We start from the raw sequence: 227070 nt of genomic DNA on the forward strand, positions 1-227070 counted from the left end.
CGCGACGTACACCCGCTGTCCGTTGATGGCCCCGAAGGATGAGTAAATCTCGTTTGATTCGCCCTGGATTTTTTCCCCGTCTTTACCCGTGACCGTCTTCAATGCGGCGAGCAGCTCTTCGTATTCGTGCTTGTTTACCGTAACAAGTACAACGTCCGCATACTCGTGGCGACCTTTACTCCTACTCATAGATACTCCTTTCACGATTCAATTAATCTAACGACCCCAAAGCGCCGGATAATTTTGACACGCTGGACTTTATCCAGACAGACGGACTCGAATGGATATCTTGGAAGCTTACTCCGAAAAGCTATTGGCACAACCGGTGCAGATAACCAACTAACGCGCCCACGGCCAACAAAAATCGCTTTTAGCTCGAACCACTTCGTATCAGCCATCTCGCACTTTAATTCTGCGTGTAATCGGAGCACAAAATCGATGACATAAGGCAATCGAGTGAAAGCTGGCAATCGGTTAATATTTTTGGTTTTTGTTGGTTGGTGCGTTGCCTCTAAAATTGGCGATGCAGTGGAAACGCGTCGCCCACGGCGTCGAGCCATAAGATTATTGATATTTCTGAAAGCTTTCGTCAGCCGGTCGCAACCGGCCGCAACCGGACGGTCATCCCGACAAAACTGAAGCGAAACGGTTGCTTCCTGTTGAGCAACGTTATCCAGCATTACTTGCGTATCGGACACAAGCTGCGAATGTCGTCTCTGCGCGAGCAAACAATTCGCAAAATAATCCTGCCGCCTCTCCTCAGCCACCCGTCCCACGCCACAAGCCGTAATCCCCGACACCATCGCCCTCCGCCAGAGGGCACAGATCGCTCCCCTGCTTCATTGCTGCCGCCAAAAAATTCGAGCTTCCGGCACCCCATCCCGATTTTCCCCGAGCGGCAGCACCTTCACCACCGCATCATCGGCGATCACACTTGTATAAAACGTCCCATTATCGGAAATAACGGCAACATTAACCTCAAACTTTAGCCCATTATCCGCAGTTCTTACAGAAAAACCCTCTCACCTTCACCGTCCCGACAGACTTAACGAGCCATGCATCCACCTCGTCAGCATATTTCTTGTCCATATCCACTCGATCTTCCATCCTGGCCGCGTCCACCTTCTCCGCAAAATTCTCCCGATAAACCAGATGAGAATCCGTCGGCGCCCCGGCAACGTTCGCCCCCAGCGCTGCAATGACGACGAGCAACACCACCGCCCCCACTCCAGCCTTCAATCTTTATTTGAGAAAACGTTATTGAATCCCGCACCGACATGCAAAAACGGCCACCGTAACCTCACGGCAGCCGCCCTCATAAACATCCCAACTCCAAACCACCAATCAACCCTTACTCATCCACCTTGAAAGCCGACACCAATCGAGTCAATTCCGCCGCCTGCTGCTTCAAGCTCGCCGCAGCCGCCGCGCTTTCTTCCACCAGCGCCGCATTCTGCTGCGTCATCTGATCGAGCGACTGCACCGCGTCCCCGATCTGATCAATCCCGGCGCTCTGCTCCAGGCTCGCCTCGGCGATCTCGCTCATCATCGCGCTCACGCCCTGCACCTGCGACACCACATCGCGCATCACCTTCCCCGCCTCACTCACCAGCCGCGACCCGGTATTCACCGTCCCCGCGCTATGCTCGATCAGCGTCTTAATCTCCTTCGCCGCCTGCGCGCTGCGTTGCGCCAGATTCCGCACTTCCGAAGCCACCACCGCAAACCCACGCCCCTGCTCCCCAGCCCGCGCCGCTTCCACCGCCGCATTCAGCGCAAGAATATTCGTCTGGAACGAAATACTGTCGATCATCACGATGATCTCGGAGATCCGCTGCGACGCGTCGCTGATCTCCTGCATCGTGGTCACGACTTCACCCACCACCTGCCCACCACGCGCCGCCGTATCGGCGGCACCGTTGATCATCTTCGCGGCCGTGGTCGCCGTTTCGGTGTTGTTCCGCACCACGGCCGTGATCTCTTCCATCGACGAAGCCGTGCGCTCCAGGTTGCTCGACTGCCCTTCGGTGCGTTCACTGAGGTCCGCATTCCCGGTCGCAATCTGCGCCGACCCGGTCGCAATCGACGACGAAGCCGCGCGAATGCTGTGCACCAGCGTCGACAGCGACGACACGAACCGGTTGAACGCATCCGACAACTGCCCGATCTCGTCCTGGCTCTCGACCGTCATCCGGCGCGTCAGGTCGCCCTGACCGCTGGCGATCTCCGACAGCAGTGTCGCCGCGCGACGAATCGGCGCGGCAATCGCACGCCCCACCAGCCAGATCACGAGCAGCGCGACACCCAGCCCCACCACCGCCGCAACCAGCGCCGCGCTGCGAATCGCACGCGTCACCGGCCCGAGCAACTCAGCCTGCGGCACCTCGACGACCACATACGCATTCAACTCCGGAATGAACGACGTCGCGATGAAACGCGCGCCGCCATCACCGTTGTAGCTCAGATACGCATACGGCTGACCAGCCAGCAGCGTCGCCGACGCATCCCCCGGCAACCCCTGCTGATCCTTCATGAAGTGCTTCCCATCGATCAGCGCCGTATCGCGATGCATCATGATCGCGCCATCGGGACGCACGAGATACGCGAACCCGGTCTCGCCGATCCGGTAAGCAGCGATACCCTTCGCGAGCGCATCGACGGACAGGCTCATACAGGCCGCACCAATCGGCACACCATCAAGCTCGACACGGCTGTTGATGAACATCATGTAACCGCCGACCGTCACCTCGCGGTCCATGTTCACGTCGAACGCCTTCCCGGACGACAGGAAGCCGGTCAGCCACTGATCCTTGTCGGTCACCTTCCGCTGCAGGCCGGATTCGTTGTAGTAGTTGCCGCTCTTCACCGACACCCACTGCACCGACGCGGCCTTCTGCTCGTCCTTCACGTTCTTCGCGAGCTGGATCCAGTTGCGCGTGCCGGCGTCCGGTTCGCCGTCGGCTTCCCATTGCAGCAGGAACGCATCGCGCGCGAGAATCCGCGACGCGGCGATCGGCCCGGCCATCTGGCGCTGCACGTCGGCGCGGATGCCGTTCACGGCCGTCGGCAGCTCTTCGCGCACGACGCGATCGCGCACCGCGTTGCCGATCAGGCGGATGCTGAGCCCGCTCGAGATCGCGACGAACACGAGCAGGCAACTCGTCATGCTGAGAATCAGCTTGTTCTGTATGGAAAGCTTGCGCCAGAAATGCATGGGGAACCCTCGATAACCGCTCGGTCTGAGCCAGTTTGGGTTATCGGCATGCAAGCGCAGAACCGCATCGCTGATTTCACATGCTCATCATGCGAGATTCGTTATGTTGTTGTCAGGCGGGCATATGCGGCCGCCTATAGATGCGCGAACAACGAAAATTCAGCGCGAATCAGTATGCAACGAAGATCGTGACACGCCGGTTGCGCGCCCGCGCGGCGGCATCGTCGCCCGCGACGAGCGGCTGCGTATCGGCCCGCCCGATCGCCGCGAGCCGGTGCGGGGCGACGCCGCGCTCGGTCAGGTAGCGCACGACACTCCCCGCGCGCGCCGACGACAGCTCCCAGTTCGATTCGTATTTCGCGTTCGCGATCGGCACGCTATCGGTGTGGCCTTCGACGAGAATCTCGCCGGTCGCGTGATCGCTGAGTGCCTGCGCGATCTGGTTCAGCACCGTCGACGAATCGGGCAGCAGGCGCGCATCACCTACGTTGAACAGGATCTTCGCGTCGATGCCGATCTCGACGCCATGCGGCGCTTTCACGAGCGAGATTCGGCCGTTCGACTTCAACGAATCGAGCAACGCGAGCCACGGCGGCGAGTGCTCAGGCGTCACGGCAGCGGTAGCCGCAGCGGATGCACTCGCCGCGCTTTCCGCATGCCGCGCGAGCGTCTGGTAACGCGCATCGAGCGCGTTGTATTTCGCGAGCTGGAGCACGTACAACGCGAGAAACAGCACCATCAGCGTCGTGATGAGATCCGCGTACGAAATCAGCCAGCGGCCGGATTGCGCGCCTTCGAGTTCGTCGTCGTCGCGATCGGCGGCGGATGCGCCGTCAGTTCGAGCAGTCATGCGATTGGCATTCCGGGTTCGTCGTACTGCACACGCGCATCACGCGAGCGATTCGACCGCGCGACCGCGCACGTCGCCGGTCAGGCGCGTCTCGATCGTATGCGGCGATTCCTTGCGCGATATCGCGAGCAAGCCGTCGAGATACAGCTTGCGAAACCGCAGCTCGCTGTCGATCTGCGCGCGCAGCTTGCCGTAAAGCGGCAGGAACACGAGGTTCGCGAACGCCAGTCCGTACAGCGTCGCGATGAACGCGACCGCGATGCCCGGCCCGAGCTGTGCCGGTTCGAGAATATGGCTCGTCACCTGCACGAGCCCGAGCACCGACCCGAGAATGCCGAACGTCGGCGCATACCCGCCAGCCTGCTGCCACACGCGTGCGGCAGCAAGGCGGCTGCGTTCGTAGGCATCGAGTTCGCGCTGCAACGCGTCCTCGAGCACGGCGGTCGACACGCCGTTCGCCAGCAGTTCGAGGCCGCGGCGCGCGAACGGATGGATGCCGCTCACGTCCATCGATTCGAACGCGAGCAGCCCGTCGAGCTTCGCGCGGTCGCCCCATTCGAGCAGGTCGGACAGGTTCTTGCGATCGACTTCGCATGCCCGCACGAACGCGAGCCGCAACTGCTTCACCGCGTCGAAGAAGCGCGCCCACGTGTTCTGGATCATCACCGCGCCGAGCGTGCCGCCGAGCACGATGACAAGCGCCTCGAACTGGAACAGCATCGAGAAATGCCCGCCTTCCAGCGCGAAACCGAACACGATCGCCGCGCCGCCCAACACCACGCCGGCCAGGGTCAACAGATCCATGCGCGCCTCCTCGTCAAGCATCCGATGCCGACGCGACAGGCACGGTGCCCGCCGCCGGCGCCTTCGCCGCGCGAACGGCATCCAGCACGCGTTGCTCGATATCCTCGACCTCGACCGGATCGAGCTTGAGCTCACGGCGCATCACCCACGACACCTCGTTGCGCCGCGCCTCGGTCATCACGGAGAACAGCTTGTCGGCCACCGCGCGATCGTCGAGATTCGCGATCAGCTTCGCGAGATCGTACGTATCGAACGCGCTGATGACGTCGAACAGCGTGCGCTGGTCGATCGACACAAGATCCTCCAGCGCACGCACCTCTCCACGTCGCGCGTTGCGTCGCGAGAAGTACGTCACGCCCTTCTGTTCGACGTAACTGAGCACCTTCGATTTGCGGAACGCGAACAACTCGTCGGCAATCTCGCCGTTCGACAGTTTGTTGAGCAGCATCGTCTTCTCGACGCCGATCAGCGCTTCGAGGTCGGCCAGCTCGATGAGTTCGAGTTCGCTGTTGATCGACAGGTCGAGATCGTGATCGGCCACCTGCTGCGCGCGATCGATCACGCGCGCGGCGTCGAACGTGACGACCTGGCGTGCATCCGACGACGCCGCATAGTCGACCGCCCCGCCCGCGTGGTCCGCCTGCGCCGCTTCGATCGTGACGAGATTGAGCTTCTCCATGCGTCGCAGCATCGCGAGCACGTGCGGCCGCGAGTGGCCGGCAATCGCGCGGCATTTGCGGATCACGTCGGCGAGCGGCACCGACGTTTCGGCCGCATGGGCCTGCATCGGCCGGCGCGCCCAAGTATCGCCACCATCGCGCGCTTCGGCGCCCGCCATCAACGACAGCACATGCGCATACGACAGCACGCCCGGCATGAAGTCGGCATGGGTGTAGGTGGCGAGCTGGTCGTCCTTGCGCTTCACGCGGCGGATCATCGTTCGCACGATGTGACGCAGCAGCGCCGACACGCGCTCGATTTCGTCGTCGAGCATGCCGGCCGGCACGACCGTCAGTTGACAGAATGAAAGGGCCTTCGCGGTATGCGCACGCGGCTCGGCTGCGAGCAGCGCCGATTCACCGAAGAACTCGCCGCGGCCGAGTGTCGCGACGACGACGCGCTTGTCGTCGCATCGCGTGGACAGCTCGACCTTGCCGTCGGTGATCAAGAAGATGACGGGCTCACCCGCAAAGCCCTCGGAGTAAATGATCTCCCCGGGCGCCGCTGTACGCGTCCACGATTGCTGACGATTCACGTCGATTCCCCTGCTGCGCTGATTTTTTCGGACTGCGCGTCGCACGTCGAAAGCATGTGATCGCGAGTCATCCCCGTGACTCGTTTACGTCAGCGTGCTCAACATCCTTTAGGGGATTCGTCCTCGTTTCGAACCGAAATCAAGGTAAAACGTTTGCGAGTCGCGCAGCCACAGCGGAAAGTTCATTTCGATGCTAGCGCGTGTAGTGCAATTGAAAGCGCGGGGCGAACCCGTGCGTCAGAACTCCATGTCGAGTTCGTCGATGTCTTCGTGCTCCGCCTTCGCCGCATCGATCCACTCCGCGACGAACGGATGCGCGAGCACCTGCATGCAGTACTCGGCGATATCGGGCTCGAGCTTCACGTCGTAGGTCAGGAAGCGCGTGACGACCGGCGCATACATCGCATCGGCGATGCCGATCTCCGCACCGAACAGCCAGGGGCCGCCATACGCGGCCAGGCACTCGCGCCAGATCGTCACGATCCGCTCGATGTCGTGCTGCGCACGCGACCAGATGCGGAAGCCGGGGAAATGCGCGCGCAGGTTCATCGGCAACGCGGAGCGCAACGCGCTGAAACCGGAATGCATCTCGCCGCAGATCGACCGGCAATGCGCGCGGGCTCTCCGGTCTTCAGGCAGCAGCCGCGCCTGCGGCCGGATTTCGTTCAGGTATTCGGCGATCGCGAGCGTGTCCCATACCGTGTTGCCGTCGTGGGTGAGGCACGGCACGAGAATCGACGGCGACAGCAACAGCAACTCCGCGCGCGACGCGGCATCGATCGGCACGCTGACCGTCTCGAACACGAGGCCGCTCAGCTTCGCGAGCAGCCAGCCGCGCATCGACCACGACGAGTAATTGCGGCTGCTGATGGTCAGCGTCGTCTGTCCTCCGGTGACTTCCATGTCGCTCCCCTGTTCAAGACCGTTCGTGCCCCTGCACCGAAAACGGACGCCACGCGGCATCACCCGCACCATGCCGGTGCCGCGCATTCGCCGAACTGGCGCAGCGCCGCACGCTGTCTCGTCACGTGCCGCACGACAGGCCGGCCGGGCAACGCATCACGTGCGGCTGCCGTGTGTCGCGTGCTGCCTGCGTCGCCGCGTTCCCGAACCGCGTGCAACGCGCGTGCCAGCCGCAGGCTGGCACATCGCTTGCCTCGTTCCATGCAACGCGGCACAACGAGCGACAGCCATGAATCTGCTTGCCTATCCGTTCTATCAATGGTCTGCGGAATGCACGCGCCCGGCACGCGCATGGGCCGCCGCCGCACGCGTGACGATGTCGCTGTGGCCGCCCGCCACCGCGACGCCGACCGGCCGCATGCTCGACGCGCTGTGCGAACTGCTCGAATGCTGCGCGTTCTCGCATCGGCGTCCGCCGTTCGGCATCGCGTCGATCGTCGTCGACGGCGAAGCGGTGCCGATCGTCGAGGAAGCCGCCGCGGCCACACCGTTCGGCACGCTGCTGCATTTCCGCAAGGCGCGGCCGGTGGCGCGCCAGCCGCGCGTGCTGATCGTCGCGCCGATGTCCGGGCATTTCGCGACGCTGCTGCGCGGCACGGTGCAGACGATGCTCGCCGACCACGACGTGTACATCACCGATTGGCACAACCCGCGCGACATCCCGCTGACGGCCGGACGGTTCGGCTTCGACGAATACGTCGCGCACGTGATCGACTTCATCCACCAGATCGGCCCGGATGCACACGTGCTCGCGATCTGCCAGCCGACCGTCGCCGCGCTCGCGGCAGTCGCGTTGATGGCTGCCGGCGGCGATCCGGCGCAGCCCGCGAGCCTGACGCTGATGGCGGGCCCGATCGATTGCCGCGTGAATCCGACGAAGGTCAACGCGCTCGCGACGAGCCAGCCGATCGAATGGTTCGCGCGCAACCTGATCAGCGTCGTGCCGGCGGGCTTCGTCGGGGCCCAGCGCTGCGTGTATCCGGGCTTCGTGCAGGTGGGCGCGTTCATGTCGATGAATCCCGATCGCCATGCGGCGTCGTTCGCCGACCTGTATTACGAACGCGCGAAGGGCGACCCGGCGAAGGCCGACACGCTGCGGCACTTCTACGACGAATACTTCGCGACCGCCGATCTCACCGCGGAGTTCTATCTGGAAACGGTCGAGAAGGTGTTCCAGCAATACGCGCTCGCGCGCGGCGAGTTGACGGTCGGCGACCGGCTCGTCGAGCCGGCAGCGATTCATCGCACCGCGCTGCTGACGATCGAAGGCGAGAAGGACGATATCTGCGCGGTCGGCCAGACGGTGGCCGCGCAGGAGCTGTGCTCGGGGTTGCCGCCGTACCTGAAGACGCATCACGTGCAGACGGGCGCAGGTCACTACGGCGTGTTCAACGGCAGCCGCTGGGAAACGCAGATCTATCCGATCGTGCGCGCGACGATCCACGACAACGAGCCATACGATCGCACTGCCGATGCAGACGGTAACCCGGACGGCACGCACTACGTGACGTTGCGCGCGCTGCTCGACGCCCGCGCGGCCGCGCACGATGCGGCGACCGACACGCAATCGCAGCTCGCCCACTGAAGCCGGACGGCGCTGAAAATGAAACGCCCCGCCGGCGGTGGCGGGGCGTGAGGTGCGGCAGCGTGCCGACGACGCGCGAGGGAGCGGCTCGCGCGTCAGCCTGTATTACGAACAGGCCTTGCCGTGCGACGCGTGGTAGCCCTTCGCCTTCGCGTCGGCTTCCGACATATAGCTGCCGTGCTTCGTCTTGCCGTAGTACTTGTCGGTCGAGCAGTGATAGACCTTCGTGCTGTCATTGGCCCATACCTTGCCCGCGCCGCCGCCCGGCGCTGCCGCCGCGGTGGTCGCTGCCGCGCTCTTCGCCGGCGCGGTGCCCGATGCCGGGGCTGCGGAGGCTGCCGTGGCCGGCGCTGCGGCCGGTGCGCTGGCGGCTGCCGCCGACGATGCGCCGTACCAGGTCTTCACCCCCTTGTGGCCGGCGCATGCGCCCTTCTTCGATGCGCCCGAGTAGAACGAGCCGTCCTTGCATAGCCCGGTCGTGCCGGCCGGCGCGCTGGCCGGAACCTGCGCGAATGCACCGATCGACAACCCCATGCCGGCGACCAGCGCGGCGATCAACATCGTCTTTTTCATAGTCCTCTCCTGATTTGCCTGATAAAGCATGCGTTCCGGGTATCCCCGGGAAAGTCGCGGTTACCGCACCCAGCGGCACACGCGATGGTGGTGATGATCGAAATGACACACACGGTGCGAATGCGCTTCGGCCAGTGCCGGAGCAAGAACGGCACATGCCACTGCGGTGGCCGTCAGGATCTTCGCGATGCGCTTCATGAAACTCTCCCGGGTAACTCAACCGGTGATCCGGCTGGTACTTCCTTAACGTCGGTCGTCGACTCGCCGTGCACCGCATCCACGCGCAATTGACGATCTTTGACATCGCGGCGCCGTCAACGTATCGAAGCTGACGAATGTCTTTCTTTTCTTTCCGGATCTTCAGCTTCGCGACCCTTCGGAATTCGAAAGAATGTGAAGCAGGAAACGCGGAGCGCACGGAAACCTCCGTGGAACGCGCAAGAAAAAACCGCCACGAAGGCGGTTTGTCACAAACAGGCGTACGGACGATGCACGCGAAAGCACGGCGGCAGCTACGCCCCCGCCTCACCCCACGGCGTCGGCGGCGGCACCGCGCATGGCCCTTCGACATCGATCGACTTGAAATCGGCGGGCCCGACGATCTCCAGGTACTCCATGTCCGGCGAATAGTCGAACAGGTAGTGGACGATCCCCGGCGCCTGATGCACGCAATCGCCGGCGCTGACCAGCGTCTCCCGTTCGCCGTACATGAAGCGCGCCCAGCCCTTCAGCATGATCACGATATGGAACTCGGCCTCGTGACGGTGCCAGCCGGTGCCCGCCTCCGGTGCATGATTCGCCCTGACGAGTTGCGCGACGACCTTGCCGTTCGTCGCGGCCGCGATACCGAGATCGCGATACAGGAAGAAGTCGCGCAGGCCTTCGCCGCGATACGCGGTGTCCTGCGGCTTGACATGGGAAAAGGCGGTGGTGATCGGTGTGCTCATCGCGGTGCTCCTTCATCGAAAGGATCCCGCGTGACAAGCATTTAGCGTTCCAGTATGCGACGTCGCGGATGAGGCGCGACGCCGCCTGGCCGCTTACTTCAACCGCCCCGACAGAAACTGTCCGAGCCGTTCGCTCTTCGGATTCACGAGAATCTCCTGCGGATTCCCTTCCTCCTCGATCTTCCCCTGATGCAGGAAGATCACGTGATTCGACACGTTGCGTGCGAAACCCATCTCGTGCGTGACGACGACCATCGTGCGGCCTTCCTCGGCCAGCTTCTGCATCACCTTCAGCACTTCGCCCACCAGCTCCGGGTCGAGCGCCGACGTCGGCTCGTCGAACAGCATCACTTCCGGCTCCATCGCGAGCGCGCGCGCAATCGCGACGCGCTGCTGCTGGCCGCCCGACAGGTGCGACGGATACATGCCCTCGACGCGCGGCGCGAGGCCGACCTTCTCCAGGTACTTGCGCGCCCGCGCGATCGCTTCGTCCTTGCCGACGCCGAGCACGGCCATCGGCGCTTCGATGATGTTCTCGAGCACCGTCATGTGGGCCCACAGGTTGAAGTGCTGGAACACCATCGACAGCTTCGTGCGCATCCGCTGCAGCTGCTTCTGGTCGGCCACGCGCAGCGAGCCGTTGCGGTCGCGCGTGGTCTGGATCGGCTCGCTGCCGATCGTGATCTGCCCGGAGCACGGCTGCTCGAGGAAGTTGATGCAGCGCAGGAACGTGCTCTTGCCGGAGCCGCTCGAGCCGATGATGCTGATCACGTCGCCGGCCTTCGCCTTCATCGACACGCCCTTCAACACCTCGTTGTCGCCGAATTTCTTGTGCAGGTTGTCAACGGTAAGCTTGTACATGCTGGGTCCTTCCTTGCGAATCTTGCGAATGCGTTAATGGCCGCGCGGCGAGAGGTACGCGAGCCAGCGCGTCTCGAGCTTGCGGAACGCCCAGATGAGCGTGAACACGACGGCGGCGTACAGCACGGCCGCGATGCCGTAGGCCTGGAACGACATGTAGGTTGCCGAATTGACGTCGCGCGTGATCTTCAGGATGTCGGGCACGGTCGCGGTGAACGCGAGCGTCGTCGCGTGCAGCATCAGGATCACTTCGTTGCTGTAGCTCGGCAGCGAGCGGCGCAGCGCGGAAGGCAGGATGATCCGCGTATAGAGCTTGAAGCGCGACATCCCGTAGGCCATGCCGGCCTCGATCTCGCCGGCCGACGTCGCCTTGATCGCGCCCGCGAAGATCTCGGTGGCATACGCGCATTCGTTCAGCACGAACGCGAGCAGCGTGCAGTTCATCGCGTTGCGGAAGAACGTGTCGAGCAGCACGTGGTTGTGCACGACCTGCAGGCTGTAGATGCCCGTGTAGCACATCAGCAGCTGCACGTAGAGCGGCGTGCCGCGGAACACGTACGTATAGAGCCACACCGGGCCGGAGATCCAGCGGTTCGACGACGCGCGCGCGATCGCGAGCGGCACGGCGAGCGCGAAGCCGAACGCGATCGACACCACCAGCAGCCACAGCGTGATCGCGAGGCCGCTGAAGCGATAGCCGTCGGTGTAGAGATAGCTTTGCCAGTACTGGCTGACGAGTTCGATCACAGTGCGAGCCTCCGGACGCCGACGGAATAACGCTTCTCGAGGTGATGCAGCACGACGTTGGAGACCGTCGTGATCGCGAGGTAGATCGCGCCTGCAGCCAGCGTGAAGAAGAAGAAATCGAGCGTGCTCTTGCCGGCGTCCTGCGACGCCTTCACGACGTCGGCGAGGCCGATGATCGACACGAGCGCGGTGGCCTTCACGAGCACCTGCCAGTTGTTCCCGATGCCGGGCAGCGCGAAGCGCATCATCTGCGGGAACAGGATGCGGCGGAACACGCGCCAGCCGCTCATCCCGTACGCGAAGCCCGCTTCGAGCTGGCCGCGCGGCACCGCGAGGAACGCGCCGCGGAACGTCTCGGTGAAGTACGCGCCGTAGATGAAGCCGAGCGTGATGACGCCGGCCACGAACGGGTCGATGTCGATCTGGTCCCAGCCGAGCATGTCGGTGACGTTGTTCAGCAGGATCTGGATCCCGTAGAACAGCAGCAGCATCAGCACGAGGTCCGGCACCGCGCGGATCAGCGTCGTGTAGAAGGTGCCGATCGACTTGAGCATGCGGTTCGTCGACAGTTTCGCGCTCGCGCCGATGAGGCCCAGCACGAGCGACGCCGCGAGCGACAGCACCGCGAGCTTCACGGTTTCCACCGTGCCGGCCCACAACAGCGGGCCAAATCCTTGGAAGATCATAGGAGGGATCCAGAACGATGTGGCTGGATTGTCAATAGCCATTACCCGCGCATCAAACGATATCTGCGCACTACCTGATGCAGCCTGCTCATCAAGTCGGACGCATCGCGCGAAGCGGGTTGCACCCGCGACAGACGCGGCGCGCATCGCAACCGGTGCGCGCCGCGGGGAGCATCAACCGCCGTAGACGTCGAACGCGAAGTACTTCTTCTCGAGCTTCTTGTACGTGCCGTCCTTGATGATGTCGGCGATCGCGTGGTCGATCTTCGCCTTCAGGTCGGCGTCGTCCTTGCGCAGCCCGATGCCGGCGCCGTTGCCGAGCGTCTTCGGATCGTCGATGTCCTTGCCGGCGAATGCGAAGTTCGCGCCGCGCGGCGTCTTCAGGAAGCCGATGTCGGCCTGCACCGCGTCCTGCAGCGCCGCGTCGAGGCGGCCCGACATCAGGTCCTGGTACACGCCGTCCTGGTTCTGGTAAGGCACGACCTGCACGCCCTTCGGCGCCCAGTAGGCCTTCGCGTAGGTTTCCTGGATCGTGCCCTGCTCGACACCGACCGACTTGCCCTTCAGCGATTCGGCCGTCGGCTGCAAGTTCGTGCCCTTCTTCGTGACGAGGCGCGTCGGCGTGTTGAACAGCTTGTCGGAGAACGCGATCTGCTCGGCACGCGCCGGCGTCATCGACATCGACGACAGCACGCCGTCGAACTTCTTCGCCTTCAGCGCGGGAATCATCCCGTCGAAGTCGTTCTCGATCCACACGCATTTCGCCTTCAGGCGGGCGCAGATCTCGTTGCCGAGATCGACGTCGAAGCCGACGACCTTGCCGCTTGCGTCTTTCGATTCGAACGGCGGATAGCTGGCGTCGACGCCGAACCGGATCGTCGACCAATCCTTGGCGTGGGCACCGACCGCGATGCAGGCAAGGGCAATACTGAGCGCGAGTTTCTTCATGGCGTTCCTGTCAGAGGCGAACTGGGCCGGGTTCCGTCGGGCAGCGCCGCCGTGAACCCTTCCAACCCGGAGGCCGCCCGTTCCGGCGACACGCCAAGTTGTACATACAACTTTGCCTTTTCAGAAGGTGCGCCAGCAATCCGTGTTTATCTCTAATTGTCGGACCAATAGGATCGTGGGTCGCAAATTTCCTTATATTTCAATTAATTGCGAATTACATCGAGCTAAACAACAGCTTTCTCCGGGCGTTGGCGAACGACGGGGAGCGGGATTTCAGTTGTCTAGACCTGCTGGCGCCGCGCCGCGCGGCCCGTCCGCCAAGCCGACCGTTTCCAGACCGACCAGCCGGTAGCCGAACTGCAGCTCCGTCAGCAGGTGCCGCGGGCGCGCCGGCACCGGCTCGAGTTTCTGCCGCAGGTTCGTCATGTACACGCGCACGTAGTGCGCGCGGTCCGCGTCGTGGATGCCCCAGACCTCCGCCAGCAATTGCCGCGCGGCGACCACGCCGCCGCGCGCACGAATCAATGCGGCGAGCAGCCGGAATTCGAGGCGCGTCAGGTGAACGGGCACGCCGCCGCGCGCCACTTCGTGCTTGCCGAGATCGACGGTCACGTCGCCGAACCGCACGATCGACGACGATTGCCCGTCGGCCGATACGAACGCCGCGCGCCGCAACTGCGCACGCGCCCGTGCGAGCAATTCGGGCACGCCGAACGGCTTCGGCAGGTAATCGTCCGCGCCCGCATCGAGCGCCGCGACCTTCTCCACTTCCTGCTGCCGCGCCGACAGCACGATCACCGGCACCGTCGACCACTTGCGCAGCTCGCGGATGAAGGTCTTGCCGTCGTCGTCCGGCAGCCCGAGGTCGACGATCACGAGATCGGGCTTGCTGCTCGACGCATACATCCGCGCCTCGCGGGCCGTCGACGCCTCGCAGGTGTCGAGCCCTTCCTGTTCCAGCGCCATCCGCACGAAACGGCGGATGTCCGCTTCGTCCTCGACGATAAGTACGCGCGATCTGATCATGTCCGGCTCTCGTGTTCGATATCGGGCGGCGCGCCCAGGGGCAGGCGAACCTCGAACCGCGCGCCGTGCGGATCGAGCGGCACCGCGCGGATCGAGCCGCCGTGCGCGTTGACGATGCTGCGGCACAGCGCGAGCCCGAGCCCGACGCCGCTGATCGACGATTCCTTGCGTTCGCGCTCGAACGGCTCGAACAGCGGCTCGGTGTTGCGCGCGATGAAGCCGGGGCCGTCGTCCTCGACGAAGACGTACAGCGTTTCGCCGAACACGCGTGCGCGCACCGCCACGGCCGCGTCCGTGCCCGCATACTTCGCCGCGTTGTCGAGCAGGTTCATCAGCACGCGCTCGATCAGCAGCGCGTCGACGTCGATCAGCGGCAGGTCGGCCGGCAAGTCGGTGCTCACGTCGCGGCCGGCCAGCACGCCGGCCGAATGCGCGAGCGCGCTGCCGACGATCTCGTCGAGCATGTGCCATTCGCGATTCAGCCGCACGCCCTCGCTCTGCATGCGCGCGAGGTCGAGCAGGTTCACGACGAGCCCGTGCAGCGCCTCGGCCTGGTTGCGGATGCCGTGCGCGAGCGCGGCCGGCTGCCCGTCGGCCAGCCGCTCGGGCCGCTCGAGTGTCTCGGCGAGCCCGCGGATCGCGGTCAGCGGCGTCTTCAGGTCGTGCGACACAGCGGCGAGCAGCGCGTTGCGCAGCCGCTCGCCTTCGATGCGGACCAGCGTGTGCTGCGCGACACCGACGTAGTGCACGCGTTCGAGCGCCATCGCGATCGACGAGCACAGCGCGTCGATCAGGCGGCGATCGTCGGGGTCGGTGGGCACCGGCTGCGCGTCGCCGAACAGCACGAGCACGCCGCGCACGCGCATCGGCGCCTTCAGCGGCAGGTACTGCGCGGCCGCGCGCTCGAACGGCGCCAGCCCGCACCCTGCGCCACGTGCATTCTCGTAGACCCAGCGGGCGATCGGTGCTTCGACGAACCGGGCGTGCTGCGCCGGCATCAGGTGATCATCCGCATCGGGCAGCACGAGCGCGACGCGCACGCCGAGCAGCGGCGCGATCGTGCCGGTGCAGATCGATGCGATCTGCTCGGTCTCGATCGCCGCCGACAGATCATGCGCGACCCGGGCCAGCGCCGCGGAGCGCTTCTCGTTCGCGCGTGCGGCCCGCGCCTCCGCACGCAGGCGCGCCGCGAGCTGGCCGATCGCGAGCGCGACGGCCAGCATCAGCGCGAACGTGAACACGTACTGCGTATCGGACACCGCGAACGACAATCTCGGCTCGACGAAGAAGAAGTCGAAGCAGCCGACGCACACGAACGCGGCCCACGCGCCGGCGAGCCGGCCGAGCCGCAGCGCGATCAGCACGACGGTCATCAGGAACAGCATCACGACGTTCGACAGGTCGAACACGCGCAGCAGCGCGCTGGCGGCGAGTGTCGCCAGCGCGCACACGAGCGTGGCGAGCAGCAGCGGCACCGCGTACCGCGACACCCATACGTGCGTGCGCGGGTGCGCTTCGCGCACGGCCAGCATCGGCTGCGTGTCGGGCCCGGCGCCCGCGATGCGGTCGGCCAGCATCGCGCACGCGCGCAGCACGCCGCGCCAGCGGTCGCGGCGCACGCCGTCCCCGCTGCGGCGGGCGGCGGTGTCCCGCGGCCCCGTTGCCCGTCGATTCGCTTCGCTCACGTTCACATTCACATCCATGATCGCTTCCGGCAATTGAAACGCCGAACGGCCCCGCGCACGCCGCGAAGGCGTGAGCGGGGCCGAGACGGCGCGTTCGGTCAGATAAACGGCGTCAACAGCATGTCGATCAGCTTGATGCCGATGAACGGCGCGATGATCCCGCCCACGCCATAGATCAGCAGGTTGCGCCCCAGCAACTTCTCGGCCGGCTCCGCCCGATACTTCACGCCTTTCAGCGCGAGCGGGATCAACGCCACGATGATCAGCGCATTGAAGATCACCGCCGACAGGATCGCCGACGTCGGGCTGTGCAGCGCCATCACGTTCAGCGCGCCGAGCGCCGGATAGGTCGCGACGAACGCGGCCGGGATGATCGCGAAATACTTCGCGAGATCGTTGGCCACGCTGAACGTGGTCAGCGCGCCGCGCGTCATGATCATCTGCTTGCCGACCTCGACCACCTGCATCAGCTTCGTCGGGTTGCTGTCGAGGTCGACCATGTTGGCCGCCTCCTTCGCCGCCTGCGTGCCGCTGTGCATCGCGACGGCCACGTCGGCCTGCGCGAGCGCGGGCGCGTCGTTGGTGCCGTCGCCCGTCATCGCGACGAGATGGCCCTTCGCCTGGTGCTCGCGGATCAGCCGCAGCTTGTCTTCCGGCGTCGCTTCGGCGAGGTAGTCGTCGACGCCGGCTTCCGCCGCGATCGCGGCCGCGGTGAGCCGGTTGTCGCCGGTGATCATCACGGTCTTCACGCCGACCTTGCGCAACTCGGCGAAGCGCGCGGCGATCCCGTGCTTGACGATGTCCTTCAGCTCGATCGCACCGAGCACGCGGGCACCGTCGGCCACGACGAGCGGCGTACCGCCGCGTCGCGCGATGTCGTTGACGGCCGTCTCGACCGCTTGAGGAAACACACCACCGAGCGCATCGACGTGTGCGCGGATCGCCGACGCCGCGCCCTTGCGCACCTGACGCTCGCCGATGTCGAGGCCGCTCATTCGCGTGCGTGCGCTGAACGGCACGGTGATGCTGCCTGCGTTCGCGACCACGTCCAGCGAGAAGCGCTGCTTCGCGAGTGCGACGATCGAGCGCCCTTCCGGCGTTTCGTCGGCGAGCGACGACAGTTGCGCGGCCTCGGCCAGCGCACGCTCGTCCACGCCCGGCGCCGGCCGGAACTGCACGGCCTCGCGGTTGCCGAGCGTGATCGTGCCGGTCTTGTCGAGCAGCAGCACGTCGACGTCACCGGCCGCCTCGATCGCGCGGCCCGACGTCGCGAGCACGTTCGCGCGCATCATGCGGCTCATCCCGGCGATGCCGATCGCCGACAGCAGCGCACCGATCGTCGTCGGGATCAGGCACACGAGCAGCGCGATCAGCACGGTCAGACTCACCGCCGTGCCCGACGCGTTCAGCAGCACGCTGAACTGCGAGAACGGCAGCAGCGTCACGCACACGAGCAGGAAGATGATCGTCAGCGCGACGAGCAGGATCGTCAGCGCGACTTCGTTCGGCGTCTTGCCGCGCTTCGCGCCTTCGACCATCGCGATCATCCGGTCGAGAAATGCCTCGCCCGGTTGCGCGGTAATCTTCACGATGATCCAGTCGGACAGCACGCGCGTGCCGCCCGTCACCGACGAAAAATCGCCGCCCGACTCGCGGATCACCGGCGCGGATTCGCCGGTGATCGCCGATTCGTCGACCGACGCGACGCCGTCGATCACTTCGCCGTCGGCCGGAATCGTGTCGCCGGCCTCGACGAGCACGATGCTGCCGGCCGCGAGCTCGTCGCTCGGCACGCGATGGCTGGTGCTGCCGAATTGCTTCGGCTCGTCGAGCACCTTCGCGTACACGCGCTTGCGCGCCGCACGCAGCGCATCGGCCTGCGCCTTGCCGCGCCCTTCGGCCAGCGCCTCGGCCGCGTTCGCGAACAGCACGGTGAACCACAGCCAGCACGCGACCGCGAAGATGAAGCCGGCCGGCGCGTCGCCCGTGCCGGCCAGCGCCTGCAACCACAGCACGGTCGTGACGATGCTGCCGAGATACACGACGAACATCACGGGATTCTTCAACTGCACGCGCGGCGCGAGCTTGCGGAACGCCTCACGCAGCACGGCCGTCCAGCGCATCGGCGGCACGCCGCCGGCCGGCATCGCCACTGGATTGATCGGGGTTTCGATATGGGACATGAGTGACTCCGTGGTTCCTGCTATTGCTTCGCGCCGGCCGCTTGGCCGAATGCGCGGTCCAGCGCGAGGTTCAGGTCGAGCACGCGCACGCGCGGTTCGCCGAGCACGCCGAGCTGGCGCGGCAGGGCGATCCGGTCGACGAGCGCCGCGACCTGCGCGGCATCGACGCCGCGCGCCTGCGCGACCCGCGCCGCCTGCAGCCGCGCGTTAGCGACCGAGATCTCGGGATCGAGCCCGGACGCCGACGCGGTCACCGCATCCGCCGGCACCGGCGTGCCGGCGGCGAGCGCGTTCTCCTGCCGGTACGCGCGCACACGCTGTGCGATATCGGCAAGCAGCTTCTTGCTCGTCGCGCCCTGGTTGCTCGCGCCGCTGCCGGCTGCGTTGTACGGCTGGTCGACCGTCTTCGACGGATCGGCCGGATCGGTGCCGACCGTCGCGCTCGGCCGCCCGTGGAAGTACCCCGCACGCGTGAACTGTTGCCCGATCACCGCCGAGCCGACCGTCGTGCCCTGCTGCTGCACGAGACTGCCGCGCGCCTGCGACGGGAACAGCACGTTCGCGACGCCGGTGGTGAGCAGCGGATACGCGATGCCCGTGACGAGCATGAACAGCACCGACGACGCGATCACGGGCCGCACGAGGCCGCGCGTCGCCGCGCCGAACGAAGAACCGGGTGCCGGCGCGGCGGCGGCCGCTGCCTGGCGATTGCCTTGCATCATGATGTTTTCCTCAGAACAGTTGGCCGCCCGACATCATCAGGTGCTCGACGATCGGGCCGAGCGCGAGCGCCGGCAGGAACGTGAGGCCACCGACGACCAGGATCACGAAGACCAGCAGGCCGGCGAACAGGCCCGTCGACGTCGACAGCGTGCCCGCGCTTTCCGGCACGTTCTTCTTCGCGGCGAGGCTGCCCGCGACCGCGAGCATCGGCAGCAGCGTCAGGTAGCGGCCGATCAGCATCGCGAAGCCGATCGTCGTGTTGAAGAACGGCGTGTTCGCGTTCAGGCCCGCGAACGCGGAGCCGTTGTTGGCCGTGCCCGACGTGTACGCATACAGCACTTCGCTGAAGCCGTGCGGGCCGAGGTTCGCGAGGCTGTCCATCGTCGAATGCAGCATCGCGGCCACCGCGGTGAAGCCGAGGATGCTGAACGGGTGCGCGAGCACCGCGAGCATCACGAGCTTCATCTCGCGCGCCTCGATCTTCTTGCCGAGGAATTCCGGCGTGCGCCCGATCATCATCCCGACCAGGAACACCGTGAGGATGGCGAACGTGAACAGGTTGATCAGCCCGACGCCGTCGCCGCCGAACACGTTGTTCAGCATCATCTGCGCGATCGGCACGAGGCCGCCGAGCGGCGTCAGCGAGTCATGCATCGCATCGACCGACCCGGTGGTCGCGGCCGTCGTGACGGTGGCGAACAGGCTCGTCTGCGCGATGCCGAAGCGCATCTCCTTGCCTTCCATGTTGCCGCCCGGCTGCGTGGCGCTCGGCTGCGGGTCGACGCCGAGCCCGGTCACGAGCGGATTGCCGTGCTGCTCGGCCGAATAGATCACGGCGAGGAAGCCGACGAACATCACGACGAACGCGGCGAGGATCACCCAGCCCTGGCGGCGCCGGCCGATCATCGTGCCGAGCGCATAGGTCAGCGCGGACGGAATCAGCAGCATCGACAGCATGTGCAGCGTGTTGGTGAGCGGCGTCGGGTTCTCGAACGGATGCGCGGCGTTCATGCTGAAGAAGCCGCCGCCGTTCGTGCCGATATGCTTGATCGATTCGAGGCTCGCCACGGGCCCCATCACGATCTGCTGGCGCGCGCCTTCGAGCGTGGTCGCCCATGCGTCGGACGCGAGCGTCTGCGGCATGCCCTGCCACACGTACACGAGCGCCATCACGAAGCTGAGCGGCAGCAGCACGCGATAGGTCACGCGCGTGAAATCGACCCAGTAGTTGCCGAGGTCGGCCGCGCTCTTGCGGCTCAGCCCGCGGATGAAGCCGCCCGCGGCCGCGACGCCGGTCGCCGCGCTGACCACCATCAGGAACGTGATGACGGCCATCTGCGAGAAGTTCGACAGGCTGCTTTCGCCCGCATACGCCTGCCAGTTCGTGTTCGTGATGAACGACGCGGCGGTGTTGAACGCGAGGTCGGGGCTTTGCGACGCGCGCTGCAGCGCGTCGAACGGCAGCGTGTCCTGGATGCGCAGCAGCAGATAGCCGAGCAGCATCATCCCGGCATTACTGAGCAGCAGCACCATGCCGTAGCGCTGCCACGACATCGCTTCGTCGGGATTCACGCCGAGCAGCGCATAGGTCCGGCGTTCGACCCATGCGTGACGCGGGCTCGTAAAAGCGTGCGCGAGCCATTTCCCGACGACGGGCACCAGCGCCAGCATGATCGCGAGAACGATCGCGAATTGAATGAGATTGTTGAACATGTCGACGCTCGCTCAGATCCGGTCAAGGCCGGTGATGAAACCGGCCGTCAAGGCAAAGAACGCAAGCGTGAACAAGATGAAAAGCAGATCGCTCATGACATTCACCGATATTTTCGAATTCCTGTTGAATCGCGCCGATCAATACCGCTCGGGTTGGATCAATGCGTGAAACAGATAGATAAAGAGCGCGAGCGACAACGCGCCGGTGATCCACAACATGGCTTTCCCCTTTTTCCTATGCGCGGCAACGCCGCGCGATCGTCGGCGCATCGGGCCTTGCCGTTGCGGCGCAGGCCCGTGTGACGCCCCCATGCTCAGCTGGCGAATGGGATGCGACAGTGTAGAAATCCGCGTATCAAAGCGGTGTTCAATTTCTTTACGCGGAGTAAAAAAGCTGTAAAGACGAAAGCCGGCGGCGACGGCGTTTTTATGCGTTCTTTTCAGGGCCAATACGAGTCTATACACCGTGTCTTCACCGCGATTCCTAGAATGGGCGACATGTCCAAGACGAGATCTCCGCAGTACGGAGCACGATGCGACCCGGGGATGCCAGCATGAAACCGACCAGAACCGAAACCGCCGCCTCACGCGACCTGCCGCCCGTTCGTTCACGGCGCCGGTGCTCTGCCGACGAGCTCGTGCTGCTGTCGATCCGCGTCGAATCGGACAACCTCGCCGTCGTGCGGCGCCTGCTGCACCAGGCGGTCGGCACCGCGCTCAATTTCTACACGGCCGCGATCGACAACCGCACCGGGCGCGCGTGCATCGAGCTCGAAGTCGCGCGGTCGCAAGCGTCGCCCGCGATCCTGTCGATCCTGCGCCTGCTGCCGGCCGCCGAATTCGGCACGATCCGCCTGCTGCAGCACTAGCCGGCGTCCATTGCGGCCGCGCGTGACACCTGTCACGCGCGCGCTCCCCTTTCATCGATTCGAACGCGCGTTTCCGGTACGAACGCGTGCGGTTCGTCTTCGTCACGAGCCGCGCACGCTCGCCGCAGGCATGCGCGCCGGATCCGTCGTTCCCGTCGCTACGGGCCTTTCCAGGAAGCACTCACAATGAAAAAAGCAGTCGCCGGTACCCTCTCCCTCGCGTTCCTCAGCGCGGCCGCGCATGCGCAAAGCAGCGTCACGCTCTACGGGATGCTCGATGCGGGTGTCGTCTATACGAACAACCAGTCGGGTAAAAGCGCGTGGCAGCAAGGCAGCGGCCTGCTGTCGAATACGGTCTTCGGCCTGAGCGGCAACGAGGATCTCGGCGGCGGCCTGCATGCGCTGTTCCGCCTCGAAAACGGCTTCAACCTGAACAACGGCACGCAGTCCTACAAGAACACGATGTTCGGCCGCCGCGCGTACGTCGGCCTGCAGAGCGACCCGTACGGCGCGCTGACGCTCGGCCGTCAGTACGATGCCGTGGTCGATTATCTCGGCCCGCTCGCGATGGCGAACAACGGCGACGGCAACAACCTCGCGTCGCATCCGTTCGACAACGACAACCTCGACGATTCGTTCTACATCGACAACGCGGTGAAATACACGAGCCCGACGCTCGCCGGCTGGCAGTTCGGCGGCCTGTACGGGTTCAGCAACGCGGCCGGCGGCTTCGCGAACAACCGTGCGTACAGCGCAGGCGTGTCGTATGCGAACGGGCCGGTCAGCCTCGGCGCCGCGTACCTGCAGCTCAACCGCGGCGGGCTGACGGCCGGCGGTGCGCTGTCGACCAACGACGGCCCGAACTTCCCGGCCGTGCGCCAGCGCGTGATGGGCGCGGGCGGCAGCTACGCGTTCGACCGGCTGACGGTCGGCGCGCTGTGGACGCATTCGATGTTCGACGAAACGGCCGCGTCGTCGCTGCCCGGCGCGCTGAATGCGCTGCGCTTCGACAACTTCGAGGTCAACGCGCGCTATGCGCTGACGCCGGCCGTCTCGTTCGCGGGCGCCTATACGTTCACCAACGGCCGCTACGCCGATGCCACCGGCAGCCATCGGCCGAAATGGCATCAGGTGACGCTGATGGCCGATTACGCGCTGAGCAAGCGCACCGACGTGTATGCGGAAACCGTCTACCAGCACCAGTTCGGCGTGCCGGCGGGCGCGACGCTCGGGTTCGCGAACGTCACGGGGCTCGCGCCTTCGTCGAACAACACGCAGGTGGTCGGGACGGTCGGCATCCGGCATCGGTTCTGACCGCTCGCCAGCTGCCGACGGCCGGCCGCTCTGTGCAATCCCGCATGGACGCGCGCCGGCCGAACAGGGATCATGCGGGGAATCCGGGCCCGCGCGCCTGCGAAACCGGTACACTCGGCGCGGGGCGCGCGCCGGATCGGCATTCGGCGGCGGGCCGCTGCCGACTCTGGAATCGTGATCCCATGACCACACCGATCTATCAGGAAATCAAGGACTTCATCCTCGCGCGCATTCATGCCGGCGAATGGGCGGAAGGCGACCAGGTGCCGTCGGAGAACGAGCTTGCGCGCGAATTCAACGTCGCGCGGATGACCGTCAACCGCGCGCTGCGCGAGCTGACCGCCGAGCAGGTGCTCACGCGCACGCGCGGCTCCGGCACGTACGTCGCGTCGCCGAAGTACGAATCGACGCTCGTCGCGATCCGCAGCATCTCGGACGAAGTCGCCGCGCGTGGCCACGGCTATCGTGCGCAGGTGCTGCAGGTGGGTGCGGCCGTCGCCGATGCGAAGCTCGCCGACGAGTTGCAGATCGACACGGGCAGCCCGATCTTCCATTCGCGCGTGCTGCACTTCGAGAACGACACGCCGGTGCAGCTCGAGGAGCGCTGGGTCAATCCGGCCTGCGCGCCCGAGTATGCGCTGCAGGACTTCACGACGACGACGCCGAACCAGTACCTGACGCGCGTCGCGCCGCTGCAGCGCGTCGAATACCGGATCGAGGCCGCGATGCCCGACGCCGAAACGCGCCGTCACCTGACGATGGACGACCGCGAGCCGTGCCTGCTGCTGCATCGGCGCACGTGGTCGCAGGGGATGGTCGCGTCGGTCGCCAATCTGTGGCACCCGGGCAGCCGTTACCGGTTCACCGGGCATTTCTGAGCTGAGGTGGAGGCGCGGGCTTACCGCGCGCCCGGCTGCCCCCATCGCTCGATCGCACTGACGGCCCGTTTCAAGCCTTCCTCTTGTGCGATGCGCGCGCCGAGTTCTATCGCGCGCGCTTGCGTTTCGCCCCGTTCAGCGAATGCGATGGCCTGCGCCAGTGCGGCAGCGTCCATGCGCCGCCCCGCGACCGGCGCATCCGCCACGCCGAGTCGCTGCAGCCGGTTCGCCCAGAAGAACTGATCGCCCGCGAACGGCACGACGACCGACGGAATGCCGGCCCGCGCAGCCGAATGCGTGGTGCCCGATCCGCCGTGATGGATTGCCATCGATACCTGCGGGAACAGCCAGTCATGCGGCGTATCGCCGATCACGTGAACGTTCTTCGGCAGCATCGACGCTTCGATACCGCTCCAGCCCGGATAGAACAACGCGCGCCGACCGGCGAGTGCGTGCATCAATGCATCGACCATCGCGGCGCGATCGAAGCCGGCCATGCTGCCGAATCCGACGTACACGGGCGGATCGCCCGCTTCGAGAAAGGTCGAGAGATCAGGCGACGGCGCCCATGCCCGCGCATCGATCCGCCACTGGCCGCATGCCTGCACATTCGACGGCCAGTCGCCCGGGCCGGACAGCAGCGCCGGCGACACGCCGTACAGCATCGGATGATCGGTCCACACCTGCTTGCGCGGCGGCAACCCGCACACGCTCGCGCGTGCCGCATTCGTCGCCTTCCTGAACGCCTGCCACAGCAGCGCGTTCACGAACCGGTGGCTTGCGCGGTTCAGCCAGCGCGGCACCTTCCCCGGCGGCAGGAACGGCGACGCGAATTCGGTGGTGGGTGTGATCGGGATCATGCCGGTGCCGATCGCCGGCACGCCGCGATACTCGGCGACCGACAAGCCGACGAACGATGCGAGCCCCGACACGAGGATTGCGTCGCAGCCTTCCGATGCATCCGCGATTTCGCGCATCCACGCGCCCGTGTTCGCATTGGCGATCGCCGCGAGCGCCTTCGACGTGTCATTGAAGCCGCCGCGCCCGCGCACCGCGTCGGCCAATGCGCCATCCGGCGCAATCGCCCCGCGGATATCACCGGACAACGACGCCGACGGCACACCAAGCGCCACTGCCGACCCGAGCGTCGCCGCATCGGCCAGCAGCCGGACATCGTGGCCGGCCTCGATCAACGCACGGCCGAGCGCCGCGAGCGGGCGCGTGTCGCCTTCGGTGCCGTAGGTGGCGATGACGAGCTTCATGCGTGACTCCTCGTGCACGGCGGCAATGAGTGGATTCAGAAAAATGCACGTCGTATACTAATGCAACTCGTGCACTTTCAGTCAATCCCCCGCCATGCCGACTCCGACCGACGATCCGGGCCGCCGCGCCCGCAAGCGCATCCAGATGCTCGCGCATCTCGCCGCCACCGGTGCACGCCTGTTCGACGCGCACGGCTATGAAGCGGTCACGATGGAACAGATCGCCGCGCAAGCCGATGTCGCGAAACGCACGCTGTACAACCACTTTGCAACGAAGGAAGCCGTGCTCGCGCACTGGCTGGAGGGTGAACTCGCACGCGATCTCGCGCATCTGCAACGCGACGTCGCGCGGCGCAAGACCTTCGCGTCACGCATCGACTGCGTGCTCGATGCGTCGGCTGCGTGGTGCGAGCAGCATCCCGCGTATCTGCTCGCGTATTTGCGCCATCGCTTCCTGAGCATCGGAACGGTTGAAGCGGCAAGCGGTGGAGAGAACGGCAGCGATATCGCGCTCGTGTGGCAGCAACTGATCGCGGCCGGGCAACAATCCGGCGAACTGAACGGCACGCTGCGGGCCGACCAGCTCGCGACGTGGTTCCATCACCTGTATCTCGCGGCGATGCTGCGCTGGCTGAGCCTGCCGGGGCTGTCGCTGAAACGGGAGTTCCAGGCGGTCGCGAAGCTGTTCGTCGAAGGTGCTCAAGCGAAAGGCTGAGCGGCGCCGGTAAGCGTTGGCCGGTGCCAGTCGGGCGCTCGCCGGGCGCAAGCGCCCGGGCGCGACCGCGAGGAGCGAGCGCCACTGAGGCGGTCGGTGCCACATCCGTCGCATTCGGCGCATTCGGCGCATCCGGCACGATAGACGCGTCGCGCGACGCCGATGCATTTTTACGACGGCCGCACGCTTCGCATGCCAAATTTCCCGTGCAGCAGTATGCTGATGTCGTACGGCCGCGCGCGACGCTTCGGGTAATCCCTTCGTTTGCACGTTGTCGCGCCGCCGTCGCGACCGCAATCATGCGTTGCAAGGAGGGATTCGTGATGGCAACCACGCATCAGCATTTCCACCTCGAACTACGGCACGCCACCGCGCCGACCTATTTCATCAGCTACCTGTTTCCCGCGTTGCTGTTCGTGTACGAACTGCTGCGCGTCGGCCAATGGATCCGCGATCACGGGATGCAATTCGCCGCGTTCAAGCAGATGGGTTACGAGTATTTGCTGATGCTGATGTTCGTCGGACTGCAGATCGTCGTCGAGGCGATCTTCCTGCTCGGCGCTGCAATGCGTCGCGACAATCGCGACTTCGAGCACCGGCTACCGAATGTGGTCCTCGGGATCGGCCTATCGATCGCCGTGCTCGCGATCGACCTCGCGATCCAGCTCGCGTTCTGACGGCCGGCGGGCACCTGCCCGCCGGTGGCAGCAGCGCTCAGGCGAGCGCGTCGCGCAGGAACGTCGTCACGGCGGCCAGCACGTCGCCGGTTCGCTCGCGGTGCGGCATGTGCCCGCACTGGCCGAGCAACAGATACGACGACGGCCCCGCGACGCGCGCGGCGATCCGCTTCGGATGCACGTCGGATCCATATTCGTCGTCTTCGCCGTGAATCGCGAGCGTCGCGCATTGCACGCGCGGCAAGTCGTCGTCGAGATTCCAGTCGCGAAAAGCCGGCGACAGCCACGTGTCGACCCACGCGCGCAGCACCCATTCGGCCTTGTCGCCGTGATAGCGCGCGAGCCGGTCGAGCTGGCCCGGTTCGTCGAACTGCTGCCCCGCGTCGCGGATGCCGGCCAGCGTGCGATCCTCGACGAACGCCTGCGCGGCGATCGTCACGAGCGCGCGGCAACGATCCGGATGCGCGGCTGCACACCCGACCGCCATCCCGCCGCCGACGCTGTGCCCGAGCGCAACGAACGCGTCGACGCCCAGTCGTTCGAGCAGCGCCGCGAACGCGTGATCGGCCTCGTCGCGCACGAACGTCGTGCCGAGTGTCCCCGGATGGCGATCGGAACGGCCGAAGCCGAGGCGGTCGTATGCGATCACGTCGCGCTGCGTGGCGCTCGCGAGCTGCGCGGGAAAGTCGCGCCACAGGTCGACGCAGCCGAGCGAATCGTGCAGCAGCACGATCGGTGCGGCCGGCTCAGGCGCGGCCGGCCCAGGTGCGCCTACATTCAACGCCCCCGCTGCCTGTTGCGCCAGACCACCGCGCCAGCGTTTCGCAAAGAGGCGCCCCTGCGGCGTCTCGACGGTGATCTCCTCGATCGGGATATCGGTCATGTGTGTGTCGTCTGCGTGAAAGCGGCCGCCCCTCGGCGGCCGGATCGGATCCTGCGATGGTGGCCGGCACGCGCACACAGCGTCAAGCAAACCCCCACCGCCCGCGCGTTCATTCGGGCTGCGGCGGCAGATACTCCATCTGCGCCTCGTCGTACAGCCGGTAGATCAGCGCCTGCATCGCGCGCAGATCCTCCGATTCGTCGAGCATCCGCATGCTCATGATGATCGGCGACACGAGGTTCGGATCGTCGAGCGGCTTGTAGCTGATGTCGTCGCGCTTCAGCCCGTACACGCTGTGCGGCACGACCGACACGCCCTCGCCCATCGCGACGAGACCGAGCGCGATCTGCAGTTCGCGCGTCTCGTAGATCTTGCGCGGCTGCAACGCGCGATCGTGAAACGCCGCGAGCACCTGGTCCGCATAGCTCGGGCGCGGCGCCTTCGGAAAGATGATCAGCGTGTCGTTCACGAGATCGTGCAGCGACAGCACCGGCTTCGCGCTGTCGAGCGGATGGCCGACCGGCAGCGCGACGATCATCCGCTCCTCGCGCAGCACGACGCGCCGCACGCTCGGATCCTCGTGGCGGATGCGCCCGAACCCGACGTCGATGCGCCCTTCCTTCAGCGCCTTGATCTGGTCCATCGTCGACATCTCGTGCAGGCTCAGCTCGACCGCCGGATACTCGCTGCGAAAGCGCCGGATGATCTTCGGCAGCATCCCGTACAGCGTCGAACCGACGAAACCGACCGACATGCTGCGCTCGATCTTGCCGACCCGCTTCGTCATCGATTCGAGTTCGGTCGTCTGCGCGAGCAGCTGCACCGCGTGCGAATAGAAGAAGCGGCCCGCATCGGTCAGCTTCAGCGGCCGCGCGTTGCGCTCGAACAGCGGCACGCCGAGCGCTTCCTCGAGCTGCTGGATCTGCCGGCTCAGCGGCGGCTGCGCGATATGCAGCCGTTCGGCCGCCCGCGTGAAATTCCGCTCTTCGGCGACCGCGACGAAGTAGCGGAGGTGTCTCAACTCCATGTTCGAATCCTCCCGGGCAGGCGACGGATGTTGATTCGGCACCGCGCACGGCGCGGGCGCCGGCCGTCCACACCGGCCCGGTCGGTCCCCTGCTTCCCGATCCCGTCACGATACCTCAGCCGGTACCGATCCCGGCGCGAACCGCATGGCGCGCGCAGCGGCGGCCGGCGCCGCGCAATGCAAAACGGGAAGCCGCAACGCTTCCCGTTCGTTCACCGATACCGCGCCGCGGCACCGTGTGGGCCGAGCATCACACCTCGGTCGCGTAGAGCGCGTCGCGCTGCGCGTCGCTCAGCGAGTCGAGCGGCACGTCCGGCAGTTTGTAGCAGATCATCGTGCCGTACAGTTCCGCGAGGCAATTGCTGCCGGCGTCGAGCGCGTAGCCGTCCTCGCCGTCCGGCGCCGGCGGGTACACTTCGCGCCACGCGTTGATCGCGGCTTCGAGTCGCACGATGGAAACGGGTCCGGCCTTCCGCTCGGCGGGTGATGCGCTCATGGATTCCTCTGGGTTGCGCGCTCCGCGGGCCGGATCGGCCCGGATGGAACGATGAAAACGCCGGGCGTTTCGCCGGCCGCCGCCTGTCGCGCGCGCCGGATGCCGATCCGCGCGGCGCGCCTCGCGCCGGCCGGGCCGTGGCCCGGTAGGGTCGGGCAATATAACCGGCTTTGACCCCGTGCAGGCAAAAGCCGGGCAAAAAAAACGGGAAGCGCGAGGCTTCCCGTTTCGTCGTACGTCACGCGGCCACGCGCCGCGCCCGCGTCAGCCCGCGGTTTCGCGGTTCGCCACCGGCTGCCGCTGCGCGCCGCGGCTCGCGGCGATCCACGGCGCGATTTCCATGTCTTCGTAGCGCACGAAGCGGCTCTTCTTCAGGAACCGGAAGCCGAGCCACACGACCAGGAACAGCGGAATGCCGACGTAGGTCGCGGCGACGCCCGCCCAGTCGATCCGGTTCGCGAGGAACGCCTGGTAGTCCTGGCCGAGCGCGATCACGAGGCACAGCACGAACGCGAACAGCGGGCCGAACGGGAACCACTTCGACTGGTACGGCAGCTGGTCGAGCGCATAGCCCTGCTTCACGTAGCCCTTGCGGAACCGGTAGTGGCTGACCGCGATGCCGAGCCACGCGATGAAGCCGGTCATCCCCGACGTGTTCAGCAGCCACAGGTACACGGTCTTGTCGCCATACAGCGACGTGAAGAAGCACAACGCGCCGACGGCCGTCGTCGCGTACAGCGCATTGCGCGGCACGCCGCCCGCCGACAGCTTCGCGAAGATCTTCGGCGCGCGGCCTTCGGTCGCGAGGTTGTAGAGCATCCGCGTCGATGCATACATGCCCGAGTTGCCGGCCGACAGCACGGCCGTCAGGATCACCGCGTTCATCACGCCGGCCGCGAACGCAAGGCCCGCGTGGCGGAACACGAGCGTGAACGGGCTCACGCCGATGTCGGTCACGTCCGTCTTCAGCAGGTTCGGGTCGGTATAGGGAATCAGCACGCCGATCACGAAGATCGCGAACACGTAGAACAGCAGGATCCGCCAGAACACCTGGCGCACCGCGCGCGGGATCGTCGTGCGGGGGTTTTCCGATTCGCCCGCCGCGACGCCGATCAGCTCGGTGCCCTGGAACGAGAAGCCCGCGATCATCGCGACGCCCATCAGCGCCGGCAGGCCGCCCGCGAACGGTGCGTCGCCGATCGTCAGGTTGCCCCAGCCGTTGCTCGGCGCGCCCTTCAGAATGCCGAAGATCATCAGCAGGCCGACGCCGATGAACGCGACCACGGTGACGACCTTGATCAGCGCGAACCAGTATTCAGCTTCGCCGAAGCCGCGCACGGTCAGCGCGTTGAGCAGGAACATCACGCCGAGGAACGCCGCGCTCCACCACACGCCCGGCACGTTGGGAAACCAGTAATGCATCACGAGCTGCGCGGCGACCAGCTCCACCGCGATCGTCACGGCCCAGTTGTACCAGTAGTTCCAGCCGAGCGCGAAACCGAAGCCTTCGTCCACGTACTTCGCGCCGTAGGTCGCGAACGAGCCCGACACCGGCATGAACGCGGCCATTTCGCCGAGGCTCGTCATCAGGAAATAGACCATCAGGCCGATCGCCATGTACGCGACCATCGCGCCGCCGGGGCCGGCCTGCGAGATCGACGCGCCGGACGCGACGAACAGGCCCGTGCCGATCGAGCCGCCGATGGCGATCATCGTCAGGTGGCGCGCCTTCAGCGCGCGATGAAGCTTGGGTGGGTTCGCTGACGAACCGGATGGGTCGGATTTCGGAATTGCGGACATAAACGAGACGAACGTTGAGCGGGCCGGCATCCGTAGCCGGCGCATGCGAAATCGGAGCGCGGTGCGCGTCCTGCGATGCATTCGATGCGGCCCCGATACGCGTTGCGCGGCGGGCGCCTGCGGCGAAGCGCGGATTCTACCTGATTCGTCACGGGGACAGCTCAGGTGCCGCCGCCCGCCGCCGCCGCGGAGACTGCACAGAATCAAGGGGTTGGCCGCGTCGAACCGGGCCGCCGTCGCAGGTCGGCTCAAAAAACCCGCGCAATGGATGGTTATCCGGTTCTCCGACCCCATCGATGACCCATCGCAATCCGCCCGATATCGCGCCAGTACGCATAATCGCCGGGTAATCACGGGATTATTCAGACAATACGACCGATATCGACGATTGATTCAAATCAAATACCCTTCCGTAAAGCGGTAATGCTGCGTAACAATTTGGAATCGCCGGATCCGCATGCATGTTTTGCATGCACACGCGAATCTCCGGAATTCGCGAGATAATGCGCCCCGATTCAAAATAAACAGCGTACGGAATCGCCAACGACGCGAAAATCCGCCGCCCGCCCCCATCGAGGATGAAGTCACTCACGCTGCCCGCCGCGCTGCGCCGCCATACCGCGTCGATCGTGGCACGCATTCTGTCGCCCCGCGGCGTACTCGTGGCGGGGATCGTGCTGCTGATGTTCAGCTGGGGGCTTTCCACGTCGCTTTTAATCGAGGCGCGGCGCGATGCATACGACCATGCGGTCGAAAATGCACGCAACCTGATGCTGCTGATCGAGCGCGATATTGCGCGCAATATCGAGCTCTACGATTTGTCGCTGCAGAACGTCGTCGACGGCGTTACCGATCCTGAACTGGCGGCCCTGCCCCCGCACCAGCGCCACCGCCTGCTGTTCGACCGCGCGGCGACCGGCGAGTATCTCGGGTCGATCTTCGTGATGGACGCGCTCGGCAATATCGTGATCGATTCGAGCGCATCGCCCGCCCGGCAAGGCAATTTCGGCGACCGCGACTATTTCGCCGTGCATCGCGACCAGCTCGCCCAGGGCCTCTACATCAGCCGGCCGTATGCGTCCCGGCTGCGCGGCGGCGCCTTGACGATCGCCCTCAGCCGCCGGATCAACCGGCCCGACGGCGCGTTCGCCGGCATCGTCGTCGGCACGCTCAGCATCGACTACTTCCGCGCGCTGCTCGACGGCCTGGCGGTCGGCAAGCACGGCAGCGCGGCGATCGTCGAGGACAACGGCACGCTCGTATCGCGCCTGCCGTACGACCCGCACGTGGTCGGCCTCGACCTGCACAGCTCGCCGCTGTTCATCGAATCGCAGCGCGCCCGCGACGGCGCGCTGGCCGGGGTCGGTACGATCGACGGCATCCGGCGCATCTATGTTTACAAGCATCTCGCCGCCCTGCCGCTGATCGTCGACGTCGCGCCCGCCGAGGTCGACATCTACGCGTCGTGGCACCACCGCGCGATCTGGACCGTCGTGCTGATGTGCCTGTTCACCGGGTTCATCGCGTGGGGGTCGCTGGCGCTGTCGCGCGAACTGAAGCGCCGCCAGGTCGCCGAATCGAAGCTGTACCGGCTCGCGCACACCGATGCGCTGACGGGCCTCGACAACCGCGGCACGTTCGACACGGTGCTCGCGAAGGAGGCGCAGCGTGCGTCGCGCAGCGGCCGCCCGCTGTCGGTGCTGTTCGTCGACGTCGATCACTTCAAGGCATTCAACGACTATTACGGCCATCCGGCCGGCGACGACGTGCTGCGGCGCGTCGCGCAAACCGCCTCGCGCTGCCTGCGCCGCGACAGCGATCACGTCGCGCGCTACGGCGGCGAGGAATTCGTCGTCACGCTGCCCGACACCGATGCGCCAGGCGCGTTGACCGTCGCCGAGGGCATCCGGCGGGCGATCGCGGCGCTCGACATCGAGCACGCGAAAAGCCCGTACGGGCGCGTCACGGCGAGCATCGGCGCGGCGACCGCCACCGACGGCCGCGTGAACGCCGCGACGCTGCTGCAGCGGGCCGACGAGGCGCTGTACCGCGCGAAGTCCGGCGGCCGCAATCGCGTGCTGGAGGCGCAGCCGAGCGCCGCCGGCGCATGACGTCGCCGTGACGTGGCGTGAAGTCGCACCGCGGCCGGCCGGGCCGGATGACCGCACCGTGGACAGTCCTCCCGTGTTCGGTTAGCGTGACACCTGCTGCGCACGCGGCGCGGCGCCGGCCCGCGCAGGCCGCCGTGCGCGTTCCAGCCACTCCCGTTCCGCCATGACCACCCCGTTCCCTGCCCGGCTGCCGCCGTTCCTGCGCCACGCGCTCCGCCCGCTGCTCGAGCCGTACCGCCGCTACCGGCACGCGAAGCTGATCCATGCGGCGCGCGTCTCGCTCGCGATTCTCGTGTCGATCGCGCTGTCCACCGGCCTGAACGTGCCGCACGGCGAGTGGTCGACGATCACCGTGCTGATCGTCGTCGGCGGGCTGCAGCACCACGGCAACATCCGCAAGAAGGCGGCCGAGCGCGCGCTCGGCACGTCGATCGGCGCGCTGGCGGGGCTCGGGCTGATCCTCCTCTACTCGTTCCTGCACGCACCGTTCGCGATCTACCTGCTGATGGCCATTGGGTGCGGTATCTGCGCGTATCACGCGATCGGCAAGGCCGGCTACATCGCGCTGTTGTCGGCGATCACGATGGTGATCGTCGCCGGGCACGGCGACAACGAGATCGTCGACGGCCTGTGGCGCGCGGTGAACGTGCTGGTCGGCATCGCGATCGCGCTGGCGTTCTCGTTCGCGCTGCCGCTCTATGCCACCTACTCGTGGCGCTACAAGCTCGCCGATGCGCTGCGCGCGTGCGCGGCCGTGCATGCGCGGCTCGCGGGCGACCGCCAGGTCAGCGACGACGCGCACCTGAAGGAAATGGCCGCGCTGAGCGCGCTGCTCGTCCAGCTGCGCTCGCTGATGCCGTCGGTGTCGAAGGAATGCGAGACGTCGATGATGCAGCTCGAGGCGATCCAGCGCAGCCTGCGCCTGTGCATCGGCTATCTGGAGATCCTGTCGAGTGCGGTGCCGGCCCGCGACGACATCGCGGCCCGCGAGTACATGCGCGTCGACATGAAGGCCGTGAACCGGCGCATCCGCGACACGCTGGTCGGCGCGAGCCGCGCGCTCAAGTTCGGCACGCCGAGCCGGCTCGCCCCGCGCCGCCGGCCGACGGACGTGCCGCACGACGCGCCGCCGCCGCAGTTGTCCGGCTACGTGTCGATCACGGCCAAGCTGGCCGGGGAAGTCGATCAACTGCGCGAGAAGCTGCTCGACACCGCGCAGTCGTGGAATATCTGACGTCGGCGGGGATCCGGGCTTCGCGCGCGCGCCCGTCTTTCATATACCTTTCATCTTGACATATCGGCATCCTGACGGCGGGCCGCCCCACCCGTCAGCCGATCCGGCCCCGGAAACACGGCCCGCGCCGGGCGCGTCGATGCCTGTTTCTGCCGCGATTTCGCACCGGCGAGCGCGGTATTCTCCACCCGGCTCACCGCCCGCCAGGCCCGCCGCGACAGGCTCGACGACGGTTCCGCGCGAAAATCAGCCCTTGCCCCAACCTCCCGGACAGCCGATACTCGCATATTCCGCGAAATACGATCCCACCGGCTTCAATCCACGGTAATTCCTATGAGCACGATTCTCGAAAGCCTCCCGACCGGCCAGAAGGTCGGTATCGCCTTCTCCGGCGGCCTGGACACCAGCGCTGCATTGCACTGGATGAAACTCAAGGGCGCCGTCCCGTACGCATACACGGCGAACCTCGGCCAGCCCGACGAAGACGATTACGACGCGATCCCGAAACGCGCGATCGAATACGGCGCAGCCGGCGCCCGCCTGATCGACTGCCGCGCGCAGCTCGTCGCCGAAGGCATCGCGGCGCTGCAAAGCGGCGCGTTCCACATCACGACGGCCGGCGTCACGTACTTCAACACCACGCCGATCGGCCGCGCCGTGACGGGCACGATGCTCGTCGCCGCGATGAAGGAAGACGGCGTCAACATCTGGGGCGACGGCAGCACGTACAAGGGCAACGACATCGAGCGCTTCTACCGCTACGGCCTGCTGGTGAACCCGGATCTGAAGATCTACAAGCCGTGGCTCGACCAGACGTTCATCGACGAGCTCGGCGGCCGTGCCGAAATGTCCGAATTCATGAACCAGGCCGGTTTCGCGTACAAGATGTCGGCCGAGAAGGCCTACTCGACCGATTCGAACCTGCTCGGCGCGACGCACGAAGCGAAGGATCTCGAAAGCCTCGAAAGCGGCATCAAGATCGTGAACCCGATCATGGGCGTCGCGTTCTGGCGCGACGACGTGAAGATCGCCGCGGAAGAAGTGACGGTGCGCTTCGAAGCCGGCCAGCCGGTCGCGCTGAACGGCGTCGAGTTCACCGACCCGGTCGAGCTGCTGCTGGAAGCGAACCGCATCGGCGGCCGCCACGGCCTCGGCATGAGCGACCAGATCGAGAACCGCATCATCGAGGCGAAGAGCCGCGGCATCTACGAAGCCCCGGGCCTCGCGCTGCTGTACATCGCGTACGAGCGTCTCGTCACCGGCATCCACAACGAAGACACGATCGAGCAGTACCGCGAGAACGGCCGCCGCCTCGGCCGCCTGCTGTACCAGGGCCGCTGGTTCGATCCGCAGGCGATCATGCTGCGCGAAACCGCACAACGCTGGGTTGCACGCGCGATCACCGGCGAAGTGAAGATCGAACTGCGCCGCGGCAACGACTACTCGATCCTGAGCACGAAGTCGCCGAACCTCACGTACCAGCCGGAACGCCTGTCGATGGAGAAGGTCGCATCGACGTTCTCGCCGCGCGACCGGATCGGCCAGCTGACGATGCGCAACCTCGACATCACCGATACGCGCGACAAGCTGCGCGTGTACTCGCAAGTCGGGCTGCTGACGCCGGGTGAAGCGTCGGCGCTGCCGCAGATCAAGGGCGACGAGAAGTAAGTCGCTTCGCTCGACGCCGTGCCGCATCGCTGGATGCGGTACGGTTGGGCAGGCTGGGGGGCGCATCCTCTTCGCGCACTCTGCCTGCCACTCCTTCCGCCACTCCCCCGCCTGTCTGCTTTCCCTTCCGCAATCGCATCACCTCGCGTGACGTACCAACGGCACGGCATCGCCACACCCGTCATGGCAAGCTGCGAGTCTTCCAATTCCTGCGCTGACTCATGACCGCCCTTACCGTCATCCACCTGAACGGCCCGATCAACAGCGGCAAGACGACGATCGGCCTTGCGCTCGCACGCTTGCTGCCCGACGCACGCTTCATCGACGGCGACGATCACAATGCGCCCGAAGACGCACCGTTCGACGTGCAGTGGGCGATCGCGCTCGAACGTCTCGTCACGCAGATCACGCACGCACGTGAGCGTCATCTGGTCATCGCCTATCCGATCGGCGAAACGGAATTCGAGCGGCTGCGCGCCGCCTGCGACGCGCGCGATGCGCGACTCTTCATCGTGACGCTCGCACCGCCCGAAGCGGTCGCATCGTCGAATCGTGGCTCGCGTGCGCTGACGGACTGGGAGCGCAACCGGATCGCCGAGAGGTATCGCGAAGGCTATGCGTCGCGGGCGTTCAGCCAGATGGTGCTCGATACGTCCGATGCGACGCCCGATGCTTGTGCGGCGCGTATCGCGCAACACGTCGCGGCGACGGAGTCGTAACCGGAACATCTGCCCGCACCCTTCACGCCGGCACGCGGATACCTCGCAGCAGCCGGCGAAAGACAGCTTCTCCGGCCAAAATAGGAAAACGTTTACTCTTCCGAAACTTCTTGCTAGCATCGTCCTCGATCGGCTTGAGCGCATTCACGGAAAGCCGATTGCAAGCCTTGAAAATCCCGTAATTCCCGGCATCATCGTTCCAGCCTTCGAGCCTCATCTGCTTTCTGTATTTTGGAGTGAATCCTGCGGGCAACCGATCTCGTTTCAACGATAAGGCACCCGAATAGGAAAACGTTATCCACAACGTGGCGCCCAGCCACGGACCATCAGAGAGAGACACCATGAAGAACAGGATCATCCCGTGCGTCGTCGCCGTTCTGTCCGTTGCGTGCCTGTCCGCGTGCGGCGGCGACGATCCGGCCAGCCCGGCCGCCGCCGCCCGCCAGCAGGCCACCGTGATGGCGCTCAGCCCGTCGAACCCGCCCGGCTCGAACTTCAACCTCGCGCCGTTCACGCTGCAGTTGCCGACCGGCTCGTCCGGCAAGGTCGACACCGTGAGCGGCTCGTCGCTCGCGGGCGGCCACGTGAACCCGACGTATTTCTACACGGACGGCAGCGACGGATCGATGGTGATGATGGACCCGACGCAGGGCTGGACGACGTCCGGCTCGCTGCATCCGCGCACCGAGTTGCGCGAGAACGCGATCTGGCCAACCTCCGGCACCAACCGGCTGAACGCGACGGTGGCCGTCACGCAGGTGCCCGACCACACGACGATCGGCCAGATCTTCCAGGGCACCGGCCCGAGCAAGCCACTGTGCGAGCTGCAGTTCACGTCCGGCGGCGTCGTGCAGTTGCTGCTCGAAAGCACCAACCAGGGCGGCAAGTCGACGACCACGCCGATCACCACGGTCGGCGTCGGCCAGAAGTTCAGCTACGCGCTGAGCCTGAGCGGCACGACGATCACCGTCACCGCGAACGGCACGACCAAGACCTTCACGATGGATTCGAGCTTCGATGGCGAGAGCTTCTACTTCAAGGCGGGCGACTACGACCAGACGGCCGTGTCCGGCACGCCGCTGACGACGCCCGGCACGATCGTGAAGTTCTATGCGCTGACGCTCACGCACAGCTGATCGCGCGGCACGACGCGTGAAGCCGGACGGGCGCACGTCATGCGCGACCGTCCGGCGTTTCGATGCACACGTCGCGCTTACGAGTGATGCCGCACGCCCGGCACGGCGGCTTGCCTCGCGCCCTTGCGGCTCAACATCAGCGTGACGACCGCCGACACCGCGAGCGTGCCCGCCACCACGTAGAGCCCCGCCGCATACCCGCCCGTCACGTGCTTCAACCAGCCGATCGCGAACGGCCCGACGAACCCGCCGAGATTGCCGATCGAGTTGATCATCGCGATGCCCGCCGCCGCGCCGGCGCCGGACAGGAACGCGCTCGGCATCGCCCACAACGGCGCCTTCGCGGCGCTGATCCCGATGTTGACGACGACCAGCGCGAGCACGGTCAGCAGCGCTGTGCTCGCCTGCCCCGCGAACACGAAGCCGATGCAGGCAAGCACGCACGGCATCACGACGTGCCACGTGCGCTCGCCGGTGCGATCCGAATGCCGCGCCCACGCGATCATCGCGACGACGGCGGCGATGCTCGGGATCCCGGTGAGCAGGCCCGTCTGCAGCGCGGAGAAGCCGAACTGCTTGACCATCAGCGGCGCCCAAAGGCCTAGCGTATACAGCCCCGCCGACGTGCCGAAGTAGATCAGCGCGAGCGCCAGCACGCGTGGGTCGCGCAGCGCCTGCCACGCGCCGGCCGTATGCCCGGCATGCGTGTGGCGCGCATCGGCTTCGGCTTTCAGCTTCGCGACCAGCCAGTCGCGCTCGTCCGCGCGCAGCCACGCCGCCTTCGACGGCGCATCGGTCAGGCACCTGAGCACGACGAAGCCGAGCACGACCGCCGGCAGCGCTTCGACGATGTACAGCATCTGCCAGTCGGCGAGCCCGAACATCGGCGGCATCTGCATGATCGCGCCCGACAACGGCGAACCGATCGCGGTCGAGATCGGCGCGGCCGCCATGAACCACGCGGCGGCCACCGCGCGCTGCTTCGCGGGAAACCACCGGCTCAGGTACAGGATGATGCCGGGGAAGAACCCGGCTTCGGCCACGCCGAGCAGGAAGCGCAGCACGTAGAAGCTCGTCGGCCCGGCCGCGAATGCGGACACGGCCGACACGATCCCCCACGTGATCATCACGCGCGCGATCCAGATACGCGCGCCGACGCGATGAAGAATCAGGTTGGACGGCACCTCGAACAGGAAGTAGCCGATGAAGAACAGGCCGCCGCCGAATCCGAACGCGGTCGGCGACAGGCCGATCGCCTTGTTCATCGTCATCGCGGCGAAGCCGACGTTGACGCGATCGAGAAAGCTGACGAAGTAAAGCAGCATCACGAACGGAATGATGCGCCACATCAGTTTCCGCGCGACGCGGGTTTCCAGATCCGCTTGCATGTGTCTCCTCCTTCGAGGTCGAGCCGGCTAGTCGTCGAGTCGTGCTCGGTGGTTGAATGCTCGCCAGCGCCGCGACGAAGCGCGTGGGCCGGCGCGCCCGGCTCGCGTCGGGCGCGCGAGTCTCGGGGCAGGAAAATCCGGGGACGATGAACGGGCGACGCCCGGTAACCGGTTGCGCTCGCGCGCCGCCGCGGGTCGCTGGCCGCCATGTCGCGGCCCGCCTGCCCATCGCCGCGCCTGTCGTCAGGCGGCGACCGCCGCGTTCGCGACGCGCTCGCACACGGCCGCCGTCACCTGCGCGGTCGTCGCGCTGCCGCCGAGATCGCGCGTATGCAGCGACGGGTCGGCCGTCACCGCCTCGATCGCCTGCATCACCCGCGCGGCGGCGGCCGTTTCGCCGAGGTGCTCGAGCAGCATCACGACCGACCAGAACGTGCCGACCGGATTCGCGAGCCCCTTGCCCATGATGTCGAACGCGGAGCCGTGGATCGGTTCGAACATCGACGGATAGCGGCGCTCGGGATCGATGTTGCCGGTCGGCGCGATGCCGAGGCTGCCGGCGAGCGCGGCCGCGAGATCGCTGAGGATGTCCGCGTGCAGGTTGGTCGCGACGATCGTGTCGAGCGACGCCGGCCGGTTGACCATGCGCGCGGTCGCCGCATCGACGAGTTCCTTGTCCCACGTCACGTCGGGGAATTCCTGCGCAATCTGCTTCGCGATCTCGTCCCACATCACCATCGCGTGGCGCTGCGCGTTGCTCTTCGTGATCACGGTCAGCAGCTTGCGCGGGCGTGACTGCGCGAGCCGGAACGCGAAGCGCATGATGCGTTCGACGCCGGCACGCGTGAGGATCGACACGTCGGTCGCGGCCTCGATCGGATGGCCCTGGTGCACGCGGCCGCCGACGCCCGCATATTCGCCTTCCGAGTTCTCGCGGACGATCACCCAGTTCAGGTCGTCGGGCCCGCAGCGCTTCAGCGGCGCGTCGATGCCGGGCAGGATGCGCGTCGGGCGCACGTTCGCGTACTGGTCGAAGCCCTGGCAGATCTTCAGGCGCAGCCCCCACAGCGTCACATGATCGGGCACGTCGGGGTCGCCCGCCGAGCCGAACAGGATCGCGTCCTTGCCGCGCAGCGCATCGAGGCCGTCGGCCGGCATCATCGCGCCGTGCCGGCGGTAGTAGTCGGCGCCCCAGTCGAAATCCTCGAACTCGAACGCAAAGCGGTCGCTGCCGCGGGCCAGCGCTTCCAGCACTTGCTTGCCGGCAGGCACCACTTCCTTGCCGATCCCGTCGCCGGGAATCGTTGCGATACGGTAGGTCTTCATGCGCACATCCTCGATTGATCGTCAGCGTGAGGGCACTTTACCGAACCAGAAGTACAGGAACCGGTGCTAGACTCAAAGCATCTTTAACTTCAATTCACGAATCCCGTCATGGCGGATACCGTCCAGCCGGCCGATCTCGGCTTCTTCTCGACGCTGGCCGCGTCGGGCAGCCTGAGCGCGGCCGCGCGCGAACTCGGGCTCACCGCGGCGGCCGTCAGCAAGCGGCTCACGCAGATGGAGCGGCGCGCGGGCGTGACGCTCGTGAACCGCACGACGCGGCGGATGATGCTGACGCCGGAAGGCGACGTGTATCTCGACTACGCGCGCCGGATCCTCGACCAGATGGACGAGCTCGGCGAACTGCTCGGCAGCGCGAAGCAGCGCCCGAAGGGGCTGCTGCGCGTGAACGCGACGCTCGGCTTCGGGCGTAACCAGGTCGGCCCCGCGATCTCGCGCTTCGTCGCGCGTTATCCGGAGGTGTCGGTGCAGCTGCAGTTGTCGGTGATGCCGCCGCCGCTCACCGACGACGCGTTCGACGTATGCATCCGCTTCGGCGAGCCGCCCGATACGCGGGTCGTCGCGCGACGGCTCGCGCCGAACCGCCGGCTGCTGTGCGCGGCGCCCGCGTATCTCGCGCGGCACGGCACACCGGCGACGCCGCACGACCTGACGCGGCACAACTGCATCGGCATCCGGCAGGGAGACGAGGGTTACGGAATCTGGCGCCTGACGAGCGGGCGCGGCGCATCACGCCACACGGAAGCCGTGCGGATCAACGGCAACCTGACGACGAACGACGGCGAGATCGCCGTGAAATGGGCGCTCGACGGACACGGGATCCTGATGCGCGCGGAATGGGATCTGCGCGACTACCTCGCCGACGGTCGCCTGGTGGTCGTGCTGCCCGACTACGAGACGCCGAGCGCCGACATCTATGCGGTGTATGCGCAGCGCCACCAGATGTCCACGCGGATTCGCGCGTTCGTCGATTTTCTGGCGGACGAACTGGGGCGGTGATCGGGACGCACGAAACGACGTCCGTCGACTCAGCAGAGACCAACGTGCGGCTCGCTCAAAAGAGCCAGTATTTCAGCTATTTCGTCAAAAAATCGCCAGAATATTGGCACTTTCATACGAGCCGGCATCCCCCGGATTCGCGCGCGGCCGGCGCCGTCCGCTCCGCCACGGCAACCCGGCGGGATCATCGATCTGCTTCCGCCATATCGTCGGTCAAGAAAGCGCACCCACTACGATGGCGAACGGTTGCCCGCGCCCGACTCGACACTTGCTGATCAAGCTGCGGCCATCTGGGCGTCCACCTGATCAACCCTGTCCGCGGCGCCCACCATCGGCCGCCACACTCGTGCGGTGAGCATGCCCGCCTGCTCGCCCACCGCCGCGCCGAACCGCTCCGCAATCCAGTCGACGAACGCGCGCACGCCGGGCGACACATGCGGCCGCTTCACGTAGACGGCCGACACCGCGATTGCGTCGGGCCGCCAGCGCGGCAACACTTCCCGCAACCGCCCCGCGTCGATCAGCGGCTGCGCGGCGACGCGCGGCAGTTGGATCAGCCCGAGGCCGTGCACGCCGCACGCCAGATACGCCGGCTCGTCGTCCACGCTGACGATTCCGTCCATCCGCACCTTGCGCACCGCCCTATCGACGAGGAAATCGAGTTCAGCCGTGCGCTGCCCCGGCACGGACGACATGCCAACCGCGCGATGCGAGCCCAGATCGTCGAGCGTGCGCGGCACGCCGTGGCGGTCGAGATACGCAGGGCTCGCGCACGTCACGCGCTCGAGCATGCCGAGCCGGCGCGCGACGAGCGACGAATCGGGCAGGTCGCCGAGCCGGACACTGCAGTCGATCGCATCGCCGACGCGATCGGCCGCGCGCCCGGAGACACCCAACGTCAGCACCAGATCGGGATGCCGTGCATGAAACGCGCCGAGCGCCGGCAGCACGATCGCGTCCGCGACCGCCGCCGGCAGCTCGACGCGCAGCGGCCCGCTCGGACGCAGCGCGGCGCCGCGGATGCTGGCTTCGAGTTCGTCGACGTCGGCCGTGATGCGCGCGCAGCGCCGGTAATACGCGTCGCCTTCGGGCGTCGCCCGCAGTGCGCGCGTCGTACGCACCAGCAAAGGCATGCCGAGCGCCGTTTCGAGCTCCTGCACGGTCCGCGTCGCGGTGGCGCGCGAAATGCCGAGCGCCTGCGCCGCACGCGTAAAGCTGTTCATTTCGACGATGCGCGTGAAGATGCGCATCGCGCGGATCGGATTGTCCACCGGACACCCCTGCATGTGTGCCGCATGCCGCGGCGCGCTTGCGCCGCGCATGCGTATCGAGGAACGCCGCGCCGCCGGCGCGGCAGCATGGCTTCAGCCGTTCGCCGCCACGGCGCCGCGCGCCGGCTGGTCGAGCAGCCGCTGCGCCAGCGCGAGCGCGTCGTCGCGGGTGGCTGCCGCGTTCAGCGGATAGCCCCATACCTTCTCGAACGCACCCGAGAATGCGTTGAGCGCCACACGCCGCGCTGCGTCGGGCTCGATCGCGATCATCGCGGGGATCCATTCGCGCGACTGCGCGCGGTTGGCCTTGCTCCACTTCGCGAGCTGCTTGCGCAGTTCGTGATCGTCCGGGCCGCGATCGTCGCCGGACGGCGCATCGTCGGTCAGAAGAACGAACGGTTCGCGACGCGCCAGCAACGCGTCGAGTTCGGCAATCAGACGGGCGGGATCGGTGTGCGTCGAACCGGTGTAACGCAACCAGACAAACGGGAATTCAGTCGTGACGATTTGCATGTCGGCCTCCAGATGAGAACGATTCTCATTTTATGGATCGAGGCCTGTGGCGTCATTTATCGTGCCGGCCAACCGCTTGCTCAATCCGGCCAATCGCGCACGCGCGGTGGTGCGGCCTTCGTCGTTCAGCGTTGCCGGTCGGTCAGGAATTGCGTCGGCGACTTGCCGGTCGCCTTGCGGAACATCGTCACGAAGCTGCTCGCGCTCTCGTAGCCGAGATCGATCGCGATCTGGTGTACGCGGCGGCCGGTCGTCAGCATCCGCAGCGACAGCGCGACGTGCAGCCGCCGGCGCCAGTCGCCGACGCTCATCCCGAGCTCCTTCGCCGCGAGCCGCGTCAGGCTGCGCTCGCTGATGCCCACGCGTCGCGCGAGTTCGGCCAGCGGCGACTTGTCGGCCGGGTCGTCGAGCAGATGGTCGATCAGCTTGCGCAGCCGCCGGTCGGCCGGCATCGGCAGGTACAGATCCTCGACCGGCGCCGCGACGAGTTCGTCGAGCAGCGTCGCGATCAATCGCCCCTGCGGCCCGTCGACGTCGTACAGGTTCGGGAAGCTCGCCGCCTTCAGCAGCAGCTCGCGCAGCAGCGGCGACACCGACAGCGTGCAGCAGCGCACCGGCAGGTCGAGCGCGGCGTCGGGTTCGACCAGCACCGCGTAGAACGTCGCGCCGGCCGAGCCGCGCGCCGAATGCGGGACGTCGCCGGGAATCCACACCATGCATTGCGGCGGCGCGCTCCACACGCCGCCGTCGACCTCGCAGTAGATGACGCCGCTCAGCGTATAGAGCAGTTGTGCCTGCGGATGGCTGTGCCGCTCCAGCCGCCATTCGGGCTCGACGACCGAGCCGCCGAACACGACGAGCGGACGCGGCACGTGGAAGAATTCGTCATCCGCTGCGGGATCGGTGGTCGGTGGAAGCTCGCGCATGAAACGATGGACGATGGAGGAAGCCGGACGCGCTGCCCGCGCGTCCTTTCGTGCTTATACCAGAAAGGGGCCGGTGCGGCCGTGCGGTTGCCCGGGCCGCGTCTGCAGTCGGGCGCCGAAACGAATACAATGCCCCGATCCCCCGCCGCTGCGCCCACCTGCCGGAGCCGCCATGTTCGACCTGACCACGCTGACCACCTTCACGGCCGTCGTCCTGGGCCTGTTCCTGATTCCCGGCCCCGCCGTGCTGCTCGTGCTGAGCCGCACCGTGCAGGGCGGCCGCAAGACCGGCATCCTGACCGGCCTCGGCGTTGCCAGCGGCGACTTCGTGCATACGCTGTTCGCGGCCGTCGGCCTGTCGGCGCTGCTGATGACGTCGGCGCTCGCGTTCAACGTCGTGAAGGTGGTCGGCGCCGCGTACCTGATCTATCTCGGCGTGCGCGCGCTGATCGAGAAGCCGTCCGATCCGTCGCTGCCGAGCGTGTCGCCGGTCACGCCGCTCAAGGCGTACCTGCAGGCGATTCCCGCCGAATTGCTGAATCCGAAGACCGCGCTGTTCTTCCTCGCATTCATGCCGCAGTTCGTGCATCCGGAACGCGGCTCGACGTTCGTGCAGTTCGCGGTGCTCGGGCTGATCTTCGTCGTGCTCAGCTCGCTCTACACGACGCTGATCGCGTGCTCGATCCGCCCGCTCGGCCGCATCGTGAAGCGGCTCACGTGGCTCACCCGCTGGCAGGGGAAGATCATCGGCTCGATCTTCATCGCGCTCGGGCTGCGCGTGGCGGTGCAGCAGCGCTGACACGCGCGGCCGCATGACGCCAGCCGCCGTGCCCGCCGGCGAAACCCTCTACACCGACCCGCGCCTCGTCGCGCTCTACGACCTGTTCAACGCGGGCGACCAGGACTTCGCGTTCTACGCGTCCGTGATCGGTGCCGCGCGGCAACGCATCCTCGATCTCGGCTGCGGCACCGGCACGTTCGCGCGCCGGCTCGCGGCAGCCGGGCACGACGTCGTCGCGATCGATCCCGCGCCGGCGATGATCGAATACGCCCGACGCCAGCCCGGTGCCGACACCGTGCGCTGGCTTGCATGCGGGCTCGACAGCCTGCCGCCCGATGTACCGCCGTTCGAGGCGATCGTGATGACCGGGCATGCGTTCCAATGCCTGCTGACCGACACCGAAATCGACGCGACGCTGCGCGCCGTGCGGCGCGCGCTCGCGGACGGTGGCCGCTTCCTGTTCGACACGCGCAATCCGCGCATCCAGCCGTGGCGTGCATGGACGCCGGAGCATTCGGCACGCAGCGTCGAGTCGCGCGAAGCGGGCATCGTCGATCTTCATCACGCGGTGCGCTCGGTGGACGGTGCGATCGTGACGTTCGACACCCACTACCGCTTCCGCCGCGACGACACGGTGCTGACGAACACGAGCCGGCTGCGTTTCGCCGCGCAACCCGACCTGCAGGCACGCGTGATCGCAGCCGGATTCTCGTCGGCCGACTGGTACGGCGACTGGCGGCACGCGCCGTTCGACGCTGCGACCAGCGCGGAGATCATCGCGATCTGCCGCGCGTGAGTGCGTGCGCGCGCTGCTACCGCGTCAACCCGCCACGGGCAGCGTGTCCACCGCATACGCATGCCGCAGCGTGCGCCCCAGCACCGGATCTTCCAGCTCGATCTCGAACCGCTCGGCCGGCCGGATACCGCCGATCGCCGCGAGCGTGCCGCACAGCATCGCGGTGCCGTCGACGAAGCGGCCGTCATGGCGTGCGAACTGCGCGAGCAGGTCGTCCGGCGCGCGCATCGCGGTCACCTTGCCCTCCTGATACAGCACGCGCTCGCCGTCGATCGTCGCGTACGCGCGCAGCACGAGCTGATCCCAGTGCCCGGCCACGTCGTCGAACTTCCACAGCGTGTTCGCGCACGGCTTCCCGCACATCTGCTTCGACACGGTGATCCCGTAGGTCTCGACCTCGCGGTCGGTATGGTCGGACGCGATACCCACGAAGGTCTTGCCGCCGTCGCGCACCAGTACGAATTCCGCTTCGCCGCTGCTCTGCCCGCCCGATACCTGGATCACTGGCGACGGGTCGAGACGATCGGCCGCGACGCGATAGAACACGGGCGTCGTCGCCGGGCGCTTGACGCCGAGTTCCTCCAGCTCGCGAATGTGCTGCTCCATGGCGAGCGTGTCGCGGCCGGTCCAGCCCGCGATCACGAGCGTGTCGATCGCGATCGCGCGCTCGGTGCGGCCGTCGCGACCGTCGATCGCGAACGTGATGGTTTTCATCGAATGCTCCTCGTGGCGGGCAGCGCACGCGCTGCGGGCTGCCGCCCGCCTTGTGTCGTGGATCGGCCGCGCTTACGCCGGGTCGTAGTAGTGGATCTCCAGCAGCACGCAGCCGCCGTTCGACTTGAACGGGCCGTGCCATGCGCCGGGCGGACGCACCGCGTACGTGTAGCCCTTGAACGGCGTACCGCCGTTGCCGTGCTCGTCGTTGCCGACGGTCAGGTCGCCCTCGACGAGAAACACCTCTTCCCAGTAGTCGTGCACGAACGGCTTCTTCGTATGCAGCCCGGCCGGCAGGCGCAACAGGCGCGTGCGGCTGCCGCGCTTGCGCTCGGTGTCGAGCGCGCCGGACAGGATCAGTTCCTGCGCGCCGGACGCCGGGTCATACCCTTCCGGCAGCCGCCAGTCGCGTTGCATGTCCAGCGTATGGAATTCGTCGTGAAGCTTGTTGATGGCCATCTGTCTCTCCTGTGGCGATAGCGGATGAATCGGATGCACGGCGACGCATCACGCGGCGCGCGGCGTCGACAGTTCCTGGTTCAGCGAATAGCTGCCGAGCATCGAATCGACGAGATGCGACGCGCGCTGCCAGTCGTACGTGCGATACGCGTGCCCCTTCGTGACGAACGACGCGCCGGCATAGAACAGCTCGTACTGGTTGTGGCGCGACGCGAATTCGGAGCCGACCGCATCCCACGCGAGCTTGAAGAACTTCACGCGTTCCTCGGACGAACACACGGGCGACTTCTGCGTCTTCTCGATGATGCGCAGCAGGTCGGGATTCTCGAAGTCGCGCACGCTGGACGGCAGCATGATCATTCCGCCGCCGGCGAGCTCGCGCAGCGTGTTGAGCACCTTCGAATAGAGCTGCTGCGTGACGACCTGCGAACCGTACAGCATGTTGCGGTCGGGCACGTAGAAGCCGTTGACGACGGTGCCCTTCGCTTCCATTCCGTAGACCCACGCCTCGACCATCGACGCTTCGGCCGCGAGCTGGCCCAGCGTTTCGCGCACCTGCGGGAACGTATTCGTGCCGTTGACCTCGGAGATCTTCAACCCGAGCCCGACGAGGAAGCGCAGCTTCGTCATCAGCCGCACCTGGCATTGGTAGTTCTGGTACACGTGCGCGGGCGTCGCGTGGAACTGCTTCGCGCACATCGCCGTGTTGCCGGCGACGAAGATCCGTTCCCACGGCACCTTCACGTCGTCGAAATACAGCACCGCGTCGTTCTCGTCGAAGCGGCTCGACAGCGGGTTGTCGAATACCGACGTCGCGTTCTCCTCGTATGACTTGCGCGACAGGATCTTCATGCCCTTCGCGTTCATCGGCACCGCGAACGACAGCGCGTACATCTCGTCGCCTTCGCGCAGCGGCTGGATGCAGCTGCAGAACACCTCGTTCGCCATGATCCCGCTCGTCGCGAGCATCTTCGCGCCGCGCACCGTGATGCCTTCGGCATCCTGATCGACGATGCCGACCGCGAGGTACTTGTCCTCCTGCTCGTGTGCGGACTTCGACTGGTTCGCCTGCGGATTCACGATCACGTAGGTCAGGAACAGGTCGTTGTCGCGCGCATGGCGGTAGTAGTCGCGCAGCGCGCCCGCGCGCGCCGGATCGTATTGCTCGAACACGTCGGCGCCCATGAACATGCCGGAAAGACAGGATGCGACGTGATCCGGCGAACGCCCCATGAAGCCGTAATGCAGCTCCGACCATGCTTCCAGCGCGGCACGGCGCTCGACGAGTTCGTCATAGGACGTCGGCAGTTGCCAGATCCGGCTGACGCGGTTGCCCGAATCGGGCGAGACGAACGTCATCTTCTCGACGTTCTCGTCGCGCGCCTGGTAGTCATACAGGCTCGCGTAGCTGCGGATCGAATTGCGGAATGCCGCGTGCGCGGTCACGTCGCCGACCGGCTGGCCGTTCAGGTAGACCTGCCGCCCGTCGCGCAGCGACGCGATGTGCTGAGTCCCGTTCTTGATCATGGTGTCCTCCAGGGTGGAATGAAACGTGGGTTGCATTCAGGCAGACGGCGCGTGCATGCCGTCGAGCGTGCGGTAGCGGCCGCCGAAGAAGATCAGCGGGCGCCCTTCCGAACGCGCGCAGTGCCGCGTCACGCGGCCGACGAAGATCACGTGATCGCCGCCGTCGTACTGCGCATAGGGTTCGCATTCGAATGTCGCGAGCGCGTCGGGCAGCAGCACCGCGCCATCGTCATCGGCTGCGTCCGCACGCCAGCCCCACTTGTCGCCGTTCGCTTTCGCGAAGCAGTTCGACAGGTGCTGCTGCGTCTCGTCGAGCACGTTGACCGCAAAGCCGTCCGCGCCGGCCAGGTCGCCAAGGCTCAGGCTGCGGCGGTCGACCGAGAACAGGATCAGCGGCGGATCCAGCGACACCGAATTGAACGACGCGACCGTGATGCCGATCGGCATCCCCTCCTTGCGCGGGGCGGTAATCACCGCGACGCCCGTCGCGAACATCGACAGCGCCGTGCGAAAGCGCCGCTGCTCGTCGGCGCCCGCGCCGGTTCCGGCATGGTTCTCGCTCATCTCGTCCTCCTTGGGTTGCATCGCCGGATTCCGCAGTGGAATCCGGCCCAACAAAGCATCGCTATTTAGCTTTGTTATTTAGCTTTTATTAAATGTAAACACGAAGACGGGTTCAAGCTGTCGTAAACCCTGACCTTGAAAGCTTTGTTTGAAAGACAACCCTACTGACGGGATGGATGTTGCGCGGCGTCCGGAAATGTCCACGTACACTGCGGCTACCCGATTCCCCGGTGCTTTCCGGCACCGCGGGAGACACCGCTTTCCGGAGCCGCATCGATGCAATCCCGTCCGATCTACATGGACTACAGCGCGACGACGCCCGTCGATCCGCGCGTGGTCGCCAAAATGGTGCCGTTCCTGCACGAGCAGTTCGGCAACCCGGCGTCACGCAGCCACGGCTATGGCTGGGAGGCCGAGCAGGCCGTCGAGGAAGCGCGCGCGCACGTCGCCGCATTGCTCGGCGCCGACCCGCGCGAAATCGTGTGGACGTCCGGCGCGACCGAGGGCAACAACCTCGCGATCAAGGGTGCCGCGCACTTCTACCAGGGCAAGGGCAAGCACCTCGTCACGGTGAAGACCGAGCACAAGGCCGTACTCGATACGTGTCGCGAACTCGAACGCCAGGGCTTCGACGTCACGTACCTCGACGTGCGGGAAGACGGCCTGCTCGATCTCGATGCCGTGCAGCAGGCGCTGCGCGCCGACACGATCCTGGTGTCGGTGATGCTCGCGAACAATGAAACGGGCGTGATCCAGCCGGTGGCCGAGATCGGTGCGCTGTGCCGTGCGCGCGGCATCGTGTTCCATTGCGACGCGGTGCAGGCGGCCGGCAAGATTCCGGTCGACGTGAATACGCTGAACGTCGACCTGCTGACGGTGACCGCACACAAGGTCTACGGCCCGAAGGGAATCGGCGCGCTGTACGTGCGCCGCAAGCCGCGCGTGCGGATCGAAGCGCAGATGCACGGTGGTGGCCACGAACGCGGGATGCGCTCCGGCACGCTGCCGACGCACCAGATCGTCGGGATGGGCGAGGCGTTCCGGCTCGCGAAGGAAGAGATGGCGGAGGAAAGCCGCCGTGTCGGCGCCTTGCGCGACCGGCTGCTGGCCGGCCTGTCGACGCTCGACGAGGTTTACGTGAACGGCGATCTCACCCGCCGGATTCCGCACAACCTGAACGTCAGCTTCAATTTCGTCGAAGGCGAATCGCTGATCATGGGAATCAAGGGTGTCGCGGTGTCGTCAGGCTCCGCGTGCACGTCGGCATCGCTGGAGCCGTCGTACGTGCTGCGCGCGCTGGGCCGCAGCGACGAGCTCGCGCACAGCTCGATCCGCTTCACGCTCGGCCGCTTCACGACCGAAGCCGAAGTCGACAGCGTGATTGCGCAGGTGCGCGACACGGTCGGCAAGCTGCGTGAGCTGAGCCCCCTGTGGGACATGCATCTCGAAGGGGTCGACCTGAATACGATCGAGTGGGCCGCGCACTGAGCACGGCCGATGCGTCAGGCCGACCGGCGATCGCGGACGGGCCCGGCCTGCGGCCGGTACGCGTCAGCCTTTTTCCTGGCGCGCGATCAGGTGGGCGAGATCGAGCGTCGCGCGGTCGCCATTGGTGACGAGGCGGTCGATCACCGAGCAGAGCGCCTTGAATTCGGTCTTCGTCACGCCCTCGAACAGCACGTTGTTGATGCGCTGCTGCGTATCGGCGAACGCCTTCAGCAGCTTCGCGCCGGCCGGCGTGACCGTGAGCCGCATCTTGCGCTTGTCGTCGGGGTCCGAGCGTTTGTCGATGAGGCCGAGCTTCTTCAGCTTGCCGGTCTCGATCGTGACGAATGCGCCGCTCAGGTGCAGGTGATCGGCGAGACGGTTGACGGTCACGACATCGTCGTGCGACAGATGCGAGACCGAGACGAGCAGCGAATACTGGATGCCGGTGAGGCCGATCAACGAGCCGAAGCCGTCGCGCACCGACAGCAGGCGGGCCGCGAACGGCAGCAGCCCGTTGATCAGATGGCGAAATTCCGTGTCCGTGCCGTCGATCAGGCAGGCCGGGTTGGTAATGGTCAGAACGGACTCCTCTTGCTGCTTGGCCATGACTTCGACGCTCCGTACGGTCATGCGAATTTAGCTTTGAAACGAAATTATACGGCAAAGGCACCTACGCCCTGGGCTCGGCCGGCCGGCCGGCGCATATGCCCCGATTTCCCGACACAGGAGGCTCATCCATGCCCTTCCCGCTTCATCCCGCAACGATTCGCGCACTGCTCGAGTGCTATCTGCGCGCGAAGGATCTGAACCGCCCCGCGCTGATCGCCGACTGCTTCGCGGCCGATGCCGAGCTGAGCTTTTCGCTCGCGAACGACGATATCGATTTTCCGCCGCGCGTAACGGGCGCGGCTGCGATTGCGCGCACGCTGGTCGAGGAATTCGGCGAGCGGTTCGAACGGTGCCGGACCTATTACGTCTGCGCGGCACCCGAAGTCGACCCGCACGGCGTCGGCGGGATGTCGTGGCTCGTCGTGATGCGCCAGAGGGACAACGGTGCCTTGCGGATCGGGCACGGCACGTACCGCTGGCAGTTCGCGGGCAACGGCGAAAGCGAACATGCCGCGCGGATTGCCGCGCTGCATATTCATATCGAGCGGATGGATACGATCGACGATCCGCAGTCGGTGAAACTCGATGCGCTGCACGCGGCGTTCGGGTATCCGTGGCTGCCGGCACACGCATTCGCGCGCGGGCTCGCGGATGTGGCGGCTGCGCAGCCGGAGTGGGCATTCCTGGCGCCGTTTCACGAGGCAGCGGCGGTGTAACCCTTCCCGATCGCTGGCCGCGTGCCGTGCGCTCCGGCTGCACGCGGCGCCCGCGCCGCCGGACGCGTCATGCCCCGTCGAGCGCCTGCCGCACCCCGTCCCAATCCAGCCCGAATCGCGCGAGATACTTGCGCAGCCGGTCCGCATCGTTCGGCTGCTTCTTGCTCTGCCGCGACACCGCGAACAGCGTGCGTCCCGCCTCCGACAAGCTTGCCGACATGCGGCACACGTCCAGCACGCGTTCGAGCTGCGCACGGTCGAACAGGTCGAGTTCCGCCGCACGCGCACCGAACACCGCGTCGACACATGCATCGGACACACCCGCGCCGCCCGGCGACGACCACGTGCGCGTCAGCCGTTCGACTTCCTGCTCGGCGAGCGCTTCGGTAATCCGCCCCGCATCGGCCAGCGTCGCCATCCGCGTGACCGACGCGGACAGCTCGCGGAAGTTGCCGGCCCACGCCGCGCGTGGCGACGCGGCGAACGCGAGATAGCGCCGCTTCGCCTCGACGTTGAACCGCACCTGCTCGCCCTGCTCGCGGCCGAAACGGTCGAGTTCGAATTCGAGGTTCGGCTCGATGTCCTCGCGCCGCTCGGCCAGCCCCGGCAATTCGTATGTCCACAGGTTGATCCGCGCGTAGAGGTCCTCGCGGAACGTGCCGGCCGCCACCATCTGCCGCAGGTCGCGGTGCGTGCCCGCGATCAGCTCGAAATCGCTGGTCGCCTCGATGTCCGCACCGACCGGCAGGAAACGCTTCTCCTCGATCGCCTTCAGCAGCATCGCCTGTTCGTCGAGCCCGAGTTCGCCGATCTCGTCGAGAAACAGCAGGCCGCCGTCCGCCGCGCGCAGCAGCCCGGCCCGCGCCGACTGCGCGCCCGTGAACGCGCCCTTCACGTGACCGAACAGCGTCGACATCGCCGCGTCGCCGCGCAGCGTCGCGCAGTTGATCTCGATGAACGGCCCCGCGAGCCGATGGCGGCCGCGCTTCAGCTCGTACACGCGCTTCGCGAGAAACGACTTGCCGGCACCCGTCGGCCCGACCAGCAGCATCGGCGCGCGCGAACGCACGGCCACGCGCTCCAGTTGCTCGATCAGCGCGTTGAAGCGCGCGTTGCGCGTCGCGATGCCGGCCTTCAGGAACGACACGGTTTCGTCGCGTTCGCGCGTGAAGCGCTGCGCGATGCGGTTGTAACGCGACAGGTCGAGATCGATCACCGACATCGTGCCGGGCCCGCTCGGTCCTTCGTCGGTCTTCTGCGGCGGCGCCGTCTGCGCGAGACGCGCAGGCAGGTAGCGCGCCTCCGCCAGCAGGAACCAGCAGATCTGCGCGACGTGCGTGCCGGTCGTGATGTGGATCAGGTAGTCCTCGCGGTCGAGATCGAACGGGTACGCGCGCGCGAAATCGTGCAGCGTGGCGTAGACCTCCTCGAAATCCCACGGATCGCGAATCTCCATCGGGATCAGCCGCACGTCGGTGTGCGGCGACACGCGTTCGAGATCCTGCTTCACGCGGTCCGCGAGACGCGCGTAGTTTGGCGCGTGCAGCAGTTCGAGCCGGTCGATCGGCGTGTCGCGCTGCTCGCACAGCGAAATCGTCGGCCGCCAGTTGTGCCAGCGGCGCTGCGAGCCGCCGCCCTGGTCGAGCACGGTACCGAGAAAACCGATCGCAACAGTCTTTCGCATGTTTATCTCATGGGATAAGAAGCGATCCGATTGTATCGAATATTCCGGATCGAGCCACCATCGGATATTCAAGCTCCACCTGCCGATAAAAATAATTTCCCCTTTTACTTCAATAGCTTGAGATTTTTCTCGAGCATCGAGCCACCCGCTGGCACGCTCCTCGCTAAATAGAAAGCGCCGGATGTCCCGCTGGCCCACGAGTCAGGGTTCACCAAGCCCTGCTGGTGCGCCGCCGCCGAACCTGGTTCGTCGCGGCAGCGCATGTCGCCATGGGCAGACGAAGGCAAACGGGCGCGCAAGGCGCTTCGCCCGGGTTCGAATCCCGGGGCGCCCTCCGTTCGGAAGCTCATAGGTAGAGCAGCCGGCGCAAGCCGGTGTGTAGCGGGTTCGAATCCCGCTCGAACACTGTCCGCAAGGACAGTCTCTTGATGGAAGCAGTACCCGCCGGTGCGGGCCGCAAGGCCCGCCGCGCGTCGGACCGGTTGCGGATCCGCGCGATCGGCCGGACGGCCGCACGGCCCGCGCGAACGCGCACGACGACGCGATGCAGGATGCGTCGCCTTGCACGTCGACGCCGGGCCAGCGCGCCGCCCGCCCGGTTGCGTCGCCCCGCGATCCGCACGATGCGTGTCACCCGGCGGTCAATGAAGAAAAGGACAAGAATATGTGGATGCGACATGTTGTGAAAAAGAACGAACGCGCGCTGCTGATGAACGAGGGCGATTTCGTGAAGGTGCTGGAACCGGGCGTATTCAAGGCCTTCGATCCGTTCAAGCGTTTGTCGGTGCAGACCGCGCGTCTCGACGCGCCGCTCGCCGATGCGGCACTGGCCGATTACCTGCGTCACGACGCGCCGGACGTGCTCGCGCAGCACTTCGTCGCGATGGATCTCGCCGACGATGAAGCGGGCCTGCGCTATGAAGACGACGTGCTCGTCGAGATCCTGGCGCCGGGTACGCGCCGGCTGTACTGGCGCGGCCTGACCGCGCACCGCCTCGAGCGCGTCGATCTCGCGCAGGACAGCCTGCTGCCGGCCGCGCTCGTGAAGCGCATCGCGCAACCGGCGCTGCGTGCGCGCGGCGTGGCGGGCCTGACGGGCGTGCTGCTGGCGCAGGTGCCGGCGTACCACGTCGGCGTGCTGAAGATCGACGGCAAGATCGAGCGGTTGCTGGACGCGGGCGTCGCGGCGTTCTGGCGCTTCAACCGCGACGTCGCGGTCGAACTCGTCGACCTGCGTTTGCAGGCGATCGAAGTCGGCGGACAGGAAATCCTGACGCGCGACAAGGTCGCGCTGCGGCTGAACCTGTCGGCGACGTGGTGCTATGCGGACGTGCTGCATGCGTTCGGCCAGTTGCAGAAGCCGGTCGAGCACCTGTATCGCGAGCTGCAGTTCGCGCTGCGATCGGCCGTCGGCACGCGCTCGCTCGACGAGTTGCTGGAGGACAAGCAGTCGATCGACGAGGTCGTGATCGCGCAGGTGCGTGCCCGTCTCGGCGATTCGGGCGTGGACGTGCGCAGCGTCGGCGTGAAGGATATCGTACTGCCGGGCGACATGAAGACGATCCTCGCGCAGGTGGTCGAGGCGGAGAAATCCGCGCAGGCGAACGTGATTCGCCGCCGCGAGGAAACGGCGGCCACGCGTTCGCTGTTGAACACCGCGAAGGTGATGGAAGAAAACCCGACCGCGCTGCGGCTCAAGGAGCTGGAAACGCTCGAGCGCGTCGCGGAACGGATCGACCGCATCTCGGTGTTCGGCGGTCTCGACCAGGTGCTGAACGGACTCGTCAGCATCAAGGGCGCGTAATGAACGATCAGGCACGGCGCACGCGCGCCGTGTCTCATGAACGAAGTAGCAAGGTGATGAACATGAGTGAAATGGATTACCAGGTCATGGAACTGGCGAACGGCAAGCCGGTGAAGATGTGGACGCAAGGCGTGGCCGTGGAAGACGAAGCGCGCGCGCAACTGCGCAACACCGCGCAGATGCCGTTCATCTTCAGCCACGTCGCGGTGATGCCGGACGTCCACCTCGGCAAGGGCTCGACGATCGGCAGTGTGATTCCGACCAAGGGCGCGATCATTCCGGCCGCGGTCGGCGTCGACATCGGCTGCGGGATGATGGCCGCGCGCACGACGCTGACGGCGTCCGACCTGCCGGATTCGCTTGGCGGGCTGCGCAGCGCGATCGAACGCGCGGTGCCGCACGGCCGCGCGCCGGGCCGCCGCGATCCGGGCGCGTGGGGCGACCGCACGCCGGCCGCCGTGACCGAATCGTGGAAGTCGCTGCAACCGGGCTTCCAGCGGATCGTCGACAAGTATCCGAAGCTGGAAAAGACGAACCACTACGCGCATCTCGGCACGCTCGGCACCGGCAATCACTTCATCGAAGTGTGCGTCGACGAAGCGGATCACGTGTGGTTCATGCTGCACAGCGGCTCGCGCGGCGTCGGCAATGCGATCGGCAGCCTGTTCATCGAACTCGCGCAGGCCGACATGCGGCAGCACATCGCGAACCTGCCGGATCGCAACCTCGCGTATTTCACCGAGGGCAGCCGCCACTTCGACGATTACGTCGAAGCGGTCGGCTGGGCGCAGGACTACGCGCGCCGCAACCGGCAGGCGATGATGGACGCAGTGATCGGTGCAGCACGCGGCGTGATCGCCAAGCCGTTCGCGGTCGACGAACACGCGGTGAACTGCCACCACAACTACGTGCAGCGCGAACGCCACTTCGGCGAGGACGTGCTCGTGACGCGCAAGGGTGCGGTGTCCGCGCAGAAGGGGCAGCTCGGGATCATTCCGGGTTCGATGGGTGCGAAGAGCTTCATCGTGCGCGGGCTCGGCAACCCGGACAGCTTCTGTTCGTGCAGCCACGGCGCGGGCCGGACGATGAGCCGTACCGAAGCGAAGCGCCGCTTCACCGTCGACGACCAGGTGAAGGCAACCCAGGGCGTCGAATGCCGGAAGGACTCGGGCGTCGTCGACGAAATCCCGATGGCCTACAAGGACATCGACGCGGTGATGGCGGCCCAGCGCAGCCTCGTCGAAGTGGTGCATACGCTGCGCCAGGTGGTGTGCGTGAAGGGATAGCGCGGTGCGCGGCTGCGCACGATGAAAAACGAACGGCGCGGTGCCTGCGGGCGTCGCGCCGTTTTTGCATGTGCACGCGTCCGCCCCCTACCGGCCGGCAACGGCCGCGCCCGCACACTACGCGTCGCCGTCACGGTTGCAGCCCATTGCGGCGGTATACTCGATGCCGTTCGGTAAAGCGCGCCGCTGCATGCGCCGCAGCCTTCGACCTGCCCCGTTTGCTGACGATGCGCTTGCAGTCCGACGTCTTCCGCCCGCCCATCCACAGTCGATACGAACCGTCATGTCGCACCGCCTTTCGCTCGCCATCGCCGCCCTCCTCGCCGTTTCCCCGATCATCGCCCAGGCTCGCCCGCTCGCGCGGCCGCCGGTCGAGCGCGATTTCAAGAACTGGTCGGTCGTCTGCGACAACGGCAACCGCTGCATTGCCGAAAGCCATGCCGACGATATCGACGACGCACGCACCCGCCTCATCGTGCGCGTGACGCGCGATGCGGGCCCGGACGCACAAGCGTCGCTCGACCTCTACGCGTCGGCGCCGCTGGACCTGCGCAGCGCACGCATGGATGGCCGCCCGTTCGACGCCATGGCCGCCCAATGGCATGCATTCGGCGGCAAGCCGGACGATGACGAAGCGCACCCGTTCCGGGTCCGGACCACCGATCCGGCCACGGTTGCCGCCTGGCTCACCGCGTCGCGCAATGCGCAACTGCTGAGCTTCGGCGATCCGGCGTCGGCGCAAACCGCCCGCACGCCGTTGACGGGATTGAATGCCGCGCTGCTGTTGATCGACGACACACAGGGCCGGGTCGGCACCGTCACCGCGCTGCTGCGACCAGGCCCCCGGCCCGCGTCGTCGGTGCCGGCCGCGCCGGCACTGCCGCCCGCCGTCGCGCCGGCACCCGCCGTCGCGGACCTGTCGGCCGCCGAGCAACGCCCGCTCGTCGACGCGGTGCTCGCGAAGTTCGGCGGCGACGTGAAGCAATGTGCGGCCGACGTCGAAGACGAAATGCCGGCGAGCGATCGCCGTAAAGCATCGCGCGCCGTGGCGATCTCCGCCGATGAGGCGCTGGTCGCGATACCGTGCCAGACCAGCAGCATGTATAACCACACCGACCTGTGGTATCGCGTGCGACGGACGGCGCCGTTCACGCCGACGGCGATGAATTTCGGCGAGAACGCGAACGCGGGACTCGATTCGGCCTCCTTCGCGAACGAACTGACCGAGGCCGGCTACGATCCCGCCAGCGCGACGCTGTCGAGCAAGGTGAGGCTGCGCAGTGCCGGCGACTGCGGATCGACCGCATCGTGGATCTTCGACGGCCGGCGCTTCATGCTCGGCGATATCGCCACGCACGGCACGTGCAACGGCCTGTTCGACGATCAGTGGCCACGCCTGTATCGGCGGGCCGATGCGGCAGGAAACCACTGACGCATCCCTCGCACCGAAACACGCCGGCAGAGATAACGCATAACAAACCGAGGGGCCGAACCATGCATAACCCGTTCATCGCCGCGTCGCGCCAAGCGAGCGCGCCGCGTCGCACGCGCGGCTGGCGCAGCATGCTTGCGTTTGCGCTGATCACTGTCCCCGCCTTCGTGTCGGCGCCGGTGCGTGCGGCAAGCGCCGACGATTCGGTGGAAATCCGGTTCTGGTCGCGTGACTGGACCGGCACGATCGGCAACCGGCGTGTCGAAGTCACGTTATCGCGCGTGGCCGACACGGTATCGGGCTCGTACTGCTACGCGCCCTGCACGTCCGACAAACGTTATCGGCTCGCATTGAAGGGAACGCTCGACGCGCACGGTGTCACGCTGTCGGAACACGACAGCGGCGCGAAAACCAACGCCGATCGCGTGACGGGCACGTGGCGCGCGGCATCCCTCGACGGCGCCGTGACCGGCACGTGGGCATCGCCGGACGGCAAGCGCACGCTGCCCGTCTCGCTCGCACCGAAACAGGACGGTAGGCCGTTCCCTTACGAGATCCGCCTCGTCGCGGACAAGCTGCCCGACGACAGCGGTTCGTGCAACGACCCGCCGCACGTCTCCGCGATCCGCCTGTTTGATCGCGGCCGCCTCGTGCAGACACTGCGGACCGATTCGCAAGGCACCTGCGGCCTGTTCACGCCCGATTTCGCCGACGTGAACTTCGACGGCTGGCCCGACCTGATGCTTGCGCAAGGGATGGGGGCGAGCCCGAACATTCCCTACCAGACGTGGATGTACGATCCGAAGTCGCGACACTTCGTCGATGCGCCGCAGGGGCTGCAGGAGATCACGTCGCCGGATTTCGATCCCAAGCACCGGATCATCTGGACGAGCTGGCGCGCGAGCTGCTGCGAGCATGGCGTGACGACCTACCGCTGGCAAGGCAACGACGTGAAGGAAGTCGACACGGCCAGCAGCTATATGCTGCCCGTGCTCGACGGGAACACGCGCCGCTATTGCTACGTCGTGCCCGACTACGGCGACGGTTACATCGAGTTTCCGCAGCGCATCGAGCAGACCGACACCGGGCTGCGTTCGACGCTGGGGAACCCGAAGGAATGCGAATCGAATGACTCACCGTGGATGTCGCGCGTATACATCGATATCTGGAAGCCGGGTGCACCCGGCCATGCGCCGACACTCTTGCGCACCGAAAAAGTTGCGTGGAAGCGCACGCCAACCCGCGTCGGCATGAAGTTCTGCCCCGACGTGCCGTTCTACGACAACGGCCGCATCCGCCGCATCGTGCTGCGCGACGATCCCGACCAGTGCGAAGAGAAGAATCCCGACAAGAACTAGCGCGCGGTGCGACCGCACGCGCGTACCGCCATCGCGTCACGCGCCGACGATCGAGATCGAGAACCCGTCCCAGCCCTTCTGCCCGACCGTCTGCACGGCGGTCGTCGTGAGATTCGGCGCGGCCACGAGACGCGCGAACCCGTCGCGCACGCCGACCACGTCCGGCTCGCGATTGTCCGGATCGGCCACGCGCCCGCCGCGCACGACGTTGTCGACGACGATCACCGTGCCGGGCCGCGACAGCTTCAGCGCCGCGTCGAGATAGACGGGGTTGTTGTCCTTGTCGGCATCGATGAAGATGAAATCGAACGGCGCTTCACCCGCGTCGACGAGCCGCGCGAGGCTGTCCTTCGCGCTGCCGACCACCACCGTCACGGCATCCGCGAACCCGGCACGCGCGATGTTCTGCGTCGCGACCTTCGCATGCGCGGGATTGAGTTCAAGCGTCACGAGCGTGCCGCCCGGCGGCAACGCGCGCGCGAGCCAGATCGTGCTGTAGCCGCCGAGCGTGCCGACCTCGAGAATCCGCCGTGCGCCGCGAATCGTCGCGAGCAATTGCAGCAGCTTGCCCTGGTTCGGCGCGACGTTGATCGCGGGCAGACCCGCTGCGTCGCTCGCCGCGAGCGCGGCGTCGAGCACGTCGTCGGACGGCACGAGCGTCGCGGAGAAATACGCATCCACCTGGTTCCAATGATCCTGATTCATCGAGCGCCCCCTTGTTTGCGGAACAGGCATTTTATGCGCCGCACTGCCATAAGCAACACACCATTCGTTCTAAGGGCCGTGGCGCACGTGCTCCTATAATCGCTCGACCACCACAACAACAGACGGAGCACCCATGACCGATCAGGCCGCATCGAACTGGCGCCTCGAAACCATCGCCGTACACGGCGGTTATCGTCCCGACCCGACCACGCGCGCGGTCGCCGTGCCGATCTACCAGACCGTTGCGTACGCATTCGACGACACGCAGCACGGCGCCGACCTGTTCGACCTGAAGGTGCAGGGCAACATCTACACGCGGATCATGAACCCGACGACCGACGTGCTCGAGCAGCGGATCGCCGCGCTCGAGGGCGGCATCGGCGCACTGGCGCTGGCCTCGGGGCAATCGGCCGTCACGTACGCGATCCAGACGATCGCCGAAGCCGGCGACAACATCGTGTCCGCGAGTTCGCTGTACGGCGGCACCTACAACCTGTTCGCGCATACGCTGCCCCAATACGGGATCACGACGCGCTTCGCCGATCCGCGCGACCCCGCGTCGTTCGAGCCGCTGATCGACGCGCGCACGAAGGCGATCTTCGCGGAATCGGTCGGCAACCCGCTCGGCAACGTCACCGACATCGCCGCGCTCGCGGAAGTCGCGCATTGCCATGGCATCCCGCTGATCGTCGACAACACGGTGCCGTCACCGTATCTGCTGCGCCCGTTCGAGCACGGCGCGGATATCGTCGTGCATTCGCTGACGAAGTATCTCGGCGGGCACGGCACGAGCCTCGGCGGCGCGATCGTCGATTCGGGCAAGTTCCCGTGGGCCGAGCATGCGGATCGCTTCAAGCGGCTGAACGAACCCGACGTCAGCTATCACGGCGTCGTCTACACGGAAGCGTTCGGGCCGGCCGCCTATATCGGCCGCGCACGCGTGGTGCCGCTGCGCAACATGGGCGCGGCCATTTCGCCGTTCAATGCGTTCCAGATCCTGCAGGGCATCGAAACACTGGCGCTGCGCGTCGAGCGCATCAGCGACAACGCACTGAAGATCGCGCAGCATCTCGCACGCCACGAAAACGTCGAATGGGTGAACTATGCGGGCCTGCCCGATCACCCGGACCATCCGCTCGTCGCGCGCTACCTGTCGGGCCGCGCGCCGGGCATCCTGACGTTCGGCGTGAAGGGCGGCCGCGATGGCGGCGCGAAGTTCCAGGATGCGCTGAAGCTGTTCACGCGGCTCGTCAACATCGGCGACACGAAATCGCTCGCCACGCACCCGGCGTCGACGACGCACCGGCAACTGTCGCCGGCCGAACTCGCGAAGGCCGGCGTGAAGGAGGAAACCGTGCGGCTGTCGATCGGCATCGAACATATCGACGACCTGCTCGCCGACCTCGACCAGGCGCTCGCGCAGCTTTGACGGAAACGGGCGCGCCGGCTTGCCGGTGCGCCCTGCCTCGAATGTATTGACCTTGAAGCGGCTTCAAGGTGTTCAATCCCCGGTTGGTGCCGGGGTGACGCCCGGCGTGTACGAGCCACCCGTATCGCGCAGCGGGCCGCCAGACGCTGAGCCCGCTGCGGTACGCCAACCGTCCGAGAGGCCTCATGACACCGACCGCGAAGCTCGCGCTGCTCACGTTACCGCCCTTGCTGGCGGCCTGCTTCGGCGCCCTCGCGGCCGCCTGGCGCGCACCCGGCCCGAAAACGTCGAGCGTCATCCAGCATTTCACCGGCGGCATCGTGTTCGCGGCCGCCGCGCTCGAACTGCTGCCGCAGGACCGCGCGCATGCGCTGTTTCCGGTCGTCGTCGGCTTCGTGCTCGGCATCGCGCTGATGCTCGCGATCCGTGCGCTGTCCGGTGCGATCGAGACGCGCTTCGAGGAAGCGCGGCTGCCCGTGAGCCTGATCATCGTCACCGCGATCGACCTCGTCATCGACGGCCTCGTGCTCGGCATCGCGTTCTCGGCCAGCGACGAAAGCGGCATCATCCTGACCGTCGCATTGACGCTCGAGGTGCTGTTCCTCGCGCTGTCGGTCAGCGCCGCGCTCGCGGCCGCCGGCATCGGCCGCCTGCTGTCGATCGTCGTACCGGTCGGGCTCGCGGCGCTGCTGAGCATCGCGGCCGTAGCCGGTAACGCGGCATTCGCCGGACTCCCATCCCATATCTACGCAGCGCTGCTCGGGCTGGGCACCGTCGCGCTGCTGTACCTCGTCACCGAAGAACTGCTGGTCGAAGCGCACGAAGTACCCGAAACGCCGTTCGCGACCGCCGCGTTCTTCATCGGCTTCATCGTGTTCTTTCTGATCGAAGGATCGGTGAAGGCAGGATAAGTCGGACGCGGCGGCGCGCCGGCTACCACGTCGTCGCGCCCGTCGGATACGGTTCGACGATGCGCGTACCGTTGACGGGCGTCACGCCTTCGTTGCGCAGCGCGGCCCACAGGTCGATCGCATGTTCGCGCGACTTGCGGCTGCCGTCGTCGGTCAGCACGTTCAGCGCGATCACTTCGTCGCGTGTCGTCAGTTGCAGTTGCTCCTTCAGCTTGCGTGACTGATGCGACGCGGTGCGGACGTCGCCGAGTACGATCCGCTGCTCGGCGACAGTCGATTCGCCGCCTGCATCCGCCGGCACGAACGTCAGCCGGCCGTTGTCGACCTCGCATTGCCCGCGCGTGAACGTCGCGCTCCACTCGCCGGCCGGCACGGCCGCGAACTCGCAGCGCATCCGCTCGTTCGCGCGCCGGCCCACGTCATGCACCGACGCGTGCGACAACGCACGTTCCGGCCAGCCGGCCGCCATTGCGGCCGTCGACATCAGGCACGCCGCGAGCACGATTCCTTTCGCGAAATGGCGCATGGCACTCTCCTCTTCGTGTGGGGTGCGGCCGACGGGCACCGCGCCGGCCGGCCGCGAATGAACGATCAGCGAACCGCAAAACGGTTGTCGTGCGCATCGACGAGCGGCGCCCTCTCCCCGCGATGCACGGTCGCGCGATGGATCTCCTGGTTGCGCGCGACGGCGGCCGGGCTCGCCGGGTAGTCGTGATTCGGGCTCGGAATCACGCCGTCGTGGCGCGCACGCACCAGTTCCTGACGGACCTCCTGCCGGGTCTTCTGCTGCGCGGCCGCTGCCTGAGACAAGGCCGCCATCGACAGTGCGGCAGCGGCGACGACGATCATCGGTCGCGGAATGTTCATGTTGTTCGCTCCTTGCTTGGAAATCCGAGACGGGAGCGCTCACTTTGAGCCGGCCGCGGTGCGGAATCGTGATCGCAGCATGACGGTTTCGTCACCACCGCGACATTCCTGTATCGCACTGCGAATGAAAATGCGTGACGCGTTTGCGCACGCATGACGCGCCGATGACATTTTTCTCATTTGTCCCTCACCTTCACGATCCGAACGCTTTCCAGAATCGGCAGCGCCATCGCGACATTCGGCGCCTGCCTGCACCATGCGCGGCACGGAATCGACCGATGCACGAAACGATCATCTTGAATTCCAGGGGAACACCATGAAAACTCCAGTTCGGCTCGCCATGATGTCGGGTGCGCTGCTCGCGACCGCTCACGCGGCACATGCAGCGGAAGTCACGTTATACGGCCTGTTCGATACGTCGCTGACGTATGTATGGAACGCCAACGCGGACGGCAAGAATCTCGTCGGCCTCGGCAACGGCAATCTGCTCGGCAACCGCTTCGGCGTGAAAGGTACGGAAGATCTGGGCGGCGGGCTGAAGGCGATCTTCGCGCTGGAAAACGGCTTCAATCCGAACACCGGCGCGCTCGGGCAAGGCAACCGGATGTTCGGCCGGCAGGCATTCGTCGGCCTCGACAGCGCGCGCTGGGGCACGCTGACGCTCGGCCGCCAGTACGACGCGCTCGCGGATGTCGCGTGGCCGGTCACCGGCGACTTCTACTTCGGCAGCGTCTACGCGACACCCGGCGACGTCGACAACTACGACACGTCGTCGCGCACCGACAACGCGGTGAAATACACGTCGCCCGTGATCAACGGACTCCAGTTCGTCGGCATGGTCGCGCTCGGCGGCGTGGCCGGCAAGAGCGGCGCCGGGCAAACCTGGTCGGCCGGCCTGTCGTACAGCAACGGCCCGGTCGACGCGGCGGGCGGCTATTACTACGCGGCCAATCGCTCGTCACTCGCCAACGGCATCCGCACCGGCTGGAATGGCACATCCGACGGCACGTTCGACGGGTCGCTGGTCAACGGCGGCTATATCTCCGCGAAATCGATCGGCATCGCGCGCGGCGCATTGCGCTACAACTTCGCGCCGTTCGCGGTCGGCATCGACTACAGCAACGCGCTGTACAAGGCCGATGCGATGTCCGCGTTTCGCAGCACGCAGAAGTACGACACCGCGCGCGGCTTCTTCAACTATCAGGCGACACCCAGCCTGCTCGTCGGCGTCGGCTACAGCTACACGCGTGCCCGTGGCGACACGAGCGCGACCTACCATCAGGTGTCCGCCGGTGCCGACTACGTGCTGTCGAAGCGCACCGACCTCTACGCTGTGGGCGCATGGCAACGCGCGAACGGCGAACAGCGCACGCTCGATGGCGGCACGCAAACGGCGCAGGCGTCGATCGGGTCGTACGGTTATGGCGGAACGCGCACGCAGGGCATCGTCAATCTCGGGTTGCGCCACCGGTTCTGATCGCGGCTACCATACGCGCGCCGCGTGACGAAAATTTCATGTTCCGATCAGGTTCGCGAAGCGTCGCATCGCTACGATCGGAAGCGTGACGGGCAGCGCCCGTTCCAGACCACGCAAGCGAGTCGCTGCCGCACGGCACGTCACGCGTTAGGCCCGGACACGTCGAGTGCCGGGCCCTTTTTTTGATCGCGCGCCGACGATCAGGGCGTTGAATTGCGCTGCGGAAACAGGCAGTTATGCGTCTTCACGTACAAGTTCGGATTGCCGCAGCGATGCCCGGCGTAATCGATCTGCTCGCCAGGCATGAGGTCGGCCGGCACCGGCCTTTTTGTCGCGGTAGCAGGCGCGGTCTGCGCAGTGGGCGTAGTGCCGGAGCGTATCGATGTGCAGCCCGCGAACAACGGGACGATCAGGACTGCGATCAAGGTGAGGCGAATGGCGGGACGAGGCACTTTTCAAGTCCGGTGTGAAAGTCAGAACAAGGCCGCCCGCGTTCCATACAGCTATCGCGAACGGCATGAATGCCGCCGGCCACGTCGACCATCGGCAGACTTCATGTTCCGCTTCCCGCTCATCGCACCCATGACGCGAACATGACGAATGCGTCATGCCGGTCGCGTCCGAACGGCGCCTCGCCACCTCACGCAATCTGACGCATTTTTCATCTCGCGATCACGATCACGCACGGCTGTTTTCGCATACTGGGTCCATGGTTCGCCACCCGGCGGCCCTGATCAAGGAGAGCACTCGATGAAAACCGCAAAACTCGCTGCACTGTTCGTCACCGCCACGCTGTCGCTCGGCATGGCCACGCAGGCCGCCTTCGCGCAGACGCAAACGCAGGGCAAGACCCGCACGCAGGTCGTCAATGAACTGAAGCAGGCACAGCACGATGGCGTCGTGCCGGTGAGCAAGACGCAGTACCCGCCGACCGGCGAACTCGTCGCGCGCAACAAGGAGCTGCACGGGATTTCGGTGCATGGCGGCGAGAAGAAGCCGCAGCCCGACAACCACGACAACCTGACCGCGCAGAAATGACGCCCGGTCAACCGAGCGCGGGCAGCACGCCGCGCGCGGCCGCCTCATGGCGAACGCGCGGGCATGCCCGCCGGCGGTGTCAGGTAGGGAGGGCCGCCGGCCGTTACAGCTCGGCCGGCCGGCGCGGAAAGCGCAGCCAGAACGTCGTGCGCCGGCCCGGGTCGCTGTCGACGCCGCATTCGCCGCCGTGGTTGTCCATGATCGAGCGGACGATCGCGAGCCCCAGCCCCGTCCCTTGCGCCGAATTGTGCCGGGACGGATCGACGCGATAGAAGCGCTCGAAGATCCTTCCAACATGCTGGGCCTCGATGCCGGGCCCCGTATCCGACACGGCGATCGTCGTCGCCCCGCCCTGCTCCACGCAATCGATCGTCACGATGCTGCCGCGCGGCGCGTAGGCCAGCGCATTCGACAGCAGGTTGCTCAGCGCGCGCTGGTACAGCGTCAGATCCGCATCGACCCACGCATGGCCGTCGACCTTCACCGTCACGCCGGCATCCTCCGCCAGCGGCTCGTAGTAGCCCGCGACGCGCCCCGCTTCTTCCGACGCATCCAGGCGCCGCACACTGATCGACGTGCCGGCCTGTTCCGAACGCGCCAGGAACAGCATGTCCTCGATCATCCGCGACAACCGCTGGTATTCGTCGATGCTCGACTCGATCACGTTCCGGTATTCGTCCGCGCTGCGCGGCTGCGACAGCACGACCTGCGCGGCCGCCTGCAGGTTCGTGAGCGGCGTGCGCATGTCGTGCGCGAGATTCGACGAGAACTGGCTCAGCCGCGTGAACGATTCGTTCAACCGTTCGAGCATGCCGTTGAACGCGTGCTCGAGCTCCTTCAGCTCGCCGGCCGTATCGAGCGCCGGCAGCGGATGGGCGAGCCGGCTCGTCGACATCTGTTCGGCGCGCGCCGCGAACCGCCGCAGCGGGCTCAGCCCGAGCGCCGCGATGCCGTATGCGATCGCCGCCGCGAGCACCACGCCGAACACCTCGATCACGACGATCGTATAAGCGTGCGTGCGCAGCAGCAGCACGTCGGCGCTGCGGTCGTACTGCACCACGACGCGCACCACGGGCGCGCCTGCACCGGCAAGCGGCACATTCGTCACCAGATACTGCTGCCGTGCGCCCGGCGGCGCGACGCCGACCGGCACGCGCCCTGCATTCAGCGACATCAGCGGCGCAACGAGGCGGAAGCCGGGCGTGCCGACCAGGCGCGCACCCGTGGCGTCGAAGATCGCGAGATCCATGTTCGGATGACCATGCAACTGGTCGATCCAGATGTCGGTGTTGCGCGCGACGTCGGCGGTCGAGCGTGCTTCGGCCAGATGCGCGCCCAACGCGGCGGAGATGCCGGCCATCTGCTCGGCCGCCGCGGTTTCGACGCGATTGCTCAGCGCCTCGTACAGCGCGACGCCGCTCGACGCGAGGATCACCGACGTCGACAGGATGATCAGCGCGGTCAGGCGTCCGCGCAGCGTGCGCGGCAACAGGCGCGCGATCACGTCGCGCTGCCGCCGCGCGCCTCGAGCACGTAGCCCATGCCGCGCACGGTGTGGATCAGCTTCGGGTCGTATGCATCGTCGATCTTCGAGCGCAGGCGCCGGATCGCCGAATCGACGACGTTCGTGTCGCTGTTGAAATTCATGTCCCACACCTGCGACGCGATCGTCGCGCGCGGCAGGATCTCGCCCTCGCGGCGCATCAGCAGCCACAGCAGCGCGAACTCCTTCGCGGTCAGCAGGATCGTGTCGCCCTGCCGGGTGGCCTTGCGGCGGGTGAGATCGAGTTCGAGGTCGGCCACCCGTAGCGTGTTCGAATCGCGCGGCTGGCCGCGCCGCAGGATCGACTTGATGCGGGCGGTCAGCTCGACGAAGTCGAACGGCTTCGCGAGATAGTCGTCGGCGCCGAGCTCGAGGCCCTTCACGCGATCGCCGACATCGTCGCGCGCGGTCAGGAACAGCACGGGCGTCGACTTGCTGCGCCGCAGGTTCTGCAGCAGCGTCCAGCCGTCCTGCCCGGGCAGCATCACGTCGAGCACGAGCAGGTCGTATTCCTCGGTCTCGGCCTGATGCTGGCCCGTGATGCCGTCCTCGACCCAGTCGACGACATAGCCGGCCTCGGTCAACCCCTTGCGCAGGTACGCGCCCGTCTTCGGTTCATCCTCGACAATCAGAATTCGCATCACGCATTACCCTTGAAGAAACCCAGCCGGCGCAGCACGCCCGAGCCGAAGCCGCCGCGCAACGCCGCGCGCCACGACACCGCATGGCTGACACGGTACAGCACCGGCAGCACCAGCAGCGTCAGCGCCGTGGACGACAGGATACCGCCGATCACGACCGTCGCGAGCGGGCGCTGCACCTCGGCGCCGGTGCCGGTCGCGAACGCCATCGGCAGAAAGCCCAGCGACGCGACGAGCGCGGTCATCAGCACCGGCCGCAGCCGCGTGAGCGCGCCTTCGCGCACGGCGGCCTCGAGCGGCATCCCTTCGTCGCGCAGGTTGCGGATGAACGAGATCATCACGAGCCCGTTGAGCACGGCGACGCCGGACAGCGCGATGAAGCCGACCGCCGCCGTGATCGACAGCGGAATCCCGCGCAGCCATAGCGACACGACGCCGCCGCTCAGCGCGAACGGAATGCCGGTGAACACGAGCAGCCCGTCCTTCACGTTGTTGAACATCACGAACAGCAGCACGAACACCATGAACAGCGCAAGCGGCACGACCAGCTTCAGGCGCTCGCTCGCGCTCTGCAGCTGCTCGAACTGACCGCCCCACGACACCCAGTAGCCGGCCGGCACGCGCACGTCCTGCTGCAGTTGCTCGCGTGCGTCGGCGACGAACGACCCGACGTCGCGCCCGCGCACGTTCGCGCTGACGACCACGCGCCGCTTGCCGTCCTCGCGGCTGATCTGGTTCGGGCCCGGCGCGACGTCGATCGTCGCCAGTTCCGCGAGCGGCACGTACGGCGCCGCCGCGAGCGGTGCGCTGGCGCCGGCCGCCGGTGCGGGCAACGCGATCGGCAGCCGCTTGATCGCCTCGATGTCCGAGCGCAGCTCGTCGGGCAGCCGCACGACGATGTCGAAGCGCCGGTCGCCCTGGAACAGCGTGCCGGCCTTCTGCCCGCCGACGGCCGCGGCCACCGAGTCCTGCAGGTCCGCCACGCTCACGCCGTAGCGCGCGAGCTTGTCGCGATCGAGGTTGACGGTCAGCACCGGCAGGCCGGTGGTCTGCTCGACCTTCACCTCGGACGCGCCCGGCACCTTCTGCAGCGTGGCCGCGATCTGCTCGCCGGTCTGGTTCAGCACGGCCATGTCGTCGCCGAAGATCTTCACGGCGACGTCGCTGCGCACGCCCGAGATCAGTTCGTTGAAACGCAGCTGGATCGGCTGCGAGAACTCGTACGCGTTGCCCGGCAGTTCGGCGAGCGCTTCCTCGATCTCGCGCACGAGCTGGTCGCGCGGCTTCTTCGGGTCGGGCCACTGGTCGGCCGGCTTCAGCATGATGTAGCCGTCCGACAGGTTCGGCGGCATCGGGTCGGCCGCGATCTCGGCCGTGCCGGTGCGCGCGAACACGCGCTCGATCTCGGGGAAGCGCGTCTTCAGCGTCTTCTCGATCGCCTTCTGCATCTCGACCGACTGCGACAGGCTCGTGCCGGGAATCCGCAAGGCGGCCACGGCCAGGTCGCCTTCGTTGAGGCTCGGGATGAACTCGCTGCCGAGCCGCGTGGCCAGCCCGAGCGTGGCGAGCACGATCACGCCCGCGCCGATCATCACGCGCGCCGGGCGCGTCATGAATGCGGCGAGCGCCGGCTCGTACGCGCGCCGCGCCCAGCCCATCAGCCGGTTCTCCTTCTCCTCGACACGCTCGCCGATGAACAGCGCGACGGCCGCCGGAATGAACGTGACGGTCAGCACCATCGCGGCCGCGAGCGCCATCACGACGGTAATGGCCATCGGGTGGAACATCTTGCCTTCGACACCTGTGAGCGCAAAGATCGGCAGGTACACGACCATGATGATCAGTTGCCCGAAGATCAGCGCGCGACGCGCTTCCTGCGATGCGCCGAACACTTCCGCGAAGCGCTCGTCGCGTGTCAGGGGCCGGCCGGCAGCGCCCTGCGCATGCGCGAGCCGTCTCACGCAGTTCTCGACGATCACCACCGCGCCGTCGACGATGATCCCGAAGTCGAGCGCGCCGAGGCTCATCAGGTTCGCGCTCACCTTCGCGTTCACCATGCCGGTGAAGGTCATCAGCATCGACAGCGGGATCACGAGCGCGGTGATCAGCGCCGCGCGCATGTTACCGAGGAACAGGAACAGCACGGCGATCACGAGAATCGCGCCTTCCAGCAGGTTCTTCTTCACCGTCGCGACGGCCTTCTCGACGAGCACGGTGCGGTCGTACACGGGGATCGCCTTCACGCCGGACGGCAGCGTGCGGTTCACGTCCTCCATCTTCGCGGCGACAGCCTTCGCGACCGTGCGGCTGTTCTCGCCCATCAGCATGAAGACCGTGCCGAGCACGACCTCCTCGCCATCCGACGTCGCCGCGCCGGTGCGCAGCTCGCGGCCGATGTCGACCAGCCCGACGTCCTTCATCCGCACCGGCACGCCGCCGACGTTGGTCAGCACGATGCTGGCGATGTCGTCGACGGTGCGCGCCTGGCCCGGCACACGCACCAGATACTGCTCGCCGCGCTTCTCGATGTAGCCGGCGCCGACGTTGTCGTTGTTGCGCTCCAGCGCGCGCACGATGTCGGCGAGCGTCAGCCCGTACGACATCAGCTTTGCCGGGTTCGGCGCGACACGGTATTCCTTCACGTAGCCGCCGATCGAGTTGACCTCGGTCACGCCGCGCACGTTGCGAAGCTGCGGCCGGACGACCCAGTCCTGCAGCTCGCGCAGGTCGGCCGCCGTATAGCGCGTGCCGTCGGGCTTGCGCGCGTTGGCGTCGGCTTCGACGGTCCACAGGTAGATCTCGCCTAGGCCCGTCGATGTCGGCCCCATTGCGGGCGTGATACCGGCCGGCAGCTTGTCTTTCGCTTCCTGAATGCGCTCGTTGACGAGCTGTCGCGCGAAATAGATGTCGGTGCCGTCCTTGAAGATCACCGTGACCTGCGACAGCCCGTAGCGCGAGATCGAGCGCGTCTGCTCGAGGCCCGGCAGGCCGGCCATCACGGTCTCGACCGGATAGGTGATGCGCTGCTCGGCCTCCAGCGGCGAATAGCCGGGCGCGGCCGTGTTGATCTGGACCTGCACGTTGGTGATGTCGGGCACCGCGTCGATCGGCAGCTTCTGGTAGCTGAACACGCCCAGCGCGGCCACGGCCGCGATCGCCAGCATCACGAGCCAGCGGTGCGCAATCGCAAAGCGGATCAGGCGCTCAAACATGACGGGATTCCTTGAAACGGGGTACGGTCACCTTCGATGGACGAGCCGCCCGGCCGGTCACCCGGCGGGCCGGAAAGCGGGCCGCATAGCGGGCCGCGAGGCGTGCAACGGCACACACGTAGCGCTCATTCATGTTCCGCGCTCCCCTTGCCGAGTTCCGCCTTCAGCACGAAGCTGTTCGACGCCGCGTATTCCTGGCCCGGCTTGAGCCCCTTCAGCACTTCGGTCGCGCGTTCGTCGCGGCGGCCCGTTTCGACGGCCTGGGCAACGAAACCCTTCGACGAGCGCACGAAGACGGACGGTGCGCCGTCGACGTCCTGCAGCGCGTCGCTCGCGACCGCGAGCGGCACATTCTGCTTGCCCGCGTCGACCGACACGTTCACGAACATCCCGGGCCGCCACACGCCGTCCGGGTTCGGCAGCACGACGCGCGCCGGCGCGGTGCGCGTCTGTTCGCCGAGCAGCGACCCGACGTACGCGATCGGGCCGCTCGAGCGCGATTCGAACGCGGTCGCGATGACCGTCGCATCGCGACCGACCCGCACGTCGTTCAAGCGCTGCGCCGGCACGGCCATCTCGGCCCATACCGTCGAGAGATCAGAGATCACGAACATGCTGGCATCGGCGGCGATCGCTTCGCCGGGCGTCGCGTGCTTCTCGACGATCGTGCCCGCGAACGGCGCGCGCAGTTCGTAGCGGTTCAGCGCGCCCGCGCCGACCGGCGCGTTCAGCGCGGCGAGCTTCTGTCGCGCGTTCTGCACGGCGATCTCGGCTTCACGCAACTGCACCTGCGCCTGCTGGTAGTCCTGCTCGGCCGAGATGCGCTCCTTCCACAGCGTGCGCTCGCGCTCGTAGGTCGCGCGGGCGCCCGACAACCGGCGCTCGGCCGTCAGCAGCTCGCTGCGCCGGTCTGCAAGGTCGGTACTCGCGATCACGGCCAGCACCTGCCCCTTCGCAACGTTCTGCCCGAGCGACACCGACACCTGCTCGACGATGCCGGCCACGCGCGGCACCACGTGCGCGGTGCGATCCTCGTTGAACTTGATCTCGCCCGGCAACTGGAACGGCGTCGCGATCTTCGCGGGGCCGGCCTTCGCCAGCGCGATCTTCGAGGTCGCGAGCTGTGCGTCGGTCAACGCAATCGCGCCGTCGGCGCGCGCGAACGGGAACGACGCCGATTCATTGCCCGCCTTCACGTCGATCGTCGCGTCGAACACGTGCGGCTTGCCGATCGACTGGGCGGATACGAACTTCTGGCCGGCCGCGTCGAAACGCAACGGCTCGTGCGTGCGGTCGTAGCGAACCAGCGTGCCGGACACGGTGACGCCCTTGTCAGCCGGCTTGCCGTCGACGAACGGATAGACGATCAGGCGCGCGTCGCCGGGCTTTTCCGTCATCACGATTTCGACGGACAGCTTGCCGCGCTTGAGCACGATGCCGCCGCGCTCGCCGGTGGCTTCGGTGGATGAAGCGGCAACGGCCGCCGCCGATGCGGCCGCGCCGTTGCCGCCGCCGTTGCGTGTGACGCCGAGTGCGCCGATGACGATCCCGGCACTGCCGAGCACGACCGCCGCGATGATCAGGATTCTGCTGCGTGACATGATGATCCTTCAGGTAAAAGAGGCGTCCGTTGCGCTATCGCGCGACCGGTGCAAGAGGCGCGAGCGGCGTTCCGACGAGCCGGCCGATGTCGGCGCGAGCCGTATGGGCATCGGCGAGCGCACGCACGTATTGCGACTGGCCCTGGAACAGCGTGCGCTGCGCGTCGAGCACGTCGAGGAAGCTGAACTTCCCGAGCTCGTAGCCGCGCGACATCGCATCGAGAGCCAGGCGCGCGGCCGGCAGGATGTCGGCCTTCAGCCGCTGCGCTTCCTGCGCGGCGGCTTCGAAATTCGCGTATGCCTGCGTGAGGTCCAGCCGCAGCCGCGTGCGTTCGCGATCGAGATCGGCATTCGCGCGCGCGGCCTTGTGCGTCGCCTCGAGCAGCGCGCCCTTGTTCGTGTTGAACAGCGGAATCGGGATCGACACACCGACCACCGCCTGGTTGTCCGGCACGCCGCCCGTGGTCACGCGTTTCACGCCGGCACTGATCGTCACGTCCGGAATGCGCCGCGCGCGTTCGAGCGACACGGCCGCGTTCGAGCGCAGCATCTCGGCGCGTGCGATCCGTGCCAGCGGAGCGTCATCGAGCTGCGCGGTCAGCGCGGACAGTTGCTCGACCGGCGGCACGGCTTCCAGATCGCCCTGCACGGCAAGCCCGCCATCGCGTGCTTCACCCATCACCGCGTTCAACTTCTCGCGCGCGACGTCGACACGGCCGCGCGCCGTCACGACTTCGATCTGCACGCCGGCCGCCGCCACGTGCGCCTTGGTCGCCTCGACCGGCGAGACCTTGCCGGCCTGCGCCCGGCGGCTCGCGAGATCCGCGGAGCGCGCGGCGATCGCGGCCGATTCCTCGGTCACCTGAAGCTGGCGCTGCGCGGCGAGCAGCCCGTAGAACGCGGCGATCACGTCGGCGCGCACGACGGCGCCCTGCTCGTCGAGCGATGCATTGGCCGCTTCCCTGCCGTACGACGCGACATCGAGCCGCGCGCTGCGCTTGCCGCCGAGTTCGATCGTCTGGTTGATCAACGCGGTCGACGTGCGTTCGGCGCGGCGAAACCCTTCCTGCAGGAACGACACTTCGGGATTGGGACGCGCGCCGGCCTGCATCAGTGCACCGGCCGACGCATCGACGTCCGCGCGCGCGCCGCGCAGCGCCGGATTGTTCCGGGCCGCGACCGATAGCGCATCGGCAAGCGTCAATGAGTTGGAAGGGAGAGCATCGGGGGGCGGTGCGCTGATCGGCGCGACGCTGCCGGAGGCAGACGGGGCCGGCCCCGGCGACAGCGGCGGCTGCGCATGAGCCGTCGCGGCCATCGCGAAGACGATGGCCACGGCGAGGTTGAGCTTGAGCATGTTCGGTTCTGCGGTAACGGTTCGCGACCGATGCTACGGTCCGGCCGCAGTGCGAACATGAGGCGAAGATGATATTTCCGTCATGTTTGGGGGCGTGGTACTCGCCGAGCCGGCGGACATATCGTCCCTGATAGTCAACTGCCGCTACGCCTGCGCGCCCACGAACGATCCAACAACGTCGTCAAAGTTAATCGGACTCGTCGCATCCCGTCCGACCATTCACTTCGGCCACGTCAAACAAATTGTCAGCATTCCAAAATTTAGAACTAGTTCTATAGACATCTTCACTTAAAAATATGACTGTTCAGGGTTCCGGCAGCATGACCGCAACCATGCCGCTCCATGACTTCATGGTCGTGCGCCCCCCCTTGAAACCCTACACAACGAGACTTCACATCAATGAACGACTTCTTCCGCCGAGACGAGTACGAATTCGATGCTGACGACGATAAAGAATGGTTTATTGTTCACTCCGGGGCCGTCACCAATACAAATCCGGGTTCGATGGTTCATGTTTACATCAATACGACCCCCATCTGCCCTAACATGACCAACAGAGAATTTCGAATTATGGTCGCGCGACTTATTAAATGGTCCATAATTCTAGTGGACCAAAGGATCGCCGATCTGAAGCAATATGACGAAAGAACCAGAGAAAGAATGATCTATTGGTTCAATCGATGCAATGAGAATACAAGACAATATCTCATCAATGGCTTCTCACGACAGCTCTCCGTTCTTAAAACACTAACGCCACACAACTTCGTTCGATCTGATCCGAACCTCGATAGAATGTTAGGTTGCGTCCCGAACATGGGTGACATTGACAACGAGGCCGCTCATGTTTGCGGGCCTAACACGGAGCGCAGGCTTATAAGTATCGCCGCGAAATTTTGCACCGGCTTGCGCGATCAGAATATGTACGGAGATTCTCGCCTATCTACGCTCATTCACGAAGTAACACATTTCGTTGACACCTTCGGCAGCTGCGACACTCGTTACGGGCTCGACCCCACATCAGCCGCATGGGCAAGAGCCAATCCCGAACTGGCATTGAGAAATGCGGATACACTCACCGGATTCGTGATCTACGGCGAAGATTTATTTTCAGAGTAAGGAGCCGGAATCAGCATGAGAATTTTTGTCTCGACACTAATCGCACCCATCGCAACGTTGTTCTTTTTTTCCATGAATGCTGCAGCAGAATGCCAGGGATCACAAAATCTGCCGTCACAACAATTTTTCGTGACCTTCTCAGCCAATAGTCACGAAGTCTCGAAATCCGAACGGATGCGAATTGAACGATGGGTCTCGACAATGAACGCAAAATATCCGATTCAAAACTGGATCGACATCATTGGCAGTGCATCAAGAAATGAAATTGGCGCCGATCAACTTGCAACGAAACGTGCTTCCGCGACGGCGAAGGTGGTCATAGACGGTGGCCTGATAAACGCGCCACTTCAGATAAAGACGCAAATTTATCCAGCCAATAGCACAACCGAGCCAACATCGGACGCCCGCGAGGTCACCGTTCAAGTGAGCCCCGGCTGCCCCGACAACTGTTGTACGGGCCATTGACATGAACGCCGCCGCGCTTGCGTTGAACCCCACACATCCAGCGCTTTCGTGCGACGGCCCATCGAATCTATCAGGGCGCGATTTCGACGTTTGAATCGACAATGATTCGAGCGAAATTGAAGCTATCCGGGTGTTCTCAGGAATCAAACGGCCCCTTGCTTCACCCGCCGCCGCTCGACGAGCCAATCAAGCAATTGCCGCCCGTCGCGCTCGCCGAACCAGCGCGCATGGCCGATCAGGTAGCCGTCGTATGCGATATCGACGATGGCCGGCGCATCGATGATGCAGCCGAAATAAGCGACTTCCGACAGCGCGAACTCCGTATGCACGATCGGCAGCAGCGCGACCAGCGCCGCGTAGGCTTCGTCGCCCAGCGGTTCGAGCGATTCGTACCCGTCGAGCAGCGCGTCGATCTGCGCATACTCGACGCGACGCGCATCGGCCGGCGCCATCCAGTCGACCGTATTGCGCTCGATCGCGAGCGCGAGATCCATCACCGCACAGGTGCGATCCGACAGCCCGAAATCCAGCACGGTCCGCACCTGCGCACCGGGCCCCGCTTCGGTCCACAACAGGTTCGACGCATGCCAGTCGCCGTGCGTCCACAGCGGCGGCAGCGCAGGCAACAGCGGCACGAGACGTGCGTGATACGGGCCGATCGCGTCGGCCACGTCGCCGCGCCAGTCACGCGCACCGAGCGCGCGCACGAGCAGCGGCTGCGCGTCGACCCAGCGTTCGAGTGCGCCCGCCAGATCGGCGGACGACAGCACACGAAAGCTCGACAGCAGCGTACGCATGGGCCGCGCCGGCGCATCGTAGCCGGCCGACGCGCGATGCAGCTCGGCCAGCGCGCGGCCGGCCGCGTACGCGTGCGAAGCATGGGTAAAGGGCTGCCACGACATTACGCCGCGATACGGGTCGACGCCGGGCGCCCGTACGTGCACCTCGTAGGTCCAGTCGCCGGACGCAAATGCGGTCGCGCCGTCGCGATCGGCAAGAATGTCGACCACCGGCATCCCGCGCTCGCGCAGATGCGCGATGAAACGATGCTCTTCCTCGAGCCCTTCCACATCGCGCAGGCTCACGTGATGACGCTTGACGAACAGCCCGCGCCCGTCCGTCATCTGCACCAGGACGGCCGCCGCGAACTGCCGCGGGCTGTGCCACGTGAGCCGCGCCGGCTCGCCGGCGCCGTCGATCCGGGCAAGCACCGCCGCCACCTCGTCGTGCGTCATCAGCGGCCAGTCGCGTTCGGCCTGCTCGCCGTCAACGCCGAATTGCGGCGGCGCGACGTCACGCGACAGGGATCCGTCCGGCTCGAGGGGGAATGACATGAACGACGTTGCTCCGTGGTTGATTCAGATCGGCACGTGGATCAGCGCGCGCCGCCGCCGGTTGCCAGCGCACCGCCGGCCGCCGCGCGCAGCGCCGCGGCCGTGCGGCTCCAGTCGCGCCAGCCAACGACGGCCAGCCCGATGAACAGCGCATAGAGTCCGGCCGTCAGATACAGTTCCTTGAACACGAACATCCCGACATATACGACGTTCACGACGATCCACAGCCCCCACGACGCGATGTAGCGGCGCGCGGTCCAGTATTGCGCGACGAGGCTGAACGCGGTCAGCGAGGCATCGACGAACGGCAGCGCCGCATCGGTCCAGCGCGCCATCATGCCGCCGAGCAACGCGCTGCCGACGACGGCCGCGATCAGGTCGGGCAGCATCTGCATCGGCCGCACGCCCGTGACAGGTGCAACGTCGCCTGCCGGTGCCGCACTGCCATTGGCTTCGCTCGCACGCTGCGCGAGCCAGCGTTGCCAGCCGTACACCTGCAGCACTGCGAAAGCGCCCTGCAGCAGCATGTCCGAATACAGCTTCGCGTCGAAGAAGATCCAGCCGTACAGCGCGACCGACACGAGCCCGACCGGCCAGCACAGCATGCGCCGCTTCGCGGTCAGCCAGATCGCGAGCGCGCTGACGATCACGCCGGCGATTTCGAGTGGGGACATCGTCTGTGCTCTCCAGGTTGGCTGCCGGGGCCGCGCATCACGCGGCCGGTTCCGGACGATCAGAAATCATAGGTCAACGACACGCGCGCGGTGCGCGGCGCACCCGGGAACAGGTACGCATCGCCTTGCTGCTCGCCCGCGTCGCGCCAGTAGAACTTGTTGAACAGATTGTCCACCGACACGCGCAGCACCGTGCGATGGCCGCCGATCTTCGTCGTATAGCGTGCGCCGAGATTGAACACGAACCACGACGGCACGCGCGCGGTGCCCTCCTCGTTCGCGTTGCGGGCCGCGCTGTACTCGACACCGCCCAGCACGTTCAGCCCCGCGACGCCCGGCACCGCGTAGTCCGCATACACGGTCGCGCGCAGCGCCGGCACGTTGATGATCTGGTGCCCTTCATACACCGGCGACCCGGAATCGTACGCACGTGCACGAATCGCCGCGACGCTGGCCGTCAGCCCCAGGCGCTCGGTCACGCGCCCGGCCGCGCCGAGCTCGATCCCCTGGTGCCGCTGCGTGCCGCGCTGCACGAACGTGTAGCTCGTGCCCGATGCGTCCGGGTCGGCGAACTGGAACGGCTTGCTGATCGAGAACACGGCGGCCGTGAGGCTCAGCCGGTCGAGCCAGTCGTATTTTGCACCGACCTCGAACTGGTGCGATTCGACCGGCGGCAGGAACGCATACGCATTGGTCGCGCGCACCGGTGCCTGGTCGCCGAGCGACAGCGCCTTGCTGTACGACGCGTACAGCGACAGCACGTTCACCGGCTTGTAGACGAGCGCCACTTGCGGCAGGAACACCGAGCGGTCGGTATGCGTCGCGTCGCCGTCGAGGCTGCTCCAGCTGCGCTGGCGCAGCAGCACTTCCTTGCCGCCCGCGAGCACCTGCCAGTGTTCGCCGATGCTGATGCGGTCGAGCCCGAACACGCCGTACTGCCACGCATCGAGGCGCGGATACGACGGGCCGGGCGAATTCGGCGACGGCGAGAACGTCGTGTCGGGCCCGTAGATGTTTTCGCTGCCTCTGATGTCGTACACGGCGTCGGCCATGCTCACGACGCGGCGCTGCACGCTCACGCCGAGCGTCAGCTCGTGCCGCAGCGGGCCGGTCGCGAACTTGCCGGTCGTGACCGCACGCAGGTCGTCGTTGCGACGATATTCGCCGGGGCTGCGGAAATCGTAGACGTCATAGTCGCCGTTCGCGCCGAAGAAGAACGGCGAATTTGTGCCGGCCACGCAGCTACCCTGTGTCGAGCAACCATAGGCGAACGCGCTGTTGTCGTCGATCATCGTACGGCTGCGGCCGGCGGCGATGTAGGCCTTCCAGTCGTCGTTGAACTGGTAATCGAAGCGCGCGTTCAGGTTCAGCGCGTCGGTCGTCAGCGGTTTCGCCCACGGCTGCGTGCCGAGCGCCTTCGACGTCGTCTTGACCGACGGCACGACGGTGCCGCCAAGCAGCTGATAGCCGGGCGCGGAACGCTGGATCCACTGCTGGAATTCGGCGTTGAGCTGCAGGCTCGCACGCGGGCCGATGTCCCAGTCGGCGGCGATCGAGCCGAACGTGCGCCGTCCGTTCGTGCCGTCGATGTACGAGTGCATGTTCTCCTTCGCGGCATTGATCCGGAAGCCGAACTGATTGTCGGGGCCGAAGCGGCGGCCGAGATCGACGGCCGCCGACGTCGAGCCGCGGCTGTCGACGCCGCCCGTCACGCTCGCGACGTTCGCCGAGCGCTTCGTCACGAAGTTGATCACGCCGCCCGGTGCGACGACGCCGCTGTCGATGCCGGCGAGCCCCTTCAGGATCTCGACGCGCTCCTTGTTCTCGAGCGGCACGTTCTGCTCGCCGGACACCGTCAGCCCGTCGATCCGGATTGCGCTCGCGAGATCGACCGGGAAGCCGCGGATCGCAAAGCCTTCGAAATAACCGACCGGCGCATAGTCGTTGACGACCGATGCGTCGTTGCGCACGACGTCGCTCAACCGCTTCGCCTGCTGGTCGTCGAGCTGCGCGCGCGTGACGACGCTCACCGACGCCGGCGTGTCGCGCAGCGGGGTGTCGTCGAGCCCCGCGACCGATGCGTTGCGTACGCGCAGCGCATTGCCGCGCTCGCCGCTCACCGTGATCGTCGGCAGCGTCGCGCTGCCGGTTGCATCGGCATCCGGCGCCGGCGTGTCGCCCTGCGCTGCGGCGGCCTGTGCCGCGAAAAGCGTGATGCCGAGACCGACGCCAAGCCCGACCTTCGCGCGCCGCCGCCGTGCGCGCGACGCTGTTGTTCTATTCACCGTCATTGTTCTGGATGGAAAACTCGCCACTCGACCCTGTCGAAACCGTTTACGAAGCTGCGAAGCGTGCCCGTGCGCGACATTCATCAGACGAACCGGGCGATGCGGCACGCAAGCGGGCCGCTCGGTCGGGAAGACGCAGGATGGGACGTCGGATTCAGGTGATGCGCCGGGAACCGACGCGACCGTCGACGGGTTCGTCGGGGGCGTGTCGGGCCGCCGGCGGCATCGCGCGGTCTTGTCATGCGGGGGGACGCTTCGAACGCCTCGGTGCGGGCGCGACGCACTTGCGCGCACCGTTCGCTGGAACGGCGGCGTGCCCGTCGCGCGCGACATCGCGGCGCGGCGCGCATTTTACCCCGGGGCGGGGCTGACCGACCTGGAATCGGGCGAAACGGGAAACGGGGAAGGCGGGAATGAGGACAGCGCGATTCGCGCGGCACGACGACGGTGCCGATGGGCGCGTGACTTGCGTCGTGCGCGCCCGCCTCAATGACCGGCGCCGTTGCGCACCGGTCATACGGCCGGAAACCGGAGCGGGAACGTTCGCCCGCTCGCGATTCGTCGGCCGTCTGCTCAGAACCCCTGCATCGTCACGGTCGGATCGACGACCAGGTGCACGACGCCGTAGATGACCGCGCCGACGAGCACTGCGAGGATGATCGCCACGAACGGCAGCATCGTGAAGTTGGCGTTCGCGAGATCGGTCGCGTGCGCCTTGCTGTTGCGTACGCCGAAGAAACTCCACAGGACCAGTTTGATCATGCCGAGCAGTTTCATGATTGCGCTCCTTTCCTCTATCGGTTGACGCTATCGTCGATCCAACCGGCATCCGAAAAAAGAAGCAGTTGCGCGCGCTTTTCGCGCAGCAGGCCGTCTGCGGCGGCATGTCGCATGAGTGCGTCAGCGGTCGAGCACGAGCGGTTCCGACCCTTGCGCGGGCCGCGCGACGCACAGCAGCGCGCAACCGGGTTCGACCGTGGCGTCGGGCGCCTGCTCGTAGTCGACCGCGCCGGACAGCACGCGCGTCGCGCACGTGCCGCACGACCCGGAACGGCATTCGGACGGCACGTCCACGCGCTGCCCTTCCGCGAATTCGAGCAAGGTGCCGTCGGCGGGCGTCCACGCGGCTTCGCGGCCGGTGCGCCGGAAGACGACCGGCACGCTCGCCGCTGCCGGCGTCGCAGTCGTGCGGGTCGCGCTGCGTGCCACGCTCGACGGCCCGAATGCCTCGAAACGGATGCGTTCGTCCGGCACGTTCAGTGCGCGCAATCCGTCGTACAAGTCGCGCATGAATGCCGACGGCCCGCAGAGATAGAAATCGTAATCGTCGAACGAAAGGATCCGCTTCAGCTGCGCGATATCGATGCGGCCGGCATGCGCTGCCGAGCCTTCGTGAGGATGACTGTCGAACCAGTGGAGCGACAAGCGCGCGTCGGTGGCGGCGACGCGTGCCAGTTCCTCGGCGAACGGTCGATCGGCTGCTTCACGCGCACCGTGTAAGAACACCACGCGGCGCGGCGAGTGAGCGTCGGCCAGCGCACGGCGCAGCATCGCGATCATCGGCGTGATGCCGATACCGGCCGACACGAGCACGGCCGGGCGCGGGCTCGCGAGATCGAACGAGAAGCGGCCGCGCGGCATCTGCGCGTCGAGCGTCATGCCCGCGTGCGCGTGATCGTGCAGCCACGCCGAGACGCGCCCTTCGCGCTTCACGGTGATTCGATAGTGCGCGCCGCCCGGTGCATCGGAGAGCGTGTAGCTGCGGATCGCCGGCGCATCGCTGCCGGGCAGCGGGATGCGCAGCGTCAGGTGCTGCCCCGCTTCGTAGGCGGGCAACGGGCCGCCGTCCACCGGTTCGAAATGGAATGAGCGGATCGCGCGCGCTTCGTCGACGATCTTTGCGATTCGCAGTGGGCGCCATGCGGGTGCCGACGCCGATGCGGTCGGCAATGCGGATGCGGATGCGGATGCGGATGCGGATGCGGATGCGGATGCGGACGATACCACCACGCCTGCCCCTGCCCCTGCCCCTGCCCCTGCGTTTGCGTTTGCGTTTGCGTTTGCGTTTGCGTTTGCGTTTGCGTTTGCGTTTGCGCCCACACCCGCCGTCATCGCCGCGAACTGCGGCGCACGCTCGACCGCCGACCACCGAAACGGCAGCACCGCGCGCATGCGCCGCACTTCCCGCACATGGAACCGCACGACCCGCTGCGCGCCCTCGAACGACGCGACGAGCGGCCCGTCCCACACGATCTCGGCGCGCGCGGCCACATACAGCAGGTCGCCGTGGTCGAAATCGACGAACAGCAGCCCCGCGCGCGGATCGTGCTGCAGGTTCCCGAGCGTATTGAAGAAGCGGTTGCCGCTGAAATCCGGCGTCGTCAGCGTGCGCGCATCGTCGACGCGCACGAAACCCGGCATCCCGCCGCGATGCGACACGTCCGCGCCGCGCGCGGCGCCCGCGTCCGCCGACGTGTTCGCGCTCGCGACGAAGAACGTATCGGCCTGCGCGAGCAGCGCGCGATCGACATCGTTCAACGCGTCCGACACGTCGGGCCGCGCTGAGGCATCGGCTTCCCGTGCGACGAACGTCGGCTTGCGCCCCTGGATGTACTTCGCACAGTTGCCGAAGCTCTGCTCGACCGCGATCGTCAGCGCATCGCCGTCGACCGCGCGCACGACGCCGTTGACGCGATTGCGCCGTCGCGTATCGAATTCGATTCCGAGCCCGCCGAGCGGCGCGCCCGGTTGCCACGCGCCGGCCAGCGGATCGCCCGGCAGCGCGCGCGCCGCGATGCGCAGCGTGCGCGCATCGGGCGACGTCACGAACCCCGGCGCGCCGGCCCGCAGCGTCGCCCACGGCTGGCCGTGCGCGTCGACGCCGCCGAGCACGAAGAACGGCAGTTGCGCGAAAAACGTCCGGTGCTGGTCCGGCATGAAGCGCCGGATCCCGCGCCGGCCGGCCGAACCCGCGGCCTCCGTCACGCCCGCGCGCTGCTGCACGGCGAGCTCGCCCGCGTGAAACGGCGCGGTGTCGAGTTCCCAGCCTGGTACGACGGTGGTCGGGGTGTTCATTGCGTTCTCCCTGAGCAGGCCCGGCTTCGATGAGCGTTACGCGGCGAGCAGGCCCACGCGCGTCGTCGGCATCGCGACGAAGCCCGGCAGCGCCTCGATGCGCGCCAGCCACGCACGCACGTGCGGATACGGTTCAAGCGACACGCCGCCCTCCGGCGCGTGCGCGATGTACGAATACGCGGCGATATCGGCGATCGTCGGCTGCGCGCCGGCGGCAAACGGCTTGCCGGCCAGCTCGCCGTCGATCACGTCGAGCACTTTGGCGGCCGTGCGCTTGGCGGCCTCCTGGTCGAGCTGCGCGCCGAACACGGTCACGAGCCGCGCGGCGGCCGGCCCCGATGCGATCGGCCCCGCCGCATACGACAGCCAGCGCTGCACGACCGCCGCGCCAGCCGGATCGTCGGGCAGCCAGTGCGCGTCGCCGTAGCGCTTCGCGAGGTAGACGAGGATCGCGTTCGAGTCGGCGATCACCGTGCCGCCGTCGTCGATCACGGGCACCTGTCCGAGCGGATTGAGCGCGAGAAACGCCGGTTCGCGCTGCGCGCCGGCGGCCAGATCGACGTCGACGGTCTCGGACGGCAGGCTGAGCAGCGACAGGAACAACCGGACGCGATGAGCGTGCCCGGACAGCAGGAACGAATACACACGGATCGGGGAAGCAGGCTTGTTGGCGGCAGACATGGAAACGCTCCGGACTCTCGCGCCGCCGGGGATCGGCGACGCACAACCGCAGCGTAGCGCTCGCCGTTCGTCACCAGAAGACGGATAATCGCTGAAACATCATCCTCTTCCATAGGACAATAGACGATGGCCGATCTGCGCGACGTGAACCTGAACCGGCTGGCGATCTTCGTCGCGGTGGTCGACGCCGGCTCGCTGACAGCCGCGGCCGAGCGGCTCGGCCTGGCGAAGACGGTCGTCAGCACGCACATGCAGCGCCTCGAATCCGAGGTGGGCGCGAACCTGCTGGTGCGCACCACCCGGCGGCTGAGCGTGACCGACGCGGGGCGGGCGTTCTACGATGCGTGCCGCGACATCGTGCGCGCCGCCGAAAGCGCGCTCGACGCGGTGTCGTCCGACGCGGGGCCGCTGCGCGGCACGCTGCGCGTGAGCGTGCCGATCGACTACGGCGCGCTGGTCGTCGCGCCTGCCGTGGTCGCATTGCGCGACCGGCATCCGGGGCTCGACGTCGAACTCGTCGCGAACGACCGCGTGGTCGATCTCGTCGCGGACAACCTCGACGTCGCGATCCGCATCGGCCGCCTCGCCGATTCGAACTATCGGGCGGTGCAGCTCGGCACGTACGAGAAATGGCTGGTCGCGAGCCCCGCGTTCGTCGCGCGCCATGGGCGGCCGCAAGAGCCGGATGCGCTCGCCGCGCTGCCGTTCGTGATGCTGTCGTCGCTGCCGCACGCGCATACGGTCAAACTGGAAGACGCGAACGGCAACACCGCTTCCGTGCGCTGCGTCGCGCCGGTCGTGTCGAACACCGCCACCGCGTGCCGCGCGATCGTGCTCGCGGGCGGCGGCTTCGGGCTGCTGACGGATTTCTCGACCGCCGACGACGTCGCGGCGGGCCGGCTCGTGCGGCTGCTGCCTGCGTGGCGCTCGGCGCCGGCCGGGATTCACGCGGTGTATCCGTCGACGCGGCTGCCTTCGCCGAAAGTTCGGGCGTTTGTCGACGCGATGAAGGCGAGGATCGGGGAGACAGCGGGGGTCATCGCCGCGAAGCGACCCCGCACGCGTTAGCGTGTTAGTCGAACCGGAAGACGTTACGTTCGGGACTCATTCGTCGCAGCACTCGATATCCGCAAACACGGACTCGACAGGACGAAAATGGCCCTGTGCGATTTCGCGCTCACCTAGAGACAACAGCGTCAGCAACACCAGCGTTGCTTGAGACGCTCCCGACGATTCGATATCCACGACATACCTCTCGTTGTTTGCAACCGGCCAAGATCTGGTTGGCCGCCCATATCAACGCGTGATTGATGGCGAACCGTCAAATCACGCATTACCGTTACCCCACCTCCCGCAACGTCCCCAGCAGCACCTTCCTGCAACTCGCGACCATCTGCGCCTCCGGATCGCGATAGTCGGTCAGCAGCCACGCCGCGCCGACGTTCGTCATCGCGCCGACGAGCGCGAGCCCGATCAGCCGCTGCTCGGTGCGCTCCGCCGGTGTTGCCGCTTCGCGCGGCGCGCCGATCGCCATGATCAGCTTGCCGAAGTCGATCAGCATGCGCTGGTAGGTCATGTCGGTGTCCGCGCTCACACCCATCACCTCGAGCAGCAGCACGCGCGCCGCGCACGGGTCGCGCAGGAACGCGAAGAACGCGGCGAGCCCCGCATCGACGCTCTCGCGCAGATCGCCACCGCGCTCGGCCACCGCCCGCCCGACCGCTTCGTGCAGCTGCTGCGCGTGATGCAGGTAGGTGCAGCGCAGCAAATCGTCGGTGCTGTCGAACGCCGCATAAAAATAGCGATCGTTCAGCTTCGCTTCCTGGCAGATCGACCGCACGGTCGCCTTGCGGAACCCGACCGTGCCGAACACGCGCGTCGCCGCGCGGATCAGTGCTTCGCGCCGCTCCGCGGCCCGCACCTCGGGCGCCACGCCGCCATACGACCGGCCCCTTTTTTCCGTTTTTTCCGTTTCGAGTGCTTTCTCCATTCCGCTATTTGACATCAGGACACCCGAAAACTAAAGTGGTGACGAATAACACCACAATAGATGCGCCGCCGGTACAGCGCAAGCGGAACGGGAGGAACGACGGATGAAGGGGTTTTCCGGCAAGGTCGCTGCGATCACGGGCGCCGGTTCGGGCATGGGCCGCAGCCTCGCGGTCGAGCTCGCGCGGCGCGGCTGCGAGGTCGCACTCGCCGACGTCAACGACGTCGGGCTCGCCGGCACGGCGGCCGCCTGCGCGCAGCACGGCGTGCGCGTGAGCACGCGGCGGCTCGACGTCGCCGACCGCGATGCGGTGTTCGCGTGGGCCGATTTCGTGCGGGCCGAGCACGGCAAGGTCAACCTGGTCTTCAACAACGCGGGCGTGTCGCTGGCCGCCAGCGCCGAGACCGCGCGCATCGCCGATCTCGAATGGATCGTCGGCATCAATTTCTGGGGCGTCGTGCACGGCACGCAGGCGTTCCTGCCGCATCTGCGCGCGTCGGGCGACGGGCACATCGTCAACACGTCGAGCCTGTTCGGCCTCGTCGCGATGCCCACCCAAAGCGCGTACAACGCGACCAAGTTCGCGGTGCGCGGCTTCACCGAAGCGCTGCGGATGGAGCTCGAGCTCGACGGCGCGCCGGTGAGCGCGACCTGCGTGCATCCGGGCGGCGTCGCGACGAACATCGTCGACGCAGGCCGCGTCGATACCAGCATCCATGCGCTCACGGGCCAGAACGAAGCGACCCATCGACGCCAGGCCAACCGCCTGATCAACGCGACCACGGCCGACGACGCCGCGCGGCAGATCCTCGCGGGGGTCGAGCGCAATGCGCGCCGCGTGCTCGTCGGCGCCGACGCGCGCCGGCTCGACCGGATCGCGCGCCTGCTCGGCGCCGGTTACCAGTGGCTGATGCTGCGCCATGTGCGCCGCGCCCGCGCCCGCAACCTTGAACGCGCGCACGCCCCGGCCGCGCGCCCGACCACGCCGACCAAGGACCCAGCATGACCTCGACGACGACCGACCAGCGCGACGCGCCGCCCGCCCCCGACGCCCGCCAGGAAAGCAACGACCTCGACGTGCTGATCGTCGGCGCCGGCCTGTCCGGCATCGGCGCCGCGTATCACCTGAAACAGCGCTGCCCGTATGCCAGCGTGGCGATCGTCGAGGCACGCGACGCGATCGGCGGCACCTGGGACCTGTTCCGCTATCCGGGCGTCCGTTCGGATTCCGACATGTTCACGCTCGGCTACAGCTTTCGGCCCTGGCACAGCGACAAGGCGATCTCGGACGGCCAGACGATCCTCGACTACATCCGCGACACCGCGCGCGCATACGGCATCGACAAGACGATCCGCTACGGCCAGAAGGTGGTCGCAGCCGACTGGGACTCGAACCGTGCACGCTGGACGGTGCGCATCGAGCGCACGCAGGACGGTGCGACCGTCACGCTCGTCTACACCTGCCGCTTCCTGTTCATGTGCAGCGGCTATTACGACTACGACGCCGGCTACCTGCCCGACTGGGCCGGGATGGACACGTTCGAAGGCAAGCTCGTGCATCCGCAGCACTGGCCGAAGGACCTGTCGTACGCGAACCGGCGCGTGGTCGTGATCGGCAGCGGCGCGACGGCCGTCACGCTCGTGCCGTCGATGGCGGCCGATGCGCGGCACGTGACGATGCTGCAGCGCTCGCCGACCTACATCGTGTCGCTGCCCGCGCGCGACAAGATCGCGAACGCGCTGCGCCGCGTGCTGCCGTCGCGGCTCGCGCACCGGCTCGTGCGCGTGAAGAACGTGCTGCTGACGATGTACCTGTACAACGTGTCGCGCCGCAAGCCAGACCGGACCAAGCAGTTCATCATCCGCGCGGCCAGCAAGCAGGTCGGCCCCGGCTTCGACGTCGCGAAGCACCTGACGCCGCGCTACATGCCGTGGGACCAGCGCGTGTGCCTCGTGCCGAACGGCGACCTGTTCAAGGCGATCCGCGCGGGCCGCGCGTCGATCGTCACCGACGAGATCGAGCGCTTCACGCCGACAGGCCTCAAGCTGAAGAGCGGCCAGCAGCTCGACGCGGACGTGATCGTCACCGCGACCGGGCTGAAGGTGAAGATGCTCGGCGGCGCGCGCGTCACCGTCGACGGCCGCGCGGTCAACCTGCCGGATACCGTGTCGTACAAGGGCATGATGTACAGCGACGTGCCGAACCTCGCGTCGTCGTTCGGCTACACGAATGCATCGTGGACGCTGAAGGCCGAGCTGATCGCGCGCTACGTGTGCCGGCTGCTCAACCACATGCGCGCGAACGGCTACGACACGTGCGTGCCGCGGCTCGGCACCGGCGACCTCGGCAACGTGCCGGCCGTCAACCTGAGCTCGGGCTACATCCAGCGCGCGGCCGGCATCCTGCCGAAGCAGGGGCACAGCAAGCCATGGAAATTCCACCAGAACTACGTGCTCGATCTCGCATCGCTGAAGTTCAGCGGACTCGCCGATTCGGCGATGCAGTTCGAACGCCGCGCAAAAGCCGGCCCGGCCGTCACGGCGCCGGTTGCCGAACCCGCACTCGAAACCCGCTGAGGCCGACATGACCCCTACGCTCCATCTGATCCAGAACGTGCTGCTCGGCGTCGTCGCGGTGCTCGCCGCGCTCGCGCTGTTTACCGGTTACGTGGCCCGCCGCGTGACGCGCGCGTTTCCGCCCGAAGGCCGCTTCGTCGACATCGGCGGCGACCGCATCCACTACGTCGAATACGGCAACGGCCCGCCGATCGTGTTCGTCCACGGGCTCGCGGGGCAACTGCGCAATTTCGCGTACCTGCCGCTCGCGCGGCTCGCGCAGCAGCATCGCGTGATCCTGATCGACCGGCCGGGCGCCGGCCGCTCGCTCCGCGGCGCGGGTTCGCAGGCGAACGTGTTCGCGCAGGCCCGCACGGTCGCCGCGTTCATCGACGCGCTGAAGCTCGACAAGCCGGTGCTGGTCGGCCACTCGCTCGGCGGCGCGATCGCGCTCGCGGTCGGGCTCAATCATGCGGACCGCGTGAGCCGGCTCGCACTGATCGCGCCGCTGTCGCACGAGCAGAGCGAGCCGCCGGCGCCGTTCAAGCCGCTGATGCTGCCGTCGCCGCTGGTGCGCCGCTTCGTGTCGTGGACCTTCGCGATTCCGCTGACGATCCTGACCGGCCGCAAGGCCGTGCGCCAGGTGTTCGCGCCGGAAGACGTGCCGCGCGACTTCCCGGTCAAGGGCGGCGGGTTGCTCGGGATGCGCCCGCACGTGTTTTACGCAACGGCGACCGACCTGCTGTCGGCGCCGGTCGACCTGCCCGCGATGGAACGCCGCTACCCGGACCTCGCGCTGCCGGTCGACGTGCTGTACGGCCGCGCCGATCCGATCCTGAACTGGCGCGAGCACGGCGAAGCGCTCGCGAAGAAATCGGCGCGCGTGCGGTTGAAGGTCGTCGACGGCGGGCACATGCTGCCGGTCACGATTCCGGACGCCACCGCCGACTGGCTGCTCGAAGTCGCCGCCGCGCCGGCCGAGGTGGCCGCGCCGTCGGCACGCATCGCGTAAGCCGGGACCGCGTAACAGCGCCTGATTCCGTGCCGTGCCGCCGGCGCCGGCGCGGCATCAGGTTTCGTCGTCGGGCACCGGCAGCCCGAGATCCGATATCACCTCCCGCGCGCTGCGGAACGCCTCGACCGCAGCCGGCGCGCCCGCGTACAGCGCGCTGTGCAGCAACACCTCGCGAATCTCGACGAGGCTCGCGCCGTTGTTGAGCGCGCCGCGAATGTGACCCTTCAGTTCCGTGCTGCGGCCAAGCGCCGCCAGCATCGCGCAGGTGCACAGGCTGCGCGTCTTCAGGTCGATGCCGCCCCGCTGCCACGTGCTGCCCCACGCGTGCTCGTTCAGCCAGTTCTGCAACGGCCGCGAAAAACCGTCGAGGTCGCGCATCGCACGCTCGACGAACGCCTCGCCCATCACGTCGATGCGTCGCGCCTTGCCGTATTCCCTGTCCTGTTCGCTCATGTCCGTGTCCTGTGTGGAGTCGTGGTCGTTGCGGCAGCGCCGCCAGCCGGGGATGTCGCGCCATGTTCATCGGGCCCGCGCGTTTCGTCAAAGATGCGGCCCTCGGTTCGAGGCCGCCCGCGTCACGCGATGTCGAACGCTACGTAACATCGCGCCACGCGTTACGGCGGCGTGCGGGAACATCGCAACCGCCGCGCCGGCGCACCCTGCGTGCCCGTCGCGCGAAACCGCCGGAACGCCGTTTAAATCGCACGTATATTCCCGAATCCTGCAATAAAGCGCGACACCATTTCGGGAATACTGCCGTGGCGCGGAATTTGCAGAGGAGGCTTGGACACACTTCCAATGTCGAGGCCAACATGCACAAACTCTTCAAGAAGACGACGGTAACGATGGCCGTCTCGTCGCTGCTCGCACTCTATGGTTGCGGCTCGGTCGATGGGCCGACCACGCCGCCGACGATCAAGCCGAGCACGTCAGGGACGGGCGGCAGCTCGGGGACGTCGGGGACGTCGGGTGGTGGGACGTCGGGTACTTCGGGTGGCGGGACTTCGGGTAGTTCAGGTACGTCGGGCACGTCGGGTACTTCGGGTACTTCGGGTACTTCGGGTACTTCGGGTACTTCGGGCACTTCCGGTACGTCGGGTACTTCCGGCACATCGGGCACCTCCGGCACGTCGGGCACCTCCGGCACGTCGGGCACTTCCGGTACGTCGGGTACTTCCGGCACGTCGGGCACCTCCGGCACGTCGGGCACTTCCGGCACGTCGGGCACTTCCGGTACGTCGGGCACTTCCGGCACGTCGGGCACTTCCGGCACGTCGGGCACTTCCGGCACGTCGGGCACTTCCGGTACGTCGGGTACTTCCGGCACGTCGGGCACTTCCGGTACGTCGGGCACTTCCGGCACGTCGGGCACTTCCGGTACGTCGGGCACTTCCGGCACGTCGGGCACTTCCGGTACTTCGGGCACTTCCGGCACGTCGGGCACTTCCGGTACGTCGGGCACTTCCGGTACTTCGGGCACTTCCGGTACTTCGGGCACCTCCGGCACGTCGGGCACTTCCGGTACGTCGGGCACTTCCGGTACGTCGGGCACTTCCGGTACGTCGGGTACTTCCGGTACTTCGGGCACCTCCGGCACGTCGGGCACTTCCGGTACGTCGGGTACCTCCGGTACTTCGGGCACTTCCGGTACGTCCGGCACCTCCGGTACGTCCGGCACCTCCGGTACGTCCGGCACCTCCGGTACTTCGGGCACCTCCGGCACGTCGGGCACCTCCGGCACGTCGGGCACTTCCGGCACCTCGGGCACTTCCGGAACGTCGGGCACTTCCGGCACCTCAGGCACCTCCGGCACCGGCGTCACCCCCCTCGGCAATGTCCTCCAGAAATCCGGCAACCTCGTGACGGCACTCGGCACGACGGTCGCAACCGGCGGTGCGCAGATCGGCGGCGTGCAGATCCCCGGCACGAACCCGACGACGGCCACCAGCGTCGGCAACGCGGTCACGAGCCTGGGCAACGGCGTGCAGGCGCTCGGAAACGGCGTCGCGGCCGGCCTCGGCTCGATCGGCGTGTCGGCCAACCCGCTCGGACCGACGTTGACGTCGACCACCGGCCTGCTGACCGGCACCGGCGGCGCGGTCAACAACCTCGGCAACGCGGTGAAGAGCCTCGGTTCCGGCCCGCTGTCGCCGCTGTCGCCGGTTACGACACTCGTCGGCGATCTCGTCAACACCGTCGGCGGCGCCGTCAACTCGACCGCGTCGGGCCTCAACACGGCGCTGAACAGCTCGCCGGTCCAGCAGCTCGAGACGCAGGTCGGCAAGGTGATCAATCCGATCACGAACACGCTGACCGGCGGAGTCACGACGCCGGGCGCCACGCAGACGCTCGGCGGCGTCACGCTGCTCGGCACGCCGCTCAACGGCCTGCTGAGCGCACTCGGCAACGGCCTCGCCAGCGCCGGCACGAAGGTCGGCGGCGCAACCGACAACCCGGTCGGCGGCGCGCTCGGCGGCGTCGTGGCGCAGCTCGGCAACACGGTGACGTCCACCGGCGGCCTCGTCCACGACAGCAACGCGGGCAGCTCCAGCAGCGGCACGGGCGGCAGCAACCCGCTCGCCCCGATCACGGGCCTGCTCGGCACGCTGACGGGCGGCCTGGGGGGCGGCAGCTCGAGCGGTTCGGGCGGCACCAGCGGCACGAGCAGCGGCGGCCCGCTCGGACCGGTCACGGGCCTGCTCGGCTCGCTGACGGGTGCGCTCGGCGGCCTCGGTTCGGGCGGCACGAGCGGTACCGGCGGAACGAGCGGCACGGGCGGCACCAGCGGCACCGGTGGTGCGGGTATCGGCGGCCTGCTCGCGCCGGTCACCAACCTCGTCAACTCGCTGACGCCGCTCGGCGCCAGCCTCACCGGCACGGTCACGACGCCGGGCGGCAACGTGACAGGCACGCTCGGCGGCCTGCTGTCGAGCGGCCCGGTCGGCACGGTGACGGGTGCGCTGACGACGCCCGGAGGCGCCGCCGGCGCCACCGGCACGGCCAGCCCCGGCGGTGCGGCCGGCTCGGTCACGACGCCGGCGGGTGGCGGCTCCGTGGTGGGCGGCCTGACCGGCGGCTCGAGCGGGGGTGCCGCGGGCGGCGCCGGCAACCTGCTGTCGCCGGTGACGAACCTCCTGGGCGGTCTGCTGGGCGGCGGCAACAAGAAGTAACGCTTTACCTATCAGAACCACAGGCCAATGGCCGGGCGCGCATCCATACAAAGCCCGGCCGACGGCCGGCGTCACCCGCCAAGCGGGGGCGCCGGCCCTCATCCGTACGAGGATCCGATCATGAATTCCACGCTTGACGGCATCGCCGCGGTCCAGGACCGCCCACCCCGTTCCGCCACGCCGCTGCGCGCCGGCCTGCTCGGCATCGCCGCCGGGCTCTTCGCGCTGTGGATCACGCGCGACCAGCCGGCCCTCGACGCGGCCACGCGCGCGGTCATCGCCAGCCTCGCGATCATCGGCACGATCGCGCTGCACGAAATCTTCATCTCGCGCGTCTACCTGCGCCCGAGCGCGGGCCTGTCGCGGCAGGCCGTCCGGCCGCTCGGCATCGCGCGCGTCGCGACGCGGCTCGGCGCGCTGACGTCGATCTATGCCGGCATCGGCGTGATCTACTGGCTGCTGCCCGAATACCACGGCAAGTTCTACCTGCCGTTCTGGACGCTGCTGCGCTCGCTCGCGCCGTACGTCATCGTCGCCGCGCCGTTCTACTTCGCGTGGATGGATCGCCACCAGCGCGAGACCGACGACGCGTACCTGCTGTGGGGCCGCTTCCTGTTCCGCCGCGAGCAGCCCGCAAGCTGGAAGCCGGTGCGCGAGATGCTGGCCGGCTGGGGCGTGAAGGCGTTCTTCCTGCCGCTGATGACCGTCTACCTGTCGAAGGACGCCGATCACCTGACCGCGTCGCTCGCGAACGCGATGCATGCGCCGATGACGATCGCAACCTTCGTGTTCATGTACGACCTGTCGTTCACGATGGACCTGATGTTCGGCACGGTCGGCTATCTGTGCACGTTCCGCATCCTCGACAGCCACGTGCGCACCGTCGAGCCGACGACGCTCGGCTGGGTGGCCGCGCTGATGTGCTACCAGCCGTTCTGGTCGCTGTTCTCGAACAACTACATCCGCTACGAAGGCTCGATGTTCTGGGACAACTGGCTGATGTCGGCCCCGACGCTGCGCGTGATCTGGGGCGCGGTGATCATCCTGCTGCTGTTGACCTACGCGCTGTGCACGATCTCGTTCGGGCTGCGGTTCTCGAACCTGACGAACCGCGGGATCATCACGTCGGGCCCGTACCGCTTCACGAAGCATCCGGCGTACATCACGAAGAACCTGTCGTACTGGATGGTGTCGGTGCCGTTCGTCGAGCCGCTCGGCTGGCAGGTCGGACTCATGCACTGCGCGGGGCTCGTCGCGGTCAACCTGATCTACTACACGCGGGCGAAGACGGAAGAGCGCCACCTGATGCGCGACCCCGACTATCGCGCGTATGCCGAATGGATCGAGCATCACGGGTTGTTCGCACGGATCAGGCAGGCATTCGGGCAGCGCGCGCCGGCTTGATACGGTGGCAATGGCGGGGCCAGTTGCCCCGCCGCTTCACCGAAGCGCCGCGCGGGCCCGAAACCACAGCGCGTTGCGGCGGGCATGCTCAGTCGAACGGAACGCCGCTGTCGCGCCCGTCATGCGCGCGACCGGTCGCACGCGTCAGCCCCGTGATCGCGACGAAGCTCGCGAGGCCCATGCCGAAGCAGCAGGCCGCGAGCGGCCACGCGGTAGCGCCGTCGAAGAGCAGCGTCGCGAGCGTGCCCACGCCAGTGACGATCACGCCCTGCACCGCGTAGTAAAGCGCAACCGCCTTGCCGGCGGCATCGCCGAAATCGCGCAGCGCCCCGTTCGCGGACACCGACGACATCAGCACGATGCCGACCGCAACCAGCCACATCGGCATCACGAACGTCGCGAACGACGGCTTCGTCAGGACCGTGCAGACGGCCAGCACGATCGCGCCCGTCATCATCGTGAGCGCCCCTCGCGCAACGCAGCCGGCCTCGCCCCATCTCGACACGAACGTCCCTGCGAAGCGCGACACGACGACCATCACGATCGCGACAGTCGCAAAGGCCACGCTGAACGCCACGCGGGAATAGCCCACCCCGCCGACCAGCACGCGCGGCGCGGTAGAGAAGAAGACGAAGAACGCCCCCATCGCGGCGGCAAACGCGAGTGTGTGAACCTGAAAGGGCCGGCTGCCGAGAATCGATGCGACGGACGGCCCCTGCCGGTTCGCTGTTCGCGGCCGTGTTTCGTGCCAGCGTGGCCACGCACGGCCGCACGCCAGCAGACCCAGCAGGCCGAGCGTCGCGAAGATCGCGCGCCATCCGCAGGCGGCTGCGATGGCCGCGCCGAGCAGCGGGCCCAACGCGGGCACGAACGCCAGCATCGCGCCGAAGTGGCTGTAGATCGTGCGACCTTCCGGGCGATCGGCGTAGACATCGCGCACGGTCGCAAACGTGGCGACGAGCGCGGCCGACGCGCCCACTGCCTGCAGCACGCGCAGTGCGACGAACAGACCGCCGCCGGTGGCCATCGCAAGTGCCAGCGAAGCCGCCGCAAAACACAGCGCACCACCGAGCACCACCGGCCGTCTGCCGACGCGATCCGACAACGGGCCGAAGAGCATCTGGCCCAAGCCGAGGACGACCATGTAGACACTCAGCGTCAATTGGACGATAGCCGGTGACGTGCCCAGCGCGGACGGCATCTCCGGGATCACCGGCAGGTACACGTCCATCGCCAGCGACGCGAGAAGATCGAAAGGCGCCATCAGCAAGAGCGCCGATGGCAACGAATAGGCCCAGGCGGGCGTGGATTGTTCAGGCATGACGAGGCATCCGCTCAGAAAAGGGAATCTGGCGGCGATCTGCCTAGTCAGCGAGGGACAACGGGAGATCGCCGCAACGACCGGTGGACGAAGGTCGTTGCGGCTTAGCGATCCGTGGACGGGCCGGCTCCCATGGAGGAATCCTTGCGGTGTGCGTTGACCGCGCAGTGTAGTCGGTTCGACAGACGGGCACCAGCCGCGTGCGCACGGCCAGCGGAGGCTGTCGGGCCGGCCCGCGTCGCCTTCCGCTCGGGCGGCGGCACGCCATCATGCGGCCAATTGTCGCGAAACGACGCGATTCTCCGCCTTTCGTCACTTTTCAGCTTCTGTCCGATTGCCCACCCGAATCACGTCGCGTATGGTGCTGCCCGTCCGCGTGCGATACGGCGCCCGACCTGCGCGCTTGTCGCCCGGACCTTCGACCGTCGTCCCGCACGACGGCCGCGCGGGCCGTGCCCGCCGCTCACCGTCTCCGCGATGCCGCCCTCCGGCGCCGCGCATTCTTGAGGAGAGAGACGTGATCCACAAAGTCCTGATCCTGTTCGCACTCTGCATCGCGGGCCTCGCCGCGATCGCCGCCGGTTTCCAGCACATCCCCAGCTGATTCGCGGCCCCGGCTCGCTTCGCCGAGCCCGGGGGCCGCAGCCATTTCTTCCCCCCTTTGCGATGAACCACTTTCTCGGACCGCCCGGGACGGGCCACCTTTGCCATGCGTATCGACGTACAGCATTCCCAGCACGACATCGACGATGAACTCGACACGCTCTACGCGCGTCTCCACCAGCCCGGCCATCGCCTGCACGGCCTGCCGGCCGTCGCGCTCGGCCACTCCGGCCTGATCGTCCGCCACCGCGAGGCGGACGGCGAGTACTTCCTGTATGTCGAGGATCCGGCCGCGCGCCAGCTTGCCGGCTATACGGTGTTCAACCGCCTGCCCGAAATCCCGCGCCGCGCCGACCGCTACCTGCGCGCGCCGCATACGCGGCTGCGCGGGTCCGCGCAACGCAGGGGGCTCGCGACGACGTTGTATCGCTGGGGGCTCGACGCGGGCCTGTGCCTGATCAGCGGCGCGCGCCAATCGATCGGCGCCGCGCAGTTGTGGACGGCGCTCGCGCAGGAATACCGGCACGGCTTCGTCGATATCGACGGGCGTGCGCTGCGTTATCTCGGTGAAACCGTCGCCGACGACGTGCACGGCGCGCTGCATACGCGGCGGCTGATGCTCGGTCATGGATGGGAGATCGGGGAATTCGCGCGCGTGGCGGGGATGGCCGGTGCCGCCCGAACACCGGTGCGATAATCCGTGCGACCGGCGCGACGCTCGCCGCTACGCGACGCGCCAACCGACACGCATCTCGATGACAACCGATTCCCGAACCGACTCCGACCGCCACATCGACATCGTCGCGCTGTGCGGCAGCCTGCGCGCGCAGTCGTACAACGCCGCGCTGCTCGACGCGGCCACGCGCGTCGCGCCGCACGGCATGCGCATCGTGCGCTTCGATCGTCTCGGCGAATTCCCGCTGTTCAATCCCGATACCGAATATCCGTCGCCCGCCGCGGTGCGCGACCTGATCGACCGTGTGAATGCCGCCGACGGCCTGTTGATCGCCAGCCCGGAATACGCGCACGGCGTCACGGGCGTGATGAAGAACGCGCTGGACTGGATCGTGGGATGCGAGGCCGTCGTGTACAAGCCGGTCGCGGTGCTGAATGCGTCGCCACGCGCGACGCATGCGGACGCGGCGCTGCGGGAGACGCTGTCGGTGATGTCGGCGAACATCGTCGAGCGCGCGTCGATCACGCTGCCGATCCTCGGGAGCCAGCTCGACGCGGCGGGGATCGCCGCGCATCCGCCGTTCGCGTCGGCGCTCGCCGATGCGTTGCACGCACTGCGCGCGGCCATCCAGGCGGCAGAACCGGGCCGGTAGCAACCCGCGTTCGTTCGTGAGCGCGCGCGGCGTTACCGCGCCTTCGCGCGCGTCACCTTCTTCGCCGGCTTGGTCGCCTTCGCGCGCGGCGCTTCCTTCTCGGGCTGCGCGCCGCCGCCGGCGAGATCCTCGAGCCACGCGAGCGCGTCGACATACGACAGGAACTGCTGCAGATAGGCCGGCGACAACTCGCGCATCGTCGCGAGCGACCGGTGCACGAGACTGTTCGAATTGAGCGGCCCCGCGTTGCGCGGTACCTGGTCGAGCGACTGGCGGTACTGCTGTTCCGTGCGGACCTTCGACCACATCGTGCGGAAGTAGTCGACCAGCTCGGGATCGAGCCCGCGCCGGTCGGCCTGCGCATCGCGCGCGAGCCGCTCGACGAGTTCCGCCAGCGCGCCGCGCACGGGCGTACCTGCCGCGCCGCTCGCGGTTGCTGTTGCGGTTGCGGTTTCATCGGCGCGCGCAACGATCTCCGCGAAGCCTTCGAGCAACGTCGCCAGCCGCGCATCGAGCAACGCGCGCGCGTCGCCTTCGAGCGCGGCCGCGCGCCGTTCGAGCGCGTCGATCCGGTGAAAGCGCACCGGATCGAGCCGGTCGGCGCCCTGCTCGCGCCATGCGTCGAGCGTCGCGCGAACGTGCGTCGCGTCGCCGGTCACTTCGCCTTCCCTCCGTTCGATGCCGACTTGCGCGGCACCGGCGCGATCTCCACGCGGCGGTTCTTCGCGCGGCCCTCATCGTCCGCATTCGAGCTGACCGGCTGCTCGGAGCCGAACGCGGCCGCGAACACCGACGACGCCGGCACGCCGGCGTCGATCAGCGCACGCGTGACCGTCAACGCGCGCTTGGCCGACAGTTCCCAGTTGTCCGCGAACAGGCGGTTGCCCGCATGCACCTGCTGGTCGTCGGCGAAGCCGCTGATCATCAGGATCTCGTCGCGCGTCTTCAGGTAGGCGCCGAGCGGCGCGGCCAGCGTCTTCAGCAGGTCACGGCCCGCGGGCTGCAACTGGTCGGAATTCAATGCGAACAGCACGTTGCCGCTGATGCCGATGCGGCCGTTCACGAGCGTCACGCGACCGGCCGCGAGCGGCCCGGCAAGCGCCTGCTCGAGCGACTTGCGCTGCTGCGCTTCCTGCTGGCGCGCACGCACGGCCTCCTCGAGCTTCGACGTGAGCTGAAGCTGCATGCCGATCACGCCGACGAGGATCAGCACGAACGCGCCGAGCAGCACCGACATCAGGTCGGCGAACGCGGGCCACACCGGCGCGGCGGACGCGCCGCCGTCGATTTCGTCATGCATGCGTTACGCTCCGACGCTCGCCCGCCGACCGGCGAGCTGCTGCAGGTCTTCGACGATCTGCTTCTGCGACATCATGCTCAGGTCGATCACCTCGCGCGCCTGCGCGACGTAGTACTCGAGCTGCTCGTCGCTGCGCGCGAGCGACTTCTCGAGCGCGGCCTCGATGCGTTGCAGATGGGTCAGCAGCTTGTCGTTCGACTCGCCGAATACCTGCACGGCCATCCCGAATGCGTCGCCGAGGCTCGCGACCTCGACGGCGCCCGCCGTGACTTGCGCGGCCACCGAGTCGAGCTTGCGCGTCTCGGCATCGACGGTGTCGTTGAAGCGCGCGCCGACGCGGTCGAGCAGGTCGGCCGACGTGCTGACGAGCGCGTCGATCGCGGTGCGCTGTTCGGTCGACGCGTGGTTGACCGCGCCGAGCAGCGTTTCGAGTGTCGCGAGCAGGCGGCTGCGTTCCTCGAGCATCGCGGTGTCGTGCACCAGGCTGTCGGACAAGCGCTGACGCAGCTCGGCGACGACGTCGGCCGCGGCCTTCGGCGCCTCCGAGGCAGCCTGCACAAGACGCGCGATCTCGTTGATCGTGTCGCTCGCGTGCACTTGCGCCTGCGCGGTGATGTCGTTCGCGGTGCGGGCCAGCGTGTCGCAGATGTCCTGCTGGCGCGTCGCGGCCTGTGCGCTCGTCTGCGCCCATTCGTCGCGCAGCGCGGCGGCCATCGCGGCGAGCGAGTCGTTCCATGCCGCCAGGCGCTGTTCGTCGCGCGCGGCCAGTTGCGTCTGCAGGCCGGCGTGCGAATCGCGGATCGTCGACAGCAACTCATTCGAGCGTTGTTCGAACGTCGAAGCCTGTGCCGTGAGATCGCGCGTCGTTTGTGCGAGTGCGTCGCAGATTTCCTGCTGACGGCCCGCGCTGTGCACGCCTGCGCGCTGCCATTCGTCACCGAGCTTCGCGACCATCGCAGCCAGCGAGTCGTTCCACGCAGCGAGGCGTTCTTCGTCGCGCGCGGCCAGTTGCGTCTGCAGGCCCGTGTGTGAATCGCGGATCGTCGACAGCAACGCGTTCGAGCGTTGTTCGAACGTCGAAGCCTGTGCGGTCAGGTCGCGCGTCGTTTGCGCCAGTGCGTCGCAGATTTCCTGCTGACGGCCCGCGCTGTGTACACCTGCCCGCTGCCATTCGTCGCCGAGCTTCGTCGCCATCGCGGCCAGCGAGTCGTTCCATGCAGCGAGGCGTTCTTCGTCGCGCGCCGCGAGCTGCGTCTGCAGGCCCGTATGCGAATCGCGGATCGTCGACAGCAACGCGTTCGAGCGTTGTTCGAACGTCGAAGCCTGCGCCGCGAGATCGCGCGTCGTTTGCGCCAGTGCGTCGCAGATTTCCTGCTGACGGCCCGCACTGTGCACGCCTGCGCGCTGCCATTCGTCGCCGAGCTTCGTTGCCATCGCGGCCAGCGAATCGTTCCATGCGGACAGGCGTTCTTCATCGCGCGCGGCCAGTTGCGTCTGCAGGCCCGTGTGCGAATCGCGGATCGTCGACAGCAACTCGCTCGAACGTTGCTCGAACGTCGAAGCCTGTGCGGCGAGATCGCGCGTCGTTTGCGCCAGTGCGTCGCAGATTTCCTGCTGGCGGCCTGCGCTGTGCGCGCCGGCACGCTGCCATTCGTCGCCGAGCTTCGCGGCCATCGCGGCCAGCGAGTCGTTCCACGCGGCGAGACGTTCCTCGTCGCGTGCAGCCAGTTGCGTCTGCAGCCCCGCGTGCGACTCGCGCATCGCGGCAAGCGTCGCGCCCGAATGGCGTTCGAACGTCGCGGCGGCCTCGCCCAGCGCGCGCGCATGCTGGCCGGCCAGCGTCTCGCCGACCTGCTCCTGGCGCGACAGCGCATCGCGCCATGCTTCCGACAGGCGGCTTTCCGTCGATTCGAGGCGCGTCGCCACGCCGTCGAGCAGCGCCGTCGAACGCTGCGAGAACGTGTCGGTGAACTGGCCGAGCGTCGTCTGCAGCTGCTGCGCGACGGCATCGCCCGCGCGGCGCTGTTCGTCGAGCGCGCGGTTCCAGACGGCCGTCACGTTGCCGGTGGTCTTCTCGAAGCCGTCCGTCAGCCCGTCGAGCTGACGCTGCACGGCGCCCGTCACGGTGTCGCGCAGCGCGGCCATCTCCTGCGCGAGCCCGGTCATCGTCGCGGCGACGACCGGCTGCAGCGCGGCACCGGCCACGCGCGCGCTTTCGGCGGCGCTTTCCTTCAGCGCGTCGCCGACATTCGACGCGAGGCCCGCATACGCGCGCTCGGTGCGGTCGAAAAACGCCTGCTGGCTTTCGATCTGGCGATCGTGCAGCGCGACGCTGCGCGCCTCGAGCGTCGTCATCATCGTCTGCAGCCGGTCGACCAGCGCCGGCATCACGTCGGCCTGGCGCTGCAGCAGCCGGAACGATTCGTCGCGCTGGTGCGCGGACGAATGCACGCGCAGCGTCGTCGCGATCTTCGCGTCGAGCTGCTGGGCCGCGTCGATCCGCTCGCGGCGCACCAGTGCGGACAGCAGCCCGAGCATCGCGGAGGTCGCGACGCCGGCGATCGACGTGCCGAATGCGAACCCGAGGCCCTTCACCGGCGCGATCAGCGACGCGCGGATCGCGTCGAGATCGGTCGCGCTTTCGAGCGCGGCGCCCGTGCCCTTCAGCGTGACGACCATCCCGAGCAGCGTGCCAAGCATGCCGAGCAGCACGAGCAGGCCGACGAGGTAAGGCGTGAGCGACGGGCCCGGCAGCGCGACGCGCGCGCCTTCGACCCGCGCGCGCACGGCGCCGCGCAGGCCCGGGTGCAGCGTGTCGAGCCACGTGTCGAGTTTCGCGGGCGGCTCGGTCAGGCCGGCGACCGCGCGCGACAGCGTGGCGGTGGCCTGCCGGTAGCGCAGCAGTTCCCATGCGCCGGCGACGTAGCACGCGGCGATCAGCAGCGTGACGGCCGACGCCAGCGGGTTCGACGCGACATAGCCGACGCCGATCCAGCCCACAGCGAGCAGACCGGCGACGAAGACAACGAGATCAAGGCGAATTCTGGACATAGCGTGTTGATTAGCTGGTGCGAAGGGCCGCGAGCAGCCCGTCTACCGTTTGAAACCGGACTTCGAGTTCGGCAAGCAGGATGCTTTGCATCTCGTCGCGAAACGTATCGAGCCATGCGCCGGGCACGATCGCCGCGACAGCCGTGGCGTCGGCCACCACCGCGCCGTCATCGGCTGGATTTGCCGTGGCTGCTGCGGCCGCGGCCGCGGATTCGGCATCGGCCAGCGCCTGCCGCTCCGCGTCGCGCAGCCGCCCGAAACGGGTGCCGAGCAGCGCGGGGATGGCCGACAGCAGGCTGCGCTCGCGCGCGCCGAGCACGCGCTCCATGATCGCGTCGAGCGTCGCGAGCCGCGCCATGCCGGACGAGCGCGCGGCGACCGCGACCCGCAGGCGGCCGCGCAACTGGCCGATCGCCGTTTCCATGTCCTGCTGCAGGGATAGATAACGCTGGCGGAAGTCCGCGAAATCGGCCGTGTCGGCGGCCGGCGGCGGCGGATCGCCGGGCCGGCGCCGCGCACGCGGCCGGTTGGTGGCCGTGATCGCCTGCGCGAGCTCGAGGCGCACGCGCGCGCAGTCGCGCTCCGCGTCGTAGCCGCGCACGCCGGCCGCGACGCCGGGCGGGCTCGCGTTCAGTGCGGACGACAGCGTGATCGCGTCGGTCCAGCCGAGCCACTGGCTCAGCCGGTCGGACAGCGTCTGCCGGGATTCCGCGACGTCGGCATCGGCCACGCGCGCGAGCAGCCGGACGAGCGCCGGGCCGCTCAGCGCCGGGCGCGGAGGTGCTTGCACCATGCTGCAAACCGTCAAAAAAGGCAGCAGTTTACACGTCGCCGGGCGGTCGGCCGCCAGAATCGGGGAAGCGGCGCCGATGGGCGCGGCGGGCGACACACGCGAACGCCCGCCGCGCAAGGCTCGGCGGGCGACTGGGGCTTCGGCGGCGACGGTTCCGACACGCCCTTGCCCTTGCCCTTGCCCTCGCCCTTGCCCTCGCCCTCGCCCTCGCCCGTCGCCCGTCGCCCGCCGCCCGCCGCCCGCCGCCCGCCGCCCGCCGCCCGCCGCCCGCAAATATCGTCCGACGATACCTGCCGCGTTGCACTACCATCAAAGCACCCGCCGAGCCACGCGATCCGGCCGCGGGCGGCGCCGCCGAGACCGGGCGCCACCGCCCCACGACGACAACAGACGGGCCCGGCCCGACCGCACACGATGCTTGCCAATCTCGTCTCGCGCCTGCGCGACCGTTTCGGCAAACCGCCGACCCCGCAGGCTTTCGCGGAACGCCTGATCGCCACGCTGCGCGCATCGGGCGACACACGCACCTGGCGCCACGAGGACGAGAAGGGCTGCCTCGTCCAGTCGGATGTGCCGTCGAACATCATCAACCTGCACAACCTGTTCCGCGACTACGCGGCCGCGAAGCCGTCCGAGCGGGACACCGTGCTGAAGCGCCAGGCGAACGCGATGATGCAGCACGAGATCCCGACGGATTTCGCCGCCGCGCGCGCGAAGCTGCGCCCCGTGATCCGCAGCGCGACCGAGCGCTGCGTGACGGCGCTGCAAACGGCCGGGCAGTTCGGCATCACGGAGCTGGCGTTCCGGCCGCTGTGCGAGAACATCGAGATCGGCATTGCGTACGACGGCGAGCTCGACATCGCGCGCCTGCCGACCGCGACGCTCGACCGATGGGGCGTCTCGTTCGACGAAGCCTGCGACATCGCGATCGACAACCTGCGGGCCGCATCGTCGACGCCATGGGCCGCGCTGCCGAACGGGGTATTCCTGTCGCAATTCGACGACGCGTACGACGCGGCGCGGCTGCTGCTGACCGACCTGCTCCACCGGCAGCCGATCGCCGGCGCGCCGGTCGTGATGGCGCCGACCCGCGCGGTGCTGCTGCTCACCGGCGACCGCAACCCGGCCGGGCTCGCCGCCATGGTCGACCTCGCCGAACAGGCGCAGGCGCAGCCGCGCCCGCTGCCGCCGCTGATGCTGCGCTGGGACGGCGCCGCCTGGCGGCGCTTCGTGCCGGCAGGGCTCGAAGCGAAGCTGCATGCGCTGCGCATCGGCGAGCTCGCGGGCGACTACCAGGATCAGCGGATGCTGCTCAACGACGTGCATGAGCGCGACGGCACCGACCTCTTCGTGGCGACCTACTCGGTGTACAAACGCCAGGACGGCAGCCTGTTCAGCGTCAGCGTATGGAGCGACGGCGTGCCTTCCCTGCTGCCCGAGACGGATATCGTCGCGCTCCATCGCGGCTCGACGGGGCAGTCCGCGTACGTGCCGATGGCCGAGCTGCTGCGCACGTGCGGCGACCTGATGACGGCCACCGGGCATCGCCCGGTGCGGTATGAAGTGAAGGCATTTCCGGACGACACGCGGTTCGCGGCGCTGCTGGCGCGGTTCAGCGAAGCGTGATGCCGATGCCGATGCGCGTTCGCGCGGCGCGCGCCGGCGGCCCGCCACGGGAATGGCCGGCCGCCGTGCGATGCGGATCGGGAATGGAAGCGGTCAGATGCAGTCAGATGCCCGCTTTCGGCGCATTCAGGATCAGTCGCAGCCCGAGCAGCGTGATCGCGCCGGCGGCGATGCGGTCGACCCACTTCTTCGCGCGCAGGTAGAGCTCGCGCGGCCGGCGTGTGGAAAAGCACAGCGCGACGATCGTGTACCAGCCGAATTCGACGCCAAACACGAGCGGCGGCAGCGCCAGATAGCACCACAGCGGCGGATGCTGCGGGAGCAGCGCCGCGAAGATGCTGCCGTACCAGATCGCCGTCTTCGGGTTGCTGAGCTGGGTCGTGAGGCCCGTCCAGAACGACTTGCGCGCGCTGCCGCCGGCCATCGCCTGCGGATCGTCCATCGCGATCGGCCGGTCGGCGCCGCGCCAGATCTTCGACGCCATGTAGATCAGGTACGCGCCGCCCGCCACCTTCAGGCCCACGTACAGCCATTCGACGGCCTGCAGCAGCGTATAGAGCCCGGCCAGTGCGACGCCGCCGAACACGATGCCGCCGATGCCCATGCCGAGCGCGGTCGCGAGCCCGTCGCGGCGCGACAGCCCGATCGAATTGCGGGCAACCAGCACGAAGCTCGGGCCCGGAATCATCGCGCCGAGAAACAGCGCGGCCAGGATGGCGAGTACGGCAGCCGATGCAGTCATCGAAGTCTCCTTGGTGAGCGACGCCGGATCGCCAGCGCCTGCGTGTCGTTTCCGAAGGTCGAGCCGCCGATTCTGGCACGCTTCGCGCATGGCCGAAAGCGGCTTTGCGCTGCTATGCTGGCCCTCTTTCCCGTGATTCGCGCCGCCCCCCATGATCGAAATTCGCGCCGCCCGCTATCCCGCTGACGCCCGTGCCGTCGAGGCGATCTTCCGCGAGTACATCGCGAGCCCGACCGTCAGCCTCGAATTCCAGGACTACGAGCCCGAGATCGCCGCACTGCCCGGCAAGTACGCGGCGCCGCGCGGGCAGTTGCTGCTCGCGTGGCAAGGCGAGCGCGCGGTGGGCTGTGCGGCGTTTCGGGAGATCGACGCGACGACGTGCGAGATGAAGCGCGTCTATGTGCGTCCCGACGCGCGCGGGCTGAACGTCGGCCGCAGGCTCGTCGAGCGGCTGCTGCACGACGCGAAGGCGGCCGGCTATGCGCGCATGTGCCTCGACGTGCTGCCCGAATTCGTCGCTGCCAGAAAACTGTATGCGTCGCTCGGCTTCACGCCCGCGCCGCCCGTCGCGTTCAACCCGGTGCCGGGCACCGAGTTTCTCGGGCGGGATTTGTAGCGCCGGTACAGTGCGCAACTGACCACGCTCTTCCCGGCGCCCGACGGCCCGCTTTCAACCAACCGGAGAACCCCGTGACCGAGCCGCGGATGACGCGCGAACAGTTCGAGCGCGACGATTTCAACGATCGCTGCCTGTTCACCGGCGTACCAATCGAAGGCAAAAAGAAAGGCGAGCATGTGATCCCACGCTGGCTAATTGCGGACTACGGCCTGCAGAACCAACGAATCGAGATGGGTGACGCGGTACATCAGGCCACCATGAAGGATTTCCGGTCGCCGGCCGATCCTGTCGCCAACGGAAAATTCGGCGATCTGGAAAACAAGATCAAATGCGGCCTCGCTAGCATTGACGAATTGCATCTGTGGCAAAAAAAAATTTCCACCGGCATGGCGCTGAATCACTGGCGCATGGCCCGCAACGTCCGCCACCCCGGTGCGCCGCTTCCGTTCGACGCACGTTATCTCGCGTTCGCCCTCCAAGACTTCCGGAAGGAGTTCGGCGAGTATTTGGAGGGGCGCTACGTGCGCACGGGATCGACGCTGTGCCTGCCGACCCGCATTCCGTCCGGTTGGCTCGTCCATGCATTCGGTACTACCGTGAGAGAGCACGATGCGAGCCACGACGCGCTCCTGCCCTTTGGATTGGTGGCGCTCAGCCACTGCGGAAAGCTGATCGTCTCGGTTCTATTCGACGCCAGAAGAAGATTCGAAGCCCTCCGTCTGAAACAAGAATGGTCTGCGCTGCGACTCGACGTCAGCGAATCCCCGCTGCCCATCCAGGCCGCTTTGGCTGTCGGCTTAACAGAGTGCATTACCGCAGCGAGTGAAACTGCGTTCGGCGAGCCTCCGGCATTTGATCCACTATTCGAGCATATCGCCTATCAGCTCGGCATCGAAGTCGATCCTGCAACTGCGCAGTATCGCGCGCGTGCAGCCCGCTGACACCGCGTAACACACGCGCGTGCCGAGCCATCCAGCGCCCTCTTGATATCCTGCGCCCAATCATGCCAATCCGCTTCGTGCTCCTCCCGCTGCTCGCCGCGCTTTCGTTCAATGTCCGCGCCGGCGACCTGCCGAAATCGGTCGCCGCGCAGCTACCCCCCGGCTTCCAGCCGCTGGTCGCGCATGCCGGACCCGATCTCGACAACGGGCGGCACAGCTTCCTCGTCGTCGTGCATCGGGCGGTCGATACGCGCGAGCAGCCGTCGCCGCGTCCGCTGCTGATCTTCGAGGAACAGCCGGATCACGCGTTCCGGCTCGTCGCGCGCAACGACCAGGTCGTGCTGCGCGCGAACGAAGGCGGTCAGTGCGACCCGTTCGATCCCGAAGATGCCGCCGACAACGGCTTCGCGATCAAGGGCCACTATTTCACCGTGCAGAACTTCGTCGCGTGCGGGCAGCACTGGAGTGACTACGTGACGTTCCGCTACGACCCACGCACGCACGGGTGGCTGTTCTCGAACCAGATCGTCACGGAATCGTTCCCGCTCGACGACCAGCCCGACCACGTCACCGTCACGCGCGCCGACGCGCATCGGCCGGTGTCGTTCGGTCAATGGAAACGCAAGGACTGACGCGGCCGGTGCCACGCGCCGCGACCGGTTGCCTCGCACGCCGGCAGGCGCGGGCACGGCCGGATACCGTCACGTCCCGCCGCTCCCGCGCTCGCGAGCGCACGCCAACAGGACTACCATGAACGCTTGCCGTCGCGCGACCGTGCGCCGGCCTCGCACGCGGCTCGCCCGCACGCGTTCCCTCGCTGCACCCGCACTGGAGAACGACATGACGCAACACTTCGACGCGATCGTCATCGGCACCGGTCAAGCCGGGCCGCCACTCGCCGCGCGGCTGTCCGCCGCCGGGATGAAAGTCGCAATCATCGAGCGCGGCCGCTTCGGCGGCACCTGCGTGAACACCGGCTGCATCCCGACCAAGACGCTGATCGCGAGCGCGTACGCCGCGCACCTCGCGCGGCGCGCCGGCGAATACGGCGTGTCGGTCGGCGGCCCCGTCACCGTCGACATGCAAGCCGTGAAGGCGCGCAAGGACCAGATCTCCGGCCGCTCGAACCACGGCGTCGAGCAATGGGTGCGCGGCCTCGCGAACACCACCGTGTTTCAGGGTCACGCCCGCTTCGAGCAAGCCAACACGGTGCGCGTGGGCGACGACCTGCTCGACGCGGAACGCCTCTTCATCAACGTCGGCGGGCGCGCGCAGGTGCCGGCCATGCCGGGCCTCGACACGGTGCCGTACCTGACCAACTCGACGATGATGGACGTCGACTTCCTGCCCGAGCATCTCGTGATCGTCGGCGGCAGCTACATCGGGCTCGAGTTCGGCCAGATGTATCGCCGCTTCGGGTCGAAGGTCACGATCGTCGAGCAGGGTTCGCGCCTGATCCGGCGCGAGGACGAAGACGTGTCGCAGGCCGTGCGCGAGATTCTCGAAAACGAAGGGATCGACGTGCAGCTCGACGCGACCTGCCTGAGCGCGCGGCGCAACGGCAACGGCATCGCGGTCGGCCTCGACTGCGCGGGCGGCGGCCGCGAGGTCGCGGGCTCGCACCTGCTGCTCGCGGTCGGACGCGTGCCGAACACCGACGATCTCGGGCTCGACCGCGCGGGCGTCTCGACCGACGCGCGCGGCTACATCGAGGTCGACGAACAGCTGCGCACGAACGTGCCCGGCATCTGGGCGCTCGGCGACTGCAACGGGCGCGGCGCGTTCACGCACACCGCGTACAACGACTACGAGATCGTCGCGGCCAACCTGCTCGACAACGATCCGCGCAAGGTGTCCGATCGCATCGCGGCGTACGCGCTGTACGTCGATCCGCCGCTCGGCCGCGTCGGCATGACGCTCGCGCAAGCGAAACAGACCGGCCGCCGGCTGCTCGTCGGCACGCGCCCGATGACGCGCGTCGGCCGCGCGGTGGAAAAAGGCGAGAGCCTGGGTTTCATGAAGGTGATCGTGGACGCGGACAGCCACGCGATCCTCGGTGCATCGATCCTCGGCGTGACGGGCGACGAAGTCGTGCACGGGATGCTCGACGTAATGGCCGCCGGCGCGCCGTACACGACGATCAGCCGTGCGATGCATATCCACCCGACCGTGTCGGAGCTCGTGCCGACGCTGCTGCAGGATCTGCATCCGGTCGAATGACGGGTGGCGGCCGGCTGCGCCTCGGCGTCGCACGGGGGGCGAGCGGTATGCGAAGATGGCCGCTCGCCACGACATCCGGGAGCGCCATGGACCGCCTGCAAGCGATGCAGATCTACGTACAGATCGTCGAACGCGGCAACTTCACGCAGGCCGCCGACGCGCTGCAACTGCATCGGCCGGCCGTGACGAAAGCCGTGCAGCAGCTCGAGCAGGAACTCGGCGTCCGGCTGCTGAACCGCAGCACGCGCCGCGTCAGCGTGACCGCCGAAGGCGAGGCATTCCATGCGCGCTGCGTGCAGTTGCTCGGCAGCATCGACGACGCGTTCGCGTCGTTCCCGAAGCAGCGCGCGATCCCGAAAGGCCGGTTGCGCATCGACATCGCGCTCGCGCTGGCGAAGACGGTCGTGATTCCGGCGTTGCCCGATTTCCAGCAACGCTATCCGCAGATCGAGCTCGTGCTCGGCGCGAGCGACCAGCCGGCCGACCTGATCGGAGAAGGCATCGACTGCGTCGTGCGGGTCGGCAAGCTGAAGGATTCGAGCATGGTCGCGCGCACGGTCGGCGCGGTGCCGATGGTCACGTGCGCGTCGCCCGGCTACATCGCCCGCCACGGCTTGCCGCGCACGCTCGACGACCTTCGCGCGCATCGCGCCGTCAACTTCTTTACCGGCAGCAATCGCAAGGTGCTCGAATGGACGTTCCGCCCGCACGGCGAAACCGTCGCGGTGAAGCTCGCGAGCAGCCTGCTGACCGACAACTCGGAAGCGCTGCTGTCCTGCGGGCTGGCCGGCCTCGGCATCGTGCATGCATTGCGGCCCGCGCTGCAGCCAAGCATCGACTCGGGCCAGCTGATCGAGCTGCTGCCCGGCGTGCCGGCCGAGCCGAAGCCGGTGTCGGTGCTGTACCCGAACCGCGCGCATCTGCCCGACAAGGTGCGCGCGTTCATCGACTGGCTGACCGAGCTGTTTGCGCGGCGTTATCCGGCGTAGAACAGGTGTGCGCCGATTGTTATTCGTCGAATAACAATCAATGATCCCGCCGCGCGTTTCTCCGGCGCGGATACCCGCCTACAGTGCTCCTTCATCGACACCCGTTCATTGAAGGAGCCCTCCATGTCCCGCATCGTTCGTTTCCACCGCGTCGGCGGCCCCGACGTCCTGCAGATCGACACCGTCGACGTACCGGCACCCGGCCCCGACGACATCCAGCTGCGCGTGAAGGCGATCGGCCTCAATCGCGCGGAAGTCATGTACCGCAGCGGCGAATACACGTTCATGCCGCGCTTTCCCGCGGCGCTCGGCTACGAGGCGTCGGGGATCGTCGCGGCGGTCGGCCGCAACGTGACGGCGTTCGCCGAAGGCGATGCGGTGAGCGTCGTGCCGGCGTTCTCGTTCGCCGACTACGGGATGTACGGCGAGGTCGTCAACGTGCCCGCGCATGCGGTGGTCAGGCATCCGGCGGGCCTGTCGTTCGAGGAAGCGGCCGCGACGTGGATGATGTTCGTCACGGCGTGGGGCGCGCTGATCGAACTCGGCGGCCTGCAGCGCGGCGACGCGGTGCTGATCGGCGCCGCGTCGAGCAGCGTCGGGCAGGCGGCGATCCAGATCGCGAACCATGTCGGCGCGGTGCCGATCGCGCTGACGCGCGGCGAATCGAAGCGCCAGGCGCTGCTCGACGCGGGCGCGAAGCACGTGATCGTCGGCAGCCCTGCGGACCTGCCGCAGCAGGTGGCGGAGATCACCGGCGGCACCGGCGCGCGCCTCGTGTTCGATCCGGTCGGCGGCCCGGACGCGGCGAACCTGCTGCGCGCGCTGGCCACGAACGGCACGTTCTTCCAGTACGGCGCGCTCGACACGCGCGACATCCCGGTGCCGGTGATGGACCTGCTCGCCCGCCACCTGACACTGCGCGGCTACGAGCTGTTCGAGATCACCGGCGACGCGCAGCGGCTCGAGCGCGCGAAGCGCTTCATCGTCGACGGGCTCGCGGCCGGCGCGCTGAAGCCGCTGATCGATCGCACGTTCGCGTTCGACGACATCGTGGAAGCGCATCGCTACATGGAGGCCGGTGCGCAGGTCGGGAAGATCGTCGTCACGGTCTGAACGATGCGAGGCGGGCGGGCCGCTTGTCTGAAAAGGCGGCAGGCCCGCCCCCCGTTCAGCTTTCGAAATACCGCGGCCGGTCGATATCGGCCAGCAACCCCGGCTGCGTCGGCGCCCAGTCGAGCGATGCGCGCGTGCGCTCGCTCGTGGCCGGCGCATCCATCCCCGCGAACATCGCGAACCAGCCGAAGTGTTCGCCGGCTTCCGCCGCCGTTTTCGCGACGACCGGCACGTTCAGCCGCCGGCCGATCACTTCCGCGATGTCCCTGAACCGCACGCCGGTATCGTCGACCGCGTGATAGCGCGCGCCGGGTGCGCCGCGTTCGATCGCGAGCCGATAGACGCGCGCCGCGTCGAGCCGGTGCACGGCGGGCCAGCGGTTGTCGCCTTCGCCGATGTAGGCCGACGCGCCCTTCTCCCGCGCGAACGCGATCAGGCGCGGCACGAAAGCGTGATCGCCGTCGCCGTGCACGGACGGCGGCAGGCGCACGACCGATGCATGCACGCCGCGCGCCTCCAGCGCGACCGCGGCCGCTTCGGACGCCCGCGGATAGGTCGACGACACCGGCACGTGCGGATCGTCCTCCGTCGCCGCGCGCCCGGGCGCGACGAGCGCGAGGCCCGACGTGACGACCAGCGGCCGCGCCGAGCCCGCGAGCGCCGCGCCGATCGTCTCGATCGCGCGGCGATCGACCTCGCAGTTCTGCGCGAAGCGCGAGAAGTCGTGATTGAATCCCGTATGGATCACCGCGTCGGCGGCTTCGGCACCGCGCGTGAGGCTGTCGAGATCCTCCAGCGACCCGCGATGGACATCTGCGCCGGCCGCCGCGACCGACGACGCGGTCGCATCGGACCGCGCGAGGCCGAGCACCGAGTGCCCGGCAGCAATGAGTTCGGCCACGACGGCCGCGCCGACGAAGCCCGACGCTCCAGTAACAAAGACACGCATGTTCAATACCTCCGGATGGCAGGGAGGCTTACTATCTGTCGATCGCCGTGCACGGTGAAGCCGTGACGGTTTACCGGTAAACGAACTAACAGGCTATGGCTGACGCCCCCGACAACCTGCTCGGCGCCTACCTTCGGGCCCGCCGCGAGAAACTCGACCCGGCCGCGCTCGGCCTGCCGGCCACGCGCCGCCGCACGCCGGGCCTGCGGCGCGAGGAAGTCGCCCAGCGTGCGCACGTGAGCACCGCGTGGTACACGTGGCTCGAGCAGGGGCGCGGCGGCGCGCCGTCGGCCGACGTGCTCGACCGGCTCGCCCGCGCGCTGCTGCTGAACGACGCCGAGCGCGAGCACCTGTTCCTGATCGGCGTCGGCCACTTGCCGGAAGTGCGCTATCACGCGGCCGACCATGTGTCGCCGCGCGTACAGCACGTGCTCGATTCGCTCGATGCGAGCCCCGCGATCGTGCGCTCGGCGACGTGGGACGTCGTCGCGTGGAACGACGCGGCAGCCGCGACGCTGACCGACTACACGACGCTGTCGCCGCAACGGCGCAACATCCTGCGGCTCATCTTCGTCGATCCGCACGTGCGCGGCGTGCAGGCGAACTGGGAACGCGTCGCGCGGTTCGCGGTGGGCGCGTTTCGCGCCGACGTCGCGCGCGGCGGTGCGACGCAGGCCGTTCAGGCTTTCGTCGACGAGATGCGCGCGGCGAGCGCGGAGTTCGACGCGCTGTGGCGCGACCACGATGTCCGCTCGCACGAGGAAGGCACCAAGGAGATTCACCATCCTGCGGTCGGGCGCATCGCGCTCGAATATTCGGCGTTCGCGGTAAACGGCCGGCCCGACCAGACGCTCGTGATCTTTACGCCGGAAACGGCGGCCGATCGCGCGCTCGTCCGGTCGCTGGTGGCCGCGCGCGCACAAGCGCTGGCCGAGCAGATGCCCGTGGCATGACGGCGCGCGTTTCATCTGATGAACGCGCCGTCGAACCGTCTCGCCGGCCACCGCCATCCGCCCCCGTCGCCCCGCGACGCCCCATCGCATTCCGCACTGATTCCCAGTCGAATATTTAATTTTCACCTGGCTTAGCGCGCGCTTACCCTTTCGGCATCGCATCACAGGGCCACCGGCCCCTCCCTGGAGCATTCCGATGTCCGACCCCGGCACCGCGCAAGCCATCCCCCGCCCGCATCCGGCTTCCGTGTCCTATCGCGCGCTCGCACTACTGGTGCTGGCCGGCCTCAACCTGCGTCCGTTTCTGACCGCATTCGGCCCCGTGCTCGACGTCGTGCGCGCCGACACGGGCCTCGGCTTTCGCGCGGCCGCGCTGCTGACCACGCTGCCGTTCGTGCTGATGGGTGTCGTCGCCGGGGTCGGCGTCGGGCTCGCGCGGCGCGTGGGCGAGCAGCGCGCGCTGAGCGTCGCGCTGGCGCTGATCGCGGCAGGCTGCACGGCACGCCTGTGGAGCGACGGCAGCGCGGGCCTGATCGGCACCGCGATCGTCGCGGGCGCCGGCGTCGCCGTGATCCAGGCGCTCGTGCCCGGCCTCGCGAAACGCTGGTTCGTCGACCGGCTGCCGCTCGCGATGGGCCTCTACTCGGCCGCGCTGGTCGGCGGCGGCGCGTTCGGCGCGGTCGCGAGCCCGTGGCTCGCCGCGCAGGGCGGCTGGCATCTCGCGCTCGCCGTGTGGGCCGTGCCCGCGCTCGCCACGCTCGCGCTGTGGCGGGCGAAGGCGCCGCGCGACGCCGTGCGCGCGACGGCCGTATCGGCTCCGCTCACCGCGTTCATCCGCATTCCGCGCGCGTGGCAGCTCGCGCTGTTCTTCGGGCTCAGCAACAGCGGCTACGCCAGCCTCGTCGCGTGGCTGCCCGCGTTCTACCGCGGCATCGGCATGACTCCGCAAGCGAGCGGCAACCTGCTCGCGTGGATGGCGCTGTTCCAGGCGGCCGGCGCCCTCGCGATGCCGATGCTCGCAAAACGCTCGTCCGACCGCCGCGCCGTGCTGTGGCTCACGCTCGCGCTGCAGGCGGCCGGCTTCATCGGGTTCGCGACACTGCCCGCGCTCGCGCCGTGGCTCTGGGTCGCGAGCGTCGGCCTCGGTCTCGGCGGCTTCTTCTCGATGAGCCTGATCGTCACGCTCGACCACCTGCCCGATGCGCGGCTCGCCGGCGCGCTCGCCGCGTTCGTGCAGGGCATCGGCTTCCTGACCGTCGCGGCCAGCCCCTGGCTGATCGGCTGGCTGCGCGACGCGGGCGGCGGCTTCGCGATCGCGTGGTGGATGCATCTCGGTGTGATCGCCGCGATGGCCGCGCTGAACGCCGCGTTCGCGCCCGCCGGCTACCGGCACAGCATGCTGCGCATCACCGGCGCCGCCCGCTAACGCCCCTTCGAATCCGGACGTTTCGCCGGCCACTGCCGGCGCAACGTCCCGCCGCCCGCGCATGGCCGGGCGCGGGCAGTCACGCCCGACGGCCGCTGGTTCGTTTCACGACAAACAACATCAATCGGTATTGGAGACAGACATGAAAAAGCTCGTCCTGGCCGCTGCGCTCGCGCTGACGGCCGGCGCCGCCGCCGCGAAAGACCCGGCGGTGCTGCGCCTCGGCGTCGACCCCAGCTATGCGCCGTTCGAATCGCTCGCGCCCGACGGCAAGCTCGTCGGCTTCGACATCGATCTCGGCAACGCGATCTGCGAACGGATGAAGGTGCGCTGCGTGTGGGTCGAGAACGCGTTCGACGGGATGATCCCCGCGCTGAAGGCGCGCAAGTTCGACGGCGTGCTGTCGTCGATGAGCGTGACCGAGAAGCGCCTCGCGCAGATCGCATTCACGGACAAGATCGACAACGTGCCGCCCCGGCTCGTCGCGCGGCGCGGCTCGAACCTGCAGCCGACGCCCGAATCGCTGCAGGGCAAGAGCGTCGGCGTCGAGCAGGGTTCGACGCAGGAAACCTATGCGCGCACGTACTGGGAGCCGAAGGGCGTGATCGTCCGCACGTACCAGACACAGGATCTCGTCTACCAGGACCTGCTGTCGGGGCGGCTCGATGCGTCGCTGCAATCGTCGGTGCAGGCCGACCTCGGTTTCCTGAAAACCGCGAAGGGCGCGAACTTCGAATTCGCGGGGCCGCCGCTGCATGACCCGAAGACGCTCGGCGTGGGTTCGGCGATCGGCGTGCGCAAGGATGACGACGCGCTGCGCACGCAGATCAACCAGGCGCTTGCGAGCCTGATCCAGGACGGGACGTACCAGCGGATCGCGAAAAAGTATTTTTCGTTCGACATCTACAACTGACGGGAACGAACGGACAATGCAAAGCGGTGTCACGCATGCGTGCGCGACACCGCTTCTTCGTTGACCGAATGAGTTCGACTACGCCGCTCGCTGCAACAGGTCGGTGGCGAACGACTTCGCATGCGCGACGGCTTCCTGCGCGTCGCCGAACACACCGAGTTCATCCCAGTGTTCTTCAGCCGCGTACGTTCCCTTCACGGCGAGCGCCCGCTGAACGCTCAACTGCGCGGCGTATTTGCCATCCTGCAACGGCCGGGCCGTTGCAACCACCTTGTGCGGCGGGCTGGCGCGCTCCGGCTGAACCAGTTCGACGGCGCCGCCGGCCACGTCGACGTACATCAACTCGTTCCGGGTGTTGCAGTCCGGGCAGTGGAAGCACCACCCCGCGTCCTCTTGATGGGGCCTGACCTGCCCGCGAGCCAGCACGGCGCGGCATGCAACGTTTTCGCAGATGAACGGCATGGCAGTCTCCGAAGTTGTTTGTCGGAAATCCTAGCATGTCCGTCGGCGGTCAACCACCAGCATCGGCAGGATTGCCTTGCGGTTGATCAGGTTCGCGCGCACGCGCCCCCGGCACGGCTCGCACGCAGGTCGACCGGGCGCCCGCAAGCTGCTCGTCAGCCGGGATAAACTGTCTGCCCGATCCACGAAGCCAGCCATCCTCCATGTTGATCCGCGTTGCCACGCCGTCCGATGCCATCCCGCTTGCCGAACTGAAGCGCGACACGTTTCGCGAAACCTTTCTGCAAGACGGATTCAATATCGACTACCCGCCGCACGATCTGGCTGCGTACGAGACCCAGGCCTATTCGGTGGAAACGATCACGGGCCAGCTCAACGATCCCCGGTGCCGCACGTGGGTCGCCGAAAGCGACGACGGCCGGCTGGTGGGGTATGCGCACGCAGGGCCGTGCAAGCTCCCGCACCCGGAGGTTGACGACAGTGCGGGGGAAATCCATCAGATCTACCTTCGGCGCGGCACGCAAGGGACCGGCGCCGGGCGCGCGTTGTTCGACTCCGCGCTCGACTATCTGGCCACGGAACGCCCCGGCCCGGTGTGGCTCGGCGTGTGGTCCGGCAACGCGAAGGCCATCGCCTTCTACGAGAAGGCCGGTTTCAGGAAGGTCGGCACGTACGATTTCAAGGTCGGGGAAGCGACTGACCTGGAGTTCATCTACCGTCGCTGACCTTCGCAGCGGCATGCCGACCGAGCCGCGCCAGAGAAAGAAAAGGAGCGTCGCGCATGATCGCGCGACGCCCCTGCTTCACTTCGGCCGCCCCGTTCGGGCAGCGACGGCGATTGATGCATGACTGACCGTCAATCGGCCGGCATCACTTGTAATTGAACGCGTCCGGGTGGTTCTCGAGGCTGCCCGTCAGTGCCGCATACAGAATCGTCCGTCCGTCGATCGATTCGCTACCGCCGCCGATATTGAGCCACGTCAGCTTCTCGGCGCCCCCCTTCGGGCTTGCGACGGACAGCACACCGTACATCACCTTCTTCTGCGGGTCGTACAGCACCGCGACGCGCTCCGTCCCGCAGTTGTGCGGCTTGCAGGCCGTCATCACGTAAACGTCGTGCCCACCGAACACGACGGTGGTTGCCGGAGATTCGGTGCCGTTCGTCACCCATGCCGGCACCGCGTGGCCTTTCTTCATTGCGGCGAATGCATCGCTCGCCGCGCGATCGCCGGGGATCGCGCTCATCGTCCAGGTTTTCGTCGGCGCGGGGCCCGCGGCCCATGCGGCCTGGGCGAGGATCAGTGCGGCAGCGGCAAGCGGCATCCTGACGTTCATTTATCCATACTCCTATCAATGTGGCGATTGCTTAGTCGCCACAACGCCGACAAGAGTTCGTCCCGTCATGTCAATTTTTGTCAGTCAATAGCGGCTGCGTCCCCACAGCGTCCTCGGCTCGTCGAGCAGGTGACGCAACCCGCTGCGCTCGATCGTGAGTGCCGCGACTTCATTCACCCGTTCGAGAATCGCGCCTTCGTCCACCGACAACACCTTCCGATCCTCCATCAGCACCCTGCCGCCGACCATCGTCATGCACACGTCGGCCGCGTTCGCGAAGCACGTCACGCGATACACCGGCATGTTCATCGGCATCATGTGCGGCCGGAACAGGTCGACGAGGATGATGTCGGCGAGCTTGCCCGCTTCGAGCGAACCGACTTCGTGATCGACCGACAGCGCCTTCGCCGCGTCGATCGTCACCATCTCCAGCACCTTGCCGTGCGGCAGCACGTCCGGGTCGCGGAAATGCCGGCGGTGGTAATGCATGCACTGCCACATGTGGCGGAACATGTCGTAGCCGCGATCGGGCGCCGCGCCGTCCGACGCGATCGCCACCGTCACGCCCGCATCGATCAGCTCGGGCACCGGGCAGCGCCCGATGATCGACATGATCGCGCTCGGGTTGTGGACGATCGCCGTGCCCGTCTCGACGCATGCCGCGATGTCGTCGTCGGTCAGGTCGATGCTGTGCGACATGAACGACGTCGGGCCGAGCAAGCCGAGCTCGCGATGCGCGAACGCGAGCGTACCCGCGCGGTGGCCGTCCTGTGTGAACGTCAACCCGCACTCGCGCGCCAGCGCGCCGTAACGCGCGGCCTGGTCGCGGAAGTCGCGCTCGTACTGCGCGAGTTCGGGGTCGTGCTCGGGCCCGTACACGGGCAGCGTGAGCGCGATGCGGATCCGGCCGCCGGCATCGCCGTGGCATTCGTCGATGATGCTTCTGCACACTGCGTACATCGTGTCGAAATCGATGTCGCGCGTGTCGCTGCCGTCCGGCGTGTGGCGCGTATAAGCACGCGGCGCGGGCGGCCGCGACGGGCCGACCGCGACGATCGAGCGCGTACCGGTGCGCACGACCGCATCGCAATGGCGCCGCGCATAGACCGGATCGTCGACGCGCATGATCGAGTTGCCGCCGCCGAGCAGCGACACGCCCGTCGTCACCCCGGCCTTCAGCCGCTCGAGCGCGGCCAGGTGCGATTCGGTCTCCCAGAACGCCTCGTCGGACGCACGCGTGTAGATCGTCTCGGCCGCGGCCGACCATGCGTCGCCGTCCGCGCCGCCGATCGTGCGCAGCATCGCGTGGCCCGCATGCGCATGCGCATCGATCAGGCCCGGCAGCACGGCCTTGCGGCGCGCGTCGATCGTACGTGTGGCGCGGTAGCGCGCCTGCAGCTCGTCGGTGCCGCCCACGGCGACGATACGATCGCCCTTCACGGCAACCGCGCCGTGCTCGATCACGCGCCGCTGCGGGTCCATCGTGATCACGCAGCCATTCGCGATCAGCGTGTCGATCGCTTCGCGGTTGTCCGCCTGGTTGTCCTCGGTCGTCATCGCACAATGTCCTGTTGTCGTTCGATTGATTTCATTGCCGTCCAGCCGTCCAGTCGTCACGCGGAACCGACCGGCGCAGCAACCCGCGCCTTCAGCCTGCGCTGCCCCGCGCTGGTCACGATGAACACCACCGCATTCACCGCAAGCGCGACGAGCCCGGGGTTGATCGACGTCAGCGTGTTCGACGCGCGCGGGAACAGCGACGCGAGCGTCACGCCATAGGTGTTCGTCATCGCGATCACGATCGCGCCGGCGACGATCCCCGCGAACGCACCTTCGCGCGTGCCGAACGGCCGCTTCAGAAAGCTCGATGCGAGCATCGGCACGAGCTGCGTGAGCAGGCTCGACGAGAAGATCGCGAGCGTGACGAACGTCGCGCCGCCGCGCAGCACGAAGTAGACGACCACCAGCGTGAAGATCGGCAGCGCGATCCGCGCGACGCGCGTCACCTCGCGGTCGGTCGCGTTCGGCGCGAAACCTTCGCGGTAGATGTTGCGCGCGATCGTCGTCGACGCGTTCAGCATGATCAGCGAACCCGGCACCAGCGCGGTCAACAGGCCCGTGCCGCCAACGATGCCGACGAACCACGCGGGGAACGTCTGCTTCACGAGCCGCAGCAGCGCGAGATCGGCCTGCGCGCCTTCGAGCCCGTGCACGGTCATCACGGCCGCGAAGCCGACGAGGAACAGGAACGCGATCAGCACCTGGTACAGCGGCATCAGGATCACGTTGCGGCGCAGCGCGCGCTCGTCCTTCGCGACGTAGATCGCGGTGAAGCCGTGCGGATACAGGTAGTAGCCGAGCGACGTGAGCAGGATCGTCGAGTTGTACCAGCTCAGGTTGAAACCGTGCTCGGGCATGCGCAGCAGTTCGGGATGCGCGGCGTCGAGCTTCGCGAACATCGCGCCGAGGCCGCCGTAGTAATGCATCGGCAGGTACAGGCCGAGGAAGATCGCGATCGCGAGAATCAGCACGTCCTTGAAGATCGCGATGCTCGCCGAGCCGTGGATGCCCGACACCACCATGTACACGGCCATCAGCGTCGCGGCGATCCAGATCGCGGCCGCTTGCGGAATCAGCCCGTACGACATCTCCGACACGATCACGCCGAGCCCGCGCAACTGGATCATCAGCAGCGACACCATCGCGAACACCGCGACGACCGACACCAGCACGCCGATCGCGCGGCTGTCGTACTTCGCCGCGAAGTAGTCGGCGAACGACACGAGCCCGCGCGCCTTCGCGTAACGCCAAATCGCCGGCAGCATCCAGTAGCCGATCACGAACGCGAGGCAGCCGTACGACAGGATGTAGAACGCGGGCACGCCCTTGCTGTAGGTCCAGCCGCTCGCGCCGAGGAACGAGAACGTCGAGAACGCCTCGCCGGCCATCAGCAGGAACGTGAGCAGCGAGCCGAAGCCGCGCCCGCCGACGGCCCACTGCTCGAGCGTGAGCTTGCGGCCGCGGCGCGCCATCACACCGATCGCGAGCGCGAACACGGCGAACGCCGCGATGATGAGGATCGATGCGTTCATCGCGCGTCTCCCGGGCGGCCGGCGCGGGCCGCGGCGCGTTCGTCGAGATGGAACAGGATCGCGAGGATCGCGGCGGTGGCCGCCATCCAGACCAGGTTCCAGACGAGCAGGAACGGCAGCCCGAACAGCAGCGGCCGCACCTCGGCGAGCGAGCCGCCCGCATACATTCCGACGAACGGCAACGCCGCCAGCAACAGTTTGAGTTTCATGAGTGCCTCCTCCGGAAGACGCGCGTATGCGTCAGAACATCAGAACTTCTGGCGGATGCCGACCACCACCGCCACCTGCGACGTCGTCGACGACGCGCTGTCGGTGCCGTCGATCCACGCCTGGCCGACACCCGACGACGCCTTCTGGTAGAAGCCGTTCACGTACACGTCGGTGCGCTTGGACAGCAGGTACTGCACGCCGGCCGATACCTGGTGGTAGTGACCGCTGTCGCTGGCGCGCGCGACCTGCGTATAGGTGTAGCCGGCGGCGGCCATCAGCGCCGGCGTGATCAGGTAGCGCAGGCTGCCTTCGTAGTTGTTGAAGCGCAGCGCACCGCCCGTCGCCTGCCCGAAGTTCGAGCCCGTGTACAGCAGGCCGAGCGTGGCCGGCCCGATCGCGTAGCTGCCGCCCGCGCCCCAGATCTGCTGGCGGATCGCGTTCCCGAGGCTCGCGCCGAACACCGATGCCGACGCCGGATAGTAGTTGTCCGAAGCAACGGCGCCGCTCGCGCTGACCGCCGGATGGTTCACGCGCGCATACGCGGCGCCCGCGTTGAGCGGCCCGTTCACGTACGTGACGCCCGCGCTCCAGCTGTTGTCGTTCGCGAAGCCGGTCGAGTTCGAGAAGCCGTACACGAGATTCGCCTGCAGGCCCGCGATCGTCGGCGACACGTACTTCACCGCGTTGTTGGTGCGGAACGTGTTGTTGATGTCGTCGTTGTCGAACGGGTGCGTCGAGTACTGCGCGAGGAAGCTGCTCATCTGCAGCGAGCCGAGGATGTCCTGCGTCGAGTTGTACTGGCGGCCGAGCGTCACCGCGCCCCAGTTCGCGCCGCTCAGGCCGACCCACGCCGAACGCCCGAACATCCGGCCGCCCTGCCCGAGCGCGCCGTTCGCGACGTTGAAGCCGTTCTCGAGACGGAAGTTCGCCTTCAGGCCGCCGCCGAGATCCTCGGTTCCGATCAAGCCCCAGCGCGGGCCCGATTCGTTGCCGCCGGTGAATTGCCACAATGCATGGCCCTTCGCGTTGTTCGTGTAGGTCACGCCCGCGTCGACGATCCCGTACAGCGTCACCGTCGACTGCGCGTGCGCGGCGCCGGCAAACAGCATGGCCACGGCTGTGCCCACGCCCGCGGCGCCCGTCTTCCCACCTTTGATTCGTACCATCTCCGTCTTCTCCGCTCCAAACCTGTTCATCGATGTGTTGTGTTTTTTTTTTTGATCCTGCCCATACGCCCGATCAGGTTGTATAGACAGTGGCTGGATGGTATCCAGCCGCAATCGCATCAAGAAATGAAATGTTCAACTGGGCGGCAGTTGAAAATCGAATGGCGGGGCGATGAGCGGGGACGATGCGCCGCTGCAAGAGAAACGAAAGCGCGCAAGCCCGCTGGACGGGGCGCGCTTTGCTCAGACGTGAATGGCGCGCGTAAGCAAGCTGACGAAACGGCGACGCGTGATGCGCCTATGCGGTTTTCCCGGATAACCCGTGCATCGGCCGCCGCAGCGCGGCGTCGAACGGGTTGGTGCGTGGCCCGATCGCATCGGCCTGGCGCCGCAGCAGCTCGACGACCATCGGCATCCGGTCGTCGCCGAGGCGCGACGCGAGCGTGCCGACACTCAGCGCGGCGACCGGATACCCGGTGCGATCGAGGATCGGCACGGCGACGCCGGCCATCCCGTCGAGCACGCCGCTGTTGCGGCCCGCGTAGCCGAGCTGCCGCACGCGTTCGATCTCGGTGCGCAGGTACACCTCGTCGAGCACGCCATAGCCGCGAATGCGCGGCACGTTGAAGCGGATCACTTCCTCGCGTTCCGCTTCGGGCAGGAACGCGAGGATCGCGAGACTGCCCTGCCCGACGCCGAGCGCGATGCGCCCGCCGATGTCGCCGGTGAACGAGCGGATCGGGAACGGCCCTTCGCACAGGTCGAGACACACCGCGTCGAAGCCGCTCTTCACGAGCAGGAAGATCGTCTCGCCGAGACTCGCGCACAGCCGCAACAACGCGGGGCGGCACAGCGTGCGCATGCTGCTCGGGTTGCCGGCCTGCGCGGCGAGCGCGAAGAAGTCGACGCTCAGCCGGTACAGCTTCGATTGCTCGTCCTGCTCGACCATCCCTTCCGCGATCAGCGATTGCAGGATCCGGTGCGCGGTGCCCTGCGTGAGGCCGACAGCCTTCGCGAGATGCGTGACGCGCACGCCGTCCTGCTGCATGCCTGCCAGCGCGCGTAGGATCGCGAACGCACGCTGCAGCATGCCGGTGCCCGGCGCGCCGGCCGGATCGGCGGCGTCCTCGTCCGGGTGCGCCGCGCGGGCGGCCGGCGACGTTCCGGGCGAATGGGGTTCCTGCATGCCGGCTCTCCTCGATGATTTCAATGAACGGAATACGGTAGCCGCCATTGTCGTCCGGCTGAAATTCCGCGGGCATCCGGGTGTGCACGGGATTGACGCGTGCATTTCGCGGCCTGGTCGCCCATCATCCAGCGGAACGATTTGCATGTCGCGCCACGATCCATTCCGTTCACCGGAATTTTTCCGAAATTCATCCCGTTCAGCAGAATTCGAAATTGACGCTCCGAAATATGGCTGGCTAGAGTCCGCGTCATTGGCATACCGGCCACGCGGTGTGCGAACCCGGAGCTTCCCATGTCGTTTCTCACGCTTACGGATCTGACGAAAACCTTCGGCGACCTCACCGCCGTCGCCGACGTCAACCTGTCGGTCGAACAAGGCGAATTCGTGTCGCTGCTCGGGCCGTCGGGCTGCGGCAAGACCACCACGCTGCAGATGATCGCCGGCTTCGTCGACGTCACGCACGGGCGCATCGCGCTCGACGGGCAGGACATCACGCACCTGAAGCCGAACCGGCGCGGGCTCGGCATCGTGTTCCAGAGCTATGCGCTGTTTCCGCACATGAGCGTCGCGGAAAACGTCGGCTTCGGCCTCGACATGCGCGGCGTCGACAAGGCCGAGCGCACGGAGCGCATCCGCGCCGCGCTCGCGCTCGTGCGCCTCGATACCCTCGCGCACCGCTTTCCGCGCGAGCTGTCGGGCGGCCAGCGGCAGCGTGTCGCGATCGCGCGTGCGGTCGTGATCGAGCCGCCGGTGCTGCTGCTCGACGAACCGATGTCGAACCTCGACGCGAAGCTGCGCGAGGACATGCAGTTCGAGCTGCGCGCCATCCAGCGCAAGATCGGCACGACGACGATCATGGTCACGCACGATCAGTCGGAAGCGTTGTCGATCAGCGACCGCGTGGTCGTGATGGAAGCAGGCCGCATCACGCAGACCGACACGCCGTACCGTGCATACGAGCGCCCGGAAAACCGCTTCGTGTCGCAGTTCATCGGCAAGGCGAACCTGCTGCCCGGCACGATCGTCGCGCACGACGGCGACGCGATCCGCATCGACCTCGGGCACGACCTCACCGAGACGGGACACACCGCGCTTCTGCCGCCGCGCGAGCGCGACATGGGCGTCGGCGATGCCGTGTCGGTCTGCATCCGCCCGGAAAAGCTGCGGCTGTGCGCGCCCGATGCCGGCCGCTTCGCCGCGACCGTCACGAGCCGCTTCTTTCTCGGCAGCCAGTGGCTGTACCGCGTCGACAGCGCGCTCGGCGAAGTGCTCGTGTGCTGCCAGAACGAAGGCGCGGAACCGCTCGCGGAAGGCGCACCGGTCGGCATCGACTGGCATAGCGACGCGGTGCGCGTGATGCGCCGGGAGGCCTGAATGGGACAGCCCACCCGCCCGCTGACCACCGACGACGTGCCGGCCGGCCTCGCGCAGCCCGACACGCCGACACGCACCGTCGCCGTCCGGCGCACACCACGCGCGACCTGGCGCGCGCATGCGCCGCTGTGGCTGATGTGCGCACCCGCCTTCGCGCTGTTCGCCGCGCTCGTGCTCGTGCCGCTCGCGATGACGTTCGTGCTGACGTTCTACCGCTTCGACCCGGCGACGGGCGCGATCGCCGCGTTCCAGTTCGGTAACTACGCGGAAGTGCTCGGCTCGTCGTACTTCCACACGATCTTCCTGCGCACGTTCGGGATCGCCGCACTCACGACCGCGATCTGCGTCGCGATCGGCACGCCGGAAGCGTACGTGCTGTCGAAAATGCGCGACCCGTGGCGCTCGCTGTTCCTGCTCGCGATCCTCGCGCCGCTGCTCGTGTCGGTCGTCGTGCGCGCGTTCGGCTGGAGCATGCTGCTGAACACGAGCGGGCTCGTGAACCAGGCGCTCGGTCTCGCGGGCCTCGGGCCGTACAAGCTCGAATACACGACCTTCGCGATCGTGATCGCACTGGTGCACGTGATGCTGCCGTTCATGGTGATTCCGGTGTGGACCGCGCTGCAACGGCTCGATCCGCAGACCGAGCACGCGGCGCTGTCGCTCGGGGCGTCGCCGTTCACGACGCTGCGCCGCATCGTGCTGCCGCAGCTGATGCCGGGCGTGCTGTCGGGCAGCCTGATGGTGTTCGGGCTGTCGGCAAGCGCGTTCGCGATTCCCGGCCTGCTCGGCGGACGCCGGCTGAAGGTCGCGGCCACGGCCGTCTACGACGAATTCCTCGGCTCGCTGAACTGGCCGCTCGGCGCGACGATCGCGGTGCTGCTGCTCGCCGCGAACCTCGTCGTGATGCTCACCTACTACCGCGTGCTCGAACGCCGCTACGCGCGCAGCCTCGGAGGCGCATCCCGATGAGAAAGAACGGCCCCTTCGCCCTCGCGTTCCACACGCTCGTGATCGTGTTCGTGCTCGCGCCGCTCGCGATCGTCGTGCTGGTCGCGTTCACGCCGGACGAAACGCTGACGCTGCCGACCCACGGGCTGTCGCTGCGCTGGTTCCGCGCGATCCTCGACTACCCGGACTTCGTCACCGCGTTCCTCAACAGCCTGAAGCTCGCCTTCGCATCGGCGACGCTGTCGCTCGCGATCGCGCTGCCGGCGGGCCTCGCGATCGGCCGCGCGACGTTTCCGGGCCGCGCGTTCCTGAACGGGCTGCTGCTGTCGCCGCTGGTGATCCCCGGCCTCGTGCTCGGCATCGCGTTGCTGCGCTTCTTCGCGCTGATCGGCGCGACCGGCTCGTTCGCGTGGCTCGTGCTCGCGCACATGATCGTCATCACGCCGTTCGTGATGCGGCTCGTGCTCGCGTCCGTCGCCGGCCTCGACCGCAGCATCGAGCAGGCCGCGTGCTCGCTCGGCGCGGACCCGTGGACGACCTTCCGCCGCATCACGCTGCCGATGATCGTGCCCGGCATCACCGGCGGGTGGCTGCTCGCGTTCATCAACAGCTTCGACGAGCTGACGATGTCGATCTTCGTCACGTCGCCGCAGACGGTCACGCTGCCGGTGCGCATGTACATGTACGCGACCGAGTCGATCGACCCGATGATGGCGTCGGTGTCGGCGCTCGTCATCTTCATCACTGCCGGCGCGATGCTGCTGCTCGATCGCGTGTACGGCCTGAACCGCATCCTGATCGGCCAACACTGACGATGACTTCCGTTTCCCGTTCCTCCGACATCGCCGACAACGGCCCGCAATTCGTGCGCGTCGCCGAACGCGAGCGCGCCGTCATCGCGTTCACGCTCGACGGCCGCCCCGCGCACGCGCTTGCCGGTGACACCGTGCTCACCGCGATCCTCGTCGCTCAGCGCCGCGTGCGCGTGAGCGAATTCAGCGGCCTGCCGCGCGCGGGCTTCTGCCTGATCGGTGCGTGCCAGGACTGCTGGGTGCGCACCGAGGCAGGCGCACGCGTGCGCGCGTGCTCGACGCCGATCGCCGACGGCATGCGGATTGTCACTGGCGCGCAGCCCGTGGCAACCGGAGACATGCGATGAACGATGCACTGCAACCGGTGATCGTCGGCGCGGGCCCGGCCGGGGTGCGCGCGGCCGAGGCGCTGGTCGACGCGGGGCTGCGCCCCGTCGTGCTCGACGAGAACGCGCGCTGGGGCGGGCAGATCTACCGGCAACCGCCGGCGGATGGTGCTTTCGCGCGCGGCAAGCGCACGCTGTATGGGTTCGAGGCCGCCAAGGCCGACGCCGTGCACCGGACCATGGCCGCGCTGCTGCCGCGCGTCGACTACCGGCCGGACACGCTCGCGTGGGCATGTGGCGCGGGCCACGTCGATACGCTGCAGGGCGGCCACGAAGTGGCCGTGCCGTATTCGCACCTGATCGTCGCAAGCGGCGCGACCGACCGGATGCTGCCGGTGCCGGGCTGGACCCTCGCGGGCGTCTATACGCTCGGCGGCGCGCAGGTCGCGCTGAAGGCGCAAGGCTGCGCGATCGGCCGGCGCATCGTGTTCGCGGGCACGGGGCCGCTGCTGTATCTCGTCGCGTACCAGTATGCGAAGGCCGGCGCGCACGTCGCGGCCGTGCTCGACACGAGCCCGCTGCGACGCCAGGCTGCCGCCGCGCCTGCGCTGCTGCGCATGCCTTCCACCTTCGCGAAGGGGCTGTATTACATCGGCTGGCTGCGCACGCACGGCGTCGCGGTCGAAACGGGCGTCACGCTCGAGCGCGTGCTCGGCGAACGGCATGTGACGGGGCTCGCGTGGCGCGCGGCCGGCGCCGATACACCGCCGCGCGTGCTCGACTGCGATGCGCTCGGCCTCGGCTTCGGCCTGCGTTCGGAAACGCAGCTCGCCGATCTTGCCGGCTGCCGGTTCGGTTTCGACCCGGTCAATCGTGCATGGCTGCCCGAGCGCGACGCGGCCGGCCGCACGTCGGTGCGCGGGATTTACGTCGCGGGCGACGGCGCAGGCATCGCGGGTGCCGACGCGGCCGAAGCGGCGGGCCGGCGCGCGGCGCTCGCGTTGCTCGACGACGCGGGCATGGCGCCGCCCTCGCCGTCCGGCAAGCCCGATGCGGCGACGCTCGAACGCACGCTCGCGCGCATCGGCGCCTTCCGCACGGGCCTCGAAGCGGCGTTCGCGCCGCCCGTCGAGCAGGCCGCACGCTGCGCCGACGATACGATCGTGTGCCGCTGCGAGGAGATCGACGCGGGCGCGCTGCGCCGCTGCATCCGTGACGGCGCAGCGACCGAGCTGAACCGGCTGAAAGCGCTGACGCGGGTCGGGATGGGCCGCTGCCAGGGCCGCATGTGCGGCGACGCGGCCGCGCTCGTGCTGGCCGCGGAAACCGGCCGCCCGCTGGCCGACATCGGCCGGTTGCGCGCGCAACCGCCCGTGAAGCCGTTCCCCATCTCGGCCGCGCTAGGCGGCGACGACGTCGCGGCAATTCCCGACGAGGCGCGCGATGAGTGAGATCCGGCATTACGACGTCGCGATCGTCGGCGGCGGCCTCGTCGGCGCGTCGGCCGCGCTGGCGCTGACACGGCGGGGCCTGCGCGTCGGGCTGTTCGAGCGGCGCGACTGCGGCGCGCAGGCGAGCGGCGTGAACTACGGCGGCGTGCGCTGCCAGGGCCGCCCGGCCGAGCAACTGCCGCTCGCGCTGCGCGCGCGGCGCATCTGGGATCGCCTGCCCGAACTGATCGGCATCGACGGCGAATTCGTCGTATCGGGCCATTTGCGGCTCGCGCGCAGCGACGCCGATCTCGACGCGCTCGACGCGTACGCGACGCTCGCCGGCGAGCACGGCCTGCCGCTGCAGGTGATGCGCGGCGACGCGTTCCGCCGCCGCTATCCGTGGCTCGGCCGCGCGGCGCTCGGCGGTTCGCTGTGCGCGACCGACGGCCACGCGAACCCGCGCCTCGTGTCGCCCGCGTTCGCGCGCGCGGCCCGCGCGGCGGGCGCCGACGTGTTCGAGCACACGCCGGTCGGCGACGTTTACCACGACGGCGCGCGCTTTCACTTTCAAGCAGGCGACCGCATGTGCAGCGCGACGTGGCTGATCAATTCGGCCGGCGCGTGGGCGAACACGATCGCCGAGCGCTTCGGCGAAGCCGTGCCGATGGAGCCGATCTACCCGAACATGTGGGTGACCGAACCGCTCCCGCCGTTCATCACGCACAACCTCGGCGTCTATGGCGGCGGCGTGTATGCGCGGCAGGTCGCGCGCGGCAATTGCGTGATCGGCGGCGGGCGCGGCCGCGGCGACGGCGAGTTCGGCCAGCCGTCGGTCGATACGACGCGCGCGGCGATGCGCGACGCCTGTGCGCTGCTGCCCGCGCTGCGCGACGCGCTGCTGATCCGCACGTGGAGCGGCGTCGAAGGCTGCACGCCCGACCACAACCCGATCATCGGCGCGAGCCGCACGACGCCGAATCTGCTGCATGCGTTCGGTTTTTCCGGCGGCGGCTTCCTGCTCGCGCCGGGTGTCGGCGACGTGCTCGCCGATCTCGTCACGACCGGCGAAACTGCCACGCCGCTCGACGCGTTCTCGATCGGCCGTTTCGCCCCGCAAGCCACGCCGACCACCCCTTTCCCCCAAGAGGAGACCCACAAGTGAAACTGCTCGGAACGATTGCGGCCGCCGCCGCTCTCTGCGTCGCCGGCGTGAGCGCGCCCGCGTTCGCGCAAACGAAGACGATCTACGTCGGCATGAACGGCGGCCCGATGGAGAAGGCCTATACGAGCCAGGTGCTGCCCGAGTTCGAGAAGGCGAACAACGTGAAGGTCGTCGTCGTGCCCGGCACGTCGTCGGACGTGCTCGCGAAGCTGCTCGCGAACCGCAACAAGCCGCAGATCCACGTCGCGTTCCTCGACGACGGCGTGATGGCGCGCGCGGTCAGCCTCGGCGTGTGCCAGAAGCTCGACGACTCGCCGGTGCTGAAGGAGCTGTATCCGTTCGCGCGAATGAAGGACGACGTCGGCGCAGGCGTGCAGCTCGGGATGACCGGCATCGCGTACAACAAGAAGCTGTTCGCGGAAAAGGGCTGGGCGCCGCCGACGTCGTGGATGGATTTCGCGGATCCGAAATACAAGGGCAAGGTCGTGTTCCAGTCGGCGTCGAGCAGCACGTTCGGGCTGCACGGCTTCCTCGCGATCAACCGGCTGCTCGGCGGCAGCGAGCAGAACGTCGAGCCAGGCTTCAGCAAGTGGGCGAGCACGGTCGGGCCGAACGTCGTCGAGTACATCCCGAACTCGGCGAAGATCTCCGAGATGGTGCAGACCGGCGAGGCCGGCCTGTTCCCGCTCACGCCGACCGGCGTCGGCGACCTGCAGGACAAGGGCATCCCGGTTGCGTACGCGAACCCGAAGGAAGGCCCCGTGCTGCTGCTCGTCGACCTGTGCGTGGTCGCGAACAACCCCGATCCGCAGCTGGCGCAGAAGCTCGCGCAGTTCCTGCTGTCCGCGCCCGCGCAGACGAAGGCCGCCGAGGCCGGCAAGCAGATCCCTACCAACCGCGTCGCGAAGATGCCCGCCGCGATGCAGCAGAGCCTCGGCAACGTCGACGACCTGGTGCGCAAGGTAACGGTCGTCGACTGGACCGCAATCAACGCGCGCCGCGCGCAGTGGGATACGCGCTGGAACCGGCAGATCGAGCGGTAGGCCTGCGACGCGCGTCACAACGGCTGGCTGTCGATCCGCAGCAGGTTCACGACCGACACGACGCCGTCGACGCCCCGCGCCGCCTCGGCCGCGAGCGCCACCTGGCCCGTGTCGGACACCGACCCGGCAAGCGTCACGACACCGTCGCGCACGCGTACCAGCACGCGCGTCGCATTCAGCCCCTGCGTGCGGGCCAGCGCCGCGCTCACGCGCCGCATCAGCTTGCGGTCGGCCGCCTTGCGCTGCCTGACGACCGATGCCGCCGCCGGCGCGGCAGCGACAACCGGCGCGGATGAAGGCGCAACTGTCGCGTCCGATTGCGCCAGCGCCGGCGTCAGTGCGGTACAGCACGTTGCGATCGCCAGCACGATGCGAGAAACGGACTTCATCAGGATTTTCATAAGGATTCCTCTTTTCTTAGAATGAGAAAAACGCCGCGTTCAGAAGCGCGTCATCATCCCGAGCGTCGCGCCGGTCGTCGCACTCGCGCCCGGTCGCAAACCCAAAGCGGCGCGCGTCACGGGGTCGCGCATATAGGCGCCCGTCATGCCGTTGCGATCGAGTTCGACGTACAGTTCGGTGCGCTTCGACAGGAAGTACTCGGCAACCGCGTAGACCGTCAGCTTGTTGCCGTCGGCACCCGGGACGTTGCCGATGCGGCGCGCGATGTCGAAGAAGCCCGCTGCGGAAAACTGCAACCGCGGCGTCGCCTGCACGAGCAGCGCGAGCGACGGAATATCGTCGTGTCGCGTCGGCGCGCCGGCGCGTTGTGCGGTCACGGCCAGCGACGCGTAGCTGGCATACAGGCGCGCGGGCCCGAACTGCAATGTGCCGCCCGTCTGGATCGTCTGCGCGGATTGCGTGCCGTCGGCGCTGTACGTCTTCGAATAGGACGCGCCACCCATCACGTTCGCGAACGAATACATTGCCGCCGCCGAGAAATTCGTCCCGGCGCGCGTGTTGCCCGCGACCCCACCCGGCGAATAGCTCGCGCCGAACCTCAGGCCGCCCGCCTGGCCGAGATACTTGATCGTGTTGTTGAAGCGCGAATCGAGCGTGAAGAAGTTGCCCGCGAACTGCACGCCCGGCTCGACCGCCAGCGATTGCCCGCGCCCGCCGAGCGGATCGAGTGCGATGCCGAGATCCTCGGCCGCATTGAACTGGCGGCCGAACGTGAATCGCCCGAACGCGCCCGACACGCCGACATACGCGGCCTGCGAGAACAGCGTGCCCGGCGTCTTCAACGCGCCGGTGCCGGTGTTGTACGCGCCGTCGAGGACGAACAGCGCGGTCGTGCCGCCGCCCAGGTCCTCCTTGCCGCGAATCCCGAACTCGTTGCCGGCGATGATGTTGGTGCCGTTGAAGCCCACCTGGCTGCCGCCCTGTTGCCCGTTGACCCATCGCACGCCGCCGCCGACCTGGCCGAACAGCGTCACGCTCGACTGCGCGTGCGCGCTTCCCCACAGCGTGCCGATCAGCGCCGCCGCGATCATCTTCTTCATGTCTCCTCCTGCCGCGTCGTCGCGCGGCGTTTCGTGGTACTGCTCCCGTCGAAAGGCGCCGCGGCCCGGCTGGCGGGCCGTACGCCGAATGCGATGCAATGCGATGTGCGCGGCACGCGCTAGCGGCCGCACGCGCCGACCGTCGGCGCGGCACGCTCCGTGTCGCCCGCGAGGCGCCGCAGCGAACGCTGCGGATCGAGGCACCAGGCGCCGAGCACGCCGCACGCGATCAACACGACGCCGCACACGACGCCCGCCTGTTCGAAACCGCGCGCGACCGACGCGCCGCTCGCCTCGATCAGCATCCCGGTAACGACCGGCGCGCCGAGGCCCGCGAGCGACGCGAAGCCGTTGCTGAGCGCGAGCACGCCGCCGCGCTGCGCGTCGGGCGTCACCTCGGCGAGCATTGCGGGGCCGATCGAGTACATCGTCAGCGTCAGGCCGCTGCCGAGCGTCAGCAGCACGAGCTTCGCCGCGCGCGGCAGCTCCGGCACCGGCAGCATGGCGAGCATCGCGCCGGCGATGGCGAGCGTGACGGCGATGAACGTGCCGCGCCCATGGCGCGATGGCATGCCGCGCGCGAGCAAGGTTTGCGACAGCCAGGCCAGCGCGAGACTGAGCGGCGACGTGACCGCGACGAACAGCGCGAACATGCGCCCCGCCTCGTGCGGCCCGAAGCCGAGCCCGAGCTGCAGGTAGGTCGGCATCCACGTGAGCGTCATCGCGAGAATCCAGTTCGCCGCGAAGTGGCCGAGGAAGTTGCCGAGCACCGTGCGGTCGGTGAGCAGCCGCCCGTACGGCACGCGCTCGCCGCCGCCCGCGCGCGGGCCGCGCGACAGCGTGCCCTCCTCGCCGAGCACCGCCCACGCGACGCACCACACGGCCCCGAGCACCGCCAGCACCGCGAAATTCGCGCGCCAGCCCCAGTGCGACGTGACGACCGGAATCGCGAGCCCCGCGATCAGCAGGCCGAGCGCGCTGCCCTGGTGCAACAGCGCGACCGGGAGATTGCGCCGTGTATCGGGAAACCATTTGTAGATCGCATGCGTCGCGACCGGCGATGCGGGCCCTTCGCCGATGCCGAGCAGCACGCGGCACGCGATGACGACCCAGATCGAGCTCGCGGCGAGCATCGGCAGTTGCAGCAGCGCCCATGCGGCCGCCATCGCGAACAGCAGCCATTTCGCGGGCCAGCGGTTCGCAGCGATACCGCCCGCGACCGCCGCGACCGCGAACAGCCAGTTGAGGCTGCCGCCGATCACACCGAACTGCGTCGGGCTCAGATGCAGGTCGCGCATCATCGGCACCGACACGAGGCCGAGCACGACCTTGTCGAGAAAATTCACCAGCATCATCAGCGCGAGCATCGTCGCGATGGACCACGCCCGTCCGGGGCGGTACTGCGCACCATTCGTCATGGCTGTCTCCTGTGTATTTGTCGTCGGCGGCCGGTGGCGTCGCGCTATCCGCCGCCGTGCTCGCCGGGCGCCGGCACCCGGTCGTCACGGTCCGGCAGGCCGAGCGAGAACTTCACCGGGAAGCGCACCGCGAGCGACCGGTCGGCCGCCACCTCGCGGGCGACGCCACGCTCGCGCACGTGCGGATCGTCGAACACCGCGGCCGCGTCGGGCACGCGCGACACCGGCAGCCCGAGCGTGCCGAGCGCGCGCATCCAGTCGTCCTGCGTGCGCGTCGCGAAGGTCGCGCGCAGCAGCGCACTCAGCGCGTGCCGATGCTGCTGCCGGCCCGCGCGCTGCGCGAAGCGCGGTTCGCGCAGCGCCGGATACGCGTCGCCGAGCGCATCGGCGAACACGGCCCAGAACTTGTCCTCGAGCGTCGCGAGCACGAGGTGCCGGCCATCGGCGGTCTCGAACAGGTCGTTGTCGGGCATCACCCAGCGCGCCGTGTCGGGCGTATCGCGGCCGGTGCGCAGCGCCCACGCGGCCGGCGCGGTCCACGCGAAAATCGCGTCGTGGATCGACACGTCGAGATGCTGGCCGCGCCCGCTCGTGCGGGCGCTCATCACGGCCACCGCCAGCGCGAGCGCGGCGTGCAACGCGGCCGCGTGATCGGCCAGCCGCACGCGCGGCCGCGCGACGGTGTCGTGCAACTGCGCGGGCACCGACCAGTAACCGGCGTCGGCCAGGAAGTTCAGGTCGTGGCCAGGACGGTTCGCATACGGGCCGTGCTGCCCATAGCCGGTGATCGAGCACAGCACGACGCGCGGGTTCGCGTGCGCCAGCACGTCGTAGCCGAGCCCGAGCCGCGCCATCACGCCGGGCCGGTTGCCTTCGACCACCGCATCGGCGTCGCGCACGAGATCGAGAAAGCGTGCGCGGCCGTCGGACGTCTTCAGGTCGAGCACGATCGAGCGCTTGCCGCGGTTGAACTGCGCGAACGTGTCGGCGCCGAACTGCCGCAACGCGTCGCCGCCCGGCGGCTCGACCTTGATCACGTCCGCGCCGAGCTGGCGCAGCAACGCGCACGCATGCGGCCCGGGCAGCAGCTGGCCGGCATCGACGATCCGCACGCCGCGCAGGCACGACCAGGCCGGCGCGTCGCCGTCACCATCGGCGGCCGGCCACGCGCCACGTGCGTCGTCGCGGGCCGTCATGCAGCGCCTCCCGCGCCGGCCGGCTCGAGAATCGCCTTCGCGATCGTGTTGCGCTGGATCTCGCTGGTGCCGGTCAGGATCCGGAACATCCGCAGCTTGCGGAACGTCTGCTCGACCGGATGGCCGCGCGTGACGCCGACGTTGCCGTGGATCTGCACGGCCTTGTCCGCGACCTCGAAACAGCGCTCCGACACGTAGAGCTTGCAGGCGGCGGCCGTCATCCGCAGGTCGGCGCCCGCATCGGCGAGCGCGGCCGTATGCGCGATCATGCTTTCGCATGCCCACAGCGCGGCGGCCATGTCGGCGAGCATGTGCTGGATCGCCTGGAACCGCGCGATCGGGCCGCCGAACTGCCGGCGCGTGCGTGCGTAATCGAGCGACGCCCGGTACGCGGACATCGCGAGGCCGAGCATCGTCGGGCAATGCAGCAGCCGGTTCACGTTGATGCGCGACATGCCGAGCCGGAAGCCGTTGCCGAGCCCGCCGAACACGTTCTCGCGCGGCACGCGCACGTCGACGAAGCGGAGGTCCGCATCGATGTGCTGGCCGGACATCGGCACGTATTCGTGCTCGACGCTCACGCCGGGCAGGTCGAGATCGACCAGCACGGCCGTGATCTGCGGCGGCGTCGCGGACGCATCGGTCACGCACATCACGATCGCGAAATCGGCGAACGGCGCGCCGCTGATGTAGTGCTTCGTGCCGTTGATCACGAGCGCATCGCCGTCCTCGACCGCCGCGGTGCGGATGCTCATCGCGTCCGAGCCCGAGTGCGGTTCGGTCAGCGCGAAGCACGTCGATTTCTCGCCGCGCATCACCGGCTTGAAATAGCGATCGAGCTGCGCGGGCGTCGCGTACTTCAGCATGTTGCCGACGCGCGGCGGCCCGCCGAGTTCGCCGAGCACGTGCGGCGCGAGCGCCGCGCCGCTCGCGGCGAGGTCGGCCTTCAGCGCGCACACCTCGGCGATCGACAGCCCCTGCCCACCGATCTCGACGGGCAGGCTCGCCGTATAGAAGCCGAGCGCGGCGGAGCGTTGCCAGACGCGGCGCAGCACGTCGCGCGGCCACACGTCTTCCGAGTCGAGCCGCAGCTCGCGCTCGATCGGGCGCAGTTCGTCGTCGACGAAGCGCAGCACGGCCGCACGCAGCGCGACGAATTCAGGGCGTTGCAGATGATCGAACATGGTGGATTCCTTCAGTTGACGCGGCGCGTGACACCGCGCCAGTACGGCTCGCGCACGAGCTTGCGGGCGATCTTGCCGTTCGCGTTCTTCGGCAGCTCGGCGACGAAATCGATGGAGCGCGGCAGCTTGTAGTCGGCGAGCTGCGCGCGGCAGTGCGCGACCAGATCGTCCGCCTGCGCGTCACGGCCGGCACGCAGCACGACCACCGCCTTCACGGCCTCGCCCCACTTGTCGTCGGGCACGCCGACCACGCAGGCCTCGAGCACGCCCTCGTGCCGATAGAGCGCCGCTTCGACTTCGGTTGGATACACGTTGAAGCCGCCCGAGATGATCATGTCGTGCTTGCGGTCGACCAGATAGATGAAGCCGTCGCGGTCGGTGCGCGCGAGGTCGCCCGTGTGCAGCCATCCGTCGACCAGCACCTCGCGCGTCAGCTCCGGCGCATTCCAGTAGCCCTGGAACACGTCCGCGCCGCGAATCACGATCTCGCCGATCGCGTCGCCTTCGACTTCGCGCCCGTCGGCATCGACCACCCGCACCTCGGTTTCACCGAGCGGCCGGCCGCACGATCCAAGCCGCTCGCGATCGTGCAGCAGCGCGTGCGCGTGGTCGGCGATGCCGAGCCGCGTGACGCCCGACGTCGATTCGCTCGCGCCATAGCCTTGCGACAGCACGGGGCCGATGCGCGCCCACGCTTCCTCGATGCGCGCCGGCGCCATCGGCGCCGCGCCGTAGCCGAGCACCTTCAGGCTGCGCAGGTCGGCCTGCGCGAGCTCCGGCGCGTTCAGCAGCATGTTGACCATCGCCGGCACCATGAACGTGTGCGTGATGCGCTGGCGCGCGACCTCGGCGAGGAAATGCGCGGGCTCGAACGCGTCGAACAGCACGAGCGTCGCGCCGCAGAACAGGTAGGGCTGCATCAGCATCCCGGACGCATGCGTGATCGGGCCGATCAGCGCGAGCCGGTCGCCGGGCTGCGCGGGGCGATCCATCCCCAGCACGATCTTGCGCAGCGACGCGAGGCGGTTGCCGTAGCTCTGCATCGCGGCCTTGATGCGCCCCGTCGAGCCGGACGAGAAATGCAGCACGGCGAGGTCGTCCGGCGCCGGCAGATGGTCGGGCGGCGTATCGCTGCCCTTCGCGACCAGCGTGTCGTAGTCGAGATAGCCGGTCGTCGCACCGCCGATCGACACGAACCGCTCGACCGACGCAAAGCCCGGCGAATCGGGCGTGTAATCCGTGTAGCCGCGCCCGCCGATGAACGCGGCGGGTGCGCAGTTGCCGACGACGTCGGCCGCCTCGGCCGCCGTGAAGCGCGGATTCAGCGCGGCTTTCACGAGGCCGGCCTTGTAGAGCGCGCATTCGATCTCGACGAGCTCGATGCAGTTGCGCGCCTGCACGGCGATGCGGGTGCCGGGTGCGAAGCCGAGGCCGCGCAGCGCATTCGCGAGCCGTGTCGAGCGCTCGTCGAGCTGGCGGTACGTGACGGCGCGGTCGCGGTGGATCACGGCGGGCTGGCTGCCCCAGTAGCGGGCCGCGCGCCGCAGGAAGTAGGCGAAGCTCAAAACGATTCTCCTGGTCGAACAGTGCCGCCAGTCTGTAAGATGCCCAGGCATCACCACAATGCATCACCGGATATAAAGTCATAACCGACAGGAATCCCCCGATGGATACGCGCGATCTGGAGTACCTGCTGGCCGTCGAGCGGCACGGCAGCATCGGCAAGGCCGCCGAGGCGCTGGGGCTGTCGCAGCCGGCGCTCACGAAAGCCGTGCAGCGGCTGGAAGGGCAAGTCGGCGTGACGCTGTTCGAGCGCACCGCGAACGGGATGACGCCGACGCCGGCCGGCGCACGCTTCGTCGCGCGGGCGCAGCGGATCGCGCTCGAGTTCGATGACGCGCTGCAGGAGATGCGCGCGATCCGCGGCGGCGAACAGGGCGTGGTGCGGATCGGCTACTCGCCGACCGTGCCCAATGCGTTCGTGCTCGGCGCGTGCCGGCAACTGATCCGCGAGCGGCCGGCCGCGCGGCTGCGGTTGCGGTGCCGGCTCGCGCGCGAACTGCTCGACCTGCTCGCGGCCGGCGAACTCGATCTCGTCGTCGCGCCCGAACCGCAGCAGCAGGACGCCGGCCTCGACACCATCGCGCTGTTCGACGACCGGCTGGCGGTGCTCGCCGACGCCGCGCACCCGCTGCAGCGCAAGCGCGGGCTCACGCTCGCGGATCTCGCCGACCAGGAATGGCTGCTGCCGGAAGCGACGATTCCCGTGCGGCACCGGATCGACGACGCGTTCCGCGCACGCGGCCTGCCCGCGCCGCGCCTGCGCATCGAGACGGACTTCGGCAATACGTCGCTGCTGCAGCTGTTGCGCGGTACGCCGCTGCTGTGTGTCGGCGGCGCGGATGCACTCGATCAGGTGACCGGGTTGCGCGCGCTCGACCTGCGGGCCGGCGAACTCGACCTGGAGCGCCGCATCGGCGCGATGCACCGGGCAGGCGCGTACGTGCCGCCGCTGGCGCAGCGGATGATCGCGCTGCTGCGGGAAAGCGTGGGGTAGGCGCGGGGACGCGCCGCGACCATCATCAGCGGGAGTGATGACCCTCCCCTTTTTCTGCGGATTTGACCGGGCGCACGGTGCCGACAACACTAGCCCGCAGTGCTGCTCAGACGGCACGCGCCCGCCTCCCCTTCAGAGTCCGCCATGGTCCCGACCGACATCATGCAATCCCCGAGCGCCGCCCGGCCGCTCGCCGACCGGCAGCTGCGCCGGATCGTCATCGCCTCCGTCGCCGGCAACGCGATGGAGTGGTACGACTTCTTCGTGTACGGCACGGCCGCTGCGCTCGTGTTCGGCCATGTGTTCTTCCCGCCCGGCGCATCGGCGCTCACGGGCAGCCTCGCCGCGTTCGCGGCCTTCGCGCTCGGCTTCGTCGCGCGGCCGCTCGGCGGGATCGTGTTCGGCCACGTCGGCGATCGCTACGGGCGCAAGGCGTCGCTCGTGTGGACGCTGCTGATCATGGGCGCATCGACCTTCGCGATCGGCCTGCTGCCGACCTATGCGCAGATCGGCGTGTGGGCGCCGGCCGCGCTCGTCGTGCTGCGTCTGCTGCAAGGCATCGCGTCCGGCGGCGAATGGGGCGGCGGCGTGCTGATGATCAGCGAGAACGCGCCGCCGGAACAGCGCGGCTACTACGCCGCGTGGAGCCAGCTCGGCGTGGGCGGCGGCTTCGTGCTGTCGTCGGCCGCGTTTCTCGCCGCGCAGACGCTGCCGGACGACGCGTTTCGCACCTGGGGCTGGCGGCTGCCGTTCCTCGCGAGCATCGTGATCTTCGCGATCGGCATCTACATCCGCCGTCATCTGCCGGAAAGCCGCGACTTCGAGCAGGCCGGCAAGCGCGGCGCGCACACGCACCTGCCGATCGTCGAATGCATTCGTCGCCATCCGAAGGAAATCCTGCTCGCGATGGGGCTGCGCGTGGCCGAGAACGGCTGCGCGTACATCTTCCTCGCGTTCTCGCTCGTCTACGGCAAATACGTCGGCATCCCGAACGGCGTGATGCTGACCGGCGTGATGATCGCGATGATCGTCGAGATGGGCGCGATGCTCGCGTGGGGCAAGCTGTCCGACCGGATCGGCCGCAAGCCCGTGTACCTGATCGGCGCGCTGAGCCTCGTCGCGTGCGCGTTCCCGTTCTTCTGGCTGCTCGACACGCGCGTGACGCCGCTCGTGTGGCTCGCGCTCACGGTCGGCACCGCCGTGAGTCACGGCGCGATGATCGGCACGCTGCCCGCGCTCGTCGGCGAGCTGTTCAGCACCGAGGTGCGTTACTCGGGCGTCGCGCTCGGGCATGAAGTCGCGTCGATCTTCGCGGGCGGGATGTCGCCGCTGATCGCGACCGCACTGCTCGCGCGCTATCACGCGTCGTGGCCCGTCTCGCTGTTCCTTATCGCGCTCGGCCTCGTGACCGTCGCGACGCTATGCGTGATGCGCGAGACGCGCGTCACGCCTGATGCCGGCACGCGCGGCGACACGGTGTGAGCGTGCGGCACGTGCCGGCCGCCTGCGCTTCCGTTCCCGTGCGCTTGCCGGCGGGTGTCGGACACACCGGCTCACGGTGCCACGGGCGCGCTTTCGTGGCACGGCGAGCGCGCGCGACATCGACATCCGCGCTACGCATCCTGCCTGCTTCGCCCGCCGTCGAACACCGGCGCCAGTCCCAGATGATCGAGCAGCCGCGCGAATTCACCGAGCCGCTGCCGCATGTAGGCGGGCACGTCCACGTCCGCATAGTCGTGGAAGCCGGCCCCCGTGCGCACCCCGTCGCGCCCGGTTTCCATGTTGCGCACGACGCTCGCGGCCGGCGCGAAGCGCGGGCCGATCTCGCCGGCCAGGTACTTCGACGCGTAGTACAGGATGTCGCAGCCGCCCCAGTCGATGAATTCGAGCAGCCCGAGTACCGCGAAGCGCGGGCCGAAGCCGGTGCGGATGGCCGTGTCGATATCCTCCGCGCTTGCGACACCCTCCTCGACCATCCGCGCGGCCTCGTTCATCGCGAGCGCCTGGATGCGCGGCACGATGTAGCCGGGCGCCGGCCCGCAGATCACCGGCTTCTTGCCGACACGTTCGAGCAGCGCGGCGAGCGCATCGACCACCGGCTGGGCGGTGGCGTCGCTCCGGCTGATCTCGACGAGCGGCATCAGCAATGCAGGATTCAGCCAGTGCGCGTTCAGCATCCGTTCGGGGTGTGCGACATGGCGCTGCAACTCGGTGACGACGAACGTCGACGTGGTCGACGCAATCGTTGCGTGCGCATCGACATGATCGCCGAGCCAGCGCAATGCGTCGGCCTTCGCGTCGAGCACTTCGGGCAGTGCCTCGAATACGACGTCTGCATCACGCACCGCATCGGCCGCACCATCCCGAGAAACGATCTCGATGCGCGAGACCACCGTATCGACCTGTGCGGCCTCGATGCGGCCGAGCGCGATCTGCGCATGCAACGGCCTCGCGAGCTCGTCGCGCGTGCGATCGTCGAAGGCGCGTTGGCCAGCCGCATCGCGCCGCTTGAAGTCGATCAGCGTCACGTCGAGGCCCGCGAAAGCAAACACGAGCGCGATCCCCTGCCCCATGCGTCCCGCGCCGAGCACGTGCACGCGCGTCAATTCGGCCGCGCTCATGCTGAAACTCCCTCAACGTCCGCGACTCCGTTGTCGAGCAGCGCACGCATCGCGTCCTGCGACAGCGCCGCGATCCCGAGCCGCTCCAGCGTGCGTCCTTGCGCATACAGGTCGCGCACCGCGACCGCGCTCGCGATGCTCAGCAGCCCCTGCGCAACCGGCGTCGGCACGCCGGCCCAGCGCCCGCACGACACGATGAACGACAGCCCGAGCCGGGTGTCCTCGAGCATGTAGCGATGGGCACGCAGATCGATCTTCTCGCGCCAGTCGCCGCTATCGGTCAGCTTGCCGTGCGCGCCGCGCCCATACATCCATTCGTCGCCATCGGCCGCATAGTGATCCGCGAGCGGGAAATGCGGCGCGCGGTAACCGAGCGCTTCGCGCACCGCGATGCGTTCGGCATCCAGCGCGTTCGTCACGCGACGGATCGACGGCTGCGTGCCTTCGTTGTGGATGTCCCATGCGTCGAAGTGTTCGAGCGGCCCGGCGTTCATCAGGATCAGCGGCGGATGGATCACCGGCCCCGCGTTCATCAGCGCACCGGACAACGCATCCTCGACCGGTTCGACCGACGGATAGCCCGCGCGCAGCACGTCGAACGCCCAGCCGGCCGCGTTCGCGGGAAATACACCGGTCGGCAAGCGTGTCGCATAGGCACTGATCACGACGTCGTTGTCGCCATGCTTGCGCACGAGGTACGGCAGCGTGCCCGTCTCGGCGAATGCGACGCGCGAACGGTTGCCGGCATCGGCCGCCGCCTGCGCGAACACGAAGCTGCCGAACGTGCCGGGCGGCAGGAACACGACCTGGCCGTCCTCCAGCAGCGGCGCGACCTGCGCGGCGAGCGCTTCGTGCGACGTAGCCGGCAGCGGCACCACGACGAGTTGCGCACCGCGCAGCGCGGCCGCGAGCTCGCCGGTCAGGCGAATCGCACCCGGCGCCTCGCCGAGCGGTACCGCGCGCGTGCCGCGATAGTCGGTCACGCTCAGTACGCCGAGCTCGCGCAGCCGTGCATGCGGCTCGCGGTCGCGCCGCCACCACGTCACGTCATGGCCTTTCTCGAGCAGGTCGATCGCCGCCGCGTGGCAGCCGTGGCCGCCGCCCAGAACACATACCTTCATCGTCTTCTCCCGGTGATTGAGTGTTTCCGAGACTACGCGGGCGCTTTCACCGCGTCGCTTCAGAACGCGCAACGGCACGCCCGTTCGCGCAACGCAATCGCGGCGATCCGCATGCCGCCGCGCCCGCCGCATCCGCTACGAGGTCCGTGAATGGATATCGCCCTGTCCCGCCATGCGCCGAACCGGCTCGGCGCGCTGCACGCCCCCGACGAAGTCGAACGCGCGGTCGCCCATCGGCTCGGGCCGCACCGGATGGCCGCGCGTGGCCGTGATCCGTTTCATGCGGAGCTGTACGAAGTGCCGCTGCATCACGGCGCGCTGCTCGAACTCTGCTATGGCCGCGAAACGCGCATCGATTTCGGCGACGACGCCGAGCACTTCCTGTTCAGGCTGACGCTCGCCGGTGCATGCGAGCTGCAGGCCGGCAGCGTCATTGCGCGCGCCGGCCCCGGCGAGCTGACCGTGTCGTCACCGGCGCTCGCGAGCCGCCTGAGCACGAGCCCCGATTGCCGCAACCTCGTGCTGCGGCTCGAACGCGGCGCGCTCGAACGCAAGTTGCAGGACATGCTGCAAGCCACGCTCACGCGGCCGCTGCAGTTCGATCTCGCGGCCGGCGGTGCCGGCGCGGGCGCCGCGCTGCTGCTGCCGACCTTCGAATACCTGTGCCGGCTCGGCGCGCAGCCGGGCCTCGGCACGGCCGCGACGACCTTCGGCGCCGACCTCACTGCGTGGCTGATGTCGCTGCTGCTCATGCACCTGCCGCATTCGTACAGCGATGCGCTCACGCGCGGTACGCCGCCGCTACCGGCGCACGTGCGGCGCGCGTGCGATCACGTCAATGCACACCTCGGCGAACCGCTCGCACTCGCCGCGCTGGCCGCGGTCGCGGGCGTCGCGCCCCGCACGCTGCAGCACGCGTTCCGCGCGTTCCTGCACACCACGCCGGCCGCGTACGTGCGCGAATGCCGGCTCGCCGCCGTGCACGCGGCGCTGCAACGCGGCGACGCGCGCAGCGTAACCGACGTGCTGATCGCGCACGGCATCCATGGCTTCGGCCATTTCGCGAAGGCGTATGCGCGGCGTTACGGCCACGCGCCTTCCGTCACCGCGAGGCAACCCCGATGACGCACTCCGCACCCGGCCGTTCGGCGGCCCCGGCCCGCACCGAACCCGCATCGCACGACAACGACCCGTCCGAACTGCGCGTGCAGGATCTCGATCTCAACTTGCTGAAGACGTTTCGCGCCGTGTACGAGGAGCGGCACGTCGGCCGCGCGGCGCTGCGGCTCGGCGTCACGCAGCCGTCCGTCAGCTACGCGCTCGGCCGGCTGCGGCTGATGTTCCGCGACGCGCTGTTCGTGCGCACCGGCACCGGCGTCGAGCCGACACCGCGCGCGCAGCGGCTCGCGCTGTCGGTCGACAAGGCGCTCGCGATCCTGCAGGACGTGCTCGACGAAGGCTCGCGCTTCACGCCCGACAGCACGCAACGCGTGTTCCGCCTGCACATGAGCGATTTCGCGGCGAGCGCGTTCCTGCCGACGCTGCTCGCCGCGTTCGATCGCCGCGCGCCGGGTGCGGTGATCGAGACGCTGCACGTCGACGAATGTCAGCTCAACGTCGCACTCGAATCGGGGCGTATCGACTTCGCGCTCGGGCATTTCGCCGACGCATCGAGCCACTTCCAGCGCACCGCGCTGCTGCACGAGCGCTGCGTGCTGCTGATGCCGCGCCGCACCGCGCAGCGCGTCGCGCTATCCGACGATTACGTGCTCGATGGCGACGCGCCCGACACGCTGCGCTTCGTCGCGGTCACGTCGCATCCGCAATCGATGCAGTTGCTGGAGCGGCACGGGCTGATGCCGCGCGTGCGCGCGGCGCTCCCCGATTTCATGGTGGTGCCCGCGCTGCTGCAGGACGGCGACTATGCGCTGATCCTACCGGAGACGATCGCGATCACGTTCGCGGCGCGGCAACCGTGCGCGCTGTACGAGATCGCCGGGGCGGGCGAATGGGCCGTCAACGCGTACTGGCACCGGCGCTTCGACGCCGACCCCGGCCATCGCTGGCTGCGCGCGCTGCTGCTCGAACTGTTCAACATCGGCGAGCTGGCGCCGTTCGACGCGTGGCTCGCGCCGCAGCCGCCCGCCTGCGCATAGCGGCGCGGACGGGCTGGTCCGACGGCCACGATCATTTGGCACTGGATGCTGCATGATGCGTCGCAAGCTGCGACGGGCAGCGCAACACGTCGAAAACTACATTTGACTCGGTCGAACGGCAGGCAACGGCCGGCGAGCGATCTCCTCAGCCTCGGCACGTGCGAGCCCGAGCGCTTGCAGCAGCACCGTCGCCGTGCGCTCGGGGAAATCTTCGTTGCCGAATCCGAGTGCCGCGAACCCGCGCGCCATGGGGTTGGCCGGCGCGTCGAACTGCAAGTCCGCCGCAATCGCGGCGAGCACCGTGCCTCCCACCGAAAGGACCGACAGCAGCGGATCCGCGACGACGAACCGCCCGGCGGCGGCACCTTTCTGCACATCCCGCAGGAGCCGCTGACCGAGCCCCTGGCTCAACGCGCGCGCGGACAAGCCTTCCCGGATCAGGAATTGCCCCCATACCGGTTCGCGACGCGCGCGCAGCAGCGTGTGCCGCACCGACACCGAAATGACTTCGGCCGGATCCGATAAATCCGCGGCGCAACGATCGAGCGTATCGGCGAAATCCTCGAACACCCAGTCCACGAGCGCCGTGTAGATCGCTTCTTTCGATTCGAAGTGGTTGTAGAACGAGCCGAAGCCGACATCCGCGGCCTCGGTGATCTCATTGATGGCGACACCTTCCGCCCCTTTTTCTGCCATCAGCCTGAGCGCGGCTTCGAGCAACCGGGCGCGCGTTTCGCGCTTGCGGCGGGCGCCGCGCGGCTCGCGTTCGGAAGCAGCCGTGTCTGGGATGGCCTCGGGGGGACGCTTGTCCACACGGGACGTGGGTGATTTCGCCATGGCATGTCGGTCGGACAGAGGAATCCGAGTATACGTTCAAGCATCATAATTGACAAAATCATCAGTTATGAGTTGAATGTCACTTATCGGCCGAACCGAGCCGGACGAATCGATCAATGGAGTGCTTGTGGAGACAAATGCGCAGATGGGCGCCCAGCCCGACGGTGAGCACCATCCCAGCCCGGAAGCCGCCGAAGGCTTGCCTTCGAGCGTCGACGTGCTGATCGTCGGCTTCGGTCCGGTGGGTGCCGCCGCAGCCAACCTGCTCGCGCGCGATGGCGTGAATGTGCTTGTCGTCGACAAGGCGACCGACATCTACATGGCGCCCCGGGCCATCGCGCTCGACAACGAGGCGCTGCGCATTCTTCAGCTCGTCGGCGTGACCGAGCACGACCTGGAAACCGTGGCGATCCCCTGCGTGAAGATGCGTTCGCCGCTGCTTGGAGAGTTTGGTCACGCCAATACGCTGGGCAGCATCGATGGACATCCGAAGCTGGTGACGTTTTATCAACCGGACCTCGAGCGATGCCTGCGCCACCGGTTGCGGCAATACGACTGCGCGCGGGTGGCGCTCGGCGTCGCATTGCGCGGCATCGAATCGGGACCGGAGTCCATTACTGCAACGCTGGATCTCGGGCCGGGGCGTACTCATGATGTCCAGGCGCGCTACCTGATCGGCGCCGACGGCGCGAGCTCGCTCGTCCGTCAATTGATCGGTCAGGAATTCAAGGGCAAGACTTTCGTCGAAGACTGGCTCATCGTGGACGCCCGTCACGTGCCACGCCCGATCGACCACATCGAATTCATTTGCGATCACCGGCGGCCAACGCCGCACATGACGGCACCCGGCGCGCGCGAGCGCTGGGAATTCATGCTGCGGCCCGGCGAGACGCGTGAGGAGATGGAGTCCGACGCACGCATCCGCGCGTTGCTCGCGCCGTGGGGCAATGTCGACAACATGGTGGTCGAGCGCAAGGCGGTCTACCGCTTTCACGCGCGGACGGTCAAGGCGTTCAGCCAGGGACGCGTGTTCCTCGCGGGCGACGCAGCCCATATCACGCCCCCCTTCGTCGGGCAGGGACTCGTTGCCGGGCTGCGCGACGTCGCCAATGTGTGCTGGAAGCTCGCGGCCGTCGTTCACGGGCACGCAGCGCCGCGGATTCTCGCCACTTACGATCAGGAACGTCGGCCGCATGTGAAGGCGATGATTCGCTTTGCACGGCTCATGGGGAGGCTGGTGATGCCGCGCAACGCCGCCGTCGCACTTGTCACCCACGGCCTGATGCGCGCAACGCGGCTCGTGCCGAAGTGGCGCGCCTATTTCGAAGAACTGGAGATCAAGCCCAGGAATATCTGCCGGCGCGGGCTCTTCGTCGCAGGCCGCACGCGATCCGGTCTCGTGCGTGGCGCGGTCGTGCCGCAGGGCTGGGTTCGCAGCGCCGACGGCCGCGCCTGCCTGAGCGACGACGTGCTCGGCACGGGCCTCACCTTGATCGGATTCGGTCGCGACGCAGGCGCGGCGCTCGATGCCCGGACGGCCGCGGCATTTGCCGCCTCGGGCGGAACGGTTATCCAGATCGCGCATCGCGGGCAGCGGCTGCATCTTGGCCCGAACGGCGGTTGGGAGGATCTCGAGGGCGCCTTCCTGCCGCGCGTCGCACCGTTCGGCTGGGCCGCCGTTGTGCGTCCCGACCGGGTGATCGTTCACGACGGGCCGGCGAGTGAAGCGAATCGTCTGATCGCGGAATCGCTGGCTTTACTCGGCACGCCAATCGGTGCAATGCCACCCGCAGCCGAACCCGCTCAATCTCGTCTGAGGCCTTCGTCATGCAACTGACCACACCGCAACCGGCACGTCATCCGCGCCCTATGACCAAAGCATCCGGCCTGGCGTACCTGATCTTCGATCGCACGGACCTCGTCAAGGCCGAGCGATTCCTGAACGACTTCGGACTACGTACCGTTTCGCGTGACAGCGAGCGGTTGTTCCTGCGCGGCACGGACCCGGCGCCATTCTGTTACGTTGTCCGGCAGGCGTCCAGAGACCGCTTCGTCGGCTTCGGCTTGCGTGTGAATCGCATCGAAGACCTGCATGCGCTGGCACGCGTGCCCGGTGCATCGGACATCGAGGGGGCCGATGCGCCGGGCGGCGGCCAACGCGTGCGGCTTGTCGATCCGTCCGGCTTCCGAGTCGATGCCGTGTTCGGGCAGGCATTGTCCGGCGCGTTGCCGCACCGGGCGCCCCTGCCGTTCAACACGGCGCAGGCCGCCGCCCGTATCAACGAAACGCAGCGCCCGCCGTCGGGGCCGCCGGAAGTCATCAAGCTCGGGCACGTGGTGCTGGAACTCGCGGATTTCCAGAAAACCTGCGCGTGGTACACGCAGCATTTCGGGTTCATCCCGAGCGACGTGCAACTCCTTCCCGACGGTTCACCCGCGGTGACGTTCATGCGGCTCGATCTCGGCTCGACCCCCACGGACCATCACACACTCGCGCTGGCCCAGGGTTTCGCACCGCTCTACAGCCATAGCGCTTACGAAGTCGTGGACGCCGATGCGGTCGGCATGGGCCAGCGCGTATTGCGTGACCACGGATGGACGCATGCATGGGGCATCGGGCGGCATGTTCTCGGCAGTCAGATCTTCGACTATTGGCAAGACCCGTGGGGCGACAAGCACGAGCATTACTGCGACGGCGATCTGTTCACGTCCGAGGTGCCCCTGGGTGTGCATGCAGTCAGTCGTGAAGCGATGTCGCAGTGGGGGCCGACGATGCCGCGCAGTTTCACCCAACCCAAATTCACGCTCGCCAGCGTGACCGCGCTCGTCCGCAGTCTCCGGCGCAGCCCCGACGTGACGGTAGGCAAGCTGAAAGCGCTCGCCAGGCTGTTTGCGTGACGCGGCGCCCATTCGTCCATCCATTCGAGGCACACTCATGTCATTGCATGTCCTGCACTACAAGCATCAAGGCCGCGCCCAATGGGGCGTCATTCGCCATGGTGCGATCACGCCGATTCCAGGCGAATTCGCGACGACCGCCGACTTCGTTCGCGCGAACCCGATCGAGACGTTGCTTACGCTTTCCGGGCCGACGATCCCGGAATCGAACGTCGAGTGGCTCTCCCCCGTCACGCGCAATCAGCAATTCGTGTGTCAGGGCGCGAACTACCGGCAGCACATGATCGAATCCGGCATGGACCCCGACGCGAAGACATTCAACATGATCTTCGCGAAGGCGACGAGCTGCATCGCGCCAGCCGATTCGCACGTCGTGCGGCCGCGCGGCGTGCGCTTTCTCGATTACGAGATCGAATTGGGGCTGGTCATGAAGCGGGATGTCACGGCTCGCCAGCGGATCACGCTCGCGAATCTGCACGAGTACCTCGCAGGTGTCGTCATCGTGAACGATTACTCGGCGCGCGACGTACAGATTCCGCAGATGCAGTTCTACAAGGGCAAGAGCTACCGGACGTTCGGACCGGTCGGCCCTTACCTGTGCATGCTGGAGGCGCACGACATCCCGAAGCTGCGCGGACTGGATCTGACGCTGACCGTCAATGGACAGGTACGGCAGAAGGATTCGACGGCCAATCTCGTCTATGGACCGGCCGAAACACTGGCCGAGCTGTCAGGCGTTCACGACCTGCATGTCGGCGACCTGATCGCGACCGGCACGCCATCCGGCTGCGCGTTGAGCGTTCCGTCGCCGGTGAAGCAACGTATCGCCGGGCTGCTTCCCGAGGCCGCCAAATGGCGCATGTTCATGAAAATTCAGGCCGGCAGAAGCCAGTATCTGCAGCCCGGTGACATCGTCGAAGCGCACATCGCCAGCGCGGACGGACTCATCGATCTCGGCGTGCAACGCAATCGTATCGTGGAAGAGGTCGCATGAACGAGATTGCCAATCAGACGGACGTTATCGCAATCGAGGCGAGCGGTCCGCCGGCGGATTTGCCGGCCAGCACGTACGAGATGATCTGCCGCGGCGCGGCACTCGATCCGTCCGCGCCTGCCCTGTCGTTTTTCCTGCGCGCCGACGATCATCGCAACGTCGCGCGCTGGACTTATCGCGAACTGGTCCGCGACATCACGCGCACTGCGAATCTCTTCACCCGCCTCGGCGTGCAACGGGACACGGTGATCGCTTATATCCTGCCGAACCTGCCCGAAACGCATTTTGTGATCTGGGGCGGCGAGGCGGCGGGGGTGGTCTGTGCGATCAATCCGCTGCTCGAGTCAGCCGCGATCGCAGACCTGCTGAACGCGGCAAGGGTGGAAGTGCTCGTGACGCTGGCGCCATTTCCCGGCACCGACCTGTGGTCAAAAGTCCAGCCGGTGCTCGATCGGGTCGACACGCTCCGGCATCTGGTACTCGTCAATCTCGCCGATCGCGTGCGGGCACCGAAGCGGTTTGTCGCCTACCTGCTGCAGCGCCGGGAATGTGCGAGGTTGTACGGCTCCGGCGGTGTGCGTGGCGCGGTGCCCGAACGAATCGGGATCCACGATTTCGGTCGATCGGTCGCGCGGGAATCGGGGGCGGCGCTCGACAGCGGCCGGCATTTCCATCCCGAGGACCATTCATCGTATTTCTGTACCGGCGGTACGACCGGCTTGCCCAAGATCGCGATGCGCCGCCATGGCAACGAAGTCGCCAATGCCTGGAGCGTCGGCCAATTTTTCGGTGCCGGCATGGGGCCCGGCAAGACCGTCTTCTGCGGACTGCCGCTGTTTCACGTCAATGCCGTGCTGGCGACCGGGCTCGTGCCCTTCTCGCGCGGCGCCCATGTCGTGCTGGGCACACCGCAAGGCTATCGCGGGGAAGGTGTCGTCAAGCGCTTCTGGGAATTGGTCGAACACCATCGCATCAACTTCTTCAGCGGCGTGCCGACGCTCTATGCGTCACTGCTCGACGTCCCGATCGCCGGCAGAAACATCGATTCGCTCGAATATGGCCTGTGCGGTGCGGCTCCGATGCCGATCGAAGTGTTCCGGACGTTCCAGGAACGCACCGGGATCCGAATTCTGGAAGGTTATGGCCTGACCGAGGGCGCGTGCGTCAGCAGCATCAACCCGCCGCTCGGCGAGCGCCGCCTCGGATCGATCGGACTGCGTGTCCCGGGCCAGACGATGAAGGCGATCGTCGTCGATGACGATGGCCGGTTTGTCCGCGACTGCGTCGCAAACGAAGTGGGCCTGCTCGTCATCGCGGGACCGAACGTCTTTGCCGGCTACCTGCAACCGGAACAGAACAGGGAACTCTGGCTTGACTTGAGTGATGGACGCCGCTGGCTCAACACCGGCGATCTGGGTTGTGCCGATGAGGACGGCTATTTCCGGCTCACGGGCCGCAAAAAGGACCTGATTATCCGAGGTGGCCACAATATCGATCCGGCAACGATCGAGGAGCCGCTACATCGCCATCCGGCGGTTCAGATCGCGGCTGCAATCGGGCGACCGGACGCGCATGCCGGCGAATTGCCGGTGGCCTACGTACAGCTCAAGGCGGGCGCACATGCCACCGAGGATGATCTCGCGGAATTCGTACGCGGAGAAATCGGCGAGCGCGCGGCACTGCCGAGGCAGATCCGGATCGTGGACACGATGCCATTGACGGCCGTCGGGAAGATCTTCAAGCCTGAATTGAAGCGACGTGAAACGGCCGACGCGCTTCGCTCCGCACTCAACGAGGCCGGCATGGCCAACGCCCGCGTCACCGTCGAAAGCGATGCGTCGCGTGGTGTGTCAGCGCATATCGCGCTTGCGGACCCGGCACTCGAAGCGCAGGCAGTTGCGGTGCTGGGACGCTTCCCCTTCGCATTCACTATCGATGCAACGGTGCGGTCGCCGGTCGATGTACACGCGGACGACGGACCGGCCGACCACGAGCGGAACCGATAACGGCGACGTGGCGCACGCTTGCAACGGCTGACCGGAGCGCGACATTGCCCGACCCTTGATGTCGGCGGTGTCGCCCTTGGCGGCCATGACGTCGAAGCGGATCGTCGTTGATACCCATTTTTTTTCGATCATTAACTTAGTAGTTCGAACTTAAAAAATATGATCACACGGCGAAAGAGTATCGACCGGCACGCTTGAATTTCCGACAAAACCATAGACCGCCGACCTCGAAACCTCAATAAGGCCGTGGCGCGACACAGTTTGATCCACCAATGGAAGGAGACGAAATGGAAGACAGGAAGACGTTGAGAACGGTTGGCGTGGCGGCGCTTGTCTGTGCCGCGGCATTTGCCGCCCCCGCAAACGCGCAGTCGAGCGGCAGCATGCAACTGGGGATCGGCTGGCTGCATGTCATGCCGCAGGGAAACGCGGATCCCATCGTCGTCGAAAGCGTTGCCGGTGCACCGGTGAATCAGCAGCAGGCCGGGACTGGCGCTCATGCTGATACCTCGGACGCCGCGAGCTTGATGGCGGAATACTTCGTGACGGACAATATCGGCATCGCGTTTCTGGCCGGCACGCCGTTTACGACCGACCTGGTCGGCAGCAACTCGCTGGCTGCGTTCGGGGTGATCGGCAAAACGAAACCGATGGCGCCCGTTCTCGAAGTCAGATATCACTTTCGTTCGGCCGATGCCAGATTCAGACCATTTGTCGGACTGGGCGTCAACTACACGTGGTACTCGAAAACGCGCATCGTCAATCAGGCGTTCCTCGACGCGACATGCGGGCCCGGCTGTACGACTCGCGCGTCGCTCAGCGCTTCGTGGAATCCGACGTTCGAGCTCGGTGCGAACTATGCGCTCGCCAAGCATTGGTCGATCAATGCGTCCCTGTCCTACATCCCGTTGTCGACCACATTGACGACGAATGCCGCGTCCCCCAGCGGCGTCGATATCGTGACAAAAATGCGCGTCAGGGTGAATCCGATCGTTACCCACCTCGATATCGCTTACACATTCTAGTGCTCGCGGACAAGCATCGGCCGGAACGTCGCTTCCGGGTCGTTCGCCCGTTCATTGTCCCCGGCCAACGGGCAAGCAGCAGGCGCCGCATGGCGCGGAAAAAGCGCCCGCCCCCGTGAAACAGGATCGATGCATCAGAACGACGTGAGGATGCCCGCGACGATCGAACTCGCGGTCGCGCCCGGCTTCGCGACCGCGACACCCCCACCCGCCGCGCCGTTCACGACGAAGCGTGCATGCGCGCCGTTGCGCACCATCGCGGCGCCCGTGTACAGCACCGTGCGCTTCGACAGCGGATAGTCGAAGCGGATGCCGTACGAATCGGCGTTGCCGTCGCTGTCCGCGACCTTGCGGTAGTGGCCCACGCTCAGCAACAGCGACGCACGCCCGATCGGCACCGTCGCGCTCAGCTCCATGATGTCGCTGTGCGGATACGCGCTCTGGCTGTCGATCGCGGTCGCAACGTCGGGGGCGCCGCGATGGCGCATGTACAGCGCGGCCACCTTCACGACGCTGAAGTCGTACGAAATCGCGCCGAGCGTGTAGTTGCCGTTCGCGGCCGGGCTCGTGCCGCCGAGCGCGGACGCCGCCACCGGGCTGAACTTCTGCTGCATATAGTCGACGTCGACCGACAGGCCGCCGCGCACGTAGTTGAGCCCCGCGCCGTACGTATCGCCGAGTGTCGCCGGCTGCCCGGCCGCGCCGTTGGTGCCGCGCGCGGCCATCGCGCGCAGCATGAAGCCCGCATAGCGCGGCGACGTGTAGCGCATCGAGTTGCGCACGCGCAGGAACGCGGGCCCGACGAAGTTGTTCGTCGCATTGCCCCACGCGAGCCCCGCGCCGAGGCCCGGCAGGCTGTACGTGACGAGCGTCGTGTGCAGGATCGTGTAAAGCTCGCCGAACTGCACGCCGCCGAACGGCCCCGTGATGCCGACCCACGCCTCGCGGCCGAACAGTGCGCTGCTGTTCGACAGTGCGCCGCTTGCCGCGTTGAAGCCATCTTCCAGCTTGAAGATCGTCGCGTAGCCGCCGCCGAGATCCTCGACGCCCTTCAACCCCCACTGCGACGCGAACAGGTTGCCGCTGCCCATGCGCGTCACGTGGTTCGGCCCGGCGTTCGCGTATTCGATCGCGGTGTCGACGCGGCCGTAGAGCGTCACGCTCGATTGCGCGAAGGCGGGCAACGCCGCGCAGGCAAGCAGCGCGGCAAGCGGTACGGCAAGCCGGTCGGCCCGCCCGTTCGGTTGGTTCATCGTGGTCGTCCCGTAGAGTCTGCGGCGCAGTTCGGCGCCGCGCCGCGTGGTATGAAGCGCGTTCGCCGCGAAGGGCCAACGCTGCCGATCAAAAACGGGCCGAGTCTAGGAACGACAATTTCGGACGTCGACGCAATGCGCTCTATAACGCTTATAGATGCGCCGCATGAGGCACGTGCGCCCCGCCGCACGCGCGCTGCGCGGCGGCCGGTGCGCGGGACCCTGGTGTTTTCTTTATCCGGGTCGGTAAATGCCCGTGTGGCGCGGCTGTCACTCCGGCTATGGCGGCTGAATTTGGCCGACTACGCTGCGTCTCCGATACGTGCCCCCCGCACGCCTTCGCGCCGCGACAGCGCACGGCCCGCCAGGCCGCTGCCGCGCGTTTCCACCGCCCGCTCCTGGAGAATCCGCATGTCCGCATCCACGGCCCGCGCTGCCGGCAAGCGCTATACGTACGAATGGTATGTCGTCGTCATCTGCATGCTCGCGTACGTCTTCTCGTTCGTCGACCGCCAGGTCCTCGTGCTGATGATCGAGCCGATCAAGCGCGACCTGCACCTGTCCGACACGCAGTTCAGCCTGCTGAACGGCTTCGCGTTCTCGCTGTTCTATGCGGTGATGGGGCTGCCCGTCGCCTATCTCGCCGATCGTTACGCGCGCCCGCGCATCATCTCGCTCGGCATCGCGCTGTGGAGCGTCGCGACCGCCGCGTGCGGGCTCAGCCAGCACTTCGTGCAGATGTTCATCGCACGGATGGGCGTGGGTGTCGGCGAAGCCGCGCTGTCGCCCGGCGCGTACTCGATGCTCGCCGACTACTTCCCGAAGGAGAAGCTCGGGCGCGCGATCGCCGTGTATTCGCTCGGCTCGTTCATCGGCGGCGGTGTCGCGTTCCTGATCGGCGGCTACGTGATCGCGCTGCTCAAGCATGCGAGCGCGTTCACGCTGCCGGTGGTCGGGCAGGTGCATGCGTGGCAGGTCACGTTCCTGATCGTCGGGCTGCCGGGGATCCTCGTGGCGCTCCTGTTCGCCGCGACCGTGCGCGACCCGCAGCGCAAGGGGCTCGCGCAGGATCGCTCGGGCGCGGTGCGGCGCGTATCGATGCGCGATTCGCTGCGCTTCGTCCGCACACATCGCGCGACCTTTTCGTGCCACTACCTCGGCTTCTCGTTCTACGCGATGACGCTGTACTGCCTGCTGAGCTGGACGCCCGCGTTCTATATCCGCCGCTTCGGGATGACGGCCGTCGAAGCCGGCTACACGCTCGGCATCGTGCTGCTGGTCGCGAACACGGCCGGCGTGTTCTGCGGCGGCTGGCTCAACGACTGGCTGCTGCGGCGCGGCCGCGAGGATGCGCCGATGCGCGCCGGCGCGATCGGCGCCGCGTGCATGGTGATCCCCGCGACGCTGTTCACGCAGCTCGACTCGCTGCCCGCGTCGCTCGCGATGCTCGTGGTCGCGATGTTCTTCGCGTCGTTCCCGATGCCGACGTCCACCGCCGCGATGCAGACGCTCGCGCCGAACCAGATGCGCGCGCAGATCTCCGCGCTGTTCCTGCTCGTGTCGAACCTGATCGCGCTCGGGATCGGCACGACCGTCGTCGCGCTGTTCACCGACCGCGTGTTCGGCGCGCCGGCGGCGGTCGGTCATTCGATGTCGATCGTCAACGTCGCGGCGGCCACGCTGGCCGCGCTGCTGCTCGCCGCCGGGTGCCGGCACTATCGCCGCAGCCTCGATCGCGAACGCGGCCTGGCGTCCGCCGCCGCGCCGCACGCAGCCGAGACGGGCAACGCGATCGCCGCGCGCTGAACACCGGGCGAGATCGGGCGCAATCAGGCGCAATCGCGCCGCCCGCCCATCATCCATCCCACTGATTCAGGTATCGCTTTTTAATCGATTTGATTTATGCGATGCCCATCCCTATTCTCGATCGCATGACGGCGCGGTGTCTGCCGCGCCGCGCGCCCTCTACCCCACGGATTGACCCATGCAAGCGAACCGCCACCAAGTCCGGATCGACGCGCTGATCGACGCGGCGCAGGACATCCGCTGTTTCCGGGTGTCGCGCGTCGACGGCCAACCGTTCGACGCGTACGAACCAGGCGCCCATATCGATGTGACCGCGCCGTCCGGTATCACCCGGCAGTACTCGCTGTGCGGCAACCCCGACGAGCGCGGCAGCTACCTGTTCGCGGTGAAGAAGGAAGCGCAGTCGCGCGGCGGCTCGCGTTCGCTGCACGACGATGTGCAAGTCGGCGCCGAGCTGTCGATCGGCGCGCCGCGCAACCTGTTTCGTCTGACGGATGACGCGAGCGAGCACGTGCTGATCGCGGCCGGCATCGGCATCACGCCGCTGCTGTCGATGGCGTATGCGCTGCACCGGCGCGGCGCACGCTACCGGTTGCACTACTTCGCACGCAGCCGCGAGCATGCGGCCTTCGTCGCGGAGCTGTCGGCCGAGCCGTTCGCGTCGCACGTGACGTTCCACTACGGCGTCGAGCCCACAGCGCTCGCGGTCGAGCTGAACCGCTGCGTCGAATCGGTCGACGCGCATGCACACGTTTATACATGCGGCCCGGGGCCGTTCATGGATGCGGTCGTCGCGGCGGCCGCGACGCGCTTGCCGGAAGATTCGATCCATCTCGAACGCTTCGCGGCGGAACCGGCCGCCGCCGATGCGGGCAATGCCGATGCCGGCGCCGGCCCGGCCGCCGACGGTTTCGAAGTGCGCCTGCAGCGCAGCGGGCAATCGGTACGCGTCACGGCCGACACGTCGATCGTCGACGCACTCGCACGCATCGGCATCGAAGTCGACACGTCATGCGGCGAAGGCGTGTGCGGCACCTGCATGGTGCCCGTGATCGACGGCGAGCCCGATCATCGCGACCATTGCCTCAGCAAGGCCGAGCGCGCGAGCAATACGGTGATCTGCTGCTGCGTGTCGCGTGCGCGCTCCGCGGTGCTCGTGCTCGATCTTTGACGCGCGAGGTCCGGGGCGATGTCCGTCAAGGACATCGCGCGCGCTCGAACTGCTCGACGCATTCGCCCAGTCACACGCGCATCCAATGCGCTGCCCGCGCTCTCGTGGATCAAACGTCACCGACACGCTCGACGAGCTCGACCAGCAGTGTGAGCATCCACGCGCTGCCCTCGTCCTCACGTGTCACGTGTCACGCGTCACGCGTCGTCGCGCGACCCGACCCGCTCGGCAAGCAACGCGTGCAACCATGCGTTGCTGGCGTCCTCATCGATCACACGTCATCGAACCGCTCGACAAGCTCGGCCAGCAACGTGCGCATCCACGCATTGCCCTCGTCTTCATGAAAATGCTCGTGCCAGTGCATCGTCACCGGCGCGGGCGGCAGCGTGACGGGCAGCTCGTACAGGCGGAACGCATTGTCGCGGTTCAGGATCTGCGCGAGCCGCTTCGGCAGCGTCGCATACAGATCGGTGACCGACAGCACGCTCGGCAGCGCGACGAAGTGCGGCACTTCGAGCGCGATGTTGCGGCCCACGCCTTGCGCGCGCAACGCATCGTCGAGCGCGTGGTGGCTGTGCTCGACCGATTTCACATTGATGTGCGCGGCGCGCACGAATTGCTCGAGGCTCAGCGCGGCGCCGCTCGGCACCCCGCGCCGGCGGCCCGTCATGCACACATAGGTTTCCTCGAACAGCGTCTGGTGACGCGTGCGCGGCATCAGCTCCGGCAGGTTGCCGATCGCGAAATCCAGCCGGCTCGCGCGCAGCGCTTCCTCGATCTCCTCCACCGGCAGCGGCTGCACGCTCAGCGTCACGCGCGGCGCGCGCTCGCGCAGCGCCTGGCAGATCGCCGGCAGGTACGCCATCTCGCCCGCATCCGACAACGACAGCCGGAACGTGCGCGTGCTGGTGGCCGGATCGAAGCGCTCCGCGTAGCGCAGCGCCACGCGCACCATGTCGAGCGCCTTGCCGACGATGCCCGCGAGTTCGAGCGCGACCGGGGTCGGCTGCATGCCCGCGCGCGTGCGCACGAACAGCGGATCGTCGAACAGCGTGCGCAGCCGGCCGAGCGAATAGCTGACGGCCGGCTGCGACAGCGCGAGCCGCTCGCCGGCCTTCGTCAGGCTACGCTCCTCGACGATCGCCTGGAACACACGCAACAGGTTCAGATCGAGATGATCGACCGATGTCATGACCGCCTCCATTATTTGCCACATTTATTGATCGGCCAATTTTAGATCAATTTGACGGATATGTAGTGGGAGACGAGACTGGGTACTCGACACCGCGCACGACGCGCCCCGATTTCGCGACTCTTTCCCCCACACGACGATGAGCGACATTTCCTACCAGACGATCGACACCAGCGCGTTGCATGGCCTCGCGCAACCCGACCGCATCGCGCCCGCGATGTATCACGATCCCGCGCTGTTCGAAGCCGAGCTCGACCGCATCTTCTACCGCACCTGGATCTGGGTCGCGCACGAAAGCGAGCTGCCGAACCCGGGCGACTTCATCACGACGACGATCGGCCGCCAGCCGGTGATCGTCGTGCGCGACAAGACCGGCGAGATCAACGTGCTGCAGAACCGCTGCCGCCATCGCGGCGCGACCGTGTGCGAATCGCACAAGGGCAACGCGAAGGGCTTCACGTGCCCGTATCACAGCTGGTCGTACGCGCTCGACGGCACGCTGCGCGCGCTGCCGTACGGCGACGGCTACGAAGGCGTGTGCGAGAAAGGCGACCTGCCGCTCGTGAAGCTGCGCGCCGGCGTGTACCAGGGGCTGATCTTCGCGAGCTTCAACGATGCGATCGAACCGCTCGAGGATTTCCTCGGCGGCGCGAAGCCGTGGATCGACCTGTTCATGAAACAGGGCGCCGGCTACCCGATCAAGGCGAACGGCGAGCACAAGTTCAAGTTCAAGGGCAACTGGAAGATCCAGCTCGAGAACACGACCGACCTCTATCACTTCCCGGTCGTGCACAAGTCGTGGATGAAGTCGATCGACGACGAGACGGCCGCCGCGATCACGAGCTTCATGACGAGCGAGGACGCGTTCTGCCGCGGGCTCGGCAACGGCCACAGCCTCGCGGTGCTGATGCCCGAGCTGATCGATCTCGACGAAGACGACGGCGCGCCGCTGCCCGAGCGCTTCGCGCCGCTCGCGGCCAAGCTCGCCGAACGCCACACGCCGGAGGAAGTGCGCCGCATCGTGCGCTCGCTGATGGGCGTCGGCTTCAACCTGAATCTGTTCCCGAACCTCGCGCTGTCGATGGCGTTCTTCCGCGTGCTGCGGCCGATCTCCGCGAACGAAACCGAGATCCGCCATGTCGCGCTCGCGATGGACGGCGGCCCCGACGAAGCGAATCGCGAGCGGCTGCGCATTCACGAACACTTCCAGGGCCCGTTCGGTTTCGGCAGCCCCGACGACGCGGAAGCGTGGGAGCGTGTACAACGCGGCGCGCATGCGGGCCCCGACGTGCCGATCCTCGTGAATCGCGGGCTGAACCGCGAGACGACTGCCGCGAACGGCGAAAAGACCGCGCATGCAACCGACGAGACCGGCATGCGCGAGGCCTACCAGCAATGGCGCATGATGATGGAGCAACAATGATGGACGACCGCAACGCCCTCTTTTCCGAGCAGACCTTCGCCCGCGCGGTCGAATTCGTGTGGCGCGAAGCCGAGATGCTCGACCGCCGCGACTATCGCGCGTGGCTCGACCTATGGCAGCCGGCCGGCCACTACGTGGTGCCGATCGATCCCGACACGACCGACTTCGCCGCGACGCTGAACTACGTGTTCGACGACCACGACATGCGCGAGAAGCGCGTGCAGCGGATGGTGTCCGGCTATTCGGCGTCGGCGACCGATGCGGCGCGCACGGTGCGCACCGTGTCGCGCTTCACGCTGGAAAGCGGCAGCGCCGGCACCGTCGAGCTGAAATCGGCGCAGGTCGTCGTCGCGTACAAGCGCGGCGTCGCGACGCTGTTCGCGGCCGACGTCACGCACAAGCTGCACGTCGATGCGGAAGGTGAGATGCGGATCGCCGAGAAGGTCGTGCGCCTGATCGATTCGACTGAAGCGCTCAGTGCGATCGGCTTCCTGCTGTAAGCGACCACCGGTTCGCCATCGCCGGCGCAACGGTGAGCCGGTCACCTTCACCTTTAGGCGACCAGCGGTTCGCCGTCGCCAACGCAACGGTGAGCCGGCCACCTTCACCTTCAAGCGGCCTCCGGTTCGCCTTCGCCAACGCAACGGTGAGCCGGCCACCTTCACCTTCAAGCGGCCTCCGGTTCGCCTTCGCCAACGCAACGGTGAGCCGGCCACCTTCACCTTCAAGCGGCCTCCGGTTCGCCTTCGCCAACGCAACGGTGAGCCGGCCACCTTCACCTTCAAGCGGCCTCCGGTTCGCCTTCGCCAACGCAACGGTGAGCCGGTCACCTTCACCTTTCCCGACGACCATGCCCACACTCGAAGTTTTCCTGCCGGCCGGCCATGACGACGCCCGCAAGGCCGAACTGATCGCACGGCTGACCGGTGCGACCGTCGAATCGATCGGCGCACCGATCGAATCGGTGCGCGTGCTGCTGACCGAATTGCCCGCGACGCACATCGGCCTCGGCGGCCGCAGCGCCGCCGACGGCGCGCCGCCGTCGCTGCCCGTGATCGTCGCGATCCTGATCGCCGGCCGCACCGACGAACAGAAGCGCGCGCTGATCGCCGCGCTGTCGGAGACAAGCGCCAGCGTGCTCGACGCACCGCTGCAGGCCACCCGCGTGATGATCAAGGACATCCCGAACACCGATTTCGGCATCGGCGGGCAAACCGCACGGGCGCTCGGGCGCTGATCATGCGCTGCGCGCGTGCCTGCCCGCTCATGCACCGCGGCCGCCGGGCGGCCGCGGCGTCAAGCATTCCCCGGCGACGATGCGTCCGCCCGAGCCTTCGTCCCGGCGAGCGGCAGCGTCACGCGGCAGTCGAGCCCGCCGCCAGCGGCCGGGCTGGCAGCGATCCGGCCGCCGTGGCGCGTCACGATGCTCTTGCACAGCGACAGCCCGATTCCGTTCCCCCCGGCCTTCGACGACGAGAAGCCGTCGAACAGCCGGTCGTGAGCGTCCGCCGCGACACCCGGGCCGTTGTCGATCGCGCGCAGCACTGCATGCCCGCCGACGCTCGCCGTGCCGAGCGTCAACGTGCGCGGCACACGCTCGCAACCGGCGAACGCCTCGATCGCGTTGAACGCGAGATTCAGGATCACCTGCCCGATCAGCACGCGCTCGCAGCGGATCGGCAGCGGCGCGTCGGCCTGCACGATCGTGACCGTCACGCCGGCCTCCTTCGCGCGCAGCTCGATGAAATACGCGACGTCCGCAAGAATGTCGCGCAGGTCGGCGAGCGCGACGACCGGCTCGCGCTTCACGATGAACTCGCGCACGCTCTTGATGATCAGCGCCGCATGCTCGGCCTGCCGGTCCGCGCTGCGCAGCCCCCAGATCGCGTCGTCGATCGCGCCGCGCGCGTTCAGCCGCTGCACCGCGCCTTCGATGAAATTGCGCACGGCCGCGAGCGGCTGGCTCAGCTCGTGCGCGATCACGCTCGCCATTTCACCCATCGCGTTGTAACGGCCCGCGTGTTCGAGCATGCGCGCTTCCGCGCGGCGGGCGTCCTCGATCGCGACTTCGTCGCTCACGTCGCGGAACTGCACGAGCAGCCCGTCGAGATCGTCCTCGATCTCGACCTGCCGGCACAGGATGCGCAGCCAGCACGACGAGCCGTCGCGCCGCACGATCCGGTAGCGCTGCGGCGCGGACGGATACGCGGACGGCGCATCGCGCAGCTGCGCGACGAGCCGGTCGCGGTCGGCGTCGGAGCAGTAGTCGAGCACCTCGCCGAGCGCTTCGTCGGGTGCGAGCCCGAGCACGCGGCGGCCCGACTCGCTGATGAACTGCACGCCGCCGTGCGGCGTGACGACCGCGATGCCTTCGTCGAGGTCCTGCATGAATTCGCGCAGCCGCGCCTCGTAGCGGCGCAACTGCTGGCGCACCGCCTCTTCCGCGCTGATGTCGCGGAACTGCACCATCACGACGTCGCGCCCGCGCAGCGGCACGTAGGTGGCGGTCGCCTCGGACAGCATGTCGACGCCCGTGCGCGACCGGTAGCACCACTCGTACACCTGCGGCCCGTCGACGAGCGCGCGATCCCACGCGCTCACGGCGATCTCGCGCTGGTATTTCGGCTCGGGACGCGTCATGTCCGGCGCCTTCAGCGGCAGCAGCTCCTCGACGGAAAAACCGAGCGCGATGCACGCGGCGCGGTTCGCCCACACGATCGCCTTGGTGTGCGCGTCGTGCAGCAGCACGCAAGTCGTCAGCGCGTCGAGCAGCCGGTGGAAATCGTCTTCGTCGGGGAAACTCATGATCGGCTTCGGATGAGGTCGCGCGGCATCGTGCGACCGGAAACCCAACATAGCACCGGCGCGCGCCGCCCGCATCTGAAGATTTCTTTAGTGCGGCACGGAACGTCACCAGTCGCACGGCCCAACGCACCAATTGCTGCGTGTTTTCGGCGTTTCTAGACTGGTTGCATCGTCGTGACCACCCCGCATTCGAACCCCCAGCCGCCCCAGGAGACAGCCATGCCCCACGCCGCCCTTGCCCTCGACACCGCACCGGGCGCTCCCCACGCGGCCAGCGAACCGGCCGCCCGGCTGTCGCCGCTCGACGCCGTGATCGAGACCGTCGCCGCGCGCCGCGAAGAATTCGACCGCCTGTCGCACGTGCCGCGCGACGTGATCGCGCTGTTCAAGCAGGCCGGCATCTATCGCGCGGGCACGCCGCGCCGGTTCGGCGGCGATGCGCTCGCGCCGACCGCGTTCCTCGACATGATCGAGCGGATCGCGACCGCCGACGGCTCGGCCGCATGGGTCGCGAGCTTCGGCTCCGCGAACGTGTATCTCGCCGCGCTGCCGCTCGACACCCAGGCCGAGCTGTATGCGAGCGGCCCCGACCAGGTGTTCGCGGGCGGGTTGTTCCCGGTGCAGCCGGCCCAGCCCGCGCCGGGCGGCTGGCGCGTGAACGGCACGTGGAAGTTCGCGAGCGGCTGCAAGGGAGCCGACTGGCTCGGCGTCGGCATCGCCGTGCCGGGCGCACAGGACGCCGCGCCGAACAAGCCGCGCACGGCCGTGTTCCGCGCAGCCGACGTCGAGATCGTCGAGAACTGGAGCGTGGTCGGCATGCAGGGCACCGGCAGCCACGACCTGCGCGTCGACAACCGCTTCGTGCCTGAAGCGTGGACCTTCGTGCGCGGCGGCGAGCCGACCGTCGACGAGCCGCTGTACCGCTATCCGACCGTCGCGTATGCGGCGCAGGTGCTCGCCGTCGTGAACCTCGGCCTCGCACGCGCGGCGCTCGACGTCGTGAACCGCATGTCGGGCGGCCGGCAGACGACGACCGGCGCACCGCGCCTCGCCGATCGTGCGTACTACCGCATCGAACTCGCGAAGGCCGAAGCGCAACTGCGCTCGGCGCGCGCGTTCTTCTACGACGCGACCGACGGCGTGTGGCAATCGATCCTCGCCGGCAACCCGGTGACGCCCGACCAGGTCAGCCTGCTGCGGCTCGCGGCCACGCAGATCGCACGCGAAGGCGCGAGCGTCGTCGAACGCGCGTACCGGCTCGGCGGCACGGCGGCGATCTATCGCACGCATCCGCTGCAGCGGCTGCTGCGCGACGCGATGGTCGTCACGCAGCACGCGTTTCTCGGCGAAGGCAACTTCGACGGCGCCGGCGCGGTGTTCACCGGCGTCACGCCGTTTCCCGGCTATCTGTAACCTGCATCGCACGAATTGCTTTTGCACGCGCATGAAGCCGACGCACCGTCGCCGGCCGATTCATGCGCCCCACCGATTCCTCTGGAGAACCTGATATGTCCGATTCGAATCCGCTGCCGCTGCGCGTCCTGTTCTGCTGCGGCGTGTCGCAAAACTTCTTCGACCTGCCGCGCGAGAAGATCGGCGAAGTGTGGCAGGCGTACGGCGCGATGCTGGCCGCCGTCGAAGCGATGCCCGGCGTGCGCGTGCTCGGCGTGATGGATGACGACCGCCTCGTGGTCGGCCAGGCCGACGGCGCGCCGTGGACCTTCTACATCATGGCCGACGTCGCCGACTTCGACACGACGGTCGCGGTGTGCAACCTGTATCGCACGACGCCGGTCGGCGAATACAACCTGTGGCGCTACGGCAAGATCGAAGCGCGCGTCGGCCGTGCGCTGACGGTGCCGCCGGCCGCGAAGCCCGCGGCGTGAGGCGCGCGATGACCGACCTGTCTCCCGGCCTGATCGATGCGCTCGCACAGCGCGTGGCGGCGCTCGACGCCGAACGCGCGGTGCGCGCGACGATCGCGCGCTACATGGCGCTGTGCGACGTGCCCGAGGATGCCGGCGACGGCCCGTCGCTCGCCGCGCTGTTCACGCCCGACGCCGTGTGGGAAGGCATCGGCCCGCAGTATGCGCAAAAGTTCGGCCGCCTCGAAGGCACGGACGCGATCGTCGCGATGCTGGGCCGCTACCTGCCGCCCGATCCGCACTTCGCGGCGAACCTGCACTTCCTGACGTCGGAGTCGATCGAGATCGGCGCCGGCAACACGCGCGCGCGTGGCCGCTGGATCATGCTGCAGGCGTCGCGCTACGCGGACGGCGCGGCCGAGTTGATCGCCGCGCGGCTGACCGTCGATTTCGCGCCGGCCGCTAACGGTTCTGTGTGGCTGATCCGCCATTTCCGCACCGAACGCGTGCTCGACGGCCCCTGGCCGCTCGCCGCGCCACGGCCCTGATTGCTGCCCCTTTCCACCGCTTGCTCACGATACCGACCATGACAGGCTTCATCGACACCTTCACGCTCGGCGGCCCCGGCCCCACGATCGCGATCAAGGACACGATCGACATCGCAGGCTATCCGACCCGCGCGGCGAGCCGTGCGCTCGCCGACGCACCGCCGGCCACGCAACACGCGGACGTCGTCCGCCTGCTGCTCGACGCGGGCTGGCAAATTGCCGGCAAGGCGAACATGCACGAGCTTGCGTTCGGCATGACCGGCATCAACGACTACACGGGCACGCCCGTCAATCCGCAGGACGCGACGCGCATTCCGGGCGGCTCGTCGAGCGGTTCCGCTTCGCTCGTCGGGCTCGGCATGGTCGATGCGGCGCTCGGCACCGACACGGGCGGCTCGATCCGCGGGCCGGCTGCCTGCTGCGGCGTGGCCGGGCTGAAGCCGACGTTCGGCCGCGTGTCGCGGCGCGGCGTCGCGCCTGCCGACACCACGCTCGATTGCGTCGGGCCGTTCGCGCGCGACATCCGCACGCTGGTTGCGGTGATGGCTGCGATCGCACCGGGCTTCGATCGCGCGCAAGCCGCGGCCTCCGTGGCAGGCTGCACGGTCGCGCACATCACGGTCGACGCCGACCCGGCCATCGCCGCCGCGCTCGACGCGGCCATACGCGCGTCGGGCCTGCACGCGCACGCGGCCGTGCTCGACGACATGGCGGCGTCGTTCGTCGCCGGGCTCACCGTGATCAACGCGGAAACGTCGCGTGCGTTCGGCCATCTCGTCGAAACCGGCAAGCTTGGCGCCGATCTCGATGCCCGATTGCGTGCGGCCGCAACGACCACGCCCGCGGCATTGCAAGAGGCCGAAGCCGTACGTGCACGCTTCATCGCACAGGTCGACGCCGCGCTCGAACACGCGGACGTGCTCGTGCTGCCGACGCTGCCCGCGCTGCCGATCACGCTGCAGCAGGCGCGCGATGGCGTATCGGTGATCGCGATGTCGTCGCTGATCCGGCCGTTCAACCTGAGCGGCCATCCGGCGCTCAGCCTGCCGCTGCCGCTCGCCGGTTCGCCGCTGAAGGCCGGCCTGCAGATCGTCGGCCGCAAGGGTGCGGACGAACACGTCTGCGCGATTGCGGCACACTTCGAAACGGCACTCGCCGCATGAACCACGATGCGGGCGCGACATCCACCGATGCGCGCTCGCGAACCACGGAATCACACACCATGTCAGACCGAGTCGTCCTCGTCACCGGCGCCGCACGCGGGCTGGGCGCCGTCATCGCCGAACGTTTTCATGCGGCCGGCTACCGCGTCGCGCTGGCCGATATCGCCGCCGACGCCATCCAGGCGCACGCACGCGAACTCGACCCGAGCGGCGAACGCGCGATCGCGCTGCCGCTCGACGTCACGTCGAAACGCGATTTCGAAGCCGCGCGCGATGCCCTCGTCGCGCGCTGGGGCACGATCGACGTGCTCGTGAACAACGCGGGCGCCTCGAAGGTCGTGCCCGCGATGGAGATCACGGCCGAGCAGTTCGACCAGGTGATCGACGTGAACCTGCGCAGCGTGCTGTTCGGCTGCCAGGTGTTCGGCCAGTACTTCGCGGCGCGCGGCGCAGGTCGAATCGTCAACATCGCGTCGCTCGCCGGGCAGAACGGCGGCTCGGCGACCGGCGCGCACTACGCGGCCGCGAAAGGCGGCACGCTGACGCTGACCAAGGTGTTCGCGCGCGATCTCGCCGCGCAGGGCGTGACCGTCAACGCGATCTCGCCCGGCCCGCTCGATTTGCCGATCGTCTATGAAAGCGTCGCGCCGGAGAAGCTGCGCCAGGTGCTCGCGAGCCTGCCGGGCGGCAAGCTCGGCTCGGCCGGGTTCGTGGCGGACGCCGCCGTGCTGCTCGCGTCGGGCGACGCGCATTTCGCGAACGGTGCGTGCTGGGACATCAACGGCGGGTTGTACATGCGCTGAGCGTCGCGCGTCGAGCGCTGCGTGCAGCGCTTCGCCGAACCCCGGCAAGGCCCTATCGCGACGCTTCCCCGTCGTCGCCCCACACGACCATCACATCGCGCACGAGCGCGGCGATCGACGTCGCGCCGAGCTTCTCCTTGATGCTCGCGCGATGCACGTCGACGGTCTTCACGCTGATCGACAGGTCCGACGCGATCTGCTTGCTGCCCTTGCCGTCCACCACGCCGCGCAGCACTTCCTTCTCGCGCGCGGTCAGCGCATCGAGCCGCTGGCGCAGCTCGCGGTGACGCTGGCTCACCGCATGCCGCTGCTGCGCGAGCCGCAGCGCGCGTTGCACGCGCTCGAGCATCTGCTGCGAGTTATACGGTTTCTCGACGAAATCGATCGCGCCGTTCTGCAGCGCGCGCACGGACATCGGGATATCGCCGTGCCCGCTGACGAAGATCACCGGCAGCGTCGCGCCGCGCGCGTTCAGTTCCGCCTGCACGTCGAAGCCGCTTTTCTCCGGCATCCGCACGTCGAGCACCAGGCACGCAGGGAGGTTCACGTCGAAGCGCGCGAGAAAATCGGTGGCGTTCGCGAACCCTTCGGACGCGATGCCGACCGATTCGAGCAGCCACGCGAGCGACGTCCGCATGCCGGTGTCGTCGTCGACGATGTATACGATCGGTGCGGGTGACGTCATCGCGGGTGTCTCACTGAATATCGGTATCGGTATCGCACGCGCCGCATACGGGGCCGGTTCCGGCGCGTCGCGCGCGTCGTTCGCTGGGGGTGTGCGGCACATCATAACGAGCCGAAAACCCGCTGAAAACCCTTTCACGCGCCGTATGAACGTGCAATCGCGCTTTTTTTCGCGCGGTGCGCCGCGCATCTAGGTAGAACCTTTAGACGCGTTGGCGAGAACGCCATCTCCATCGTCAATCGTGCGAATGGTCGCCGGCATTTTCGCGTCGTACGCTTGGGTCATCGTCGGTGATCCGGCGCTGCACCGGTAGCGCCAAGCGATCGCCGCTTTCGTCCAACCAGGAGCGCCCATGTCTTCCACGACCGATATCCAGCGACCGGCACGCGTCGAGCCGACCGACGCGCAGAAGGCCTTCCGGCAAGCGATGGCCCACCTCGGCGCGGCCGTCAACGTGATCACCACCGCGGGGCCGCACGGCCGCTGCGGGATCACCGCGAGCGCCGTGTGCTCCGTCACCGACACGCCGCCGACGCTGCTCGTGTGCCTCAACCGGTCGAGCGCGATGCGGGCGACGTTCGAACGCAACCGCCACGTCTGCATCAACGTGCTGCCGGCCGAACACGAGCAACTCGCGCGGCATTTCGCAGGGCTCACCGACCTGCCGATGGCGCGACGCTTCGACCTGCCCGTGTGGGATCGCGGCGAGCAGGACGTGCCCGTGCTGCGCGACGCGCTCGCGAGCCTGCAGGGCACGATCGCCGACATGAAGGAAGTCGGCTCGCACTCGGTGATGTTCATCGAGGCGACGTCGATCCGCGTGCGCGACGACGGCGACAGCCTGATCTACTTCAGCCGTGCGTTTCATCGCGTGTCGCGCACGGCGTGCGTGCGGTGAATGGCGTGTTTAGAGCGTGATTACGCGGCGGCCCGCAACGCGCGCTGCCCGGCCGCGAGCGCGGCGCCCGCGAACAGCGTCAGCGCCGAATACACGAGCCCGCGTGCGAGCCCGGCACTATCCGACACCCAGCCGATCGCGACCGGCCCGGCGATCTGCCCGAACGCGAAGACCGTCGTGAACGCGCTGATCCCCTTCGCCCAGCCGTCCGGCGGCAGGTTGTGGCGTACGAAAGCCGTCGTCGATGCGACGGCCGACAGGAACGTCGCGCCGAACAGCACGCCCGACGCGAACGCGGCCGCCGGATGCACGAACATCGCCGGCATCAGCGTCGCGATGCCGAGCAGCGCGTTGAGCACGGCGAGCGCCTGGCCGCCGCGCATCCGGTCGAGCAGCCCCGACCACAGCCGCGCCGACACGACGGTCGCGACGCCGAGCATCACGTAGAACGCGGCAACCACCGTGCCGCTCATCCCCGCGCCGCGCAGCAGCGCGACGATGAAGGTCATGTAGCCGATGTAGCCGACGCCGAACAGGCCGTAGCCGGCGAGCGCGAGCGCGAAGCGCGCGGGGCTCGCGGTCGCGACCAGCGCCGCACCGCCGCGCGGCGCAGTCGGTGCCGCGTGCATGCGCTCGATGCGACGCGCGGCCGACACGGCCACGGCCGAGAACAGCACGCACGCGAACGCGAGCGCGAACCACGCGGGCTGCCAGCCATGGTCGCCGTGTGAGAGCGTCGCCGGCACGAGCAGTGACGATGCGACGACGCCCCATCCCGTGCCGCCGTAGTAGAGCCCGAGCAGCAAGCCCGCATCGCGTGGCGATGCCGATGCGAGCCGCGCGGCCAGCACGCCGCCGCTGATGAAGATCAGCGCGCTGCCGACGCCGGTCGCGAGCCGCTGCACGAGCAGCGCATGCATGCCGGACGTGAGCCCGCACGCGGCCATCAGCAACGCGGTCAACACGCATCCGGTCGCCAGCAGCGAGCCGGCTCTCCAGCGCCGCGACAGCAACGGAAACGCGAGCGCTCCGACCAGATAGCCGGCCGCGTTCGCCGTGTTCAGCGCGCCGGCCTGCGCGAACGTCCAGCCGAGATCGGCCTTCATCGGCGGCAGCAGCAGCGCATACGAAAAGCGCGCGAGGCCGAGCGCAATCGCGCTGCCGAACGACAGGCAGATCGCGAGCCGCCACGCGGCGATGCGATCGGGGTCACGTTCCGGGAAGGGGCTGGTCGCGCCGGTGTCCGGCCGCGACGGGCCGGCCTGCTCCGGTTGCGGCGCTGCGCGCATCGCGTGTCTCCTTGGTCGTTCGAAGCCGCGGCCAGTCGTGACGGCGGAACCGGTGTTCCGCACGCGGCAATCCCGACTGTCGAGGCTTCCGATTCTGTCGACCGATCATACTTGAGCCGTCGCGGGCCGGCATGCGTTGTCGACAGGAGCCCGGCCGCGGCAGCCGGCTCGTCCATGCATCGCCCGCCGCAAGCCATCGCGAGAGCACGTCGGCCGCTTGCCCGCGCTACCCCCGCAATCCCGCCATGAAAGCCGTGAACAACGCGCGTCCCTCGGGCCATTCCGCCAATCCCGCTTCCGTATTCAGATGGCCGCGCGGGCCGAGCAGCAACGGCGTCGCGCCGCGCGCTTGCGCCCATGCAATGCCGCGCCCGGCCGGGTCGTACCCGTCATCCGAACTGGCGATCGCCAGCACCGGCAAGCCGCCGAAATCGCCCGCCGGCACATCCGCGAACGCACGGGCGGCAACCGGAAAACGCGGGCCGCCCGGATCGGGCACCGCCACGAGCCACGCAGCGCGCACGACGCGCGTCGACGCCGCCCGCCAGTGCGCGAACAGCAGGCACCCCAGCGAATGACAGATCACCACCGGCGGCGTCGCGGCTTGCGCAACGGCTTCATCGAGCGCCGCCATCCAGTCGCGCAGGTCGGGCGCATCCCATGACGCAGGCGCGATGCGCACCACGCCCGGCAGCGCGGCCTCCCAGTGGCTCTGCCAATGATCCGGTCCCGAGTTACCGATCCCCGGCACGATCACGATCGTCTGGTCCATCTCCGTCTCCATGAATGAGTGAGCTCAGAGTCTGGCTTGCCGGAAACCGGCCGGGAATGGCAAATCATCGGATATTGAGACAATATGCCGATGAATTAACGGAGCGGGAAAGCGGACATGTCGAACGGAGAGCTCGATCGCCTGGATCTGTCGATCCTCGAGGCGCTTCAGGACAATGCACGGATGCCGCTGTCAGAAGTGGGCCGCCGCATCGGCCTGTCGCAGCCGGCTACGTCGGAGCGCGTCAAGCGGCTGGAAGAGCGCGGCATCATCACGGGCTACGGTGCACGGATCGATCCGGCCGCGCTGGGGCTGGGGATGATGGCCATCATCCGGTTGAAGACCACGCACGAACACATCAAGCCTGCGCTGCGCGCGTTCGCGGAAATGCCGCACGTCATCGAGGTCCACCGGATGACCGGCGAGGATTGCTTCCTGCTGAAGGTCCTGGTGCCGACACCGGGGCAACTGGAAACCATCATCGATGCGATCGCCCGCTTCGGCGCGGTCACGACGTCGCTGGTGCTGCGATCCGAGCCGGCCAAGCCGCTCGGCAAGGCGCTGCTCGGTTGACACGCGGATCGGGCCGCTGATGCGCTGCCGATGACCGGCGACGCGTTCGCGCGCATGCATGGTCGCCGCGAACGCCATCGATCACGACGATCGAATTTCCGATGAAAAATCGCCGAATGCAATGCAACGCCTGGAATTCCGGTCATTGAAAAAATGACATCGAATCCGCCATTCGCTTTATCCGTGCTTTACGTCATGCGCCCCGCCAATCCCCCGTGTTTAGCACGCTTCGGCTAAAAACCTTGCAACGCATTGCATTCGCAAATTCGTCAGACTAATATCAACGCCACTCGCCGCGCATTCACGAAATGCGTGATGAGGAGTGGCAACTTTTTAGCCGCGCTTTCATGTTGAATCACTCATGTTCACCACAGGAGAATTGACATGCAGGACACCCAGCAGATCGAATTGCTTGACTGGATGCAGGAAGACACGCACCCCGAGGCCGTCGACATGATGGTCGAGGACGCCGTGGTGCCGTTCGGCACCGCGCTCTGGCCGGTCTGAGCGGGCCACCCGTTCTCGCGGAAGGGCCGCGGCCCTTCCGCCGCTTCCGGAGACACGCATGCTGAACCTGCACCGCGCGCTGGGCTTCCACCCCGCGCTGCGCGACAAGCTGGCGCGCGGCGAGTCGGGAAAACTGCTGGTCGGCCATGACACCCGCAACCGCGACATCGCATTGCGCGCGTTTTCCGCCCTGCCCGATTCGCTCGACGCGACCACCCTCTGCCTCGAAAGCACCCCACCCGCCGATATCGCCGCCGCGCTCGATCGCGCCGATCTGTTCGTGCTGCTGTACGACTCGTCGTGCCTGCCGACGCCGTCGCCGAGCGGGCCGCCGTTCCTCGCCGCGATCCGCCCCGCGATCGTCGAGCACTGGAGCAAGTCGGTCCTGTTCAAGGACTACGGCCCGCATCTCGACGAGGCGTTCGCCGAATCGCTCGACGACATCGCGGCACGCAACGGCCGGCTGATCGACGCGGCCGCACGCGCGTCGCGGATCCGCTTCATCGACGAAGCCGGCAACACGCTGACGGGCTCGCTCGCGCCGGACCAGAAATGGACGAGCGTGGACGGCATGGGCAACCTCGACGTCGTGCCCGGCGAGATCGCGACGCACGTCACCGACCTCAACGGCTCGGTCGTCTTCAGCGGCACGTTTCTCGGCACGGTGCCGTTCGCGATCAAGTACAAGGTGGCCGAGCAGCTCGCCACGCTGCAGGTCGAGAACAGTACGGTCGTCGGGTTCGACACGGACAACGAAGGTTTCCGGCGCGACTTCTCGACCTATCTCGACCGGCATCCGAATCACCGGCGGATCGAGGAATTCGGCATCGGCACGAACCTCGGGATTCGCGGGCTGTACGGCCGCAACGCGGGGTTCGAGGAACGCCATCCGGGCCTGCACCTCGGGCTCGGCGGCGGCGAAAACGGCAGCCACCATCTCGACCTGATCTTCGCGCGCGGCACGCTCGCGCTCGACGACCGGATCGTGTTCGACGGCGCGTTCGCCGTCTGACGAAGCAGCTGCGTGCTCAGGCTTCGGCGGCCGCCGTGTCGCCGAGCCACTTGAACATCACGAGGCTGTCGACGAAGCCGAGCCGCGCGTGACGGTACGCACGCGGCAACCGGCCGACGATTTCAAATCCCAGCTTCTGCCACAGCGCCACCGCCACTTCGTTGGTCGACACCACCGAGTTGAACTGCATCGCGAGGAAACCGCGCTCGCGTGCGACCTGCTGCGAATGCTCGCACATCAGGCGCGCGACGCCGCGGCCGCGCGCGGCCTCGCTCACCATGTAGCCGCAGTTGCTCACGTGATCGCCGGGGCCGCCCGCGTTCGCCTTCAGGTAGTACGAGCCCAGGACCACGCCGTCCTCTTCGGCGATCCACGTGCACAGCGGCGCATCGAGCCACAGTGCGCGCGCCGCTTCCTGTGTCGGCGCCGCATCGAATGCATAGGTTTCCTGAGCGGCGACGATCGCGCGATAGGTCGGCCAGAAGCGCGGGAAATCGTCGTCGGTCATCGGGCGAATCGTGATCATGCGGAGTCTCTCGTGATGGGAATGTCGGCAGGCATGCCGGCGATCGTACCGTGATTCAGGAACGGCTGCCGTCCCGTTGCGCCGCGCTGCGATACGCGCCCGGCGGCACGCCGTACCAGCGCTTGAACGCCTGCGAGAAACTCGACAGGTCGCTGAAACCGAGCCGCTCGGCCACTTCCGCGAGCGACAGGCGCGCGTCGCCGAGCAGCGCCTCGGCCATCGCGCCACGCGCCTGCGCAAGCAGGGCGCGGAACGTCGTGCCCTCCTCCTGCAGCCGGCGCTTGAGCGTGCGCGGGCTCGTGTTCATCAGCCGCGCCATGTCCTCGAGCGAGAACGGCGCGGGGCCGGGCGTCGCGCTCAGGTACTGGCGCACCATCTCGGACGTGCCCACGCGCGCACGCCGCGCTTCGAGCAGCTGCCCGCACATCTGCTCGCACATCGACACCGTCAGCGGATTCGCGTGCGGCAGCAGCCGGTCGAGAAACGCGCGGTCGAAAGCGAGGCGGTTCGCGCGCGCCGAGAACGCGGGTTCGACGCCGGCGATGCGCGGCACCGGCAGGGTCGGCGTGCGCGCCGCCTGCACCGTGAAGTGCGACAACGCGAACGTGTCGTCGCCGATTTCCTGCAGCAGCACGGCCGCGGCCGTCATGTCGCGCTCGACCAGGAACCGGCTCAGCGTGCCATCGAGTTCCGGCGCGCCGAAATTGAGCACGCACGTGCCGCCTTCCTCGCGGTACGTGATCACCGTGAACGCATAGGTGAGCGGCAGGAAGCGCAGCGCCAGCGCGAGCGCGTCGCGTGCGGTCGCGCTCGCGATCAGCCCGTAGCCCCACACGCCGTAGGCGGAGAAGTGATAGCGCTGGCCGACCTCGAACCCGAGGCCCGGCGCGCGCCCGAGCGCGCGCAGCAGGTTGCCGGTCAGCCGCAGTTCCTGCGCGGCCGTCACCTCGACCTTCGGATCGTCGAGCTGTGCGTTGGCGAGCCCGGTGCCGGCCAGCAGCGTCGTGTGCGGCACGCCGCGTTCGTCGCCGAAATCGACCAGCAGCCGGGCGCTGGCCGGACTCCGGGTGAAATCCCAGAAGCTCATGCGGAGAAACCCTCGAAGCGCCGATTTGGCCCAAATACTAAAACAATTGTCCCGAAGCAGCATTGGTGTTTTCCCATGCGGCCAGCACCATCGGCGTCAACCAGTCGTCATCCGAACGACGCCATCGCCCTCCGGAGGAGACACCATGCGACCGAGTCGCCCGACCGATCCCGCAGCCCGCTTCGCATGCCGGCGCGACGCTTTCGTCGCGTTCCTCGCGTTCGCCGCGTTTGGCCGCGACCCCGCCCCGCCGCTCGCGCCCCGCCTGCCGCACGCCGGCCGCCCGTGCACGCAGCCGCGCCCCGCTTGATCCATCGACCCTCGGAGGACCAATCCATGAGCAAGACTTTCGACTACATCGTCGTGGGCGGCGGTTCGGGCGGCAGCGTCGTCGCCGGGCGGCTGACCGAGGACCCGGCCGTGACCGTCTGCGTGCTCGAGGCCGGCGGCCGCGGCGACGGCACGCTCGTCAACGTGCCAACCGGCGCGGTCGCGATGATGCCGACCCGCATCAACAACTGGGCCTTCGACACGGTGCCGCAGCCGGGCCTCGGCGGGCGCATCGGCTACCAGCCGCGCGGCAAGGTGCTGGGCGGGTCGTCGGCCATCAACGCGATGGTCTATATCCGCGGCCATCGCGTCGACTACGACGGCTGGGCCGCGCTCGGCAACGAAGGCTGGAGCTACGACGACGTGCTGCCGTACTTCCGCCTGAGCGAGCACAACGAGCGCTTCGACGATGCGTGGCACGGCCGCGACGGCCCGCTGTGGGTGAGCGACCTGCGCACCGGCAACCCGTTCCATGCGCGCTACCTGGAAGCCGCGCGGCAGGCAGGACTGCCGCTCACCGACGATTTCAACGGCGCGCAGCAGGAAGGCATCGGCCTCTACCAGGTCACGCAGAAGCACGGCGAACGGTGGAGCGCCGCGCGCGCATACCTGCTGCCGCACATCGGCCGCCGCGACAACCTGACGGTCGAGACGCACGCGCAGGTGCTGCGCGTCCTGTTCGACGGCACGCGCGCGATCGGCGTCGAGGTGCGGCAGCGGGGCGAGGTCCGCACGCTGCGCGCGCGGCGTGAAGTCGTGCTCGCGGCCGGCGCGCTGCAAACGCCGCAGTTGCTGATGCTGTCGGGCGTCGGCCCGGGCCGCGAACTCCAGCAACAGGGCATCGCCGTGCACGCCGACCTGCCCGGCGTCGGCCGCAACCTGCAGGATCATCCGGATTTCATCTTCGGCTACCGCACGCGCAGCGTCGACACGATGGGCGTATCCGCGGGCGGCGGCCTGCGCATGCTGCGCGAGCTGGCGCGTTTTCGCCGTGAACGGCGCGGGATGCTGACGTCGAATTTCGCGGAAGGCGGCGGCTTCCTGAAGACGCGCGCCGAGCTCGACGCGCCGGACATCCAGCTGCACTTCGTCGTCGCGCTCGTCGACGATCATGCGCGCAAGCTGCACGCCGGCCACGGGCTGTCGTGCCACGTATGCCTGTTGCGGCCGCGCAGCCGCGGCTCGGTCACGCTGAACAGCACCGATCCGCTCGCGGCGCCGCGCATCGATCCCGCGTTCTTCGACGATCCGCGCGACCTCGACGACATGGTCGCGGGCTTCCGCCTCACACGACGGCTGATGGAAGCGCCGGCACTCGCCGGCTGGACCACGCGCGACCTGTTCACCGCGAACGTCGACACCGACGATGACATCCGCGACGTGCTGCGGCGCCGCACCGACACCGTGTATCACCCGGTCGGCACGTGCCGGATGGGGCACGACGCGCTCGCCGTCGTCGATCCGCAACTGCGCGTGCGCGGCCTGCAGGGGCTGCGCATCGTCGATGCGTCGGTGATGCCGACACTCATCGGCGGCAATACCAACGCACCGACGATCATGATCGCCGAGAAGGCCGTCGACCTGATGCGGGGCGTGTGCCGCACATCCGCACAACCGCAACGCGAAACCGTCAGGATGACGACGGATCTCGACACAGTTCATGCCGCGAGTGCCGCGCACGATGCCATCCAGCCCGAGGAAACCCGCCATGTCGTCGCCTGATACCGCTCGCGCCGCCGAATCCACCGCACCGCTCGCGGCGATCATCATCGGTGCCGGCTTCGCCGGCATCGGCATGGCGATCGCGCTGCAACGTGCCGGCATCCACGATTTCGCGATCGTCGAACGCTCGCACGACGTCGGCGGCGTGTGGCGCGACAACCGCTACCCGGGCGCCGCCTGCGACGTGCCCTCGCACCTGTACTCGTTCTCGTTCGAGCCCAATCCGGCGTGGTCGCGCGTGTTCGCGCCGCAGCCCGAAATCCATGCGTACCTGCAGCATTGCGCGCGCAAGTACGGCCTCGCGCGCTACCTGCGCTTCGGCGCCGAAGTCGCGCACGCCCGCTACGAAGAAGCCGCCGCGCTGTGGCGCGTCACGCTCGCCGACGGCACGACGCTCAGCGCCGCCGTGCTCGTCAGCGGCACCGGGCAGCTGAGCCGCCCCGCGATGCCCGACCTGCCCGGCATCGACACGTTTCGCGGCCGCGCGTTCCACTCCGCGCACTGGGATCACGACTATTCGCTCGCCGGCAAACGCGTGGCGGTCGTGGGCACCGGCGCGTCGGCGATTCAGTTCGTCCCCGCGATCGCGGGCGACGTGAAGCAGCTCGTTGTATTCCAGCGTTCGCCGGCCTATGTGATGCCGCGCCCCGACCGCGCGTACCGCCCGTGGGAGAAAGCGCTGTTCCGCCGGTTGCCGTGGGCGATGAAGCTGCATCGCGCATCGATCTACCTGCGCTACGAATCGCGCGCGATCGCGTTCACGCGCCTGCACAAGCTGATGAAGGTCGCGGTCGGCCAGCCCTTTCACACACTGCTTGCACGCGACGTGCCGGACCCCGCGCTGCGTGCGCGGCTCACGCCCGACTACCCGATCGGCTGCAAGCGCATCCTGCTGTCGAGCGACTACCTTGCCGCGATGAGCCGCGACAACGTCGAACTCGTCACGCAGCGGATCCGGCGCGTGACGGAGGACGGCATCGAGACCGTCGACGGTGTACATCATCCGGTCGATGCGATCATCTACGGCACCGGGTTCGCGGCGACCGAGTTCCTGTCGCCGATGCATATCACCGGCCGCGACGGGCTCGACCTGAACGACGCATGGCGGCGCGGCGCGCAGGCGTATCTCGGGCTCACCGTGCCCGGTTTTCCGAACTTCTTCATGCTGTACGGCCCGAACACCAACCTCGGCCACAACTCGATCGTCTACATGCTCGAAAGCCAGATCGCGCACGTGATGCATTGCCTGCGCACGATGCGGCGCGATGGCGCGCGCGAGATCGACGTCGATGCACGCCGCTACCGGCGCTTCAACGTGCATGTGCAACAGCGGCTCGAAGGCTCGGTGTGGAACAGCTGCAAGAGCTGGTACGTCGATGCGTCGGGCCACAACAGCACGAACTGGCCGGGCTTCACGCTGACCTACCGGTGGATCACGCGCTTCACCGGGATGGGCGCGTACCGCTTCACGCATCCGTTGCCCGAGTCGGTCGCACCGGCGCGCGACGTGGTGATCGCGCCGCCCGCCGGCCGGCTGGAGGCACTGACCGCCGCATCGCTGCGCGGCTTCCTGCGCGTCGCGTTCCGGCCGCTGATCGGGCCGCCGTTCGGCGCGCGCATGCAACGGTGCGTGGTCGCGCTGCTGTCGCCGCTGATGCCGGGTACGGGCGGCACACTGCGCTACCGTACGTCCGCGCATCGCGTGCCGGTTGAAGTGGTCGCGCCGAAACGCGGTGACACGGGCGGCGCGATCCTCTATCTGCACGGCGGCGCATTCTGCCTCGGCGGGCCGCACACGCATCGCGGCGTGACGACGCGGCTGGCGAACGAGGCCGCCCTGCCGGTGTGGGTGCCCGATTACCGGCTGGCCCCCGAGCATCCGAGCCCGGCCGCGCTCGAGGATGCGCTGGCCGTCTATGACGCGATGCGCGCTCAGGGTCATGCGCCGCACCGGATCGTGATCGCCGGCGATTCGGCCGGCGGTGCGCTGGCGCTCGCGCTGGCCATCGCGCTGCGCGAGCGCGGCGAGCCAGCCGCCGCCGCGTTGCTGCTGATCTCGCCAGTGACCGATCCCGCCCTCGGCGGCGCGACACTGGCGTCGCGCCGTCATGACGATCCGATGATCCGTCGCGGCTGGCTCGAACAGGGGCTGCGCTGGTATCACGGCGCCGGTTCCGTGGCCGCCCGCGGCCCGCTCGATACCGACCTGCGCGACCTGCCGCCGATGCTCGTCCAGGCCGGCGACCAGGAGGTGCTGCTGTCGGATGCGCAGCGGCTCGCCCGTCATGCGCGGGCCTGCGGCGTGCCGTGCCGGCTTGAGGTTCATGCGGCGCGCTGGCATGTGTTTCATCTGCAGGCGTTTTACCTGCGGTCGGCACGCGATGCATTGCGGACGCTGGCGGGGTTTGCGGCGCAACGGGTGGCGATGAAGGCGTGACGACGAAGCAGTCACGCGCCGCGATCGGGGCCGTGGTTCGCGGCCTCGCCGGTCGGGTGCGCGGTGCATGCGCCGTCAGCGAACCCGCTTGCCACGAAGCGACGTCGTCTTGCAAAAACCGGCCGTTTATTTTTTTCCGTCGCATGCGGCCGTCATGATCTCCCGCAAGCCCCGGCGCGCCGCCGGGGTTCCCCACCCTCGCGGAGACATCATGAAAAGAAGGCACACCCTCAACACGCTGGCCCTGCTCTGTTGCGTCGGCATCCAGTGCGCGACGTCGGCGTTCGCCGACGAGCCGAAGAAGGTCGCGTTCGTCGACACCGGCAACACCGGGCGCAGCGTGATGGCCGAAGCGATCGCCGGCCAGTTGATCGCGCAACGCCACGCGCACATCGCGGTGATTTCACGTGCGGTCGACGAAGATCCGTATGACGAAAAACCCGAGGAAAACGGCGTGATCCTGATGAAGCGGCGTGGCATCGACACGACCGCGCACCGTTCGGTGCAGTTGAACGCCAACGACGTCAAGCATTCCGACGTGATCCTGACGATGACCGACAAACACAAGGAGAAGGTGCTCGCGCTCTATCCGTCGGCCGCCGGCAAGGTGTTCACGCTGGCCGAGTATGCGTCCGGGAAGCACGTCGACGTGCCCGATGCGTGGGGCAAGCCGATCGATTTCTACGAATCGGTCACCGCGCAGCTCGACACGTACATCCCGGCGGCGCTCGACAAGATCGCGACGGCCGCGCCGGCGAAGCAGTAATGTCAGATGGCTTGTCGGCTCGCCTGGCGCGACGCGCCGGCACCGACAGGTTTGCTGTTCACGTTGCCCCCCAACCACCCCACCCACCGCATGCCCGTCGCCGGGACATTGACTTTGGCCATCCGGCCGAATCGTCATCCTGCGCACCGGATGAAAGAATGATCTTCGTCCGGGAAGCCGGCTTCGCGGCCTGACATCCCGCACTTCGAAGGCACCGTACGCGCAGCAACGCGCGTGCGATGTCGTGTGTCGCCCCGACTCGGCAATGCGCGCACGCCCCCGCGCGCACCACCCGGCCGCTCGCACGACCCCGCCATTTACCCTACTCCCTTTTTGTAGCTTATAAGTTACAATGCTCTCCAAGTTCGAACTTCTTCGCTACCAGCGCGACGATGGTCGCGAGCCCTTCACCGAATGGTTGAACGCCGTGCGCGACAAGCTTGCGCAGGCACGGATTCGCGAACGCTTGCGCCGCGTGCAGACCGGCAACTTCGGCGATTGCGAGCCCGTCGGCGAAGGCGTGATCGAACTGCGCGTCCACGTCGGCGCCGGCTATCGCGTGTATTTCGGGCGGTACGGCGGCGCACTGGTGCTGTTGCTTTCAGGCGGCGACAAAAGCAGTCAACCCGACGACATCAGGCGCGCCAAGGAACACTGGTCGAACTGGAAACGGAGGCAAACATGACCAAGCTCAAAGGTGCGGTATCGCACCACGACGCGGAAGTCGCCGAACTCGGCGCCGACCGCGAACTCGCGGTGGCCTATCTGCGCGTCGCGATGGAGTCGCTCGACGATCCCGACAACCGCGCGGCCGGCCTGCTCGCGTTGCGGACGGTCGCGGAAGCGTACGGCGGTCTCGGCGCCGTCGCGGCCGAAGCCGGCATCAGCCGCGAATCGCTGTATCGCACGCTCTCCCCGAATGGCAACCCGACACTGAAAACCCTGCTCGCGGTGCTCAAGACCGTCGGCCTGCGCCTGTCCGTCGTCCCCGCACAGCCGGCGCACGCGTAAGCGTCACACCGCCCGCTCACGGCCGCACCATCCACACCAGCAGCATCTCCGCCGGCGCGCTCGTCATCCCCGCCGGCGGATGCTCGATCGCCGGCTCGACCGACAGCGCCTTCGCGATCGTCGCCGCATCGTCGATCGTCGTCGTGCGCACGATCGTCATCAGTCGCGCCGGCCGGTGCAGCGTCTCGCGATACAGCGCGCCGTACCACAGCGGCCGCATGCCGAGCGCGTCCTGCAGCACGTACGGATAACGCCACAGCCGCAGCACGAGGCGGCCGGCCGGTTGCCCCGGATCGACGCGCACGAACACGCGGCGCGTGCTTTCCCCGTGCGTGTAGCGCGGCAGCACCGGCAGCGCATCGGCCGGCGCCTGCGGCAGCAGCCAGCGCAGCGCGGTGGCCGGCGACCACGGCGTCGCGCGCTGCCAGCCGGCCTGCGCGAGATGCCGGTCGAGCGTGTCCGACGTCGCGCTCCATTGCAGCGGCAGATATTCCTCGCGGTCGCCGCCGATTTCGGTGCGCCGCACCGGCACACGCTGCCACCCGCCGCGCAGCCACTGGTCGACGGTCATCGCGACCACGTCGCCGACATGCGGGCGCGCCGCGCGGTCGAGCTGCCATTGCGCGGGAACCGTCCATACGCCGGCCGTCGCGAGCACCACCGTCACCGCGACGAGCGCGCCCCTTGGCTGCACGTGCTCGCGCACGCGCCAGTACGCATAGGCGCCGGCCAGCAGCGCGAACCAGGCGAGCCCGAGACTCCAGCCGCCCAGCAGGCCCGACAGCCACGTGTCGCCCACATACAGCCGCGCGAAGCCGCCGAGCACGATCCACAACACCACCGCCGTGACGACCGGGATCCGCCACCGCGCGGGCCGGTCGCGCGCGAGCACCCAGCCGAGGCCGCTGCTCGCGAGAATCGCGAACGCCGCTTCGGCATCGGGCAGCGGCACATGCGGCGCACCGGGCGGCAGGCTCGCGGGCGTCGCGCCGGGTATGCCCGCGCCGAACACCGGCCCGAGCACGACGGCGACGCCGACCGTCGCGAGCCACCACGCGGCCGTCAGCCAGCAGCGATGGATCATCAGCCAGACGAGAAACGCGGCCGCGACGATCAGCCCCGTGTCGTGCCCGTGCAGCACGGCAAGCGCGCGCATCGTGGCGTCCACCGGCGGCGTGCGCAGGTTCTGCAGGAACGCATACAGCGCGATGTCCGCGTGCATCAGCGGATCGTTCGCGACGACATCCTGCACGAGGCCCGCGAACAGCCACACGCAGCCGATGAACAGCAGCGCGAGCACGGGCACCGCGCCGGGCAGGCCGCGCACGTAAGCAATCGTGTCGTGCAGCCGTGCACCGAACCGCGGCCAGCGGCGCGCGCAGGCGTGCACGCCTTCGACGAGCGCACGGCGCAACAGCGGCCAGCCGCGCCGCAACGCGACCCGCACGCCGATCCACACGAGCGCGACGAGCGCCGCGACGACCAGCAGGATCACGGCGACCCGCACGCTGATCGCCGCGGCCAGCGCGGCCGACGCGCCGAACAGGATGCCCGGCGCGACGTGCACGGGCCCCCAGATGAGCGCCGAGACGACGTTGACCGGATAGAACGACCGGCGCGGCAGCGTCGCGCAGCCGACCACGACCGGCACGACCGCGCGCACCGGCGCAAGAAAACGCGCGAGCACGATGCTCTTCATGCCATGGCGCAGCACGAACTCCTCGCCGCGCGCGAAGGCGGCCGCGTAGCCGAAGCGCGCCCAGGCGTTGCGGATCACGCCGCGATAATGCCGCCCGAGTTCATAGCTGATCCCGTCGCCGATCACGGCGCCGGCCGCCGCGACACCGATGGTCGTCCAGCCGTCGAGCGCGCCCGCGCCGATCAGCGCACCGGCCGCGAACATCACGGCGCCGGCCGGCACGACCGTGCCGATCAGCGCGATCGCCTCGGCGCACGCCGTCACGAACACGATCGCGAGCACGAGCAGCGGATGTGCGCCGATCGCGCCGATCCACGCGTGGATCGTGCCGCTCATCGCGCGCGCCTCGGCGGAGCGCGCCGGCGTGCGAACGCCGGGCCGGTGGTGGCAGCGTGAAGGTTCATCGGGCGGTGCGCGCGGTCGCGCCGGCGGGGCGGGTCAATCGAACTCGTGCTGCCGCGCGTCGGCCTCGAGCGGCGCGTCGTGGTAGCCGACCATCGCGATCTCCTGCAGATAGCGCGCGAGAAACGCGCCGATCGAGCCGGCAGCCTCGTACTGATGCACGTGGCGGAATTCGTGGGTCAGCAGGCGGCGCGTGTCCTGCCCGCGCAGCACGTACACCGCATGGCCGAGCGTGAGCCCGATCGTCCCCGGCGCCAGGAGCCCCGTGTCGCGGGCGATCGCGGCCAGCGACGGCACCTCGGGGAACGGCATGCGCTCGACGATCACCACGCGGATCCGCTCCGGCTGCGCGACGCCCACCGTGCGCGCGTCGTCGGCCTGCTCGGGCGTCAGCGGCGCCCCCTGCGCGATCCCGCGCGCCGCCTCGGCTTCCGCCCATGCAACGGCAGCGGGCAGTGCGGTGGGCAGGATATCGGCAAGATCGATCATCGCGGGGCTCCTCGGGGAGTTGTAGTGGCATCGGGCACCAGTTTAGTCCCGAATCGGGAGGGTTCGCGGGGTGGTTCGCGACGCGCCGCGCCGCCTCTTCACCGTCTCAATAATAATCAGGGAATACCCTGATTCCTGCCCGCTCTGACGCGTACTTTCTCCCTGGGATTGTTTCGTTTCAGTACACATTCCACGTCCGGCTATCTCGAAAATTTCCCGGATGTGTACCGTTTTCGGATTCGGCAGAATATATTGGTCAGAAGAACAGTCGCGGCGAACACCGGACAACAGTGCGCGGCGTCATCCCGAAGAGGATCGCTAGATGATCAGGGTAATTCTGGCTGACGATCACGCAGTCATGCGGGACGGACTGCGTTACATCCTGGAAACGGCCGGCGGTTTCGAAATCGTCGGCGAGGCGAGCGACGGCTCGGCCACGCTTGCGCTGGTCGAGCGCGGCGCCGCCGACGTGCTGCTGCTCGACCTGTCGATGCCCGCGCCGACCGGCATCGAGCTGATCCGGCTGGTGAAACGCCACGCGCCGTCGCTGCGCACGCTGGTGCTGACGATGCATGCGGAGGCGCAGTACGCGGCGCGCGCGTTCAAGGCCGGCGCAACCGGCTACCTGACGAAGGACAGCGCGACCGCCGAGCTCGTCGAGGCGGTCGGCAAGGTGGCCGCGGGCGGCGTCTACGTGAGCCCGTCGGCGGCCGAGAGCCTCGCGCTCACGCTGCGCACCCCGGCCGCGACGCTGCCGCACGAACGGCTGTCCGCGCGCGAGTTCGACGTGATGCGCCGCATCGTCGCGGGCCAGACGGTCACGCAGATCGCGACCGAACTCGCGCTCAGCGCAAAGACGGTCAGCACCTACAAGACCCGGATCCTCGAGAAGATGGCGCTGCCGCACGAAGCCGCGCTGGTCCGCTACGCGGTGCGCCACGAACTCGACCCGAGCGGCGACGCATGACCGCCACCTTCCGCCTCCCGCCCTCGCCCTCACCCGCGGACGACGACGACCCGGACGCGTCGCGCCTGTTCATGTCGTCGCTGCCGCCGGGCCGGCGCGAACGGCGGCTCGCGCTCGCGACCGTGCTCATCTCCGCCGTGATCTTCACCGCGCTTGCGCCGTTCGCCGGCAGGCCGCTTGCGCCGGGCTGGGCGTTCATCCCCGTGTACCAGTCGGCGATCGTCGTCAACGACATGGTGACGGCCGGCCTGCTGCTCGGCCAGTACGCGATCCTGCGCCAGCGGCCGCTGCTCGTGCTCGCGGGCGGCTACCTGTTCACGGGTTTCATGGCCGGCACCCACATGCTGACCTTTCCCGGGCTGTTCGCACCGACCGGCCTGCTCGGCGGCGGCGACCAGACCACCGCCTGGCTGTACCTGTTCTGGCACGGCGGCTTTCCGCTGGCAGTCGCCGCGTACGCGCTGCTGCGCGCGAAATCGCGTGCGCCGGGGCCGATCCCGGCCCCGCAGCGCCGCGCGGCGATTCCCGTCGGGCTGTGCATCGCGGCCGCGATCGGCGCGACGGTCGCGCTCGCGCTGCTTGCCACGGCCGGCCACGACCTGCTGCCGCGCATCATGAACGGCAACCGGATGGCCGCGACGATGACGTATGCGATCACGGTCGTCTGGGGGCTGAACCTGGTCGCACTGATGCTGATGTGGCAGCGGCGGCGGCGCCATTCCGTGCTCGACCTGTGGGTGATGACGGTGCTCGTCGCGTGGCTGTTCGACATCGCGCTGTCGTCGATGCTGAATCACGGGCGCTACGACCTCGGCTTCTACGCGGGGCGCGCGTACGGCCTCGTCGCGTCCGGTGTCGTGCTGTTCGCGATGCTGTTCGAGAACGGCCGGCTGCATGCGCAAACGGTGCGCGCGCTGGCCGGCGCGCGCTACCAGCATCTGCTCGTCGTGCAGAAGAGCGCGCAGCTGAACGACGCGAACGAACGGCTCGAACAACGCGTCGCCGCGCGCACCGCGCAATTGAGCGCGTCGAACCGCGACCTGCGGCGCGAAGTCGAGGACCGCGTGCGGGCCGAGCGGGCGCTGCAGGCGTCGCGCGAGGAACTGCGCGAGATTGCCGCGATCAGCGCGAGCGCACGCGAAGCCGAGCAGCGCCGCATCGCACGCGAGCTGCACGACGAACTCGCGCAGACGCTCGCGACGCTGAAGAACGATCTCGAATGGCTGCTCGACCGCGTGCCGCAGGACGACGCGCATCTGGCGCGCAAGATCGCGGCAATGCACGCGCTGGCGCGCGGCGCGGTGGCCGCGACGCGCCGCATCGCGTCGGACCTGCGCCCGCTGATGCTCGACGATCTCGGCTTCGCCGCGGCGATGCAGTGGCTCGTGGAGGATTTCCGGCACCGGCACGGCATCGAATGCGCGCTGCACGTCGAGCCGACCGAGCTGCAGCTCGACGAGCCTTACGCGACGGCGGTGTTCCGCATCGCGCAGGAAGCGCTCGCGAACGTCGCGCGGCACGCGGCCGCGTCGCATGCGACCGTCGAACTCGTGCATGCGAGCAACGCGATCGAGCTGACGATTCGCGACGACGGCGCGGGGTTCGATCCCGGCGTGCCGCGCAAGTCGGGATCGTTCGGGCTGGTCGGGTTACGCGAGCGCGCGTATCTCGTCGGCGGCACGCTGCGGATCGCGACGACGCTCGGCGAAGGGACGACGGTCGAGGTGGAGATTCCGCTGGCGCCTGCGCAGGTGACGGTCGCGCATGGTGGGGATGGGGCGCCGCGCGGGTAGGTTCCCGGCGAAGGCGGTGGTGCAGGCGGCGGGTGCCGAACAGCGACGATCGCTACCTGCCCGGTAAAGTACGCCCCCGATCCGCCGACTTAATCGACGGCCTTCGTCGCGCGCGCCGCTTCCAGCATGCGCTCGAGTTCCGCAAGGACGTGCGCGGCATCGATGTATTCACCGGTCCGCCGCGCCTCGTCCCGCGAGGTCAGGCCTCGCGCGACAAACTCGCGCCGCATGCGTCGGCGCGAAATGCCATCGCCCAATCTATCCATCGTCGTCGGTTTCATTGCCCCTCCATGCGCCATACCTGCGACGCATCGTAACGCACCGGCAGGTTGCGCAAAATGCCAGCCTGCCGACCACGACGCGTTCGCTGCATGGTCGTGCTCGGCCGCAGGCCGGCCCAAGGCGACATTGCCCGCATGATCCGCTTCGGCACAACGCTACAATTTGTCACCGTCCTGCCTCACTCTCGCGCCGATGCGGCGGCCGTCGCGCTCAAATACCTGCTGTCGAACACGCACGCAACGGCCGACTTCACGTTCGTCGGGAACCCGTTGATGAAGCGGTAACACCACGCCCCCTCACGCGCGCGCCACCACCATCCCCCGCTCCGAGCGCGTCCACGCGACCAGCGCGCCGATCCCGAGCAACGCGAGGCACACGATCGGCACGATCATCGGGCCGAACGCGGTGCCCGTCACCTTGCCGGCAAACGGCATCAGGTTCTGGCTGAAGAAGCCGCCGAGGTTGCCGATCGAGTTGATCGCCGCGACGCTCGCCGCCGCCCGCGCGCCGGTGAAGTAACGCGGCGGCATCGACCAGAAGCACGGATACAGCAGCGGGATGCATGCGCCACCGAGCACCAGCGCGATGAAGCGCAGCGGCGTCGACGGCAGCACGAGGCTCAGCAGAAAGCCGAGCGCACCGAGCGCGGCAACGATCGCGATCGTGCGCAGGATGCTCTTCGCGCGGCGCAGCTTCCCCGGCAGCCACAGCAACAGCAGCACCGCGAGCGCCCACGGCAGCATGCTCAGGAAGCCGTTCATGCTGCTCGACACGCCGAACGATTTCACGAGCGTCGGCAGCCAGTACGTGACGCCGTACAGCGACGTCGACATCAGCATGTAGGTTGCCGCGAACAGCATCACGCGCGGATCGAGCAGCGCCTTCCACGGCTGCCCATGCTCGGCCTGCGCGGGCTTCTCGCGTTCGAGCGCGGCCTCGACGATCTGCTTCTCGCGGTCGTCGAGGAAACGTGCGTCGCGCACCGACGCGGGCAGCACACGGAACACGACGATCGCGACGATCACCGCCGGGATGCCCGTCGCCACGAACACCCACTGCCAGCCCGCCAGCCCCCACACGCCATTCAGGCTCAGCAGCACGCCGCCGACCAGCGAGCCGAGCATGTTCGCGAGCGCGCTGCCGAGCGTGAAGATGCCGAGCACCTTCGCGCGATAGCTCTGCGGGAACCACAGCGTCAGGTAGTAGATCACGCCCGGATAGAAACCGGCCTCGGCGATGCCGAGCACGAAGCGCAGCGCGCAGAACGCGGGCATCGACGTCGTGAAGCCCATCAGCACGGTGATGAGCCCCCACGTCAGCATGATCCGCGCGAGCCACACGCGTGCGCCGTAGCGATGCAGCGCGAGCGTGCTTGGCACCTCGAACAGCAGATAGCCGATGAAGAACAGCGACGACGCGAGCCCGAACGCGGCCTCCGTCATCCCGAGGCTGTGCACCATCTGCAGCTTCGCGAAGCCGACGTTCTGCCGGTCGATGAACGCGATCAGGAACATCACGACGAGAATGGGCAGCAGGCGCCGCGCCATCTTCGACATGATGCGCTGCTCTTCGGCGGACGCGGGGTCCAGGGTTTCAGTGGCGTTCACTTGAGGCTCCTTGCGTGAAACGGTTGCATAGCGGTTGCGTATCGGTTGAATCGGCGCTGCGCGCGACAAGCGCACGGGCACGAGGTATTTCGATGAAAGGGCGCGGCGGCATCAACCCGATCGATAGTCGTCGAGCATCGGCGCGAACATCTCGTGCCACGCCCGCGGCTTCGCCTTGATCGTGCCGGCGAGGTACAGGAATTCGACGTAGTCCATCAGCTGGTTCGGCAGCACCGAGAAGCGCGTGTCGGGTGCGGCGAGCATCCGCATCACGTCGTCGTGCGACACGCCGACACCCGACGACGCCGCATAGAGCGCGGCCGCCGCGCGCGGGTCCTGCGCGATCAGGCGGTTTGCTTCGTCGAGCGCGCCGAGAAACGCGCTGGCCAGCGCCGGCTCCGTATCGACGAGCCGCTTCGGCGCGAACACGACGTCGAGCGTCAGCGGGCCGAGCACGTCGACCGAATTCACGACGCGGTGGATGCCCGGCTGCCGCAGCTCGAGCGTCGAGAACGGCGGCGACGTGAAGTGCGCGGTGACGCCGTTCTCGCGGCGAATCAGCGCCTGCATCGCCTGCGGATGCGGCAGGTTCACGGTGATCGAATCGAGCTGCGCGAAATGCTTCGGGCCGAGCTGGCGGCTCGCGACCATCTGCAGCACGACCGCCGACAACGACGTGCGGATGCCCGGCACCGCGATCCGGTCGGCCGGCGTGAAGTCGCGCAGCGACACGAGGCCCGGCCGGTTCGCGTTCAGCGACAGCGACGTGGTCGACAACCCGCTGATGCCGATCACCTCGACGTTCGGAATACCGCGCGCCCGTGCCCACAGCTCGATGAAACCTGGCGCGCCGGCCCCTGCGAAATCGAGCGTGCCGGCCATCATCGCGTCGTTGACGGAATTGCCGCCATCGAGCAGCACCCAGTCGACCGCGACGTCGCGCACACCGTGGCGCGCCGCGTGCCGCTCGAACAGCCGCTGCTTCTCCATCACGAGCAGCGGCAGATACAGCACGCCATAGCCTTTGGAAATCCGCACTGTGCGCGGCTTCGCGCGCACGAGCGCAGGCGCGGCGAGCGCGCCGAGGCCGGCGGCGATCAACGCGCGGCGGCGCGGCGACGTCGTCATGCGCCGGCCTTCCCTGCACGCGCGGCACGAGCGGCAAGCGCCAGGCGGCTGGGGCCCGCTTCGCCGCACCGGCGCGCGCCGGCCGGCGACGCGCTGCACCGCGCGTTCGTCGCACCCGTTTGCTGCTGCATGTTGCCGTCTCCTGTGGTTCTGGTATTAATGGCCGTCCTTGCATCGTCCGGCTCGACACAGGTTATCGACCGAGTCTGAGAAAATGCTGACATCCCGGCCCCGGGAAAACCCCTAACCCACCCACCTGCGAAACGGCACCATGCGCATTCTCGTCGTGGAGGACGATGCCGAAATCGGCGCGGCGATCCGCAGCCGCCTGGCGCGGCTCGGCCACGCCGTCGATCTCGAAACCGACGGCGCGACCGCGCACGGGCTGTTGCGCGTCGAGCGCTTCGACCTCGTCGTGCTCGACGCGAACCTGCCCGGCATGGACGGCTTCACGGTGCTGCGCCACCTGCGCGCATCGGGCAGCACGACGCCCGTGCTGCTCGTCACCGCGCGCTCGGCGATCGACGACCGCGTGAGCGGCCTCGGCCTCGGCGCCGACGATTACCTCGTGAAGCCGTTCGACTACCGCGAGCTCGATGCGCGCGTGCAGGCGCTCCTGCGCCGCAACAGCGGCCACGCGAACGACGTGCTCACGCTCGGCGGCCTCGTGATCGACCGCAGCAGCCGCCTCGCGGAACTCGACGGCCAGCCGCTGTCGCTGTCGCGCCAGGAATTCGCGCTGCTCGAGATCCTCGCGAGCCGCCCGCACCGGATCTTTTCGAAGGACGAACTGCTGAACCAGCTGTTCAGCTTCGGCAACGAGCCGACCACGAACGCGGTCGAGCAGTACGTGACCCGCGTGCGCAAGAAGCTGCAGGGCAGCTCGGTCGAGATCCGCACCGCGCGCGGGATGGGGTATCAGATTGCGGCGCACTGACTGGTTTCCGAAGACGCTGTTCGGGCGCACGCTGCTCTTCATCGCGCTCGTCGTCGCGACCGGCGCGCTCGCGCTCGCGGCGATCGCCCGCTACTACGCGGGCGTCGCGGCCGAACGCGCGTACGACCAGTTGCTTGCGGGCGCATCGATCCAGGTCGCGGAAAACCTCTACGTGCAGGGCGGCGTGCTCGCGCTGAATCCGCCGGTGGCCGCGCTGTCGACGCTGTCGCGCTACGACCTCGTCTACTACAAGGTGGTCGACTCGCGCGGCATCGTCGTGGCCGGCTACAACGATCTCGCGAGCCCCGCGACGCTCGCCGCCGCGAAACAAGGCCCCGCGTTCGCGAATGCCGTCTACCAGGGACACCGGATCCGCACCGCGACCATTGCACGCTACATGCCCGAGGAAAGCACGCCGGGCTGGGCGCTCGTGACGGTCGCGCAAACCACCAACGCGCGCCAGCAGTTGACGAACGACATGAGTTTCAAGGTGTGGACGCTGATCCTGCTGATGAGCGTGCTCGCGATCGGCGCGAGCGGCCTCGCGATCCGGCGCGGCCTGCGTCCGCTCGCGCAGATCGGCACGATCATCGCCGCGCGCGACCCGGCCGACCTGCGGCCGGTGGCCGTCGACACGCCGAGCGAGATCGACGCGATCATCGGGTCGATCAACGGGCTGATGCACCGTCTCGCCGAGCGGATCAACGCCATGCAGCGCTTCATCGCCGATGCCGCGCACCAGATGCGCACGCCGCTCGCGCGGCTCGACGCGCAGATCGAGCTGCTCGACGGCGAAGCCGATCCCGCGCGCCACGCGGCGCGGCTCGACGCGCTGCGTGCGACCTCTTCGGACGTCGGCCGGCTCACCGGCCAGTTGCTCAATCATGCGATGGTGATTCATCGCACCGAGGCCGTGCCGTTGCAACCGGTCGAACTCGTCGCGCTCGCGAAGGACGTGCTCGGCCGCGCGATTCCGCTCGCGGGCGAGCGCGATGTCGCCGTCGCGTTCGCGAGCGACGCGCCGCTCGCGTGGATCGACGGCGACGCGATCAGCCTGCAGGAAGCGCTGTCGAACGTGCTGCACAACGCGCTGCTGCATGGGCATGCGGACGACATCGTCGTGTCGGTCGCGACGCAGGGCAACGCGGACGATGCGGTGACGCTGACCGTCACCGACAACGGTCGCGGGATTCCACGCGAGCACTGGGACGCGGCGCTGCAGCCGTTCGTGCGGATCGCGCCGGACGGCAGCGAGCGGCGCACGGGGTCGGGCCTCGGGCTCGCGATCGTGCAGGAAGTGATGAAGGCGCACGGGGGGCGCGTCGGGTTTGCGTTTCCCGAGGCGGGCGGGTTTGCGGTGGTGTTGACGTTTCCGCGCGCGGCGGGGAGCGGTACGAAGCAGGCATGAGTCGACGGACTGCGCCGGTTCAGGCGCGTGCACGGCAGGCACTCAATCGTCGCTGTCGTCATCGAAGCGGTTGCGCTCCGCATGCCGCGCCACCAGCCGATCCAGCTCGTCATACTGACGATCGCAGAACAGCCGGCACAACGTATCGACATCCGCGCGCGTGTCGACGTCGATCGTATCGACGTGCTGCTCCAGCTTGCCCTTGCCGATCCCGAACAGCCCCTTCTTCATCCGCATCGAGACGGCATTCAGCTGGAAGCCGTCCGCATGCGCATCGCGCAGCGCGGTCACCCACAACTCCCGCTGATCGTCGGCATGCTGCAGCACGAGGGCCGGCAACGGGCCCTCCTGCGTGTCGTCCCATTCGGCATGCTGCGCCGCCCACGGGAATGCGTCGAACGCCTGCGTGAACGCCGCGTAATCCGTCGCGCCCTGCGGATCCAGTTGCTCGAATGCGTAGCCGACTTTCTGAACGGAATAGGTCAACATGGTGCGGCGCTCCCGGTGGCGGTGATGGCGACTGAGCGCCAATCTACCTGACAATCCGGCGTGCATCACCGTTTTTTGCCCCGCCACCGCGCCCGCTACGCCGCCACCGCCTCCCCACCGAGATACGCATCGCGCACACGCTCGTCGTCGAGCAGCGCCTTCGCGGGCCCTTCGAGCACGACGCGCCCCGTCTGCAGCACGTACCCGTAATGCGCGATCTCCAGCGCGAGGCTCGCGTTCTGTTCGACCATGAACACGGTCACGCCCTGCCGGTTGATCGCGTCGATCAGCTCGAGCACCTTGTCGACATAGAGCGGCGACAGCCCCATCGTCGGCTCGTCCATGCAGATCAGCTTCGGCCGCGCCATCAGCGCGCGCGCCATCGCGAGCATCTGCTGCTCGCCGCCCGACAGCGTGCCCGCGCGCTGCGTCAGCCGTTCGCGCACACGCGGAAACAGGTCGAGCACGCGCTCGTAGTCTTCCGCCACCGCAGCACGGTCGCCACGCGTGTACGCGCCCATCAGCAGGTTCTCGCGCACACTCATGTCGCCGAACAGCCGCCGCGCCTCGGGCACGGCCGCGATCCCGCGCCGCACGCGCTGCGGCGTGGCGAGCGCCGTCACGTCGTCGCCGTCGAAGCGCACGACGCCGCGGCGCGGCCGCATCAGCCCGAGGATCAGCTTCATCGTCGTCGACTTGCCGCTCGCGTTGCCGCCGAGCAGGCTGACGATCTGCCCGCGGCCCACTTCGAAGTTCACGTCGAAATGCACCTGCACCGGCCCGTAGAACGTGTCCAGGTGTTCGAGTTTCAGCAGTGCATCGGTCATGGTCGTGTCGGGTCCGGAAGAAAGTGCCGTCATGCGGCCGCCTGTGCCGTGCGGTCGGCCGGCGCGCCGCCCGCATGCCGGCGGCCGAGGTACGCCTCGATCACGCGCGGATCGTGCCGCACGTCGCGCGGCGCGCCTTCGGCGATCTTCACGCCGTTGTCGAGCACCATCACGCGGTCGGACACGCGCATCACGAGTTCGAGCTTGTGCTCGATCAGCAGGATCGTCAGGCCGCGCGCCTTCAGCGACTGGATCAGCTGCAGCATCTCGGCCGTCTCCGTCTCGTTCATCCCGGCCGTCGGCTCGTCGAGCAGCAGCAGGCGCGGGTGCAGCGCGAGCGCGCGGCCGATCTCCACGCGCCGCCGGTTCGCATACGACAGGCTGTGCGCCGGATGATCGATGCGCGGCGTCAGCCGCTCGCCGAACCCGGCGACGATCGCGCGCGCCTCGTCGCGCAGCGCGGCTTCCTCGCGCCGCACCGCCGCGGGCCGCACGAGCGCGCGCAGCACCTCGGCCGCCGCGCCGAGCGCGGGCCAGCCCAGCCGCGCCGCGCGCAGCCGCGCATGCGCGCCGACCAGCACGTTGTCGAGCACGCTCAGGTTGCCGAACACGCGGCCGTGCTGGAACGTGCGTGCGATGCCGAGCGTCGCGAGGCGTTCGGGCGCGGTGCCCGTGATGTCGCGGCCGTCGAACGTCACGCGGCCGGCATCGGGCCGGTCGGCGCCCGCGATCAGGTTGAACAGCGTCGACTTGCCCGCGCCGTTCGGCCCGATCACGCTCAGCAGTTCGCCGTCGGCGAGTGACAGACTCGCGCCGTCGAGCGCGGTCACGCCGTCGAAGCGGCGCGTCAGGCCCTGCACGTCGAGCAGGGGTCGCTTGGTGGTCATCGCGTTCCTCCTCACACCGTGCCGAGCAGGCCCTGCGGCCGGAACCGGACGAGCAGCAACAGCACGAGGCCGTAGATCAGCATCCGGTAGTCGGCCGCCCAGCGGAACAGCTCGGGCAGCCCGATCAGCGCGATCGCACCGGCGATGCCGCCGAGCACGTTGCCGAGCCCGCCGAGAATCACCATCGTCAATGCGAGGATCGACACCTGCGAATCGAAGGTCTGGTGGTTGATGTAGCTGTACAGGTGCGCGGCGATCCCGCCGCTCACGCCGGCCGCGACGCCGCCGACCGCGAACGCGATCGCCTTGTAGCGGTTCGGGGCGATGCCGTGCGCACGCGCGGCGACGTCGTCCTCGCGCACCGCGCGCAGCGTGCGGCCGAGGTGCGAGCGCAGCAGCCGCACCTGCACGAGCGCGAACGCGACGAGCACCGCGAACGTGAACCAGTACGCGGCACGCGCGGTCGTCGCCCACGGCAGCGGCGCGATGCCGGTGATGCCGAGCGGGCCGCGCGTGAGGCCGTCCCAGTTCAGGATCACGAGGCTCACCACTTCGCCGATGCCGAGCGTCGCGATCGACACGTAATGCCCGCGCAGCCGGAACGCCGGATAGACGAGCAGCGTGCCGAGCACGGCGGTGATCACGCCCGCGCACGGAATCGTCACGGCCGGCGACCAGCCGAGATCCGACGACAGCAGCGCCGACGCATACGCGCCGATCACGAGCAGCGCCGCGTGGCCGAGCGAGATCTGCCCGACCGTGCCCGCCACCAGCGTGAGGCTCAGCGCGAGCAGCCCGTACAGCCACGCATTGGTCAATGTCTGCAGCACGTATGGCGACGCGCCGAGCCACGGCAGCACGGCCGCCGCCACGACCAGCGCGACGAGTACCGGGCGCGGCACGCGCACGGCCTTCGCGGCCGCGAGGAAAGTGCCCGTCATCGGCTCGGGCGGCAGCGCACGGTTCGCGCTGAACAGCCCGTTCGGCCGCCACACGAGGAACACGATCAGCAGCCCGAACGCGAACAGGTCGCGATAGCTGGTGCCGAACAGCGCGACGCCGTAGCTTTCGACGAGACCGAGCAGCAGGCTGCCCGCGATCGCGCCCGGCACGTTGCCGAGCCCGCCGATCAGCAGCGCGACCACGCCCTTCAGCGTGGCCTGGAAGCCCATCGCCGGATCGATGCTGTTGTAGTACATGCCGACCAGCAGCCCGCTCACGCCGCCGAGCGCGCACGCGATCGCGAACACGGTCTGGTTCACGCGGTCGACGTCGACGCCCATCTGCAACGCCGCGTCGCGATCCTGCGCGGTCGCGCGCACGGCCCAGCCGAGCCGCGTGAAGCGCAGGAAGCCGTACAACAGCGCGGCCGCCGCGATGCCGATGCCCGCGATCAGCAGGTCGAGCGAGCCGAGCGTCGCGCCGGCGATCCGCAGATGCCAGTCGGGCAGCGGCGTCGGCACCGCGCGCGGGTCGGCGCCGAACGCGAGCTGCGCGAGCTGGTCGAGGATGAAGCTGATGCCGATCGTCGCGAGCAGCGGTGCGATGCGTGCCGCGTGGCGCAGCGGCCGCAGCCCGATCCGCTCGATCGCAATGCCGAGCGCACCGCAGCCGACGACGACCGCCGCGAGCGCCGCCGGCAGCGGCAGCCCGAAGCGCGTCAGGCACAGCCAGCCGATGAACGCGCCGACCATGTAGACCGAGCCGTGCGCGAAGTTGATCAGGTGCGACACGCCGAAGATCAGCGCGAGCCCGACCGCGAGCAGCGCGTAGATGTTGCCGACGATGAGGCCGTTGAGCGTGTAGTCGAGCCAGGAAGCCATCACGATGCGTCCGTTACATGCATGCTGTTCAGGGCCGGGTTCAACGCGCGGCGAGCTGCGGTTTCGCGCCGTCCCACAGCGCCCACTGCCCCTGCTTCACGACCAGATACACGGTGCGTGCGCCCGCAACGCGACGCGTCTGCGGATCGAAGCGCACCTTGCCGAAGATCACGCTCGGCACGTCGCTGATTTTTGCGAAGCCGTCGTGCGCGGCCTGGCGCGTCGTGCCGTAGCGGCGCAGCACTTCCGCCGACAGGATCAGCGCATCGTATGCACGCGCGACGAACGAATCGGGATCGGCATGGAATTTCGCGCGATAGCGCTGCACGAATGCCTGCACTTCGGGGCGCGGTTCGGCCGGGAAGAAGTTCGATTCGGTATAGACGCCGTCGACGGCCGTGCCGCCCAGTTCGAGGAACTTCGGCGAGTACACCGAACCGACCGCCGCGATCGGCAGCGTGAGCCCCGATGTACGCGCCTGGCGCACGATCTGCGCACCGTCCGCGTAGTACGAGATCAGCACGATCGAATCGGGCTTCGATTCGCCGATGCGCACGAGCGTCGAGCGGAAATCCTTCTCCGCCGGCTGATAGCCTTCGGCCGCGACGACCTGCGCGCCGAGCCCCGTCACAGCCTTCGCGAAGATGTCCTTGCTGGTGCGGCCCCAGTCGGTGTTCAGGTACAGCACCGCGATCCGCTTGAAGCCGAGCTCCTTCACCGCGTAGCGCGCGAGCAGCGGCTGCTCCTCGGCCTGGCTCAGCGCGGTGCTCCACAGATAGTCGCCGCCCTTCGTGAAGTCCGGATGCGAGTTGGTGAAGCCGAACTGGATCAGTTGCCCGCGCTGGTAGATCGGCGATGCGGCCATCGACGTCGCGCTGGAGAAGTCGCCCAGCTCGATCGCGATGCGCGGATCGGCGACGAACTTCTGTGCGATCGCCACGGCCTGGCGCGGGTCGCTGCGGCTGTCCTGGAAGTCGACCGCGAGCGGACGGCCGTGAATGCCGCCGCTGCCGTTGATCTCGTCGAGCGCGAGATCGAAGCCGCGCTTCCATTGTTCGCCGTACTGCGCATCCTGGCCCGTGAGCGGCCCGCTCACGCCGATCACCACCGGCTCGCCCGACACGCCCGCCGCGAGCGCGCCGCCCGTCGACAAGCCCCATGCGGCAGCGAGCGCCGCCACCGTGCCCAGCACGCGCCGCCATGCGCCGCGTGCGTCGTTCCCCGAAACGTTCATGCGTCCCCCAGCTTCAGTCAGTCGAAAAGAGTGAGGGCATGTAACCACCCGGTTCAGGACGATCCAACGAAGTTTTGCGCATATCGATATCGCGCGCGGCGCGAAGCGGGTGAGGCTTGCGAGCGGCCATCCGCACACCCTGCCGCGCGCGATGCATCGGCATGCAACGCATCACGTTGATTCGATTGGCGTTTCGTTCACGGCGCCGATCGCAACCCACGTTCAAGCACGCGTAATCGTCTATCGGGACGATCGGGCGCTTCGCAGTTTTCGCGCTGTCGATAGCAAAAATCATTATATGAATCGCGCATGCTCACACTTCTACAATGCGCAAATCGCATCATCGGAAGGTGTCATGGAGCTGCATCAACTCGAAGCCTTTTCCGCGGTCATGTCGGCCGGCAGCGTGACCGGCGCGGGCGAACTGCTCGGCCGATCGCAGCCGGCCGTCACGCGGCAGATCCAGGAGCTCGAAGCCGATCTCGGCTACGCGCTGTTCGACCGGCACGGCCCGCGCGTCACGCCGACGCGGCGCGCATTCCTGCTCTATGAGGAAGTCGAACGCTCGCTGGTCGGCCTGCGCGCGATCGAGGCGCGCGCCCGGGCACTCGGCGATGAAAGCGCCGAGCCCGTGCGCATCGCGGCGACCCCTTCGCTCGCGGCCACGCTCGTGCCGGCCGCGCTCGCCGCGCTGCCCGACGGCGCGCAGGCGCCCCACTACCAGTTGCGCAGCGAATCGGCCGAGCACGTCGTGCACGAGGTGCTGGCCGGCACGGCCGATGTCGGCGTCGTCACGCTGCCGATGGCGCACGCGGGGCTCGACGTGCACTGGATCGCTCAGACACCGTGCGTGGCCGTGCTGCCGGCCGGCGACCCGCTCGCGGCGCAGCCGCGCATCGCGCTGCGCGACCTCGCGCGCCGCCGCATCGTGACGGTCGCGAACCGCCACCGGCTGCGCCAGCGGATCGATGCGGGATTCGCGGCCGCGCGGGTCGATGCACGCGTGTTCATCGAAACCAATGCGTCGCTGAATGCGGTGATGGCCGCGCGTGCAGGCATCGGGATCGGCATCGTCGATCCGGCAACAGGCGTGGCACTGCCGGTGGAGGGCGTCGTCGCGCGCCCGCTCGACGTCGACATCCCGTTCGCGTTCGGCGTCGCGACGCCCGCCGGCAAGGCACGCACGTCAGCGGTCGATGCGCTGCTCGACGCGCTGCACCGTACGACGCGCGCGCTGCTCGACGACGTGATCTTCCACGACGCCGCCGCGCACGACGAATTGCTGCGCGGCGACCGGCTGCGCGCCGAGCGTGCGCCGCGTGGGGCAACCCGCACGACGCGTGCACGCCGGACCCGCCCGGAGGCCGCATGACAACGACCGATCCATTGCACGCACTCGAAGCCCGGCTCGCGCAAGACCTGCGCTGGCTCGACCTGCCCGCGCCGTCGTGGGTGCCGCCGCGCGAGGCCGACGGCACACGCGTGCTCGACGTCGCGATCGTCGGCGGCGGCATGGCCGGGCTCGCGGCATCCGCCGAACTGCGCCTGCTCGGCATCGACAACCAGTGCGTGATCGACCGCGCGCCGGCCGGCTACGAAGGGCCGTGGGTCACGTTCGCGCGGATGGACACGCTGCGCTCGCCGAAGCAGCTCGCGGGGCCCGCGCTCGGGCTGCCCGCGCTGACGTTCCGCGCGTGGTTCGAAGCGCAATACGGCCGCGACGCGTGGGACGCGCTCTACAAGATTCCGCGCACGCAATGGATGGACTACCTGCGCTGGTACCGGCGCGTGCTCGACCTGCAGGTGCGCAACGACACCACGCTCGTCGCGCTGCGCCCGCGCGACGACGGCCTGCTCGCGCTCGACGTGCGCCGCAACGGCGAAGCGCAGACGCTGCTCGCGCGGCACGTGGTGCTCGCCACCGGCCGCGACGGGCTCGGCGGCCCGTACGTACCGCCGGTCGCGCAACGCGCGCCGCGCACGCGCTGGGCCCATTCGTCCGAGCCGATCGATTTCGCGGCGCTCGCGGGCAAGCGGGTCGGCGTGGTCGGCGCGGGTGCGTCCGCGTTCGACAACGCGGGCACCGCGCTCGAAGCCGGCGCCGCGCGCGTCGACCTGTTCTTCCGCCGCACGGACATCCCGCGCATCAACAAGCTGACCGGCATCGGCAGCCCGGGCCTCGTGCACGGCTACGCCGATCTCGACGACGCGACGAAATGGCGCTTCATGCACTACGCGCTGACGTCGCAGACGCCGCCGCCGCGCGACAGCGTGCTGCGCGTGTCGCGTCACGAACAGGCGCACTTTCATGCGGGCAGCCCGATCGAGACGCTCGCGGAACACGCGGACGGACTCGACGTGACGACGCCGCGCGGACGCTACACGGTCGATTTCCTGATCTTCGCGACCGGTTTTCATTCGGACTGGACGACGCGCGCGGAATTCGCGTCGTTCGGCGCGCAGGTGCGGCGCTGGAAGGATCGCTATCGACCGGAGCCGGGCACGTGGATCGACGAGCTCGCCGAATCGCCCGATCTCGGCCCCGCGTTCGCGTTCCAGGAGCGCGAGCCCGGCGCATGTACGGCCATCACGCGAATTCACTGCTTCAACCATGCAGCGAGCCTGAGCCACGGCAAGCTGTCCGGCGATATCCCGGCCATCAGCGCGGGCGCCAGGCGGCTCGCGCGCGGGATCGCGAGCCGGCTGTTCGACGCGGACCGCGATCGCCACTACGACGCGCTCGTCGCGTACGCCAACGCCGAACTGCAAGGCGACGAATGGCGCGACGCCGACGCATGAGCGCGCGTTCATCGATCACATTGACGACGAAGGGAACCCGAAACGATGACTGAATCCATCACGCCGGCCGATGCGCCGGATACGATCGATGCGGTGGCCGGCCTGCGCGATGGCGACGCCGTCGCCGCACTGCGTCGCGCACGCGACAAGGTGCTGCGCCATACGCGGCTGAGCGAAGCGGCGCTGTTCGATCCCGCGTTGCCCGATCTGTCGTTGATCGAACGACTGCACGCGGCGCGGTATGTCGCAGAAAAATCGAACGCTCGCGTGCTGGCCGGCACCTATCGCGCACGACTGGTCGACGCAGGCGGCACGCTCGACGATATCGCCCGCGCGGACGCGGATGCATTCGACACCTTGCCCCGCCGCATCGGCACGATCCTCGCGCATGCACGCCTGCTGACGCACGCGCCGGTCGATGCACGTCCGTCCGATCTCGACACGCTGAAGTCGGCCGGGCTCACGACGCCCGCGATCGTCGCGCTGTCGCAGCTCGTGGCGTTCGTCGCGTATCAGTTGCGCGTCGCGGTGGCCGCGCAGGCGCTTCAGGCACGTGCCGCAACGGAGGCCGCATGACGACGACCACGCACGGCTTCACGTCCGACACGCTCGGCTGGCGTGCCTGGCTCGACACCGTTTCGCTCGATGCCGCGACGCCCGATCAGCTGGCCGTGCTCGAAGCGAGCCACCCGCAAGCGAAGACGTCCGACTATTACCTGCTGCTCGTCCATCTTCCCGAGATCCTGCGGCAACGCTCGGGCGTATTCAACGCGATCATGTATGGCCCCGGCGGACTGTCGCGCGCGGAGCGTGAACTGGCGAGCACGGCCGTGTCGCGCGTGAACGGCTGCGTGTACTGCGCGTCCGTGCATGCGCAGCGCTTTACCCAGCTCGCGAAGCGCACCGACGCGATCGAGCAGGTGTTCGACGATCCGGCCACGGCCGGCACGACGGCGCGCGAACGGGCGATCATTCGCTATGCGATCGCGCTGACGGAGCGGCCCGATACGGTCGACGCGGGCGATATCGCCGCGCTGGAAGCCGAAGGGCTGACACATGAGGAGATTCTCGACCTGTCGCACGCGGTCGCGATCTTCGCGTGGGCGAACCGGTTGATGCTGACGCTGGGCGAGCCGGTGTTTCCGGCGCCGGCGACCAGCGCCTGACCCCTGCGCAAACCTGAGCGCTGACGCAGGCGCCGCCCGCCCGCGTCACGCCTTGTGCGTCGACAGCAAAATACTCGTCTCGGTATTCGCGATTCCGTCGATCAGCCGGATCGCGCCGAGCACGCGATCGAAGTGCTCGAGCGAATCGGCATGCAGCTCGGCGACGAGATCCCAGCGCCCGTTGGTGCTGTGGATCGACGCGACGTTCGGATGCCCGCGCAGCACCTTCACCACTTCCGCGCCGCGATTGCCCTGCACGGCGATCGACATCAGCGCGCGGATCCGGTGCCGTTCGGCCGCCGGCTTGAGCCGCACCGTATAGCCGACGATCACGCCGTTCTTCTCCAGCCGCGTCAGCCGGTTCTGCACGGTCGCGCGCGCGACGCGCAATTCCTTCGCCAGCGCGACGACGGGCAGTCGCGCGTTGTCGCGCAGCAGCGCGATGAGCTGCCGGTCGACGTCGTCGAGCGTGATCATGAACGGGCCTTCCTGTTGAACGTGAACCGGCCGCCAGCGTGCCGGAGCCTTTGCATTCCGACCCGCGCAACTTGGTCAAATTGCCATATCGGGTCAGCAATTTGCCAAGTCTATCGATAAATCTGCCACTTTTGCCGTCTTTTTGTTGGCTCGACTCGCCGAAATAATGACGCTATCGACCGGCGAGATGTGCCGCACCGCCGCTTCCAGCAAGCCGGGACGCGCGCCGAAGCACCGCGCGGTCGACCAGAACGCCAGGGACACCCGTACCGGCACTGAGCACTTGCAAAGCATGGGACCCGAGTAAGCGCTAAAGCGCTAACTCGGGTCGACAGGAGACAGACGTATGACCCGCTTCCTCGACGTTCCCGCCACCGCCCGACTGATCGCCCAGACCGGCGTCACGACGTTCCTCCGCGAGCTCGTCGACACGCTGCGCGCCGATTACCTGCACTGGGCCGACTTCGACAAGTCGCCGCGCGTCGCGTGCCACTCGCGCGACGGCGTGATCGAACTGATGCCCGTCGCGAACGCGTCGCTGTTCGCGTTCAAGTACGTGAACGGCCACCCCGTCAATGCCGCGCGCGGGATGCACACGGTGATGGCGTTCGGCGCGCTCGCCGAAGTCGATACCGGCTACCCGCTGCTGCTCGCCGAACTCACGCTGACCACCGCGCTGCGCACGGCCGCCACGTCGGTGCTCGCCGCCCAGGTACTCGCCCGCCCCGATTCGCGCACGATGGCGCTGATCGGCAACGGCGCGCAGAGCGAATTCCAGGCGATCGCGTTCCACACGCTGCTCGGCATCGACGAGATCCGCGTGTTCGACGTCGATCCGCACGCGACCGACAAGCTCGTGCAGAACCTCGCCGCCTACCCGGCGCTGCGCGTGGTGCGCGCCGCGTCGACCGCCGACGCCGTGCGCGGCGCCGACATCGTGACGACCGTCACCGCCGACAAGGCCTACGCGACGATCGTCACGGCCGATATGATCGAGCCCGGCATGCACCTGAACGCCGTGGGCGGCGATTGCCCGGGCAAGACCGAACTCGAGGCCGGTGTGCTGCATGCGGGCCGCGTGTTCGTCGAATTCGAGCCGCAGTCGCGCATCGAGGGCGAGATCCAGCAGATGCCGGCCGACTTCCCCGTCACCGAGCTGTGGCGCGTGCTGCAGGGCGAGACGAGCGGCCGCGAACGCGCGGATGAAGTCACGGTGTTCGACTCGGTCGGCTTCGCGCTCGAGGATTACTCGGCGCTGCGCTACCTGTATGCGCTCGCGCAGCAGCACAACGCGGGCGTCGAGATCGCGCTGATTCCGCCGGCCGTCGACCCGAAGAACCTGTTCGCGCTGATCGACGACCCGGCCGCGATCGCGCAGGGCCACGCGGCATATGTGACCGAAGCCGTCGCCGCGTTCGCGCGCTGACGGCCATCCCCGGGCGGCCCGTGCGCCGCCCGGCCCCTTGCCTTTCGCTCCTGCCTTCCATGAATCTCGTATCGATCCAGGCGCCGGCCGCCGTCGTGATGATCCGGCCGCACCGCTTCCTGCCGAACCCGCAGACCGCGGCCGACAACGCGTTCCAGCGCACCGCCGCCGCCGACGGCGTGCACGGCGCGGCATCCGTGTCCGCCGCCGCGCGCGACGAAGTCACGGTAGCCGCGCAGACGCTCGCCGATGCGGGCGTGCGCGTGCACGTGTTCGACGACCACGGCGAGCGCGACACGCCCGACTCCGTGTTCCCGAACAACTGGTTCTCGACGCATCCGGGCGGCCACGTCGCGCTCTTTCCGATGTTCAGCGCGAACCGGCGCCGTGAGCGGCGCGCGGACGTGATCGAGATGCTGAAGGCCGAGTACCGCGTGCAGGACGTGATCGACTACTCGGGCCTCGAATACGACGACGTGTTCCTCGAAGGCACCGGCGCGATGGTACTCGACCACGTCGCGCGGATCGCGTACACCGCGCGTTCGCGCCGCGCCGATCCGGTCGCGCTCGAACGCTTCTGCACGCACTTCAATTTCGAGCCGATCTGCTTCGATACGGCCGATGCCGACGGGCGCCCGATCTATCACACGAACGTGATGATGAGCGTCGCGACCGAGTTCGCGATGGTCGGCCTCGAACTCATCGCCGACCGCCGTCGTCGTGACGAGATCGCGCAACGGCTGGCCGAAACGGGCCGCACGGTGATCGCGCTCGATGCCTCGCAGATCGCGAATTTCGCGGGCAATACGCTGGAATTGTCGGGCAAGGAAGGGCGTGTGCTCGCGCTGTCGCGGCGCGCGTACGACTGCCTCACGCCGGTACAGCGCGCGACGATCGAGCGTTCGGCACGGCTGCTGCCGCTCGACGTGCCGACGATCGAACTGGCCGGTGGATCGGTGCGCTGCATGCTGGCGGGGATTCATCTGGCGCGGCGGGCGGCCATGCAGAACGCACTGGACGTGCCTGCAATCGAATTGGCCAAACCGCAGCGTGCGCGGGAACCGCAGACCTGACATCGAGAGGCGAAAAGCGCGCAACGTTTGTTGTTCGATACGCCAGTGCGGAGCAGTCTCGGTACGGCTGCCACCGAGCGCAGCAAACGGCGCTGCCACAGGTACCGACACGCACGTCTGTTCGGCCGTCGCGGTCAGTTGGTAGAGCAGGTGGGCATATCAGGCTCCGTCCTCGGCACGCGTCATGTCGTTCAGCCGGAGCAAGCTAGTGCGCAATGCCATGCGTCGGTCGGGGCACGTTCGATGCGCGCTCACGTCAACGACGCGCGCAAATCGGTCAGTGTGATCATGACTGTCATAGGGTCCAGCGGCGACGGCTCGAATCCGACCTGCAGATAGAAGCGCTGCGCGTCGGCCGACAGTGCATGTGCGAGCAGCCCGCGAATCCCGATGGTGTCGGCCGCCTGCATGACCCGTAGCCCGGCGTCACGCAGCAGCCCGCGGCCCAGTCCGCGGCCCTGCCAGGCCCGGTCTACCGCGAGCCTGGCCAACACGACGACCGGTACGGGGTCCGGCATGTTGCGGCGAAACCGTCCGGGTGCGGCCGCAACATCCACCGCACCAGACGCTAGCGCGTAGTAGGCAACGACGCGCTGGTCATCACACACCACGAAGGTACGTGACGCGCCGCTCACGTGGTTACGCAGGGCTCTCCGCTTGAGCCAATCGTCCAGGTTCGGCTCACCCGAATCGAAGGCGTCCAGGGCGCCCGCCTGCGCATGTTCCAGCGTAATCGGGGTGGGCGCGCGCAGCGTCATGCGACGGGGCCGCCCGAGCCGTCCCACGGCGCGGGCGTCTGCATCGTGCGCCGCAACTGGGGATTCGGCGCCGGTGACGCATCGAGCCGCGCGACGAACGCGGCATACGCGTCGGGACTGGCGCGCACCAGCGTCGCCTCGAGCAGGGTTTCCTCAGCGGCCGCGCGGGCGGCGGACAGGATGAAGTCGGTGCGGTTCTGCCCGCGTGCGGCGGCCGCGCGATCGATCAGGTCGCGTTCGTCAGGCTGCACGCGCAAGTTCAGGGTGTCGCGCTTGGTCGGGGGGCGATGGGTAGCGGACATGGAGGAGCCTCCGGTCAACAACAGTGCTTGGATACCCATATTGTACTGACATTGTCAGTACGATTCCACCGACTATCAAGGTTCAGAACGCGGCCTACGTGTTTTGACACGTTAAACACAATGCCGCTAATGCCCTTTAGCGGCATTGAAAGAATCGAAAGAAAAACCCGGCCGGGGCATACAAGGCGGGAACAGAATCCGTCCGCGACTATCGCGCCCTGTTCCGGCGCATAGTTGGCTAGCGACCAGGCGGCCGGATCGGCCCAGCCAAGTTGCTTGCATCTTCGCTACCCTCTCCGAACGGTGCCTAAACGTGTGGCAGTACGCGCTCACCCCGCCAGCAGCTTCAACCCCGCCGGCAGCGTTTCGCCGAACACGCGCACCGTGTCGGCTTCGTCGAACGCGATCGCTTCACGGACCATGTCGATCCAAGCCGCCGACGCATTCGCGGCCGACAGGCGCTTGATCACGGCCTCGCGTGTGTCGTCCGGCAAATCGCGCGAACGGTCTCCGGTCATCCGCGCAATCTGTGCAGCCGCGAACGCCGCCGGCTCGACCTGTTTCCAGTCGAGCGCGAACAGCGCATCGAGCCAGCCGGTGGCGACTTCCGCCGGCACGACGCTGTGCGCGCTGCCGTAGAACGGCCGGCGCGCACCGATGCGTCCGAGCGCCCACGCGCACAGCGTGCGCTCCGCCGGCTTCTGCAATTGCGCGATCAGCCGCTCGGCCAGCTCGACCTTGCGTTCAACGGGCAGTCGCTCAAGCGACGCGGACAACCGCGTCATATCGGCCGGTCCGACCTTGCCCGGATCGAACGGCAGCTTGCGCCGCTTGTCGTCGGTCGGTTCGAGGAACGCGATCGCGTCGCGCACCTGCGTCTGCGCATCGTCGTCGAGGCCGCCGGCCACGCGCCGCCACAACGTCCACCACTCGGACCACACCTGAGCGTCGGTCACATACTGAATCCCGTCGTCGAACAGCGGCCACAGCTGCTCGATGCGCCATGCATCGAGCGGATGCCCGAACCCCGGACGCAGGCAATAGCCGGCCAGGTTCAGCCACGCACGTTCGTGATCGGCCGAGCGCCGCCGCCGACGTGCGCGCGCGAGCAACGCATCGAACAATTCACGCGCGAGCGCAACGTCCCAGTCTTCACGCGCACCGAGCACCTGCTCGAGCTGCGCGCGCAGCCGGCGCGTCTCTTTCGGCGTGACGCCGGCGGCCTTGCTGCCGAACGAGCGCTCGATCAGTTCGAGCGCCTGATCGAGCCGCGGGTGCCGCGCGAGCGCAGCGTCGTCGCCCTGCACGGGCGCATCGCCGCGCAGCTGGAATTCGAGCCGCCAGCGGCGCGACGCATCGTCGGTCGCGATGCAGTGCATTTCGAGCGTGCCGACTTCCGTCAGCGACGCGGTGAGCTTCACGGGTGTTTCGCGCGCATCGCCGCCCACTTTTGCGTCGACGACCGTCGCGATCGGCGGCAGCCGCACGAAATCGCCGCCGTCGAGATCGACGAGATCGCCGGGCCGATACGCGGTGTCGGCCACCGTGGATACGAGGTGGAAACGCACCGGCTGCCCGAGTTGCAGCGCGAACGTGCGATCGTCGAGCCGGATCTCGTGGCCCTCCTCCGTGCCGCGCGGCAGCAGGCACACGCCACGCGCGGCCGCGCCTTCGGCGCCATCGTCGAGCACGAGGAAATAGCTGCGCGCGGACCCGCCGCCGATGCGCGGCGCATGACCGGCACGCGCGAGCCCGTAGGCCACCGCACCGCGTGCGACCGCGACGTCCGGATGCGCGTTGTGCAGCACGTCGAGCGGCGCACCGCGCCACGCGCCGAGCGTCTGCGCGAGACGGCCGGCGAGCGCGCCCGCGCGGAACACGCCGCCGTTGAGCAGCAGCGTGTCGGGCAGCGGGCCTTCCGCATGCCGGTTCAGGAACGCGGCGACGTGCCGCGTGACGGCCGCGTCGCTCGCATACGGCAGCCCGAATTCGACGATCGCGGCGCGCGCACGGCGCGGCAGTTCGCCGGCTTCGACCTGCGGGAAGAAACCGTCGACGACGATCTGCTCGGCTTCCTGCCGCGTCAGCTCGGCCGAACGCGCACCGCCGACGAGCTTGCTGCCCGCGCCGAGCAGCGTGACGTTGACGGATTCGGGGGCATCGTCGCCGAGCAGCCGCTCCTTCGCGGCGCGGCAACGCTCGACGAGCTGCGACAGGCTCGCGGCGGACAGCCGCGTGCCGGGCTCGGTCAGCCGCGACTCGACCAGGCGCGCGAGCGCGAGGTCCATGTTGTCGCCGCCGAGCATCAGGTGGTTGCCGACGCCGACGCGCGTGAAGGTCGGCTCGCCGTCGCCGCCCGGCGCGACATCGACGAGCGTGAGATCGGTCGTACCGCCGCCGACGTCGCAGATCAGCACGCGACGCGCAGCGGCAAACGTCTCGCGCAGCGTGTCGCGCTGCCCGTACAACCAGTCGTAGAACGCGGCCTGCGGCTCTTCCAGCAGCCGCAGCGCGGGCAGCTTCGCACGTCGCGCGGCCTCGACCGTCAGCGCCCGCGCGCCGTCGTCGAACGACGCGGGCACCGTCAGGATCACATCCTGCTTCGCGAGCGGTGCGTCGGGAAAACGGGCATCCCATGCGTCACGCACGTGCGCGAGATAGCTCGCGCTCGCATCGACCGGCGACACCTTGTCGACGTCGTCGGCCGCGCCCCACGGCAGGATCGCCGCGAGCCGGTCGACCGACGCGTGCGACAGCCAGCTCTTCGCGCTCGTCACGAGCCGGCCCGGCACCTGCGCGCCGAGCGTGCGCGCGTAGCGGCCGATCACGGCCGGCGTCGCACCGGCCGCGCTCGCTTTCGCGTGGGCCGCCCACGGCAGCCGCAGCGTATCCGGCGGCAGCTCGCCCGCCGCCGGGTGATAGCGCACCGACGGCAGCAGCGGCTGTGCCGCCACCGCGCCGGGGCCGACCAGCTGCTCGACGTCGAACACGCGGATCGCGTCGGAACCGGCCTCGACGTATGCGACGACCGTATTGCTCGTGCCGAGGTCGATCCCGACCGTATAGCGCTTCATCGCGCTCAGGCGGCGCCGCGCACGTCGAACTCGACCTTCCAGCGCTCGTCCGTGCCGCTCGGGATCGCCTCGAGTTCGAGCGTGCCGGCTTCTGTCACGCGCGCATGCAGCTTCACCGGCACGACCTCGCCGACGGTGCGCCCTTCGGCGGGCAGCGTCGCCTGGATTTCCTCCAGCTCCTGCAGCTCTTCCGGCGACCAGTAGTCGAGCAGCGTGCCGACCTGGTCCTGACGGCGCACCGACGACCCGAAGAAGCGGAACTGCACCGGTTCGCCGACGACGAGGCCGAACTCCTGCGGCGGCAGTGCCGCGTCCGAGCCCTCCTCCATCCCGAACGGCGCGACGCACAGCGCCTGCACCGGCGGTTCGAGCCCCGGCACGGCCGGCATCGCCGATTCGATCGCGACGTAGTACGCACGCGCCGTGCCGCCGCGAATGCGCACGCCGCGGCCGCGCTTCACGTAGCCGTAGTACGCCGCGCCGCGCGCAACCGCGAGATCGAGATCCGCGCCTTCGAGCAGGCGCGCGGGCGGCGCACCTTCAGCGGCGAGCCAGCTGTTGAGCGTATCGAGCACGCGCTGCGTGAGCAGCGTCGACTTGAACACGCCGCCGTTGAACAGCACGGCGGTCGGATGCAGGAACGTCGCGCCCTGCGGCAGCGTGCGCTGCACGCCGTCGAGCGAGTCGAGCGCCGCGACCTGGCGGCCGAGGAACGCCGCGAGATGGCGCGTGATGCCCGCGTCCTGCGCATACGGCAGGCCGAGCTGCGTCAGGCCGACGCGGGCGCGGCTCACCGGGCGCGCGGCCGCGTCGACTTGCGGGAAGAAGCCTTCGAGGATCGTCTGCGTGAGTTCCGCGCGCGTCAGCTCCGTGCGGATCGACCCGCCGATCAGCTTCGAGCCGCGGCTCGGCACGACGAGCGGCACCGCGTCGGTCGTCGGGTCGGACAGCAGCGTTTCCTTCGCGGAACGGCACGCGTACGTGAGCGCGCGCAGTTGCCACGGATCGGCCTGCGTGCCCTGCTGCGCGAGCTTGCGCGCGACGATGTGCGCAAGCGCGAGGTCCATGTTGTCGCCGCCGAGCAGGATGTGCTCGCCGACCGCCACGCGATGCAGTTCGAGATTGCCTTCGCGCTCGACCACCGCGATCAGCGACAGGTCGGTCGTGCCGCCGCCGACGTCGACGCACAGGATCAGGTCGCCGACCTGCACCTGCTTGCGCCAGCCGCCCTGGCTCTTCTGGATCCAGCTGTACAGCGCGGCCTGCGGCTCCTCGAGCAGCGTCATCCGCGAGTAGCCGGCGGCGCGGGCGGCCTCGGCCGTCAGCTCGCGCGCGGCCGGGTCGAACGATGCGGGGATCGTGACCGTCACGTCCTGGTCGGCGAACGGCGCGTCGGGATGCGTGTGGTCCCACGCTTCGCGCAGGTGCGTCAGGTAGCGGATCGAGCTTTCCAGCGGCGACACGCGCGCCACTTCCGGCGGCGCATCGCTCGGCAGGATCGCCGCGCGGCGGTCGACACCCGGGTGGCACAGCCAGCTCTTCGCGCTCGACACGAGGCGGATCGGGGTGCCGGCGCCGCTCGTGCGGGCCATCTCGCCGACCGCGAAGCCGCGCGAGGCCGTCCACGGCAGCGTCAGGTCGCCCTGCGTGAGTTCGCTTTCATGCGGCAGGTAGAGGAACGACGGCAGCAGGTCGCGCGACTCCAGCGCGCCGGGCGCGGTGAGCTGCGCGATCGGCAGCACCTGCTGCGTGATGGTTTCGCCGTCGCTCGCGGCGCTGTCGACGTACGACAGCGCGCAATGGGTGGTACCGAGATCGATGCCGATCGAATAGCGCGGATCGCTCACAGTTCCACCTCCGCCGGTGCGACGACCGACGCGTCGTGGCTGCCCGTCAGCTTCGGCAGGCGCACGTCGGCGACCCGCCAGCCGCGATGGCTGACGGTGCCCGTGAACGGCGCGGCGCCGACCACGTTGCCGGTCACGCGCACGGCCGTCGCGTCGAAGCCGGCCGGCAGCGTCACGCGGCTGCCTTCGGCTTCGTCGCGCACCGGCACGATCGTGAAGTGTTCGCGCAGCGCGGCACGGCAGCCGTCGTGCACGAGGCGTGCGGCCGCGCCGATGTCGGCGTCCGCGTAGCCGGCGATGTCTTCCTCGACGAAGTCGATGAAGCGCGCATCGCGCTGCAGCAGGCCGAGCAGTTGCAGCGCGGCCTGCGGGCTCGCTTCGCGCAGCTCGGGTGCCGGCGCCTTCACGGGCGCGGCGGCAGGCGCCGGGGACGGCGCGGGGGCCGCGGCGGGGGCCGGCGCGACCGGTGCCGGGGCGCCATCGCGCACGCGCAGCACGCCGGCCGCGAACTCGCGGTTGCCGAGCACGGAGAAAAACGTGCCGACGGCCAGCGACAGCCGGCCGAAGAAGGACAGGTTGGATTCGGGCATGGGGTCTGGACTCCTGTGGGCTCGCGACATGACGAGCGTTTCTTGCCTGGGCGCCCGGCGGCGGCGTGCGGATGGCGCACCGCCGCCGCCCGGCGCGTGATTCGGTCGCGCCCTCGCGGGTGCGGAAAACCCGTATTTTGCCCTGTGGCGGGCGAACCGGGCAGAAGTTGGGGGACAGAACATCGCGACGCAGCGTTTTCGGCCACGTCGGCGCGCACATGGCGCGACGCCCGGCCGCGATGCTGCGGCGCGTCAGCGCGGCTTGCGCCGCTTCGCGTGCTTCGCCTCGAAATCGCGCGACAGCATGCCGAGCGTGACTTCGCCGAAGCGGGCGAGCAGCGTCGTCTCGGCCTCCTTCAGCGTGGCCGACAGGTGCGCATTGACGGCCTGCTCGACCAGGCATTCGGCCTCGTCGTCGGTCACCAGATCGGAGAACAGCGGCGGCTCGCCCACCGCGCGATAGACGTCGAGCAGCGTGATGTCGTCGAGCGCGACGCTCAGCACCCAGCCGCCGCCATGCCCCTTCTCCGACTGCACGTAGCCGCAGTCGCGCAAGCCGCCGAGCAGGCGCCGCACGACGACCGGGTTCGTGCACAACATCGTCGCGATCGCGTCGGACGTCATCGGGCCGTCGGCCTGATCCATGTGGATCAGCGCATGCAGCATGCGCGACAAGCGGCTATCGGTTCTCACGGGCGGCGCCCCTCTCTCGAAACTTTTGAAGTTGCGTGAATGATACCATCGCCCTATCATGCAACTTCTCGTGTTTCGTGAGTTGGGTTGAGTTGAGTTGAGACGACCACCATCGGAGCACGTCCGTCATTCACGCAGGTTCAGGAAAGGAGTCGGTGCATGCATGGCCATCATGAAGTGATCGTGATCGGCGGCAGCTTTGCGGGGCTGTCGGCCGCGATGCAGCTTGCTCGGGCGCGCCGCCGTGTGCTCGTAGTCGACGCCGGCCGGCCGCGCAACCGCTTTGCCGCGCACGCGCACGGTTTTTTCGGGCAGGACGGCAAGCCGCCCGCACAGATCGTCGAGCAGGCCGCCGCGCAGCTCGCCGCGTACCCCACCGTGCAACGGATCGCAGGCGACGTGCGCACGGCCGAGCGCGATGCGGACGGCCGCTTCCACGTGACGCTCGCCGACGGCAGCCGGGCGAGCGCCGACCGGTTGATCCTCGCGACCGGTATCCGCGACGAACTGCCCGCACTGCCGGGGCTGGCGGAACGCTGGGGGGTGAGCGTGCTGCATTGTCCGTACTGCCATGGATACGAGGTGAGCGGCCAGCGGCTCGGCGTGCTCGCCACGCATCCGCTGTCGGTGCATCAGGCGATCCTGATTCCGGACTGGGGCCCGACGACGTGGTTCACGCAGGGTGTAGTCGAGGCGAACGAAGAAGAAGCCGCGTTGCTCGATGCGCGCGGCGTGCGCATCGAACGGTCGCCGGTCGTGGAAATCCTCGGCGATGCGCCGCGAATCGAAGCGTTGCGGCTCGCCGACGGGCAGGTCGTGCCGATCGATGCGCTGTTCGTCGGCGCGCCCACGGCGATGGCGAGCGATCTCGCGCAGCAGCTCGGCTGTGCATTCGACGACGGGCCGCTCGGCCCGGTCGTGCGCGTCGATGCAATGAAGCAGACGAGCGTCGCCGGCGTGTTCGCGGCCGGCGACGCGTCGACACCGATGAGCAACGCAACGTTCGCATCGGCGTCGGGCGTGATGGCCGGGGTGGCCGCGCACCGGTCGCTGATTGTCGGGCTCGACCGGTAACGATGCGTGGCGCCGCGGGCCGTGTCATTCGAAGCGGCCACGCAATCCGATTCGGTGCGCGACCGACGCGATCCACCGCCGCACCGATGGATTCGCGTCGCAATGTGCGGTTTAATGCTCGGCACACCCAGCATTAAGAGACACGAAATGCTCGACCTCGACGACCTTCGACTCGTCCGCGCGATCGGCACGTCGCGCTCGCTGGCCGCGGCCGCGCGGCTGCTCGATCTCACGCCGCCCGCGGTCACGATTCGCCTGCAGCGGATGGAAGCGCGATTGAACGCCCGGCTCGCCGTGCGGCAGCCGAAAGGGATCGCGTTGACCGACGAAGGGCAGCGCCTGTACCAGGAAGCCGTCGACATCCTCGAGCGCGTGGAGGCGCTGCCGGTCAGCATCTCGGGCGACCACGGCGACGTGCGCGGCACGCTGCGCGTCGTCGCCCCGCTCGGCTTCGGCCGCAAGTACGTCGCGCGGATCGTGCGCGACGTGCAGCGCGCGCATCCGAAGCTCGACATCGCGCTCCACCTGTCGGAGAGCCCGTTGACCAGCGCGCCGGGCGCCGACGTGGTCGTTCATGTCGGCAGCCTCAAGTCGTCGTCGTGGATCGGGTATCCGCTCGCGCCCAATGACCGCTTTCTGTGCGCGAGCCCCGCCTATGCGCGCCGCATCAAGGAACTGAACCATCCGTCCGACCTGGCCCGCTACGACTGCCTGTGCCTGCGCGAGAACGACGAGGACATCCCGCGCTGGCGCTTCTCGCAAGGCGGCGACGTCAAGGGCGAACCGCGCCGGTCCGCCGTGATCCGCGTGACCGGCGCGCTGTCGTCGAACGACGGCACCGTCATCACGGAATGGGCGCTGGCGGGGCTCGGGATCGTCGAGCGCTCCGAGTGGGACGTCGCGCCGCTGCTGGCGAACGGCAAGCTCGTCCGGTTGCTGCCCGACTGGCACCTGCCGCCCGCCCCCGTGACGGCGCTGCTGCCGTCGCGCACCGGCCGCTCCGCGCGGCAACGGGTGTTCCTCGAAGCCGCGACACGGTTGCTCAGCCCGCCGCCGTGGCGTGGCAACGCGTGAGCCGCGCCGCGCATCCACACGATTCAGTCGATCCAGTCGATTAAGCAGCGTTTAATGCCGGATTAGCGATGCGTTAAACCCGAGATTCATCCACGGCCCTACAGTGTTCACATCGTTCACATCGGCAACCCTCCGAGGCAACGCATCGTGGATCTTCAAACCCTCAACACCCCGGCCGCCCTGATCGACATCGGCCGCATGCAGCACAACATCGGCCGCATGCAGGCGCATCTGGACGCGCTCGGCGTCCGGTTCCGGCCACACGTCAAGACCACCAAGAGCACGCAAGTCGTCGATGCCCAGATCGCGGCCGGCGCACAGGGCATCACGGTGTCGACGCTCAAGGAAGCCGAACAGTTTTTCGCGCACGGTATCCGGGACATCGTCTACGCGGTCGGCATGGTGCCCGCGAAGCTGGGCCAGGCGCTCGCGCTGCGCCGGCAGGGCTGCGACCTGAAGCTCGTCGCCGACAGCCTGCCGGCCGCACACGCGATCGCCGAATTCGGGCGCGCGCACGACGAGCGCTTCGACGTGTGGATCGAGGTCGACGTCGACGGCCACCGCTCCGGGATTCCGCCCGACGCCGACCTGCTGATCGACGTGGGCCGCGCGCTGGTCGACGGCGGGATGGTGCTCGGCGGGGTGTTGGCACACGCGGGCTCCAGCTACGAATACAGCACGCCCGACGCACTGGCGGCGATCGCCGAGCAGGAACGCAGCCGCACCGTGCGGGCGGCGGAGCGCCTTCGCGCTGCCGGGCTGCCCTGCCCGGTCGTGAGCATCGGCTCGACCCCCACCGCCCTCGCGGCGGAACATCTCGAAGGCGTGACCGAAGTGCGCGCCGGCGTGTACGTGATGTTCGACCTCGTGATGCACAACATCGGCGTGTGCGACCTGTCCGACATCGCGCTGTCGGTGCTGACCACCGTCATCGGGCACCAGGAAGAAAAAGGCTGGGCGATCGTCGACGCCGGCTGGATGGCGATGAGCCGCGACCGCGGCACGCAGCGCCAGGCGCACGACTTCGGCTACGGGCAAGTTTGCACCGAACACGGCGACGTGCTCGGCGACTACGTGATGAGCGCCGCCAACCAGGAGCACGGGATCGTGTCGCGTGCAGGCACGCCCGACGCCGGCATCGCGCAACGGTTTCCGATCGGCACCCGCCTGCGCATCCTGCCGAATCACGCGTGCGCCACCGGTGCGCAACATCCCGAATATCAGGCGATCGGCGAAGACGGCGGCGCGCAGACGTGGCCGCGCTTCTACGGGTGGTGAGCAAAACCGCGCACCCGTGCCGCCCCGTCGATTCATTGACTCTTTGTCCAAACTTGGACAAAATTTAAACCACCCCGATTTGCCTGGCGCCGAAAGCGCTTGCCCCGAACATGCCGACCGACGACCGACTCCTGCTTCTCGACCGCGATACCGTCGCGCCCGCCCTCCAGGCCGCGCAAGTGACGGCGGCCGTTCGCGAAGCCTTCGTGCTGCACAGTCAACGGGCCGGACGCGTGTTCCCGGTGGTGCGTGAGAAGCTGCACACCGGCGGCGTGTTCGGCATCAAGTCGGGCGATGTCGCGAATCAGGACCTGCTCGGTTTCAAGGCGGCCGGATTCTGGCCCGGCAACCGCGGGCTCGGCGGCGAACCGCATCAGGCCACCGTCGCGCTGTTCGACCCGGCTACGGGCCGCCCGCTGTGCATCATGGACGGCAATGCGATCACCACCGCGCGCACCGGCGCCGCCGGCGGCCTCGGTCTGCAACTGCTCGCGCGACGCGACAGCACGCGAATCTGCGTGTTCGGCACCGGCGTGCAGGCGCGCGTCCAGCTCGACTACGCACTGGGGCTGCTACCGCAACGGTGCACCGTGCAGTACGTGAGCGCCAGCGGCGAGCCCGACCCGGCGTTCGAATCGGCCTTCCGGGAACGATGCACGATCGGCGTGGCGCGCGACCGGAACGACGCGGTGGCCAACAGCGACGTGGTGATCACGGCAACGCCCGGCGGCGGCCCGCTGTTCGATGCGGACGCGGTGCAGCCGGGCACCCACCTGACCTGCGTGGGCGCCGACACCGCCGGCAAGCGCGAGCTGCCGGCCGGCGTGCTGGAACCCGCGCGGATTGTCGTGGACGATCACGACCAGGCGCGCAGCATCGGCGAGTGCCAGTGGGCGCCGGATTTGCCACGCACGGAAATCGGTGACATCCTCGCGGGAACCGCGACGGTCGACCGCGCGCCGCACGAGATCACCGTCTTCGACATGACCGGGCTCGCGCTGCAGGACCTGACCGTCGCACGCTTCCTGTATCGGCAGGCCCTCGAAAACGGCACCGGAATCGCCATTCCGTGGCCCTGGTAAACGAAACGCCCCGTCAACCTCCATGCGTCTCACCCAAGTTTCCGCGCTCTCGTTCGACCTGGACGACACCCTGTGGCCGTTCGGGCCATCCGTCGTACGGGCCGAAGGGGAGCTTCGCACGTGGCTGATCGAGCACGCGCCCGGTACCGAGCGGGTGCTGCCCACGCAGCAGGCGCTCAGCGACTTGCGTGAGGAATACGAACGATTGTGCCCCGATCTCGCCGGCGACTTCCGCGCGATGAGAATCGGCTCGATCCGGCTTGCGCTGGAGCGCGCGAACGAAGATGTCGCGCTCACCGACCGTGCGTACGCGGCCTTCTATGCCGCGCGCAACCGGGTTGAATTCTATGAAGATGCGTTGCCGGCGCTCGCGTGGTTGAGTGCGCGGTTTCCGTTGATCGCGGTGACCAACGGCAACGCGGATCTGCGACTGACCGGCGGCGGCGAATTCTTTCGTGCGACGCTCAGTGGGCAGGCGTTCGGCGTCGCGAAGCCGGAGCCCGGGATCTTCCATGCGGCGGCGGAATCGCTCGACGTGCCACCGGCGGAACTGCTGCATGTCGGCGATGACTACCACCTCGATATCGTCGGCGCATTGAACGCGGGGCTGCAGGCGGCGTGGGTGGTGCGCGATACGCACCGGGAAGCGGAGCGCGTGCAGCAGCAGGCCGCGACCCCGCACGTCACGCTCAGCGACCTGTCGATGCTGTGCCGCATGCTTGGCGGGCCTGACGACGTAGTGTGAGCCCCTGCGTGCGCCGCGTGCGCGACGCACGCGTCACCGTCCTGAAACGCGCAAGACCGCCGCTCGCCGAACGCACCGACGCAGCGGTCGGCCATGCCGATGCAGCGCATGACCGGCCGCCGAACGTTCACGCCGCCTTGCGCGCGTCCGCGATCCGCTGCGGTGCCTTCGGCCGCGCATACAGCCGTTCGAGATACGCACACAACTGCGGAAACGATTCGATCAGGTTGCACTCACCCGCCCAGTCGATCAGGTAAGCCGTCACGCAATCGGCCACCGTCAGCGTATCGCCGACGATGAATTCGCGCCCTTCGAGATGCTTGTCGAGGATCGCCGCCATCGTCCTGAAATCCTCGCGCGCCAGTTCGATGTCGGCCGGCGAGCGCTTCTCCGGCGGATAGATGAACGAGTGCCGCGTGATCCGCCACAGCGGCTGCTCGAGCTCCGTCACCGCGAACATGACCCATCGGTACGCCTCGGCCCGCAGCGCCGGATCGTCCGGCAGCAACGCCTTCTCCGGGTACTTGTCCGCGAGATACAGCACGATCGCGGCCGATTCGGGAATCACGAGATCGCCGTCCACCAGCACGGGCACCTTGCCGGCCGGATTGAGGCGCAGGAATTCGGGCCGCTTGTGTTCGCCCTGGAGCAGGTTCACCGAGATGAACTCGAAATCGGCATCCAGCTCCTTCAGCCCCCACAGCGCGCGTTGCGAGCGGGTGCCGGCAAATCCGTAAAGCTTCATCGCCAGTCTCCATCCAGAATGTCGGGAAAACGTCCACCTGCCGGCCACGGCGCATCGCCGATACACGGCGCCGGGCCTCGCCCGCCGTTCACGCACCGGGAATCGGCAGCACCGGCATCACGTCGATCGCCACGCCCGGGAACAGCGTGAAATGCGGATGGCCTTCGAACAGCGCGGCCGCGGCTTCGTGCGAGGCCGCCCGCACGACGGTGAAGCCGCTCATCGCGTTCGCCGTGTCCTTGACGCCGGCGGCATCGATGGTCTTCGTCTTGCCGAGCGGGCCGCCCATCTCGACGATCGCGTCGCGATGCCGGTCGACCCACGCATGCCATGCGGCGATGCCGTCGCGCTCGCGCGTGCGCCGCTCCTCGTCCGGCAGCGCCATCCACGCCTTCATCGCCGGGCTATCCTTCGTCCCGAGAAATACCGCGAGATACAACTGCTGTTGAGCACTCATGTGTCCCCTCCGGTGACGGACGCGACGGGCTGCCGCGCCTCGACCTTGACACGATAGGTTGATATCAACACAATTGCAACATGGCACGAAAAGAAAAGCTCCCCTTCGAAACGACGCTGATGGTGCGCGATTGCTGCCTGTGCCTGCACATGCAGCGCGCGGCGCGTAATCTTGCGCGGATCTTCGACGATGTGCTGCGCCCGCTGGAGCTCACCAACGGCCAGTTTTCGCTGCTGATGTCGCTGAACCGGCCCCAGCCGGCACCGATGAAATCGGTCGCGTCGCTGCTCGCGATGGACCGCACCACGCTCACGGCCGCGCTGAAGCCGCTCGAGCGGCGCGGCCTGGTCACGATCATCCAGGATCCGGACGACCGGCGCAGCCGCCTGCTCGAACTGACGCCGGCCGGCCACGACCTGCTGGCCGCGGCGTTTCCGCTGTGGCAGCAGACGCATGCCGAGATCGAACGGCCGTTCGCGCCGGGGGAAGTCGATCAGTTGCGCGGCCAGTTGCGCGCGCTGTCGGTCGATCCGGCCGCGCGCGACTGAACCGGACCGGCGCGCGGATCGCCGCGGCCACGCGGCTTACTTGCGGCCCTTCTTCGGCAACAGCAGTTGCGCGAATTCCTGCAGGAAAGCCACGGGCCCATGCGCATGCAACGCCTGCCCGCTGCTCAGCGCGCCGTCGATCACGGTCGCAAGCCGCAGCGCGAAGGTTTCCGGCTCGTCGACACCCATCGCATCCGCCAGCTCGGTCAGCCGGCGCCGCAATTCCTGCTTGTGCGCGACGGCCACCTTGCGGGCCGGATGGTTGCCGTCCGCGTATTCGGCGGCGATGTTGATCTGCGGGCAGCCGCGATAGCCGGGGCGCGCAATGCGCTCGCCGATCCATTGCAGTTGCGCATCCAGTTCCTCGCGCGGCGTGCGCCGGTACTGCGCGGCCACCGCATCCCAATGCGCCCAGAAATCGGCGTCCTCGCGCAGCAGGAACGCTTCGATCAGGTCGTCCTTCGTCGTGAAGTAACGATAGAGGCTCGTCTTCGCCACGCCTGCCTGCGCGACGATCAGGTCCACGCCGACCGCGCGCGTACCCTCCCGGTAGAACAGCTCGCTGGCCGTTTGCAGAATGCGTTCGCGCGTATCGGGCGCGCTCCCTGGTGTACCCGTTTCTTTTTTCATCCCGACCCGGCCTGGCTGGCCGCCCACTCCCGCAACAGTGATCCGATCATAGCACCGCGTGCTTGACGACGCTACAGGTCTGTACTATAAAACAGACCGTTCTGTATCGGAGTAGATCATGGATGATCGAATGACGGTTGCAGTCTATGGCGCCACGGGTCATACCGGGCGGTTCGTCGTCGCCGAACTGGCCCGGCGCGGCCTGCGCGCGATCCGCATCGGGCGCGATGCCGCGCGGCTCGCGGAGGACGGCGGCGATACGGCGCTCGCGCTCGCACGCGTCGCCGCGATCGACGATCCTGCCGCGCTCGACGCCGCGTTGCGCGGCGCGGCTGCGGTCATCAACTGCGCGGGCCCGTACCTCGATACCGCATTGCCGCTGGCCGACGCGGCGCTGCGGGCCGGCATCCCCTATCTCGACCTGACCGCCGAGCAGCCGTCGGTGCTGGCGCTGGCCGAACACAGCGACGCGCGGGCGCGCGCCGCGGGCGCGACCCTCGTGCCGGCCGCGGCGTTCTACGGGGGCCTGGCCGACCTGCTCGTCACGGCCGTCGTGGACCCGCGCCAGCCGATCGAGCGCGTCGATATCGCAACCGGCCTCGACCGCTGGCACCCGACGCGCGGCACGCGCGTGACGGGCGAACGCAATCGCGCGGTGCGGCTCGTGCAGATGAACGGCAAGCCGACACCGGTGCCGTCGACCGCACGCGAACGCGCATGGCCGTTCCCGCCGCCGATCGGCCGCGTCGACGTGACGCTGCTGCCGTTTTCGGAAGTGATGACACTGTCGCGTCACTTGCGCATCGATACGATCGAATCGTGGCTCGCCACCGTCGCGCTGCGCGACGTGCGCGATGCCGCCACGCCGCCGCCCGAGCCGACCGACGCGCTGGGCCGCTCGGCACAGCAGTTCGCGATGGACGCGATCGTCGTGCAGGGCGGCACGACGCACCGCGCGACGGCGTCCGGGCAGGACATCTACGCAGTCAGCGCACCGATCATCGTCGAGGCAGCCGTGCGCCTGATCGCGGGCGACACCGTGGTGTCGGGCGGCGTGCGCAGTCTCGGCGAGCTGTTCGACGCGCGCGATTTCCTCGCGGCGCTCGATACGGTGGCAGTATCGTTCGGCACGACAACCGATCCGGTTTTCAACCAGGAGACGCAAGCATGAGCAGCAATGAGAAGGGTGCATATTTCCGTTCGCTTCACCGTGCGGGCCAGCCGCTGGCGCTGTTCAACGTATGGGACGCCGGCAGCGCGCGCACGGCGGCCGATGCGGGCGCCGTCGCACTGGCGACCGGCAGCTGGTCGGTCGCGGCGGCGAACGGTTTCGGCGACGGCGAGCAGATGCCGCGCGCGCTGATGATGGACGTGCTCGAGCGAATCACGCGCGCGACCGACCTACCCGTCACGGTCGATCTCGAAAGCGGGTACGGCGAGCGGCCGGAAGATGTCGCCGAAACGATCGCGCTCAGCATCAAGGCCGGCGCGATCGGCTGCAACCTCGAGGACAGCTTCCCGGCGACGGGCGAATTGCGCGACGTCGACGCAGCGGCGGCTCGTCTCGCGGCAGCCCGGCAGGCCGCCGATCGCGCGGGCGCCGACTACTTCATCAACGCGCGCACCGACGTGTTCTTCACGACGCCGGCCGACACGCACGACGAACGCCTGCTCGACGCCACGCTGGCCCGCGCACGCGCGTATGCCGCGGCCGGTGCCGATGGGCTGTTCGTGCCGGGGCTGGGCTCACCGGCGCTCATTCGCGCACTGACGGCCGCGTCGCCGCTGCCGGTGAACGTGATGCGCGTCACGGAGACGCCGACGCTCGCCGAGTTCGCGGAATACGGCGTGGCCCGCATCAGCCACGGGCCGTATCCGTACCTGCAGGCGATGAAGACGCTGGCGGAGCTGGTCAGGCAAGGCGGCTGACAACTTCGCGCGCATCGGATGATTACATCGCATGTAATTGGCGCGCGACACGGCCGCTCCTACGCTTCGGGTGTCGCGCCGCCAATCCGGCGGCGCCCCTCCCCCGGAGACACCATGTCCGCCTACCCGCTTCACACCATCGACTCGGCACCGGCCGCCTCAAAGGCCGTCCTCCAGCAGCTCCAGCAAACCTTCGGCATCGTCCCGAACATCGCGGCGGCCATGGCCGCGTCGCCGGTGCTGATCAACGGCTTCATCGGCCTGTTCGAGCGCGTGCACGCGAGCAGCCTCACCGAGCCGCAGATCCAGACGCTCCTGCTCACCAACGCGGTCACGAACGCGAGCGAATGGCCGGTCGCGTTCCATACCGCGCTGGCGCTGAAACAGGGTGTGACCCACGCCGACGTCGACGCGATCCGCCGCGGCGCCCTGCCCGGCGACGCGACCCTGGCCGCGCTGTCGGCCACCGCACGCAAGCTGATCGACACCCGCGGCCGCCTGTCCGAGGCCGACCGGCAGGCGTTCCTCGACGCCGGCTTCAGCGCTGAGCAGTTGCTGGAAGTGATCGCGGTGGTCGCCGCATCGACGATCACGAACTACGTCGGCAGCGTGACGCAGCCCGCGCTCGAAGCGCCGTTCGATGCATTCGCATGGCAGGCGAACGCCGAGTGAGTCCGATATAGTCGATCGCGTCGCTCACGGAGCGCCCAGGGAGGCACGATGAACGCCAGCCGTCGCGAACCGCACGCGCCGCCGCACGAACTCGGCCAGTTGCTGCGCTACTGGCGCGACGTGCGCGGCGTGAGCCAGCTCGACCTGTCGCTCGACGCGGGGATCTCGCAGCGCCAGATCAGCTTCATCGAAAGCGGACGCAGCGTGCCAGGCCGCGACACGCTGCTGACACTCGCGCAAACGCTGGACGTGCCGCTGCGCGAGCGCAATGCGCTGCTGCTCGCGGCCGGGTATGCACCGGTGTATTCGGAAGCGCCGTGGGATGCGCAGGAGATGCAGGGCGTGATCGGCGCGCTCGAACGCGTCGTGCGCCAGCACGATCCGTTTCCGGCGATCGTGATGGATCGCCACTGGAACGTGCTGATGACCAACGACGCGGCGCCGCGCTTCTTTGGCTGCTTCATCGACATGGCCGCGCGCGACGGCCCGCGCAACCTGCTGCGCCTGATGTTCGATCCGCACGGCATGCGGCCGTTCCTGGCCGACTGGGAGACGGTGTCGCGCAGCCTGCTGCAGCGCGTGCAGCGCGAAGCGGTCGGCCGCGTGATCGACGACGACACCCGGCAGTTGCTCGACGACCTGCTCGCGAGCCCCGATGCGCCGCGCGACTGGAAAACGCCGCCGGCGCCGGCCGCCGCCCCGTCGCTGCCGGTCATCCCGATCGGCTTCGTGCACGAAGGCGTCGTGCTGAATTACTTCTCGCTGGTCACGACGGTGGGGACGCCGCAAAGCGCCGCCGCGCAGGAACTGCGCATGGAGTGCATGTTCCCCGCCGACGACGCGACCGAAGCGCGTCACCGGCAGTTGCTCGACACGCACGCACCGGTGCGCTGAGCGGCGGGCCGGGCGGCCCGCCGGTGCAACTCATTCCGCCAGCGCGGGCCCCACGCCGACACGCTTCGGCACGCCGGTCACGATCGTCGCGACCGCAACAGCCAGCACGACGGCCGCGGCAACGAACACGCCGGCCGCCCCGTTCGCGTCGAACACGACGCCGCCGGCCGCCGCGCCCGTCGCGATCGCGAGCTGGATCGCCGCGACGATCAGCCCGCCCGCGCTCTCGGCCTCATCGGGCACGGTGCGCGTGACCCACGTCGACCACGCGACGGGCACGCCGCCGAACGCCATCCCCCACAACGCGACGAGCACCGCGTCGATCATCGGCGCGCGGCCGAGTGCGACGAGCGCGACGCCGAGCACGACCATCAGCGCGGGCATGCCGATCAGCATCGGCCGCAACCGGTGTTCGAGCACGCGGCCCGCGAGCGACGTGCCGACGAAGTTCGCGATGCCGTAGCCGAGCAGGATCGCCGACAGCCCGTTCACGCCGACGCCCGCGACCTGTTCGAGGAACGGCCGCAGGTACGTGAAGAACGCGAAGTGCCCGGTGAACACGAGGATCGTCGCGAACATGCCGAGGCCGACGGTCGGCCGGCGCAGCACGTCGATCAGCGTGCGCAGCCGCGTCGTGCCGCTCGGCGGCATCGACGGCAGTGTGAGGATCTGCGACACGAACGCAATGCCGCCGAGCGCGGCCGCGATCAGGAACACGTTGCGCCAGCCGATCAGGTGCCCGAAGTAACTGCCCATCGGCGCGGACGCGATCGTCGCGACCGCCACGCCGCTGAAGATGATCGACAGCGCACGCGGCACCATCGCCGTCGGCACGAGCCGCATCGCGGTAGCGGTGGCCATTGTCCAGAAGCCGCCGAGCGCGATGCCGAGCACGACGCGGCCGACCAGCAGCATTGCCAGGTTGGGCGCGAACGCGACCGCCAGGTTCGACGCGACGAGCAGCACCGAGAACACGAGCAGCACGCGCCGCCGGTCGATCGTGCGCGTCAGCGCCGAGATCAGCAGGCTCGTGACCAGCGCGACCGTCGCGGTGGCCGTGACGGCCTGCCCGGCCACGCCTTCGGTCACGCCGAGGCTGTCGGCCATCGGCGTCAGCAGGCTCGCCGGCAGGAATTCGGCCGTGACGAGCCCGAACACGCCGAGCGTCATCGCGAATACCGCGCCCCAGGCCGGTTCGCGGGGGGCCGCCGTCGAGGCGGCCGTGGAGGTTCCGGGATTCATGCGTGGTTCCGTGTCGGTTAGGGAAAGTACTGATGAGGGCGTATCGTAAGGAACCACGTCAGGACGGTCTATGACATACAATCCGTTCTTGTTGATCGATCGTCCGTATCTCGCTATGTCCGAGCCCCTTCTGCCCCCTATTCCCGATGTGCACGACCTCGTCAGCGAGCTGCTGCTGGGGATGCGCCTGAGCGGCGTCCAGTACCGCCGCATCCAGGTCGCGCGGCCGTTCGGGCTGAACTTCGGCCACGTGACGGGCCGTGCGCAGTTCCATTTCGTCGGGCGCGGGCCGGTGCTGCTGCGCGACGCGTCGGGCGCCACGATGCGGCTCGAAGCCGGCGACGCGATCCTGCTGCCGCACGGCGGCATGCACGCGCTGGTGTCGGACCCCGATGCACCGTGCCGCGAGATCAACGGCTTCGAGGTCGCGAAGATCTGCGACACGGTCGCGTCGGTGGCGTCGGCCGGCGTGTCGCCCGCCAGCTGCGCGACGACCGAGCCGGGTGCCGGCGATGCGCTGATCTTCAGCGCGTGCATGGAGCTCGATCTCGGCGGCATGCAGCCGCTGGTCGGCACGATGCCCGAGTTCATGCACGTCGGCACGCTGCTCGCGCGCTACCCGGAAATCCGCCCGATGCTCGATGCCATGGAGCGCGAAGCGTGCTCGGCGCGCGCGGGTTTCGCGGGCATCCTCGCGCGGCTCGCGGATGTGGTCGCGGCGTTCATCGTGCGCGGCTGGGTCGAGTGCGGATGCGGTGATGCGACGGGCTGGGTGCAGGCGCTGCGCGAGCCGAAGCTCGGCCGCGCGATCGTCGCCTTGCATCGCGACCCGGGCCGCAACTGGAGCGTGGCGGAACTCGCGACCGAAGCGGGCGTGTCGCGTTCGGTGTTCGCCGAACGCTTTCTCGCGGCCACCGGAATGACGCCGGTGCGCTACCTGACCGAGCTGCGGATGCGGCTCGCCGCGCAATGGATCACGCGCGACCACGAGACGATCGAGGCCGTCGCGTACCGGCTCGGCTACGGCTCGCTCGCCGCGTTCAGCCGCGCGTTCAAGCGCGTGGTGGGCAAGCCGCCGGGCGCCGTGCGCGCGGACGGCGAGGTGCGCGTCGAAGCGTAGTGCGTGACGTGGCGCGCGTCACGCTTCGCTTCACGCGTGATGCCGGCCGCGCCGCCAGGCGTCGCTCCAATGGCCCTCACACGTGATGGCAGCGTCGTTCAGTCGCTGCGCGCTTCCAGCTTGTCGATCAGCGCCGTCGCGCACTGCACGGCAAGCGCCGCGCACTGCTCCACGTCCACGACCGCACCGCTCGCCACGGTGCCTTGCACGATCCGGCCCAGCAATTCCTTCGAGAGATCGGCGATCTCGTGATCCCGTTCCGTCATGATGTTCCTCCTGCGCATCGACCGAGCGCATCGATGCGTTCACCTTCCCTGCCCGTTCAATGCCCTTTCGCCCGCACGACGACCTGCGCCTGCGTGTCGCGTTCGATGTGTTCGAGCGACGCGCGCAGCGCCGTGAATTCGTCCGGCGTGCACACCTGACGGCCGAAATCCGCGGTCATCCGCCGCGTCACCTGCACGACGCGCGCGGCCGCGTCGAATACGTAATGCGACGTGAAGTCGACGAAGCGGTCGTGCACGGCCGTATCGGCCGGCAGGTCGGTCACCGCGACGTCCGCCGGCAGCGCGATCTGGCCGGTCTCATCGAACGTGCCGCCGATGCAGCCCCACGGTTGCGTGCGCACGGGCTCGGCGAGCCAGTTCTCGACCTGCGTCGCGATGCCGCCCGTCAGGCTCGACAGCGCGGGCAATGCGGTCGTGCCGTCGGGCCACACGAAATGATCGAGCGTGCCCGACATCGTCACGTCGAACGGCCCGTCGGTCACGCGCCGGTCGCTGGTCGACAGCTGCGCGCGACCGCGCAAGCCGCTTTGCCGCAGCCGGTTGTTCGCGAGTTGCGCGATGGCATCGGGCGTCGCGCGGCGAAACAGGTTGCGTTCGAGTTCGGCCGTCCAGCCGTCGTCCTCGATGTACGCATGAAAACGCGTGGCGCCCGGCCCGGCCGCATCGATCTCCACCCGTGCGACGCGGCCGCGCGGCTGCGTGGCCGGCGTGCGCGACAGCACGCCCGTGTCGACCAGCAACGCGGGACGGTCCATCACGATCGGCGGCAGATAGCCGAATGCGATGCCGGCCGTCGTCGTGTCCGCAAAAAGCGCGAGATCGGGCAGCCACGTGATCGCGTGATTGATCGCACCACCGCCGTAACCGGGCACCGCCGGCAGCGTGTAGACGGACCCGAGATTGAGCAGCACCGGCTCGCTGCGGATGCCGACCGCCGCGAGCAGCGCGCCGAACAGCGCGACATGATCCTTGCAGTCGCCGTAGCGGTTGCGCAGGATGTCCGTCACGCGATGCGGCGCGGCGGCCGTTTCACCGAGAAACAACCCGACGTAGCGGATGTTCGCCTGCACCCAGTCGTACAGGATGCGCGCCTGGTCGTGCGGATCGGCGACACCCGCGGTGAGCGTGCGCGCCAGTTGCGCGACGGCCGGATCGTCCGCGCCCGGATCGACGGCCGCGTTGCGATAGCGCGCGGCGAACGCCGCATAGTCGGGCAGCGTCGACACGACGAGCCGGTCGCCATAGGTCGCGTAGCCGACCGCACCGTTCTCGATGCGGTCGTACGGGCCGTGCCGGTAGTCGAATTCGTAGCGCGTGCGGCCGTTCGCGGTGACCGGCGGCAGCGCGACGTAGCCGCGCGCATCTGAATACAGCGGCATGTCGGCCGGCACGTCGAAGATCAGCCGCTGGCGGTCGACCGGCTCGCGCGACGGCTCCACCGTATAGCCGAAGTAGCCGCGATTGACCGGCTTCGTGCGGGTCTTGCGGAACGCCACGCGCGTGCTCGACCCGGCTTCGACGCCGGGAAACACGACAGTGCGCAGCAGCCCGTCCTGGAACGTCGGCGCGCCGGCCGAGCGCGGCTCCTGCACGTCGCGAATGCCGTCCGCGCCGACCGGATGCGCGACCCCGTCGCGATCGATCGTCTCGGCCGCGAGCAGGTCCACCTTCTCGAGATTCCTGTCGAACCACACGTAGCGCTGCGCGATGGCATCGATACCGTTTGCATCGTTCGCGCGCAGCGTCGAATCGTCGTGCTCGTCGAGCGCGCCGTCGTGCTGGATCACGAATTCGTGGACATCGCTGACGACCGTGACGGGCGCGCCGCCGCCCGTGTCGATCGTGTTGCCGTGGTCGCGCACATCGGCCATGGCCGCACCGGGGCCGAGCGCGATGGCGCAGGCGAGTAGCCGGCCGGTCCATCGGATAGGAAAAAGCACCACGTCGAAGCTCTCCGCGCGTTCGTTGCCGGGCGCCAGGGCCGCGCGCCGGCGCGAATGGTTCGATCCGCGTGACGCGCACATGACAACACACGCCGCGTGCCCGTCGTGCGAACCAGTGTGGGTGACGTGCCGGCGAGCGTCAAGCCGCGCCGCGGCGAGCCGGCTGCGCGATGCGGCGAGCTCGCCGGGCGTGCAGCGCAGGCTTCGCCACGCCGATGTGCCGCCGCCGTGCATCGTGCCCTGAGCCAGAGCGCCTTTTTTGCATCACGTCGCAACCTATCATTCATTCATTCAGATCATCCCTGCATGCAACGTCGACGGAACGACGCTCTGCCGGACACGACGTACCGGCATGGGGAAGGAGGCATCATGGCGATCATCAATAGCGACTTCGAAATGGGTTACCTCGTGATCGCGTTCACGCTACTGGGCCTGATCCTGTTCGGCGCACTGCTGACGGCGCTGCATCTACGGTGGCATCCGAGACTGATCGGCGCCGCGATCGGTGCGTTGCTCGGCATCGCGCTGATCGAAGCGATACCGATGCTGACGTGAGTACGGCCCGGCGCCCCTTCGTCCGGTCACGCGCCGCGCGGGGACGGAACGGCCGGCGCCTGCCGCAGAGGCCGTCGTGGCTTCGCCGCACCAGAAATCGGGCCGGCGGCATGCGCGATGCGCGCCTGCACACCCCACATCACGCTATCGGGTGCGGCGCAGGGCCGAAACATGATCCGCATCGTCATCGCGCCTGGTCGTCACCTGGCGGGGAACACGACGTGCACCGCTACCCGACGTTCATCGGCAGCAGCACCATCTGCTTGCCCTCGACGTGCAGGCGCGCCTGCAGCTCGACGGGCGTCTGGTTGTGCAGCCAGGCCGTGAGGAAATTCACGCGCCGGAAGATCAGCTTGCTCGCGAAGCACACGGCGTTCGGGTATTCGTCGAGCGTCGACGAAGCCAGGTTCATGAACTCGACGACGGGGTTCGTGCCGAACGCGATCCGGTAGTCGGCCGCGATGCCGTGGCGGCGGCAGTGCGCGACATAGTAGTCGAGCGCTTCGGTGATCGTGTGGCGCAGCCGCTCGAGGTGTTCGTGACCGTCGTACGCCTTCGCGTCGACTTCGCCGACCGCGAGGAAGATCACGTTGCGGAAATGCCCGGGAAACAGCCGGTTGACCCACAGCAGCGCGTGCATGCTCGCGCCGCGATGCTTGCCGACCAGCAGCACGGCCGTCGGTTGCGACGGGTCGGGCTTGCCCGGCGCGGTGGCCTCGTCGACTTCGGGCGGCTTGCCCGAGAACAGCGCGTCTTCCTTCGCGAGCTGCGCGCGCGTATAGGCGTAGTGGCGATTGATCATGAAGCACAGCGCGATCACCGCGCTCGTCACGAGCACCGTGAGCCAGCCGCCCGCCGTGAACTTCTCGATCAGCGTGATGACGAGCACGGTCGCCGTCACGCTCAGCCCGAGCGCCGACAGGAAGAAGTGCTTGAACCAGCCCTGCTGGCTGCGATGGCGCCACCAGTACGTGCACAGCCCGAGCAGCGACAGGCTGAACGTCAGGAACACGTTGATGCTGTACAGCACGACGAGCACGTCGACGTTGCCGTGCGTCCACAAGAGGATCAGCAGGCTCGACAGCCCGACGACGATGATGCCGTTCTGCCGCACGAGGCGCCCCGACAGGTCGCGGAAATGGCGCGGCACCCAGGAATCCGACGCCATGTTCGACAGCACGGCCGGGCCGTCGAGGAAGCCGGTCTGCGCGCCGACCAGCAGCAGCCCGGCCTCGAACGCGAGCACGGCCGCGAGCAACGCGTGGCGCGCGAAGGCCGAGCCGAGCCCGAGATGGTCGATCACGCTGCCGAACACGACCGCGTTGAGCGTCTGGCCGTCGACAGGCTTCGCGTGCCACAGCATGTACAGCAGGATGATGCCGCCGGCCGTGAACGCGAGCGACGTCGACATGTACCACATCGTCACCTTGCCGTTCGGCACGCGCGGATCGGCGAGCATGTTCACGTTGTTCGACACGGCCTCGAGGCCCGTATAAGTCCCGCCGCCGAGCGAGAACGCGCGCATCAGCAGCGCGAGCAGCACGAACAGGCCGAGCGATTGCGACATGCCGTGCGCTTCGTGCACGGCGTCGGGCACCACCATCGCGAGGCTGCTGCCATGCACGGCGACGCCGTACACGATCAGCCCGAAGTGCAGGATCACGAAGCCGATGAAGATCGGCAGCAGCACCATGATCGATTCGCGCATCCCGCGGAAGTTGAGCCCCGTCATCATCAGGATCAGCACGATCTCGGTCGTGAGCTTGAACGCCTGCGCGCTGACCGGCAGCAGGCTGAAGAACGCGTCGACCCCGCTCGCGAGCGACGTCGCGACGGTCAGCACGTAGTCGACCAGCAGCGCCGCGCCGGATACCAGCCCCGGCTTCGACCCGAGCAGCGACGTCGCGACGCGGTAGCCGCCGCCGCCGGTCGGGAACAGCTCGATCACCTGGTTGTAGCCGAGCGCGATGATGAACACGGTCGCCGCCGTCGCGAGTGCGAGGAACAGCGCGAGCGCATGATGCTGGCCGAGCGCGAGAAACGCCTCCTCCGGCCCGTAGCACGACGACGACAGCCCGTCGGCGCCGAGCCCGACCCAGGCCAGCAGCGGCGTGACGGCGATCGCATGCCGCGTACGCGGATCGAGTGGGTCGAGCGGCTTTCCGACGAGCAACTGCCACACTTTCTGGAACGTGGTCATGGTCCCCTCCCGGCACGCCTGGCGCCACGCGCGGCGTGATCCTTTAAAGCTAATCGACGC

215 protein-coding genes and 1 tRNA gene (1 of these 216 only partly in view) are annotated in these 227070 nt (G+C 68.0%); 105 read left to right on the forward strand and 111 right to left on the reverse strand.

All coding sequences use genetic code 11. The annotated features are described in order from the left end of the window. The 8 genes from CFB43_RS28555 to CFB43_RS28585 all read right to left on the reverse strand — a co-directional run. On the reverse strand, positions 1–189 hold the start of the coding sequence (locus CFB43_RS28555; protein ID WP_089497501.1) for a phosphorylase family protein. It extends 3069 nt beyond the left edge of the window; the window shows 189 of its 3258 coding nt (coding positions 1–189); it begins with the start codon at positions 187–189; its stop codon lies off the left edge, out of view. 11 nt (positions 190–200) lie between these two features. After that, a complete protein-coding gene (locus CFB43_RS38055; RefSeq protein WP_144023121.1) occupies positions 201–680 on the reverse strand; it encodes a hypothetical protein in 480 nt (159 codons plus the stop codon). 313 nt (positions 681–993) lie between these two features. After that, complete coding sequence (locus CFB43_RS28560) at positions 994–1218, reverse strand: hypothetical protein (RefSeq protein ID WP_144023122.1); 225 nt, start codon at positions 1216–1218, stop codon at positions 994–996. A gap of 133 nt (positions 1219–1351) precedes the next feature. Next, positions 1352–3214, reverse strand: a complete 1863-nt coding sequence (locus CFB43_RS28565) for a methyl-accepting chemotaxis protein (protein WP_089497503.1) — start codon at positions 3212–3214, stop codon at positions 1352–1354. 169 nt (positions 3215–3383) lie between these two features. After that, the gene (locus tag CFB43_RS28570; RefSeq protein WP_089497504.1) at positions 3384–4064 is read right to left on the reverse strand and encodes an OmpA/MotB family protein; all 681 of its coding nucleotides are present in this window, start codon (positions 4062–4064) and stop codon (positions 3384–3386) included. Positions 4065–4103: 39 nt separating this feature from the next. Beyond that, a complete protein-coding gene (locus CFB43_RS28575; RefSeq protein ID WP_089497505.1) occupies positions 4104–4868 on the reverse strand; it encodes a flagellar motor protein in 765 nt (254 codons plus the stop codon). A gap of 13 nt (positions 4869–4881) precedes the next feature. Next, the gene (locus CFB43_RS28580) at positions 4882–6123 is read right to left on the reverse strand and encodes a cyclic nucleotide-binding domain-containing protein (protein WP_089497506.1); all 1242 of its coding nucleotides are present in this window, start codon (positions 6121–6123) and stop codon (positions 4882–4884) included. Positions 6124–6360: 237 nt separating this feature from the next. Then, a complete protein-coding gene (locus CFB43_RS28585) occupies positions 6361–7026 on the reverse strand; it encodes a glutathione S-transferase family protein (RefSeq protein WP_089497507.1) in 666 nt (221 codons plus the stop codon). Positions 7027–7315: 289 nt separating this feature from the next. Between CFB43_RS28585 and CFB43_RS28590 the strand changes: the two genes are divergently transcribed. Further along, a complete protein-coding gene (locus CFB43_RS28590; RefSeq protein WP_089497508.1) occupies positions 7316–8671 on the forward strand; it encodes a polyhydroxyalkanoate depolymerase in 1356 nt (451 codons plus the stop codon). Positions 8672–8776: 105 nt separating this feature from the next. Here CFB43_RS28590 and CFB43_RS28595 read toward each other — a convergent pair whose 3' ends face one another. The 12 genes from CFB43_RS28595 to kdpA all read right to left on the reverse strand — a co-directional run bounded on the left by CFB43_RS28595 (position 8777) and on the right by kdpA (position 20763). Further along, complete coding sequence (locus CFB43_RS28595) at positions 8777–9244, reverse strand: DUF3761 domain-containing protein (protein ID WP_089443092.1); 468 nt, start codon at positions 9242–9244, stop codon at positions 8777–8779. 60 nt (positions 9245–9304) lie between these two features. Further along, positions 9305–9442, reverse strand: a complete 138-nt coding sequence (locus tag CFB43_RS38555; RefSeq protein ID WP_167347852.1) for an HHHH-motif protein — start codon at positions 9440–9442, stop codon at positions 9305–9307. Positions 9443–9756: 314 nt separating this feature from the next. Beyond that, complete coding sequence (locus CFB43_RS28600; protein WP_089497509.1) at positions 9757–10191, reverse strand: cupin domain-containing protein; 435 nt, start codon at positions 10189–10191, stop codon at positions 9757–9759. Between the two features lie 93 nt (positions 10192–10284). Beyond that, a complete protein-coding gene (locus CFB43_RS28605; RefSeq protein WP_039344915.1) occupies positions 10285–11052 on the reverse strand; it encodes an ABC transporter ATP-binding protein in 768 nt (255 codons plus the stop codon). A 33-nt stretch (positions 11053–11085) separates the two neighbouring features. Next, entirely contained in the window at positions 11086–11799 is a 714-nt protein-coding gene (locus CFB43_RS28610; RefSeq protein WP_089497510.1) for an ABC transporter permease, read from the reverse strand. After that, positions 11796–12485 (reverse strand): ABC transporter permease, encoded by a 690-nt coding sequence (locus CFB43_RS28615; protein WP_041493367.1) that lies wholly within the window; start codon positions 12483–12485, stop codon positions 11796–11798. Before CFB43_RS28615 ends, CFB43_RS28610 begins: the two co-directional genes overlap by 4 nt. Positions 12486–12659: 174 nt before the next feature. Continuing rightward, entirely contained in the window at positions 12660–13433 is a 774-nt protein-coding gene (locus CFB43_RS28620) for an ABC transporter substrate-binding protein (RefSeq protein ID WP_089497511.1), read from the reverse strand. 273 nt (positions 13434–13706) lie between these two features. Next, positions 13707–14459 (reverse strand): response regulator, encoded by a 753-nt coding sequence (locus tag CFB43_RS28625; RefSeq protein WP_089497512.1) that lies wholly within the window; start codon positions 14457–14459, stop codon positions 13707–13709. Then, positions 14456–16162 (reverse strand): DUF4118 domain-containing protein, encoded by a 1707-nt coding sequence (locus CFB43_RS28630; protein ID WP_089497513.1) that lies wholly within the window; start codon positions 16160–16162, stop codon positions 14456–14458. Before CFB43_RS28630 ends, CFB43_RS28625 begins: the two co-directional genes overlap by 4 nt. A gap of 80 nt (positions 16163–16242) precedes the next feature. Then, positions 16243–18291, reverse strand: a complete 2049-nt coding sequence (gene kdpB / locus CFB43_RS28635; RefSeq protein ID WP_089498175.1) for a potassium-transporting ATPase subunit KdpB — start codon at positions 18289–18291, stop codon at positions 16243–16245. Positions 18292–18347: 56 nt separating this feature from the next. Further along, positions 18348–19049 (reverse strand): potassium-transporting ATPase subunit KdpC, encoded by a 702-nt coding sequence (gene kdpC / locus CFB43_RS28640; protein WP_179254917.1) that lies wholly within the window; start codon positions 19047–19049, stop codon positions 18348–18350. Positions 19050–19059: 10 nt separating this feature from the next. Next, positions 19060–20763 (reverse strand): potassium-transporting ATPase subunit KdpA, encoded by a 1704-nt coding sequence (gene kdpA, locus CFB43_RS28645; protein ID WP_089497514.1) that lies wholly within the window; start codon positions 20761–20763, stop codon positions 19060–19062. On the opposite strand from kdpA, the gene CFB43_RS39225 reads away from it, so the two are divergent. After that, a complete protein-coding gene (locus CFB43_RS39225; RefSeq protein ID WP_174975849.1) occupies positions 20762–20932 on the forward strand; it encodes a hypothetical protein in 171 nt (56 codons plus the stop codon). The two genes, kdpA and CFB43_RS39225, sit on opposite strands and share 2 nt — an antisense overlap. On the opposite strand, the gene kdpF is transcribed toward CFB43_RS39225, so the two are convergent. After that, complete coding sequence (gene kdpF, locus CFB43_RS39230) at positions 20902–21075, reverse strand: K(+)-transporting ATPase subunit F (protein ID WP_089497515.1); 174 nt, start codon at positions 21073–21075, stop codon at positions 20902–20904. The two genes, CFB43_RS39225 and kdpF, sit on opposite strands and share 31 nt — an antisense overlap. A 242-nt stretch (positions 21076–21317) precedes the next feature. Here kdpF and CFB43_RS28655 point away from each other — a divergent pair, with 242 nt between their 5' ends. The 3 genes from CFB43_RS28655 to hutC all read left to right on the forward strand — a co-directional run bounded on the left by CFB43_RS28655 (position 21318) and on the right by hutC (position 23824). Continuing rightward, complete coding sequence (locus tag CFB43_RS28655) at positions 21318–21632, forward strand: hypothetical protein (protein WP_089497516.1); 315 nt, start codon at positions 21318–21320, stop codon at positions 21630–21632. A gap of 186 nt (positions 21633–21818) precedes the next feature. Then, on the forward strand, positions 21819–22946 hold the full coding sequence (locus CFB43_RS28660) for a porin (protein WP_089497517.1): 1128 nt from the start codon (positions 21819–21821) through the stop codon (positions 22944–22946). Positions 22947–23128: 182 nt separating this feature from the next. Continuing rightward, positions 23129–23824 (forward strand): histidine utilization repressor, encoded by a 696-nt coding sequence (hutC, locus tag CFB43_RS28665; protein ID WP_089428141.1) that lies wholly within the window; start codon positions 23129–23131, stop codon positions 23822–23824. 20 nt (positions 23825–23844) lie between these two features. On the opposite strand, the gene CFB43_RS28670 is transcribed toward hutC, so the two are convergent. Beyond that, positions 23845–25086: a glycosyltransferase gene (locus CFB43_RS28670; RefSeq protein WP_089497518.1), complete on the reverse strand. Its 1242-nt coding sequence runs from the start codon at positions 25084–25086 to the stop codon at positions 23845–23847. A gap of 94 nt (positions 25087–25180) precedes the next feature. Here CFB43_RS28670 and CFB43_RS28675 point away from each other — a divergent pair, with 94 nt between their 5' ends. Next, positions 25181–25801 carry a TetR/AcrR family transcriptional regulator gene (locus CFB43_RS28675; RefSeq protein ID WP_089497519.1) on the forward strand — a complete coding sequence of 207 codons (621 nt, stop codon included), beginning with the start codon at positions 25181–25183 and terminating at the stop codon, positions 25799–25801. Positions 25802–26124: 323 nt separating this feature from the next. Continuing rightward, complete coding sequence (locus CFB43_RS28680) at positions 26125–26478, forward strand: hypothetical protein (RefSeq protein WP_089497520.1); 354 nt, start codon at positions 26125–26127, stop codon at positions 26476–26478. Positions 26479–26515: 37 nt separating this feature from the next. Here CFB43_RS28680 and CFB43_RS28685 read toward each other — a convergent pair whose 3' ends face one another. The 5 genes from CFB43_RS28685 to CFB43_RS38065 all read right to left on the reverse strand — a co-directional run bounded on the left by CFB43_RS28685 (position 26516) and on the right by CFB43_RS38065 (position 31324). Then, the gene (locus CFB43_RS28685) at positions 26516–27361 is read right to left on the reverse strand and encodes an alpha/beta fold hydrolase (RefSeq protein WP_089497521.1); all 846 of its coding nucleotides are present in this window, start codon (positions 27359–27361) and stop codon (positions 26516–26518) included. Between the two features lie 109 nt (positions 27362–27470). Further along, positions 27471–28388 carry a LysR family transcriptional regulator gene (locus tag CFB43_RS28690; RefSeq protein ID WP_011355987.1) on the reverse strand — a complete coding sequence of 306 codons (918 nt, stop codon included), beginning with the start codon at positions 28386–28388 and terminating at the stop codon, positions 27471–27473. Positions 28389–28638: 250 nt separating this feature from the next. Then, complete coding sequence (locus CFB43_RS28695) at positions 28639–28884, reverse strand: DUF3717 domain-containing protein (protein WP_089497522.1); 246 nt, start codon at positions 28882–28884, stop codon at positions 28639–28641. A 264-nt stretch (positions 28885–29148) separates the two neighbouring features. Beyond that, positions 29149–30684, reverse strand: a complete 1536-nt coding sequence (locus CFB43_RS28700) for an amino acid permease (RefSeq protein ID WP_089497523.1) — start codon at positions 30682–30684, stop codon at positions 29149–29151. Positions 30685–31042: 358 nt separating this feature from the next. Next, positions 31043–31324: a hypothetical protein gene (locus CFB43_RS38065; protein WP_179254866.1), complete on the reverse strand. Its 282-nt coding sequence runs from the start codon at positions 31322–31324 to the stop codon at positions 31043–31045. On the opposite strand from CFB43_RS38065, the gene CFB43_RS28705 reads away from it, so the two are divergent. The 4 genes from CFB43_RS28705 (at position 31263) to CFB43_RS28720 (ending at position 36416) form a co-directional block, all read left to right on the forward strand. Next, positions 31263–32795: a GGDEF domain-containing protein gene (locus CFB43_RS28705; protein ID WP_089497524.1), complete on the forward strand. Its 1533-nt coding sequence runs from the start codon at positions 31263–31265 to the stop codon at positions 32793–32795. The genes CFB43_RS38065 and CFB43_RS28705 overlap by 62 nt on opposite strands. Positions 32796–32958: 163 nt before the next feature. Beyond that, positions 32959–34029 carry an FUSC family protein gene (locus CFB43_RS28710; protein ID WP_089497525.1) on the forward strand — a complete coding sequence of 357 codons (1071 nt, stop codon included), beginning with the start codon at positions 32959–32961 and terminating at the stop codon, positions 34027–34029. A 333-nt stretch (positions 34030–34362) separates the two neighbouring features. Continuing rightward, positions 34363–35697: an argininosuccinate synthase gene (gene argG, locus CFB43_RS28715; protein WP_069250949.1), complete on the forward strand. Its 1335-nt coding sequence runs from the start codon at positions 34363–34365 to the stop codon at positions 35695–35697. A 221-nt stretch (positions 35698–35918) separates the two neighbouring features. After that, a complete protein-coding gene (locus tag CFB43_RS28720; RefSeq protein WP_089497526.1) occupies positions 35919–36416 on the forward strand; it encodes a shikimate kinase in 498 nt (165 codons plus the stop codon). 22 nt (positions 36417–36438) lie between these two features. On the opposite strand, the gene CFB43_RS38070 is transcribed toward CFB43_RS28720, so the two are convergent. Continuing rightward, positions 36439–36774: a hypothetical protein gene (locus CFB43_RS38070; RefSeq protein ID WP_144023124.1), complete on the reverse strand. Its 336-nt coding sequence runs from the start codon at positions 36772–36774 to the stop codon at positions 36439–36441. Between CFB43_RS38070 and CFB43_RS28725 the strand changes: the two genes are divergently transcribed. Beyond that, a complete protein-coding gene (locus tag CFB43_RS28725; protein WP_089497527.1) occupies positions 36758–37552 on the forward strand; it encodes a polysaccharide lyase family 7 protein in 795 nt (264 codons plus the stop codon). The two genes, CFB43_RS38070 and CFB43_RS28725, sit on opposite strands and share 17 nt — an antisense overlap. A 77-nt stretch (positions 37553–37629) precedes the next feature. Here CFB43_RS28725 and CFB43_RS28730 read toward each other — a convergent pair whose 3' ends face one another. Together CFB43_RS28730 and CFB43_RS28735 are read right to left on the reverse strand one after the other, a co-directional pair. Next, positions 37630–38940 (reverse strand): MFS transporter, encoded by a 1311-nt coding sequence (locus tag CFB43_RS28730; RefSeq protein WP_089497528.1) that lies wholly within the window; start codon positions 38938–38940, stop codon positions 37630–37632. Positions 38941–39183: 243 nt separating this feature from the next. Then, on the reverse strand, positions 39184–40266 hold the full coding sequence (locus tag CFB43_RS28735) for a tartrate dehydrogenase (RefSeq protein ID WP_089497529.1): 1083 nt from the start codon (positions 40264–40266) through the stop codon (positions 39184–39186). Positions 40267–40374: 108 nt separating this feature from the next. Between CFB43_RS28735 and CFB43_RS28740 the strand changes: the two genes are divergently transcribed. Further along, a complete protein-coding gene (locus CFB43_RS28740; RefSeq protein ID WP_089497530.1) occupies positions 40375–41283 on the forward strand; it encodes a LysR substrate-binding domain-containing protein in 909 nt (302 codons plus the stop codon). A 275-nt stretch (positions 41284–41558) separates the two neighbouring features. Here CFB43_RS28740 and CFB43_RS28745 read toward each other — a convergent pair whose 3' ends face one another. From CFB43_RS28745 to CFB43_RS28755, 3 genes are all read right to left on the reverse strand, one after another. Continuing rightward, positions 41559–42554 (reverse strand): LysR family transcriptional regulator, encoded by a 996-nt coding sequence (locus CFB43_RS28745; protein WP_089498177.1) that lies wholly within the window; start codon positions 42552–42554, stop codon positions 41559–41561. Positions 42555–42647: 93 nt separating this feature from the next. Continuing rightward, positions 42648–43067 carry an ATP--cob(I)alamin adenosyltransferase gene (locus CFB43_RS28750; protein ID WP_089497531.1) on the reverse strand — a complete coding sequence of 140 codons (420 nt, stop codon included), beginning with the start codon at positions 43065–43067 and terminating at the stop codon, positions 42648–42650. 125 nt (positions 43068–43192) lie between these two features. After that, positions 43193–43993, reverse strand: coding sequence for an AraC family transcriptional regulator (locus CFB43_RS28755; protein WP_089497532.1), 801 nt, complete (start codon positions 43991–43993; stop codon positions 43193–43195). A 172-nt stretch (positions 43994–44165) separates the two neighbouring features. On the opposite strand from CFB43_RS28755, the gene CFB43_RS28760 reads away from it, so the two are divergent. Then, a complete protein-coding gene (locus CFB43_RS28760) occupies positions 44166–44792 on the forward strand; it encodes a LysE family translocator (RefSeq protein ID WP_089497533.1) in 627 nt (208 codons plus the stop codon). A gap of 13 nt (positions 44793–44805) precedes the next feature. Then, the gene (locus tag CFB43_RS28765) at positions 44806–45570 is read left to right on the forward strand and encodes a class I SAM-dependent methyltransferase (protein WP_089497534.1); all 765 of its coding nucleotides are present in this window, start codon (positions 44806–44808) and stop codon (positions 45568–45570) included. A 24-nt stretch (positions 45571–45594) separates the two neighbouring features. Here CFB43_RS28765 and CFB43_RS28770 read toward each other — a convergent pair whose 3' ends face one another. The 4 genes from CFB43_RS28770 to CFB43_RS28785 form a co-directional block, all read right to left on the reverse strand. Beyond that, on the reverse strand, positions 45595–46284 hold the full coding sequence (locus CFB43_RS28770; protein ID WP_089497535.1) for a DUF2848 domain-containing protein: 690 nt from the start codon (positions 46282–46284) through the stop codon (positions 45595–45597). 72 nt (positions 46285–46356) lie between these two features. Next, positions 46357–46743 (reverse strand): hypothetical protein, encoded by a 387-nt coding sequence (locus tag CFB43_RS28775; protein WP_011356002.1) that lies wholly within the window; start codon positions 46741–46743, stop codon positions 46357–46359. A gap of 48 nt (positions 46744–46791) precedes the next feature. Beyond that, the gene (locus CFB43_RS28780) at positions 46792–48270 is read right to left on the reverse strand and encodes a 4-hydroxyphenylacetate 3-hydroxylase family protein (RefSeq protein WP_089432263.1); all 1479 of its coding nucleotides are present in this window, start codon (positions 48268–48270) and stop codon (positions 46792–46794) included. Between the two features lie 36 nt (positions 48271–48306). Beyond that, positions 48307–48855 carry a flavin reductase family protein gene (locus CFB43_RS28785; protein WP_089497536.1) on the reverse strand — a complete coding sequence of 183 codons (549 nt, stop codon included), beginning with the start codon at positions 48853–48855 and terminating at the stop codon, positions 48307–48309. Positions 48856–49110: 255 nt separating this feature from the next. Here CFB43_RS28785 and CFB43_RS28790 point away from each other — a divergent pair, with 255 nt between their 5' ends. After that, positions 49111–50322 carry an IscS subfamily cysteine desulfurase gene (locus tag CFB43_RS28790; RefSeq protein ID WP_089497537.1) on the forward strand — a complete coding sequence of 404 codons (1212 nt, stop codon included), beginning with the start codon at positions 49111–49113 and terminating at the stop codon, positions 50320–50322. 63 nt (positions 50323–50385) lie between these two features. On the opposite strand, the gene CFB43_RS28795 is transcribed toward CFB43_RS28790, so the two are convergent. Then, positions 50386–50928, reverse strand: coding sequence for a MarR family winged helix-turn-helix transcriptional regulator (locus CFB43_RS28795; RefSeq protein ID WP_089497538.1), 543 nt, complete (start codon positions 50926–50928; stop codon positions 50386–50388). Between the two features lie 131 nt (positions 50929–51059). Between CFB43_RS28795 and CFB43_RS28800 the strand changes: the two genes are divergently transcribed. Beyond that, positions 51060–51647 (forward strand): nuclear transport factor 2 family protein, encoded by a 588-nt coding sequence (locus tag CFB43_RS28800; protein WP_089497539.1) that lies wholly within the window; start codon positions 51060–51062, stop codon positions 51645–51647. 67 nt (positions 51648–51714) lie between these two features. Here the strand turns inward: CFB43_RS28800 and rtcR are convergent, their stop codons facing one another. Next, positions 51715–53331: an RNA repair transcriptional activator RtcR gene (gene rtcR, locus CFB43_RS28805; protein WP_089497540.1), complete on the reverse strand. Its 1617-nt coding sequence runs from the start codon at positions 53329–53331 to the stop codon at positions 51715–51717. 335 nt (positions 53332–53666) lie between these two features. Here rtcR and CFB43_RS28810 point away from each other — a divergent pair. The 5 genes from CFB43_RS28810 to CFB43_RS28830 all read left to right on the forward strand — a co-directional run bounded on the left by CFB43_RS28810 (position 53667) and on the right by CFB43_RS28830 (position 59211). Then, positions 53667–53737 (forward strand) — tRNA-Cys (locus CFB43_RS28810). A 258-nt stretch (positions 53738–53995) separates the two neighbouring features. Continuing rightward, complete coding sequence (locus CFB43_RS28815) at positions 53996–55135, forward strand: slipin family protein (RefSeq protein ID WP_089498178.1); 1140 nt, start codon at positions 53996–53998, stop codon at positions 55133–55135. Positions 55136–55197: 62 nt separating this feature from the next. Then, positions 55198–56421 (forward strand): RtcB family protein, encoded by a 1224-nt coding sequence (locus CFB43_RS28820; RefSeq protein WP_089498179.1) that lies wholly within the window; start codon positions 55198–55200, stop codon positions 56419–56421. 283 nt (positions 56422–56704) lie between these two features. Further along, positions 56705–57853, forward strand: coding sequence for a DUF1176 domain-containing protein (locus tag CFB43_RS28825; RefSeq protein ID WP_179254918.1), 1149 nt, complete (start codon positions 56705–56707; stop codon positions 57851–57853). A gap of 62 nt (positions 57854–57915) precedes the next feature. Next, positions 57916–59211, forward strand: coding sequence for an XAC2610-related protein (locus CFB43_RS28830; protein WP_089497541.1), 1296 nt, complete (start codon positions 57916–57918; stop codon positions 59209–59211). Positions 59212–59247: 36 nt separating this feature from the next. Here CFB43_RS28830 and CFB43_RS28835 read toward each other — a convergent pair whose 3' ends face one another. Next, complete coding sequence (locus tag CFB43_RS28835) at positions 59248–59916, reverse strand: O-methyltransferase (RefSeq protein WP_089497542.1); 669 nt, start codon at positions 59914–59916, stop codon at positions 59248–59250. 133 nt (positions 59917–60049) lie between these two features. Between CFB43_RS28835 and CFB43_RS28840 the strand changes: the two genes are divergently transcribed. Together CFB43_RS28840 and CFB43_RS28845 are read left to right on the forward strand one after the other, a co-directional pair. After that, positions 60050–61345, forward strand: a complete 1296-nt coding sequence (locus CFB43_RS28840) for an O-acetylhomoserine aminocarboxypropyltransferase/cysteine synthase family protein (protein WP_089497543.1) — start codon at positions 60050–60052, stop codon at positions 61343–61345. A 185-nt stretch (positions 61346–61530) separates the two neighbouring features. After that, the gene (locus tag CFB43_RS28845) at positions 61531–62256 is read left to right on the forward strand and encodes a ZIP family metal transporter (RefSeq protein WP_089497544.1); all 726 of its coding nucleotides are present in this window, start codon (positions 61531–61533) and stop codon (positions 62254–62256) included. 22 nt (positions 62257–62278) lie between these two features. Here the strand turns inward: CFB43_RS28845 and CFB43_RS28850 are convergent, their stop codons facing one another. Together CFB43_RS28850 and CFB43_RS28855 are read right to left on the reverse strand one after the other, a co-directional pair. Further along, positions 62279–62782, reverse strand: coding sequence for a hypothetical protein (locus tag CFB43_RS28850; RefSeq protein WP_089497545.1), 504 nt, complete (start codon positions 62780–62782; stop codon positions 62279–62281). A gap of 65 nt (positions 62783–62847) precedes the next feature. After that, positions 62848–63123, reverse strand: coding sequence for a DUF4148 domain-containing protein (locus tag CFB43_RS28855; RefSeq protein ID WP_089497546.1), 276 nt, complete (start codon positions 63121–63123; stop codon positions 62848–62850). 316 nt (positions 63124–63439) lie between these two features. Here CFB43_RS28855 and CFB43_RS28860 point away from each other — a divergent pair, with 316 nt between their 5' ends. Both CFB43_RS28860 and CFB43_RS28870 read left to right on the forward strand, forming a co-directional pair. Next, a complete protein-coding gene (locus tag CFB43_RS28860; protein WP_089498181.1) occupies positions 63440–64600 on the forward strand; it encodes a porin in 1161 nt (386 codons plus the stop codon). 750 nt (positions 64601–65350) lie between these two features. Next, a complete protein-coding gene (locus CFB43_RS28870) occupies positions 65351–65638 on the forward strand; it encodes a DUF4148 domain-containing protein (RefSeq protein WP_089432253.1) in 288 nt (95 codons plus the stop codon). 103 nt (positions 65639–65741) lie between these two features. On the opposite strand, the gene CFB43_RS28875 is transcribed toward CFB43_RS28870, so the two are convergent. The 5 genes from CFB43_RS28875 to CFB43_RS28895 form a co-directional block, all read right to left on the reverse strand. After that, entirely contained in the window at positions 65742–67142 is a 1401-nt protein-coding gene (locus CFB43_RS28875; RefSeq protein WP_089497547.1) for a heavy metal sensor histidine kinase, read from the reverse strand. Then, positions 67139–67822: a heavy metal response regulator transcription factor IrlR gene (gene irlR, locus CFB43_RS28880; RefSeq protein WP_089497548.1), complete on the reverse strand. Its 684-nt coding sequence runs from the start codon at positions 67820–67822 to the stop codon at positions 67139–67141. Before irlR ends, CFB43_RS28875 begins: the two co-directional genes overlap by 4 nt. After that, complete coding sequence (locus CFB43_RS28885; RefSeq protein ID WP_089497549.1) at positions 67822–71034, reverse strand: efflux RND transporter permease subunit; 3213 nt, start codon at positions 71032–71034, stop codon at positions 67822–67824. The genes irlR and CFB43_RS28885 overlap by 1 nt, the downstream gene beginning before the upstream one ends. 125 nt (positions 71035–71159) lie before the next feature. Next, positions 71160–72635, reverse strand: a complete 1476-nt coding sequence (locus tag CFB43_RS28890) for an efflux RND transporter periplasmic adaptor subunit (protein ID WP_089497550.1) — start codon at positions 72633–72635, stop codon at positions 71160–71162. Between the two features lie 34 nt (positions 72636–72669). Then, a complete protein-coding gene (locus CFB43_RS28895; protein WP_089497551.1) occupies positions 72670–73992 on the reverse strand; it encodes a TolC family protein in 1323 nt (440 codons plus the stop codon). Between the two features lie 399 nt (positions 73993–74391). On the opposite strand from CFB43_RS28895, the gene CFB43_RS28900 reads away from it, so the two are divergent. Then, the gene (locus CFB43_RS28900; RefSeq protein ID WP_089497552.1) at positions 74392–75108 is read left to right on the forward strand and encodes a M35 family metallo-endopeptidase; all 717 of its coding nucleotides are present in this window, start codon (positions 74392–74394) and stop codon (positions 75106–75108) included. A 15-nt stretch (positions 75109–75123) separates the two neighbouring features. Next, a complete protein-coding gene (locus CFB43_RS28905) occupies positions 75124–75573 on the forward strand; it encodes an OmpA family protein (RefSeq protein ID WP_089497553.1) in 450 nt (149 codons plus the stop codon). A 143-nt stretch (positions 75574–75716) separates the two neighbouring features. Here CFB43_RS28905 and CFB43_RS28910 read toward each other — a convergent pair whose 3' ends face one another. From CFB43_RS28910 to CFB43_RS28935, 6 genes are all read right to left on the reverse strand, one after another. Beyond that, complete coding sequence (locus CFB43_RS28910; RefSeq protein WP_089497554.1) at positions 75717–76907, reverse strand: phosphotransferase enzyme family protein; 1191 nt, start codon at positions 76905–76907, stop codon at positions 75717–75719. Positions 76908–76948: 41 nt separating this feature from the next. After that, the gene (pnuC, locus tag CFB43_RS28915; RefSeq protein ID WP_089497555.1) at positions 76949–77581 is read right to left on the reverse strand and encodes a nicotinamide riboside transporter PnuC; all 633 of its coding nucleotides are present in this window, start codon (positions 77579–77581) and stop codon (positions 76949–76951) included. A 59-nt stretch (positions 77582–77640) separates the two neighbouring features. Further along, positions 77641–79872 carry a TonB-dependent siderophore receptor gene (locus CFB43_RS28920; protein ID WP_089497556.1) on the reverse strand — a complete coding sequence of 744 codons (2232 nt, stop codon included), beginning with the start codon at positions 79870–79872 and terminating at the stop codon, positions 77641–77643. A gap of 570 nt (positions 79873–80442) precedes the next feature. Further along, positions 80443–80646, reverse strand: a complete 204-nt coding sequence (locus tag CFB43_RS28925; RefSeq protein ID WP_043178166.1) for a DUF2970 domain-containing protein — start codon at positions 80644–80646, stop codon at positions 80443–80445. 123 nt (positions 80647–80769) lie between these two features. After that, complete coding sequence (locus tag CFB43_RS28930) at positions 80770–82944, reverse strand: pyridoxamine 5'-phosphate oxidase family protein (RefSeq protein ID WP_089497557.1); 2175 nt, start codon at positions 82942–82944, stop codon at positions 80770–80772. Between the two features lie 36 nt (positions 82945–82980). Beyond that, a complete protein-coding gene (locus CFB43_RS28935; protein WP_089497558.1) occupies positions 82981–83625 on the reverse strand; it encodes a glutathione S-transferase family protein in 645 nt (214 codons plus the stop codon). Positions 83626–83751: 126 nt separating this feature from the next. Here CFB43_RS28935 and CFB43_RS28940 point away from each other — a divergent pair, with 126 nt between their 5' ends. After that, the gene (locus CFB43_RS28940) at positions 83752–84693 is read left to right on the forward strand and encodes a LysR family transcriptional regulator (RefSeq protein ID WP_089497559.1); all 942 of its coding nucleotides are present in this window, start codon (positions 83752–83754) and stop codon (positions 84691–84693) included. A gap of 36 nt (positions 84694–84729) precedes the next feature. On the opposite strand, the gene CFB43_RS38565 is transcribed toward CFB43_RS28940, so the two are convergent. Further along, a complete protein-coding gene (locus CFB43_RS38565) occupies positions 84730–84870 on the reverse strand; it encodes a hypothetical protein (protein WP_179254919.1) in 141 nt (46 codons plus the stop codon). A 94-nt stretch (positions 84871–84964) separates the two neighbouring features. Then, positions 84965–85615 (reverse strand): TetR/AcrR family transcriptional regulator, encoded by a 651-nt coding sequence (locus CFB43_RS28945; protein ID WP_226205681.1) that lies wholly within the window; start codon positions 85613–85615, stop codon positions 84965–84967. A gap of 103 nt (positions 85616–85718) precedes the next feature. Here CFB43_RS28945 and CFB43_RS28950 point away from each other — a divergent pair, with 103 nt between their 5' ends. From CFB43_RS28950 to CFB43_RS28960, 3 genes are read left to right on the forward strand one after another with little or no spacing between them, the layout of a single operon-like run. Further along, positions 85719–86621, forward strand: coding sequence for an SDR family NAD(P)-dependent oxidoreductase (locus CFB43_RS28950; protein ID WP_089497561.1), 903 nt, complete (start codon positions 85719–85721; stop codon positions 86619–86621). Beyond that, positions 86618–88192: a flavin-containing monooxygenase gene (locus CFB43_RS28955; protein WP_089497562.1), complete on the forward strand. Its 1575-nt coding sequence runs from the start codon at positions 86618–86620 to the stop codon at positions 88190–88192. The genes CFB43_RS28950 and CFB43_RS28955 overlap by 4 nt, the downstream gene beginning before the upstream one ends. 7 nt (positions 88193–88199) lie before the next feature. Further along, positions 88200–89183 carry an alpha/beta fold hydrolase gene (locus CFB43_RS28960; protein ID WP_089497563.1) on the forward strand — a complete coding sequence of 328 codons (984 nt, stop codon included), beginning with the start codon at positions 88200–88202 and terminating at the stop codon, positions 89181–89183. A gap of 57 nt (positions 89184–89240) precedes the next feature. On the opposite strand, the gene CFB43_RS28965 is transcribed toward CFB43_RS28960, so the two are convergent. Further along, entirely contained in the window at positions 89241–89639 is a 399-nt protein-coding gene (locus CFB43_RS28965) for a carboxymuconolactone decarboxylase family protein (protein ID WP_089497564.1), read from the reverse strand. Positions 89640–89998: 359 nt separating this feature from the next. On the opposite strand from CFB43_RS28965, the gene CFB43_RS38965 reads away from it, so the two are divergent. Both CFB43_RS38965 and CFB43_RS28975 read left to right on the forward strand, forming a co-directional pair. Further along, complete coding sequence (locus CFB43_RS38965; RefSeq protein WP_089497565.1) at positions 89999–92356, forward strand: collagen-like triple helix repeat-containing protein; 2358 nt, start codon at positions 89999–90001, stop codon at positions 92354–92356. Between the two features lie 120 nt (positions 92357–92476). Beyond that, a complete protein-coding gene (locus CFB43_RS28975) occupies positions 92477–93760 on the forward strand; it encodes an isoprenylcysteine carboxylmethyltransferase family protein (RefSeq protein ID WP_089497566.1) in 1284 nt (427 codons plus the stop codon). Positions 93761–93848: 88 nt separating this feature from the next. On the opposite strand, the gene cml is transcribed toward CFB43_RS28975, so the two are convergent. Further along, positions 93849–95081, reverse strand: a complete 1233-nt coding sequence (gene cml / locus CFB43_RS28980) for a CmlA/FloR family chloramphenicol efflux MFS transporter (protein WP_089497567.1) — start codon at positions 95079–95081, stop codon at positions 93849–93851. Between the two features lie 709 nt (positions 95082–95790). Here cml and CFB43_RS28985 point away from each other — a divergent pair. Both CFB43_RS28985 and CFB43_RS28990 read left to right on the forward strand, forming a co-directional pair. After that, positions 95791–96381 carry a histone acetyltransferase gene (locus CFB43_RS28985; protein ID WP_089497568.1) on the forward strand — a complete coding sequence of 197 codons (591 nt, stop codon included), beginning with the start codon at positions 95791–95793 and terminating at the stop codon, positions 96379–96381. Positions 96382–96439: 58 nt separating this feature from the next. Further along, positions 96440–97012 carry an NADPH-dependent FMN reductase gene (locus CFB43_RS28990; RefSeq protein WP_089497569.1) on the forward strand — a complete coding sequence of 191 codons (573 nt, stop codon included), beginning with the start codon at positions 96440–96442 and terminating at the stop codon, positions 97010–97012. A gap of 32 nt (positions 97013–97044) precedes the next feature. Here CFB43_RS28990 and CFB43_RS28995 read toward each other — a convergent pair whose 3' ends face one another. The 4 genes from CFB43_RS28995 to CFB43_RS29010 are packed head-to-tail and all read right to left on the reverse strand — an operon-like array spanning position 97045 to position 102156. Further along, positions 97045–97671, reverse strand: a complete 627-nt coding sequence (locus CFB43_RS28995) for a DUF2894 domain-containing protein (protein ID WP_089497570.1) — start codon at positions 97669–97671, stop codon at positions 97045–97047. Further along, positions 97668–98312, reverse strand: a complete 645-nt coding sequence (locus CFB43_RS29000) for an OmpA family protein (protein ID WP_089497571.1) — start codon at positions 98310–98312, stop codon at positions 97668–97670. The genes CFB43_RS28995 and CFB43_RS29000 overlap by 4 nt, the downstream gene beginning before the upstream one ends. A 3-nt stretch (positions 98313–98315) precedes the next feature. Further along, positions 98316–101363 (reverse strand): DUF802 domain-containing protein, encoded by a 3048-nt coding sequence (locus tag CFB43_RS29005; RefSeq protein ID WP_089497572.1) that lies wholly within the window; start codon positions 101361–101363, stop codon positions 98316–98318. 10 nt (positions 101364–101373) lie between these two features. Further along, positions 101374–102156 (reverse strand): DUF3348 domain-containing protein, encoded by a 783-nt coding sequence (locus CFB43_RS29010; RefSeq protein ID WP_089497573.1) that lies wholly within the window; start codon positions 102154–102156, stop codon positions 101374–101376. A 414-nt stretch (positions 102157–102570) separates the two neighbouring features. Here CFB43_RS29010 and CFB43_RS29015 point away from each other — a divergent pair, with 414 nt between their 5' ends. After that, positions 102571–103782 carry a hypothetical protein gene (locus CFB43_RS29015; protein ID WP_089497574.1) on the forward strand — a complete coding sequence of 404 codons (1212 nt, stop codon included), beginning with the start codon at positions 102571–102573 and terminating at the stop codon, positions 103780–103782. A 103-nt stretch (positions 103783–103885) separates the two neighbouring features. On the opposite strand, the gene CFB43_RS29020 is transcribed toward CFB43_RS29015, so the two are convergent. Then, entirely contained in the window at positions 103886–104524 is a 639-nt protein-coding gene (locus CFB43_RS29020) for a LysE family translocator (protein ID WP_069252865.1), read from the reverse strand. 151 nt (positions 104525–104675) lie between these two features. Between CFB43_RS29020 and CFB43_RS29025 the strand changes: the two genes are divergently transcribed. The 6 genes from CFB43_RS29025 (at position 104676) to CFB43_RS29050 (ending at position 110406) form a co-directional block, all read left to right on the forward strand. Next, positions 104676–105140, forward strand: coding sequence for a GNAT family N-acetyltransferase (locus tag CFB43_RS29025; protein WP_089497575.1), 465 nt, complete (start codon positions 104676–104678; stop codon positions 105138–105140). A 74-nt stretch (positions 105141–105214) separates the two neighbouring features. After that, positions 105215–106084 (forward strand): hypothetical protein, encoded by an 870-nt coding sequence (locus CFB43_RS29030; RefSeq protein ID WP_144023125.1) that lies wholly within the window; start codon positions 105215–105217, stop codon positions 106082–106084. Positions 106085–106146: 62 nt separating this feature from the next. Next, entirely contained in the window at positions 106147–106716 is a 570-nt protein-coding gene (locus CFB43_RS29035) for a hypothetical protein (protein ID WP_089497577.1), read from the forward strand. Between the two features lie 208 nt (positions 106717–106924). Then, complete coding sequence (locus CFB43_RS29040; RefSeq protein WP_089497578.1) at positions 106925–108304, forward strand: FAD-containing oxidoreductase; 1380 nt, start codon at positions 106925–106927, stop codon at positions 108302–108304. Between the two features lie 86 nt (positions 108305–108390). Beyond that, positions 108391–109293 carry a LysR family transcriptional regulator gene (locus tag CFB43_RS29045; RefSeq protein ID WP_089497579.1) on the forward strand — a complete coding sequence of 301 codons (903 nt, stop codon included), beginning with the start codon at positions 108391–108393 and terminating at the stop codon, positions 109291–109293. Between the two features lie 123 nt (positions 109294–109416). Further along, positions 109417–110406 (forward strand): zinc-dependent alcohol dehydrogenase family protein, encoded by a 990-nt coding sequence (locus tag CFB43_RS29050; protein ID WP_089497580.1) that lies wholly within the window; start codon positions 109417–109419, stop codon positions 110404–110406. 55 nt (positions 110407–110461) lie between these two features. Here CFB43_RS29050 and CFB43_RS29055 read toward each other — a convergent pair whose 3' ends face one another. Beyond that, positions 110462–111355, reverse strand: a complete 894-nt coding sequence (locus CFB43_RS29055) for an SDR family oxidoreductase (RefSeq protein WP_089497581.1) — start codon at positions 111353–111355, stop codon at positions 110462–110464. 95 nt (positions 111356–111450) lie between these two features. On the opposite strand from CFB43_RS29055, the gene CFB43_RS29060 reads away from it, so the two are divergent. The 3 genes from CFB43_RS29060 (at position 111451) to CFB43_RS29070 (ending at position 114647) form a co-directional block, all read left to right on the forward strand. Next, positions 111451–112308 (forward strand): helix-turn-helix transcriptional regulator, encoded by an 858-nt coding sequence (locus CFB43_RS29060; RefSeq protein WP_089443154.1) that lies wholly within the window; start codon positions 111451–111453, stop codon positions 112306–112308. 196 nt (positions 112309–112504) lie between these two features. Then, on the forward strand, positions 112505–113734 hold the full coding sequence (locus tag CFB43_RS29065; RefSeq protein WP_089497582.1) for a cyanate transporter: 1230 nt from the start codon (positions 112505–112507) through the stop codon (positions 113732–113734). Positions 113735–113876: 142 nt separating this feature from the next. Further along, positions 113877–114647: an ABC transporter substrate-binding protein gene (locus tag CFB43_RS29070; RefSeq protein ID WP_089497583.1), complete on the forward strand. Its 771-nt coding sequence runs from the start codon at positions 113877–113879 to the stop codon at positions 114645–114647. A 78-nt stretch (positions 114648–114725) separates the two neighbouring features. Here the strand turns inward: CFB43_RS29070 and CFB43_RS29075 are convergent, their stop codons facing one another. After that, complete coding sequence (locus CFB43_RS29075) at positions 114726–115109, reverse strand: hypothetical protein (protein WP_089457688.1); 384 nt, start codon at positions 115107–115109, stop codon at positions 114726–114728. A gap of 203 nt (positions 115110–115312) precedes the next feature. On the opposite strand from CFB43_RS29075, the gene CFB43_RS29080 reads away from it, so the two are divergent. Then, positions 115313–115834: a GNAT family N-acetyltransferase gene (locus CFB43_RS29080; RefSeq protein WP_089497584.1), complete on the forward strand. Its 522-nt coding sequence runs from the start codon at positions 115313–115315 to the stop codon at positions 115832–115834. Positions 115835–115979: 145 nt separating this feature from the next. Here the strand turns inward: CFB43_RS29080 and CFB43_RS29085 are convergent, their stop codons facing one another. The 6 genes from CFB43_RS29085 to CFB43_RS29110 all read right to left on the reverse strand — a co-directional run bounded on the left by CFB43_RS29085 (position 115980) and on the right by CFB43_RS29110 (position 122098). Next, complete coding sequence (locus CFB43_RS29085) at positions 115980–116444, reverse strand: Ivy family C-type lysozyme inhibitor (RefSeq protein ID WP_089497585.1); 465 nt, start codon at positions 116442–116444, stop codon at positions 115980–115982. 84 nt (positions 116445–116528) lie between these two features. Beyond that, positions 116529–118001: an amidohydrolase family protein gene (locus CFB43_RS29090; protein WP_089497586.1), complete on the reverse strand. Its 1473-nt coding sequence runs from the start codon at positions 117999–118001 to the stop codon at positions 116529–116531. Positions 118002–118057: 56 nt separating this feature from the next. Then, positions 118058–119536, reverse strand: coding sequence for a sodium:solute symporter family protein (locus tag CFB43_RS29095; RefSeq protein WP_089497587.1), 1479 nt, complete (start codon positions 119534–119536; stop codon positions 118058–118060). Next, positions 119533–119745: a DUF3311 domain-containing protein gene (locus tag CFB43_RS29100; RefSeq protein WP_089497588.1), complete on the reverse strand. Its 213-nt coding sequence runs from the start codon at positions 119743–119745 to the stop codon at positions 119533–119535. The genes CFB43_RS29095 and CFB43_RS29100 overlap by 4 nt, the downstream gene beginning before the upstream one ends. A gap of 39 nt (positions 119746–119784) precedes the next feature. Further along, positions 119785–120912 carry a porin gene (locus CFB43_RS29105; protein WP_144023126.1) on the reverse strand — a complete coding sequence of 376 codons (1128 nt, stop codon included), beginning with the start codon at positions 120910–120912 and terminating at the stop codon, positions 119785–119787. Between the two features lie 298 nt (positions 120913–121210). After that, entirely contained in the window at positions 121211–122098 is an 888-nt protein-coding gene (locus CFB43_RS29110; RefSeq protein WP_089497590.1) for an IclR family transcriptional regulator, read from the reverse strand. A 294-nt stretch (positions 122099–122392) separates the two neighbouring features. Here CFB43_RS29110 and CFB43_RS29120 point away from each other — a divergent pair, with 294 nt between their 5' ends. From CFB43_RS29120 to CFB43_RS29150, 7 genes are read left to right on the forward strand one after another with little or no spacing between them, the layout of a single operon-like run. Continuing rightward, positions 122393–123475, forward strand: a complete 1083-nt coding sequence (locus CFB43_RS29120; RefSeq protein ID WP_089497591.1) for an ABC transporter ATP-binding protein — start codon at positions 122393–122395, stop codon at positions 123473–123475. After that, the gene (locus tag CFB43_RS29125) at positions 123476–124444 is read left to right on the forward strand and encodes an ABC transporter permease (RefSeq protein ID WP_089497592.1); all 969 of its coding nucleotides are present in this window, start codon (positions 123476–123478) and stop codon (positions 124442–124444) included. Beyond that, complete coding sequence (locus tag CFB43_RS29130) at positions 124441–125235, forward strand: ABC transporter permease (protein WP_089497593.1); 795 nt, start codon at positions 124441–124443, stop codon at positions 125233–125235. Before CFB43_RS29125 ends, CFB43_RS29130 begins: the two co-directional genes overlap by 4 nt. A gap of 2 nt (positions 125236–125237) precedes the next feature. Continuing rightward, positions 125238–125582, forward strand: coding sequence for a (2Fe-2S)-binding protein (locus CFB43_RS29135; RefSeq protein WP_089497594.1), 345 nt, complete (start codon positions 125238–125240; stop codon positions 125580–125582). Further along, positions 125579–127012, forward strand: a complete 1434-nt coding sequence (locus CFB43_RS29140; RefSeq protein ID WP_089497595.1) for an FAD/NAD(P)-dependent oxidoreductase — start codon at positions 125579–125581, stop codon at positions 127010–127012. The genes CFB43_RS29135 and CFB43_RS29140 overlap by 4 nt, the downstream gene beginning before the upstream one ends. After that, a complete protein-coding gene (locus CFB43_RS29145) occupies positions 127005–128156 on the forward strand; it encodes an NAD(P)/FAD-dependent oxidoreductase (RefSeq protein WP_089497596.1) in 1152 nt (383 codons plus the stop codon). Before CFB43_RS29140 ends, CFB43_RS29145 begins: the two co-directional genes overlap by 8 nt. Further along, positions 128153–129199, forward strand: a complete 1047-nt coding sequence (locus CFB43_RS29150) for an ABC transporter substrate-binding protein (protein WP_089497597.1) — start codon at positions 128153–128155, stop codon at positions 129197–129199. The genes CFB43_RS29145 and CFB43_RS29150 overlap by 4 nt, the downstream gene beginning before the upstream one ends. Before the next feature lie 14 nt (positions 129200–129213). Here the strand turns inward: CFB43_RS29150 and CFB43_RS29155 are convergent, their stop codons facing one another. The 6 genes from CFB43_RS29155 to CFB43_RS29180 form a co-directional block, all read right to left on the reverse strand. After that, entirely contained in the window at positions 129214–129588 is a 375-nt protein-coding gene (locus CFB43_RS29155) for a BON domain-containing protein (protein WP_089498183.1), read from the reverse strand. Positions 129589–129639: 51 nt separating this feature from the next. Beyond that, complete coding sequence (locus CFB43_RS29160; RefSeq protein WP_089497598.1) at positions 129640–130701, reverse strand: porin; 1062 nt, start codon at positions 130699–130701, stop codon at positions 129640–129642. A 119-nt stretch (positions 130702–130820) separates the two neighbouring features. Then, positions 130821–132119, reverse strand: a complete 1299-nt coding sequence (locus CFB43_RS29165; RefSeq protein WP_089497599.1) for an MFS transporter — start codon at positions 132117–132119, stop codon at positions 130821–130823. Between the two features lie 44 nt (positions 132120–132163). After that, a complete protein-coding gene (locus CFB43_RS29170) occupies positions 132164–133315 on the reverse strand; it encodes a CaiB/BaiF CoA transferase family protein (RefSeq protein WP_089497600.1) in 1152 nt (383 codons plus the stop codon). Further along, complete coding sequence (locus CFB43_RS29175) at positions 133312–134499, reverse strand: acyl-CoA dehydrogenase family protein (RefSeq protein ID WP_089497601.1); 1188 nt, start codon at positions 134497–134499, stop codon at positions 133312–133314. Before CFB43_RS29175 ends, CFB43_RS29170 begins: the two co-directional genes overlap by 4 nt. 11 nt (positions 134500–134510) lie before the next feature. Then, positions 134511–136064, reverse strand: a complete 1554-nt coding sequence (locus CFB43_RS29180; protein WP_089497602.1) for an AMP-binding protein — start codon at positions 136062–136064, stop codon at positions 134511–134513. A gap of 101 nt (positions 136065–136165) precedes the next feature. Between CFB43_RS29180 and CFB43_RS29185 the strand changes: the two genes are divergently transcribed. Beyond that, positions 136166–137056 (forward strand): LysR family transcriptional regulator, encoded by an 891-nt coding sequence (locus tag CFB43_RS29185; RefSeq protein WP_089497603.1) that lies wholly within the window; start codon positions 136166–136168, stop codon positions 137054–137056. A 144-nt stretch (positions 137057–137200) separates the two neighbouring features. Continuing rightward, a complete protein-coding gene (locus CFB43_RS29190) occupies positions 137201–138538 on the forward strand; it encodes an MFS transporter (RefSeq protein WP_089497604.1) in 1338 nt (445 codons plus the stop codon). Between the two features lie 131 nt (positions 138539–138669). Here CFB43_RS29190 and CFB43_RS29195 read toward each other — a convergent pair whose 3' ends face one another. Together CFB43_RS29195 and CFB43_RS29200 are read right to left on the reverse strand one after the other, a co-directional pair. Next, a complete protein-coding gene (locus CFB43_RS29195; RefSeq protein ID WP_089497605.1) occupies positions 138670–139677 on the reverse strand; it encodes a 3-hydroxybutyryl-CoA dehydrogenase in 1008 nt (335 codons plus the stop codon). Then, entirely contained in the window at positions 139674–140798 is a 1125-nt protein-coding gene (locus CFB43_RS29200; protein ID WP_089497606.1) for an NAD/NADP-dependent octopine/nopaline dehydrogenase family protein, read from the reverse strand. The genes CFB43_RS29195 and CFB43_RS29200 overlap by 4 nt, the downstream gene beginning before the upstream one ends. A gap of 150 nt (positions 140799–140948) precedes the next feature. Between CFB43_RS29200 and CFB43_RS29205 the strand changes: the two genes are divergently transcribed. Together CFB43_RS29205 and CFB43_RS29210 are read left to right on the forward strand one after the other, a co-directional pair. Continuing rightward, complete coding sequence (locus CFB43_RS29205) at positions 140949–141923, forward strand: AraC family transcriptional regulator (RefSeq protein WP_089497607.1); 975 nt, start codon at positions 140949–140951, stop codon at positions 141921–141923. Further along, positions 141920–142954 carry a LysR family transcriptional regulator gene (locus CFB43_RS29210; protein WP_089497608.1) on the forward strand — a complete coding sequence of 345 codons (1035 nt, stop codon included), beginning with the start codon at positions 141920–141922 and terminating at the stop codon, positions 142952–142954. Before CFB43_RS29205 ends, CFB43_RS29210 begins: the two co-directional genes overlap by 4 nt. 96 nt (positions 142955–143050) lie before the next feature. Here the strand turns inward: CFB43_RS29210 and CFB43_RS29215 are convergent, their stop codons facing one another. Beyond that, positions 143051–143791 (reverse strand): TetR/AcrR family transcriptional regulator, encoded by a 741-nt coding sequence (locus CFB43_RS29215; RefSeq protein WP_089497609.1) that lies wholly within the window; start codon positions 143789–143791, stop codon positions 143051–143053. Between the two features lie 145 nt (positions 143792–143936). Between CFB43_RS29215 and CFB43_RS29220 the strand changes: the two genes are divergently transcribed. The 5 genes from CFB43_RS29220 to CFB43_RS29240 all read left to right on the forward strand — a co-directional run bounded on the left by CFB43_RS29220 (position 143937) and on the right by CFB43_RS29240 (position 150714). Next, positions 143937–145628 carry a bifunctional 3-(3-hydroxy-phenyl)propionate/3-hydroxycinnamic acid hydroxylase gene (locus tag CFB43_RS29220; protein WP_089497610.1) on the forward strand — a complete coding sequence of 564 codons (1692 nt, stop codon included), beginning with the start codon at positions 143937–143939 and terminating at the stop codon, positions 145626–145628. After that, positions 145619–146689 carry a VOC family protein gene (locus CFB43_RS29225; RefSeq protein ID WP_089497611.1) on the forward strand — a complete coding sequence of 357 codons (1071 nt, stop codon included), beginning with the start codon at positions 145619–145621 and terminating at the stop codon, positions 146687–146689. Before CFB43_RS29220 ends, CFB43_RS29225 begins: the two co-directional genes overlap by 10 nt. A 37-nt stretch (positions 146690–146726) precedes the next feature. Continuing rightward, the gene (locus tag CFB43_RS29230; RefSeq protein ID WP_089497612.1) at positions 146727–147683 is read left to right on the forward strand and encodes a fumarylacetoacetate hydrolase family protein; all 957 of its coding nucleotides are present in this window, start codon (positions 146727–146729) and stop codon (positions 147681–147683) included. Next, positions 147680–149689, forward strand: coding sequence for an acyl-CoA synthetase (locus CFB43_RS29235; protein WP_089497613.1), 2010 nt, complete (start codon positions 147680–147682; stop codon positions 149687–149689). The genes CFB43_RS29230 and CFB43_RS29235 overlap by 4 nt, the downstream gene beginning before the upstream one ends. 287 nt (positions 149690–149976) lie before the next feature. Next, positions 149977–150714 (forward strand): OmpW/AlkL family protein, encoded by a 738-nt coding sequence (locus CFB43_RS29240; RefSeq protein ID WP_089497614.1) that lies wholly within the window; start codon positions 149977–149979, stop codon positions 150712–150714. A 134-nt stretch (positions 150715–150848) separates the two neighbouring features. On the opposite strand, the gene CFB43_RS29245 is transcribed toward CFB43_RS29240, so the two are convergent. Further along, on the reverse strand, positions 150849–151967 hold the full coding sequence (locus tag CFB43_RS29245; protein ID WP_089497615.1) for a porin: 1119 nt from the start codon (positions 151965–151967) through the stop codon (positions 150849–150851). A gap of 411 nt (positions 151968–152378) precedes the next feature. Here CFB43_RS29245 and CFB43_RS29250 point away from each other — a divergent pair, with 411 nt between their 5' ends. Both CFB43_RS29250 and CFB43_RS29255 read left to right on the forward strand, forming a co-directional pair. Further along, positions 152379–153773 (forward strand): spinster family MFS transporter, encoded by a 1395-nt coding sequence (locus CFB43_RS29250; RefSeq protein WP_089497616.1) that lies wholly within the window; start codon positions 152379–152381, stop codon positions 153771–153773. Between the two features lie 178 nt (positions 153774–153951). Then, positions 153952–154944: a PDR/VanB family oxidoreductase gene (locus tag CFB43_RS29255; RefSeq protein WP_089497617.1), complete on the forward strand. Its 993-nt coding sequence runs from the start codon at positions 153952–153954 to the stop codon at positions 154942–154944. Positions 154945–155215: 271 nt separating this feature from the next. Here the strand turns inward: CFB43_RS29255 and CFB43_RS29260 are convergent, their stop codons facing one another. Next, positions 155216–156136, reverse strand: coding sequence for a LysR family transcriptional regulator (locus CFB43_RS29260; protein WP_089474252.1), 921 nt, complete (start codon positions 156134–156136; stop codon positions 155216–155218). Positions 156137–156275: 139 nt separating this feature from the next. Here CFB43_RS29260 and CFB43_RS29265 point away from each other — a divergent pair, with 139 nt between their 5' ends. The 3 genes from CFB43_RS29265 (at position 156276) to CFB43_RS29275 (ending at position 158796) form a co-directional block, all read left to right on the forward strand. Next, the gene (locus tag CFB43_RS29265; protein ID WP_089497618.1) at positions 156276–157559 is read left to right on the forward strand and encodes an aromatic ring-hydroxylating oxygenase subunit alpha; all 1284 of its coding nucleotides are present in this window, start codon (positions 156276–156278) and stop codon (positions 157557–157559) included. Then, a complete protein-coding gene (locus CFB43_RS29270; protein ID WP_089497619.1) occupies positions 157556–158059 on the forward strand; it encodes an aromatic-ring-hydroxylating dioxygenase subunit beta in 504 nt (167 codons plus the stop codon). The genes CFB43_RS29265 and CFB43_RS29270 overlap by 4 nt, the downstream gene beginning before the upstream one ends. 350 nt (positions 158060–158409) lie before the next feature. Next, positions 158410–158796 carry a tautomerase family protein gene (locus CFB43_RS29275; protein ID WP_089497620.1) on the forward strand — a complete coding sequence of 129 codons (387 nt, stop codon included), beginning with the start codon at positions 158410–158412 and terminating at the stop codon, positions 158794–158796. Between the two features lie 59 nt (positions 158797–158855). On the opposite strand, the gene CFB43_RS29280 is transcribed toward CFB43_RS29275, so the two are convergent. Further along, complete coding sequence (locus CFB43_RS29280) at positions 158856–160439, reverse strand: sensor histidine kinase (protein ID WP_089497621.1); 1584 nt, start codon at positions 160437–160439, stop codon at positions 158856–158858. Between the two features lie 144 nt (positions 160440–160583). Here CFB43_RS29280 and CFB43_RS29285 point away from each other — a divergent pair, with 144 nt between their 5' ends. The 5 genes from CFB43_RS29285 to CFB43_RS29305 all read left to right on the forward strand — a co-directional run bounded on the left by CFB43_RS29285 (position 160584) and on the right by CFB43_RS29305 (position 164743). Beyond that, positions 160584–161777 carry an acyl-CoA dehydrogenase family protein gene (locus tag CFB43_RS29285; RefSeq protein ID WP_089497622.1) on the forward strand — a complete coding sequence of 398 codons (1194 nt, stop codon included), beginning with the start codon at positions 160584–160586 and terminating at the stop codon, positions 161775–161777. A gap of 95 nt (positions 161778–161872) precedes the next feature. After that, positions 161873–162250: a hypothetical protein gene (locus CFB43_RS29290; RefSeq protein ID WP_011356094.1), complete on the forward strand. Its 378-nt coding sequence runs from the start codon at positions 161873–161875 to the stop codon at positions 162248–162250. An 8-nt stretch (positions 162251–162258) separates the two neighbouring features. Next, entirely contained in the window at positions 162259–162777 is a 519-nt protein-coding gene (locus CFB43_RS29295; RefSeq protein WP_089497623.1) for a nuclear transport factor 2 family protein, read from the forward strand. Between the two features lie 38 nt (positions 162778–162815). Then, positions 162816–163940, forward strand: a complete 1125-nt coding sequence (locus tag CFB43_RS29300) for an amidase (protein WP_089497624.1) — start codon at positions 162816–162818, stop codon at positions 163938–163940. Between the two features lie 59 nt (positions 163941–163999). Next, on the forward strand, positions 164000–164743 hold the full coding sequence (locus CFB43_RS29305) for an SDR family NAD(P)-dependent oxidoreductase (protein WP_089497625.1): 744 nt from the start codon (positions 164000–164002) through the stop codon (positions 164741–164743). Positions 164744–164795: 52 nt separating this feature from the next. Here the strand turns inward: CFB43_RS29305 and CFB43_RS29310 are convergent, their stop codons facing one another. Next, entirely contained in the window at positions 164796–165428 is a 633-nt protein-coding gene (locus CFB43_RS29310) for a response regulator transcription factor (RefSeq protein ID WP_089497626.1), read from the reverse strand. A 352-nt stretch (positions 165429–165780) separates the two neighbouring features. Between CFB43_RS29310 and hpaC the strand changes: the two genes are divergently transcribed. After that, positions 165781–166326 (forward strand): 4-hydroxyphenylacetate 3-monooxygenase, reductase component, encoded by a 546-nt coding sequence (gene hpaC, locus CFB43_RS29315; RefSeq protein ID WP_089433257.1) that lies wholly within the window; start codon positions 165781–165783, stop codon positions 166324–166326. Between the two features lie 20 nt (positions 166327–166346). Here hpaC and CFB43_RS29320 read toward each other — a convergent pair whose 3' ends face one another. Continuing rightward, on the reverse strand, positions 166347–167615 hold the full coding sequence (locus CFB43_RS29320) for a YbfB/YjiJ family MFS transporter (RefSeq protein ID WP_089497627.1): 1269 nt from the start codon (positions 167613–167615) through the stop codon (positions 166347–166349). A 226-nt stretch (positions 167616–167841) separates the two neighbouring features. Next, on the reverse strand, positions 167842–168387 hold the full coding sequence (locus CFB43_RS29325; RefSeq protein WP_089497628.1) for an RBBP9/YdeN family alpha/beta hydrolase: 546 nt from the start codon (positions 168385–168387) through the stop codon (positions 167842–167844). 117 nt (positions 168388–168504) lie between these two features. On the opposite strand from CFB43_RS29325, the gene CFB43_RS29330 reads away from it, so the two are divergent. From CFB43_RS29330 to CFB43_RS29335, 3 genes are all read left to right on the forward strand, one after another. Continuing rightward, positions 168505–168960, forward strand: coding sequence for an Lrp/AsnC family transcriptional regulator (locus tag CFB43_RS29330; protein ID WP_089497629.1), 456 nt, complete (start codon positions 168505–168507; stop codon positions 168958–168960). Between the two features lie 384 nt (positions 168961–169344). Beyond that, positions 169345–169467, forward strand: a complete 123-nt coding sequence (locus CFB43_RS38970; RefSeq protein ID WP_006766865.1) for a hypothetical protein — start codon at positions 169345–169347, stop codon at positions 169465–169467. Positions 169468–169525: 58 nt separating this feature from the next. Continuing rightward, positions 169526–170479 (forward strand): leucyl aminopeptidase, encoded by a 954-nt coding sequence (locus tag CFB43_RS29335; RefSeq protein ID WP_089497630.1) that lies wholly within the window; start codon positions 169526–169528, stop codon positions 170477–170479. 16 nt (positions 170480–170495) lie between these two features. On the opposite strand, the gene CFB43_RS29340 is transcribed toward CFB43_RS29335, so the two are convergent. Both CFB43_RS29340 and CFB43_RS29345 read right to left on the reverse strand, forming a co-directional pair. Continuing rightward, on the reverse strand, positions 170496–171005 hold the full coding sequence (locus CFB43_RS29340; protein WP_089497631.1) for a GNAT family N-acetyltransferase: 510 nt from the start codon (positions 171003–171005) through the stop codon (positions 170496–170498). 55 nt (positions 171006–171060) lie between these two features. Next, complete coding sequence (locus tag CFB43_RS29345; protein ID WP_089497632.1) at positions 171061–172092, reverse strand: AraC family transcriptional regulator; 1032 nt, start codon at positions 172090–172092, stop codon at positions 171061–171063. Between the two features lie 336 nt (positions 172093–172428). Here CFB43_RS29345 and CFB43_RS29350 point away from each other — a divergent pair, with 336 nt between their 5' ends. The 5 genes from CFB43_RS29350 (at position 172429) to CFB43_RS29370 (ending at position 178358) form a co-directional block, all read left to right on the forward strand. Continuing rightward, a complete protein-coding gene (locus CFB43_RS29350) occupies positions 172429–174144 on the forward strand; it encodes a GMC family oxidoreductase (protein ID WP_089497633.1) in 1716 nt (571 codons plus the stop codon). Continuing rightward, positions 174131–176581: a flavin-containing monooxygenase gene (locus CFB43_RS29355; RefSeq protein WP_089497634.1), complete on the forward strand. Its 2451-nt coding sequence runs from the start codon at positions 174131–174133 to the stop codon at positions 176579–176581. The genes CFB43_RS29350 and CFB43_RS29355 overlap by 14 nt, the downstream gene beginning before the upstream one ends. A gap of 211 nt (positions 176582–176792) precedes the next feature. After that, the gene (locus tag CFB43_RS29360) at positions 176793–177347 is read left to right on the forward strand and encodes an arsenate reductase/protein-tyrosine-phosphatase family protein (RefSeq protein WP_089497635.1); all 555 of its coding nucleotides are present in this window, start codon (positions 176793–176795) and stop codon (positions 177345–177347) included. 352 nt (positions 177348–177699) lie between these two features. After that, a complete protein-coding gene (locus CFB43_RS29365; RefSeq protein WP_048020341.1) occupies positions 177700–178032 on the forward strand; it encodes a type II toxin-antitoxin system RelE/ParE family toxin in 333 nt (110 codons plus the stop codon). Continuing rightward, the gene (locus tag CFB43_RS29370) at positions 178029–178358 is read left to right on the forward strand and encodes a helix-turn-helix domain-containing transcriptional regulator (protein ID WP_011356110.1); all 330 of its coding nucleotides are present in this window, start codon (positions 178029–178031) and stop codon (positions 178356–178358) included. The genes CFB43_RS29365 and CFB43_RS29370 overlap by 4 nt, the downstream gene beginning before the upstream one ends. Positions 178359–178374: 16 nt before the next feature. Here CFB43_RS29370 and CFB43_RS29375 read toward each other — a convergent pair whose 3' ends face one another. Continuing rightward, entirely contained in the window at positions 178375–180393 is a 2019-nt protein-coding gene (locus CFB43_RS29375) for an LssY C-terminal domain-containing protein (RefSeq protein ID WP_089497636.1), read from the reverse strand. A 102-nt stretch (positions 180394–180495) separates the two neighbouring features. Next, entirely contained in the window at positions 180496–180948 is a 453-nt protein-coding gene (locus CFB43_RS29380) for a hypothetical protein (RefSeq protein WP_089497637.1), read from the reverse strand. 322 nt (positions 180949–181270) lie between these two features. On the opposite strand from CFB43_RS29380, the gene CFB43_RS29390 reads away from it, so the two are divergent. Continuing rightward, positions 181271–181915 (forward strand): response regulator, encoded by a 645-nt coding sequence (locus tag CFB43_RS29390; RefSeq protein WP_089497638.1) that lies wholly within the window; start codon positions 181271–181273, stop codon positions 181913–181915. Beyond that, entirely contained in the window at positions 181912–183708 is a 1797-nt protein-coding gene (locus tag CFB43_RS29395) for a sensor histidine kinase (RefSeq protein WP_089497639.1), read from the forward strand. The genes CFB43_RS29390 and CFB43_RS29395 overlap by 4 nt, the downstream gene beginning before the upstream one ends. 89 nt (positions 183709–183797) lie before the next feature. On the opposite strand, the gene CFB43_RS29400 is transcribed toward CFB43_RS29395, so the two are convergent. Continuing rightward, positions 183798–183989, reverse strand: a complete 192-nt coding sequence (locus CFB43_RS29400; protein ID WP_256990130.1) for a hypothetical protein — start codon at positions 183987–183989, stop codon at positions 183798–183800. Positions 183990–184079: 90 nt separating this feature from the next. Between CFB43_RS29400 and CFB43_RS29405 the strand changes: the two genes are divergently transcribed. Further along, entirely contained in the window at positions 184080–184274 is a 195-nt protein-coding gene (locus CFB43_RS29405) for a hypothetical protein (protein ID WP_089497641.1), read from the forward strand. 12 nt (positions 184275–184286) lie between these two features. On the opposite strand, the gene CFB43_RS29410 is transcribed toward CFB43_RS29405, so the two are convergent. Both CFB43_RS29410 and CFB43_RS29415 read right to left on the reverse strand, forming a co-directional pair. Continuing rightward, positions 184287–185597, reverse strand: coding sequence for an MFS transporter (locus CFB43_RS29410; protein ID WP_089497642.1), 1311 nt, complete (start codon positions 185595–185597; stop codon positions 184287–184289). 111 nt (positions 185598–185708) lie between these two features. Next, positions 185709–186725 (reverse strand): ABC transporter substrate-binding protein, encoded by a 1017-nt coding sequence (locus CFB43_RS29415; RefSeq protein WP_089497643.1) that lies wholly within the window; start codon positions 186723–186725, stop codon positions 185709–185711. Between the two features lie 271 nt (positions 186726–186996). Here CFB43_RS29415 and CFB43_RS29420 point away from each other — a divergent pair, with 271 nt between their 5' ends. Together CFB43_RS29420 and CFB43_RS29425 are read left to right on the forward strand one after the other, a co-directional pair. Further along, a complete protein-coding gene (locus CFB43_RS29420; protein WP_089497644.1) occupies positions 186997–187662 on the forward strand; it encodes a response regulator transcription factor in 666 nt (221 codons plus the stop codon). Continuing rightward, on the forward strand, positions 187649–189070 hold the full coding sequence (locus CFB43_RS29425; protein WP_089497645.1) for a sensor histidine kinase: 1422 nt from the start codon (positions 187649–187651) through the stop codon (positions 189068–189070). The genes CFB43_RS29420 and CFB43_RS29425 overlap by 14 nt, the downstream gene beginning before the upstream one ends. Positions 189071–189112: 42 nt before the next feature. On the opposite strand, the gene CFB43_RS29430 is transcribed toward CFB43_RS29425, so the two are convergent. The 5 genes from CFB43_RS29430 to CFB43_RS29450 all read right to left on the reverse strand — a co-directional run bounded on the left by CFB43_RS29430 (position 189113) and on the right by CFB43_RS29450 (position 194330). Then, entirely contained in the window at positions 189113–189559 is a 447-nt protein-coding gene (locus tag CFB43_RS29430; RefSeq protein ID WP_089497646.1) for a hypothetical protein, read from the reverse strand. Positions 189560–189654: 95 nt separating this feature from the next. Next, positions 189655–190419, reverse strand: coding sequence for an ABC transporter ATP-binding protein (locus tag CFB43_RS29435; RefSeq protein ID WP_039354526.1), 765 nt, complete (start codon positions 190417–190419; stop codon positions 189655–189657). Continuing rightward, positions 190416–191273, reverse strand: coding sequence for an ABC transporter ATP-binding protein (locus CFB43_RS29440; RefSeq protein WP_089497647.1), 858 nt, complete (start codon positions 191271–191273; stop codon positions 190416–190418). The genes CFB43_RS29435 and CFB43_RS29440 overlap by 4 nt, the downstream gene beginning before the upstream one ends. 11 nt (positions 191274–191284) lie before the next feature. Next, on the reverse strand, positions 191285–193096 hold the full coding sequence (locus tag CFB43_RS29445) for an ABC transporter permease (RefSeq protein WP_089497648.1): 1812 nt from the start codon (positions 193094–193096) through the stop codon (positions 191285–191287). Between the two features lie 40 nt (positions 193097–193136). Next, on the reverse strand, positions 193137–194330 hold the full coding sequence (locus CFB43_RS29450) for an ABC transporter substrate-binding protein (RefSeq protein WP_089497649.1): 1194 nt from the start codon (positions 194328–194330) through the stop codon (positions 193137–193139). A gap of 355 nt (positions 194331–194685) precedes the next feature. Between CFB43_RS29450 and CFB43_RS29455 the strand changes: the two genes are divergently transcribed. Genes CFB43_RS29455 through CFB43_RS29470 form a run of 4 tightly spaced genes read left to right on the forward strand, consistent with a single transcriptional unit; the run spans position 194686 to position 198295 of the window. Further along, entirely contained in the window at positions 194686–195702 is a 1017-nt protein-coding gene (locus CFB43_RS29455) for a LysR family transcriptional regulator (protein ID WP_089497650.1), read from the forward strand. Next, positions 195699–197129: an NAD(P)-binding domain-containing protein gene (locus tag CFB43_RS29460; RefSeq protein WP_089497651.1), complete on the forward strand. Its 1431-nt coding sequence runs from the start codon at positions 195699–195701 to the stop codon at positions 197127–197129. The genes CFB43_RS29455 and CFB43_RS29460 overlap by 4 nt, the downstream gene beginning before the upstream one ends. Before the next feature lie 45 nt (positions 197130–197174). Further along, complete coding sequence (locus CFB43_RS29465; RefSeq protein ID WP_089497652.1) at positions 197175–197705, forward strand: CMD domain-containing protein; 531 nt, start codon at positions 197175–197177, stop codon at positions 197703–197705. Next, positions 197702–198295 carry a peroxidase-related enzyme gene (locus CFB43_RS29470; protein WP_089497653.1) on the forward strand — a complete coding sequence of 198 codons (594 nt, stop codon included), beginning with the start codon at positions 197702–197704 and terminating at the stop codon, positions 198293–198295. Before CFB43_RS29465 ends, CFB43_RS29470 begins: the two co-directional genes overlap by 4 nt. Positions 198296–198340: 45 nt before the next feature. Here CFB43_RS29470 and CFB43_RS29475 read toward each other — a convergent pair whose 3' ends face one another. Beyond that, positions 198341–198772: an Lrp/AsnC family transcriptional regulator gene (locus tag CFB43_RS29475; protein ID WP_006479718.1), complete on the reverse strand. Its 432-nt coding sequence runs from the start codon at positions 198770–198772 to the stop codon at positions 198341–198343. Between the two features lie 346 nt (positions 198773–199118). On the opposite strand from CFB43_RS29475, the gene CFB43_RS29480 reads away from it, so the two are divergent. Continuing rightward, positions 199119–200198 (forward strand): ornithine cyclodeaminase, encoded by a 1080-nt coding sequence (locus CFB43_RS29480; protein WP_089497654.1) that lies wholly within the window; start codon positions 199119–199121, stop codon positions 200196–200198. 59 nt (positions 200199–200257) lie between these two features. Then, positions 200258–201271, forward strand: a complete 1014-nt coding sequence (ctlX, locus tag CFB43_RS29485; protein ID WP_089497655.1) for a citrulline utilization hydrolase CtlX — start codon at positions 200258–200260, stop codon at positions 201269–201271. 251 nt (positions 201272–201522) lie between these two features. On the opposite strand, the gene CFB43_RS29490 is transcribed toward ctlX, so the two are convergent. The 6 genes from CFB43_RS29490 to CFB43_RS29515 all read right to left on the reverse strand — a co-directional run bounded on the left by CFB43_RS29490 (position 201523) and on the right by CFB43_RS29515 (position 208535). After that, complete coding sequence (locus CFB43_RS29490) at positions 201523–202029, reverse strand: GNAT family N-acetyltransferase (protein WP_071333118.1); 507 nt, start codon at positions 202027–202029, stop codon at positions 201523–201525. Next, entirely contained in the window at positions 202026–202331 is a 306-nt protein-coding gene (locus CFB43_RS29495) for a type II toxin-antitoxin system TacA family antitoxin (RefSeq protein WP_089497656.1), read from the reverse strand. Before CFB43_RS29495 ends, CFB43_RS29490 begins: the two co-directional genes overlap by 4 nt. A 329-nt stretch (positions 202332–202660) precedes the next feature. Then, positions 202661–205405 (reverse strand): Hsp70 family protein, encoded by a 2745-nt coding sequence (locus CFB43_RS29500; protein WP_089497657.1) that lies wholly within the window; start codon positions 205403–205405, stop codon positions 202661–202663. Between the two features lie 5 nt (positions 205406–205410). Beyond that, positions 205411–207252, reverse strand: coding sequence for an Hsp70 family protein (locus CFB43_RS29505; RefSeq protein ID WP_089497658.1), 1842 nt, complete (start codon positions 207250–207252; stop codon positions 205411–205413). Next, positions 207249–207842, reverse strand: a complete 594-nt coding sequence (locus tag CFB43_RS29510) for a DUF2760 domain-containing protein (RefSeq protein ID WP_089497659.1) — start codon at positions 207840–207842, stop codon at positions 207249–207251. Before CFB43_RS29510 ends, CFB43_RS29505 begins: the two co-directional genes overlap by 4 nt. A gap of 252 nt (positions 207843–208094) precedes the next feature. Then, positions 208095–208535, reverse strand: a complete 441-nt coding sequence (locus CFB43_RS29515) for an RrF2 family transcriptional regulator (protein ID WP_089497660.1) — start codon at positions 208533–208535, stop codon at positions 208095–208097. 159 nt (positions 208536–208694) lie between these two features. Between CFB43_RS29515 and CFB43_RS29520 the strand changes: the two genes are divergently transcribed. The 5 genes from CFB43_RS29520 (at position 208695) to CFB43_RS29540 (ending at position 213788) form a co-directional block, all read left to right on the forward strand. Beyond that, positions 208695–209609, forward strand: coding sequence for an NAD(P)/FAD-dependent oxidoreductase (locus tag CFB43_RS29520; RefSeq protein ID WP_089497661.1), 915 nt, complete (start codon positions 208695–208697; stop codon positions 209607–209609). Between the two features lie 147 nt (positions 209610–209756). Next, on the forward strand, positions 209757–210683 hold the full coding sequence (locus tag CFB43_RS29525; RefSeq protein ID WP_089497662.1) for a LysR substrate-binding domain-containing protein: 927 nt from the start codon (positions 209757–209759) through the stop codon (positions 210681–210683). A gap of 147 nt (positions 210684–210830) precedes the next feature. Beyond that, positions 210831–211961 carry a DSD1 family PLP-dependent enzyme gene (locus tag CFB43_RS29530; RefSeq protein ID WP_089497663.1) on the forward strand — a complete coding sequence of 377 codons (1131 nt, stop codon included), beginning with the start codon at positions 210831–210833 and terminating at the stop codon, positions 211959–211961. A 110-nt stretch (positions 211962–212071) separates the two neighbouring features. Beyond that, entirely contained in the window at positions 212072–213043 is a 972-nt protein-coding gene (locus CFB43_RS29535; RefSeq protein ID WP_089497664.1) for an ornithine cyclodeaminase family protein, read from the forward strand. A gap of 22 nt (positions 213044–213065) precedes the next feature. Next, positions 213066–213788 carry an HAD family hydrolase gene (locus CFB43_RS29540; protein ID WP_089497665.1) on the forward strand — a complete coding sequence of 241 codons (723 nt, stop codon included), beginning with the start codon at positions 213066–213068 and terminating at the stop codon, positions 213786–213788. 127 nt (positions 213789–213915) lie between these two features. Here CFB43_RS29540 and CFB43_RS29545 read toward each other — a convergent pair whose 3' ends face one another. Together CFB43_RS29545 and CFB43_RS29550 are read right to left on the reverse strand one after the other, a co-directional pair. Beyond that, on the reverse strand, positions 213916–214533 hold the full coding sequence (locus CFB43_RS29545; protein ID WP_089497666.1) for a glutathione S-transferase family protein: 618 nt from the start codon (positions 214531–214533) through the stop codon (positions 213916–213918). Positions 214534–214621: 88 nt separating this feature from the next. Next, entirely contained in the window at positions 214622–214990 is a 369-nt protein-coding gene (locus tag CFB43_RS29550; RefSeq protein ID WP_089497667.1) for a hypothetical protein, read from the reverse strand. Between the two features lie 80 nt (positions 214991–215070). On the opposite strand from CFB43_RS29550, the gene CFB43_RS29555 reads away from it, so the two are divergent. Further along, on the forward strand, positions 215071–215538 hold the full coding sequence (locus CFB43_RS29555) for a MarR family winged helix-turn-helix transcriptional regulator (RefSeq protein WP_089497668.1): 468 nt from the start codon (positions 215071–215073) through the stop codon (positions 215536–215538). Positions 215539–215574: 36 nt separating this feature from the next. Here the strand turns inward: CFB43_RS29555 and CFB43_RS29560 are convergent, their stop codons facing one another. Further along, on the reverse strand, positions 215575–216168 hold the full coding sequence (locus CFB43_RS29560; protein ID WP_089497669.1) for a TetR/AcrR family transcriptional regulator: 594 nt from the start codon (positions 216166–216168) through the stop codon (positions 215575–215577). A gap of 118 nt (positions 216169–216286) precedes the next feature. Between CFB43_RS29560 and CFB43_RS29565 the strand changes: the two genes are divergently transcribed. The 4 genes from CFB43_RS29565 to CFB43_RS29580 all read left to right on the forward strand — a co-directional run bounded on the left by CFB43_RS29565 (position 216287) and on the right by CFB43_RS29580 (position 219663). Next, positions 216287–217339 (forward strand): saccharopine dehydrogenase family protein, encoded by a 1053-nt coding sequence (locus tag CFB43_RS29565; protein WP_089497670.1) that lies wholly within the window; start codon positions 216287–216289, stop codon positions 217337–217339. Continuing rightward, complete coding sequence (locus tag CFB43_RS29570) at positions 217336–218097, forward strand: isocitrate lyase/PEP mutase family protein (protein ID WP_089497671.1); 762 nt, start codon at positions 217336–217338, stop codon at positions 218095–218097. Before CFB43_RS29565 ends, CFB43_RS29570 begins: the two co-directional genes overlap by 4 nt. A gap of 114 nt (positions 218098–218211) precedes the next feature. After that, positions 218212–218769: a carboxymuconolactone decarboxylase family protein gene (locus CFB43_RS29575; RefSeq protein ID WP_089497672.1), complete on the forward strand. Its 558-nt coding sequence runs from the start codon at positions 218212–218214 to the stop codon at positions 218767–218769. A 48-nt stretch (positions 218770–218817) separates the two neighbouring features. Then, positions 218818–219663 carry a helix-turn-helix domain-containing protein gene (locus CFB43_RS29580; RefSeq protein ID WP_089497673.1) on the forward strand — a complete coding sequence of 282 codons (846 nt, stop codon included), beginning with the start codon at positions 218818–218820 and terminating at the stop codon, positions 219661–219663. Positions 219664–219693: 30 nt separating this feature from the next. On the opposite strand, the gene CFB43_RS29585 is transcribed toward CFB43_RS29580, so the two are convergent. Next, complete coding sequence (locus CFB43_RS29585; protein WP_089497674.1) at positions 219694–220905, reverse strand: MFS transporter; 1212 nt, start codon at positions 220903–220905, stop codon at positions 219694–219696. Between the two features lie 70 nt (positions 220906–220975). Between CFB43_RS29585 and CFB43_RS29590 the strand changes: the two genes are divergently transcribed. Beyond that, positions 220976–222025 (forward strand): AraC family transcriptional regulator, encoded by a 1050-nt coding sequence (locus CFB43_RS29590; protein WP_089497675.1) that lies wholly within the window; start codon positions 220976–220978, stop codon positions 222023–222025. 98 nt (positions 222026–222123) lie between these two features. Here the strand turns inward: CFB43_RS29590 and CFB43_RS38570 are convergent, their stop codons facing one another. Together CFB43_RS38570 and CFB43_RS29595 are read right to left on the reverse strand one after the other, a co-directional pair. Beyond that, complete coding sequence (locus CFB43_RS38570; RefSeq protein ID WP_174976067.1) at positions 222124–222291, reverse strand: hypothetical protein; 168 nt, start codon at positions 222289–222291, stop codon at positions 222124–222126. Positions 222292–222347: 56 nt separating this feature from the next. After that, on the reverse strand, positions 222348–224255 hold the full coding sequence (locus tag CFB43_RS29595) for a DUF3857 domain-containing transglutaminase family protein (protein WP_089498184.1): 1908 nt from the start codon (positions 224253–224255) through the stop codon (positions 222348–222350). Positions 224256–224624: 369 nt separating this feature from the next. Between CFB43_RS29595 and CFB43_RS29600 the strand changes: the two genes are divergently transcribed. Continuing rightward, positions 224625–224810: a hypothetical protein gene (locus CFB43_RS29600; protein WP_089474198.1), complete on the forward strand. Its 186-nt coding sequence runs from the start codon at positions 224625–224627 to the stop codon at positions 224808–224810. Between the two features lie 229 nt (positions 224811–225039). Here CFB43_RS29600 and CFB43_RS29605 read toward each other — a convergent pair whose 3' ends face one another. Further along, positions 225040–227010 (reverse strand): APC family permease, encoded by a 1971-nt coding sequence (locus CFB43_RS29605; RefSeq protein ID WP_089497676.1) that lies wholly within the window; start codon positions 227008–227010, stop codon positions 225040–225042. Positions 227011–227070 lie beyond the last annotated feature (60 nt).

The organism is Burkholderia sp. AU15512, from assembly GCF_002223325.1.
GTDB lineage: Bacteria > Pseudomonadota > Gammaproteobacteria > Burkholderiales > Burkholderiaceae > Burkholderia.

Bases quoted from the DNA above. Each gene is read 5' to 3' on its own strand.
- CFB43_RS28850 (WP_089497545.1), bottom strand. From the start codon at position 62,782: ATGCGCCATTTCGCGAAAGGAATCGTGCTCGCGGCGTGCCTGATGTCG.
- CFB43_RS29185 (WP_089497603.1), top strand. From the start codon at position 136,166: ATGGATACGCGCGATCTGGAGTACCTGCTGGCCGTCGAGCGGCACGGC.
- CFB43_RS29360 (WP_089497635.1), top strand. From the start codon at position 176,793: ATGAAAAGAAGGCACACCCTCAACACGCTGGCCCTGCTCTGTTGCGTC.
- CFB43_RS28990 (WP_089497569.1), top strand. From the start codon at position 96,440: ATGACAACCGATTCCCGAACCGACTCCGACCGCCACATCGACATCGTC.
- CFB43_RS28775 (WP_011356002.1), bottom strand. From the start codon at position 46,743: ATGGCCATCAACAAGCTTCACGACGAATTCCATACGCTGGACATGCAA.
- CFB43_RS29220 (WP_089497610.1), top strand. From the start codon at position 143,937: ATGGGCGCCCAGCCCGACGGTGAGCACCATCCCAGCCCGGAAGCCGCC.
- CFB43_RS29025 (WP_089497575.1), top strand. From the start codon at position 104,676: ATGATCGAAATTCGCGCCGCCCGCTATCCCGCTGACGCCCGTGCCGTC.
- CFB43_RS29520 (WP_089497661.1), top strand. From the start codon at position 208,695: ATGCATGGCCATCATGAAGTGATCGTGATCGGCGGCAGCTTTGCGGGG.
- CFB43_RS29380 (WP_089497637.1), bottom strand. From the start codon at position 180,948: ATGATCGATCTTGCCGATATCCTGCCCACCGCACTGCCCGCTGCCGTT.
- CFB43_RS29305 (WP_089497625.1), top strand. From the start codon at position 164,000: ATGTCAGACCGAGTCGTCCTCGTCACCGGCGCCGCACGCGGGCTGGGC.
- rtcR (WP_089497540.1), bottom strand. From the start codon at position 53,331: ATGCGAAAGACTGTTGCGATCGGTTTTCTCGGTACCGTGCTCGACCAG.
- CFB43_RS29565 (WP_089497670.1), top strand. From the start codon at position 216,287: ATGGATGATCGAATGACGGTTGCAGTCTATGGCGCCACGGGTCATACC.
- CFB43_RS29065 (WP_089497582.1), top strand. From the start codon at position 112,505: ATGTCCGACCCCGGCACCGCGCAAGCCATCCCCCGCCCGCATCCGGCT.
- CFB43_RS29490 (WP_071333118.1), bottom strand. From the start codon at position 202,029: ATGACGCTGCGCGCGCCCACCCCGATTACGCTGGAACATGCGCAGGCG.
- CFB43_RS29080 (WP_089497584.1), top strand. From the start codon at position 115,313: ATGTTGATCCGCGTTGCCACGCCGTCCGATGCCATCCCGCTTGCCGAA.
- CFB43_RS29005 (WP_089497572.1), bottom strand. From the start codon at position 101,363: ATGTCCAGAATTCGCCTTGATCTCGTTGTCTTCGTCGCCGGTCTGCTC.
- CFB43_RS38965 (WP_089497565.1), top strand. From the start codon at position 89,999: ATGCACAAACTCTTCAAGAAGACGACGGTAACGATGGCCGTCTCGTCG.
- CFB43_RS29550 (WP_089497667.1), bottom strand. From the start codon at position 214,990: ATGAGTGCTCAACAGCAGTTGTATCTCGCGGTATTTCTCGGGACGAAG.
- CFB43_RS29020 (WP_069252865.1), bottom strand. From the start codon at position 104,524: ATGACTGCATCGGCTGCCGTACTCGCCATCCTGGCCGCGCTGTTTCTC.
- CFB43_RS28940 (WP_089497559.1), top strand. From the start codon at position 83,752: ATGGCCGATCTGCGCGACGTGAACCTGAACCGGCTGGCGATCTTCGTC.
- CFB43_RS29465 (WP_089497652.1), top strand. From the start codon at position 197,175: ATGACTGAATCCATCACGCCGGCCGATGCGCCGGATACGATCGATGCG.
- CFB43_RS29235 (WP_089497613.1), top strand. From the start codon at position 147,680: ATGAACGAGATTGCCAATCAGACGGACGTTATCGCAATCGAGGCGAGC.
- CFB43_RS28840 (WP_089497543.1), top strand. From the start codon at position 60,050: ATGACCGATCAGGCCGCATCGAACTGGCGCCTCGAAACCATCGCCGTA.
- CFB43_RS29570 (WP_089497671.1), top strand. From the start codon at position 217,336: ATGAGCAGCAATGAGAAGGGTGCATATTTCCGTTCGCTTCACCGTGCG.
- CFB43_RS28655 (WP_089497516.1), top strand. From the start codon at position 21,318: ATGAAACCGACCAGAACCGAAACCGCCGCCTCACGCGACCTGCCGCCC.
- CFB43_RS28765 (WP_089497534.1), top strand. From the start codon at position 44,806: ATGACGCCAGCCGCCGTGCCCGCCGGCGAAACCCTCTACACCGACCCG.
- CFB43_RS28855 (WP_089497546.1), bottom strand. From the start codon at position 63,123: ATGAACATTCCGCGACCGATGATCGTCGTCGCCGCTGCCGCACTGTCG.
- CFB43_RS29560 (WP_089497669.1), bottom strand. From the start codon at position 216,168: ATGAAAAAAGAAACGGGTACACCAGGGAGCGCGCCCGATACGCGCGAA.
- CFB43_RS29325 (WP_089497628.1), bottom strand. From the start codon at position 168,387: ATGGACCAGACGATCGTGATCGTGCCGGGGATCGGTAACTCGGGACCG.
- CFB43_RS29205 (WP_089497607.1), top strand. From the start codon at position 140,949: ATGGATATCGCCCTGTCCCGCCATGCGCCGAACCGGCTCGGCGCGCTG.
- ctlX (WP_089497655.1), top strand. From the start codon at position 200,258: ATGAATCTCGTATCGATCCAGGCGCCGGCCGCCGTCGTGATGATCCGG.
- CFB43_RS29060 (WP_089443154.1), top strand. From the start codon at position 111,451: ATGGCTGACGCCCCCGACAACCTGCTCGGCGCCTACCTTCGGGCCCGC.
- CFB43_RS28675 (WP_089497519.1), top strand. From the start codon at position 25,181: ATGCCGACTCCGACCGACGATCCGGGCCGCCGCGCCCGCAAGCGCATC.
- CFB43_RS28985 (WP_089497568.1), top strand. From the start codon at position 95,791: ATGCGTATCGACGTACAGCATTCCCAGCACGACATCGACGATGAACTC.
- CFB43_RS29035 (WP_089497577.1), top strand. From the start codon at position 106,147: ATGCCAATCCGCTTCGTGCTCCTCCCGCTGCTCGCCGCGCTTTCGTTC.
- CFB43_RS28585 (WP_089497507.1), bottom strand. From the start codon at position 7,026: ATGGAAGTCACCGGAGGACAGACGACGCTGACCATCAGCAGCCGCAAT.
- CFB43_RS28945 (WP_226205681.1), bottom strand. From the start codon at position 85,615: ATGGAGAAAGCACTCGAAACGGAAAAAACGGAAAAAAGGGGCCGGTCG.
- CFB43_RS29535 (WP_089497664.1), top strand. From the start codon at position 212,072: ATGCCGACCGACGACCGACTCCTGCTTCTCGACCGCGATACCGTCGCG.
- CFB43_RS29130 (WP_089497593.1), top strand. From the start codon at position 124,441: ATGAGAAAGAACGGCCCCTTCGCCCTCGCGTTCCACACGCTCGTGATC.
- hutC (WP_089428141.1), top strand. From the start codon at position 23,129: ATGACCACACCGATCTATCAGGAAATCAAGGACTTCATCCTCGCGCGC.
- CFB43_RS28705 (WP_089497524.1), top strand. From the start codon at position 31,263: ATGAAGTCACTCACGCTGCCCGCCGCGCTGCGCCGCCATACCGCGTCG.
- CFB43_RS28860 (WP_089498181.1), top strand. From the start codon at position 63,440: ATGAAAACTCCAGTTCGGCTCGCCATGATGTCGGGTGCGCTGCTCGCG.
- CFB43_RS29250 (WP_089497616.1), top strand. From the start codon at position 152,379: ATGTCCGCATCCACGGCCCGCGCTGCCGGCAAGCGCTATACGTACGAA.
- CFB43_RS29420 (WP_089497644.1), top strand. From the start codon at position 186,997: ATGCGCATTCTCGTCGTGGAGGACGATGCCGAAATCGGCGCGGCGATC.
- CFB43_RS29415 (WP_089497643.1), bottom strand. From the start codon at position 186,725: ATGACGACGTCGCCGCGCCGCCGCGCGTTGATCGCCGCCGGCCTCGGC.
- CFB43_RS29355 (WP_089497634.1), top strand. From the start codon at position 174,131: ATGTCGTCGCCTGATACCGCTCGCGCCGCCGAATCCACCGCACCGCTC.
- CFB43_RS29575 (WP_089497672.1), top strand. From the start codon at position 218,212: ATGTCCGCCTACCCGCTTCACACCATCGACTCGGCACCGGCCGCCTCA.
- CFB43_RS28780 (WP_089432263.1), bottom strand. From the start codon at position 48,270: ATGATCAAGAACGGGACTCAGCACATCGCGTCGCTGCGCGACGGGCGG.
- kdpB (WP_089498175.1), bottom strand. From the start codon at position 18,291: ATGCCGGCCGGCGGCGTGCCGCCGATGCGCTGGACGGCCGTGCTGCGT.
- CFB43_RS28885 (WP_089497549.1), bottom strand. From the start codon at position 71,034: ATGTTTGAGCGCCTGATCCGCTTTGCGATTGCGCACCGCTGGCTCGTG.
- CFB43_RS29270 (WP_089497619.1), top strand. From the start codon at position 157,556: ATGATGGACGACCGCAACGCCCTCTTTTCCGAGCAGACCTTCGCCCGC.
- CFB43_RS29430 (WP_089497646.1), bottom strand. From the start codon at position 189,559: ATGTTGACCTATTCCGTTCAGAAAGTCGGCTACGCATTCGAGCAACTG.
- CFB43_RS29165 (WP_089497599.1), bottom strand. From the start codon at position 132,119: ATGACGAATGGTGCGCAGTACCGCCCCGGACGGGCGTGGTCCATCGCG.
- CFB43_RS29470 (WP_089497653.1), top strand. From the start codon at position 197,702: ATGACGACGACCACGCACGGCTTCACGTCCGACACGCTCGGCTGGCGT.
- CFB43_RS28625 (WP_089497512.1), bottom strand. From the start codon at position 14,459: ATGATCAGATCGCGCGTACTTATCGTCGAGGACGAAGCGGACATCCGC.
- CFB43_RS28755 (WP_089497532.1), bottom strand. From the start codon at position 43,993: ATGCGCGAGCTTCCACCGACCACCGATCCCGCAGCGGATGACGAATTC.
- CFB43_RS28870 (WP_089432253.1), top strand. From the start codon at position 65,351: ATGAAAACCGCAAAACTCGCTGCACTGTTCGTCACCGCCACGCTGTCG.
- CFB43_RS29240 (WP_089497614.1), top strand. From the start codon at position 149,977: ATGGAAGACAGGAAGACGTTGAGAACGGTTGGCGTGGCGGCGCTTGTC.
- CFB43_RS29085 (WP_089497585.1), bottom strand. From the start codon at position 116,444: ATGAACGTCAGGATGCCGCTTGCCGCTGCCGCACTGATCCTCGCCCAG.
- CFB43_RS28960 (WP_089497563.1), top strand. From the start codon at position 88,200: ATGACCCCTACGCTCCATCTGATCCAGAACGTGCTGCTCGGCGTCGTC.
- CFB43_RS29590 (WP_089497675.1), top strand. From the start codon at position 220,976: ATGACATACAATCCGTTCTTGTTGATCGATCGTCCGTATCTCGCTATG.
- CFB43_RS38065 (WP_179254866.1), bottom strand. From the start codon at position 31,324: ATGCGTGCCACGATCGACGCGGTATGGCGGCGCAGCGCGGCGGGCAGC.
- CFB43_RS28950 (WP_089497561.1), top strand. From the start codon at position 85,719: ATGAAGGGGTTTTCCGGCAAGGTCGCTGCGATCACGGGCGCCGGTTCG.
- CFB43_RS28910 (WP_089497554.1), bottom strand. From the start codon at position 76,907: ATGTCATTCCCCCTCGAGCCGGACGGATCCCTGTCGCGTGACGTCGCG.
- CFB43_RS28965 (WP_089497564.1), bottom strand. From the start codon at position 89,639: ATGAGCGAACAGGACAGGGAATACGGCAAGGCGCGACGCATCGACGTG.
- CFB43_RS29545 (WP_089497666.1), bottom strand. From the start codon at position 214,533: ATGAAGCTTTACGGATTTGCCGGCACCCGCTCGCAACGCGCGCTGTGG.
- CFB43_RS28590 (WP_089497508.1), top strand. From the start codon at position 7,316: ATGAATCTGCTTGCCTATCCGTTCTATCAATGGTCTGCGGAATGCACG.
- CFB43_RS29125 (WP_089497592.1), top strand. From the start codon at position 123,476: ATGGGACAGCCCACCCGCCCGCTGACCACCGACGACGTGCCGGCCGGC.
- CFB43_RS29260 (WP_089474252.1), bottom strand. From the start codon at position 156,136: ATGACATCGGTCGATCATCTCGATCTGAACCTGTTGCGTGTGTTCCAG.
- CFB43_RS28890 (WP_089497550.1), bottom strand. From the start codon at position 72,635: ATGTCACGCAGCAGAATCCTGATCATCGCGGCGGTCGTGCTCGGCAGT.
- CFB43_RS29330 (WP_089497629.1), top strand. From the start codon at position 168,505: ATGTCGAACGGAGAGCTCGATCGCCTGGATCTGTCGATCCTCGAGGCG.
- CFB43_RS29480 (WP_089497654.1), top strand. From the start codon at position 199,119: ATGACCCGCTTCCTCGACGTTCCCGCCACCGCCCGACTGATCGCCCAG.
- CFB43_RS29050 (WP_089497580.1), top strand. From the start codon at position 109,417: ATGTCCCGCATCGTTCGTTTCCACCGCGTCGGCGGCCCCGACGTCCTG.
- CFB43_RS28740 (WP_089497530.1), top strand. From the start codon at position 40,375: ATGGCGGATACCGTCCAGCCGGCCGATCTCGGCTTCTTCTCGACGCTG.
- CFB43_RS29040 (WP_089497578.1), top strand. From the start codon at position 106,925: ATGACGCAACACTTCGACGCGATCGTCATCGGCACCGGTCAAGCCGGG.
- CFB43_RS38970 (WP_006766865.1), top strand. From the start codon at position 169,345: ATGCAGGACACCCAGCAGATCGAATTGCTTGACTGGATGCAGGAAGAC.
- CFB43_RS28630 (WP_089497513.1), bottom strand. From the start codon at position 16,162: ATGGATGTGAATGTGAACGTGAGCGAAGCGAATCGACGGGCAACGGGG.
- CFB43_RS28820 (WP_089498179.1), top strand. From the start codon at position 55,198: ATGAGTGAAATGGATTACCAGGTCATGGAACTGGCGAACGGCAAGCCG.
- CFB43_RS29445 (WP_089497648.1), bottom strand. From the start codon at position 193,096: ATGGCTTCCTGGCTCGACTACACGCTCAACGGCCTCATCGTCGGCAAC.
- CFB43_RS28930 (WP_089497557.1), bottom strand. From the start codon at position 82,944: ATGAACACCCCGACCACCGTCGTACCAGGCTGGGAACTCGACACCGCG.
- CFB43_RS29215 (WP_089497609.1), bottom strand. From the start codon at position 143,791: ATGGCGAAATCACCCACGTCCCGTGTGGACAAGCGTCCCCCCGAGGCC.
- CFB43_RS29290 (WP_011356094.1), top strand. From the start codon at position 161,873: ATGTCCGATTCGAATCCGCTGCCGCTGCGCGTCCTGTTCTGCTGCGGC.
- CFB43_RS29195 (WP_089497605.1), bottom strand. From the start codon at position 139,677: ATGAGCGCGGCCGAATTGACGCGCGTGCACGTGCTCGGCGCGGGACGC.
- CFB43_RS29300 (WP_089497624.1), top strand. From the start codon at position 162,816: ATGACAGGCTTCATCGACACCTTCACGCTCGGCGGCCCCGGCCCCACG.
- CFB43_RS28925 (WP_043178166.1), bottom strand. From the start codon at position 80,646: ATGAAACTGCTCGGCATGATCAAACTGGTCCTGTGGAGTTTCTTCGGC.
- CFB43_RS39225 (WP_174975849.1), top strand. From the start codon at position 20,762: ATGTCGACGCTCGCTCAGATCCGGTCAAGGCCGGTGATGAAACCGGCC.
- CFB43_RS29170 (WP_089497600.1), bottom strand. From the start codon at position 133,315: ATGACGGCCCGCGACGACGCACGTGGCGCGTGGCCGGCCGCCGATGGT.
- CFB43_RS29405 (WP_089497641.1), top strand. From the start codon at position 184,080: ATGGTCGTGCTCGGCCGCAGGCCGGCCCAAGGCGACATTGCCCGCATG.
- CFB43_RS28620 (WP_089497511.1), bottom strand. From the start codon at position 13,433: ATGAAGAAACTCGCGCTCAGTATTGCCCTTGCCTGCATCGCGGTCGGT.
- CFB43_RS28695 (WP_089497522.1), bottom strand. From the start codon at position 28,884: ATGAGCGCATCACCCGCCGAGCGGAAGGCCGGACCCGTTTCCATCGTG.
- CFB43_RS28830 (WP_089497541.1), top strand. From the start codon at position 57,916: ATGCATAACCCGTTCATCGCCGCGTCGCGCCAAGCGAGCGCGCCGCGT.
- CFB43_RS29350 (WP_089497633.1), top strand. From the start codon at position 172,429: ATGAGCAAGACTTTCGACTACATCGTCGTGGGCGGCGGTTCGGGCGGC.
- CFB43_RS29335 (WP_089497630.1), top strand. From the start codon at position 169,526: ATGCTGAACCTGCACCGCGCGCTGGGCTTCCACCCCGCGCTGCGCGAC.
- CFB43_RS28920 (WP_089497556.1), bottom strand. From the start codon at position 79,872: ATGACGGTGAATAGAACAACAGCGTCGCGCGCACGGCGGCGGCGCGCG.
- CFB43_RS28720 (WP_089497526.1), top strand. From the start codon at position 35,919: ATGACCGCCCTTACCGTCATCCACCTGAACGGCCCGATCAACAGCGGC.
- CFB43_RS29585 (WP_089497674.1), bottom strand. From the start codon at position 220,905: ATGAATCCCGGAACCTCCACGGCCGCCTCGACGGCGGCCCCCCGCGAA.
- CFB43_RS28795 (WP_089497538.1), bottom strand. From the start codon at position 50,928: ATGGCCAAGCAGCAAGAGGAGTCCGTTCTGACCATTACCAACCCGGCC.
- CFB43_RS28725 (WP_089497527.1), top strand. From the start codon at position 36,758: ATGAAGAACAGGATCATCCCGTGCGTCGTCGCCGTTCTGTCCGTTGCG.
- CFB43_RS28575 (WP_089497505.1), bottom strand. From the start codon at position 4,868: ATGGATCTGTTGACCCTGGCCGGCGTGGTGTTGGGCGGCGCGGCGATC.
- CFB43_RS29075 (WP_089457688.1), bottom strand. From the start codon at position 115,109: ATGCCGTTCATCTGCGAAAACGTTGCATGCCGCGCCGTGCTGGCTCGC.
- irlR (WP_089497548.1), bottom strand. From the start codon at position 67,822: ATGCGAATTCTGATTGTCGAGGATGAACCGAAGACGGGCGCGTACCTG.
- CFB43_RS28680 (WP_089497520.1), top strand. From the start codon at position 26,125: ATGGCAACCACGCATCAGCATTTCCACCTCGAACTACGGCACGCCACC.
- CFB43_RS29145 (WP_089497596.1), top strand. From the start codon at position 127,005: ATGAGTGAGATCCGGCATTACGACGTCGCGATCGTCGGCGGCGGCCTC.
- CFB43_RS28595 (WP_089443092.1), bottom strand. From the start codon at position 9,244: ATGAAAAAGACGATGTTGATCGCCGCGCTGGTCGCCGGCATGGGGTTG.
- CFB43_RS29230 (WP_089497612.1), top strand. From the start codon at position 146,727: ATGTCATTGCATGTCCTGCACTACAAGCATCAAGGCCGCGCCCAATGG.
- CFB43_RS38070 (WP_144023124.1), bottom strand. From the start codon at position 36,774: ATGATCCTGTTCTTCATGGTGTCTCTCTCTGATGGTCCGTGGCTGGGC.
- CFB43_RS29525 (WP_089497662.1), top strand. From the start codon at position 209,757: ATGCTCGACCTCGACGACCTTCGACTCGTCCGCGCGATCGGCACGTCG.
- CFB43_RS29105 (WP_144023126.1), bottom strand. From the start codon at position 120,912: ATGGTACGAATCAAAGGTGGGAAGACGGGCGCCGCGGGCGTGGGCACA.
- CFB43_RS28615 (WP_041493367.1), bottom strand. From the start codon at position 12,485: ATGATCTTCCAAGGATTTGGCCCGCTGTTGTGGGCCGGCACGGTGGAA.
- CFB43_RS29510 (WP_089497659.1), bottom strand. From the start codon at position 207,842: ATGCCCGAATCCAACCTGTCCTTCTTCGGCCGGCTGTCGCTGGCCGTC.
- CFB43_RS28935 (WP_089497558.1), bottom strand. From the start codon at position 83,625: ATGTCTGCCGCCAACAAGCCTGCTTCCCCGATCCGTGTGTATTCGTTC.
- CFB43_RS29090 (WP_089497586.1), bottom strand. From the start codon at position 118,001: ATGACGACCGAGGACAACCAGGCGGACAACCGCGAAGCGATCGACACG.
- CFB43_RS29255 (WP_089497617.1), top strand. From the start codon at position 153,952: ATGCAAGCGAACCGCCACCAAGTCCGGATCGACGCGCTGATCGACGCG.
- kdpC (WP_179254917.1), bottom strand. From the start codon at position 19,049: ATGATGCAAGGCAATCGCCAGGCAGCGGCCGCCGCCGCGCCGGCACCC.
- CFB43_RS29210 (WP_089497608.1), top strand. From the start codon at position 141,920: ATGACGCACTCCGCACCCGGCCGTTCGGCGGCCCCGGCCCGCACCGAA.
- CFB43_RS29265 (WP_089497618.1), top strand. From the start codon at position 156,276: ATGAGCGACATTTCCTACCAGACGATCGACACCAGCGCGTTGCATGGC.
- CFB43_RS29390 (WP_089497638.1), top strand. From the start codon at position 181,271: ATGATCAGGGTAATTCTGGCTGACGATCACGCAGTCATGCGGGACGGA.
- CFB43_RS29095 (WP_089497587.1), bottom strand. From the start codon at position 119,536: ATGAACGCATCGATCCTCATCATCGCGGCGTTCGCCGTGTTCGCGCTC.
- CFB43_RS29310 (WP_089497626.1), bottom strand. From the start codon at position 165,428: ATGACGTCACCCGCACCGATCGTATACATCGTCGACGACGACACCGGC.
- CFB43_RS28700 (WP_089497523.1), bottom strand. From the start codon at position 30,684: ATGTCCGCAATTCCGAAATCCGACCCATCCGGTTCGTCAGCGAACCCA.
- CFB43_RS28735 (WP_089497529.1), bottom strand. From the start codon at position 40,266: ATGAAGACCTACCGTATCGCAACGATTCCCGGCGACGGGATCGGCAAG.
- CFB43_RS29340 (WP_089497631.1), bottom strand. From the start codon at position 171,005: ATGATCACGATTCGCCCGATGACCGACGACGATTTCCCGCGCTTCTGG.
- argG (WP_069250949.1), top strand. From the start codon at position 34,363: ATGAGCACGATTCTCGAAAGCCTCCCGACCGGCCAGAAGGTCGGTATC.
- CFB43_RS29395 (WP_089497639.1), top strand. From the start codon at position 181,912: ATGACCGCCACCTTCCGCCTCCCGCCCTCGCCCTCACCCGCGGACGAC.
- CFB43_RS29135 (WP_089497594.1), top strand. From the start codon at position 125,238: ATGACTTCCGTTTCCCGTTCCTCCGACATCGCCGACAACGGCCCGCAA.
- CFB43_RS28570 (WP_089497504.1), bottom strand. From the start codon at position 4,064: ATGACTGCTCGAACTGACGGCGCATCCGCCGCCGATCGCGACGACGAC.
- CFB43_RS29450 (WP_089497649.1), bottom strand. From the start codon at position 194,330: ATGAACGTTTCGGGGAACGACGCACGCGGCGCATGGCGGCGCGTGCTG.
- CFB43_RS28600 (WP_089497509.1), bottom strand. From the start codon at position 10,191: ATGAGCACACCGATCACCACCGCCTTTTCCCATGTCAAGCCGCAGGAC.
- CFB43_RS29400 (WP_256990130.1), bottom strand. From the start codon at position 183,989: ATGAAACCGACGACGATGGATAGATTGGGCGATGGCATTTCGCGCCGA.
- cml (WP_089497567.1), bottom strand. From the start codon at position 95,081: ATGCCTGAACAATCCACGCCCGCCTGGGCCTATTCGTTGCCATCGGCG.
- CFB43_RS29365 (WP_048020341.1), top strand. From the start codon at position 177,700: ATGCTCTCCAAGTTCGAACTTCTTCGCTACCAGCGCGACGATGGTCGC.
- CFB43_RS29175 (WP_089497601.1), bottom strand. From the start codon at position 134,499: ATGTTCGATCATCTGCAACGCCCTGAATTCGTCGCGCTGCGTGCGGCC.
- CFB43_RS29245 (WP_089497615.1), bottom strand. From the start codon at position 151,967: ATGAACCAACCGAACGGGCGGGCCGACCGGCTTGCCGTACCGCTTGCC.
- CFB43_RS29295 (WP_089497623.1), top strand. From the start codon at position 162,259: ATGACCGACCTGTCTCCCGGCCTGATCGATGCGCTCGCACAGCGCGTG.
- CFB43_RS29500 (WP_089497657.1), bottom strand. From the start codon at position 205,405: ATGAAGCGCTATACGGTCGGGATCGACCTCGGCACGAGCAATACGGTC.
- CFB43_RS29045 (WP_089497579.1), top strand. From the start codon at position 108,391: ATGGACCGCCTGCAAGCGATGCAGATCTACGTACAGATCGTCGAACGC.
- CFB43_RS29010 (WP_089497573.1), bottom strand. From the start codon at position 102,156: ATGGTGCAAGCACCTCCGCGCCCGGCGCTGAGCGGCCCGGCGCTCGTC.
- CFB43_RS28975 (WP_089497566.1), top strand. From the start codon at position 92,477: ATGAATTCCACGCTTGACGGCATCGCCGCGGTCCAGGACCGCCCACCC.
- CFB43_RS28685 (WP_089497521.1), bottom strand. From the start codon at position 27,361: ATGACCGATATCCCGATCGAGGAGATCACCGTCGAGACGCCGCAGGGG.
- CFB43_RS29495 (WP_089497656.1), bottom strand. From the start codon at position 202,331: ATGTCCGCTACCCATCGCCCCCCGACCAAGCGCGACACCCTGAACTTG.
- CFB43_RS29055 (WP_089497581.1), bottom strand. From the start codon at position 111,355: ATGCGTGTCTTTGTTACTGGAGCGTCGGGCTTCGTCGGCGCGGCCGTC.
- CFB43_RS29155 (WP_089498183.1), bottom strand. From the start codon at position 129,588: ATGAAGTCCGTTTCTCGCATCGTGCTGGCGATCGCAACGTGCTGTACC.
- CFB43_RS28605 (WP_039344915.1), bottom strand. From the start codon at position 11,052: ATGTACAAGCTTACCGTTGACAACCTGCACAAGAAATTCGGCGACAAC.
- CFB43_RS29370 (WP_011356110.1), top strand. From the start codon at position 178,029: ATGACCAAGCTCAAAGGTGCGGTATCGCACCACGACGCGGAAGTCGCC.
- CFB43_RS29100 (WP_089497588.1), bottom strand. From the start codon at position 119,745: ATGAAACTCAAACTGTTGCTGGCGGCGTTGCCGTTCGTCGGAATGTAT.
- CFB43_RS28750 (WP_089497531.1), bottom strand. From the start codon at position 43,067: ATGCAAATCGTCACGACTGAATTCCCGTTTGTCTGGTTGCGTTACACC.
- CFB43_RS29000 (WP_089497571.1), bottom strand. From the start codon at position 98,312: ATGCATGACGAAATCGACGGCGGCGCGTCCGCCGCGCCGGTGTGGCCC.
- CFB43_RS29225 (WP_089497611.1), top strand. From the start codon at position 145,619: ATGCAACTGACCACACCGCAACCGGCACGTCATCCGCGCCCTATGACC.
- CFB43_RS29285 (WP_089497622.1), top strand. From the start codon at position 160,584: ATGCCCCACGCCGCCCTTGCCCTCGACACCGCACCGGGCGCTCCCCAC.
- CFB43_RS28710 (WP_089497525.1), top strand. From the start codon at position 32,959: ATGACCACCCCGTTCCCTGCCCGGCTGCCGCCGTTCCTGCGCCACGCG.
- CFB43_RS28730 (WP_089497528.1), bottom strand. From the start codon at position 38,940: ATGCAAGCGGATCTGGAAACCCGCGTCGCGCGGAAACTGATGTGGCGC.
- CFB43_RS29345 (WP_089497632.1), bottom strand. From the start codon at position 172,092: ATGAGCTTCTGGGATTTCACCCGGAGTCCGGCCAGCGCCCGGCTGCTG.
- CFB43_RS28660 (WP_089497517.1), top strand. From the start codon at position 21,819: ATGAAAAAAGCAGTCGCCGGTACCCTCTCCCTCGCGTTCCTCAGCGCG.
- CFB43_RS29580 (WP_089497673.1), top strand. From the start codon at position 218,818: ATGAACGCCAGCCGTCGCGAACCGCACGCGCCGCCGCACGAACTCGGC.
- kdpA (WP_089497514.1), bottom strand. From the start codon at position 20,763: ATGTTCAACAATCTCATTCAATTCGCGATCGTTCTCGCGATCATGCTG.
- CFB43_RS29160 (WP_089497598.1), bottom strand. From the start codon at position 130,701: ATGAAGAAGATGATCGCGGCGGCGCTGATCGGCACGCTGTGGGGAAGC.
- CFB43_RS38570 (WP_174976067.1), bottom strand. From the start codon at position 222,291: ATGACGGAACGGGATCACGAGATCGCCGATCTCTCGAAGGAATTGCTG.
- CFB43_RS28895 (WP_089497551.1), bottom strand. From the start codon at position 73,992: ATGCTCAAGCTCAACCTCGCCGTGGCCATCGTCTTCGCGATGGCCGCG.
- CFB43_RS38555 (WP_167347852.1), bottom strand. From the start codon at position 9,442: ATGAAGCGCATCGCGAAGATCCTGACGGCCACCGCAGTGGCATGTGCC.
- CFB43_RS29140 (WP_089497595.1), top strand. From the start codon at position 125,579: ATGAACGATGCACTGCAACCGGTGATCGTCGGCGCGGGCCCGGCCGGG.
- CFB43_RS38055 (WP_144023121.1), bottom strand. From the start codon at position 680: ATGCTGGATAACGTTGCTCAACAGGAAGCAACCGTTTCGCTTCAGTTT.
- hpaC (WP_089433257.1), top strand. From the start codon at position 165,781: ATGTCTTCCACGACCGATATCCAGCGACCGGCACGCGTCGAGCCGACC.
- CFB43_RS28905 (WP_089497553.1), top strand. From the start codon at position 75,124: ATGAGAATTTTTGTCTCGACACTAATCGCACCCATCGCAACGTTGTTC.
- CFB43_RS29275 (WP_089497620.1), top strand. From the start codon at position 158,410: ATGCCCACACTCGAAGTTTTCCTGCCGGCCGGCCATGACGACGCCCGC.
- CFB43_RS29475 (WP_006479718.1), bottom strand. From the start codon at position 198,772: ATGATCACGCTCGACGACGTCGACCGGCAGCTCATCGCGCTGCTGCGC.
- CFB43_RS29070 (WP_089497583.1), top strand. From the start codon at position 113,877: ATGAAAAAGCTCGTCCTGGCCGCTGCGCTCGCGCTGACGGCCGGCGCC.
- CFB43_RS28670 (WP_089497518.1), bottom strand. From the start codon at position 25,086: ATGAAGCTCGTCATCGCCACCTACGGCACCGAAGGCGACACGCGCCCG.
- CFB43_RS28955 (WP_089497562.1), top strand. From the start codon at position 86,618: ATGACCTCGACGACGACCGACCAGCGCGACGCGCCGCCCGCCCCCGAC.
- CFB43_RS29280 (WP_089497621.1), bottom strand. From the start codon at position 160,439: ATGCGGGCGGCGCGCGCCGGTGCTATGTTGGGTTTCCGGTCGCACGAT.
- CFB43_RS29120 (WP_089497591.1), top strand. From the start codon at position 122,393: ATGTCGTTTCTCACGCTTACGGATCTGACGAAAACCTTCGGCGACCTC.
- kdpF (WP_089497515.1), bottom strand. From the start codon at position 21,075: ATGGGGGCGTCACACGGGCCTGCGCCGCAACGGCAAGGCCCGATGCGC.
- CFB43_RS28760 (WP_089497533.1), top strand. From the start codon at position 44,166: ATGTTCGACCTGACCACGCTGACCACCTTCACGGCCGTCGTCCTGGGC.
- CFB43_RS28690 (WP_011355987.1), bottom strand. From the start codon at position 28,388: ATGGAGTTGAGACACCTCCGCTACTTCGTCGCGGTCGCCGAAGAGCGG.
- CFB43_RS28790 (WP_089497537.1), top strand. From the start codon at position 49,111: ATGCAATCCCGTCCGATCTACATGGACTACAGCGCGACGACGCCCGTC.
- CFB43_RS29015 (WP_089497574.1), top strand. From the start codon at position 102,571: ATGCTTGCCAATCTCGTCTCGCGCCTGCGCGACCGTTTCGGCAAACCG.
- CFB43_RS28800 (WP_089497539.1), top strand. From the start codon at position 51,060: ATGCCCTTCCCGCTTCATCCCGCAACGATTCGCGCACTGCTCGAGTGC.
- CFB43_RS28825 (WP_179254918.1), top strand. From the start codon at position 56,705: ATGTCGCACCGCCTTTCGCTCGCCATCGCCGCCCTCCTCGCCGTTTCC.
- CFB43_RS29435 (WP_039354526.1), bottom strand. From the start codon at position 190,419: ATGACGGCACTTTCTTCCGGACCCGACACGACCATGACCGATGCACTG.
- CFB43_RS29600 (WP_089474198.1), top strand. From the start codon at position 224,625: ATGGCGATCATCAATAGCGACTTCGAAATGGGTTACCTCGTGATCGCG.
- CFB43_RS28845 (WP_089497544.1), top strand. From the start codon at position 61,531: ATGACACCGACCGCGAAGCTCGCGCTGCTCACGTTACCGCCCTTGCTG.
- CFB43_RS29455 (WP_089497650.1), top strand. From the start codon at position 194,686: ATGGAGCTGCATCAACTCGAAGCCTTTTCCGCGGTCATGTCGGCCGGC.
- CFB43_RS29460 (WP_089497651.1), top strand. From the start codon at position 195,699: ATGACAACGACCGATCCATTGCACGCACTCGAAGCCCGGCTCGCGCAA.
- CFB43_RS29190 (WP_089497604.1), top strand. From the start codon at position 137,201: ATGGTCCCGACCGACATCATGCAATCCCCGAGCGCCGCCCGGCCGCTC.
- CFB43_RS29375 (WP_089497636.1), bottom strand. From the start codon at position 180,393: ATGAGCGGCACGATCCACGCGTGGATCGGCGCGATCGGCGCACATCCG.
- CFB43_RS29320 (WP_089497627.1), bottom strand. From the start codon at position 167,615: ATGCGCGCAGCGCCGCAACCGGAGCAGGCCGGCCCGTCGCGGCCGGAC.
- CFB43_RS29110 (WP_089497590.1), bottom strand. From the start codon at position 122,098: ATGCAGGAACCCCATTCGCCCGGAACGTCGCCGGCCGCCCGCGCGGCG.
- CFB43_RS28815 (WP_089498178.1), top strand. From the start codon at position 53,996: ATGTGGATGCGACATGTTGTGAAAAAGAACGAACGCGCGCTGCTGATG.
- CFB43_RS28770 (WP_089497535.1), bottom strand. From the start codon at position 46,284: ATGAAAACCATCACGTTCGCGATCGACGGTCGCGACGGCCGCACCGAG.
- CFB43_RS28785 (WP_089497536.1), bottom strand. From the start codon at position 48,855: ATGCAACCCAAGGAGGACGAGATGAGCGAGAACCATGCCGGAACCGGC.
- pnuC (WP_089497555.1), bottom strand. From the start codon at position 77,581: ATGTCCCCACTCGAAATCGCCGGCGTGATCGTCAGCGCGCTCGCGATC.
- CFB43_RS29540 (WP_089497665.1), top strand. From the start codon at position 213,066: ATGCGTCTCACCCAAGTTTCCGCGCTCTCGTTCGACCTGGACGACACC.
- CFB43_RS29200 (WP_089497606.1), bottom strand. From the start codon at position 140,798: ATGAAGGTATGTGTTCTGGGCGGCGGCCACGGCTGCCACGCGGCGGCG.
- CFB43_RS28835 (WP_089497542.1), bottom strand. From the start codon at position 59,916: ATGAATCAGGATCATTGGAACCAGGTGGATGCGTATTTCTCCGCGACG.
- CFB43_RS29605 (WP_089497676.1), bottom strand. From the start codon at position 227,010: ATGACCACGTTCCAGAAAGTGTGGCAGTTGCTCGTCGGAAAGCCGCTC.
- CFB43_RS28900 (WP_089497552.1), top strand. From the start codon at position 74,392: ATGAACGACTTCTTCCGCCGAGACGAGTACGAATTCGATGCTGACGAC.
- CFB43_RS29440 (WP_089497647.1), bottom strand. From the start codon at position 191,273: ATGACCACCAAGCGACCCCTGCTCGACGTGCAGGGCCTGACGCGCCGC.
- CFB43_RS28565 (WP_089497503.1), bottom strand. From the start codon at position 3,214: ATGCATTTCTGGCGCAAGCTTTCCATACAGAACAAGCTGATTCTCAGC.
- CFB43_RS29555 (WP_089497668.1), top strand. From the start codon at position 215,071: ATGGCACGAAAAGAAAAGCTCCCCTTCGAAACGACGCTGATGGTGCGC.